Here is a 230,686-nt window from a genome sequence, read left to right as displayed (position 1 = left end):
ACCGCCGCCGCGGCCGGGCACGGTGCCGTGCTGGTCGTGCCGGACCACCGCGACCTGACGCGGGTGCACGAGGCGTGCGCGTCGCTCGTGGGCTCCGATGGCGTGGTCGCGCTGATCGCCGGGCTCGGGCCCGCCGAGCGGTACCGGCGCTGGCTCGCGGTGCTGCGCGGCGCGGTGCGGGTGGTGGTCGGCACGCGGGCGGCGATGTTCGCGCCGGTCGCCGAGCCCGGCCTGTTCGTGGTCTGGGACGACGGCGACGACCTGCACCTCGACCAGCACGCGCCGTACCCGCACGTCCGCGACGTGCTGATGGACCGCGCGCACACGGCGAAGGCGTCCCTGCTGGTCGGCGGTTTCGCCCGGACGGCCGAGGCCCAGCTGCTCGTCGAGTCGGGCTGGGCGGCCCCGGTCCTGGCGGACCGCACGGACCTGCGCGCGGCGGCCCCCCGCGTCACCCCGGTCGGCGAGGACTTCGACGTCGCCCGCGACGAAGCGGCCCGCGTCGCCCGCCTCCCGGCCGTCGCGTTCGAAGCGGCCCGCCAGGCGTTCGCGGCGGGCGTCCCGACGCTGATCCAGGTCCCGAGGCGCGGCTACGTACCGGGCCTGGCCTGCGGAAACTGCCGCACGTCGGCCCACTGCCGCCGCTGCGCCGGCCCGTTGGCCCTGCCGGGAGGTTCGATCGACGGCCAGCCGAAGCCGCCGGCGTGCCGCTGGTGCGGCGTCCCGGAAACGGCGTTCCGCTGCTCGGCGTGCGGTTCGGTCCGCCTCCGAGCGGTGATCGTCGGCGCGAAGCGCACGGCGGAGGAACTGGGCCGCGCGTTCCCCGGCATCCCGGTCCGCACGTCCGGCGCGTCGGAGGTGCTCGCTTCGGTGCCGGGAAAACCCGCACTGGTGGTGTGCACACCAGGAGCGGAACCGGTGGCCGAAGGCGGCTACGGCGCGGCATTGCTGCTGGACGGCTGGGCATTGCTGGGCCGCCAGGACCTCCGAGCAGGCGAGGAAACGCTCCGCCGCTGGATGGCCGCGGCGGCCTTGGTCCGCCCTTCTACCCAGGGCGGCCGGGTCATCGTCGGAGCCGAGGCGGGCATGGCGGTGGTCCAAGCCCTGGTCCGCTGGGACCCGGCATGGCACGCGTCGCAGGAACTGGCCGAGCGCCGGGAACTGGGCTTCCCCCCGGCAATGCGCATGGCGAGCGTCGAAGGCACCCCGGACGCGGTAGCGGGCGTCCTGGACGACCTCCCACTGCCCCCCTCCGGAGAGGTCTTGGGCCCAGTCCCGCTGGGCGAGGTGGACGAAGAGGGCAACGCGGAGCGAGAGCGAGCACTGGTCCGGGTCTCCCGCAGCGAAGGCAAAGCCTTGGCCACGGCAATCCACGCAGCCGCAGCCCGGCGCGACGCGCGAAAGGCCACCGAACCGATCCGCATCCAGTTGGATCCGATGGAACTCATTTAGCAGTTCTTGTCGACCCTTCAATCACGAGTGATGCCTCTTCAATCACGAGTGATGCCCGCTGGATCACGCGTAAAGCCCTGTCACACACGCGGAAACTCCGATCTCGTGTGTCCGGAGACGGAACTCGCGTGATCGGGGAGCGATCTCGCGTGATTGAAGGGTCGACACGGTGATTAGTTGAGGACCGTTCCCGGGAGGGATTCGAGTGCGACGCGCGCGGATTCCGTTGCCGGCGGCGGAGTTGCCGGGGCGGCAGGAGCCGCGGCGGCGGTAGCCAACGTGATCACCTGGGCCGCGATCGCCTGGCGGCGGGACTCGAAGTCCGGGTCCGTCAGCGCCGCCGGGTCGGTCGGCTGGCCCAGCACCGGCGTGTGCAGGTGCCCGCCCGCCACCGACGTCAGGCCGAAGCCGAGCCGGATCCGGTTGGCGCGGAACATCGACTCGTTCGACAGGTAGTTTCCGCCGCCGCCCGACGCCGCGATCTCGCCCGCGGCGGGAGCGTCCGAACGGCACACCGGCGCGCCCGCGCCCGGGTGCGACGAGTCGGCCCACACGCAGAACGCCTGGTTGAAGTTCACCGGGTACGCGCCGGCCGGTGCGGCGAGCATCCGTTGGTACGGCAGCGTCGTCTCGATGAACTGGACGTCCGGCTGCGGCCAGCCCGCCGCGGGCGGGACGCCGCCGGTCACCGACGCGTTGTTGTTGTCCGGGAAGCCGCCGCGCCAGGCGCCGGCCCAGCGTTCGATGTCGAACCGGTCCGGCCGGCCCTGGCTGATCGTGATCAGCACGTCGGGCCGCCGCGCGCGGTCGCGCAGTGCCGAGCCGTACGCCGCTTCGACGACACCGTCGTCGAAGTAGCCCCACACGACCGGGAAGCTCACCGCCTGCACCACGGCGGGGCCGGACGGCGTGTCCAGCACGCGCCCGTCCAGCTGCAGCGCCGACGCCCCGGCCGGGTTCGAGATCCGGACGCCCGCGCCGTCCAGCTGGAACGGGTCGAACCCGCTCACCATGACCCGCCGCGTCTTCCCGAGCGGGAACCGGACGTCGTCGAGGCCGCGCGAGCCCCGGTCGAACGCCGTGAGCAGAGAAGTGCTTTCAGGCAACGGAAACGCGGGCGTCCACTGCCGCAGCGCGCTGCTGAGCTGCAGCCGTGCCCAGTACAGCGGCCGGTCGTCGAAGCGGTCGAGCGTGCCGAGGTCCGGACGGCGGCCCTGAGCGCGGTCGACCGCGGTCCGCCACAGCCGGTCGCCGGCCTCGGTGACGACCCGCTCGGCCCGGCGCGGGGTCCGCGCGGCGCAGAGATCGTGCTTCACCCCGGCCACCAAGGGATCCAGCCCGGCCAGCCGGACGAGCTCGGGGCCGACCGCGGGACCACCCGCGGGCATGGTCGCGGTGAGCCGCTGTTCCTCGACGGTCAGCGGGACGGCCGTGTCGAAGCAGCCGGGCGCGGCTGTGGCCACAGCGGGTGACGCGAAGAGCGGGACGGCGGCGAGCAGGGGGAGCAGAGCGGTGAGGCGCACGGGTTTCCCTCCACGTCGTGAGCGACGCGGCCGAGTCTTCCGGGGTCCGCGAAACCCGGGTAGGGGCACAAGTCGGGAGCACACCCGGCGCGTGGCGTGCTCCCGACCCGGGTGTCAGCCGGTCGCCAGGACCTTCAAGCGCGAGATGTCCGCGCTGAACTGGTCCTGGTCGAGCGGTGTAGAGCTGTACTGCCAGAACGTGTAGAAGCCCCACTTGTACGGCAGCGTGCCCACCGACGACGCATACCGAGCCACCCACAGCGGGTTCGTCGAGCTGAAGTCGCCCGTGTTGCCGGTGCACTGGCTCCACCAGCTCGTCGCCGTGTAGATCACCGGCCAGCGGGTGGTCTTCTTGTGGTACTCGTCGCTGAACGCCTTGATCCACGCGACCATCTGCGCCGCGGTCTTGCCGTAGCACGCGTTGTTCGGGCCCCACTCGATGTCGAGTGTGCCCGGCAGTGTCCTGCCGTCCTTCGACCAGCCGCCGCCGTGGGCGACGAAGTAGTCGGCCTGGGCGGCTCCGCCCGCCAGGTCCGGGCGGCCGTAGTGGTAGGCCCCGTGGATCATGCCGACGTTGTAGGAACCGGTGTACTGCTGGCTGAAGTAGGCGTTGACGTAGCCGGTGCCCTCGGTCGCCTTGACGTAGGCGAACTTCTTGCCCGCGCTCCAGTACGACGCCCAGTTGACGTTGCCCTGGTACGAGCTGACGTCGATGCCGGGGACGCTGGCGTCCACCGACGCCGGGGCCAAGCCGGCCGGGGCGACGCCGACGCCGTCGTGGGCGCGGATCGCGGCGCCCATCTCGTGGTTGCCGGTGGCGTCCTGGTCCGGGAGCCCCGGCGCCGCGTTCGCGCCGGTGGCGGTCACGACCAGCAGGGAGGCCGAGACCGCGAGCGCGGCGCCGAACAGGCGTCGCCACCCCCGTCGTTGTGCTGTCATCGTGCGTTCCTTTCGGGTTGCCCTCGCTGTGCGCGGCTGTGCAGGGCCGCGCGGCATGAGTCTGTTACATGTACGTGGGCAATGTCACTGCTCCATGTGATTCAATTTCCCGCTGCGGCCGAGCCCGTGAATCGGCAACGGACCGGACGAAAGGGATTCCGGGGTCCCTTTGGCGCTTGAAGCGGCCTGGCGCAGGGGGCAGACTCCCCCGCATGCCCGCGCTCCGGAGTCGCCGAACCCTCGTCATCGCCGCCACGGCCGCGCTCCTCACGACCGTCGCGACCGGACCCGCCACCGCCGCCACGCCCACCCCGAAGACGCCGGTCGCCACCGGCTTCGGCGGCGCCGTGGCCAGCATCGACGCCGACGCCACCGCGATCGGCACCCAGGTCCTGCGCGACGGCGGGAACGCCGTCGACGCGGCCGTCGCCGTCGCTGCCGCGCTCGGGGTCACCGACCCGTTCTCCGCCGGGGTCGGCGGGGGCGGGTTCTTCGTCTACTACGACGCCAGGACCGGCCGCGTCCACACCTTGGACGGCCGCGAGACCGCGCCGAAGTCGGCCGACGCGAACCTCTTCGTCGAAAACGGCCAGCCGCTGCCGTTCAACGACGCCGTCACGAGCGGGCTGAGCGTCGGCGTCCCCGGCACGCCCGCGACGTGGTCCGAGGCGCTGCGCAAGTGGGGGACGCGGTCGCTGGCGAAGACCCTGAAGCCCGCGGAGAACCTGGCGCGCAAGGGATTCGTCGTCGACCCGACGTTCCAGACGCAGATCGCGAACAACGCCGCGCGGTTCGCCGCGTTCCCCTCGACGCGCTCGCTGTACCTGCCGGACGGCGCGCCGCCCGCGCCCGGCACCGTCTTCCGGAACCCGGACCTCGCCGCGACGTACGCGCAGCTGGAGCGCGGCGGCGTCGACGCGCTGTACCGGGGCCCGATCGGCGCGGACATCGTGAAGACCGTGCAGGATCCGCCGAAGGATCCGGCTTCGACGCTCAATGTGCGCCCCGGCAAGCTGACCGCCCGGGACATCGCCGACTACCGGGCGATCGAGCGCACGCCGACCCACGCCGAGTACCGCGGCCTGGACGTCTACGGCATGCCGGCGCCGTCCTCGGGCGGGCTGACCGTCGGCGAGGCGCTCAACATCCTCGAGAACTTCGACCTCAAGCACGCGAGCAAGGCCGACTACCTGCAGTACTTCCTGGAGTCGACGCGGTTCGCCTTCGCCGACCGCAACCGCTGGATCGGCGACCCGGCCGTGATCGACGTCCCGGCCAAGCAGCTGCTGAGCCAGCGCTTCGCCGACTCGCGGGCCTGCCTGATCTCGAAGGACAAGGCCGCGACCAGCCCGGTCGCCCCGGCCGACCCGAAGCACCCGACCCCGTGCGCCGCGGGCACGACGGCCGCGCCGACGCCGTACGAGGGTGAGAACACCACCCACCTCACGGTCGCCGACAAGTGGGGCAACGTCGTCGCCTACACGCTGACGATCGAGCAGGAGGGCGGCAGCGGGATCGTCGTGCCGGGCCGCGGGTTCCTGCTCAACAACGAGCTGACCGACTTCTCGTTCACCCCGGTGACGCCGGGTGTGCCCGACCCGAACCTGCCCGGCCCCGGCAAGCGGCCGCGCTCGTCGATGGCGCCGACGATCGTGCTCAAGGACGGCCGCCCGTTCTTCGCGACGGGCTCGCCGGGCGGGGCGTCGATCATCACGACGGTGCTGCAGGTGCTGACCGGCCGGATCGACCGCGGCCTCTCGCTGGAGGACGCCATCGCGGCGCCGCGCGCGTCGCAGCGGAACTCGGTGCAGGCCCAGGTCGAGCAGGAGTTCCTGAACCTGCCCGAGACGGCGGCGCTCAAGGCCCGCGGCCAGGGCTTCTCGACGGCGCCCGCGGAGATCGGCGCGGCCACCGGAGTCGAGCGCCTGCGCGACGGCCGCTGGCTGGCGGCGGCGGAACCGGTCCGCCGCGGCATCGGCTCGGCCCAGGTGGTGTGGCCCACGCACTGGTAGCGGCCCGCGGCCAGGCCGGCTCGCCTTGCGGCCTGGCTCGCGGCGCGGCCTGGTTCGAAACTTCGGTCGGTTTCGTCTTGCGGGCGGATCCCGAAGCAGGCCGGTTCCGGCGTGGCCCGGTTCGCCTTGTGGCCTGGCTCGGCTGAACTCCGGTTGGCTGACCTTGCGGTCGGATCTCGAAGCGAGCCGGTTTCGGCGCGGGCCGGCTTGCCTTGCGGTCTGGTTGGGCCGAACTCCGATTGGCTGACCTTGCGTCGGATCTCGAAGCGAGCCGGTTTCGGCGCGGGCCGGCTTGCCTTGCGGTCTGGCTCGGCCGGAACTCCGGTTGGCTAGCCTTGCGGCCGGATCCCGAAGCAAGCCGGCCCCGACACGGCCCAGCGCGCCTTCGGCCTGACTCGCGGCGCGCCTCGGTCCCGGCGCGACCTGCTCCAAAACAGCCGGAGTCCTGAGCAGCCTGGTCCCGACGCAGCCCGATGCCCAGTGCGGCCCAGCCCCCAACAGGGCCCAGCCCCCAACAGAGCGCGGCTCGCCGAGCAGCCCGGCCCCGAAAGCAGCCCCCACCCTCACCGGGGGTCCGGCCCCGCTCCCAGTTTACCGGGGGTGGCCGACAGGAAGCCGGGAACGAGCGCGGCCGGGGACGGTTGTCCACATCACGGCCGGGCTGTGCACAACTTCGGCTCAAGGTGGGCACGGGCGCGCCCGGCCGGAGGGGGCCTTCTAGACTCAGGCCCGATGTTCCAGCCACGTGAATCCTCCCTGCTCCCGCCGGTGGTGGGCCGATGAAGCTCGTCTTCGCCGGCACTCCCGAACCGGCGGTCCCCGCCCTGCGCGCTCTGCTCGACTCCGGCCGGCACGAGGTCGTCGCCGTCGTGACCCGGCCCGATGCCCAGGCCGGGCGCGGCCGCCACGTCGTCCGCTCGCCCGTCGGCGCGCTCGCTGACGAGCACGGCATCGAGGTGCTGACGCCCGCCCGCGCCGGCGACCCGGCCTTCCTCGCACGGCTCGCCGAGCTCGCGCCGGACGCCTGCCCGGTCGTCGCCTACGGGGCGCTGCTGCCGCAGTCCGCGCTCGACATCCCGTCGCTCGGCTGGGTGAACCTGCACTTCTCGCTGCTGCCCGCCTGGCGCGGGGCCGCGCCGGTGCAGGCCGCGATCCGCGCCGGTGACGAGATCACCGGCGCCTCGACCTTCCGGATCGTCAAGGAGCTGGACGCGGGCCCGGTCTTCGGCGTGGTCACCGAGACCATCGCCGCGACCGACACCGCGGGCGAGCTGCTCGGCCGGCTGTCGGAGTCCGGGGCCAAGCTGCTGCTGTCCACCATGGACGGTCTCGCCGACGGCACCCTGCGCGCGCGGGAGCAGCCCGCCGAGGGGCTCAGCTACGCGCCGAAGGTGACGGTCGACGACGCCCGTGTGTCGTTCGCCGACCCGGCCGCGGCGGTCGACCGGCAGATCCGGTCGGTCACCCCGGAGCCGGGCGCGTGGGCGGAGTTCCGCGGGGAACGGCTGAAGCTCGGCCCGGTCACGGTGGTCGACGAACCCGGCCCGCCGCCGGGCGAGCTCGTGCTGGAACGCAAGCGGGTGCTGGTCGGGACGGCGACGAAGCCGTTGCGGCTCGGCGAAGTGCAGGCACCCGGCAAGAAACGGATGGCGGCCACCGACTGGGCTCGCGGAACACGGATCGAGCAGGGAGAACGCCTCCGATGAACGACAACAGGGAACGCCGGCCGTCACGGCCGCAGCGGAGCCACCCGGCCCCGCGCAAGGAAAGCCCGCGCCGCCCGCCGGAGGTGGACGCCGCTCGCCAGGCCGCGTTCGACGTCCTGCGCGCCGTGCGCGAGAAGGACGCCTACGCCAACCTCGTCCTGCCGGACCTGCTGCGCGAGCGGCGGATCAGCGGCCGGGACGCGGCGCTGGCCACCGAGCTGGCGTACGGCACTTCGCGGGCGCAGGGCCTGCTCGACGCCGTCATCGAGGCCAACGCCGAGCGGCCGCTGGCCAAGACCGACCCCACGGTGCTGGACGCGCTGCGCCTCGGCGTCTACCAGCTGCTGCGCACGCGCATCCCGGAGCACGCCGCGGTGACGTCCACTGTGGACCTCGTGCGCGCCGAAGCCGGTTCGTGGGCCACGGGGTTCGCGAACGCCATCATGCGCAAGGTGTCCGAAAAGGACGAAGCCGCCTGGCTCGACGAGCTGGCGCCGGACGACTCGACCGACCCGATCGGCGCGTACGCGCTGCGCACCGCGCACCCGCGCTGGATCGCCCGGTCGTTCGCCGAAGCGCTGGGGGACAAGGGCGCCGGCCTCAAGGCCGCGCTCGAAGCCGACGACGCGCGGCCCGAAGTGCACCTGGTCGCCCGCCCCGGCGAGATCACCGCCGACGAGCTGGCCGCGATCACCGGCGGCGACCCGGCGCCCTACTCGCCCTACGGTGTGCGCCTGCCCGCGGGCGCCGGCGACCCGGCCGACGCCGAGCCGATCCGCGAACGGCTCGCCGCGGTGCAGGACGAGGGCAGCCAGCTCTGCGCGATCGCCGCGACGAAGGTGCCGGTCGAGGGCTCGGACGAGCGCTGGCTCGACCTCTGTGCCGGCCCCGGCGGCAAGGCGGTCATGCTCGGCTCCCTGGCGGCGTTGAGCGGCGCGAGGGTGGACGCCGTCGAGAAGGCGCCGCACCGCGCGAAGCTGGTCGAGAAGGCCACGATCGGCCTGCCGGTGAAGGTGCACGTCGCCGACGGCCGTGAAAGCGGCTTGGAACCGGGCTACGACCGGATCCTCGTCGACGCGCCCTGCAGCGGCCTCGGCGCGCTGAGGCGGCGGCCGGAGGCGCGCTGGCGGCGTCAGCCCTCCGACGTCGCGGACCTGACGAAGCTGCAGGGCGAGCTGATCACCGCGGCCTACGCCCTGCTGCGGCCCGGCGGCGCGCTCACCTACGTCGTCTGCTCGCCGCACCTGGCCGAGACCGAAGGCGTGGTGGGCGAGACGGCGCGGCGGCTGAAGGCCGAAGTGCTGGACTCGCGGGAGTTCTTCCCCGGCGTGCCGGAGCTCGGTGACGGGCCGTACGTGCAGCTGTGGCCGCACCGCCACGGCACCGACGCGATGTTCTGCGCCGTGCTGCGCAAACCGTGAGGGATCTCGGGCTGGTCGCCGGCTCGTGCGGCGGGCTGGACGTCCGGTTCGCCGGCGAGCTGGCCCGGCCCGCCGCCGCCCGCGGCTGGCGGACGGCGATCACCCTGACGCCGACGGCGATGCGCTGGCTCGAGTCGACCGGCGCCCTGGCGGACGTCGAGTCGGCGACGGACCTGCCGGTGCGCAGCGCGTCCCGGCTGCCGGGGGAGCCCCGGCCGCACCCGGACCCGTCGGTGTTCCTGTTCGCGCCCGCGTCGGCCAATTCGGTGGCGAAGCTGGCGCTCGGGATCGCGGACAACCAGGCGCTGACCGTGCTCGGTGACGTCCTCGGCGCGCCCGGGATCACGATCGTCGTGGCCTACCAGATCCAGGACACCCGGGTGCACCACCCGGCGTGGCAGCGCCACCTCGGCACCCTCGCGGAGGCCGGGGTGACGCTGCACCGCCTGGACGTCGGGCGGCCGTGGACCGAGGCGCTGGACCTACTGCCCTGAGCGGGTCGCTTCCCTGAACAGGCCGTTTCGCTGAACAGCGTGTGGGGCGCCGCCCCCGATTTCCACGCTACCGGGTGGCACCGACAGTTCCGGCTGCTACTTGCGGGCCAGCGCGATCTCGAACGCCGTCTCGGTGTTCTGCTGCACGCCGTCGGGGGCGGGGAGCTCGTTGACCGACACGGCGGCGGCCCGGCCGCTGTCGAGGGCGCCGGCCAGGGTGGCGAAGCCGAAGATTCCCCCGTCGTGGCCCCAGTATGGCGTGCCGTCCGGCAGTGTGCGGCGGATCAGGCCGAGGCCGTAGTCGGCGCCGGGCTCGGTCGGCGCCGGGACCGTGCGCCGCATCTGCGCGAGCTGCGCGGCGGGCAGCAGCCGGCCGGCCAGCAACGCGCTGAAGAACGTGTCCAGGTCCCGGCCGGACGACACGAGCCCGCCCGCGGCGCCGGCGGTCGACGGGTCGAAGTCGGTGAAGTCGGCCGGGGGCCCGCCGAGCGACAGGTACCCGCGCGGGTGCGGCGCCGGCAGGTGTTCGTCGCCGCGGCCGGGCAGCGACGTGTCGCGCAAGCCGAGCGGCCGGGCGATCCGGCGGTCGATCTCCGTGGCGAGACTGCGGCCGGTGACCTTCTCGACGAGCATCCCGGCGACGATGTAGTCGGTGTTCGAGTAGGACCAGCCGCGGCCAGGCGCGAACAGTGGCGGGTGCTGCAGCGCGATCGCGACCAGTTCGCCGGGCTCGGCACCGCGGTGGCGCAGGGACTCGGGGTCCGCCGTCAGCACGTCGTCGGTGTAGTTGTAGAGCCCGCTGGTGTGCTGCAACAGGTTCCGCACGGTGATCTGCCGGCCGTCGTTCCCGTTGCCGGCGACGAGGCCGGGTAGGTAACGCTCGATCGGCGCGTCGAGCTGCACCTTCCCGTCGGCGACGAGCTGCAGCACCACGGTCGCGACGAACGTCTTGGTGACGCTGCCGACGCGGAACTTCGCGTCGTGCGGGTACGGCTTCCCCGTGGTCAGGTCGCCGGTCCCGCTGCGCGTCTCGGTGACGCGGCCGTGGTCGGTGACGACGGCTTCGGCGCCGGGCGCGCCGCCCTGGGCGGTGACGCGGTCGAGCGCCCGCTGCAGCGGATTCGTGGTGACGGCGAGCGCCGGTGCCGCGGTGGTCGCCGCGAGGAGCGCGACGAGCGTGCCGCACGCGACGATCTGCTTGCCGCGCAAGGATTTCCGCATGAAATGACTCCCTGTGTCTCGGTCTCCCCAACCTAGGGAGCACCGGCGCCAGGGGCATTGGGGCAGGCCGCCCGGTGGATCCGGGGGCCTGCCCCACCATGAAGCGTCAGCGCAGGCGCAGGGCCCGCTTCAGCGTGCCGAACAGGTCGGTCTGGTTGGTCAGGCCGACGATGTTGGCCGCCTGCGGGCCGAGGCCCGCGATGCGCACCTGGGTGCCGGTGTGCGATTGCGAGCCGCCCGTCTCCGCGGTGCCGTAGGCCAGGGTCATGTTCGCGCCCTCGTTGGTGACGAGCGTCGCGGTCAGGCCCGGGGTGGCCGTGGGCTCGACGATCTGGCTGCTGTGGCCGTGGTCGGCGGTCACCAGCACCAGGGTGTCGGGGTGGCTGCGGGCGTACGCCGTGCCCGCCGCGATCGCCGCGTCGAAGTCGACCGTCTCGCCGATCTGGCCGCACGGGTCGGCCGCGTGGTCCTGCTTGTCGATGCTCGCGCCCTCGACCTGCAGGAAGAAGCCCTTGTCGCTGCGACGGTCCTCGAGCAGCTCGATCGCCTTGCGGGTCTGCTCGGCCAGCTTCGGCTGGGCCTTGGGCAGGGCCGCGTTCGGGGTGCAGCGGGCCGGCGCGGTGCCGCCGTGCACGGCCGCCGGGCCGGTCCAGTTCACCGGCAGGTTGTTCTTGGCGAACAGGCCGAGGACCGGCTTGCCCTTCTTCGCCGCCGCCAGGTCGGCCGCGGTGGTGACGACGTTGTAGCCGGCCGCCTTGGCCTGCTCCAGCACCGTCTTGCCCTTGAACTTGCCGGCCGTGACCTTCTGGTCGAAGTACGTCGCGCCGCCGCCCAGCAGGACGTCGGGGCGGGTCTGTACCAGCTGCTCGGAGATCGAGCCGAGGCCGCCGTTCTCCTTGGCGTTCTTCGCGCACTTCGCGGTCGTCTCGACCGGGCCCTTGCAGTCGCGGCTGACGACGTGCGAGCCGAGCACGGCCGGGGTGGCGTCCTGGACCTCGGCGGTCGTGACGTCGCCCGTGCGCAGGCCGTTGCGCTTGGCGATCTCGAGGATCGTCGGCACGTCGTTGCCGTACGCGTCGACCGAGATCGCGCCGTTGTAGGACTTGGTGCCGGTGGCCCAGCCGGTGCCGGACGCGGCCGAGTCGGTCACGTAGTTCGGCTTGCCGGGGTTGTTCTGCTCGACGGCGTAGGTCGTGTAGTCGCCGGTCAGGGGCAGCTCGTCCATCGCGAGCCGGCCCGCGGCGCCGCGCTCGTAGTTGCGGGCGGCGGTGATCTCCGACTGGCCCATGCCGTCACCGATGAACAGGATGACGTTGCGGGCGCTGCCGCCCTGGATCGCGGAGCGGACGTCGCCGGTGCGGTCACCGGTGCCGGCCGAGCGCGCGTCGGCGGGGCCGGAGCCGGTGGCGGCCAGGGCAACGGGGGCGGCGGCGACCAGTGCGGCGCCGAGCGCGCCCGCGACCAGCCACCGGCGGCGGCCGGTGAGCAGCGAAGCCATGTTTCTCCTCTTCGGGGACTTCGGGAAGTAAAGGTCCGGATTCCGGACACGGGTTATTAGTCCGGTTGCATGTGTGCCGTGCGCGGACGCGAGGTGAGCGGCAGGTGGCGGCTGGCCGAACACCTGGCTTCCCGTGGGTGACCGGGAGCACGTCGGTTATTGACCGGCGAGGTGTCCCGGCCGGACGACGCCCGCTTCGTAGGCGATGACCACGGCCTGGCTGCGGTTGCCCGCGCCGAGCTTCCCGAAGATGTTGCCCACGTGGGTCTTCACGGTCTCGAGGCTGATCACGAGCGCGGCGGCGATGTCCTGGTTGGACAGTCCGGTGGCGATCAGCCGCAGCACCTCGGCCTCGCGCCGGGTCAGCCTCTTCGCCGCCCGCGCGTGCGCCCCGCCGGGCGCCCGCGCGCTCACCAGCCGCCGGATCGCCTCCGGGAACAGCAGTGACTCCCCGGCGGCGACGGTCCGCACGGCGTGCGCGATCTCCTCCTTGCGCGCCCGCTTCAGCAGGAACCCGCTGGCCCCGGCCAGCAGCGCCTCGTGCACGTAGTCGTCGTTGTCGAACGTCGTGACGACGAGGACTTTCGGCGGGTCGGCCAGCGCGCCGAGGACCTGCCGGGTCGCCTCGATGCCGTCGGTGCCGGGCATCCGGACGTCCATCAGCACGACGTCGGGTGTGGTCCGGCGCACCGCGGGCAGCACCTCGGCGCCGTCGGCCGCCTCGCCGACGACCGTCAGGCCCTGCTGCTCCAGCAGGGCCCGCAGGCCGGCGCGGACCAGGGGTTCGTCGTCGGCCAGCAGGACGGTCGGGCTCACGTGCCCGCCCGCAGCGGGATGGTCGCGCTCAGCCGCCACCGCTCGCCGTCCGGTCCGGCGGCCAGCTCGCCGCGCAGGGCCTCGACGCGCTCCGCGAGCCCCTCCAGCCCGTGCCGTCCCGAGCGTGCGCGTTCCCCGTCCAGGGGGTTGACGACCGCGATCTCCAGGCGGTCCGGCCCGGCCTCGACACGGACGTCCACCCGGCCCGGCCCGGCGTGCCGCAGCGCGTTGGTCAGGCCCTCCTGGACGATCCGGTAGCCCTCGCGCGACACCGTGGCGGGCAGCGCGCCGACCGGGCCGCGGACGGTCAGCCGGACGTCGAGCCCGGCGTCGCGGGCGCGGACGGCCAGGACGTCCACCTCGGTCAACGTGCGCGTCGGCTCCTTCGCGGCCGGCTCCTCGCGCAGCAGGCCGAGGACGTGGTCGAGGTCTTCGAGCGCGCTGCGCGAGGCTTCTTCGATCGTGCCGAGAGCGCGCCGCACCTGGGCCGGGTCCGCCTCGACCAGGTCGGCGGCCGCCGCCGCGTGCAGCGTCGACGTCGTCAGCGTGTGCCCGATCGAGTCGTGCAGCTCGCGGGCCAGCCGGTTGCGCTGGGCGAGCACGGCGGCGCGGCGTTCGGCGAGCGCCGCGCGCTCGGCCGCGGACGGCCCCAGCAGCGCGGCCGCGCCGACGCGGAGGCCCAGGGTGGCGGCCGCGGTCAGCACCAGCGCCGCGACGACCGCCACCAGCCCGAACGGGAGCGTCCACGCCCCGAGCGGGACGTCCGACCAGAACAGCGAGATCCGGTCCTGGCCACCCGCCAGCCACACCGCGGGCACGAGCACCCCGAGCCCCAGGAAGGCCAGCACGGTGAACAGGATGCCGCTGGCCGCGGTGTGCAGCGCGAGCCACAGGCCCGAGCGCAGCCGCGCCCCGGCACCCGGGTGCCGCTCGGGCGCCGGGACGCCGGTGCCGAGCAGGGTGTTCGCCAGGCCGACGCCGAGGCGCCGCACCGGTCCCAGCAGGCCCAGCAGCCCCATGAGCACGGCCAGGGCGAGCAGGGCGATGAGCGCCCGGAGCCGGGAATCGACGTCGAAGGACACCGCCACGGCGAGGGCGAAGGGGGCCACCGGCACCGCGATGGCGGCGCCCGCGGCGGCGTGGAGCAGGCTGCGGTAGCTGCCGATCCGCGTCAGGGACAGGAGGAATCCGGACATGCGGCGAGCGTAGGGCGGCCGGTGGCGGGGTGACCTCCCTCTCGGGAGCCAGATTCTGGTCACAACCGGTTAGCGACCGTTAGCGCGAGCCTCCTACACTCGGGATGTGGCAGACCGACCCCTGATCGCCCCCAGCATCCTGTCCGCGGACTTCGCCCGGCTCGGCGAGGAGATCGCCGCCGTGGCCGGCCCCGGCGACCACCGCGCCGACTGGGTGCACGTCGACGTCATGGACGCGCACTTCGTGCCCAACCTGACCCTGGGCCTGCCCGTGGTCAAGGCGCTGCTCAAGAGCACGGACGTGCCGATCGACTGCCACCTGATGATCGACGACCCGGACCGCTGGGCGATCGGGTACGCCGAGGCCGGCGCGTACAACGTCACGGTGCACGCCGAGGCCGCGAAGGACCCGGTCGCGCTGGCGAAGAACCTGCGCGCCGCGGGCGCGAAGGCCGGCCTGTCGATCAAGCCGGGCACCGCGCTCGAGCCGTGGCTCGACGCGCTCAAGCACTACGACACGCTGCTGGTCATGTCGGTCGAGCCGGGCTTCGGCGGGCAGTCGTTCATCGCCGACGTCCTGGAGAAGGTCCGCACCGCGCGACGGCTGGTCGACACCGGGCACCTGAAGCTGGTCGTCGAGATCGACGGCGGGATCAACGCCGAGACCATCGAGCAGGCCGCCGAAGCGGGCGTCGACTGCTTCGTCGCCGGGTCCGCCGTCTACGGCGCCGGCGACCCCGGGAAGGCCGTCGCCGCCCTGCGCGAGCAGGCCGCGCGCTTCCGAGCGGGCTGAATCCCCGCCCGAGGCGCGGGCGGAGAAGCCCTGCGAGCGCCTCGGGTGTTGGATGGAGAGGGACCCGGCTACGAGGAGGCAGCGGACGTGTTCACCGGCATAGTCGAGGAGATCGGCGAGGTCGTCGCGGTCGAGCAGATGACGAACGCGGCGCGCCTGCGGGTGCGCGGGCCGCTGGTGACGAGCGACGCCGGGCACGGCGACTCGATCGCGGTCAGCGGCGTCTGCCTGACGGTGGTCGACGTCGCCGGCGGCGAGTTCACCGTCGACGTCGTCAATGAGACGCTCCAGCGCTCCAGCCTGGCGAAGGTCGCGGTCGGCGACCGCGTCAACCTGGAGCGCGCCACCCCGGCAGGCGGCCGGCTCGGCGGGCACATCATGCAGGGCCACGTCGACGGGACGGGCGTGTTCCTCTCGCGCGACGAGAACGGCGTCACGACGTTCGCGCTGCCGGAGCACCTGGCGCGCTACGTGGTCGAGAAGGGCTCGATCGCGGTGGACGGCATTTCGCTGACCGTCGCCGCGATCACCGGCGACCGGTTCGCGGTGGCGCTGATCCCGACCACCCTGGAGGTGACCACGCTCGGGGGCCGTGAGGCCGGCGACCTGGTCAACCTGGAGGTCGACGTGGTCGCGAAGTACGTCGAAAAGCTGGCCGAGGCACACATCCGCGACCAGGTGCAGAATCGGGACGGCGGCGGCACAGAGGAGCGGAGCGGTCATGAGTGAGCCTGAGTCGAGTGCGGCAGAGCCCGAAGCGGGCTGGACCCCGTGCGGCACCGGGGCGGTGTTCGACGCCGACGCCATCGAGCGGGCGATCGCGGACATCGGAGCGGGCCGTGCGGTCGTCGTGGTCGACGACGAAGACCGCGAGAACGAGGGCGACCTCATCTTCGCGGCGGAAAAGGCGACCCCGGAGCTGCTGGCCTTCATGGTCCGCTACACCTCCGGCTACGTCTGCGTCGCGCTGACCGAGGCCGAGGCGGACCGGCTGGACCTGCCGCCGATGTACCACACGAACCAGGACGCGCGCGGCACCGCGTACAGCGTCACGGTCGACGCCGCCGACGGCATCAGCACCGGCATCTCCGCCGCCGACCGCGCGCACACCATCCGGCTGCTCGCCGACCCGGCGTCGTCCGCGAAGGACTTCCGCCGTCCCGGTCACGTCGTCCCGCTGCGCGCGAAGGAGGGCGGCGTGCTCCGCCGTCCCGGGCACACCGAGGCGTCGGTCGACCTGGCCCGGATGGCCGGGCTGAACGCGGCCGGCGTGCTCTGCGAGATCGTGTCGCAGAAGGACGAGGGCGACATGGCCCGCCGCGACGAGCTGGAGGTCTTCGCGGCCGACCACGGCCTGGCGATCATCACCATCGCCGACCTGATCGCCTACCGCCGTCGCACCGAGAAGCAGGTCGAGCGGGTCGCCGAGGCGCGCATCCCGCTGTCCGCGGGCACGTTCCGCGCGGTCGGCTACGACTCGCTGCTCGACGGCATCGAGCACGTCGCGTTCGTCTACGGCGAGATCGGCGACGGCCAGGACATCCTCGTGCGCGTCCACTCCGAGTGCCTCACCGGCGACGTCTTCGGCTCGCTGCGCTGCGACTGCGGGCCCCAGTTGGACGCGGCGCTCGCCGCCGTCGCCGCCGAAGGGCGCGGCGTGGTGCTCTACATCCGCGGCCACGAGGGCCGCGGCATCGGCCTGCTGCACAAGCTGCAGGCCTACCAGCTGCAGGACGACGGCGCCGACACCGTCGACGCCAACCTCGCGCTGGGTGTGCCCGCCGACGCCCGCGACTACGGCACCGGCGCGCAGATCCTCTGCGACCTCGGCGTCCGCACGATGCGGCTGCTGTCGAACAACCCGGCCAAGCGGATCGGTCTCGAGGGCTACGGCCTGCGCGTCACCGGTCGGGTGCCGCTGCCGATCTCGCCGAACCCGGAGAACCTGCGCTACCTGCGGACCAAGCGCGACCGGATGGGGCACGACCTGGCCCAGCTGGAGCACTACGACCAGGTCGGCGCCGGCACCGAGCACCCCGAGGGAGGCACGCTGTGAGCGGTGAGGGCCGACCGGAGGTCAAGCTGGACCTCTCCGACTGCAAGTCGCTGAAGCTGGGCATCGTCACCACCAAGTGGAACGCGCCCATCGCCGACCTGCTGCTGGAGCGGGCCCTGGCCGCGGCCCGCGAGGCCGAGCTCGAAGAAGAGCCGACGGTCGTGCGCGTCGCGGGCGCGATCGAGCTGCCCGTGGTGGCGCAGGCCTTGGCCCGCAACCACGACGCCGTCGTCGCGCTCGGCGTCGTCATCCGCGGTGGCACCCCGCACTTCGAGTACGTGTGCGACGCGGTGACGGCGGGCCTGACCCGGGTGGCCCTCGACGAGAGCACCCCGGTCGGCAACGGCGTCCTGACCTGCGACACCGAGGAGCAGGCCCTGGACCGCTCGGGCCGCCCCGGCTCGAAGGAGGACAAGGGCTACGAGGCCGCGGTCGCGGCGCTCGACACGGCGCACGCGCTGCGGAGCCTGCGCCAGCCGTGGACCGAGCGGGGTTTCGTGTGAGCGTGGCTACTTCATCTTCGTCGGCGACCCTGGTCATCCGCCCGCGCCGCGCGCTGATCATGTGCAGCGTGCTGGCGGTGGCGCTGCTGGCGGTGTTCATCGTGGTGGCGATCCTGCTGCGCAACGGCAACACCGGAGTGCACTTCCAGCGTTCGGACCAGGCCGCGATGGTGGGCATCGGCATCCTGCTCGCGGCGGGCGTGATGCTGTTCGCGATCGCCCGCGTCCGGGCCGACGCCGAGGGCATCGAAGTCCGCAACGTGCTGATGACGCGACGTTTCGCGTGGAGCGAAGTGCTGTCGGTGAGCTTCCCGGACGGCGCGTCGTGGGCGCGGCTGGAGCTGCCGGAGGACGAGTACCACGCGGTGATGGCGGTCCAGTCGGTGGACCGCGCCCGAGCCGTGGAAGCGGTGCGCGCACTGCGAAAGCTGCACCGCACCGCCACCGGCGGCTAGCGACCGGAGAGTTGGCTGGCCAGTTCTTGGGCGCGCTGTTCGGTGAACTTGCCGGTGATCTGGGTGTTGCCGTCGAGGACCGCGACTCGGATGGTCGGCGCCCAGATGACCTGGCTGTTCACGACGATCGCGACCTGCTGGTTGACGTTCTTGCTCGTGAAATCGGCCCAGATCTTCGTACCCTCGGACTTGAACTCGAGATACACGATCCACTGTCCGCGCTGCGTGTCGTAGCCGGACGTCGCGTCGGCCACCTCGCTTCCGGGAAGGAACTCCGGTTCGAGCAGGTAGGCCGTGTCATCGGTCTGCCCGCACGTGACCAGCGGCAAGGTCCGGTCGTCGTGTCCGGCCAGCGGATCCGCCCTGCCCGGCGTGCAGTCGATCGCCCGCACGGCTGCCGTCTGTTCGGCCACGCCGGTGCTCTGCCGGGCAGCCTGCGAAGGAGGCGGGCCGGTTCCGGCGCCGCCGACCCGCAAAGCGTTGGCCACGACTTCGCGGAGCTCCGGCGATGCCGGGCCGCGGGCGCCCGCGGCTGAGGACGACTTCACCGGCGCGGGCACCGCCTGTCCGCCGACGACGGCGTCACACCCCGCCGACAACGTCACCAGGGCCACGCCGAGAGCACCACCGCGAAGCGCATGAGTCCCGAGTCGGCGGGACGGACTCCGCTGTTACGCGATTCTCAGAGGGTCAGGTCCACCACGATGGGTGCGTGGTCCGACGGGAGTTTGCCCTTGCGGGCGTCGCGGTCCACATAGGAGTCCGTGACCGCGCTCGTGAACGCTTCGTTCCCGTACACCAGGTCGATGCGCATGCCCTTGTTGTTCGGGAAGTTGCCCCCGCGGTAGTCCCAGTACGTGAACGGGTGGTCGTACTTCAGCGGCCTCGGGAAGACGTCCGTCAGGCCCAGCTTCCGCAGCCGCGCCAAGGCCTCGCGCTCTGGGGGCGTCACGTGTGTCGACTCCGCGAAGAGCGTGATGTCCCAGACGTCGGCGTCCGTCGGGGCGACGTTGAAGTCGCCCAGCACCGCGAACGGCCCGCCGGACGACAGTTCCGACGCCGCCAGCGACCGCAGGGACTCCAGCCACTCCAGCTTGTACGCGTAGTGCGGGTTGTCCGGCTCGCGCCCGTTGGGCACGTACACCGACCACACCCGCACGCCGCCACACGTCGCGCCGATCGCGCGCGCCTCGGCGGCGCCGTCGAAGGATGGTTCGTCCGGCAGCCCGCGCACCACGTCGGACAACCCGACCCGCGAGACGATCCCGACGCCGTTCCACTGGCCCAGCCCGTACGCGGCCACCTCGTACCCGAGCGCCTCGACCTCGGCGGCCGGGAACTTCTCCGTCGTGTTCTTCAGCTCCTGCAGGCACAGCACGTCCGGCGCGGTCTTCTCCAGGAAGTCCAGGACGCGCGGCAGCCGCGGGAGGATGGAGTTCACGTTCCAGGTGGCGATCCGCATGCCGCGAGCATCCCACACGGCACCGACAGGAAAGGGGCGGCACGAGCGGCCGCCCCTTTCGCGGAGGAACCTCAGACGCCGGCCGTCGACCGGATCCAGGACCGGCTGGACGCCACGCTCGCGTAGTTGTTCGTGCCGCGCGTGTTGGTCCCGCTCTGGTTCTGCACCGTCGAGGCGACGCCGACCTGGACGCCGTTCGAGACCTCGGGGCCGCCCGAGTCGCCCTTCCAGGCCGAGCCGTTGATGCCCACGCTCTGGATCGCGCGGCCGCCGTAGGCGTCCGACGACCGGCCGGTCACCTGGACGTTCGCCACCTTCAGCGCCGACGCCGGCGGGCCGGTCGGCGTGGTGCGGCCCCAGCCGTAGAGCTGGTTGGTGCTGCCGGTCGACGGGTCGGCGCTGCCCAGCGAGATCGGGCCGGCGCTGGTCGCCGAGGCCAGGTGCAGCAGCGCGATGTCGCCGTTGGGGGACTCGTACTTGCGGTCGACGGCGATCTGCGTGCCGGCGAAGAGCGTGTTGGTGCCGACCTTGACGTGCATGCCCGAGCCGTCCTCGTCGAGGCAGTGCACCGCGGTCATCACCCAGCGCGAGGCGATGACCGTGCCGGAGCAGTTGAAGCCCTGGAAGTCACGTCCGGGCGTGTTGACGTACACCTGGGCGCCCCAGGAGACCGTCGGGGCGGTGCCGCCGCCGACGATGTTCGGCTGGACGCCGGCCGAGGCGACGGCGCCGCCCGCGAGGGTCAGCGCGACGGCCGCCGCTGAGGCGGCACCAAGGACACGGAGAAAGCTCACGGCGGTGATCCTTTCGGATGGGACCCGATCCTGCTGGGTCGGAAAGTAACCACCGCGTCACCCGGAGGGACACCTACCGAAGTCGGAACCGGGCGAAAACCCGACTTACGGCGGATCGGACACCGGGGGGCCACCGAGAACTGTCGGTGGCGACCCATACTCTTGGAGGCGTGGCTGACCCGACCACCTACCGTCCCTCGCCGGGGAGCATCCCGGATGCCCCCGGCGTGTACAAGTTCCGCGACGCGACCAGGCGGGTCATCTACGTCGGCAAGGCGAAAAGCCTGCGCAGCAGACTGAACTCCTACTTCGCCGACCTCTCGGGCCTGCACCCGCGCACCCGGCAGATGGTGACCACGGCCGCGAGCGTCGAGTGGACCGTCGTCACCACCGAGGTCGAGGCGCTCCAGCTCGAGTACAACTGGATCAAGGAGTTCGACCCGCGGTTCAACGTCCGCTACCGCGACGACAAGAGCTACCCGGTCCTGGCGGTCACGCTCAACGAGGAGTTCCCGCGCCTGTTCGTCTACCGCGGCGCGCGCAAGAAGGGCGTCCGGTACTTCGGGCCGTACTCGCACGCGTGGGCCATCCGCGAGACGCTCGACCTGCTGCTGCGGGTGTTCCCGGCGCGCACCTGCTCGGCCGGGGTGTTCCGGCGCCACGGCCAGATCGGCCGCCCCTGCCTGCTCGGTTACATCGAGAAGTGCTCGGCGCCGTGCGTCGGGCGGGTCTCGGCCGATGAGCACCGCGACATCGTCGAGGACTTCTGCGACTTCCTCGCGGGCAAGACCGACGGCATGATCAAGCGCCTCGAAGCCGAGATGGCGGCCGCGTCCGGGGAGCTCGAGTTCGAGCGCGCGGCCCGGCTGCGCGACGACCTCGGCGCGCTGCGCCGCGCCATGGAGAAGCAGGCCGTGGTGTTCGGCGACGGCACGGACGCCGACGTCGTGGCGTTCGCCCACGACGACCTCGAGGCCGCCGTCCAGGTCTTCCACGTGCGCGGCGGCCGGGTCCGCGGCCAGCGCGGCTGGGTCATCGACAAGGCCGAGGAGATGGACGTCCCGGCGCTGGTCGACCACTTCATCACGCAGTTCTACGGCGAGCAGGCCGAGCTCGAGGCCGGCGACAACGTCGACGCCGGGCCGGCCGTCCCGCGCGAGGTCCTGGTCCCGGAGCTGCCCGCGGACGCCGACGCGCTGGCGGAGTGGCTCACCGGGCTGCGCGGCTCGCGGGTGCAGGTGCGGGTGCCGCAGCGCGGCGACAAGAAGGCCCTCGCCGAGACGGTGCAGCGCAACGCGGGGGAGGCGTTCACCCAGCACAAGCTAAGGCGCGCGGGCGACCTCACGGCGCGCTCGGCGGCGCTCACCGAGCTGCAGGACTTCCTGGCCCTCGACACCGCGCCGCTGCGCATCGAGTGCATCGACATCAGCCACATCCAGGGCAGTGACGTCGTGGCGTCGCTCGTCGTCTTCGAAGACGGGCTGGCGCGCAAGTCCGAGTACCGGCGCTTCGCGTTGCGCGAGGCGGCCGAAGAGGGCGACGTCGCGTCGATCGCCGAGGTCGTCCGGCGGCGGTTCAACCGCTACCTCAAGGAAACGGCCGAAGGCGCCGACGTCCCGATCGACTCGTCGAAGCCGGGCCTCGACCCGGAGACCGGCCGGCCGCGCAAGTTCGCCTACCCGCCGAACCTGCTGGTCGTCGACGGCGCGGGCCCGCAGGCCACGGCGGCCGCGGACGTCCTGGCCGAACTGGGCATCACCGACATTTCCGTGGTGGGGCTGGCGAAGCGGCTCGAAGAGGTGTGGCTGCCCGCCGACCCCGATCCGGTGATCCTGCCGCGGACGTCGGAGGGGCTGTTCCTGCTGCAGCGGCTCCGTGACGAGGCGCATCGCTTCGCCATCACCTACCACCGCGAGAAGCGCTCCAAGCGGCTGCAGGCGTCCGAATTGGACAGTGTGCCTGGGCTGGGGCAGGCTCGCCGCACCGCGCTGATCAAGCACTTCGGCTCGGTCAAGAAGCTCAAGCAGGCCCGGATCGAAGAGATCGAGGCGGTGCCCGGCTTCGGCAGGCGCACCGCGGAGGCCGTGGTCGCCGCGCTGGCCGGGGAGTCCGGCGTGGGCCAGGGCACGAAGACAGGGGAGTAGGAAAGACAGTGAGTGCGCAAGAAGATGTCCGCGGCTCCGGCATGGAGGTCGCGGTCGTGTCCGGGCTGTCGGGGGCGGGCCGCAGCACCGCGGCCAAGTGCCTGGAGGACCTGGGCTGGTTCGTCGTCGACAACCTGCCCCCGGAACTGATCGCCACGATGGTCGAGCTGGGCGCCCAGGCGCGCGGCGCGATCACCAAGGTGGCCGTGGTGATGGACGTGCGCTCGCGCGCGTTCACCGACGACCTCGCCTCGGTGATCAAGGACCTGGACGCGCGGGGGTACAAGCCGCGCGTGCTGTTCCTGGAGGCGACCGACGCCGTGCTGGTGCGGCGCTTCGAGGCCGTCCGGCGCGGCCACCCGATGCAGGGTGACGGCCGGCTCGCCGACGGCATCACGGCCGAGCGCGTGCTGCTGGAACCGCTGCGCGAAGAGGCCGACCTGGTGCTGGACACGTCGTCGCTGTCGGTGCACGACCTGCGCGCCAAGATCGAGGACGCGTTCGGCTCCGAGGCGAGCACGCAGACCCGCGTCACCGTGCTGTCGTTCGGGTACAAGTACGGCCTGCCGATGGACGCGGACCTGGTGATGGACGTCCGGTTCCTGCCGAACCCGTTCTGGATCCCGGAGCTGCGCGAACACACGGGCCTCGACGGCGAGGTCCGCAACTACGTGCTCTCGCAGGAAGGCGCCGAGGAGTTCCTCGACCGCTACCACCAGCTGCTGCGGCTCATCGGCGCCGGCTACAAGCGCGAGGGCAAGCGGTACCTGACCCTCGCCGTCGGCTGCACCGGTGGCAAGCACCGCAGTGTGGCGCTGTCGGTCGAGCTCGCCCAGCGTCTGTCCAAAGAGGACGGAATGGCCGTGAAGGTGGTGCACCGCGACCTTGGTCGTGAATAACGTGCGGGCGGTCGCCCTCGGGGGCGGCCACGGACTGCACGCCACGTTGTCCGCGGTGCGGCGGGTGACCCCCGACGTCACCGCGATCGTCACCGTGGCCGACGACGGCGGCTCGTCCGGCCGGCTGCGGCGCGAGCTCGGGCTGCTGCCGCCGGGCGACCTCCGGCAGGCGTTCGCCGCCTTCGCCGCGGAAGACGGCGGCACGCTCTGGGCCGAGGTGTTCCAGCACCGCTTCGGCGGCGACGGCGCGCTGGCCGGGCACGCGGTGGGGAATCTCCTGCTGGCCGGGCTGTTCGAGGTGCTCGGCGACCCGGTGGCGGCGCTCGACGAGGCGTGCCGCCTGATCGGCGTCTCCGGCCGGGTGCTGCCGATGTCGCCGGAGCCGCTGGAGATCGTGGGCGAGGTCAGCGGCCTCGACAGCGAGGACCCGGCGGCGCTGCGCACGATCCGCGGCCAGGTCGCGGTGGCCTCGACGCCGGGGCAGGTGCAGCGCGTGAGCCTGCACACGCCGGGCCGGTCGGGGCGGCCGCCGCAGGCGTGCGCCGAAGCGGTGGACGCGGTGCTGGCGGCCGACGTCGTGTTCCTCGGTCCCGGCTCCTGGTTCACGAGCGTGCTGCCGCACCTGCTCGTGCCGGGCCTGCACGACGCGCTCGTCAAGACCACCGCGACGAAGGTGCTCGTGCTCAACCTTGTCCCCCAGCCGGGGGAAACCGCGGGGTTCTCCCCGGAGCGGCACCTGGACGTCCTGTCCGAGCACGCGCCCGATCTGCGGGTGGACGCGGTGATCGCAGACCGCGATTCGGTCCCCGACCCGGCGAATCTCCGGCGCGCGGCCGAGCGGCTCGGCGGCCGGGCGCACCTGGGGGCGGTGGCCGACCCGGAAGTGGCGGGACGGCATGATCCTGATGCGCTCGCGAGGTGTATGCGGGAGGCTCTCGGTCTCGGCAGGGGCGGGGAGCACGGGGGAGGAGCACAAGGCAGGGAGGGGCAGTAATGGCGATGACCGCCGCGGTGAAGGACGAACTGAGCCGGCTGGAGATCACGAAGATCGGGCCGCGCCGGGCGGAGGTCGCGTCGCTGCTTCGCTTCGCCGGCGGGCTGCACATCGTGGCCGGCCGGGTGGTCGTCGAAGCGGAGCTGGACACGGGCTCGGTCGCGCGACGGCTGCGCAAGGAGATCCACGAGCTCTACGGCCACCATTCCGACGTCCACGTCATCACCGCCAGCGGCGGGCTGCGCAAGGGCACCCGGTACGTGGTGCGCGTGGTCAAGGACGGCGAGGGGCTGGCCCGGCAGACCGGGCTGATCGACCAGCGCGGCCGGCCGGTGCGCGGGCTGCCCGCGGCCGTGGTGTCCGGCGGCGTGGCGGACGCCGAAGCGGCGTGGCGCGGAGCGTTCCTCGCCCACGGTTCCCTGACGGAGCCGGGCCGTTCGTCGTCACTGGAAGTGACTTGCCCCGGCCCGGAGGCGGCGCTGGCTTTGGTGGGTGCCGCGCGCCGGATGGGCATCCAGGCGAAGTCGCGCGAGGTCCGCGGCGCCGACCGCGTCGTGGTCCGCGACGGTGACGCGATCGGCGCGCTGCTGACGCGCCTCGGCGCGCACACGAGCGTGCTGCAGTGGGAGGAACGCCGCATGCGCCGCGAGGTGCGGGCGACGGCGAACCGGCTGGCCAACTTCGACGACGCGAACCTCCGCCGGTCGGCCCGCGCGGCCGTCGCGGCGGCGGCCCGGGTCGAGCGCGCCCTGGAGATCCTCGGCGACACGGCCCCGGACCACCTGCTGGCGGCGGGCAAGCTCCGGCTGTCCAACCGGCAGGCGTCCCTGGAGGAGCTGGGCCAGCTGTCGGACCCGCAGATGACGAAGGACGCGGTCGCCGGCCGCATCCGCCGCCTGCTGGCGATGGCGGACAAGCGGGCGAAGGACCTGAGCATCCCGGACACCGAGTCCGCGGTCACCCCGGAGATGCTCGAGGAAGAGGAAGACGCCTGACCCGGCCCCGCCGCGCTGGTCAGGCCGTTTTCCGTCCGCGCGGTTAACGGGATCGGTGCCGCGGCGCCGAACTCGTAACACCGCGGTAGCACGGGGGAGTGGTCGCCGAAACGCGCCGCGTCGAACCTCGGTCGGGAGGGAGTACGCCGAACGAGGGAAGGGGAACGCATGCGCACGAGCCGGAACAGCAATGACCGCGCGCAGCTGCAGGTGTCGCCGGAGGTCGGCACCTGGCTCGCCCGGCGCAGCAGCAGGGCCGACGACTGGACGGCGGACCAGCTGGTCGAGGCCAAACGCGGCACGACCGTCTCGGTGGTCATCCCCGCGCGCAACGAGGAAGCGACGGTCGGCGCGATCGTCACCGCCATCCGCGAGGAACTCCACGAACACCACCGGCTCGTCGACGAGATCCTGGTCGTCGACAGCCACTCGACCGACGCCACCGCCGAGGTGGCCGCGGCGGCCGGCGCGCGGGTCGTCGCGCAGGACGCCGTGTTCCCGGCCCTCGACGGACTGCAGGGCAAGGGCGAGGCTCTGTGGAAGGGCGTCGCCGCGACGACCGGAGACCTCGTGGTCTTCGTCGACGGCGATCTCTACGACTTCACCACCGACTACGTCACGGGCCTGCTGGGCCCGCTGCTCACCGACCCGTCGGTGGCCTACGTCAAGGGCTTCTACCACCGCCCGCTCAACGGCGCGGCGGGCAGCGAGCCGGAAGGCGGCGGCCGGGTCACCGAGCTCGTCGCGCGGCCGCTGATCAACATGTTCTGGCCCGAGCTGTCGGGCTTCGTCCAGCCCCTCGCGGGCGAGTACGCGGGCCGGCGCGAGGTGCTGGAGAGCATCCCGTTCGTCGTCAACTACGGCGTCGAGATCGGCCACCTGATCGACCTGCTCGAACTGCGCGGGCTCGACTCGCTGGCCCAGGTCGACCTCGGCCACCGGGTGCACCGCCACCAGAGCACCCAGGCGCTGGGCCGCATGTCGGGCCAGATCATGCAGACGCTGTTCGACCGCCTGGAGCGCTACGGCAGGCTGGTGACGGCCATCCCGCCGGCCACGATGCTGGCCCAGTTCCAGCGAGGCGCATCCGCCGGCGGCGTCGAGCGGGAACTGGTGCTGACGGACCTGACGTCCCCGCAGCGCCCGCCACTGGCGAGCCTGCCGGTGACGCTGCGCCCGGAGAACGAGCTGGACCTGCAGGACACCGCTTAGTCACTCGGCGGTCGCGAGCGCGCGGGTTTCGACGGGCTGCCAGCCGGGCGGTCCGAACACGAATCCCGCGCGCTCGCGCCACGTCCGGGCGGCGCGCAGGTCGCGCAGGATCGAGCCGTACTCGTGGAAGCCGACCTTCAGCAGGTTGTACGTGGCGATGTTCTTCGTCAGCCCGTACGTCGGGCGCTTGCCCTCCGGGACGAAACTGCGGAACAGCCGGTCCCACACGATGAAGATGCCGCCGTAGTTGGCGTCGAGGTATTCGGCGTCGCTGCCGTGGTGGACGCGGTGGTGTGACGGCGTGTTGAAGACGTACTCGAACCAGCGTGGCAGCTTGCCGATCTTCTCGGTGTGCACGAAGAACTGGTAGACGAGGTCGATCGACAGGCCGGTCAGGATCATCCACGGCGGGATGCCGCACAGCGCCAGCACCGACCAGAACGGCAGCTGGAAGTACGGCGTCCACTTCTGGCGCAGCGCCGTCGAGAAGTTGTAGTGCTCGCTCGAGTGGTGCACCTGGTGCCCGGCCCACAGCAGCCGGACGCGGTGGCTCGCCCGGTGGTAGGCGTAGAACACCAGCTCCTGGCCGAGCAGCATGAGCACCCACGTCCACCAGTCGCGCGGGTCGAACTTCACCGGCGCCAGCTCGAACAGCGCCGCGAAGACGACCAGCATCACCAGCCGGAACAGCGCGTTGACGCCGACCGAGACGGTGCCCATCAGCATGCTCGTGCGGGTGTCGGCGGGGCTGTAGCCGAGCACGTTGTCGTCGTGGCCGAGCACGTGCACGGCGACGATCTCGATCGTCACGAACAGCAGGAACACCGGGATCGCGAACAGCACGGGGTCGCGCAGGTGCGCCAGGAACTCGGCCACGTCGCCTCCTAAGATCCAGCCTTGGGATCTGACCTGACGGTAACTTACCCTCAGGTCACTTTACGCACGGTAGGGTCTCGGACGTGACGGAGTCAAGACCGGTCGGGACCAAGGGGATGCCCCGCGGGGAGCGCGAGGCGCAGCTCGTCGTCGCCGGCACCGAGGAGTTCGGCCGGGCGGGCTACGCGGGCGCGTCGATGGTCGAGATCGCGCGCCGGGTCGGCGTCACGAAACCGTTGCTGTACCAGTACTTCGGCTCGAAGGACGGCCTGTACCTCGCCTGCCTGCACCGCGCGGGCGACCGGCTGACCGAGGGCGTCGCGACGACCATGGCGGCCGGCGGCGAGCCCGACCGGATGCCGCTGAAGGTGCTCTCGGCGATCTTCGCGACGTTCGACCACGACCGCTACGCGTGGCGCCTCCTGCGCGACGCGACGGTGCCGGCCAGCGGCGACATCGCCACGGCGGCCGCCGACTACCGGCACCGCCTGGACGCGTTCGCGGTAGTGGGCGCGACGCAGCTGATGACGTCGCGCGGGCTGGCCGACCCGGTCGACATCGAGGCCGTCGCCCAGGTCTGGACCGGCGTGGTCGACTCGCTGATCAGCTGGTGGATCGACCGCCCGGACGAGGACGCGACCGCGATGACCGACCGCTGCGCGAGGATCATGGACCGCCTGTTCGGCTGGTGACGTCAGCCGCCGAGCCCGGGGAACGCGGCGCGTGCCGCCGCGAAGAGGGCCGTGTGATCACCTCCGTGAGTCACCAAGGCTGCCGACAGGACCTGACCCAGCGCCTCCAGCGGGTCCGCCTTCACCGCGGCGAACAGCGCCGGGAACGCCATCGCCTGCTGCAACGCGTTGTCGTGCCGCCCATCCGGCGTGCGGACCAGCGTGTGCGGCACCGCCGGATCGCTCAGCAGGCGATCCCACGCGGCCGTCCAGTCGTCGAACGGCGGTGGCAGTGCGCGGCCCTCGTCGAGCGCGCGCAACCCCTCGGCGATCCAGTCGACTCGGTCCAACCCGGCCAGTTCGTAGGCGTGGTGGGCCAGCCAGTGGGTGAGCGCGCGTTGTGTCCCCGGCGCGGCGCCGGTCGCGTCCGCGATGAACCCGCGGTCCTGTTTGGCCAGTTCACGCAGCGTGTAGGGCAGGTTCAGAATGCGTTCGGACGGCACTGAACCACCCCACTCCCGCAGCAGCCGCTCGTGCTCGGCCGCCGCGCGAGCCGCCGCCGCCAGTCGCTCGCGCTCTTCCCGGCGACGGGCCTGGGCCGCGGCGTGCTCCGCGGGAGCCGGCTGCTCCCGCGCGAACCCGTGCCAGTACCCGGCGATCGCGCTGCCTTGCCGGACAACGATGTCAGGCCCCGGTGGCGCGGGCCAGAACTGGAGCAGGTAGCGGTCCAGTGCGGGTTCGCCGTCGAGCCGGGTGTCGCGGTCGCGGCCCGCGTCCATCCTGGACCCGCTGTAGCGCACGCGGTAGTCGCCCGGTGACAGTTCGAGGTCCCACGCGTTCTCGCCGCCCCAGGTGACGAGCCGGGTCGCGCCATCCGCGTGGAACGACGCCTCGACGACGTCTTCCCAGTCGGAGCCGGGCGGCGCGGGCGGCAGGGGCGGCGCGGGTGGCACGGTGTCGTGGACTTCGGCGGTGAAGCCGACGTTTCCGGTGTGCAGGCCGGTGATCAGGAACAACGTGCCCGGGAAGGCGGCGCCGCACAACCCGTTGCGCTGCCCGGCGAAACACGCCGTCAGGTCGCCTTCGAACGGATCACCTCCTTCGCTGTGCACGTAGATCTGTCCATAGTGGACATGGGCTTCGCCGTCGACCACGGTGCGCATGGGCCCACCTTTGCAGAAGGGACCGACAGTTTTCGCCGTCACGACGTAGCGAAACGGGGGTCCCGCGCGACTCAAAGGGAATAGGTGTCCCGTCGAGAGGTGTCGAATGTCCGACTTGCCCGAAACCATCCCCGCCGCGGATCGGCGGCTGGCCCGGCGGTTCACGGATGACCTGCTCGACGGCTGCCGGGTCCTCGCCACCGACTACGGCTATCGGCCGCTCCAGTTCGAACGAATGGTCCGCGAGCACGGCGGTGTCGAGGCCGCGCGCCGGCTGCTGCGCGGGGCCGGGACCGCCGGCGGGTTCGCCTTGCTCTGGGAGAAGAACCAGCTCGCCCGCAGCTCCGAGGCGACGATGCTCCGGCCGGAGTACGAAGCGCTGTTCACCGCCGACGAACGCCTGCTCGCCCGGCGCCGGCTGGAGGAACACGGCTTCGACGTGGACGCCCACCTCGTGCAGGTCACTGCCGAGCCGGTGTGAAGCGCGGCTGAGGTGACCGGCGCCGCTCCGGTCACCCCAGCCGCGGTCAGTGGGCGGCGGGGAACTTCAGCCGGACGATCACGTTGTCCAGGACGCTCGGCGTGCCGCCGTTCATGTCGTTGTTCGTGGACGTCAGCCAGAGCCCGCCGTCGGGCGTCTTCGTCACCGAGCGCAGCCGGCCCCAGCGGCCGGAGAACAGCGTCGAGACCGTGCCGACGCCGGTGCCCGCCGCGTTGATCTGCGTGGCGAACAGCTGCTTGCCCGTGACGCCGGCGATGTAGATCCAGTCGTTGACGATCTCCACACCGGACGGCCCGGCCTGCGACGTCGGCCAGGTCTTCTTCGGCGCGATGAAGCCGCTGCAGCTGCCCTGCGTGCCTTCGCAGCTGGGCCAGCCGAAGTTGCCGCCCTTCTGGATCAGGTTGAGCTCGTCCAGGCTGCTCTCGCCGAACTCCGCCGCCCACAGCTGGCCGCGCGAGTCCCAGGCCAGGCCCTGCGGGTTGCGGTGGCCGTAGCTCCAGACGTACCGCGCGGCACCGCCGGTGGCGTAGAACGGGTTGTCGCTCGGCGCGGATCCGTCGGCGTTGAGCCGCAGGATCTTCCCGTTGAGCGAGCTCTTGTTCTGCGCGTTGTCACTGTTCTTCGCGTCGCCGACGGTGGCGTAGAGCTTGCCGTCCGGGCCGAACTTGATCCGGCCGCCGTTGTGGTAGCGGTTCTTCGCGATCCCGGTGAGCACCGGCGTCGACGTCGAGGACAGCGTGGTGCCGTCGTAGGTCATCTTCACGATCCGGTTGTCGCCGGAAGCCGTGTGGTAGACGTAGATCGCGTGGTCGCTCGCCCAGTTCGGCGAGATCGCCAGGCCGAGGACGCCGCCTTCGCCGGTGGTGGTCACCGCGCCCGGCACCGTGCCCAGCGTGGTCTTCTGGCCGGACGGCGTCACGAGCAGGATCTCGAACCGGTCCCGCTCGGTCACCAGCGCGTTGCCGTTCGGCAGGAAGTCCACGGCCCAGCCGAGGTCGACCTTCGTGATGTCCTTGTCGTACTCCGGGATGCCGCCGGTGCCGCCCGGCGCACTGGTCTTCACGGTCACCGCGTTGCTCGCGGCGGAGCTGTTCCCGTTGGGGTCCCGCGCCTTGACCGTGAACGTGTAGGACGTGTTGGGGTTCAGGTTCGTCACCGTCGAGGTGAGTGACGTCGTGGACGCGACCTTCGTGGCGCCCTGGAAGACGTCGTAGGCCGAGATCGTGCCGCCGTTGTCCGTGGAAGCGTTCCACGCCAGGGAAACGCTGTTCGCGGTGACGCCGGTGGAGCGCAGGTTCCCCGGCACGCTCGGCGGGGTCGTGTCGGTGCTCGGCGGCGTCGTGAAGGCGACGACGTTGCTCTGCTGCGACGGGTTGCCCGCGGCGTCGTACGCGCCCACCGAGATGTCGTAGGCGGTGTTCGGCGTCAGGTTGTCCACGGTCGCCGAAGTCGTGGTCCCGCCGACGGTCTTGAGGATGTTGCCGCCGCGGTTGATCTCGTAGCGCACGATGCCGACGTTGTCGGTCGCGGCGGTCCAGGAGAACGTCGCGGCCGTCGGCAGGATGTTGCTGGCGGCCAGGTTCGACGGCGGTGACGGCGGTTCGCTGTCGCTTGGCGCGGTGAAGGTGTCGGTGAGCTTGTCCGCGTTCGGCCCGCCGTTGGCGGTGGTCGCGGTGGTGCGCACCTTGTTGATCCCGGCGGTCAGCTGCACGGTCGCGGTGACGGTCTGCCACGTCGTCCACGCGCCGGTGGCGGGGAAGTCGACGGTGCCCTTGTCGCCGCCGTCGACGATCAGCTTCACCGGCCGGTTGTCGGCGGTTCCGTTGGCGTAGCGGAAGGTCAGCGTGTGTGTCCCGGCCTGCGCCGCGTTCACCGAGTACTCGACGTAGCTCCCGGCGACGTTGTCGAAGTTGACGAACCCGGTGCCGGAGTAGCCGGCGTGGTTCGACTCGACGACGCCTTGCGAGATCGCGGCGTTCTCGGACTCGTAGTCCGTCGCCGCGGTGGTGGCCGCTGAAGCAAAGGGGGTGAACGCGCTGAAGCCGAGCGCCGCGACGGCGGTACCGGCCACAGCCACGCGCCACGGGGGGCGGGGTGCCACGGGGACCTCCAGAAATAGTTAGGAAAGTTTCCTATCTATGGAGGAGATCACACACTGTCCGAGCGGGTCGTGTCAATACCGGACACCCGCCCTCACCCACGGTGAAAACCGGCGTCCCGCTCAGCGGGGCGGAAGCGCCCGGACGGCCCAGCGCGAACCCCTTGTCAGCCCGCCACCCGGGTCTCCGGGTGGGCTTCTTCACCCGCCCAGTCGCGCGGCACGAGGAACTCCGCGAGCGCCGCTTCGGGGCTGCCCGGCTCCGGCGTCAGCTCGAACTCCCAGCGCGCCAACGGCGGCAGCGCCATCAGGATCGCCTCGACGTACCCGCCGGTCTGCAGCCCGAACCGGGTGCCGCGGTCGTGCACCAGGTTGAACTCGACGTACCGGCCGCGGCGGTAGAGCTGCCACTGCCGCTCGCGGTCGCCGTGGTGGAGGTCCTTGCGGCGCCGCACGATCGGCAGGTACGCGGGCGCGATCGTGGCGATGCCGGCCGCGGCGAAGGCGGCCGCGCGGTGCCAGCCGTCCGGGCCCTCGGGGTGCAGGTGGTCGAAGAAGATGCCGCCGACCCCGCGCGTCTCGTCGCGGTGCGGCAGCGTGAAGTACTCGTCGCAGGCGCGCTTGGCCTGCGCGTGGAAGGCCGGGTCGAAGGTGTCGCAGTACGTCTTCAGCGCGCGGTGGAAGTGCGCCGCGTCGGCCGCGAAGCCGTAGCACGGCGTCAGGTCCGCGCCGCCGCCGAACCACCACGTGTCACCGGACTCGAAGTACCGGAAGCTGGCGTGAAAGGCCGGCACGTACGGGTTGCGCGGGTGGATCACCACCGACAGCCCGGTCGCGAAGAACGCGCTGCCCGGGTCCAGCCCGTGCTGGCGCGCGACAGCCTCGGGCAGGCGGTCGCCGTGCACCGCCGAGCAGTTGACGCCGGCCCGCTCGAAGACGTCACCGTTCTCCAGCAGCCGCGCCTGCCCGCCGCCACCGCCGGGCCGCTCCCACCCCGACCGGCCGAAACGGGCCCCGCGGTCCAGCCGTTCGAGCTCGGCGACCAGTTCGCGCTGCCCGGCGTTCACCATCGCCGTCACGGCTTCGCGCCTGCTGTTCCCACCTGAAAGCATGAAACCCCACCCCCACGGCGAGATTAGCAGCGATCCGCAGGTGGGCGGCGGGTTCAGCCGGCGATGTCCGCGCGGGCGATCACCTTCGTGAGTTTCGCCCGGACGAGTGACTCCTCGGGGACGGCGTTGCGCTTGCCGTACGCCTCGCCCTGCTCGGCGCCCATGTACCGGCTGCCCAGCCGCGTCGCCCAGGCCAGCATGTCGTTGTCCTGGGTCAGCCGCGCCTCGGCGGTGAACTGCACGTAGGAGAACGGCGGGCGCTGGTCGTCGACGGCCAGCGAGATCCGCCCGTCGCGCGCGATGGCCTTGCCCTTGAGCGTCTCGGTGCCGGTGGTGAAGATCAGCTCGTCACCGTCCGGGCCCTCGTTCAGCAGGAACCAGATCGGCGTCACGATCGGTGAGCCGTCCTTCCTGACCAGGCCGAGCATGCCCGTCCGGGTGCCTTCGGACGCGAACTGCCACCACTCGTCACGGCTCATCTCACGCATGAGAGCGACGTTAACCTGTCACCCGCGCGTGTGCAGAGGGTGGCCGACTAGCCTGGCCTGCTGTGCGAGACGACGACAGGGCCGCGATGGGACTGGCCGACGAGGGGCTGACCCGCCGGCTGAAGGCGCTCGCCTGCACCGCGCCGTTGCACGACCTGGACGCGCGGAAGGCGAAGCTCGACTGGGCCGACGCCACGGTCTACCAGATGGCCGAGATCGCGCTGCACACGATCGACCAGGTCACCATCGCGATGGACTTCGACACCGGCGCCGGCCACGACGAGGTCATCGACCGGCTGCTGCCGTTCATCGCGCAGCAGGCGCCGTCGCGGATGCCGGAGGAACACGTCCGGGTCGCGAAGTGGGTCCTGGACAACCTGATCAACGTGGGCACCACCGACCGCGGCTTCCGGCGCGTCTACGGCTCGATGGGGCCGGGTGGCTACCAGCGCCGCCAGTTCGACTTCAAACTGCTCGTCGAGCTGGCCGCCCGGGACGGCGAGGTCTACCTGCGCGCCACCGACGAGGCGATCAACGTGCTCGTCGGCGCCCTCGACACCGACGTCGAGTCGGCGCAGATCGCGGCCGAGGTGAAGCTCGAGAACCTGATCGCGCGGGGCCGGCTGGCCGACGCGAAGCTGGCCGCCGAGCAGGCCCGCTACCGGACCGTCCAGTACGGCGAGGTGCTGCGCGCGAAGCTCGACGCGACCCGCCGCGACGTCCGTTCGGTCGACTGGGAACGCGAGGTCCCGGAGCTGCTCGACACCGCGCTCGGGCACATCGAAGCCCGCTTCCGCGCCGAGAACGCGATCCTCAAGAACATCACCACCGCCCGCGACGAGACCGAGGACCTCGACCGCAAGCGCCGCGCCGCCGAGCTCGTCGACATCGTCGGCGACTGCATCCGGCGGCACACCCGCCTGCAGTCGCGGCTGGCCGACGCGGGCGCGGTGTTCCGCGCCGAGCAGGACCGCCAGCAGTTCTCCGGCCCGCCCCAGCGCGCGACGCTCGACCTGTTCGGCCAGCTCCTGGTGCCGGCCCTCGGGCTGCCGCTGGCCGACGCCGTCACCCCGGCCGAGCACTTCTTCCACGCCGTCGCGGGCATCTCCGCGCCGGTCGTGCCGTCGCTGTCGGCCCTGGTCTCGCTGCTGCTGCGGCCCGCGCCCGAGCGCGACCAGCTCGTCGGCGAGATCCCGGAGCCGGAGCTGATGCCCGCCGACGTCACCGACAAGTTCGGCGACGACGTCTGGCGCCGCGCCGACGAGCTGCTCCACCTGCCCGAGGTGCCGCGGCGGCTGTCCGGCCTGCTCGACGAGGCCCGCCGCAGCCGCCAGCCCGGCCTCGCGGCCCTGGTCGCGCTGCGCGCTGTCCACGCATACAGTCCCGGGATCGGCGCCGCGCGGCGCCAGGGGGACCGCTCGGTGCTGCTCGCCGTCGACGACGGCACGCTGCTCGACGACCCGGACTTCGGCGGCGCCGACCTGCTCCTGTCCACCGCGGCGGTCGAGCGCGCCGACGAAGAAGAGAACGAGGAGGTCGCCTGATGGCGCTGTCCCACAGCAGCGTGGACGCCGAGGCCGCGGCCCGGCTGGTCGCGTTCGGCATGCGGCCCAAGCAGCTGCCCGCCCGCGACGTCGTCTACGGCGACCTCGTGCGCCGCTACGGCGAGGACAACGCGTTCAAGGCGCTCACCCACGCCGTCGCCTCCGGGCTCGGGCTGATGGTGCTGGAGGTCAACCAGCAGGCCGGCGCGGTGCTGGCGGCCACCGACGAGTCCGTGTTCGAGATCAAGATGGACTCCTACGCCCGCCAGGCCAAGATCCGCGAGCGCCGCGACACGGAGAAGGTGCTGCACGGCCTGATCCACCTCGCCGCCGCCGCGCTCGGCTACCCGCGCCCGGACGACCTCGCCAACGACACCTACATCGGCCGCGTCAGCGTCGAACAGGTCGACGCGATGGTCCGCGAAGCCGCCCGCATGCTCGACGAACGCGCCGCCCAGGCCGAGGCCAACAACGACCCGCTGGCCGACGCGCCCGAGCTGGAACAGGCCTGGCGCGCGTACACGAGGCGCCCCGCCGCGGCCGCCACCAAGGACGGCCGCCTCGCCGCCGACACCACCCGCGGCATGGTCTCGCGCGCCCTCCGATTCCTGGCCGACCAGGGCTTCCTGGTCCCGGTCAGCGACGAACAGGGCGGCACCTACCGCACCACACCGCGCTACCAGATCCAGGTCCGCGAACTCGCCGCCGACGCCGCCTTCGACGACCTGCTCGCGCTGGACGTCGTGGCCGTCGCGAACGACGGGGGCACGCTGCGCGCGACGTCCTCCGACACGCTCTAAGGGGAGTAGATGTACGAGCTTTCGCGGGTCCGCCTGCATTCCGTGGGCCCGGCGGGCGCCCGCTACCAGGACGTCGTGCTCGACTTCAGCGGCGTCGGCGCCAAGATCACCGCGCCCCAGCAGGACGCGCTGTTCAGCGCCGGCATCCACGCCACCGGGCCGGCCGAGCTGCGCCGCCCGTCCCCGGCGAGCGTGCTGTTCCTGGAGAACGGCGGCGGCAAGTCCGTCCTGATCAAGCTGATCTTCTCGGTGATGCTGCCCGGCCGCCGCCAGGTCGTCGGCACCACGAGCACGAAGGTGCTCGAGAAGTTCGTCGCCGCCAAGGACGTCTCGCACGTCGTGCTGGAGTGGCTGCACGTCGAGACCGGCCACCGGATCATCACCGGCAAGGTCTCCGAGTGGCGCGGGCACGTCGTCTCCTCGGACTCGGAGAACCTGGCCGACTCCTGGTACTGCTTCCGCCCGACGTCGGCGCTGGCCCTCGACTCCCTGCCGATGACGCAGGACGGCCGCCTGCTCACGATGTCCGGCTTCCACGACAAGCTCGCCGCGGCCCAGCTGGCCGAGCCCGAGCTGGAGCTGTCCTGGACCCGGCGCCACCACGAGTGGACCGGCCGGCTCGACACCCTCGGCCTCGACACCGAGCTGTTCCGCTACCAGCGCGCGATGAACGCGGGCGAAGGCGAGGCGGCGGACGCGTTCGCGTTCGGCACCGACGAGGCGTTCGTCGACTTCCTGCTGCGCGCCGTCGTCTCCGAGGACGAGCCGAAGGACCTCGCCGAGGTCGTCTCGACCTACTCGCACAACCTCGCCCAGCGCGGGGACCTGTTGTCGGAACGCGATTTCGTCGCCGGCGCGCTCGACCTGCTGGGGCCGCTGGCCACCGAAGAAGGCGTCGCGGCGGCGTCGCGGAAGATCGCCGGCGCCGCGCGGGCCGACATGGCCGCGCTGGCCGGCCGGGTCGTCGCGCGCAACGAGCTGGAGAACGCCCGGCTGTCCGGGCTCGAGGACCACGTCGCCGAGGTCAAGACGGCGGAGAAGCTCGCCGAGGGCGACCACCGGCGGCTCGCGGCCGGCGTCACCGAGCTGCGGCGTCTCGTCGCCGTGCTGCGCCTGGACGAGGCCCAGGAGGCCCGCAAGCGCGTCGACGCCGAACTGGGCGAGGCGAAGACGGCGGCCGAGGCCTGGCGTGAGACGGCGACCGTGCTCAACCAGCTCAACGCCGCCCGCAAGGCGAAGGACCTGCGCGAGCTCGTCGGCAACCGCGAGGAGAAGGCCCGCCCGGCTCTGCAGGCGCGCAACACCGCCGCGGCCGCGCTGGCCCGGGGGCTGCAGTCGCTGGCGCAGGACGCCCAGCGCCAGGCCGACAAGGCCGAGGCGCACGCGGGCGCGTTGCGCGCGGAAGCCGAGAAGGCGCAGACCGAGCGCGACGAGGCCGCGAACCTCGCGGCCGGCCGGCGTGCCGAGGCCCGCGGCCTGACCACGCGGATCACCGAGCTGCGCGAAGAGGTCCAGAACGCCGTCCGCGGCGGGCTGCTGCCCTCGGGCGCCGACGTCGCCGACGCGTCCCGGGCGGCGCGTTCGGCGGCCGAAGCCGCGGCCGCCGAGCTGACCCGGCGCGAGCAGGAGCTGGACCGTGTCGCGGCGGATCTCCAAGCGGCGCAACGGAACGTGAACGAGGCGCACCAGCTCGCCGGCACCACCCTGGACCGCTTCGAGCGCGCCACCGAGGACCTCGACCGGGCCCACCGGCGCACCGACGCGCTCGCCGCCGAAGGCCGGCTGGTCGAGCTGCTCGGCGCGGACGACGTCGCCCTGGAAAGCGATCTTCCGGTGCTGCTGGAGCGGTTGCGCGAGGCGAGCGCGTCCGTCGAGAAGGAGCAGACGGCGCTGCGGATGGAGGAGTCCGCGGACGAGCGGGCCCTGGCCGCGCTCGGCTCCGGCGGGCTGCTGCCGCCCCCGCAGGACGTCCAGGCCGCGCTGGACGCCCTGGAGGAAGCCGGGATCACCGCGTGGTCCGGCTGGCGCTATCTGTCCAAATTGGACGCCGCTCGGCGCGCCGAGGTGCTGGAAAGCCTGCCGCAGCTGGTTTCCGGCGTCCTGCTCAACGACGCCGCCCACGCGGACCGCGCCCGCGAGGTGCTGACGTCACGGCGGCTGCTGCCGAGTGCGATCATCGCCGTCGGCACCACCGAGGCCCTGCTGGCCGAGACGCCCGCCGCGCCCGGCGTCGAGTTCCTCGTGCCGCCGAACCCCGCGATGTACGACGAGGAAGCCGCGGACGCCGAGCGCGAAGCCGTCGCGCGGCGCAACACCGAGCGGCAGCGGCGGCTGGAAGCGTTGTCCGCCAAGCTGTCCGCCGACGGCGCCCTCAACTGGAAGCTCACCACCTGGCGCGAGGACTACCCGCCCGGCGCCGTCGCGACGCTCGCCGAGCAGGCCCAGGCGGCCCGGACCGCGCGCGAGACCGCGCGCACGGCCCTGCAGCAGGCCGACGTGGAGTTCGTCCGGCTGAGCGAAAAAACGGCGTCACTGCGCGAGCGCGTCCCGGAGCTGCGGGTCGCGGCGGCCGAGACCGAGGAGCGGGCGCGGAAGCTCGGCGAGCTGGGCACGAGGAGCGCCCGGATCGCGGAGTGGACCGAGGACGTCGAGCGCGCCACCGAGGTCGCCGAGCGCGCCGACCTGCAGGCATCCGACGCCGCGGGCAAGGCCGCGCGGCTGCGGGAGCAGGCGGGGGAGGAGCAGCGCACCGCCGACGGCCACCGCCGGACCGCGACCACCGCCCGCGCCGAGCTCGCCGAAGTGCCAGGGGCGGCCGACGTCGACGGCACCGCCGACGGCCCGCCGGCCGAGCCGGTGGACGCCCTGCGCCGGACCTACCTGTCGGCGTCCGAGTCGTACGCGAAGGTCGAGGTCGGCAGCGACCTGCGGGCCGAGCTGGAGCAGGCCGAGTCGGCCGAAGCGGCCGCGGGCTCGGCCGTCGAGTCGCTGGACGAGGCCGTCCGCTCGACCGCCGCCGAGCTGCTGGAGACGCCCGACGGCTCCGACGCGTCCGCCCGCGCGGCGGCCCTCGCGCGCGCCCGCCGCGTCGTCGACGGCCTGGAGGACGAGCGGACCGAGGCCATCGGGCTCGTCTCGACGCGGCGCGCCGAGCTGGACGTGCTCCCGCTGCAGAACGGCGTCACCGGCGACAAGCCGCGCGACATCGAGCACGGCCTGGAGCTGATCGACGCCGCGGGCCTGGAGATGTCCGTGGCCGCGCGGAAGTGGGAGGAGCTGCAGGAACGCCGGGCGGCGGCCGAGGAGACCCTGGACTCCGCGCGCAACTCCGCGTCCGGCTTCTCGCTGCTCGCCGACTCCCTGGCCCACCTGGTCACCGACAAGGACGCGGACGCCTACGACGGTGACGTCGACACCGCGCGCGCCCAGCACACGCGGCTCAACGCGACGCTCACCGAGGCCCAGGACGCCGCCGACGCGGGTGACCGGCGGGTGCGCGAGGCCGCGGACCAGCTGGCCCAGTACGCGACGGAGAAGCGCTTCGAGAAGCTGAGCACGCCGGTGCGGCAGCAGGTCATCTCGGTCAAGCGCGACCAGCTGCCCGCGCACGCCGCCGAGTGGGCGGAGGCGCTGCGGCCGCGGCTGCGGTCGCTCACCGACGACCTCGCCCAGATCGACCGGCACCGCGGCGGCATCATCACCCGCCTGCAGGGCATGGTCGACGGCGCGCTCCGGACGTTGCGCTCGGCCCAGCGCGTCTCGCGGCTGCCGGACGGCCTCGGCGACTGGTCCGGGCAGGAGTTCCTGCGCATCCGGTTCCACGAGCTGGAGGACAACGCGCTCACCGAGAAGCTCGGCGAGGTCGTCGACGAGGCCGCCGTCGGCAAGACCGCGGACGGCCGCGACGTCAAGCGCGACGGGCTTTCCCTGGTCCTGCGCGGCGTCCGGGCCGCGGCGCCCAAGGGCTTCCGCGTCGACATGCTCAAGCCGGACTCGGTGCTGCGGACCGAACGCCAGCGCGTCTCGGAGATCCGCGACGTCTTCTCGGGCGGCCAGCAGCTGACCGCGGCGATCATCCTCTACTGCACCCTCGCGGCGTTGCGCGCCAACAACCGCGGCAAGGCCCGCAACCGCCACTCCGGCGTGCTGTTCCTGGACAACCCGATCGGCCGCGCGTCCGCCGGGTACCTGCTGGAGCTGCAGCGGGCGGTGGCCGAGGCGCTGGGCGTCCAGCTGATCTACACGACGGGCCTGTTCGACGCGGGCGCGCTCTCGGAGTTCCCGCTGATCGTCCGGCTGCGCAACGACGCCGACCTGCGCGCGGGCCGGAAGTACCTGTCGGTGGACTCGACGGTCCGCAACTCCCTCGACGACCTGGGCGACCCGGACGGCGTCGCGCGGCTCTCGGCCACGCGGATGTTCACCCGCGTCGGTGACTCGCCCGACACGCCGGATTCCGCTGAGGACGAACAGACGGCGTGACGGGAACATCGGGCGGCGGCCGGAGGTTCACCCGCGCATGACGAAGCTGGGGGCGCTGGGCGCCGCGTTGAACACCGCCGAGACCGACGTCGCGCTCGCGACCGCCGTCGAACTGGAAGAACTGGGCTACGACACGCTGTGGCTGCCCGGCGGGCAGGGGAACTCGCTGCCGCTGATCGCCGGGGTCGTCCACGGGACGCAGCGGATCCCGGTGGCCAGCGGGATCCTCTCGGTCGACCGGGTCCCGGCCGCCGAGGTGGCCCAGGCCTACCTGGACCTGCCCGCCGGCCGGTTCATCGCCGGGCTGGGCGGGGCGCACGGCCCGCGTCCGCTGGCCGCGCTGAACGACTACCTCGACGAGATCGAGGACGTCGTGCCCGCGTCCGCGCGGATCCTGTCGGCGCTGGGCCCGAAGATGCTGGAGCTGTCGCGGGCCCGCGCGGCGGGCGCGTACCCGTTCCTGGTGACGACGGACTACGTCGCGTCGGCGCGGGAGCTCCTCGGGCCGGACGCGCAGCTGGCGGTGCTGCTCAACGTCGTCGCCGAGACCGACGCCGCCGCGGCGCGGGAGGCCGTCCGGGGCGGTTCGCTGCGCTTCCTGGCGGGCGTGCCCGGGTACGCGAACAACTTCCGCCGGATGGGCTTCACCGACGCCGACGTCGCGGACCTGTCGGACCGGCTCGTCGACGGCGTCACCGTGTGGGGTGACTTCGACGCCGTCGTGGCGCGGCTGCGGGAGTACCGGGCCGCGGGCGCCGACCAGGTCGTCGTCCAGCTCGACGGGCTGCCTCGCGAGTGGCGGGCGCGGCTGGCCGAGGCCCTGCGGTGACCGCGCGGGCGCGCGGGCTGACCCACGTGCTCCCCGGCGACGTCGCGCTGCAGGACGCCCTGGCCGCCGTCGCCGACCCGGTCCGCCGCAGCATCCTGCGCGAGCTGGCGGCCGTGCCGGAGTGGACGAAGGCGTGCGGCACGTTCGACCTCCCGGTGGCGAAGGCGACGCTCAGCCACCACTTCGGCGTGCTGCGCGCGGCGGGCCTGATCGAGCAGCGCGACGAAGGCCCGCGACGCCTGAACCGCCTGCGCCGCCCCGAATTCGACGCCGCGTTCCCCGGTCTCCTCGCCCTCGTGCTCCGCGACCCGGCCGCAAAGCCGTGAAGGCCTCCTTACCGGCCATAAGAGCCGGTAAGGAGGCCTTCACGGACATTCGCGGTCAGTCGCTGCGGCCGGTGAACGCCAGCGTCGTGCCCAGGCCGATCATCACCAGGCCGCCCGTGCCGCCGACCGCCTCCAGCCGCCGCGGTGAGCGGGCGAACCACGTCCGCGCCGTGCCCGCGACCAGCGCCCACGCGCTGTCGGTGGCCAGCGCGATGGCGGGCAGGCACAGGCCGAGCACCAGCATCTGGGCCGGCACCGAGCCGGCGGCGGGGTCGACGAACTGGGGGAGCAGCGCGGCCAGGAACACGATCGACTTCGGGTTCGCGAAGCCGACGACGAAGCCGTCACGCAGCACGGTGACCACCCGGCCGGGCGCCGAGCCGACCCGCGCGGCCATCGCGTCGGTGAGCCGGCGGCGGTGCCGCACCGCCTGGATCCCCAGGTACACCAGGTAGACCGCGCCGGCGATCTTGATCGCGGTGAACACCGCGGCCGACGTCGTCACGAGCGCGCCGAGGCCGAACGCGACCGCGACGACCTGCGTGTACACCCCGAAGGAGTTGCCGACGACGGTGAGGAGCGCGTCGCGCCGCCCGACGGTCAGCGCGCGGCTGATCGTGAACAGCACGCTCGGCCCGGGGACCACGACCATCAGGAACGTCAGCGCGGCGAAGGCCGCGAGGTGCGCGCTGGAGACCATGCCGCGAGGTTAACGCCGGGGGCGCCGGACCGACCACGCGTTTTCGTCGGTGCCGGGTGGTAGGAATTCCGGGTGCCTCCGACCATCTCCACCGCCCAGCGCCGGGCTCGCCTCGGCACCCGCCACCACCTGGCCGCGCCCGCGGCCACGGTCGAAGACGCCGTCGCGGGCGTCGTCGCCCTGCACGCCACCGATCCGGCGACCGTCCACCTCTCGGCGGCCGCCCGGCTCGACGGCGCCGCGGTCGCCGACGTCGAGCGCGCGCTGTACGACGACCGCACGGTGCTGCGGCTGCTCGGCATGCGCCGCACGGTGTTCGTCACCGGCCTGGACACCGCGGCCCTCGTGCAGGCCGGCTGTTCGGCGGACATCGCGGCGAAACAGCGGAAGCTGCTGGAGCAGCACCTCGGCCAGCAGGGCTACCCGGAGAACGTGCCGGAGCCCGGAAAGTGGCTGGCCGACGTCGAAACGGCGGTCGAAGCCGCGTTGCGCGGCCTCGGCTCGGCGACCGCGCAGCAGCTCAGCGAGGCCGAACCCCGGCTGCGGCAGCGGCTGCAGATGTCGAAGGGCAAGCCGTACGAGGCGATCGGCAACGTCACCAGCCGGGTGCTCTTCCAGCTGGCGGTCGACGGCCGGATCGTCCGCGGCCGCCCGCGCGGCACCTGGCTCAGCACCCAGTACGTCTGGCACCCGCTGGAGGACTGGGTGGGCGAGGGCCTCGCGGCCTGGGAGGCGGACGAGGCCCGCGTCGAGCTGGCGCGGCGCTGGCTGCGCGCGTACGGCCCGGCCCCGCTGACGGACCTGCGCTGGTGGGCGGGCTGGACGCTCGGCCAGACGCGGAAGGCCCTGGCCGAGCTGGACACCGTGGACGTCGACCTGGATGGCGTCCCGGGGGTGGCGCTGGCCGACGACCTCGAGCCGGTGCCCGAGCCGCCGACGTGGGCGTCCTTCCTCCCGTGCCTCGACCCGACCCCGATGGGCTGGCAGGACCGCGACTGGTTCCTCGGCCCGCACAAGGCGGCCCTGTTCGACCGGTTCGGCAACGTCGGCCCGACGGTCTGGGCCAACGGCCGCATCGTCGGCGGCTGGGCCCAGCGCGAATCGGGCGAGGTGGTGTTCCGGCTGCTGGAGGAGGTCAGCGCGGAGGAGAAGGCGGCGATCGAGGCGGCGGCGGACCGCAGCGCGAAGTGGTTCGGCGTGGTCCGGGTGATCCCCCGGTTCCGGACGCCGCTGGAGCGGGAGCTGGCGGAGTGAGCGCGGAGGGCGTCCCGGCTCTGAATCGAAGCTGTCACCCGGGAGCGCGACGACGTGTCGCAGCCGGCGCCGATCGCGGTGGCGGCTTGAACGATCCAGTCGTCCGCGCCGGCTACCGGCCAGTACCAGCCGGGCGCGGCCCGCACCGCGTGCGGCCTGCCCGAACCGCCGGACCACCCGCCTTCCCGGTCCACCGTGGTCCAGGTGAAGAACACGTGAACCGATCACCCGGAATCCACTAGGCTTCTTAATCGATTCTTGACCCGTTCGCCAAGTGGTGGAAGTCTCGTCAGGGCAGTCAGGGACGCGCATGCCCGCACGCTAGGGTGGCCGCGAGCCCGCAAGTCACGGCCGGGACTCCGGCCGATCCTCAGAGGAGTGGCAGCAGTGACCGTTCGCGTAGGTGTCAACGGCTTCGGCCGCATCGGCCGCAACTTCTTCCGCGCCGTGCAGGCCAGCGGCCACGACATCGAGGTCGTCGCCTTCAACGACCTCGGCGACGTCGCCACCATGGCCCACTTGCTGAAGTACGACTCGATCCTGGGGCGTTACCCGGGTGAGGTCAGCGTCAGCGACGAGGGCATCGTCGTGGACGGCAAGACCATCAAGGCCCTCGCCGAGCGCGACCCGGCCAACCTGCCCTGGGGCGACCTGGGCGTGGACGTCGTGGTCGAGTCCACCGGCTTCTTCACCAACGCCGACGCCGCCAAGGCGCACATCGCCGGCGGGGCCAAGAAGGTCATCATCTCCGCGCCCGCCAAGGGCGAGGACCTGACCATCGTGCTGGGCGTCAACGACGACAAGTACGACGGCTCGCAGAACATCATCTCCAACGCCTCGTGCACCACCAACTGCCTCGGCCCGCTGGCGAAGGTCCTCAACGACTCGTTCGGCATCGAGCAGGGCCTGATGACCACGATCCACGCGTACACGCAGGACCAGAACCTGCAGGACGGCCCGCACAAGGACCTCCGCCGCGCCCGCGCCGCCGCGCTGAACGTGGTGCCCGCCTCGACCGGTGCCGCGAAGGCGATCGGCCTGGTGCTGCCGGAGCTGCTGGGCAAGCTGGACGGCTTCGCGCTGCGCGTCCCGGTGCCGACCGGCTCGGCCACCGACCTCACGGTGACCCTGAAGAAGGCCGCCACGGTCGAAGAGATCAACGCCGCCTACAAGGCCGCCGCCGAGGGCCCCCTCGCCGGCATCCTGCGCTACTCGGTCGACCCGATCGTGTCCTCGGACATCGTCACCGACCCGGCGTCCTGCATCTACGACTCGCCGCTGACCAAGGTCATCGGCAACCAGGTCAAGGTCGTCGGCTGGTACGACAACGAGTGGGGCTACTCCAACCGCCTCGCGGACCTGATCAAGCTCGTCGGCTCGAAGCTCTGAGCCGGATGACCGTCAAGAACCTCGACGACCTGCTGGGCGAGGGCGTTCAGGGCCGGTACGTACTCGTGCGGTCCGACCTGAACGTCCCGCTCGACGGGGAGCGCATCACCGACGACGGCCGCGTCCGCGCGGCGCTGCCGACGATCAAGAAGCTCGCCGACGCGGGCGCGAAGGTCGTCGTCACCGCGCACCTCGGCCGCCCCAAGGGCGAGCCGGACCCCAAGTACACCCTCGCGCCCGTCGCCAAGCGGCTCTCCGAGCTGCTCGGCGCCGAGGCCACGCTGGCCGGCGACCTCGTCGGCGAGTCCGCCAAGACGCTGACCGCCGGCCTGGCCGACGGCGGCGTCGTCCTGCTGGAGAACGTGCGCTTCGACGCGCGCGAGACCAGCAAGGACGCCGTGGACCGCTCCGAGCTGGCCGCCGAGCTGGGCGCGCTCGTCCCGGGCGGCGCGTTCGTCTCCGACGGCTTCGGCGTCGTGCACCGCAAGCAGGCCTCGGTCTACGAGGTCGCCTCGGTGCTCCCGGCCTACGCGGGCGGCCTCGTGCTGGCCGAGCTGGACGTGCTGAAGAAGCTCACCGACGACGTCCAGCGGCCCTACGTGGTCGTGCTCGGCGGCGCGAAGGTGTCCGACAAGCTCGGCGTCATCGCGAACCTGCTGACCAAGGTCGACCGGCTGCTCGTCGGCGGCGGCATGGCCTACACCTTCCTCAAGGCCCAGGGCCACGAGGTCGGCAACTCGCTGCTGCAGGCCGACCAGCTCGACCAGGTGAAGGGCTTCCTCGCCGAGGCCGAGAAGCGCGGCGTCGAACTGGTGCTGCCGGTCGACGTCCTCGCCGCGACCGGGTTCTCGGTCGACGCCGAGCACGAGGTCGTCGAGGCCACGGCCATCCCGGCCGACCGCGAAGGCCTGGACATCGGCCCGAAGACGCGTGAGCTGTTCGCCGGCAAGCTGGCCGACGCCAAGACCGTGTTCTGGAACGGCCCGATGGGCGTGTTCGAGTTCGAGGCCTTCTCCGGCGGTACCCGTGCCGTCGCCGAAGCCCTGGTCAAGAGCGACGCGTTCACCGTCGTCGGCGGCGGCGACTCCGCGGCCGCGGTGCGCCAGCTGGGCCTGCCCGAAGACGGCTTTTCGCACATCTCCACCGGTGGCGGGGCCTCGCTCGAGTACCTCGAAGGCAAGGAACTGCCGGGCGTGACCGCCCTGGAGGAGAAGAACTAGTGGCACGCAAGCCGTTCATCGCCGGCAACTGGAAGATGAACCAGAACCACCTCGAGGCGATCGCGCTGGTGCAGAAGATCGCCTTCGCGCTGCCGGAGAAGTACTACGCGAAGGTCGACGTGGCGGTGCTGCCGCCGTTCACCGACATCCGCAGCGTGCAGACCCTGATCGACGGCGACAAGCTGTCGCTGACGTACGGCGCGCAGGACATCTCCTCGCACGACTCCGGCGCCTACACCGGCGAGGTGTCGGGCGTGATGCTGGCCAAGCTGGGCTGCAGCTTCGTCACCGTCGGGCACTCGGAGCGGCGTGAGTACCACGCCGAGACCGACGAGCTGGTCAACAAGAAGGTCAAGGCCGCGCTCAAGCACGGCATCACGCCGATCCTCTGCATCGGGGAGAAGCTCGAGGTCCGCGAGGCCGGCGAGCACATCCACCACACCGCGACGCAGCTGATCGACGGCCTGAAGGGCCTCAAGCCCGAGCAGGTCGGCGGCGTGGTCGTGGCGTACGAGCCGGTCTGGGCGATCGGCACCGGCAAGGTCGCCACCCCCGCGGACGCCGAAGAGGTCTGCAAGGCCATCCGCGCCACCCTCCAGGAGAAGTACGGCGACGAGGTCGCTTCGTCCGTCCGGGTGCTTTACGGGGGATCGGCGAAGGCGAACAACATCAGTGACCTGGTGGCCTGCGAAAACGTCGATGGTGCCCTGGTCGGCGGAGCGAGCCTCGACGGCGAGGAGTTCACGAAACTCTGCGCACTCGCCGCGGGCGGGCCGCTGCCCTGATCGAGGCCACGACCGGGTAACCTGTGTATCCGGTCCGTCACACAGCAGTGGACGAGTCCAGGGGTACGGTGGTGGTCGTCACGACCATGCCGTGCCCCTGCATTCTCCTAGAGCCCAGAGGATGACATGAAGCTGTTCCTGCAAATCCTGTTGATCGTCACCAGCGTCTTCCTCGTGGTGGCGGTTCTCCTGCACCGCGGGCGCGGTGGCGGCCTGTCGTCGCTGTTCGGTGGCGGGATGCAGTCGAGCCTGGCCGGGTCGAGCGTGGCCGAGAAGAACCTCGACCGGATCACTCTGCTGCTGGGCGCGGTGTGGCTGATCAGCATCATCGGGCTGGGCCTGCTGCTCAAGGTGTGACGTCCGGCGCCCCCGCCGGCGATCGAGACCGGGTCACACCAGCGGGGTGCGCAGCGATTCGGCGTGCCTATTGGGGGGCGCGCCGCCGATTCCATAGGTGTGAGGATTCATGGTTGGCGGTAACGCGATTCGGGGCACCCGGGTGGGTGCCGGACCTACGGGCGAATCGGAACGAGGTGAGTCGGCGCCACGGCGCCGGGTCGGCTACTGGTGCGCCAACGGGCACGAAGCCCGTCCGTCGTTCGCCCTGGAGGCGGAGATCCCGGACGAGTGGGACTGCCCTCGCTGCGGGCTCCCCGGCGGGCAGGACGAGAAGAACCCCCCGGCCGCACCCCGGACCGAGCCCTACAAGACCCACCTGGCGTACGTGAAGGAGCGGCGCAGCGACGCCGACGGCGAGGCCATCCTCGCCGAGGCCCTGGAGCGCCTGCGCCAGCGCCGGGAGATCATCTAAGCGCCACCGCCAGAAGCCACCCCGAGGAAGCAACCCCTCGAGGTGGCTTCTCGCGCGCCCAGGTTCCACCCTCCGGGCTCCCCAACCCAGGCCAGCCCGACTCACGTACCCGGCAGACGACACGGTCTCACGTCGTGTCGACTCTTTAATCACGCGAGTCGACCCTTCAGGTACACGAGTCGACTCCCCATCGCGCGAGTTGACCCTTCAAGCACACGTGTCGACTCCCCAATCACGTGAGCTGGCGCCTCAACCACACGAGCCGACCCCTCAATCACGCGAGCCAGCCTCCCGATCACGTGAGCTGACTTCCCCAAGCACATGAGCCGACCCCCAGGCCCGCGAGCCGACTCGAGGTACGTGAACCGATCTTCCGGTATGCGACCCGACCGTCCAGGTACGTGACCCGACTGCCTGGGTACGCACCTCGACCGCCGGGGTACGTGAACCGACTTTCGGGGTACGCGACCCGACCGTCCAGATACGCGAGCCGACTCTCCGAGCACATGCGTCGACCGCCGGGCCGCCCGAGCAGCCCCCGATTCCACGCTACCGGCGAGCACTGACAACCCCGGGAACCGGAAAGCCGCGAGCGGCGCACTCAGGCCTTCAACGACCTGAATGCGCCGCTCGCGGCTTCGTCGGATCCGGAATCGTCGGCCCCCGCCCGTAGGCTGGAATCGGGGGCTGCTCAGCGCCGGGTGGGTCAGCATCGCCGGGTCAACAGCCCCCGGCCGGGTCGGTGGCTCCGTGATTCAGTGGCTCAGCGGATACCTGGCCCGGACCCGGAAACCGCCGTCCTCCGTTCCGGACGTCTCGAAGCTGCCGCCCAGCAGGCGGGCGCGCTCGGCCAGTCCCGTCAGGCCGTGGCCGCCCGAGGGCAGGCCTTCGCCGGCCCGGCGGGCGCGCTCGTTGCGGACCTCGATCTTGAGCGCGCCGTGCTCACCCTGGATGCGGATGGTCGCCGTCGCGCCCGGGGCGTGCTTGTGGACGTTGGTCAGGCACTCCTGCACCGTGCGGTACGCCGCCGCCGACACCTGGTTCGGCAGGGCCTCCGGTAGGTGCTCCACGGACAGGTGCACCGGGACCTCCGACGTCCGGATCAGCCGGTCGAGGTCGTTGATCCCGGGGCGCGGGCCGTCGTCGTCGGCGTCCGCGCGCAGCACGCTCAGCAGCGACCGCAGCTCCTCGAGGGTCCGCTTGCTCAGGCCGCGGATGACCTGCGCGGTCTCCATCGCCCGGGCGTCGGTCGTCTGGGCCTGCAGCGCGCCGGCCTGCATCGCGATCAGCGTGATCTGGTGCGACACGACGTCGTGCATCTCGCGGGCCAGCCGGGCGCGCTCCTCGGCGCGGACGGCGTCGGCGTGGAAGCGGCGCTCGCGGTCCCGGCTCGTGGCCAGCTCGGCGAGCTTGTTCGCGACCTCGGTGCGGGCGCCGATGAGCATGCCGATCGCGATCGGCATGCCGGCGACGAGGACGCCGTAGATGCCGTCGAGGATGTGCTCGCGCCAGCTCAGCTGGACGAAGTCCTCGAGCGGCCACTGCACGAACCGGCACGTCCACACCAGCCCGGCGCCGACCCAGGTCTGCCAGTGCAGCTGACGGCGGGTGGCGAGCATGCCGAGCGTGATCATGCTCGCCAGCTGCGCCCAGCCGGCCAGGAAGCCGGGGACGGCGACGAGCACGGCGAGGAACGGGAACTTGCGGCGGAACACCACGGCGAGGCAGGCCGCGCCGGACAGGTAGATCGAGTAGGGCTGGGCCTTCTCGGGGATCACCAGCCAGACGTCGAGCACGGCCAGGATGACCGCGGCCGCCTCGATGGCGAACATGACCACAGCGGGGCGGGGGAACGAGCCGAACGCGCTCAGACCACGCCTTCGCACCCGCTCGGCGGCCGATGGCCCCGAGCCGGCGATCGAGATGCCTGGAATCGAGAGTCCCTCTGTACTCATCGCTGGCGACCCCATTCGTCTTGTGGACTTGATGGTGAGAGGTGCTCAGGGCCCGATCGGGACGCGCAGCAGAGAACAAATGTGCGGATGCTAACGAGGTTGCGTGGGAAGACGGTAAGTTTCACGCGCCGTTGGCGGATTGACGTCCGGATTCCGCATTTGATTGCGCCGTTCGGGCGATGGCGTCGCCAGCGCACTACTGACAGTGGATCTGTCACTGCCTAGCGTGCACCGGGATGACCACATCGTGGGAATCACGTTACCTCTCTGTGGGCGCCCGGCATAGGTCGTCAGGCCGCTGCCGTCCGGATGCCGTCACCCAGAAGGTGGACGAGCCCCTCCTTGCAGGCCTTCGCCGTCTCGATCGACCGCGGCAGCATCCGCGCCTCGTAGGTCCGGACGGCCTCGCCGACGGTCGGCGACGTCGCCAGCGCGGTCGCGAGCTCGGTGCCGTCCAGCATCGCGAGGTTCGCGCCGACCCCGAGCGGCGGCATCAGGTGCGCGGCGTCGCCGAGCAGGGTGAGGCCGGGCGTCGACGTCCAGGCGTGCGGCACCGGCAGCACGTACAACGGCCGGTGCGTGAACGCGCCGTCGTTGTCGCGCAGGAACCCGAGCAGCTCCGGGTGCCAGCCGGCGTAGCGCTGCAGGAGCGTCGCGCGCACCGCGTCCGTGTCGGCGAAGTCGAGACCGGCGTGCCAGTCCTCCGGCGCGTGGAACACGGCGTAGCCGCGGATGTGGCCGTTGCTGTTGCGCTGGGCGAAGATCGCGTTCCCGCCGGTCTTCGCCACCATCGTGCCCTGGCCGGTCAACGCGGCCAGCGCGGCGTGCCGGCGGTCGGCGTCGTCGAGCCCGAACTCGACGAACGCGACGCCGCTGTACTCCGGCCGGACGCCGGTCAGGGCGCGGCGGACGCGGGACCACGCGCCATCGGCGCCGATGACCAGGTCGAAGTCCTCGGTGGTGCCGTCGGTGAAGCGCAGCCGGGCGGTGCCGTCCGGCAGCGGCGTGACGTCGTCGGTGGCGCGGCCCCAGCGGACGGTGCTGGGGGAGAGGGAGTCCAGCAGGAGGCCGCGGAGCTGGCCGCGGTCGATCTCGGGCTTGAACTCGTCGTCTTCGGCAGGGATCTCGTCCATGAGAACGTCCGTGGTGCGCGGGTCGACCGCGCGCATCTGCTGGCCTTCGGGCCGGGCGAGCGCGCGCCACGTCTCGTGCAGGCCGGCCGTGCGGAGGGCGACCTGGCCGGTGTCGCCGTGCATGTCGAGCGTGCCGCCCTGGGGGCGCGCGTCGGCTGAAGCCTCCTGTTCGAAGACGGTGACGATGTGGCCGTGCAGCTGCAGGACGCGAGCGCAGGCGAGCCCGCCGAGGCCGGCGCCGACGATCGCGATCTTGGTGTTGGCGGTGGTGCTGGTGGTGTTCATGGCTTCCCCCTGGAAGTTCGGGCCGCCGGTTCGTTCCGGCGGCGACTAACTCAGGAAAGCAGATTCACTATGAAAGTGCAATGACTACACTTTTGAAGTGAGTCCACCATCACGTAGACTGGCGGACATGACGGAAGTGATCGGGCGCCGTGAGCGCAAGAAGGCGCAGACCCGCAAGGCGCTGGCCGACGCGGCGCTCGAACTGTTCCTCGAGCGCGGCTTCGATCAGGTCGGGGTGAAGGAGGTCGCGGACGCCGCCGACGTCTCCGTGACGACGCTCTTCAAGCACTTCCCCAGCAAGGAAGCTCTGGTGTTCGACCAGGAGGCCGACATCGAGACGGCGCTGGTCGACGCGGTCCGCGGCCGGCCGCCGGCGCACACGATCGTGGACGCGCTGCGCAAGCACATCCTGGTCGACGTGGCCGCCTCCCCGGGTGACGCGTTCCTCCGCCTCACGGAGAGCACCCCGGCCCTGCGCGAGTACGGCAGGCGGATGTGGATGCGCCACGAGACGGCACTGGCCCGCGCGATCGCGGCGGAGTCGGGCGCCCCGGAGAACGACGTGGCGTGCGCGGCGCTGGCGCGCTTCGCGCTGGCTTCGCGGGACTTGATCGCGGGCCACGAGAACCCCCGCCGAGCGGCGGAGGAGATCTTCGCCCGCCTGGAGCGCGGCTGGCGAACGGAGTGAACGGCTGGTCCGGGCAGGCGAGACCCGCTCGGATAGCGGCGAAGTCGATCGAGGCCGCGAATTCCGCTCGGACTGCGGCGGGCTGGGTGAGTAAGGCCTGGTGACCGGGTGAGCGGCCGATCGAGGCGGCGAGTTCCGCTGCTACCGCGGCGGATTGATGAGCACGGCTTGGCCGACCGAGGGTGCCGGTGAAGTGAGCGGCCGATCGAGGTGGCGGGTTCCGCTCGGCCGAGATGGTTGGTGAGCAGAGTTGGCCGGTCGAGGGTGCGGGCCGGAGTGAGTGGCTGATCGGGGCGGCGGGTTCCGCTCGGATCGAGGTGGGTTGGCGAGCAGGGCTTGGCCGGTCGAGGGTGCGGGCCGGAGTGAGTGGCTGATCGGGGCGGCGGGTTCCGCTCGGATCGAGGTGGGTTGGCGAGCAGGCTTGGCCGGTCGAGGGTGCGGGCCGGAGTGAGTGGCTGATCGGGGCGGCGGGTTCCGCTCGGATCGAGGTGGGTTGGCGAGCAGGGCTTGGCCGGTCGAGGGTGCGGGCCGGAGTGAGTGGCTGATCGGGGCGGCGGGTTCCGCTCGGATCGAGGTGGGTTGGCGAGCAGGGCTTGGCCGGTCGAGGGTGCGGGCCGGAGTGAGTGGCTGATCGGGGCGGCGGGTTCCGCTCGGATCGAGGTGGGTTGGCGAGCAGGGCTTGGCCGGTCGAGGGTGCGGGCCGGAGTGAGTGGCTGATCGGGGCGGCGGGTTCCACTTGGATCGAGGTGGGTTGGCGAGCAGGGCTTGGCCGGTCGAGGGTGCGGGCCGGAGTGAGTGGCTGATCGGGGCGGCGGGTTCCACTTGGATCGAGGTGGGTTGGCGAGCAGGCTTGGCCGGTCGAGGGTGCGGGCCGGAGTGAGCAGCCGACCGGGCGCGAGATTCGCTTGGATCGCGGCGGGCTGGGTGCGTAAAGCCTTGTCGGCTGAAGTGAGCGGCCGATCGAGGTGGCGAGTTTCGCTGGGACCGCGGCGGATTGATGAGCAAGGCTTGGCCGACCGAGGGGCCGGTGAAGGGGGCAGCCGAGGCGGCGAGTTCCGTTTGGATCGCGGCGAGTTGGCGAGCAAAGTTTGGCCCGCCGAGGTTGCGGGCGGAGTGAGCAGCCCCCGTTTCCACGCTACCCGGGAGCCACGACAGTTTCGGTGCCCTGAACGCCGCGAACGGTCGCGAACAGCCGCGAAAGGTCGCTGAGCGCCGTAGCAGGCCGTGCCGCACCGGCCCCGAACGCCGTGAAGGCCCCCTGCCATGGGCAGGAGGCCTTCACGGAACCTACGACCATCAAGCCGTCGGTGGTTGGTGCACCTTGGTGAGCTTGCCCGCCGCCGTGCGGTCCAGTAGCCACAACGTCCGTCGGTGTCCTCGGGCGCCCGCTACCGGGAGCTGGGCTTCGTCCGCTCCCGACAGTGCCAGCGCTACCGCGTCGGCCTTGGCTTCGCCCGCTGTCATCAGCCAGACGTCCTGGGCTCGGCGGATTGCCGGCAGGGTCAGGGAAACGCGCGTCGGTGGGGGCTTGGGGCAGTTGCGGACCGCCACCACCGAACGCTCCTTCTCGTACACCGCCGGGGATTCCGGGAACACCGATGCGGTGTGGCCCTCGCCGCCCAGGCCGAGCAGCATGATGTCGAACGTCGGGACGTCGCCCTCGTCCGGGCCCGCGTTGTCCGCCAGCACCCGCGCGTACGCCTCGGCGGCGGCGTCCGGGTCGTCGCCGAACTCGCCGTCCGATGCCGCTACCGCGTGGACCCGCTTCGGGTCGAGCGGGACGTGGTCCAGCAGGGCCTCGCGGGCCTGCTTCTCGTTCCGCTCGTCCGAATCGGCCGGGACGAACCGCTCGTCACCCCAGTAGATGTCCAGGCGCGACCAGTCGATCGCGTCACGCGCGCTCGAGTTCCGCAGCTCGGTCAGCACCGCGATACCGGTGCCGCCGCCGGTGAGCACCAGCGACGCCGAACCCTTGGCCGCCTGGACGTCCACGAGCCGCGTGACCAGCCGGGCCGCCGCGGCGGCGGCCAGCAGGTCCTGGTTCGCGTGGACGACGACCTCGGTCTTGCTCATGAAGCGCTCTTCTTGCCGTCGGCACCCGCCTTGGCCGGAGTCTTGGCCGGTGCAGGCGCGGCAGCAGCAGCGCCCGCCGCGGCCGGCGAGGTGACGTCCGCCTTGGCCGGCGCGCCCGTCTTGCCGTTCGTGCCGGACGTGATCTTGCCCAGGCCGTGCAGCGCCGCCTCGTAGACCTCGTCCGGGTCGAGCCGCCGCAGCTCCTCGACCAGGCAGTCCTGCGTGCTGCGCCGCTGCAGGGCGATCCGCCGGGTCGGCTGGCCCGGCTGGGTCAGCGTGCCGACTCGGCCGTCCGGCCGGTGCAGCTCCACCGCGCCCGAACGACGCTCCAGGGTCACCGAGGTGATCCCGGCCGCGCCCGAGCTCTTGACCCGCTTGACCGGCACCTTCAGGTACTCGGCCAGCCACGCGGCCAGCAGCTCGGTCGACGGCGAGTCGGCCTCGCCGGTCACCGTCGCGGCGGTGATCTTCTCGTACGGCGGCAGGTCCAGCGCGGAGACGAGCTGGGCACGCCAGTGCGTCAGCCGCGTCCAGGCCAGGTCCGTGTCGCCCGCGGTGTACGCCTTCGCTCGCGTGGTCAGGGCCTTGACGGGGCTCTTCTCCGCGGCCGAGTCGGTGATCCGGCGCTGGGCCAGCTCGCCGAGCGGGTCCTTGTCCGGGTCCTTCGGGCCGGCGCCGGGCCACCAGCAGACGATCGGCGCGTCCGGCAGCAGCAGCGGGACGACCGCGCTCTGGCCTTGGGCCGCCAGCGGGCCGTAGAGCCGCAGCACGATGACCTCGCTCGCGCCGGCGTCGCCGCCGACGCGGATCTGGCCGTCGATGCGCGGTGACGCGGTGCGCGCGCCCTTGGCGACCACGATCACCCGTGACGGGTGCTCGCGGCTCGCGCCGTTGGCCGCTTCGATCGCCGCTTCGAGGTGGCTGTCGTCGTCGGCCACGATGACCAGCGTGAGCACCCGGCCGAGCGCTACTTGCCCGCCTTGTTCGCGGATCTCCACCAGCTTCTTGTTGAGCAGCGAAGTCGTGGTGGACGGCAGGTCGATGATCACGGGCGCCTCCATTTCCGGCCGGTGCGCTCCAGCATTTCGTCGGCGGACGGCGGGCCCCACGTGCCCGGCGGGTACTGCTCCGGCGCCCCCTCCTTGGCCCAGTGCTCGATGACCGGGTCGAGGATCTTCCAGGACAGCTCGACCTCTTCGTTGACCGGGAACAGCGACGGCTCGCCGAGCAGGACGTCGAGGATCAGGCGCTCGTAGGCCTCGGGGGAGGACTCGGTGAAGGCGTGCCCGTACCCGAAGTCCATGGTGACGTCGCGGACCTCCATCGTGGTCCCCGGCACCTTCGAGCCGAACCGCAGCGTGATGCCCTCGTCCGGCTGGACCCGGATGACCAGGGCGTTCTGCCCCAGCTCCTCGGTCGACGTCGAATCGAACGGCAGGTGCGGCGCCCGCTTGAACACCACGGCGATCTCGGTGACGCGGCGGCCGAGCCGCTTGCCGGTGCGCAGGTAGAACGGCACCCCGGCCCACCGGCGGCTCTGCACCTCGAGCGTCACGGCCGCGAAGGTCTCGGTCTTCGAGTCCTTCGCGAAGCCCTCTTCCTGCAGCAGGCCGGGCACCTTCGTGCCGCCCTGCCAGCCGCCCGCGTACTGCCCGCGCGCGGTGGTCTTGCTCAGCGGCCCGATCGCGCTGGTGCCCGAGAGCACCTTGATCTTCTCCGCGCGCAGGGCCCGCGGGTCGAACGACAGCGGCTCCTCCATCGCGGTGAAGGCGAGCAGCTGCAGCAGGTGGTTCTGGATGACGTCGCGGGCCGCGCCGATGCCGTCGTAGTACCCCGCGCGGCCGCCGAGGCCGATGTCCTCGGCCATGGTGATCTGCACGTGGTCGACGTAGTTGGCGTTCCAGATCGGCTCGAACAGCTGGTTCGCGAAGCGCAGCGCCAGGATGTTCTGGACCGTCTCCTTGCCGAGGTAGTGGTCGATGCGGAACACCGACTCCTCGGGGAAGACGTCGTTGACGATCGCGTTGAGCTCTTCGGCGCTCTTCAGGTCGTGGCCGAACGGCTTCTCGATGACGACGCGGCGCCAGGTGTTCTCGTCCGCGTTGGCCAGCCCGGAGCGGGCCAGCTGCTTGGTCACCACCGGGAACGCGCCGGGCGGGATCGACAGGTAGAACGCCGTGTTGCCGCCGGTGCCGCGTTCCTTGTCGAGGTCCTTGACCGTCTGCGCGAGCCGGTCGAAGGCGTCGTCGTCGTCGAAGGTGCCCTGCACGAACCGGATGCCCTCGGCGAGCCGGTTCCAGACCGACTCCTTGAACGGCGTGCGCGCGTGCGCCTTGACCGAGTCGTGCACGAGCTCGCCGAAGTCCTGGTGCTCCCAGTCGCGGCGGGCGAACCCGACGAGCGAGAAGCCGGCGGGCAGCAGCCCGCGGTTGGCCAGGTCGTAGATGGCGGGCATCAGCTTCTTGCGGGCCAGGTCGCCGGTGACCCCGAAGATCACCAGGCTGGACGGCCCGGCGATGCGCGGGAGCCGCTTGTCCCGCTCGTCCCGCAGCGGGTTGCTCCAGGTCATGCTTCCCCCTCCTGAACCGCGACCTCCTGCACCGCGCGGACAACGGCCGCGAGGCCCGCGGCGCGGTCGGTCAGGTGCAGGCGCAGCACCGGGCGGCCGTGCTCGGCGAGCACCTGGCCGTCGCCCAGGGCCTGGGCGTGCTGCAGCTGCCCCAGCGTGTACGGCCGGTCCGGCACGTCGAGGTCCCGCTCCACCGCGCCGGTGAGCTGCAGGAAGACGCCGTTCTGGTGGCCGCCCTTGTGGTACTGCCCGGTGGAGTGCAGGAACCGGGGACCCCAGCCGAACGTGGTCTGCAGGCCGGTGCGCTGGGCGATCTCGCCGCGCAGCAGCGCCGTCGACGCGTCGTCGAGCCGGTCCAGGTAGGCCTGCACCGCGATGTAGCCGGCGTCCGGCGCGGAAGCGAAGAACGCGCGGAGCACGTCGACGAGCTTCCCGTCGGTCGAAACGCCTTCGCTGCCGAAGATCTCGACCGGTCCGTCCACATTGGACGCCGTCTCGCCGCCCTTGAGCTTCTCCGGGTCGTCCAGCAGCGCGCGCGCCGCCTTCTTCGCGGTCTCGACGTCGGGCTGGTCGAACGGGTTGATCCCGAGCAGCCTGCCGGCCAGCGCGGTGGCGAACTCCCAGAGCAGCAGCTGCGCGCCGAGCGAGCCGGTGACGCCGATCTTCGCCGCGCCCTTGGGGCTGCCGACGGAGACCGCGGTGGCGTCGGCCTTCGCGTCGGCGAAGCCGGGCGCCTCCGTGCCTTCGACCGCGACCGGCAGCAGGCCGGTGCCCTCCTTGCCGGTGGACTCGGCGATCAGCTGCTCGGCCCAGTCCGGGAACCCCTTGATGCCGGAACCGGAGTCGGCCAGCACGACCTTCTCGGCGCCCTGCTCGTGCGCGGCGGCCCAGGCGGCGGCCAGCTTGACCGCCGGGTTGTCCACCGAGTCCGAAGCGAGCTCTTCGGCCGCCGAAGCGGCCTGGTCGAGCAGCCGGGCGACGTCCGCGCCGGCCAGCCCGGCCGGGACGAGCCCGAACGCGGTCAGCGCGGAGTAGCGGCCGCCGACGTGCGGGTCGGCGAGGAAGGTCTTGCGGTAACCCTCCTTTTCGGACAGTGCCTGGAACGGCGAGCCCGGGTCGGTGACGACCACGATCCGCCGCGCCGCGTCGATCCCCGCGTCGGTGAACGCCTTCGCGAAGATCCGCCGGTGGCTGTCGGTCTCGACGGTGCCGCCCGACTTCGACGACACCACGATCACCGTGCGCTCGAGGTCACCGGCGAGCGCGTCGGCGACCTGGCCCGGGTCGGTCGTGTCGAGCACGGTCAGCGCGACGTCGTCGGTCCCGGTGATCAGCTCCGGCGCGAGCGACGAGCCGCCCATGCCGGCGAGGACCACGCGGTCGACGCCCTCGGACCGCAGTTCGGTGCGCAGCGCCTCGATCTCGCCGATCAGCGGCCGGGACGACTTGTGCAGCGTCGTCCACGACAGCCGGATCGACGCTTCGGATTCGGCGTCCGGTCCCCAGAGCGTGGCGTCCTTCGCGGCCAGCTTCGACGCGGCCTGGTCGGCGACCAGCCGCTCGGCCAGCGGCGCGGCGCGCTCCGCCAGTTCGGCGTCCACGATCTCGACGCCGGTCTTTTCCCCTGTCGTCATGTCGTGCTTCAGCCCTTCGCCTTTTCCAGCTGGCCGTTGACGGTGTCGAGCAGTTCGGTCCAGGACTTCTCGAACTTCTCGACGCCTTCGTTCTCCAGCACCAGGAACACGTCGGTGATGTCGATGCCGACGGCCGAGAGCTTGTCGAAGACCTCCTGCGCCTCGGCGCCGCGGCCGGACACCTGGTCACCCTTGAGCTCGGAGCCCGCGGCGACGGCGTCCATCGTCTTCTCCGGCATGGTGTTGACGGTGTCCTTCACCACCAGGTCGTCGACGTAGAGGGTGGGGGAGTAGTCCGGGTTCTTGACGCCGGTCGAGGCCCACAGCGGACGCTGCGCGTTCGCGCCGTCGGCGGCGAGGGCCTTCCAGCGGTCCGTGGCCGAGAGCTCCTCGAAGGCCGCGTAGGCGAGCCGGGCGTTGGCGACGGCCGCCTTGCCACGCAGCGCCTTGGCCTCGTCGGTGCCGATCGCGTCGAGCCGCTTGTCGATCTCGGTGTCCACCCGGGACACGAAGAACGACGCGACCGAGTGGATGCCGCGCAGGTCGTGGCCGTTGGCCTTCGCCTGCTCCAGCCCGGCGAAGTAGGCCTCGATGACCTTCTTGTAGCGCTCGACGGAGAAGATCAGCGTGACGTTGACGCTGATGCCCTCGGCGAGCGTGGCGGTGATCGCCGGCAGGCCCTCTTCGGTGGCCGGGATCTTGATCAGCGTGTTCGGCCGGTCGACGGTCTTCCACAGGTCCTGGGCCTCGGCGACCGTCCGGTCGGTGTCCTTGGCCAGGCGCGGGTCGACCTCGATCGAGACGCGGCCGTCGACGCCGTTCGTGGCGGCGTAGACGTCGCGGAACAGGTCCGCGGCGTTGCGCACGTCGGTCGTGGTCAGGTCCCGGATGGTCGCCTCGACGTCGGCGCCCTGGGCGGCGAGTTCCTTCGTCCGCTCGTCGTAGGCGTCACCCTTCGACATCGCGTTGGCGAAGATCGTCGGGTTGGTCGTCACGCCGACGACGTGCTTGTCGCGGACCAGCGCGGCGAGGTTGCCGGTGTTCAGGCGTTCACGCGAAAGGTCGTCCAGCCAGATCGAAACACCGGCCTCGGACAGCTGCGCGAGCTTGTCGTTGCTCATCAATGTCCCTTTCAGTTCTTGGTGTTGGCGATCGAGCGGCGGGCGGCGTCGACGACTGCTTCCGTGGTGAACCCGAACTCACGGAACAGGGTGCCGGCATCGGCGGAGGCGCCGAAGTGCTCGATCGAGACGTTCACGCCGGCGTCACCGGTGAAGCGGTGCCACGACTGGGCGATGCCCGCCTCGACGGACACGCGGGCCTTCACACCGGCCGGGATGACGGACTCGCGGTAGGCCGCGTCCTGCGCGTCGAACCACTCGACGCACGGCATCGAGACGACGCGCGCCTTGACGCCGTCGGCCTCGAGGACCTTCTTCGCCTCGACGGCGAGCTGGACCTCGGAGCCGGTGCCGATCAGCACCACGTCCGGGGTGCCGTCCGAGTCCGCCAGGACGTAGCCACCCTTGGCGACGCCCTCGGCGCTGGTGCCCTCGAGCACCGGCACGTTCTGGCGGGTGAGCGCCAGGCCGGACGGGTGGTGGATGTCCTCCAGCACGGCCTTCCACGCGTAGGCGGTCTCGTTGGCGTCCGCCGGGCGGACGACGTTGAGGCCCGGGATCGCGCGCAGCGCGGAGAGCTGCTCGATCGGCTGGTGCGTCGGGCCGTCCTCGCCGAGCCCGATCGAGTCGTGCGTCCACACGTAGGTGACCGGCGCCTTCATCAGCGCGGCCAGCCGGACCGGCGGGCGCATGTAGTCGGAGAAGATGAGGAACGTCGCGCCGTACGGGCGGGTGCCGCCGTGCAGCGCGATCCCGTTGAGGATCGAGCCCATGGCGTGCTCGCGGATGCCGAAGTGCAGCGTCCGGCCGTAGGGGCTGGTCTTCCACATGTCCGTGGAAGCCTTCTCCGGGCCGAACGAGTCGGCGCCCTTCATCGTGGTGTTGTTGCTCTCGGCGAGGTCCGCGGACCCGCCCCACAGCTCCGGCAGCGGCTCGGCGAGCGCGTTGAGCACCTCACCGGAGGCCTTGCGGGTGGCGACGCCCTTGGCGTCCGGCTCCCACTTCGGCAGGTTGTCGGCGAAGCCCTCGGGCAGCGTGCGGGTGGCCATCCGGTCCGCGATCTTCTTGCGCTCCGGGTTCGCCTCGCCCCACGCCGCGAACTTCTCCTGCCATTCGGCGTGGGCGGCCTTGCCGCGCTCGAGCGCCTGGCGGGTGTGCTTGATGACGTCGTCCTCGACCTGGAACGACTGCTCCGGGTCGAAGCCCAGGATCTTCTTGACCTCGGCGACCTCTTCGGCGCCCAGCGCCGCGCCGTGCGCCTTGCCGGTGCCCATCTTCTTCGGCGCGGGGTAGCCGATGATGGTCCGCACCGCGATGAACGACGGCTTGCCCGTTTCGGCCTTCGCGTTCTTGATGGCCTCTTCGAGCGCGACGACGTCTTCGCCGCCTTCGACGAACTGGGTGTGCCAGCCGTAGGCCTCGTACCGCGCGACCGTGTCCTCCGAAAGGGCGATGTTCGTGTCGTCCTCGATGGAGATCTTGTTGTCGTCCCAGAAGACGATCAGGTTGCCCAGCTCCTGGCGGCCCGCGATGGACGACGCCTCGGCGGTGACACCCTCTTCGATGTCGCCGTCGGAGGCGATGGAGTAGATGAAGTGGTCGAAGATGCTCTCGCCGGGAGCGGCGTCCGGGTCCAGCAGGCCGCGCTCGCGGCGGGCGGCCATCGCCATGCCCACGGCGTTCGCCAGGCCCTGCCCGAGCGGGCCGGTGGTGGTCTCGACGCCGTCGGTGTGGCGGTATTCCGGGTGACCCGGGGTCTTCGAGCCCCACTTGCGCAGCTGCTTGAGGTCCTCGAGCTCGAGGCCGTAACCGGCGAGGTACAGCTGGATGTAGAGCGTCAGGCTGCTGTGCCCGGCCGACAGCACGAACCGGTCGCGGCCCGGCCAGTTCTGGTCGTTCGGGTCGTGACGCAGCGTGCGCTGGAAGAGCGTGTAGGCCAGCGGCGCCAGGCTCATCGCGGTACCGGGGTGGCCGCTGCCACAGTTCTCGACCGCGTCCGCGGCGAGTACCCGGACGGTGTCCACGGCGCGGGTGTCGGTGTCGGTCCAGTCGGCGGGCGTGTTGCGCCGCAGGAGTGGGTTGTTCTCGCTGGTAGGGGCGGTTTCGGACACTGAACTCCAACTCCCGGTCATGATGGTTGCGGCTGCTCTTCCTCGTTCCGGTTACCCGTGCGCGGGGTCATCTATCTCAATCGATCCCGAAGGGACGATATTCCTGCTCGCGACCCTGCGCAGGGGCAATCGCGGCCCGACCCGGCCAGCCTAGTGCTTGAGCCCGTCGAGGACCCGCGATCACCCACGGGATTCACCACGTCTAACATCGTTCGAGGGTTCAGACCGGCGGTTTTCAGCGGCACCACACGCCTCCGGCAACGGGCCCGCCCCGAACCTGACGCAGGGAGTGAAATGTCGTTGGTGAACGCTGCGCACGGACGCAGTGAGGACACCAGCGCGGTGCACCCGACCGGTGAACGACCGCACGGTGACCGGCGACGCATCCGCCAGGTCGTCGGGGCCTACGCCGCTTTGGCGAAGCCGCGGGTGATCGAGCTCCTCCTGGTGACCACCATCCCGGCGATGTTCCTCGCCGGCCGTCAGATCCCCTCGCCGTGGCTGGTACTGGCCACGCTGCTGGGCGGGACGATGGCCGCGGGCAGCGCGAACGCGCTCAACTGCGTGATCGACGCGGACATCGACAAGGTGATGAACCGCACGAAGCGGCGTCCCCTGGTGAAGGACTCGGTGCCGCGGCGCGGCGCGCTGATCTTCGGCTTGGTGATGGGTGTCGCCTCGGCCGTGGTGCTCTACTTCACGGTCAACCTGCTGTCGGCGATCCTCGCGGTCGCGACGATCCTCTTCTACATCTTCGTCTACACGCTCGGCCTGAAGCGGCGCACGTCGCAGAACGTCGTCTGGGGCGGCGCGGCCGGCTGCATGCCGGTGGTCATCGGCTGGGCGGCCGTCACCGGCACCGTCCAGTGGCCGGCGTTCGTGATGTTCGGCGTCATCTTCTTCTGGACCCCGCCGCACACCTGGGCGCTGGGCATGAAGTACCGCGACGACTACGAGCGCGCGGGCGTCCCGATGCTCCCGGTCGTGGCCACCGCCCAGCACGTCGCCAAGCAGATCGTCATCTACTCGTGGGTGATGGTGGCCTGGACGCTGCTGCTGCTCCCGGTGACGTCGTGGCTGTACGGCACGTTCGCGATCCTCGCGGGCGGCTGGTTCCTCTTCTACGCGCACAGCCTCCAGGCCGCGGTCCGCCGCGGCGAGGAGACGAAGCCGATGGCGCTGTTCCACCGCTCGAACACGTACCTGATGATCGTGTTCGTGGCGCTGGCCGTCGACTCGGCCATCGGCCTGCCGACGCTCGGCCTCCCCTTCTGATCCTGTTGAGGCGCGCAGGCGTCGCGCTGGTCGTGATCGTCCTGTTCGCGGCGTTGCTCTACATCGGCGGCCGCAAGGTGTCGCTGGACCAGAACACGCTGCTGGGCACCGGCTGCGCGATCCCTTCGCACGTCACGGCGGTTTCTTCAGCGCCCGACGCGGCCCCCGGTGGCGGCGGAATCCGCGTCGCCGAAACGTCGTCGTCCGGCGTTGTGCTGGAGAACACGAGCACCCAGGTCGGGTACCGGATCCCGGTCGGCTCGGCTGTGGTGCCGCTGCTCACCCCGGGAGCCCGCATCGGCGTGGCTGAGGTCGGCTCTGTCGGCCAGGTGACCTGGCTGTCGCCGGAGTCGTTGGGCGGCTTCACGCCGGTGACGGCCACGGTCGTCCCGGGCGGCGTCCGCTACCACTCGGCGAACTGCCGGGCGCTGACCAGCCGGGGCGCCGCGGTCCTGCACCGCGACGCCGCCGGCCGGATCGTGGGCGCGGAACGGTTGTCCGCCGATCGGGTGTCGTGTGCGCCGGGGGACCGGGAGCTGCCGTTCGTCTTGGGGGCGGGTACCGAGGTCTACCCCTACTGCGACCTCGTCAGCGGCTGACCCCGGACCGTCCTTTCCGAAACTCTCAGTGTCTCGCCGCACACTGTGAGAAACTTCCCTGGTTGGGCGCTTAACTCGGGGAGGGTGAATGCCTGATCACGGTGTCGACCTCGCGGTCGACCTCTATCGGATGCTTGTCGTCGCCAAGGACGATCTGCCGTCGGTATCCGCCGTCTACGGTGATGTCATCGCGAAATACGGCCAAGCGAGGTCCGGTTTGGACGGCGTGATGACGCGGCCGGACCATTTCGGCGGTGACGCTCTGGGGCCGGTGCACGCGGCCTGGGTCGAGTTGCACGGCGCCGCGGCGAAGTTCATGACGGACACCCAGTCCAGCCTGAACGACACCGCGGCAGCGCTGGCCAAAGCCGTCGAGATGTACTCGTCGAACGACCGGGCCGCCGCGGACCAGCTGCACAAGCTGATCGCGGAACGTGGCGAGCCCACGCCGGGGCGGTGACGCGTGAGCTTCGAGGAACTGATGGCCCACGCGAGCGAGATCAAGTTCTTGGCGATCAAACGGGCACTCGACGAGCACGAGACCGAGCCGGAATACGCCCGGCAGGGTGTCGACGGCTACTACCAGCAGGTGATCGAACCCCTGTTCAAGCCGTTCTCGCGCATTCCCGACCCGGCCGGTTACCAGCCGACGATCGACGGCTTGTCCGCCGCGATGCACGACTTGTCCGGCGGCCACATCGACCAGGACCCGATCGACAAGAATCCCTATCTGGCCAATCCGACCCTGGAAAAGATGCACACGGCAAGCGACTACCTCCAGGACTGGTCGGGGCAGGCCGCGATGCTCTTCAAGCAGAAGTTCCTCGACCCGTTCCCGGCGATCTCGGCCAACCAGTTCATCCTCACCGCGATCCTCAAGGCGGCGCTGGAGGCCCACCAGGCGATGTGGGCGAAGACCCGGGACGACATCGACAAGATCGCGCACGCCACGATGGACGTGTTCGACAACAAGTGCTGTGACAAGAACACGTGGAACGTGACCTTCACCGTGTTGTCTTCGATCGGAGCCACCGCCGCCGCCGTTCTCACGGTCGCGACGGACGGCGCTGCGGCCCCTCTCCTGCTGTCGGTGGTCGGTGCGGCCGCGCAGGTCGGAGCGACTCTGCCGCCGGACAGTTTGTCGGACCCGCCCAAGGGTGGCGGCGAGACCGCACTGCAGATCATCAACTCGATGAAGGCGACGATCGATCAGTTGACTCTGGTGGTCCAGAAGGCAGAGGCGGTGATCGCCGAGAAGACCTCCGCTGTCACGAGGCTGCTCGGCGAGCACAGTTCGTATTTCGTCTCGGCACGCCCGGCTGTCGCCTCCATTCCGGATGGCGAGATCACCGGCAGCGCCGGCCTCGGCGATTCGAACTGAGGAGCGTGATCATGGGAAGACTCGCCGACCGGCTCGACGGCATCCGGGTACGCGTCCGGGCGCCCGGCGCCGACATCGAGGCTGAACTGCGCAATCGGACGGACATCACGATCACATTCGGCGAAAGCGTCTACGAGTTCGCCGACGAACGTGGGCTGGAGCGCTCACTCGCGGCGCTGGCACGCCTGGTTTACGCGGGCTGGCTGCGGCAGTACCGGGCGGCGATCGACGAGTCCGCTCTCGATATCACGCCGAGCGACGAACGGGACCACGCATTCCTCGACGAACGATCGAAGATCGAAGCCAGCGGGAGGTCCAGTGATGGCAGGATCTCCCTGACCTGCGTGGGCATGCAGGAGATATCGGTGGAGATCGTGCCCGGCACGGTTCGTGAGCTGGCCGAAGAACAGTTCGCGGCGCGTGCCAAGGAGGCCGTCACCATCCTGATCCAGGACTACCTGGCGAAGGTCAGCGCCCTGAGGAAGCGGTTCTACGGATGAGCAGGAAAGGTCTCCTGGCCGTGCTCGGTGTTGTCGTCGTCCTCGCCGCCATCGTCGTCTCGGCAGGTGGCAAGCTGCCCTGGACCGGCGGATCCGCCTCGGACGACAGCTGTGACATCCCCGACCGGGCCCCCGCGAGCACACCGGCGTCCGCGCCGGGCGGGATCAAGGTCGTCGAGCAGGGGTTCAGCCAGAGCCCGTCCGGTCTGGTCAGCCTCGGGGCCGTCCTGGAGAACACCTCTGCCGAGGTCGCTCGCCGGATTCCGGTGCGGTTCCGGCTGTTCGACGCCGCGCAACACGAGCTTCCCGAACTGACGACCGGCGAGCTGAGCGTCGAGATTCCCCTGCTCCTGCCCGGTCAGCGGATCGGCGCCGGAACGGGTGCCTACCGGCGGGAAATCCCCGTGGCCGACGCCGAGACCGCCGTGGGATCGAACGCCTGGGTGCCCCGCGCCGCTGTAGGCAGTCTCACGCCCGTCGGCGCGTCTTACCTCCGCACCTCGCACTTCTATCCGGACAACCCGGTGAACGTCGATGTCCACTACCGGGAGGTGTCCACGAACTGCCGGAACCTGGACAGTCGCGACACCACCGTGGTCTTCCGCGATCGTGCCGGCCGGATCGTCGGCGGCGACCACGGCCCGGCCGGCAACACGCTCACCTTCCAGGACACCCATGGCAACGCCATCGTGGTCGAGCGACAGCCACCGGTCAGCCCGTCGTGTTCGACAGGGGAGCGGGAGACCTGGGTCATCCCGTACGTCGGGGCCCCCGCCACTGCCGATGACTCCCGCACCGAGGTCTACCCCTACTGCGACCTCAGGCCGGAATGATCCCGCCCTGGTCGCCGTTAAACTTGGCTGGCCCTTTTCCTTGAGGCGAAAGCAGGATGCTCTTGTCCGTCTCGCCGGACGACACACACGCCGCCGAGCTCGCTCGTGAGCAGGCGTACGTCACCACCCTCTACACCAAGCTCGACGCCGAACGCGTCGACGCCCAGCGGCGCCTCGACGAGACGCTGCGGCTGACCGGCGGTACCCCGCAGGCCCGTACCGAACGCGACGTCGCGACCACCCTCTACACCGACCGGCTCGCGCAGCTCGGCTCCGTCGAGCAGGGCCTCGCCTTCGGGCGGCTCGACTTCGTGCCCGGCAGCACCGAGGAGACCACCTACATCGGCCGCCTCGGGCTGTTCGACGAGGACGACGACTACCAGCCGCTGCTGGTCGACTGGCGCGCGCCCGTCGCGCGGCCGTTCTACCTCGCCACCGCCGCGTCACCCGACGGGGTACGCCGGCGGCGGCACCTGCGGTCGCTGACCCGCAAGGTCACCGGCTTCGACGACGAGATCCTCGACCTCGCCGCCGCCGACCAGGGGCAGGACCTCGGGCTCGCCGGCGAAGCCGCGCTGCTCGCTGCGCTCGAACAGCGTCGCACAGGTGAGATGAGCGACATCGTCGCGACCATCCAGGCCGAGCAGGACCGGATCATCCGCGCCCCGCTCGGCGGGGTCATGGTCGTGCAGGGCGGGCCGGGCACCGGCAAGACCGCCGTCGCGCTGCACCGCGCCGCCTACCTGCTCTACACCCACCGCCAGCAGCTCACGACCCGCGGCGTGCTCGTCGTCGGGCCGAACAGCACGTTCCTGCGCTACATCGGCCAGGTGCTGCCGTCGCTGGGCGAGACGGGTGTGCTGCTCGCCACCGTCGGGCAGCTCTACCCGGGCCTGGACGCCGACGGCGCCGAGCGGCGCGAGACCGCGGAGGTCAAGGGCCGGCTGGTCATGGCCGACGTCCTCGCCACCGCCGTCCGCGACCGCCAGCGCGTGCCCGACCCGGTGCTGGAGATCGAGTACGAGCACGACGTCCTCAAGCTCGACCGCAAGACCTGCACCGAGGCCCGCACCCGCGCCCGGCGCTCGCGGCGCCCGCACAACCCGGCGCGGCGCCTGTTCGTCTCCGACGTCCTCGACGCCCTGACCCGCCAGGCCTCGCGGAAGCTGGGGGAGGACCTCCTGGACGGTCAGGACCTGCAGGACATCCGCGCCGAGCTGGCCGCGGACGAGCACATCGCCGCCGCGCTGAACGAGCTGTGGCCCGTGCTCACCCCGGAAGGCGTGCTCGACGACCTGTTCGCCGACCGCGAACGCCTCGACAGCGCCGCCCGGAAGCACCTGTCCGACGCCGACCGCGCGCTGCTGGAGAGCAGCCGCGACGCCGCGTGGACACCCGCCGACGTCCCGCTGCTCGACGAGCTGGCCGAGCTGATCGGCGTCGACGACACCGAGGCCCGCGTCGAGCGCAAACGCCGTGAGCGCGAGGACCGCGCGTACGCCGAGGGCGTGCTCGACATCCTCGAGCAGGACGAGGAGATCATCGACGAGGAGCTGCTGCGCGTCTCGGACGTCCTGGACGCCGAGCTGTTCGCCGAGCGCCAGGTGGAGCGCAGCGAGCTGACCGCGGCCCAGCGCGCGGCGCAGGACCGGACCTGGACGTTCGGGCACGTGATCGTCGACGAGGCCCAGGAACTGTCCGCGATGGACTGGCGGCTGCTCATGCGGCGCTCGCCGAACCGGTCGATGACGCTCGTGGGCGACGTCGCGCAGACCGGCGCCGCGGGTGGCGCGCGGTCGTGGGGCGAGGTGCTGTCGCCGTACGTCGAGGACCGGTGGCGGCTCGAGCAGCTGACCGTCAACTACCGCACGCCCGCCGAGATCATGGCGGTCGCGGCGCGCGTGCTGGCCGAGGTCGACGCAGGCCTGGCCGCGCCGTCGTCGGTGCGGGAGAGCGGCGTCCCGCCGTGGTCCGCGCACCCGGCCGACCTCGCGGCGGAGCTGCCCGGTCTGGTGGCCGCGGAGCTGTCCGCAGTGGACGGTGGCACGGTCGCGGTGCTGGTGCCCGCGAGCCGGTTCGACGAGGTCTCCGCCGTGCTCGGCGCCTTCGACGAACGGCTGAGCGTGCTGACGGTCGAGCGGTCCAAGGGCCTGGAGTTCGACGCGGTGGTGCTGGTCGCGCCGGACGAGGTCGTCGCGGGTTCGCCGCGCGGGCTCAACGACCTGTACGTGGCCCTGACGCGGGCGACCCGGCGACTCGGTGTGGTCCGGACCGGTGACGAAGTACCGGCACTCTCCGTGCTTGGCTAGTCTCCCCGGCATGCAGAAAATCGGGAAGATCGTGGTCGTCGCCGCGGCGGCGCTGTCGCTGGCCGCGTGCGGCCAGGACACCAAGACCCAGACGGCCGCACCGGCGGGGCCGCCCGTTCCGTCGTCGTCGGCCGCGCAGGCGCCCCAGAGCAAGGGCCGCGAGTGCACCGCCGACGACGTCAAGTCGACGGGCAAGTTCGGCGAAGCGCCGACGATCACCATCCCCGACGACTGCGACCCGCCGAAGAAGCTGATCACGAAGGACCTGTCCGACGGCACCGGCAACGGCGCGAAGGCCGGCCAGGACCTGAAGATGAACTACACGCTGGTGACCTGGTCGAACAAGCAGAAGCTGGACAGCTCGTTCGACCGCGGCGAGCCGTTCGACCTGCAGCTCGGCGCGGGCCAGGTGATCCCGGGCTGGGACCAGGGCCTGGTCGGCATCAAGCAGGGCGCCCGCCGGCTGCTGATCATCCCGCCGGACCTCGGTTACGGCCAGGGCGGCCAGGGCATCCAGCCGAACGAGACGCTGGTGTTCGTCACGGATGCGGTCTCGGTCCCGGCCTCGTAGCCTCGGGTCCGTGGACACTCATCGCGGTCGCGTGCGCGAATGGCACGTCGACGACGGCTGGGGGGTCGTCGAAGCACCGGGCTTCGACGACCCCGTCTGGGTGCACTACTCGATGGTCGACCCCGGCAGCCGCGGCGTCGGGCCGGGTGGGTTCCGGCAGCTGACCGTGGGCGCCGAGGTCGAGTTCACCGTCGAGCGCGCCGAGCAGGACGGGTTCCACTGGCGCGCCGTGTGGATCACGGAATGAGCAGCAGCTTGCCCGTCGTCCGGCGGCCCTGAAGGTCCTCGTGGGCGCGGCGTGCGTCGGCGAGCGGGTACGTGCCGCCGATGCGGATGTCCAGGTCGCCCGCCAGGACGGCGTCGAACAGCTCCTTCGCGCGCCAGTCCAGCTCTTCGCGCGTGCGGGCGTAGTGGACCGACGTGGGGCGGGTCAGGTAGAGCGAGCCGCCCGCGTTGAGGCGCTGCGGGTCGAACGCCGGCACCGGGCCGCTCGCCGCGCCGAACAGCGCCAGCAGCCCGCGGACCTTCAGGCTCGCCAGGCTCGCGTCGAAGGTGTCCTTGCCGACGCCGTCGTACACGACGTCGACGCCTTCGCCGTCGGTCAGCTCGCGGACCCGCTTCGCGAAGTCCTCGCGGTCGTAGCGGATCACCTCGTCGGCGCCCGCGCCGCGTGCCAGCTCGGCCTTCTCGTCGGTCGACACCGTGCCGAAGACCCGGGCGCCGCGCGCCTTCGCCAGCTGCACCAGCAGCAGGCCGACACCACCGGCGGCCGCGTGCACCAGCACGTCGTGGCCCGGCTTGACCTCGAACGTCGACGCGACCAGGTAGTGCGCCGTGACGCCCTGCAGCATGGTCGCCGCGGCCGTCTCGAGCGAAACGCCTTCGGGCACCTTCACCGTGATCGACGCCGGGAGGACCTTGCGCGCCGCGTAGCTGCCGAGCGAGCCCTGCCAGGCCACGCGGTCGCCGACCGCGAACCCGGCGACGTCCGGGCCGACCTCGGCGACCGTGCCCGCGCCCTCCAGGCCCGGCACGAACGGCAGCTCCATCTTGTAGACGCCCTGGCGCTGGTAGGTGTCGATGTAGTTCACCCCGGCCGCGGCGACGTCCACCAGCAGTTCACCGGCCTTCGGGGCCGCGACGTCCACTTCGGCCGGTTCGAGCACTTCCGGGCCGCCGGTCTTCGTCACCTGCACTGCGGTGGGCATGCGTCCTCCTCGGAGTCGGGCTTCTACCGGGCACAACTATGGCCGACGCCACGCTGTTCCGCGTTCCGGTCCCTGGTTGGTTATGGTTCGGGACGTGGCTGATTCGGATTCGGAAGAAGCGGTTGCGCCCACGTCGGCCCAGCTGACCGCGGCGCGCAAGTTCGTGAAGGCGCACGGCAAGCCGTCCCGCGCGGTCGTGGAGAACATCGGCCGCGCCGGCGCCCGCGTCGTGCTGGTCGGGGCCGACGGCGCGCTCGGCGACGTCGTCGTGCCGGCCGTCGCGACCGGCGAGGCGCTGGTCGAGGCCGTCGAGGGCCTCGAAGCCGCTTCGTGGGACGCGGAGACGGTGAAGGCCACCAAGATCGGTGCCGCGCACCGGCGCAAGATGGCCGGCAAGTGAGCCGCACCGCGATCCTCGTCGGCTGCGCGGACCTGCCCGAGGGCGACGGCGACGAGCACGCCGTCCCGGCGGCGCTGACCGAGCTGGGCTTCGCCGTCTCCTGGGCGGCCTGGGACGACTCCCGCGTCGACTTCGCCGCCGCTGACGCCGTGATCCTGCGTGCCACCTGGGACTACGCGCCCCGCCGCGCCGAGTTCCTCGACTGGTGCGAGTCCGTGCCGGCGCTGTACAACCCGGCGGCCGTGGCGCGCTGGAACACCGACAAGTCGTACCTGGCCGAGCTGCTGGACGCGGGCGTGGCGGTCGTCCCGACCACCCTGGTCGAGACGGGTGAGCCGGCGAAGTTCCCCAAGTCGGCGTACGTCGTCAAGCCGTCGGTCGGCGCGGGTTCCCGCGGCGCGGCCCGCTTCGACGCCGGAGCGGACGCCTCTGCGCACGTGGCTTCCTTGCACGCTGACGGGCACACGGCCCTGATCCAGCCGTACCAGTCCAGTGTGGACACCGAGGGCGAGCTGGCCCTGGTCTACTTCGGCGGCATCTACTCCCACGCCTTCGCCAAGGGCGCGATGCTCGGGTCCACAATGGACGCCTCGGGCCTGTACCTGACGGAGCAGCTGGCGAAGGCCGAGCCACCCGCCGACGCGATCGCCCTGGCGGAAGACGTCCTGGACGCGGCTTCGGCGCTGCTGGGCATCCTCCGCGCGGAGCTGCTGTACGCGAGAGTGGACCTGGTCCGCGGCGCGGACGGCAAGCCGTTGCTGCTGGAGCTGGAGCTGACGGAGCCCTCGCTGGGCTTCCGCCAGACGGACCCGGCCGCGGCGATGCGGTTCGCCTCGGCGGTGCGGCAGCAGCTGGCCTAGCCGGCGGCAGCCTCGATGATCGCGGTCAGCTCCGCCGGGTGCGACAGGAACGGCGAGTGCGACGACGGCAGCCGTTCGACGTGCCCGGCGCGCTGGGCCATCGCTTCCTGGGCGAACACCGGGATGGCGTTGTCGTTCTCGCACACGACGTAGGTGCTGGGCACGTCCTTCCACACGGCCGCGGTGAGCCGGTCACTCGCGACGGCGTAGCTCTGCGGGCGCAGCCGCGCGATCGCGGCCGCCGCCGTGTCCGGGTCGACGTCGCCGAAGAAGATCTCGTGCGGGGTCAGCGGGGAGAACAGATCGCCGTCGACCTTCCACCACGACGGCGGCTGCCCACCGGCGGTGCCGAGGAGCGACTCGCCCGCGTCGAGCTGGAAAGCCGTGACGTAGACGAGGTGCGCGAGGTTCGGCGCCCCGGCCGCGCCCTCGCTGACCGCCGCCCCACCGTAGGAGTGGGCAACCACGACCGCTGGGCCGTCGATCGCGTCGAGGGCTTGGCGAACCGCGCGGGCGTCGTCGTGCAGCCCGGGCCGGTCATCGCCCGGTGCGACGCTGGGCAGGTCGACGGTCGCCACCGGCCACCCACGGTCGGCCAGCCGCGTCCGGACGGGTTCCCAGCACCAGGAGCCGTGCCAGGCCCCGTGAACGAGCAGCAAGGTCGGACGCGTCATCGGGTCTCCACGGGGCTTCGCGCGGTTCAGGCGCGCCCAGCTCAGGCGAAACGCGGCGGATCTGCCAGCCACGTTTCCACTGGGCGGAAGCCTGGCCGCGTGATGATCATCGGAATGCCCGGTACGCGACCGTCAGCGCGAGGACGACGACCGCGCCGATCGTGGTGACGGCGATGGATCCGGTGATCACGTAAAGGCCGCCTATTCCGGTCAGGCCGGCTTTGATCACTTCCCGCAGCCCCCGGGAACCTCCTCTGCGAGTCGAAGGTCGCCCCTCGATTTCTTTGCCCACTGCACTACCCCTCTCTATGGTGTACTAGTACGCCATAGTGTCGAGTGTGCCTCTCGAAGTCTGGGACCAGGAATGATCTTTGATGGTGCGAAGGTGTTTCTGTCGGTCGGACCGGCGCTTTTCTTTTCCTGCCGCTGTCCGGTTCTTCCGCCGCTTGTCGATCTTTGTCCGGAATCGCCGGCGGAGGGCGCGCGGTGACGGCGCAGCCGGACTGTGAACGCCTGGGGAAATCTCCCGAGAAGGCGGCACTGGGATTGCTGGCCAGACGGCAGGACGGGGATCTGCTCGGAACTCTCCGGCGCGCGATCGAATCCTCGGCGAGCGGTTCCCCCACCGCGCTGGCGTGTCTTGTCGACCCGACCGCTTCACTGCCGGCCGCCACGCCCGAGGTGCGCGCACTGGCGATCTGGGGGCTCGTCGTCGACCGGATCGGCAAGCTGGGCTCGGTGCTGGAACCGCGTGAGCACTTCACCCTGCTCGCCGCGTTCCGGCTCCCGCCGGTGCCGGACGGCGGCGCGCGCTGGGCACCGACTCTCCAGGACCGGTTCCGTCAGCTGGCCAAGGTGCGCGGCCTGTTCGGCAGCCGGGAACCTCTGTCGGACACGCCGATGAACCGGGCGTGGGGGAGCGCGCTCGGGACGCTCTGCGACGCCGTGGCGTGAGCCCTCGCGCGTCTCGAGGGGGAAGCTTGGCTGCCCTACGTGGAGATCGGGCGCTCGGCCGCGGAAGGAACCATGCCCGGAACCCGGACTGCGGAAGGGTTCCGCGCGCCGTCCGAGGGTGCGCAGCCGGTCTTCGTGGAACGGATGGTCGTCACCGTTGTCATGGATCGCCGGACAGCGTTGCGCCGCTTCACCAAACGGGTCATCGTGGCTCGCGCGGACGGCCTCGACGGTTACGACGTGCACGCGGTGACCGGCTGGTCCGGGAACCTCGGCGATCTCCCCGTCAAGGCCCTGTGGAACTGCCGCCTCGTCGCGCTGCCGGGGGAGTACCCGGGCGATCCCGTGGTACCCAGGCTGCGGTTCCGGCGGAGGCTGCGGCTGAATGAGTCCTACGGTTTCGCTTCCGAAGCGGTCGACGAGCGCTCCTATGAAGAGCGGCAGTGGATCGCCGTCGCCATCGACCACCACGGTGTGGCGCCGGGGAAGCTCGAGAACGGCGAACCGGTCGCCGGGCTGACGATCCGGGTGAACTTCGACGAAGAATGCCTGCCGGAAGCTTGCTGGTGGTACGCGGAGCAGCTGGAAGTCGAAAGGCTGCGTCCGCCGCCGACGGGGGATCCGCGTCTGCTCGACGTCGGGGACGGGTTCGTGCAGCACACCTTCGAGGGGCATTGCCACCCGCGAGAGGAGTACGGCATCGCCTTCAGATGGCCCCGAACCTGAATGGAGTGAAGCCGCAGCTGCCCGATGCGGCTTCCCCTCCCTGGAGACATGGCGTGGATCAGTTGCCGGTGTTGCCGCCGCCTTCTCCGCCGCCACCGCCACGCTTGTGGTGGTGTCGGTGTTCCACGAGTCTGTCTCCTTCATGAATCTCTCGCACAGAGAATCACTCTCTGCGAGAGCAGGTTACCGTGCGGTCAGACGCGCTTCGCGGCCAGCCGGTCCACCCGCGGCCATCGGACGTCGGTCGCCCAGCCGAGTTTCTCGAAGCCCCAGATCACCCGGGCCGAGACGTCCACCTGGCCCCGCAGCACGCCGTGCCGCGCGCACGTCGGGTCGGCGTGGTGGGAGTTGTGCCAGGACTCGCCCATCGACAGGATCGCCAGCGGCCAGAAGTTCGCGGCCTTGTCGCGGCTGGCGAACGGGCGCTCGCCGATCAGGTGGCAGATCGAGTTCACCGACCACGAGACGTGGTGCAGGAACGCGATGCGGACCAGGCCGGCCCAGAAGAACGCCGTCACCGCGCCCCACCACGACCAGGTCAGCAGGCCGCCGAGGGCCGCGGGGAGGGCGAGGCTGAGGGTGATCCACAGCCAGAAGAAGCGGTTGACGACACGCAGGTCCGCGTCCGCCACCAGGTCCGGGGCGAAGCGGTCGGCGTTGGTCACCTCGCGGCCGAACATCCAGCCCATGTGCGCGTGCCAGAACCCGCGCAGCAGCGCCGACGGCGACGTGCCGAACAGCCACGGCGAGTGCGGGTCGCCCTCGCGGTCGGCGAAGGCGTGGTGCCGGCGGTGGCTCGCGACCCAGAAGATCACCGAACCCTGCACCGCCATGCTGCCCGCGACGGCCAGCACGATCCGCAGCGGCCGGCTCGCCTTGAACGCGCCGTGCGTGAAGTAGCGGTGGAAGCCGACGGTCACGCCCAGCGTCGCGAAGACGTAGAACACCGCGGCGAGGATCAGGTCGATCCAGGTCATGCCCCAGCCCCACACCAGCGGCACGGCCACGAGCAGCGCCGCGAACGGCACCAGCAGGAAAGTCTTGAGCACGATCATCTCGCCGGTGCCGCGGCTGTGGGAGATGAGTGGCTTGGGCGCGGAGCGCGTCGTCATGGCGCGAACCGTAGCCTGCCCGAGTTACAGCGGCGTGGCCGACTGTTGCTCAGGCGGTGGCGAGTTCCGGTTCGCTCGGCGCGGCCGTCAGGGAGACGACCGGGCCGCGGTCGCGGCTGCCGGTCCACAGGGACGCCGTCGCGACGATGACGGTCATCGCGCCGAGCACGTGGAACGACACCATCGCCTCCGGCACGCCCAGCGCGTACTGCAGCGACCCGAGCCCGCCCTGCGCGAGCGCGACCACCCAGACCCAGGTGTAGCGCTGCCACAGGCCCTTCGGCGCGCCGGCGCGCAGCAGCTGCAGGCCGAACACCGCGAGCAGCAGCAGGTAGGCGATGAGCAGCCCGCCGTGGATCTGGGCGAGCGTCTCGACCGAGACGGCGAGGCGGTGGGTGTTGATGTCGCCGCTGTGCGGGCCGGCGCCGGTGACCGTGGTGCCGGCCGCGAGCACGAGCCACATCACGACGGCGAGCACGACCAGCAGCTTGCGGCCCGACGCCGGGACCAGCGACCGCGCGGGCTCGTCGCCCTCGCGGAACGCGCGCAGCAGCAGGACGGCCAGCCAGACCAGGGGAGTGGTGGCGAGGAAGTGGATCGCGACGGTCCACCACTCGAGCTTCGCCAGCACGGTCATGCCGCCGACGACGGCCTGCAGCACGACGCCGCCGGGCATCGTCCAGGCCAGCTTCACCAGGCGCTTGCGTGACGGGTGGTCGATCTGGACGCGCCACGCGGTGAGGACGGCGATCGCGGCGACGGCGATGACGACGCCGGTCAGCATCCGGTTGCCGAACTCGATCCACTGGTTGAGCGCGTCGATGCCCGAGTCGTGCTTCGGCACGAGACTGCCGGCGACGCACTGCGGCCAGGTCGGGCAGCCGAGCCCGGACCCGGTGACGCGCACGATCGAGCCGGTGACGCCGATCAGCGCCTGCGCCAGGACTGCGGCGATCCCGACGGCCCGCTGGATCGCGGCGGAGGGATACGGCAGGCGGGCGACAAGGCTGGTGAACGGCACGGCATCGATGGTAGAGCGCGCGGAAATCCGGCTTTCGGCAGGTCCCGGCGCCCAGAACGCGGCGGCGACCACAAGGGACCAAGGTCACGCCGTCAGCAGGACCCGGCTCTGTGACACCAGGGGTCGTGAGTGTTTAGGAGGGTTCTAACCCTTCTAAACACTCACGAGAACTTGCGCCGAGCGTCAGGTGAGCTTCGTCGTGCGGGTCGCCAGTGCGCCCGCGAGGACCGCCCAGACCACCAGGACCGCCATCGGCCCGAGCGCGAACGACCCGTCCACCAGTGCCGCGCGCATGCCCTCGGCCAGCGCTCCCGACGGCAGCAGCTCGACGACCACCGCCATCCCGGACGGCAGCGCGGACGGCGCCAGCAGGATGCCGCCCGCCAGCAGCAGCACGAACCAGACGATGTTCGCCAGCGCCAGCACGGCTTCCGCGCGTAACGCGCCGCCCAGGAGCACGCCCAGGGCGCCGAACGCCAGCGTCCCCAGCACCAGCAGCAGGACCGCCGAAGCGAGCCCGGAAACCGAAGGCGACCAGCCCAGGAACGCCGCCACCACGCCGATCACCACGGCCTGGAGAAGCACCACCACCAGCGCGGCGATGAGCCGCCCCGCGACCAGCAGCCAGCGCGGCAACGCCGTCGCCGAGAGCCGCTTCAGGACGCCGTAACGCCGGTCGAAGCCCAGCGCGATCGCCTGCCCGGTGAACGCCGACGACATCACCGCCAGCGCCAGGATCCGCGGGGTGATCCAGTCCACTTTGGACGTCGAGCCGAGCTGGGACGCGGGCAGGATGTCCAGCAGCGACAGGCCGATCAGCAGGGCCAGCGGGATGAGCAGGGTCAGCAGCACCTGCTCGCCGTGGCGCAGGGTCAGGCTCGCCTCGACGCGCGCGTGCGTCCGCAGCATCCGCGTCAACGACCCGCGCCCGGGCGCGGGGGTGAAGGTGCCGGCCTCGAAGTTCACGCCCGCAGCTCCCGTCCGGTCAGCTCCAGGAAGACCTCTTCCAGCGTGCGCCGGCCGACCTGCAGCTCCTCCGGCAGCACGCCCTGCTGGGCGCACCACGCGGTGACCGTGGACACGACCTGCGGGTCGACCGAGCCGACCACGACGTAGGTGCCCGGCGCCGACTCGCGCACGTCGTAGCCCTCCGGCAGCGCGGCGGTCAGCAGCTTGGTGTCGAGCCGGGTGCGGGCCTTGAACCGCAGGCCCGCGGTGCCGCTCTCGTCGATCGTCAGGGTGTGCGGCGCGCCGGAGACGACGACCTTGCCGTGGTCCATGATCACCACGGTGTCGGCCAGCGCTTCGGCCTCTTCCATCAGGTGGGTCGTCAGCAGCACCGAGACGCCGTCGGCGCGCAGCGCGGCCAGCAGGTCCCAGACCAGGCGCCGGGCCTGCGGGTCCATGCCCGCGGTCGGCTCGTCGAGGAACAGCAGCTCGGGCCGCCCGACCAGCGCGCAGGCCAGCGAAAGCCGCTGCTGCTGGCCGCCGGAGAGGCGCTTGAACGGCGTCCGGCGCACCGAAGCCAGGCCGAGGATGTCCAGCAGCCAGGCGGGATCCAGCGGCGACGCGGCGCACGAGGCCACGAGCTTGAGCATCTCGTCGGCGCGCACGCCCGGGTAGGCGCCGCCGCCCTGGGGCATGATCCCGAGCCGGGGGCGCAGGGCGGCGGACTCGCGGTGCGGGTCGAGGCCGAGCACGCGCACCGAACCGGCGTCAGGCCGCAGGAAGCCTTCGCAGATTTCGACGGTGGTGGTCTTGCCGGCCCCGTTCGGGCCGAGCAGGGCGAGCAGGCCGCCGCGCTCCATGTGCAGGTCGAGACCGTCGACCGCGCAGGTGGAGCCGTAGCTTTTCACCAGCCCGGTGATCTCGACGGCGGGGGCACTCACATCGCGTCACGATACGGCGTCGGCCTGCGCGGGCAGCCGCGGGGACGGCCTGGAGAGCAGGACGGGCGCGAGACGCCGCACGACGAGCATGCCCGCGCCGCACACGACGATCGCCGCGACGTAGGCGAACGGCAGCACGTACGGGCGGCCGTCGAAGGTGCTGCCGGTGGGCGGGAGCAGGAACGGCAGGGCGGCGGACAGCACCGTCGCGGCCACCCGGAACCGGGACGTCCCGGCGGCCGCGGCGAGCGGGATCACCGCCCACAGCACGTACCAGGGCTGCAGGTTGATCTGCAGGATCATCACCGCGCCCAGCGAGACGCCGAGGCCGATGATCGGCCGGTAGCGCCACTTGAAGCTGTCCCAGAGGAACTTGAAGGTGATGGCGACGGCGACGAGGTAGCCGAGCGCGCCGAGGATCGGCACCAGCGCGTTGGTGTGGTTGCCCAGCCCGAGCGCGATGCCGAGCACGCCGGAGAGGTTCGCCAGCTCCGCGGTCGGGGATATCCAGGCGCGCACGAGGCCGGGCGTGTTGAACGTCGCACCCAGCCAGCCGAAGCCGAGCCCGGAGCCGAAGCAGACCACGACCAGCACGACGCCGAACCACGCCGCCATCGGCGCCCCGGCCAGGAACAGGTCCTTGAGCCGGCCGTGCCAGCGCCGCGCGACCATCACCGCGAAGAACGGCAACGCGAACACCGCGGGCAGCTTCACCGCGACGCCGAGCGTGATGAGCGCGACGCCGAGCCCGATGTAGAGCAGCTCGCCGCGCGCCAGTGGCGGGGGCGTGTCGCCCTTGACCCGGATCGGCAGCCGCCGGATGCCCACCTCCAGCCCGGCGAGCATCAGGCCGATGGCCAGCGCGTCGTTGTGGGCGCCCGCGACGAAGTGGAAGATCAGCAGCGGGTTGAGCGCGCCCAGCCACAACGCGGTCGCGGGCTGGACGCCGAAGCGGCGGGCCAGCCGCGGCAGCGCCCAGACGATGAGGACCACCCCGGCCAGTGCGAGCACGCGCTGCAGGAGCACGCCCATCGCGATGCTCTGGCCGGAGATCGGCGCGAGCCAGCCGCCGAGGCGCAGCACCAGCGGGCCGTACGGCGCCGGCGTCTCGCGCCACATGTTCGACACGCCCGCGGTGAACGGGTCGGCGACGCCGAGGGCCTGCGCCGGGCCGAGGGTGTACGGGTCCATCCCGCGGTGCACGATCTCGCTCTGCGCGAGGTAGCTGTAGACGTCGCGGGAGAACAGCGGCGGGATCACCAGCAGCGGCAGCACCCACAGCGCGATCGTGCGGGCGAGCTGGCCCTGCGACGCGAGCCGCGCGCGGTCCGGGCGGGCGAACTTCCCGAGCATCAGCCAGCTGAGCACCAGGATGCCCATGCCGGAGATGGCGATGGCCAGCGACACGGTGGGGATGCGGGTGAACAGCCGCAGCACCGGGATCTCCTGCACCGGGTTGATCACCGGCGCGGCGCCGGCGCCGAGGGAGCCCAGCGCGAGGAAGAGGGACCCGACCGTGCCGAACCGCCGGACGACGTTCAGCGCGCGCCGCTCGTCACCCTCCAGGGGGAGCGGCACCCGGGGCTCGACGGGCGACAGCGTCACCGGATGCGCACTCCCGGTGACGACGTCCGCCACTTGCCGGTCCTGCCGTGCAGGATGTTCACCCAGTTCGCCCACAGCCACGGGAGCCAGGGTATCGCCGCCGGTGCGGCGTGAGTCGGGTCACTGCCGAAGACCCCGCCTTTGCCGTCCGCCGGGAAATAAGACACACTTGTGTTGTGAAAAAGACGGCGGCAGCGGACCAGGTGGGTGGCGACACGCCCCGCACCGCGGTCAACGTCGTCCCGTCGCAGGTCAGCGCCGAGGGCAAGACCCGCAGTGAGGTCGCCCGGCTGCTCCTGGAACAGGGTCCCATGACCGCCGTGGTCGTCGCCGAGCAGCTCGGGATCAGCCCGGCGGCCGTCCGCCGGCACCTGGACGCGCTTCTCGCGGATGGCGAAGCCGAGACCCGGGACGCGCCGCGGCGTGGCCCCCGGGGTCGCGGTCGTCCGGCCAAGCTCTTCCTGCTGACCGAGGCCGGCCGCGCCCGCTTCGGGCACGCCTACGACGACCTGGCCGTCTCGGCCATCCGCTTCCTCGCCGAGCACGCGGGTGAGGACGCCGTGCGCGCCTTCGCCGAGCGTCGCGTGGCGTCGCTGGTCGAGCCGCACCGCCTGGCGATCACCGGATCGAGTGATCCGGCGGCGCGCGCGGAGGCCTTGGCGACCGCGCTGACCAGGGAGGGCTACGCTGCGTCGACCCGTCAGGTCGGCACACTGAGTTCTTCGCAAGAAGGGCCTGGCCTCCGACAGAACGTCGGCGCGCAGCTTTGCCAGCACCATTGTCCGGTCGCCCACGTCGCCGCGGAGTTCCCGCAGCTGTGCGAGGCCGAAACCGAGGCGTTCGCGAAGCTGCTGGGCACCCACGTCCAGCGGCTGGCGACCATCGCACGCGGTGATTCCGTGTGCACCACCCACGTACCCGCTTCGGCGGGTCAGCCGGCCCATCCCGAGCCGGTCAGCACGGTGCCCTCTGGGCGCACAGCACGGATCCCGAATGGAGGGAAACCCGCATGACTGCCGCTGCCGAGCAGCGCACTCCCACCACCGCGCCCTTGAGCCAGGAAGAGACCATCGAGTCCCTGGGCAAGTACGCGTTCGGCTGGGCCGACTCCGACGAGGCGGGCGCCAGCGCCCGTCGCGGGCTGAACGAGGATGTCGTCACCGACATCTCCGGGAAGAAGTCCGAACCGGAGTGGATGCGCGAAGCACGACTCAAGGCGCTCAAGCTCTTCGAGAAGAAGCCGATGCCCAACTGGGGCGCGGACCTCTCCGGGATCGACTTCGAGAACATCAAGTACTTCGTGCGCTCCAGCGAGAAGCAGGCCACGAGCTGGGAAGAGCTGCCCGAGGACATCAAGAACACGTACGACAGGCTGGGCATCCCCGAGGCGGAGAAGCAGCGCCTCGTCGCCGGTGTCGCGGCCCAGTACGAGTCCGAGGTCGTCTACCACTCGATCCGCGAGGACCTCGAGAAGCAGGGTGTCCTCTTCCTGGACACGGACACCGCGCTCAAGACGCACCCGGAGCTGTTCGAGGAGTACTTCGGCTCGGTCATCCCGGCCGGCGACAACAAGTTCTCCGCGCTGAACACGGCGGTGTGGTCCGGCGGTTCGTTCATCTACGTGCCCAAGGGCGTCAAGGTGGACATCCCGCTGCAGGCCTACTTCCGGATCAACACCGAGAACATGGGCCAGTTCGAGCGCACCCTGATCATCGTCGACGAAGACGCCTACGTGCACTACGTCGAGGGCTGCACGGCGCCGATCTACCAGTCCGACTCGCTGCACTCGGCGGTCGTGGAGATCATCGTCAAGAAGGGCGCCCGCTGCCGCTACACGACCATCCAGAACTGGTCGAACAACGTCTACAACCTGGTCACCAAGCGCGCCAAGTGCGAAGAGGGCGCGACCATGGAATGGATCGACGGCAACATCGGTTCCAAGGTGACCATGAAGTACCCGTCGGTCTTCCTCATGGGCGAGCACGCCAAGGGCGAGGTCCTCTCGGTCGCGTTCGCGGGCGAGGGCCAGCACCAGGACGCGGGCGCCAAGATGGAGCACCTCGCGCCGTACACCTCCTCGACGATCGTGTCGAAGTCGGTGGCGCGCGGCGGCGGCCGCACCTCGTACCGCGGCCTGGTCCGCGTGGCGAAGCGGGCGCACCACTCGCGCTCCAGCGTCGTCTGCGACGCCCTGCTGGTCGACACCATCTCGCGCTCGGACACCTACCCGTACGTGGACATCCGCAACGACGAGGTGTCCATGGGCCACGAGGCCACGGTGTCCAAGGTCAGCGAAGAGCAGCTGTTCTACCTGATGTCGCGCGGCCTCGACGAGGCCGAGGCGATGGCGATGATCGTGCGCGGGTTCGTCGAGCCCATCGCGCGTGAGCTGCCGATGGAGTACGCGCTCGAGCTGAACCGCCTGATCGAGCTCCAGATGGAAGGGTCAGTCGGCTAGTCATGTCGGTTACCGAGAACAACGTTTCCGAAGCTCTCCGCGAGGGGGCCGTCATTCCGGCGGCCTCCCGCGCGGAGCGTTTCACCTCCTACGACGTCGAGGCCTTCGAGGTCCCGGGCGGCCGTGAGGAGAACTGGCGCTTCACGCCGATGAAGCGGCTGCGCGGCCTGCACGACGGCAGCGCGCCCGCCACCGGCGAGATCACCCTCGACCTCGACGCCGCCCCCGAGCTGACCATCGAGACCGTCGGCCGCGACGACGCGCGCCTCGGCCAGGCCGGCGTGCCGAGCGACCGCATCGCCGCGCAGGCCTACTCCTCGTTCACCAAGGCCACCGTCGTGACGGTGCCCAAGGAGACGAAGGCGTCCAAGCCGTCCGTGCTGCGCATCCACGGCCCGGGCGAGGGCAAGGTCGCCTACGGGCACCTGCAGGTCCGCGCCGAGGCGTTCGCCGAAGCCGTCGTCGTGCTCGACCACGTCGGCTCCGGCACCTACGCCGACAACGTCGAGTTCGTCATCGGCGACGGCGCCAAGGTCACCGTGGTCAGCGTCCAGGACTGGGCCGACGACGCGGTGCACGTCTCCGAGCAGCACCTGAAGCTGGGCCGCGACGCCGCGCTGCGGCACACCGTGATCACCCTGGGCGGTGACCTGGTCCGCGTCTCGCCGACGGCGACCTTCGCCGACAAGGGCGGCGACGTCGACATGCTCGGCGTCTACTTCGCCGACGGCGGCCAGCACCAGGAGCACCGCCTCTTCGTCGACCACGCGGTGCCCAACTGCAAGTCGCGCGTGGGCTACAAGGGCGCGCTGCAGGGCGAGGGCGCGCACACGGTGTGGATCGGCGACGTGCTGATCCGGGCCGCGGCCGAGGCCACCGACACCTACGAGTTCAACCGCAACCTGGTGCTCACGCCCGGTGCGCGCGCGGACTCCGTGCCGAACCTGGAGATCGAGACCGGCGAGATCGAAGGCGCCGGCCACGCGAGCGCGACGGGAAGGTTCGACGACGAGCAGTTGTTCTACCTGCAGTCGCGCGGGATCGCCGAAGAAGCCGCCCGCCGGCTGGTCGTGCGCGGGTTCTTCCACGAGATCCTGGTGAAGATCGACGTCCCCGAGGTGCGCGAGCGCCTCGAAGCCGCGATCGAGGCCGAGCTCGAAGCCGTTGGCGCCTGACGCCGTCCACCGCAGACTTTTAGGAAACGAAGAATGGCTACCCTGGAAATCAAGGACCTGCACGCCTCGGTCAACACCGACGAAGGCGCCAAGGAGATCCTCAAGGGTGTGAACCTGACGATCAAGTCGGGTGAGACCCACGCGATCATGGGCCCCAACGGCTCCGGCAAGTCCACGCTGTCCTACGCGATCGCCGGTCACCCGAAGTACCAGGTGACCTCCGGCGAGGTGCTGCTCGACGGCGAGAACGTCCTCGAGATGAGCGTCGACGAGCGCGCCCGCGCGGGCCTGTTCCTGGCGATGCAGTACCCGGTCGAGGTCCCCGGCGTCTCGATGTCCAACTTCCTCCGCACCGCGGCCACCGCGGTCCGCGGCGAGGCTCCCAAGCTTCGCCTGTGGGTCAAGGAGGTCAAGGAGGAGATGGGCAAGCTCGAGATCTCGCAGGAGTTCGCCGAGCGCTCGGTCAACGAGGGCTTCTCCGGCGGCGAGAAGAAGCGCCACGAGATCCTGCAGCTGGCGCTGCTCAAGCCGAAGTTCGCCATCCTCGACGAGACCGACTCCGGTCTCGACGTCGACGCCCTGCGCGTCGTGTCCGAGGGCGTGAACACCTACAAGGCCAACAGCGAGGTCGGCGTCATGCTGATCACGCACTACACCCGGATCCTGCGGCACATCGCGCCGGACTTCGTGCACGTCTTCGCCGGCGGCAAGATCGTCGAGTCGGGCGGCAAGGAGCTGGCCGACGAGCTGGAGGAGCACGGCTACGTCAAGTACGCCGGCAAGCCCGAGCCGGCCGCGCTCTGACGTTCTCCACCACAGGACTACACCGAGAGAAAGAGAGGAGCCGGCCCGATGACCACCACCTCGGCTAGCTCTGTTCCTTTGGACGTCGCCGCCCTGCGCGCCGACTTCCCGATCCTGTCGCGCACCGTTCGCGACGGGAAACCCTTGGTGTACCTGGACTCCGGGGCGACGTCGCAACGCCCGACGCCGGTGTTCGACGCCGAACGCGACTACATCTTCACGTCGAACTCCGCCGTCCACCGCGGTGCGCACCAGCTGTCCGAAGAGGCCACCGACGCCTACGAGTCCGCGCGCGCCAAGGTCGCGGAGTTCGTCGGCGCCGACCCCGAGGAACTGGTGTTCACCAAGAACGCGACCGAGGGCATCAACCTCGTCGCGTACTCGATGAGCAACGCCGCCACGGCCGGTCCGGAAGCCTCGCGCTTCCGGGTCGGCCCGGGCGACGAAATCGTCATCACCGAGATGGAGCACCACGCGAACCTCGTGCCCTGGCAGCAGTTGTGCCAGCGCACCGGGGCCACGCTGAAGTGGTTCAAGGTGACCGCGGACGGCAGGCTCAACCTGTCCGATGTGGACGAACTGATCACGCCTCGCACGAAGGTGGTCGCGTTCGCGCACCAGTCGAACGTGCTCGGCACGGTCAACCCCGTCTCGCTGCTCGTCGAGAAGGCCAAGGCCGTCGGCGCGCTCACGGTGCTCGACGCCTGCCAGTCGGTGCCGCACTTCGGGGTGGACTTCCACGCGCTGGGCGTCGACTTCGCGGTGTTCTCCGGCCACAAGATGCTCGGCCCGTCAGGCATCGGTGTCCTTTACGGACGCACCGAGCTGCTCTCGGCGATGCCGCCGTTCCTCACCGGCGGATCGATGATCGAGATGGTCCGCATGGAGGGCTCCACCTTCGCGCCGCCGCCGCAGCGGTTCGAGGCGGGCGTGCCGATGACGTCGCAGGCGATCGGCCTCGGCGCGGCCGTCGACTACCTCTCGGCCATCGGCATGGACCGGATCGCGGCGCACGAGCACGAGCTCGCCGCGGCCGCCCTCGAAGGCATCGGCGCCATCCCGGGCGTCCGGATCGTCGGGCCCACCGACCTGAAGGACCGCGGCGCGACCGTGTCGTTCGTGATCGACGGCGTGCACCCGCACGACGCCGGCCAGGTGCTCGACAGCCTCGGCATCGCCGTCCGCGTCGGCCACCACTGCGCGTGGCCGCTGCACCGCGCGTGCGGCGCGCAGGCGACCGTGCGGGCGTCGTTCTACCTGTACAACACGCTGTCCGAAGTGGACGCCCTGGTAGCGGGTGTTCGTGAGGCCCAGAAGTTCTTCGGGGTGGCCCAGTGAACCTGGAAAGCATGTACCAGGAGATCATCCTGGACCACTACAAGCGCCCGCACGGCCGCGGCCTGCGGGACCCGTTCGACGCCGAGTCGTTCCAGGTCAACCCGACCTGCGGCGACGAGGTGACGCTGCGGGTCAAGCTCGACGACGGGAAGGTCGCCGACGTCTCCTACGACGGCCAGGGCTGTTCCATCAGCCAGGCTTCGACGTCGGTCATGACGGACCTGGTCGTGGGGCACACCCTCGAGGAGGCGTTCACCACCATGGACGCCTTCGTCGAACTGATGCAGGGCAAGGGAAAGGTCGAACCGGACGAGGAAGTGCTGGAGGACGGCATCGCCTTCGCGGGCGTCGCCAAGTACCCGGCCAGGGTCAAGTGCGCCCTCCTCGGTTGGATGGCCTTCAAGGACGCCGTCGCCCGGACCACCAGTGGAGTTGAGAAAGCATGACCGAAGAGACCGCCACTCGTGAGGGGCGCACCGCCGCCGACCTCGACGCCGAGACCACCGCGACGCAGGACATCGAGCTCGCGAAGCTCGAGGACGTCGAGGAGGCCATGCGCGACGTCGTCGACCCGGAACTCGGGATCAACGTCGTCGACCTCGGCCTCGTCTACGACATCCGCGTCGAGCCGGACAACAGCGCGACGATCGACATGACGCTCACGTCGGCGGCCTGCCCGCTGACCGACGTCATCGAGGACCAGACGTCGGCCGCGCTGACGTCGGGCGGCCTCGTCAAGGACTTCCGGATCAACTGGGTCTGGATGCCGCCGTGGGGCCCGGAGAAGATCACCGAGGACGGCCGCGAGCAGCTGCGCGCCCTCGGCTTCACCGTCTGACTTCCGTCGCATCGAGCGGGTCACCCTCCGGGGTGGCCCGCTTCGTGTATAACGACCTATACTGCGCGTGCCAGATCAGCGCGTAGAAAACGAGAGCAACGGCGAACCCGGTGCAGGCGCCGGTGGCCAGCAGGTAGGTCGCGTTGCCGACGACGCCCGCGCGGGTCATCGGGTCGTGGTGGGCCAGGAACGGCAGGACGCTCGTCAGGACGCCGGCCAGCGCGCCGACGAAGAGGAGCGCCACCACCGGCCCGCGGTGGCGGGTGGCTCTCGGCGCCGGCTTGGTGGGCGCGCCGCGGTACCACTTCCGCAGCCACCAGCCGAGGATCCCGGCCCCGGCGATCGTGCTGACGAGCTGGATCAGACGTCCGACGTCGACGCCGGTGACGAGCGGGATCCGCAGGAACGGGAACCCGTCGTTCTCGTGGGTGAAGGCGTCCCAACCGACGTGCGTGGCGGCGCCGATGACCAGCGACAGTGCGATCCAGCCCGGCCGTTTCCAGCTGAAGTGGCGGGGGAGCCGTTCGGCCAGTGATTTCGGGGCCAGGGCCAGCAGAGGCCGCTTCAGCAGGACCTGGAAGAGCGCGAGGACCACCAGCGCGAGGAGCGGGTCGAGCCAGAGGACCGAGGTCAGCTCGTGGGTCTTGGTGAGGCCGACGCCGGGAAGCCGTGGCACGAACCAGAAGACGTCCGGCGCGACGGACCCGGCGACGAGCGCCGAGGACACCAGCGGCCGTCTCGCCAGCGGGAGCACGGCGGCGGGATGACTCAGCGTGAACGGCACGGGAGCTAGTATCCCGGTGTGCTCCTGCGGTCGATCCTGCTGTTCCTCGCGGCGGCCGTCTTCGAGATCGGCGGCGCCTGGCTGATCTGGCAGGGCGTCCGCGAACAACGCGGCCTGATCTGGATCGGCGGCGGCATCGTGGCGCTGGGCCTGTACGGCTTCGTGGCCACCCTCCAGCCGGACGCCCAGTTCGGCCGCATCCTCGCCGCGTACGGCGGAGTCTTCGTGGCGGGCTCGCTGGCCTGGGGAGTGGTGGCGGACGGCTACCGCCCGGACCGCTACGACGTCATCGGCGCGCTGCTGTGTCTCGCGGGCGTCGCGGTGATCATGTACGCGCCCCGGACGGGGTAACGCTGTCCACTGTGTCCCGATAGATCTTCGTGACCGAACCCGCTTTCCCGCCCGCACCACCGGCTCCGCCGAAGCGCTCCGGCGTGTCCAAGGTGCTGCTCCTGATGATCGTCGTCGCGGTGCTCGGGGTGGCCGCCGGGGTCTACGGCGTCGGCCGGATCATGGTGGGGTACGAGGCCTACAAGATCCCGGACCCGCACATGAGCCCGACCCTGGTGCCCGGTGACCAGCTCGTGGTGCGCCGGGCGACCGACACCGAGGTGCACCGCGGGGACCTCGTCGCCATCGACGCCGGCTCGTTCGCCCAACCGAGCCACGAGGGCGTCAGCGTCTTCCGCGTGGTCGGGATCGCCGGGGACACCGTCGCCTGCTGCACCGATCGGCACCTCTCGATCAACGGCAAGCCGATCACCGAGCCCTACCTCGACCCCGGCGACGACACGCTCTTCGGGTTCTCCGCCAAGGTGCCCGACGGCGCGATCTTCGTCGAGGGTGACAACCGCGGCAACTCCGACGACTCGCGGTTCAGCGGTTCCGTGCGGCTGTCCGGTGTCATCGGGTTCGTGGTCGCGACCGGCACGGTCATCACCCCGCGGCCGCTGGCGCCGGTGACCGCCTTCACCGACGCGGGCCTGCCCGGAACCCCGTACTCGGACTCGACTCTGCCCACCCTGCGCTGGTGGATCGCCGGCGGGGTCGTGCTGTTCTTCGCCGGGCTCATCGGCGTGATCGTGAGCGCTGTCCGGAGCGCCGGAAGACGACGAAGAGCAGCCGCAGCCCCACCAGTGCACTGATCACCAGCAGGTTGTAGCCGAAGGCCTGGTTCAGCGTCAGCTCCGGCAGGAGCCGTGGGCCGGTCGTGCCGGTCAGCAGGAACACCGCCATCAGACCCGTTGCCGCGCCGACGAAGGCCAGCAGGACCTCGTGGACCAGGCTCGTCACCACGTCGCGGTCGCGTTCGTCGGAGAACAGCCGGACGTTGACCGACAGCCGGCCCTCCTCCAGTGCGGCGCCGATGCGGTCGACGCGGCGGGGGATGCGGCGCAGGACCGGGAGCAGCGCCGTCAGCTCGTTGACCGCCGTGCGGCCCAGTGAGGCCGGGCGGAGTCCGGCGCCGACCTGCTCGACGGCGAACGCGCGGGACTCGGCCACGACGTCGAAGCCGGGCGACAGCGCCGACAGCGTGCCCTCGACCGTGGCCAGCGCCCGGAACACCGCGGCCACCGGGGGCGGGACGCTCAGCCGGAAGTCCGCGACCACCCGGAACAGGCCGGTGAACAGGGCGAGGTCCGGCGTGCGGCCGGGACCGAAGTGGCGGGCGAGCAGGGCGCCGAGTGCGCGTTCGAGGCGCTGCTCGTCGATGTCGCCGGTGCGGTCGACGATCTCCAGGAGCCCGTCGCGCAGCCCCGCCGGGTCGCCGCGGTCCAGGGCCAGCACCAGGTTCTGCAGGCCGCCGCGCAGCCCGGCGTCGAGGCGGCCGACCGAGCCGAAGTCGAGCAGGCCGAGGCGGCCGTCGGTCAGCAGCAGGAGGTTGCCCGGGTGCGGGTCGGCGTGGAAGACGCCGCCGATCATCATCTGGTCGAGCAGGCAGCGCAGCAGCGACTTCGCGAGCCGGTCGCGCTCGGCCGCCGGCGCCGTCTCCAGAGGCTTGCCGCTCAACCGGGACATCACCAGTACGCGCTCAGTGGACAGTGCTTTGTGGACGGTCGGGAGCGCGACGTCCGGGCCGGAAGTGGCGGCCACGGCGGCGATGTTGCGGGCCTCGATGGTGAAGTCCAGCTCTTCGGCCAGGGCCGTGGCGAAGCCGTCGGCGAGTTCGGCGACGCCCAGCGAGCGCGCCCAGTCCGCCCGCTCCTCCAGAGCGGCGGCGACGCGGCGGACGATGTCGACGTCGCGTTCGGCCTGCTCCCGCACCCCGGGGCGCTGGACCTTGACGACGACGTCCTCGCCGCTGCGCAACCGTGCTTTGTAGACCTGCGCGATCGACGCCGCCGCAAGGGGTTCCGGGTCGAACTCGGCGAAGACGTCGTCGGGCGAGCCGCCGAGCTCGGCTTCCAGCACCGCCCGGACGGCGTCGGCCGGCGCGGGGGCGACCTGGTCCTGGAGCTTGCCGAGCTCCTCGACGAAGGCCGCGGGCAGCAGGTCCGCGCGGGTCGACAGGAGCTGGCCGAGCTTCACGAACGTCACGCCGCCCTCCTCGAGCGCGCGGCGCAGCGAGCGGGCGAGCTTGGCCTGCCGTCCCGGCGCCAGGCCGGGTTCGCGGCGGCCCGCGAGGTAGCGGCCGAGGCCGTGCTTGATCGCGATCCGGCTGATCTGCGAGTACCGGCGGGCGCGCGAAACCCGGGCGTACGCGGCGCGGAGCCGGCCCAGGCCGAGGCCGCCCGGGAACGCCATCTCGGCGACGAACAGGAAGACCAGCGTCGCGAGGAAAGCGCTGCCCGCCAACGGGATCAGCAGCCCGAGGAACGCCGCGCCGTTGCCGGGCAACGACTTCGGGAACGCCTGCGCGACCCCGCCGGCGACGAGCCAGCCGAACGCCGCGCCGCACAGCGCGCGGACGGCGCCGATGCGCACGCCGAGCACCCGGCGCGACGCGGCGACCAGCGGCCACAGCACCAGGATGTACACGGGGAGGGTCAGCAGGCCCAGCAAGAAGTTCATCGGTTCCCTTTCGCCGTGGCCGAGCAGACCACGGCGGCGCCATCGGCGGGCTCACGCAGCGGCGGGACCCGGCTCCCTCCCGCGAGGGAGCTACTTTCGGCCGTGGCCACCAGGTGACGTTGACTTCTAACCTGACCGCGCGAACTACGGTGAAGTGTTCTCTAAACGGACAAAAGGAGACACGATGAACGGACGTCTGCTCGGCCGGGTCCTGGTGCTGGCCGCCGCGGTCGCGGTGCCCCTGGGCGCCGGGCTCACCACCGCTTCGGCCGCGCCGGCCGCGGTCACGACGGTGTACTACAACTCGTCGGGCGCGGCCGACTACCTCGCCCAGATCGACCAGGGCGCGGCCAACTGGAACGCCGTGGTCACCGACGTCAAGCTGGTCAAGCGCAGCAGCGGTGCCACGGTGGTGTTCCACGAGATCCACAGCGGCGGCTCGTACACCAACACGAACGGCCACGGCCGCGGCGACATCTACCTCGACACGAGCCAGGTCGCCGAGGGCTTCGACCCGACGCGCATCGCCGCGCACGAGCTGGGCCACAACCTCGGCCTGCCGGACGACTACACGGGCCCGTGCACCGAGCTGATGTCCGGCCACGGCCCGGGCACGGCGTGCAAGAACGCGAAGCCGTCCGCGGCGGAGGCGACCAAGGTCCAGTCCCTGTGGAGGAACGGCTTCGCGGCAGCCCGCACGGCGGAGACCCGCCAGGTCGCCTACTAGCCGGTCCCGGTCGTGAGTGTTTAGGGCGGTTAGAACCGCCCTAAACACTCACGACGGGCGCGCCCTCCATCGCGAGAGGGAAGCGCCTGACCCCGCGGCCTGCGAAGATCGGCTTGTGCGTGTACTCCGGCCGCTGGTGAGCAGGGCTACCTACCGCCGCTGGGTGTATCTCGTCCTCGGTGGGGCGATCAGCGTGCCCTACCTGCTCTTCGCCGCCGTGGCTGTGCCGTCGCTGCTGCCCTTCACCACCACGCTGGACCGGGCCGCCGGGATCGGTGGCCTTGTCACGCTGCTCGTCGTGGCCGGGACCGCGTTCCTGCCCGCCGTGCACGTGCTCGAGTCCACCGCCGTCCGGGAGCTGCTCGACAATCCCGCTCCCGGCGCGCCCGCGAAACCGCACACCCGGCCGGGGCGGGTCCGGGCGGCCGTGATGTTTGCGCTGCACGTGCTCGTCGGGTGCGGCGTCAGCCTGGTCAGCCTCGCCGCGCCCGTCGCCTTCGGGCTCTCCGTGAGCGCCGTGTTCACCGGCAACCTGATCCAAGGCGAGGCCGAGGTCACCGTGCCGAAGGGCTGGGCGTCCGCGTGGATCCCCGTCGTCTTCGCGGTGGCCGTCGTCGTGCTGATCTACGCCGTGTGGGTGATCGGCGGGGTCCTGCGGCTGGCCGCGCAACGGCTGCTCGGGATGACCGCCGCCGATCGGATCGCGCAGCTGGAACGGCGGACCGAGCTGCTCGCCGAGCGCAACCGGCTGGCCCGGGAGCTGCACGACTCGGTGGGGCACGCGCTGAGCGTCGTCTCGATCCAGGCCGGCGCCGCCCGGCGGACGCTGCGCACTGATCCGGACTTCGCCGAACGCGCGCTCGGCGCCATCGAGGACTCGGCCCGCACCGCGCTCGACGACCTCGACCACGTGCTCGGGCTGCTGCGCGAGGAGGCCGCGGGCCGGACGCCGCAGCCGTCGCTGACCAACCTGCCGAACCTTCTCGAAGCGACGCGGCTGGCCGGCACCGAGGTCACCGCCGGCGTCGACGGCGATCTGGCCGCCGTGCCGCCGGTGGTGTCGCGCGAGGTCTACCGGATCCTGCAGGAATGCCTGACCAACGCCGTGCGGCACGCCGGTAAGGTCCCGGTGACGCTGGACGTCGACGTCGCGGCCACCGGCCTCGTCGCCCGGGTCGGCAACCCGCTCGGCAGCGCGACGCCGCGGTCGGGCCGCCGGGGCCTGCGCGGGATGGCCGAGCGGGCGGCGGTGCTCGGTGGCGAGCTGACGGCCGGACGGTCCGGCGAGCGGTGGGAGGTCGTGGTGCGGGTGCCGTGGGGGAGCGGGCGATGAACGTCGGGGTGCTGCTGGTCGACGACGAGCCGCTGATCCGCGCCGGCCTGAAGGCCATCATCGACAGCGAAGCCGGCCTCGCCGTGCTGGGCGAGGCCGCCGACGGCGCCGAGGTGCCCGGGCTGGTGGCCCGGCTGCACCCCGACGTCGTCCTGATGGACGTCCGGATGCCCGCGGTGGACGGGATCCGCGCCACCACGCATCTGATGTCCACTGTGGATAGTCCGCCGAAGGTGATCGTGGTGACCACCTTCGAGAACGACGACTACGTCTACGACGCGCTCGTCGCCGGCGCCAGCGGGTTCCTGCTCAAGCGGGCTCGCCCGGAGGAGATCGTCGCGGCGATCCGGACGGTGGTGGCGGGGGAGTCGCTGCTGTTCCCGGCGGCGATCCGCAAGCTGGCCGCCCGGCACTCGCCGTCGCCGGCGGGCGACGGCCTGGCGAGTGCCGGGCTGACCGAGCGGGAGCGCGAAGTGCTGCGCCTGATGGCCGCCGGACTGTCCAATGTGGAGATCGCGACCGAGCTGTACCTGGGCATCCAGACCGTGAAGACCCACGTCGGCAACGTACTGGCCAAGCTCGGGGCCCGCGACCGCACCCAGGCCGTCGTCCGCGCCTACGACTCCGGGTTCGTGACGCCGGCGGGTTAGCCCCACATCCCGCGGGCCCAGCTCGCGGCCTGGGTGAAGCCCGCGCCGCCGGAGGCGCAGGAGAGCGTCTCCGTGCCGAAGATCGTCCCGTCGTGCTCGACGCCGTGGTGCACGCCGATCGCGTACGGGCCGTCGTCCCACCAGCCCCACAGCGGCGCGCCCGAGACGCCGGACGCCTCGTCGGCGTCGCTCTCGACCTGGGTGGTGTCGTAGCTCGTGCCGTTGACGGTGATGTCGTCACCGTCGTCGTCGTCGCGGACGGCGATGGCTGGCTCGTACGACATCGACGTCAGGCTGACGTCGTACGGGAAGCCCGCCATGGTCCAGTAGTCCCCGTCCTCCCAGGCGCTGTTGTACCCGCGGTAGCCGAAGTAGCCGACGTTGTCCCCGATCGGGTCCCACAGCTGGCAGACCTTGATGTCGCTGCCCGAGTCCGAGTTCCACGACCAGTAGCTCCGGACGTAGCTGACCAGGCCGGCGCCGAACACGGACTGGCCGTTCCAGCACGCCGGGATCACCTTGATCTGCCACGGCCCGCTCGTCGGCGGGCCCACGTGACCGCTGGTCATCAGCGTGCTGCGGCCGATCAGGTAGCCGGTCGCCTCGGACGTGGTGACCCAGCTCCCGCCCGGCGTCGGCTGGTAGCTGCAGTACAGCTTGCAGACCGCCGTGTACGGGTACGCCGACGGGTAGACCAGCGACCGGGACTCGCCGTCGATGATCGTGCTGTGGTTCTCCGACAACAGGGTCTTCGTGCCGCGGGAGGTGATGCCGCGCCGCGTCGGGCCGAGTGACGTGGTCGTCTTCGGGTGGATGCCCAGCGGGACGCCCTTCGGCCGGTGCGGCGCGCCCGTGGGGGCGTCGGCCCGGACCCGACGGCGAGCGCGGTCCGCGCGCTGGTCCGCCGTGCGGGTGCGGACCTCGCCCTCGTTCGCCTCGACGCCGGGGAGGCCGTACAGCACCGGGCCGTCCGTGCGCAGGGTGAACGCGCCGTCGTACGCGGCGCTCCGCACCACCTCGACGTCGCGGCCGCCGCCGGTCCACAGGGCGTTGGCCGACTCGGTCACCACGCCCCAGGGCCGGGTGTCCTCGCCTTCGTCTTCGGGCTCGAATTCGAGCAGCCGGGTCTGGCTCCACGGTCCGTCGGTCATGGTCGCTCCCTCGCAGGTCCGAACCGCCGCGTGCGGTTCGTCCGGAAGAGCGCGCCGACGGCCGCAAAAATACATCCGGACCGCGAGTCCGCCCGGACGGGCAGCGGTCAGCCGACGTCGTCGAGCAGGGCCTGGATCGCCGCGGCCATCGCGGCCGGGTCGCCGTCGCCGGGACGAAGCACCAGGTCAGGGGACGCGGGCCGCTCGTACGGCGCGTCGATGCCGGTGAACCCGGTGATCTCCCCGGCGCGCGCCTTCGCGTACATCCCCTTCGGGTCACGCGCCTCGCACACCTCCAGGGGCGTGTCGACGAAGACCTCGACGAACGGGAGGTCGCCGTGCGCCTCCCGCGCGAGCCGCCGGTCGGCTTCGTACGGGCTGATCAGCGACGCGATCGCGACGACACCCGCGTCCGCGAACAGGCGAGCGACCTCCGCGACGCGCCGGACGTTCTCCGCGCGGTCCGCCGGGCTGAAGCCGAGCCCCGCGTTGAGCCCGTGCCGCAGGTTGTCGCCGTCCAGGAGGTAGGCCGGACGGCCCGCCGCGACGAGACGGCGTTCCAGCTCCACCGCCACCGACGACTTGCCCGACGCCGAGAGCCCGGTCAGCCACACCGTCGCGCCGTGGGTCGGCCGGTCCTCGCGGCGCACCGCCGTGGTGTGCCAGACGACCGGGGACGCCGCGGCGCCGGTGATCATCCCGGCGGCGACCGTGTCGCCGGTGTGCTCGTCGACCAGCAGGAACCCGCCGGTCGCGCGGTTGCGGCGGTAGGCGTCGAACAGCAGGGGCGCGCGGGTGCGCAGCCGGATCCGGCCGATGTCGTTCAGCCCCAACGACTCCGCCGTCTCGTCGCGGTGCAGGGTGGTGACGTCGAGGCGGTAGTCCAGCCGCTCCACGGACCCGCGTGTCTCGGTGGTCGTGTGCCGGACGACGTAGGTCGCGCCCGGCGTCAGCTCGGCCCGCTCGGAGAACCAGCAGACCAGCGCGTCGACCTCGCGGGCCGACTCCGCGCGGTTGCCCGGCCGGCACAGCATCGCGCCGCGGCCGAGATCGAGGTCGTCGGCCAGTTCGACCGTCACGGCCTGTCCGGTGAACGCCTCGGACAGCGGTGTTCCGCCCGGGCCCCACACCGCGCGGACCTGGGTGGTGAACCCGGACGGCAGCGCCACGACTTCGTCACCCGCCTTGAAGACGCCGCCGGCGATCGTGCCCGCGTAGCCGCGGAAGTCCGAGCGCCGGATCACGTACTGCACCGGGAACCGCGCGTCGATCAGGTTGCGGTCGGAGGCGACGTGCACCTCTTCCAGCTGGTGCAGCAGTGAAGTCCCTTCGTACCAGGGCATGCTGGCGCTGCGGTGGACGACGTTGTCGCCGTGCAGCGCCGAGACCGGCACGAACGTCAGGTCGGCGACGTCGAGCTTCATCGCGAACCGCCGGAAGTCCTCGCGGATCTCGTCGAACCGCTCCTGCGACCAGCCGACGAGGTCCATCTTGTTGACGCACACCACGAGGTGCCCGATGCCCAGCAGCGACGCGAGGAACGCGTGCCGCCGCGACTGTTCGAGGACGCCCTTGCGCGCGTCGACGAGGACCAGCGCCAGGTCGGCGGTGGACGCGCCGGTCACCATGTTCCGGGTGTACTGCAGGTGCCCCGGCGTGTCCGCGATGATGAACTTCCGCTTGGGCGTGGCGAAGTAGCGGTGCGCGACGTCGATCGTGATGCCCTGCTCGCGTTCGGCACGCAGGCCGTCGGTGAGCAGCGCGAGGTCCGGGTAGTCCTCGCCGCGCTCGCGGCTCGTGCGTTCGAGGGCGGCGAGCTGGTCGGTGAAGATCGCCTTCGAGTCGAACAGTAGCCGGCCGATCAGCGTGGACTTCCCGTCGTCCACACTGCCCGCGGTGGCGATCCTCAGCAGCTGCATCAGAAGTAGCCTTCCCGCTTGCGGTCTTCCATGCCGGCCTCGGAAATCCGGTCGTCCGCGCGGGTCGCACCGCGCTCGGTGATCCGCGTCGCGGCGACTTCGGCGACCACTTCGGACGGTGTGGCCGCAGACGATTCGACGCAGCCGGTGCACGTCGCGTCGCCGACGGTCCGAAAGCGCACGGTCGCCTCGTACGGCGTCTCACCGTCCACAAGGGACAAGAACCGGGTCGCCGCGAGCAGCATGCCGTCGCGCTGGACGACCTCGCGGCGGTGCGCGTAGTACAACGGTGGCAACGAGATCCGCTCGTCGCGGATGTACTGCCAGATGTCCAGCTCGGTCCAGTTCGACAGCGGGAAGACGCGGATGTGCTCGCCGCGCCGGTGCCGCCCGTTGTAGAGGTTCCACAGCTCGGGCCGCTGCGCGCGCGGGTCCCACTGGCCGTGCTCGTCGCGGAAGCTGAACACGCGCTCCTTGGCCCGTGCCTTCTCCTCGTCGCGGCGGGCGCCGCCGAACACGGCGTCGAAGCCGCCTTCGCGGATCGCGCGCAGCAGCGTGGCCGTCTGCAGCCGGTTGCGGCTGGCCCGCGGGCCGGTCTCCTCGACGACGCGCCCGGCGTCGAGGTCGTCCTGCACGCTCGCGACGTGCAGCCGCAGGCCGAGGGAGGCGACGGTCTCGTCGCGGAACCGCAGCACCTCGTCGAAGTTGTGGCCGGTGTCGACGTGCAGCACCGGGAACGGCAGCGGCGCCGGCCAGAACGCCTTCGCGGCGGCGTGCAGCATCACCACCGAGTCCTTGCCGCCGGAGAAGAGCAGGACGGGGTGTTCGAAGGTCGCCGCGACTTCGCGGAAGACGTGCACGGCCTCCGCTTCGAGCGCGGCCAGGTGCGACAGCTCGTACGAGGTCACGGACACCCGAAAAAAGTAGAACATGTTCTTGTCATCGGTCAAGCGGTGCGGGACCCTGTGACGATGGACCTGGTCGTACTCGAAGAGATCCGCCGGCTGAAGTACCGCTACCTGCGCGCGGTCGACCTGAAGCAGTGGGACGAGGTGGCCGACACGTTCACCGTCGACGCCACGGCCGACTACGGGACCCGCGCCACGGGCCGTGAAGGGCATCAGCTCGCCGGCCGCGACGCGATCCTCGAGTTCCTCACCAAGAGCCTCGGCAACGGCATCATCACCGTGCACCACGCAGGTCAGCCCGAGATCGACGTCGACGGCGACACCGCGACCGGGCGGTGGGCGTTCACCGACAAGGTGATCGTGCCGGACCACAAGGTGATCATCGACGGCGCCGCGTTCTACGAGGACACCTACCGCCGTGACACCGACGGCGCCTGGCGGATGACGCACATCGGCTACACGCGGACGTACGAGTCGATGACCTCCTGGGAGGGCGACGCGGGCTTCCGGCTGCTCGCCAACCGCTGGGCCGTGCCCGCATGATCGAGAACGAGTTCTCGCTGACGCGGCCGTTCGCCGAGGCGATCGTCGAGGCCGAAAACCTGCTCGCGAGCGCGCCGCACGTGAAGACCGAGCAGGACCTCCTGGAGGGGTACGACTACCTCGCCGGCAGCATCCGCGCGTCGCTGCAGATGGCCTGGGCCTACCAGCGCGACTTCCCGTACTTCACGGCGTCCACCGGCCCGTACACGAAGATGGGGCTGGACAACCCGGACACGCTCTACTTCAACGCGAACATCCGCGACGACCGTGAGTACCTGGTCACCGGCGTCCGGGGGACCACCGCCGACCTGAGCTTCCAGATCCTCAACGGCGACTACTCGCCGGTCGTGGTGCCCGACAGCCTCGCCGCGTTCGACGACCGGGCCATCGAAATCGGCGAAGACGGCCGGTTCGAGCTGCGGTTCGGCCCGGCGCGCGAGAACCCCGGGCCGAACTACTTCACCCTCGGCGCCGGTTCGTCGATGCTCGTCGTGCGCGAGGTCCACAGCGACTGGGCGACCGAACGGCGTGGCGAGATCCGCATCCAGTGCGTCGACACCGCCGGGCAGGCGCCGCCGGTGCCGGACCGGCCGGCGCTGGCCAAGCGCTACGGCGTCACCGGCAAGATCCTGCTGAGCCGGCTGAAGACGTTCCTGGCCTTCCCGAAGTGGTTCTACGACGACCTGCCGGTGAACACGATGACCGAGCCGCGCTCGACGCCAGGCGGGCTGACCACGCAGTTCTCCTCGGCCGGGCACTACGAGCTGGGCGACGAAGAGGCGATGATCGTCACCGTCCCGCGCTGCGCCGACGCGCCGTACCAGGGCATCCAGCTCGGCAGCCTCTGGTACGTCTCGCTCGACTACATCAACCACCAGACGAGCCTCACCGCCGACCAGGCGCGCGTCGACCCGGACGGCAAGATCCGGTTCGTCATCAGCGAACGCGACCCCGGGCTGGCGAACTGGCTGGAGCGCACCGGGCACGACCGCGGGTACGTCCAGATCCGCTGGCAGCGGATCGCGCGGGACCTCGGCCCGGCCGACGGCCCGGTCGTCGAGGTAGTCAAGGTGGCCGACCTGCCGGACCGGGTGCCGTTCTACAACGAGGCCCGGGTGACGCCCGAGGAGTGGGCGGCGAGGATCGCGGCCCGGCAGGACGCCGTCGCCGCCAGGATGCTGGGGTGAGCATGTCGGAGTTGTTGCGGGACAAGGTGGTCGTCGTCTCGGGGATCGGCCCGGGGCTCGGCCGGTCGATCGCCGTGCGCAGTGCCATGGCCGGCGCGGACGTCGTGCTCGCCGCGCGCACCGAGTCGCGGCTCACCGAAGTCGCGAAGGAGGTCACCGACCTCGGACGCCGCGCCGTCGCGATCCGGACCGACATCGACGACGCCGACTCCGCGGCGAACCTGGTGAGCGAGGCCGTCGAGGCGTTCGGCCGGGTGGACGCGGTGGTGCACAACGCCTTCGCCGTCCCGCCGCTGACCGATCTGGCCACTGTGGACTTCGACGCCGTCCGCGCGGGTTTCGAGACCGCGGCGATCTCCGTGCTGCGGCTGACCCGGCTGTTCCTGCCCGCGCTCAAGGAGAGCAAGGGCTCGCTGGTGATGATCAACTCGGCCGTGCTGCGGCACTCGCGGCGGACGTTCGGCGCGTACAAGATGGCGAAGTCGTCGCTGCTGTCGCTGTCGCAGAGCCTCGCGAGCGAGCTCGGGCCGGACGGCATCCGCGTCAACACGGTCGCGCCCGGGTACATCTGGGCGCCGAACCTCAAGTGGTACTTCAACTACCTGGCCAAGGAACGCGGGATCACGTCGGAGGAGGTCTACGCCGAGACGGCGTCGACGATCGACCTGCGCAAGCTGCCGGAACCGGACGAGATCGCCGACGCCGTGGTGTTCCTCGCCTCGCCGATGGCGCGCGCGATCACCGGGCAGTGCCTCGACGTCAACGGCGGCGAGTACCACCATTAGGAGGATCCATGCTCCCCGGCCGGGCCGACCTGGGCACGTTCGACGACCTGCACGCCTCGGCGTCGAAGCTCACCGGGCTCGACGACTTCGGCGGCGACGAGTACGTCGAGGGCCTGCGCGTGCTGCTGGAGTCGTTCGAGGCCGACGAGGACCTGACGCCGTTCGGGAACAAGGTGCACCGCGCGATGCTGCGCGGCGCTTTGGTGGCTCGATTGCTCAGCGAGGTGGGCTGGAAGCAGCACCCGGCTTACGTGGACGTCCCAGTGGAGCGGCCGATCTTCGTCACCGGCCTGCCCCGCACCGGCACGACGGCGTTGCACCGGCTGCTCGTCGAGGACCCCGCGCACCAAGGGCTCGAGGTGTGGCTCGCCGAGGTCCCGCAGCCGCGGCCGCCGCGCGCGACGTGGGCGGAGAACCCGGTGTTCCAGGGGATCCAGGCCGGCTACGAGCGCCACCACGTCGAGCACCCGGAGTTCATGGGGGTGCACCACATGTCCGCCGACCAGGTGGAGGAGTGCTGGCAGCTGCTGCGGCAGTCGATGCGGTCGGTGTCGTTCGAGTGCCTCGCGCACCTGCCGCGTTACTCGCGCTGGCTGGCGAAGCAGGACTGGACGGACGCCTACGCCCGGCACCGCCGCAACCTGCAGTTGATCGGGCTGCCGGACGCCGGTAAGCGGTGGGTGCTCAAGAACCCGAGTCACCTGTTCGCGCTGGACGCCCTGATGGCGGCGTACCCGGACGCGCTGGTGATCCAGACGCACCGCGCGCCGCGCACGATCATGGGCTCGATGTGCAGCCTGGCGGAGAAGGCCGCGGACGGCTGGTCGACGAAGTTCCGCGGCGAGGTGATCGGCCGTTCGCAGCTGGACCTGTGGGCCCGCGGCGCGGACGAGTTCCACGCGGCGCGGTCCCGTTATGACGCGGCGCAGTTCTACGACGTGGCGTACGAGGATTTCGTCGCGGACCCGATCGGGACGGTGTCCACTGTGTACGACCACTTCGGACTGTCACTGACTCCTTCGGCGCGTTCCGCGATGACGTCGGTGCACGAGGCGAGCCGCACGGGCGCGGCGAAGCCGGTGCACAAGTACAGCCTGGCGGACTTCGGCCTGACGGCGGAGGAAGTCGACGAGCGTTTCGAGGATTACTCGCGTACCTACGGCTCGTGAGTGTTTAGGGCGGTTAGAACCGCCCTAAACACTCACGACAAGCCGCGGCAGAGGGCTAACCGGTGGTGGCCTGCAGTCCACGCGTCCCGATGTCTCAGGACTCCGGCCTGGTCCGCGCTTTGGTGGCTGATGACTCTGGGCGCCGCCGTGTTCGCGGTGCCGTGCGACTTCCGCGCGGTGCGAGGGTCGTGAGTGGTAATGAGTGTTCTAACCCGCATTACCACTCACGACCAGCCGCGGCAGGCTCCTAACCGGCGGCGGCCTGCAGTCCTCGGGTCCCGATGCCGCGCAGCACTTCCACGCGTTCCGCGCCCGGGCGGCTCAGCACCCAGCTTGACCCCGGGACCGACTTCGCGCGCTTCTTCAGCGGCGCCAGCAGCCGCGAAACCTCCTGGTACGACCGGATCGAGCCGCTTCCGCAGACCAGTGTCGCCAGCGAGACCGTCACCGGGAGGCCGTCCGCCGACCAGTGGCGGTCCAGCAGTGCTCCCGCCACCGTGGCGATCTCGTCGACGTCGCAGACCACCAGGAAGTCGTCGCCGCCGACGTGGCTGACCCGCATCCGGCGCAGGCCGCCCGCCTGTGCGGTGAGCGCCGCGCCCAGTTCGCGGATCAGATCGTCGCCCGCGGCGAAACCCGCCGTGTCGTTGACCGTCTTGAACGCGTCGATGTCCAGCCACGCGGCCACGAACGCCTCGCCGATGGTGATGCGGCGGGCGACGTCGCGGGCCACCGTGTCGCTGCCCGGCAGCCGGGTCAGCGGGTTCAGCGCCGCCGCGGCCTCGACCTTCGCCTCGGCCACGCCGCGGACCACCTCGGTCACCAGCACGACGCCGAGGCAGCGGCCGGCGTCGTCGACCACCACGACGTCGTCGCCGGTGCGACCCCAGTCGGCGTCGGTGACCAGCTCGAGGAACTCCATCGCCCCGGCGCGCGCTTCGATCGTGTGCGGGGCGTCCGCCAGCCGCGCCGCCGGGCGCTTCGCGTGCAGCGCGTGACCGTACGGCCCGGTGACGGCGACCAGGAACCGCGTCCGGTCGACCGACCAGCGGGGCCGGTTCAGCTCGTCGACGCCGATGACGCCCGACGGCGCGTCCGCGGCCGCGAGCACCTCGCGGACCTCGTCGCACGTCGCCGTTTCCGGCAACGTCGTGGCCGGGCGCAGGAAGTCGCCGACGCACGGTGCGGGTCCGGGGGCGGCGACGGCGGGCGCCCGGGTGAGCAGCGCCGGCGCCGGGCCGGCCGCCGTCGGCGGGGCGAGCAGGTTGCCCTGGGCGATCCGGATGCCGAGGCCGCGGACCGCGTCGAGCTGGGCGTCGGTCTCCAGGCCGGTCGCGACCAGCCGGGTGCCGGTGCGGGTGGTGTAGTGCAGCATCGCCTCGGCGACGGCGACCGACGCCGGGTCGTCCGGCAGCCCGCGCAGCACCGTGCGATCCAGCTTGACCAGGTCGACCGGCGCCTCGATCAGCAGACTCAGCGGCAGGTCGCCGCGGCCGAGGCCGTCGAGCGCGAGGCGGAAGCCGAGGTCGGCCAGCGCCCGCATCCCGCCCAGCGCGCGCTCGGCCGGCAGCGGGGAGAACGGCGGGCCGAGCTCGAGGACGACGTCGCGGGTGCGGCGCCCGGCGTCGCCGAGCTCGGCCAGGAGGTCGTCGAACATCGCCGGCGGCGCGCCGAGCGTGCGGGCGGAGAGGTTCAGGTGCAGCGGGAGCGACGTCTCGTCCTGCCGGACGGCGGCGATCGCGAGGCCGAGGTCCACCTCGGCGAGCCGGCCCTCGCGGCGCGCCTGCGTCAGCAGCTCCGCGACGGTGCCGTGGGCCGGCCTGGCCAGCGCTTCGTGAGCCACGACGCCCCCGGTGTGGAGGCTGTACAGCGGCTGGAAAGCGAAGCGGACCGCGCGTGGCGACTTCACGCTCCCGATGCTCGCCGGTCGCGCGCCGAAACGAAACCCATGTCAGCTGATGTTCATCGCAGCGGCACCCGGGTTACGCACATCGGGTTACTGGATCACGCTTGACTTATATAAGTGGCCGCTTGTAGTTTGGCCGGGTGCACGCGTTCGACGTCCTCGGCGACCCGGTCCGCCGCCGCATCCTGGAGCTGCTGGCCGACGGCGAGCGGGCCGCCGGCGCGGTCACCGAGGTGATCCGGGCCGAGTTCGGCATCTCGCAACCCGCGGTGTCCCAGCACCTGAAAGTGCTGCGGGACAACGGCTTCGCGCTCGTCCGTCAGGAGGGCACGCGCCGGCTGTACGCGGTCGGGCACGAGCCGCTGCGCGACGTCGACGTCTGGCTCGACCGGTTCCGCCGGTCCTGGACCCCGCACCTCGACGCCCTGGCCACCGAAATCGCCCGCGGCAAGCGCTCCCGGCGCCTCCGTGAAGAAGAAGGAGACTCTCCGTGATCGACTCCAGCCACCAGATCAGCGCCGTCCGCCGGACGCTCGGCGACCGGGTGATCGACGCGAAGGACGCCCGCGTCCTGACCATCAGCCAGGTCTACGACACCGACGTCGACGACCTCTGGGACGCCTGCACGAACGCCGAGCGCATCCCGCGCTGGTTCCTGCCGGTCACCGGCGAGCTGAAGCTCGGCGGGCACTACCAGCTGGAAGGCAACGCGGGCGGCACGGTCGAGCGCTGCGAGCCGCCGCACAGCTTCGCCGCGACGTGGGAATTCGGCGACACCGTCAGCTGGATCGAGGTGCGGCTGACGCCGGAGGGCGCGGGCACGCGGTTCGAGCTGGAGCACGTCGCGCACGTCGACGACCGCTGGGACGAGTTCGGCCCGGGCGCGGTCGGCATCGGCTGGGACGGCATGCTGGTCGGCCTGGTCCTGCACCTGGCCGACCCGGGCCAGGCCGTCGACCCGGAGGCGGCGATGGCCTGGATGATGTCGCCGTCGGGCGTCGAGTTCATGACGGCGTCGAGCGAAGCCTGGTACCAGGCCGACGTCGCGGCGGGCGCCGACCCGGTCAACGCCCGCGCGGCCGCCGACCGCACCTTGGCGGCGTACACGACCCCGCCGGAGGCCTGACCAAGGCCGTGTCGACCCCGCAATCACACGTGATGCCCCTTCAATCACACGTGATGCCTCCACGATCACGGGTGGGCCCCTTTCGGGCATGGGCGGCGCGGGGCATTTCGCGTGATCCAGCGGGCATCTCGCGTGATCAGAGAGGCATCACCCGTGATTGGAGGGTCGACTCGCGTGATTGCGGGGTCGACACGGCGGGTCAGCGCTCCGTGGCCTTGACCGCGGTCAAGGTGATCACCGCGTCGGGCTGGACCTCGGTGCCCGGGGCCGGGTCCTGGCCCGTCTGGACCCAGTTGCGGTCGATCAGCAGCGCGCGGCCCTGGCCGGTGCCGTCGACCTCGCGCAGGTTGTAGAGGCCGGCTTTCTGCATCGCGTTCTGGGCGTCCTGGTGGTTCATGCCGGAGACGTCCGGGACCTTGATCAACGCGGCGGACGTCGGTGCCGCCGACGTCGGCTCGGCGGCGGCGGCGGAGGTGGATGTAGCGGACGTGGTGGTCGCTCCGGGGCCGGCGCCGCAGGCGGCGAGCCCGGCGCTCAGCACCACAGCGGCGGCGGCGACGCGGATCGGACTGATCATGGCAGCTCCTCGGTGGGCGGATACCCCGTCAGTCGGCCCGTGAACACGCGGTGTTGCCCATCGATCGGGTGATTCCGGGGGCGCCGGATAAGGTCGGGCGTATGGATCACGGCACCGAAACGGACCCCCGGGCGGCTCGACGGGACCCGGTGGCCAACGCCGGCGGGTTCACCGACCTGGCGAGCAGCCCGTTCCGGATCGACCGCGACCGGATCGCCGCGTCGCCGTTCTTCGCGCGGCTCGGCGGCGTGACGCAGGTGGTCAGCGCCGGCGGGGCCGGGCTGCTGCACAACCGGCTCACCCACAGCCTGAAGGTCGCGCAGGTCGCGCGGGCCATCGCCGAGCGGATCACCGCCGGGCCCGAAGCCGACCTGGCCGCGAAGCTGGGCGGCTGCGACCCGGACGTCGCCGAGGCCGCCGCGCTCGCGCACGACCTCGGGCACCCGCCGTTCGGGCACCTCGGCGAGCAGACGCTCGACCGCATCGCGCGCCACCGCTTCGGCCTCGCCGACGGCTTCGAGGGCAACGCGCAGTCGTTCCGCATCATCACCACGACCGACGTGCGCGGGCCGTCGGCGATCGGGCTGGACCTCACCACCGCCGTGCGCGCCGCGGTCCTCAAGTACCCGTGGCTGCGGCTGCACCACCCCGCGCCGCACCCGTCGGAGATGGCCGTCCCGCCGCGCGGCGCCGCCGAGCCGGACGACCACCCGGGCACCGGCGCGGCCAAGTTCTCCGCCTACGCCACCGAGCTGGACGACTTCGAGCAGGCGCGCGCGGCGTTCGCCGGCCGCGTCGAGAGCTGGCAGCAGACGGTCGAGGCGTCCGTGATGGACACCGCCGACGACATCGCCTACGCCATCCACGACCTGCAGGACTTCCACCGCATCGGCGTCCTGCAGCACGCGCCGGTCGCGGCGGAGCTGGGGGAGTGGCTGCTGCACGCCGACGAGCTGGCCGGGCTCGACGACGAGACGCTGTACGCCGAGCTGCGCCGGCCGGGCCGGTCGCTGGAACGCCTGCGCCGCCGGATGCACGCCAAGGACGCGTGGATCGTCGACGACGACGCCTTCGCCGCGGCGGTCGCGCGGGTGCGCGCGGAGCTCGTCGACGGGCTGCTGGCGGGCGCCTTCGACGGCTCGACCGAGGCCGAGCAGGCGACGGCGGCGTTCTCCGCGAACTGGACCGCCCGGCTGGTCGACGGCGTGTTCGTGGTCGCGTCGCCGTCCACCCGCGCCGGCCACGTGACGCTCGCGACGGCCCAGTGGCACGAGGTCCAGGTGCTCAAGTTCGTGCACCGGCGGTTCGTGCTGCTGCGCCCGGACCTCGCGCTGCACCAGCGCGGCCAGGCCGGCGTGGTCGCGAGCCTGGTCGACGCGCTCGACGCCTGGCTGCTGGACCGTGACGAGGTCTCCCGGCTGCCCCGTCGGCTGCACGACCTGGTCGAGCTGGCCCGCGCCGAGTACACGGGCCTCGCGCGCACGGCGCCGGAACTGCTGGTCGGCGCCACGGGCGAGCCGGTGACCGGCCGCGACGCGGTCCGCAACCTCGCACGCGGCCGGGCGGTGGTGGACTTCGTGGCGTCGCTGACGGACAAGCAGGCGGTGACCCTTTTGGACGCTTTGTCCGGCCGGTCGGCGCAGCCGTGGTCGGACTCGTTCGTCCTCTGACGGACCATGTCCGATTCTTGTCCGATCGCGACGATCCCGTGCAGTGGTATCGCTTGACGCGGCTGGTCCGTTTCGTTCGTCCTGTAACGGTTGAGCGGTTCCGCTGAACGGCCTACGACTTACGGTCCATTCAGGAAAATACCCATCCGATGTCACTCGAACGGCTGATGCTTACAGAGAACTCACAGTACTTAGCTTGGTCCCGTCGGTGATCACCGGCGTCGGTCAGCGTGAGTCGGGGCACGCGCCTGGAGATATCGGAGGGCGCACGTGCGTCGTACCCGTTCCACGAGATCGAGATCCACTGTGCTCACGGCCGGAGCGGCGGCGTTGCTCGCCGCGCTCGGCCTGGTGTCGCCGCCCGCCGCGGGCGCTGCCACCGCGTCCACACCGGACACCTTCACCGCCACCGCGCAGCAGCAGATCGCCGCGCTCCAGGCCGTCAAGGCCGGGAAAACCGGGGCTGAGTCCAAAGTAGACAGCAAGCTGCTCGTCGCCGAAAAGGGCGTCGGGAAGCAGCTGAACGCACTGCAGTCCGGGGCCGCTGTCTCGAATACCGGGACGGTGCTGGTCGACATCCGCGCGACCAAGGTCTCCCCGGACCTCATCTCCGGGCTCACCAAGGCCGGGGCGGGCATCCGCGCGGTGTCCGACCGGTACGGCAGCATCCGGGCCGAGGTGCCGCTGGCCGCCGTCAGCGCGATCGCCGCCCGCGGCGACGTCAAGCGCGTCGAGCAGGCCGACCAGGCCCTGACCGCCCGCGAACTGGCCACCCCCGCGACGACGCCGGGCAAGGCCGCCGAGACCAAGCAGCAGAAGGCCGCCCGCATCTCGGGTGAGCTGCAGAAGGCCCTGTCGAGCAAGACCCAGCAGCGCAGCGCCGCCGCGGCCGCCACGCTGACCAGCCAGGGCGACCGCGCGCACAACGCCGACATCGCCCGCCAGCAGTTCGGCGTCACCGGCGTCGGCGTCAAGGCGTGCGCCCTGTCGGACGGCGTCGACTCGCTGGCCACCTCGCAGGCCAAGGGTGAGCTGCCGCCGAACGTCGACGTCATCGCCGGGCAGGAGGGCGACGGCGACGAGGGCACCGCGATGCTCGAGATCATCCACGACCTCGCGCCCAACGCCGCGCTCGGCTTCGCGTCGGCGTTCAACTCCGACGCCAGCTTCGCGGACAACATCCGCAAGCTCCGCTTCGAGTCGCACTGCGACGTCATCGTCGACGACGTCATCTACTTCAAGGAAAGCCCGTTCCAGGACTGGATCATCGCCCAGGCCGTGAACGACGTGACGGCGAACGGCGCGCTGTACTTCTCCTCGGCGGGCAACGAGGGCAACGTCCTCGACGGCACCGCCGGGCACTGGGAAGGCGACTTCGTCGACTCGGGCAAGTCGGTCGGCAAGTTCGCCGGTGTCGCGCACAACTTCGCCGGCGCGGCGGGCAACCAGATCTACGAGCCCCTCTCCGACGCGTCCTCGGCCGGCGTGCCGGTGACGCTGCACTGGTCGGACCCGCTCGGCGCCTCGTCGAACGACTACGACCTCTACCTGCTGAACTCGGCGGGCGCGGTCGTGGACTTCAGCCAGGACGTCCAGGACGGCACCCAGGACCCGTTCGAGATCCTGCAGACGCCGGCGTTCGGCGGCACGGGCCTGCGCCTGGCCGTCGTGAAGTTCTCGGGTGAAGGCCGTTACCTGTCGCTGTCCGCGCTGCGCGGGCGGTTCAAGGACTCGGCGGACGGCCTCAAGGCCTACAACACCCCGGGCGTGACGGTCGGCCACTCGGCCGCGCGCGACGCCTTCAGCGTGGCCGCCACCCCGGCGGCCGCGGCGTTCGGCCGGCCCCTCGAGCCGGGTGACCCGGCCAACCCGACCGGTCCGTTCCCGGGCTCGTTCAGCAGCACCTCCAAGGCCGAGCGGTTCAGCTCCGACGGCCCGCGGCGCGTGTTCTACGAGGCCGACGGCACCCCGATCACCCCGGGCAACGTCTCCTCGACCGGTGGTGAGGTCCGGAACAAGCCGGAGATCACCGCGGCCGACGGCGTCCAGACCAGCGTGACCGGCTTCAGCCCGTTCTTCGGCACGTCGGCCGCCGCGCCGCACGCCGGGGCCATCGCGGCGCTGGTGCTCTCGGGCAACCCCGGCCTGCCGCCGGCGGAGGTCCGCGAAGCGCTGATCAACACCGCCGTCGACATCGAGACCCCGGGCCGCGACAACGTCACCGGCTCGGGCGTCATCCTCGCCGACAAGGTGCTCGCCTACACCGGCGCCAGCCCGCAGCCGCTCGCCGTGGCCAAGCAGCCGACGGTCACCCCGGCCGACGGCGGCTCGTCGCTCGACCCGGGCGACACCGCCAAGGTGACCCTGCCGGTGACCAACGACGGTGACGGCGCCGCCGTCTCCACCAGCGTCGTGCTCACCAGCCCGACCCCGGGCGTGACCGTGGCGCCGCGCTCGAAGTCCTACGGCACCATCAGCCCGGGACAGACCGGCGTCAACGACTTCACCATCACCGTCCCGGCGAGCCAGCAGCTCGGCGTGCCGGTCGTGCTGAACGCCAAGGTCAGCTTCGCCGGTGCGCACTCGCCCACCACGACGACGTTCTCGCTCCCGGTCGGCACCCCGTCGCCGGTCGCGCAGGACTTCGCCTACACCGGCGCGCCGGTCGCGATCCCGGACAACAGCCCGGTAGGCGCTTCGGTGACCATCCCGGTCACCGGGGTCGGCCGCGCCGCGAAGGTGTCGTTCTCCGTGGACGGCACCACCTGCAGCACCGACCCGCTCTCGACGGCGGTCGGCCTGAACCACTCCTACGTCGGTGACCTGGTCGGCTCGCTGACCTCGCCGTCCGGGGCCAAGGCCACGGTGTTCCAGCGCAACGGCGGTTCGGGCAAGAACCTGTGCAAGGTCGTGTTCGCCGACGACGCGGCGGTCGCGTTCAGCACGGTGACGTCGGCCAACGCGCCGTTCACCGGCTCGTACAAGCCGGCGAACGCCCTCGGCAGCCTGGCCGGGGCCGTCGTCGACGGCACCTGGACGTTCGGGGTGGTCGACGCGGCCGGCGGCGACGTCGGCTCGATCCGCTCGGTCGCCCTGCACATCAACGGGTTCGTCCAGCCGGCGGCCGCCGGCCGGCCGGCGAACGTGCACGGCGCGACGAACAACGGGCCGGTGCACCCGCAGTAAGTTCGCACTAAAGCCGTGAAGGCCTCCTTACCGGCCATAAGAGCCGGTAAGGAGGCCTTCACGGCTTTTGCCGTAGCGTGCGGTGTTGTGGCGAAGGCACGGGAAGTCGCGGGCGGCGGGCGTGCGGTGACGGTCCCGCCGGACCGGCTGACCGGCTGGTTCACCCGGTTCGCGCGGCGGCACGAGGGCGTCGTGACGACCGAAGCCACGCCCGCCGAGGTCCGGGTGGTCGCGGGCGACGGCACCACGGCGATCGCGACCGTCCCTTTCGGACTCCTCGACGCGCCGTCGCTCGAAGGCCTCGTCGCGCACGCGCTGGTGCCGCGGCGGATCGCGCTCCTGCTGGTGCGGCTCGGCAGTCACAGTGTCGGCGTTTCCTTCGACGGCCGGATCGAGGTCTCCCGCACCGGCCGCCACCTCGTCCACGGCCGGTCCGCGGCCGGCGGCTGGTCGCAGCAGAGCTTCGCCCGGCGTCGTGAAGGCCAGGCCCGTCACGCACTGCAGGCGGCCGCGCAGGACGCGGCCGAGGTGCTCGTCCCGAGACTGTCCGAAGTGGACGCCGTCGTGCTCGGCGGCGACCGGCGGGCCCTCGACGAGCTGCGCGAGGACCGCCGTCTGGCGCCGCTGTTCGCCCGCGCGGAACCGCGCGTGCTGGAACTCGGCGAACCGCGGCGCAGCGTTCTGGAGGACGCCGCCGCGCGGGCCCTGGAAGTGGAGATCACGCTGCGCGACGGGTGAGTCCGCACACGTCGAGAGAAACCCGTGGACGCCGCCCCGTACACTGGTCGCGTGGAGATCCTTCTGGAGTGAGCCGTCGCACCGGTCAGACCTGGCCGGTCCGCTTGACGCTGCCCTCCAATCACCCCCTTTTACCGGGAGTTTCCCTTGATCACGGCCACCGGCCTTGAGCTGCGCGCGGGTTCGCGCATCCTGCTCGACGGCGTCAGCATCCGCATCCAGCCCGGCGACCGCATCGGCCTCGTCGGCCGCAACGGCGCGGGCAAGACCACCTCGCTGAAGGTCCTCGCCGGCGAAGGCGAGGCGCACGCCGGCGAGGTCCGCCGCACCGGCGAGCTCGGCTACCTGCCGCAGGACCCGCGCGAAGGCGACCTGTCGGTCACCGCGAAGGACCGCGTGCTGTCGGCGCGCGGCCTCGACAAGCTGATGCGCGACATGGAAAAGGCGCAGACCGCGATGGCGGAGCTGGTCGACGACGCCCAGCGCGACAAGGCGATCAACCGCTACGCCCGGCTCGAGGAGCGGTTCTCCTCGCAGGGCGGGTACGCCGCCGAGAGCGAGGCCGCGCGCATCTGCTCGAACCTCGGCCTCGCCGACCGGGTGCTCTCCCAGACGCTGGGGACGCTCTCGGGTGGGCAGCGCCGCCGCGTCGAGCTGGCGCGGATCCTGTTCGCCGCGGCCGAAGCGGGCGCCGGCGGCAAGTCCGAGACGATCCTGCTGCTCGACGAGCCGACCAACCACCTCGACGCCGACTCGATCACCTGGCTGCGCACCTTCCTCAAGCAGCACGACGGCGGCCTGGTCGTGATCAGCCACGACGTCGAGCTGCTGGCCGACGTCGTCAACAAGGTGTGGTTCCTCGACGCCACCCGCAGCGAGCTCGACCTGTACAACATGGGCTGGCAGCGCTACCTCGACGCGCGCGCCACCGACGAGAAGCGCCGCCGCCGCGAGCGCGCCAACGCCGAGAAGAAGGCGTCGGCGTTGCAGCAGCAGGCCGCGAAGCTCGGCGCGAAGGCGACGAAGGCCGTGGCGGCCAAGAACATGGCTCGCCGCGCGGAGCAGATGCTGTCCGCACTGGACGAGACCCGGCACGCCGACAAGGTCGCCCGGATCAAGTTCCCGGAACCCGCGCCCTGCGGCCGCACGCCGCTCACCGCGGAGGGGCTGTCGAAGTCCTACGGCTCGCTCGAAATCTTCACCGGCGTCGACCTCGCCGTCGACCGCGGGTCCAAGGTGGTCGTGCTCGGGCTGAACGGCGCGGGAAAGACCACTTTGCTCCGGCTCCTCGGCGGAATGGAAACTCCGGATACCGGCGGGGTCGTGCCGGGTCACGGAATGCGTTTGGGCTATTACGCACAGGAACACGAAACTCTTGATCATGATGCGTCGGTGTGGGAAAACATCCGACATCTCGCTCCGGACACCGGCGCGCAGGAGTTGCGGAACCTGCTCGGTTCGTTCCTCTTCACCGGCGAACAACTCGACCAGGCCGCCGGCACCCTTTCCGGCGGCGAGAAGACCCGGCTCGCCCTGGCCGGCCTGGTCTCCAGCGCTGCCAACGTGTTGCTGCTCGACGAGCCCACGAACAACCTCGACCCGGCCAGCCGCGCCCAGGTCCTGGACGCTTTGCGCAGTTTCTCCGGCGCCGTGATCCTGGTGACGCACGACCCGGGCGCGGTCGAGGCCCTGGAGCCGGAGCGGGTCATCCTGCTGCCCGACGGCACCGAGGACCATTGGTCGGCCGACTATCTGGAACTTGTCCAGCTTGCGTGAGCCGTGCGTCCATTCGGGTGCAAGATCACTGCCGGTGAGGCACTGGAATGGCCCAATGTGATCGCAGTTTCGGTCGTTTTACGGCTGTCGTCTGGCATTCCGGCGCTCAGTGTTCGATCATTGCCCCGGCAGGGGCCGATTGTGGCCCAGAACACTCTCGGCGGGAAGGCGATCGACGTGGCTGATCTCAAGAAAGGCGCGCGGATCACCGGCAACACGCGCGACAAGCTGGCCGCTGACCTCAAGAAGAAATACGAGAAGGGCGCGAGCATCCGGGCGCTCGCGGAGTCCACGGGCCGGTCCTACGGGTTCGTCCACCGGGTGCTCTCGGAGTCCGGGGTCCAGCTGCGGGGGCGCGGTGGGGCCACCAGGGTCAAGAAGAAGTAGGCGAGGACTGCTGCGCGGGGGGCGCAGTGGGAACTGCCGCAGCAGGCTCCTCGGCCACGCGGAACGCCAGGTACGCCCCGAGCAGGATCAGGGGGTACACCAGGTAGCCGTAGCGGGTGGCCGGGGTCAGCAGGATCAACGCGCCGAGTCCGACGGCGATGCGCAGGAGTGCGCCGGAGCCGTTCGCGGGGGGCCGGCGCACCAGCCAGACCAGCATCGCCACGGCCGCGGCGCCGACCAGCACGAAGGCCGCCACCTGGCCGATCGCCCCGGTTTCGGCGATCAGGTGGCCCGGCAACGGGCTCGCCGCGGGTGACCGCACGACACCCATCCCGAGCGGGAACCGGAAGACGTGCTCCACGAACGCCGCCGGGTCCACCAGGTACACCGGCAGGTGCAGCACGGCCGTCGTGGCCACCAGCGCGGTGGCGAACCGCGCGAGCGCGGGCCAGTCGAGGCGTTTCTTCCCGCGTACCAGCACGAACACGGCCAAGACCGCGGCCGCGGGCGCGACGATCAGCTTCGCGCTGACGACCAGCGCGAGCACGACTCCCGACCAGGCGCCCCGGCCGGTGGCGGCGAGTGCGCACGCGAGCACCAGGAGTCCGACGATCGCCAGGTCCGGGCCGGCGACGGCCCAGGTGAGCGCGGTCAGCGGGCAGGCCAGCGCGAGCTGCGCGGCCCCGACCGGGACTCGGGGCCACTTCAGCAGTTTCAGCGTGCCCAGCACGCACGCGCAGGCCGCGAGGGCGAACATCCAGCGGGCGTCGGTGAGCGCGTCGGCCAGCGGCGTGCCGCCGAACAGCGCCCGCGGCAGGCCGAAGACCGTCATCACCGGACCGTATGGCGTGTAATCGTTTACCACGGGCGGACGGCCGAGCGCGGTGACGTCGACGTACGGGGTTCCGTGGTGCAGCAGCAGATCCGCGGACCGCTCGATCACCCAGACCTCGGGCTGGGCGGCCCACGAGATCGGCGTGATCAGCCAGTCCACTCCGGTCAGTCGGCGAATCACGAGGACTGCCAACGGAAGGATCATTGCCAACAGCGCGACCGCGGCGATCCCGCACCAGCGGGAACCGAGTACGCCGCGCGGCGTACGGCCCGTGCGTGCGGACAGCAGCAGCCAGCCGCTGTGCAGGGCGCCGAAGCCGTACGCGGCCGTCGCGAAGTTGCCCCAGACCCGGTAGCCGTAGAACTCGGCGACGAGCGCGGTCGGCAGCGCGAAAGCCAGGCAGGCCAGGTAGAAGCCCAGATCCCACTTCAGCGGGCCGGGACCGGGGGAGTGGGCCGGTGCCGTGAAGAACCGCACGACGCGCCCCTGCCGGGGCGCCAGGCCCGCCTCCGTTTCCACCTGGTCAGGCTACCGAGGGGCCCGCGGCCCGGTTCAGCCGAGGTCGCGCAGGCGGGGAAGCAGTTTCGCGGCCGCTTCGGACGCGCGGACGACGTCGTCGTGGCCCGTCGGCATCAGGACGAGTTCGGTGAACCCGGCCGCGACGTAGCTCTGCGCGAGCCGCAGCGCACTGTCCGCATCGGACGGCAGCCGGAACTGCACCGCCCGGCGGATTTCCGCCGGATCACGGCCGACATCCGCGCAATGGCGGTCGAGCACCGACGAAAGCCGTTGCAGTTCGACGATTTCGGTGCCGGGAAGCGCCGCGTTGAGCCAGACGTCGGCGTGTTCGGCGACCACGCGCAGGCCGCGCTTTTCGCCGCTGCTGCCCAGCCACAGCGGCGGATGCGGTTGCACCGGTTTCGGATCGCTGAGCGCGCCGGTGAGGGTGTAGTGCTTCCCGGCGAAGTCGGTCGCCGGGCGCGTCCACAACAGACGGAGGATTTCGCAGGCTTCGGCGAGCCGTTCGACGCGTTCGAGCGCCGGCGGCGTCGGGGTGCCCATCATCGTGTCGGTCAGGACGTCGCCGCCCGCGCCGAGGCCGACGTCGAGCCGGCCGCCGGAAAGGTGGTCGACGGTCGTGGCGAGCTTCGCGAAGGTGCCCGGGTGCCGGTTGGTGTTGCCGGAGACCAGGCAGCCGATCCGCACGCGCGTCGTCGCCTCGGCCATCGCGGCCAGCAGGGTCCAGCCGTCGAAGATGTCGCCGGTGCGGTCCGGGCCCATCGGGGCGAGGTGGTCGAACACCCAGCAGCCGTCGAACCCGCCGTCGTCGGCGATCGCCCAGATCTCGCGCAGCGCGGTGACGCCGAGGTGCTGCTGGGGTGGCTTGAGGCCCACGGTGGTCATGATGTGCTCCTGATTATCAGCGTAACAAATCATCAGTAAGACTGACGATCAGCGTAGGGGTAAGGTTCTCGCATGTCCAGCGACCTCGAGACCGGGCCGCCGGCCGCCGTCGGCCGGCGGCTCGGCTACCTGCTGAAACACGCCCAGCAGCGGCTGGCCGAGCTGGCCGAGCCGCTGTACGGGCCGCTCGGGATCACCGGGCGGCAGCTGGCGCTGCTCGCGTTGTTCGGCGAGGGGCCGGCGCAGTCGCAGCAGGACGGCGCGGCGCGGCTCGGGATCGACCGGACGACGATGGTCCAGCTCGTCGACGAGCTGGAGGCGAACGGCCTGGTCCGGCGCGAGGTCGCGCCCGGCGACCGGCGCAAGCGCCTCGTCCGGTTGACTGACGAGGGCGAGCGGGTGCGGCGGGCGGGCGAAGAGGCGACGCGCGAGGCCGAGGCGCTCCTGCTGGCCCCACTGGGCGACGGCGCGGAGCAGTTGCGCACCGCGCTGTACCTGGTCGTTCGCGGCGAGTGAACGCGATCGGGAAGCAATCGGACGGCGACCGCGTTGTCCAGGTCATATCCGAAGAAAACCTCAGCTTTGGTAGAGGTTTTGGAACTGGGGGTCTCCCGTGGACAACACCTGGGCTCTGCTCAGCTCGGCGATGCGCGCCAACGACGTGCCGAAGGCGCTGACCCGCGGCACGTTCAAGCGCGTCGCCCGCTTCGCCCGGCCGCACTGGCGGTCGTTGCTGATCTTCCTCGTGTTCACCGTCATCTCGGCGGTGCTCGCGGTGACGACGCCGGTCCTGGCCGGCAAGGTGGTCGACGCGATCGTCGGCGGGCACGACCTGTCCGTCGTGATCTGGCTGGCGATCGTGATCGCCGGGCTCGCGATCGCCGACGCCGGCTTCGGCCTGATCGAGCGGTGGCAGTCCGCGCGCATCGGCGAGGGCATCATCTACGACCTGCGCCGCGCGGTGTTCGAGCACGTGCAGCGCATGCCGATCGCGTTCTTCACCCGCACCCGCACGGGTGCGCTGGTCTCGCGGCTCAACAACGACGTCATCGGCGCGCAGCGGACGTTCACCGCGACGCTGTCCGGCCTGGTCACCAACGTGATCCAGCTGGTGCTGTCGCTGGCCGTCATGCTCACGCTGTCCTGGCAGGTCACGCTGCTCGCGCTGGTGCTGCTGCCGATCTTCGTGCTGCCCGCGCGCCGGCTCGGCCGCCGGATGGCCGGGCTGCAGCGGGAGTCCGCGAACCTCAACGCCGGCATGACCACGCAGATGACCGAACGGTTCTCCGCGCCGGGCGCCACGCTCGTCAAGCTCTTCGGGCACCCCGTGCAGGAGGCCGACGACTTCGGCGTGCGCGCCGGGCGGGTGCGCGACATCGGCATCCGGACCGCGATGCTGACCCGCTGGTTCATGACCAGCCTGACGCTCGTCTCGGCGCTGGCGCAGGCGCTCGTCTACGGCCTCGGCGGGTACCTCGCGCTGACCGGCCAGCTCGCGCCGGGCACCGTCGTCGCCCTGGCGCTGCTGCTGACCCGGCTCTACGCGCCGCTGACCGCGCTGGCCAACGTCCGCGTCGACGTGATGACCGCGCTGGTGTCGTTCGAGCGCGTCTTCGAGGTGCTCGACCTCGACCCGATGATCAAGGAGAAGCCGGACGCCTTGGTACTGCCGCCTTCGGAAGGCGTTTCGGTCGAGTTCTCCGACGTCCGCTTCGGTTACCCCGCCGCGGACCGGTACTCGCTGGCGTCGCTGGAAGACGTCGCCACGCTCGACCACCGCGGCGGCGAAGAGGTGCTGCACGGCATCTCGTTCCGCGCCGAGGCGGGCCAGATGGTCGCGCTGGTCGGGTCGTCGGGGGCGGGGAAGTCGACGATCGCGTCGCTGCTGCCGCGGCTCTACGACGTCGACTCGGGCACGGTGCGGGTGTCCGATGTGGACGTCCGGGACCTGAGTTTCGCTTCGCTGCGGCAAACCGTCGGCGTCGTGACGCAGGACGGGCACCTGTTCCACGAGACGATCCGCGCCAACCTGGCCTACGCGCGCCCCGACGTCACCGACGACGAGATCTGGGAAGCCCTCGAGCGCGCCCGGCTCGGCGAGCTGGTGCACTCCCTGCCCGACGGCCTCGAAACCACGGTGGGGGAGCGCGGGTACCGGCTTTCCGGCGGTGAGCGCCAGCGGCTGACCATCGCGCGGCTGCTGCTCGCGCAGCCCAAGGTCGTCGTCCTCGACGAGGCGACCGCGCACCTGGACTCCGAGTCCGAGGCCGCGGTCGGCGAAGCACTGACGCACGCACTGGCGGGCCGCACGGCCCTGGTCATCGCGCACCGCCTCTCGACGGTCCGCGCCGCCGACCAGATCCTGGTCCTGGAGCACGGCGAGATCGTCGAGCGCGGCACGCACGACGAGCTCCTCGCCGCGAACGGCCGCTACGCGACCCTCCACGCCACCCAGTTCGCCGACCAGGAACCCGCCGTCGCGTGATCAGAGGGTCGTCACGCGTGATTGGGAAGTCATCTCGCGTGATTGGAGGGTCGACACGGTGTCAGTGCCGTGTCGGCCCGCCAATCACGCGTGTCGACCTCTGAATCACGCGTGACGACCCTTCAATCACGCGGTCCCGGCTAGCGGAGCTGGGGGACCAGCTCGCTGTACTTGGCCAGCAGGGACTTGTTGGCCTCGTCGCCGCCCTCGACGTTGGAGCTGCGCCACAGCGGGACGTCGAGGCCCTCGGCGGTGCCGCGGTCGTAGACCTGGGCCAGCACGAGGTTCCACAGGAACGCGTTGACCACAGTGGACAGCGGCGCGGTGCGCGGGGCGTCCGGCGGGTAGCTCGCGTCGCCCGGGATCACCAGCGAGTCGAGCACCACGGTGCCCTGCTCGACCAGCGTGCTCGACGACCGCCGCGGCGCCGCGGCCACGCAGGCCCGCGACGTGATGGCGATGACGGCCGCGCCGCGCTCGCGCGCGCCGATGCACAGCTCGACCGGGTACGGGTTGGACCCGGACGTCGAGAACACGACCAGTACGTCGTCCGGGCCCGGCGCGCGCTCGGCGAGCACCTCCTCGGCGAGGCCGGTGCGGCGCTCGGTCGTCGTGCTGTGCACCGCGCCGTGCAGCGGCAGCAGCTCCGGGTGGTACAGCGGGTAGACGCACGCGAGCCCGCCGGCCCGGTAGAACGTCTCGGCGACGGCGGCCAGCGAGTGCCCGGCACCGGCGGTATAGACCAGTGCGTCGGCCCGGATCACCCCCAGCACCAGATCGGCCGCGGCCCGCACTGCTTCGGCGTTGGCCTGCTCGACGTCCGCCAGCTGCTTGGCGACACTGCCCGAGATGTCCGTGGCGCTCACCACACCCACCCTTCCGTCGGTGATCGGGCGCCGAATCTACCGCGAAGATGGTGGTACGCGGTGGAATAGCCGGGTGGCGTATCCAGGTTGATCCGGATGCGGGCAGTGAGTCCCGGACAGTGGGAGGGCGTGGGTGAGCGAGGCAGAACCGGCGGTGGCGGTGTGGCCGGCGCACGGGCCGCGGACCGAAGCGGTCGTGCTCGTGCTGCACGGCGGCGCGGAGCACGGCACGGGCGGCGTTCCGCCCTGGAAGCTCGCCCACCTGCGGATGGTGCCGATCGCGCGCGCCCTGCACCGGGCCGGGCGCGAGCACGGCGTCGAGGTGCGGCTGCTGCGCAACCGCCGCTACGGCTGGAACGCACCCGCCATGGACCCGATCCAGGACGCCCGCTGGGCCCTCGACCGCATCCACGCCGACCACCCCGGCCTGCCGGTGGTGCTGGTCGGGCACTCGATGGGCGGCCGGGTGGCGCTGCGCGTGGCCGACGACCCGGCCGTGCGCGGGGTCTGCGCCCTGGCCCCGTGGACGCCGCGGGGCGAGCCCGTCGGGGCCGTCGCCGGGCGCTCGGTGCTCGTCGTGCACGGCACCCGCGACCGGATGACCAGCCCGGTCGAGTCCCACGCCTTCGCCGAACGCGCCGAGGGCGTCGCCGCCCGGGTGGCCCGGTTCGAGATCGCCAACGAGGGCCACGCGATGCTGCGCCGCTCTTCCGTCTGGACCCGGCTGGCAAGTGCTTTCACAATGGAAGTAATCGCCGGGAGCACCGACGACACACTCACGGGCGCGTGGGCCGCGCCGGGACCCGAGCGGCTCCGAATACCCGTGTGACACCACCCCGAACAGGGCATTCGACGAAGGGCGCCGCGGGGGTGCGGCAATTAGGATCGAGCACCGGCGCACCAGGCCGGCCGGAGGGAGAACCCGTGACCACCTCGAGTGTCGACCGCGCGTCGACTCAGGACGTCCCCGACGAAAACCGGTGGCCGGGGCTGGCCGCCCCGCCGCACTCCGCACTGCGCGCGCGGATCGCCGCGAGCCTGTTCCGCCGTGCGGTCCGCCCGCTCGACGTCCGGGTGACGTTCCCGGACGGGACGGTGCTGGGCAACGGCGGGCCGGAAGCGCCCGAGATGCGGATCCTGCGTCCGGAGGCCTTCTTCCACCGCCTCGGCGTCGACGCCAAGATCGGCTTCGGCGAGTCCTACATGGCGGGTGACTGGGTCGCGTCCGACCTGGCCGAGGTGCTGACGCCGTTCGCGGCGCGGATGGCCACGCTCGTGCCGCCGGTGCTGCAGAAGTTCCGGAAGATCGCCGAGCGCACCCAGCCGCCGTCCGAGGAGAACAGCCTCGAAGGCGCGCGGGCCAACATCCACCGGCACTACGACCTGTCGAACGACCTGTTCGGCACGTTCCTCGACGAGTCGATGATGTACTCCTCGGCGTTGTTCGGCCCGGCCGACGACCTCACCGCCGCCCAGCACCGCAAGATCGACAGCGTGCTGGACTACGCCGGGGTCCGCGCGGGCAGCGAAGTCCTCGAAATCGGTACCGGATGGGGTGAACTCGCGATCCGCGCCGCCGCGCGCGGCGCCACCGTCACGTCGCTCACCATCTCGGAGGAGCAGCGCGCGCTGGCCACCGAGCGCATCGTCGCGGCCGGCTTCGGCGACCGCGTCGAGGTGAAGCTGTGCGACTACCGCGAGTCGAGCGGGCAGTTCGACGCCGTGGTCAGCGTCGAGATGATCGAGGCCGTGGGCGCGTCCTACTGGCCGGCGTTCTACTCGACCATCGGCGAGCGGCTGCGCCCCGGCGGCCGGTTCGGGCTGCAGGCCATCACGATGGACCACGACCGGATGATGGCGTCGTCGCGCGCCTACACCTGGATCCACAAGTACATCTTCCCCGGCGGCATCATCCCGTCGGTGCGCTCGATCGAGGACGGCCTGGTCGAGAACACCCGGCTCAGGCTGGCCGGGATGCGCGAGTTCGGCCAGGACTACGCCCACACGCTACGGTTGTGGCGCGAACGGTTCCTGCACCGCTGGACCGACATCGCCGGGTTCGGGTTCGACGACGTCTTCCGCCGGATGTGGGAGTTCTACCTGGCCTATTCCGAGGCCGGGTTCCGCTCCGGCTACCTCAAGGTCCACCAGTTCGGTTACGAGGTGACCGACAAGTAACCTCCCGCGGCCAACCCGACCCCGGTGCCGCACGTCCTCCTTGCGAGGACGTGCGGTTGACTGACGAAGACACGTTTGTCCGAATCGGGATTGGGTGATGGGTGATGACGTACCGTGGCGATGACGGCGGCCGCCGGATGCCCCCGCCGCGGCCGCCCGCCGGCCGCTCCCGGGACCACCAGCGCGCGCAGATGATGCCGCTGCCCGGCCGGGGCCAGAGCCCCTACGACGAGCGCACCCGCCCGATGGGCACCCGCGAGCCGGAGTACATGCCGCCCCAGGGCCCGCCGCCGCGGCAGGCCCCGCCGAACCGGGGTGACGACTACCCGCCGTCACGGCCGCCGCGCCGGCGTCGCCGCTGGGGCTTCGGCCGGATCCTGCTGACGTTGCTGCTGGTGTTCGTGGTGTTCTTCGCCGGCATCTGGGTCTACCTGGAGTTCTCGATCAAGCGCGTCGACGCGCTGGCCGACTACGACGGCCGTCCGGTCGCCGCGGCCGGCACCAACTGGCTGATCGTCGGCTCGGACAGCCGTGAGGGCCTCACCACGGCCGACGAGGAGAACCTCGCCACGGGTGACGTCGCGGCCGCCGGCGGCCAGCGCACCGACACGATCATGGTCGCGCACCTGCCGGACAACTCCACGAAGCCGACGCTGCTCTCCCTGCCGCGCGACTCCCAGGTGAAGATCCCGGGCCACGGCACGAACAAGATCAACGCGGCGTTCTCGCTCGGCGGGCCGAAGCTGCTCGCGCAGACCGTCGAAGGCGCCACCGGCCTGCACATCGACCACTACGCGGAGATCGGCTTCGGCGGGTTCGCGAAGATCGTCGAAGCGATCGGCGGCGTCGAGATGTGCATCGACAAGGACATGAACGACACGGTGACGGGCATCAGCATCAAGGCCGGCTGCCCCCAGACCCTCGACGGCCGCGAGGCGCTGGGCTTCGTCCGGATGCGGCACAGCGACGCGACCCCGCGCTCGGACCTCGACCGCGTCGCCAACCAGCGCAAGTTCATCGGTGCGCTGGTCAGCCAGATCGCCAGCCCGGGCACGCTGCTCAACCCGTTCGACTTCTTCCCGCTGCTGTCCGCGGCGCCGGACGCGCTGACCATGGACTCCGGCGACCACGTGCACAACCTCGCCGGCCTGGCGATCGCGATGCGCGGCATCTCCTCCGGCGGCGTGGTGACCACGACGGTCCCGGTGACCAGCGGGTCGGCGGAGAACTGGGACAAGAACAAGTCCAAGCAGCTGTTCGACGCGCTGAAGAACGACACCGAGGTACCCGACAGCGTCATCGTGAACTAAATGCCGCGCGCGGCGGGCCCCGGCCGGGGCACCATGGATCGATGGAGACCCCGGCCGAGACCTACCGCGACGGTGACCTGACGCTGACCCGCTGGCACCCCGGCGATCGCGACCTCCTGACCGCGCTCGTCAGCGGCTCCCTGGAACAGCTGGGGCCGTGGCTGATCTGGGCGACCGGCGGTTACACGTCGGACGACTCCTCGGAGTTCCTCCGGCTGACCGCGAAGCGCTGGGAGAGCGCCGAAGCGTACGAGTACGCGATCGGCGTCGACGGCGAGGTGGCGGGCGGCGTCGGCGTGATGACGCGCGACGGCGGTGCCGAGATCGGCTACTGGCTGGCCCGGGGCTGGACCGGCCGCGGCCTGATGACCCGGAGCGTCGCGCTGCTGACGGCGGAGGCGTTCCGCCTCGGCGCCGGCTACGTCGAGATCATGCACGACGAGCTGAACGCGCGCAGCCGGGCGGTGCCCGCCCGGCTGGGGTTCACGAAGGTGCGCGAGGAACCGGCGGAGAAGCCGCTGGCGCCGGCGTGCACCGGCACGAACCACGTGTGGCGGCTCGACGCCTAGGAGACCTTGTTGCGCTCCCGCAGCACCCTCAGCGCCTGATCGGCGTGGACGGTGAAGTTCAGCTCGCTCTTGATCTTCTCGAGGATCCGGCGGTCCTCGCCGATCACGAAGGTCGCGCGCTTCGCGTGCAGGGGCAGGAGCCTGCGCCACACGCCGAACTGCTTGGCGACCTCACCCTCCACATCGGACAGCAGCGGGTAGTCGAAGTCGTTGGCCGCGGAGAACTGCCGCTGCTTGGTGACGCCGTCCGGGCTGATCCCGACCCGGTGCGCGCCGACCTCGGCGAACTCCGCGGCGAGGTCGCGGAAGTGGCAGCTCTCGGCGGTGCACCCGCCGGTCATCGCGGCCGGGTAGAAGAACAGCACCACCGGTCCGGTGGCCAGGAAGTCCGAGAGCTTGCGCTCCTGACCCTGGTCGTCGGGCAGCGTGAAATCGGGGGCGAGGTCTCCGGCGTCCATGGAGGTCCCTTCTCGTCGGCGGCAGAACCCATCCTGCCCGTCCTTCGGAGCCGACGTACGACCGGCTTGGTCAGGATCCGCCGCGGTTGGCGGGAGCAGCCCGCAGACGAGCCCGGCGCGCGGCTCGATGGCGCCGGGTGGCCGGCGCTCGTTGTCCGGCGCCAAGGGCGCGAGCGCGCCGCCGCGGGCGGTGCGAGCAGGCGTCAGGTGGCCGGGTGCCGACGGTTCCCAGCGCCCCAACGTGGCGTTGGGTGCGTTGGACGCACCGAACGCCACATTGGGTGCTTTTGGACGCAACCAACGCCACATTGGGGCGTTTGGCAGGCGCGTCAGGTGGCCGGGTGCCTCGCGATCAGCTCGTCCACCTCGTCGCCCGTGGCGGAGTCGTTGGCGAACTGGCCTCGGGCCGCCAGCACGCCCAGCTGGCGCAGCCGCGCCGCCTGTTCGTGGGTGCGGACGCCTTCCGCTCCTACCCGCAGCTGCAGCTCGCGGGCGCGGGTGACCAGCTGGGTCAGGTGGCGGATGTCGGACTCGGCCGGTTCCTCGGCGTCCAGGGCGTCGATCACCGGGCCCGACAGGATCACGTGCTTCACCGGCAGGCCGTGCTGGGGGATCAGCTCCAGGTCCGCGGAGCCCGAGATGGTCAGCACCAGCTGCGTGCCCAGGTCGGCCAGCACCGCGAACGAGTCCAGGACCTCGCCGCGCGGGTCGAGGACCGAGTCGCGGTCGGTGCACAGGCGCAGCGCCGTCGCCGGCAGCTCGTGCTTGGTCAGCTGCTCGCGGACCAGCATCACCAGGTCCGGGTCGATGGCCAGCCGCGTGGGCAGGCGGACGCAGACGTCCGGTGCCGCGTCGCCCAGGCGGGTGCGCCAGCGGGCCGTGGCGGCCAGGGACTCGGCGAGCAGCCAGCGGCCGAGCGGGACCGTCATGCCGGTGGTCTGGGCCAGCGGGTAGAACTCCTCGGAGCCGAGCTCGCCCTTCTCCGGGTGGTTCCAGCGCAGCCCGGCGTTGACCGCGGCGATCCGGTCGGGGTCGGCGAGCTTCACCGTCGGCTGGTAGACCAGCGAGAACTCGCCGTTCTCCAGCGCCCCGGCGATCACCGCGCCCAGCTGGTAGCGGCCGCGGTCGCGGGCGTCCAGCTCCGGGTCGAACAGCATCCACTGCGCCTTGCCGGCCTCTTTGGCCCGGTGCAACGCGATCTCCGCGGCCCGCAACAGCTCCGCGGCCCCGTCTTCGACGGCCGCGCGCACCACGATGCCCGCGCTGGCGCTCACGCCGATGCCGTGCCCGCCGAGGTAGATCGGCTCGTTGAGGTCCTCCAGCGCGCGCTCGACCAGCTCGACGACCTCGGCGGCGGAGAGCTCGCCGCGCAGCAGCACCGCGAAGCCGTCGCCGGACAGCCGCGCGACGAACCCGTCGTGGTGGCCGGTGAACACGGCGGACAGCTTGCCCGCGACCCCGCGCAGCACCTGGTCGCCGACGCCGGCGCCGAGGCCGTCGTTGACGACCTTGAAGCCGTCGACGTCGAGGTAGATCAACGCGATGTCGTCACGCGCGCCGGCACCGAGCGCCGCTTCGAGCTTGGTGGTGAACGACGACGCGTTCGGCAGCCCGGTGAGCGGGTCGTGGATGTTCTGGTGCACCAGCCGCTCCTGCAGCAGGTGCAGCTCGTTCGCGTCGGAGACCATCAGCACCGGGTACACCGAACCCGGCCGGTCGCCGGGCAGCCGGGCGAGCGTGACGTCGGTCCAGAGCTTGCCGTCGTCGACGTGGTCGAGCAGCATCCGCTCCCGGAAGCGCTCGACGCCGGTGCTCACGTGCTCCAGCCCGGCCTTGAGCCGGGAGACGTCGTGGCCGGTCGAGCCGAGCTCGGTGATGTGCCGGCCCCGCAACCGGTCCGGCGGGCACCCGAGCAGCTGTCCCAGCGCGAGGTTCGCCTCGACGATCCCGCCGTCCGGGTCGGCCAGCGCGATCCCCATCGGCGACGCGGCGTAGAGCGCGCTGAACCGCAGCAGCGCCCCGTCGTGCCCCGAGCTGACGTGGTCGACCGCGTCCGTCGCGACCCCGAGCAGGAGCTGTTCGAGCTCTTCCGGGGGAAGCGTTACTCCTTTGGTGTCAGCGAGCGTCGCCGCCCACCTGCGGGCCACGTCCACCAACCCTGGCGCGGCACCGGGCTCAGACACACTCCACCTTCTTCACGCACAGGTCTGGCCAGTTCAGGCGCGGTGCCGATGTCCGGGAACCCGCACGGGGCACCCGTCGGCCGCGGCCGATGCCACGGCATCACGTGTGTAACGGGGTGTCTACCGGCTGAACGAGTGACAGACCTCCACGATTGGTGACATCGTGTCACCATGTGTATCGGTACCCGGACGGGTGGCGGGTCAGCGAGGCGTCAACCGCACCGGGAGACCGTCCGCGGGCACCGGTAGCGAGACGTAGTCCCAGCGCGCGGTGTAACTCTCCGGAACCGACCAGCGGTACGCCCGCAGCATCTCGTGCATCAGCAGCTTCACCTCGAGACCGCCGAAGTGGAGCCCGATGCACTTGTGCGCGCCGCCGCCGAAGGGCATCCACGCCATCCGGTGCGACTTGTCCTCGCGCCGCGGCTCGGCGAAGCGCTCGGGGTCGAAGCGGAACGGGTCGGTCCAGCACCCGGGGTCGAAGTGGTTCACCGTCGGCGAGATGCCGACGAGCGTGCCCTCCGGGATGTAGTGCCCGAGGACCTCGGTGTCCTTGACGGTCTGGCGGGTCAGCGACGGCACCGGCGCGACCAGCCGCAGTGCCTCCTTCATCACGAGGTCGAGCGTCTCCAGCTTGTCGATGGCGTCGATGTCGAGGACGTCGTCGCCCAGCGCCAGTGACTCCGCGCGCGCCCGCTCCTGCCACTCCGGGTGTTTGGCGAGGTAGTAGGCCATGGCGCTGCTGGTGATGGTCGTCGTGTCGTGCGCGGCCATCATCAGGAAGATCATGTGGTTGACGATGTCGGTGTCGGAGAACCGGTCGCCGTCCTCGGTGGTGGCGTGGCAGAGCGCGGCGAACAGGTCGTCGCCGTCGGCTGCCCGCTTGGCGGGCAGGGTCTCGCCGAAGTAGCGCTCCAGGACCTTCCGCCCGTGCAGCCCGGCCGACCAGCGGCCGCCGGGCACCGGGACGCGCACCAGCGCGGTGCCGGCCCGCACGGAGCTGACGAACGCGCGGTTGATCCGGTGGGAGTCGGCGCCGCTGCGCATGCCCATGAACACGCGCGTCGCGACGTCGAGGGTCAGCTGCTTGAGCGACCAGTACAACCGCGGCCGGTCGTGCGAGCCCCAGCCCGCGACGCCTTCGCGCAGGGCCGGGCCCATCTCGTTGACGTAGCCGGTGAGCCGCGCCCGGGTGAAGGCCTCCTGCATGATCCGGCGGTGCAGGTGGTGCTCGCCGAAGTCCATCAGCATCAGGCCGCGCTCGAAGAACCGCTCGATGAAGAACTTCCAGCCCTCCTGCGAGAACGCCTTGTCCTTGTTGACGAGCGCGATCTGCGTCGCCTCCGGCCCGGACAGCGCGACGATCCGGCGGCCGAACCCGCCGGTCCACGACACCGGGCCGTAGAGCTCGTGGCGGCGGAGGCCGAACGCGGGGCCGAAGCGCATCATCTCGAGCATGTGCCCGACCACGGGCGGGCCTTCGTCGCCGAGCACGGGCTTGAGGCCGCTGCCGGCGGGCGGCGTCGCGAGCTCCTGGACGGGCCAGCGCGACCGCAGCCACCGCTGGTCGACGGCGCGGGGGAGGGGCAGCGAGGTCAGCGGGGGCACGCGCTCACGCAACGTTTCGGCGGCCCGGCCCACAGTGCGCGTCAAGCTGACCATCTCCCCGTCGAGATCGGCTACCCCCTCCACGATGCACCCTTGTTGACCACCTGACAACAGTCTTTTCGGGTGAGCCGTGAAGGACTCCTTACCGGCGCTAAGAGCCGGTAAGGAGTCCTTCACGGCTTTGGAGCCGCGGTTCTGTCGGACCCCGCCGGTAAACTGGAAGACGGGGGCGGCGGCCCGCCCCGGGCGTCAGCCCAGCTCGGTGCGCACCTGCCGGGCCGCTTCGACCAGGTTGCGCAGCGCCGGCTCGACCTCCGCGTAACCGCGGGTCTTCAGGCCGCAGTCCGGGTTGACCCACACCCGCGACGCCGGCACCGCGCCCGCCGCCGTGCGCAGCAGGCCGGCCACCTCGGCCGGGGACGGCACGCGCGGTGAGTGGATGTCGTACACCCCGGGCCCGACGCCGCGGCCGAAGCCGGCCGCCGTCAGGTCGGCGAGCACCTCCATCTTCGAGCGGGCCGCCTCGATGCTGGTGACGTCGGCGTCGAGCGCGTCGATCGCCGGCAGCACCTCACCGAACTCCGAGTAGCACATGTGCGTGTGGATCTGCGTCGCGTCGGCGATCCCGGACGTCGCCAGCCGGAACGACGACACCGCCCAGTCGAAGTACGGCTGGTGGTCGCGGGAACGCAGCGGCAGCAGCTCGCGCAGGGCGGGCTCGTCGACCTGGATGACCTGGATGCCCGCCGCTTCGAGGTCGTGCACCTCGTCGCGGATGGCCAGCGCGACCTGCCGGGCGGTGTCGCCCAGCGGCTGGTCGTCGCGCACGAACGACCACGCCAGGATCGTCACCGGCCCGGTCAGCATGCCCTTGACCGGCTTCGGCGTCAGGCTCTGGGCGTAGCGGGCCCACGCCACGGTCATCGGCACCGGGCGCGAGACGTCGCCGTAGAGGATCGGCGGCCGGACGCAGCGGGAGCCGTAGGACTGCACCCAGCCGTGGTCGGTCGCGGCGAACCCGGCCAGCCGCTCGGCGAAGTACTGCACCATGTCGTTGCGCTCGGGCTCCCCGTGCACCAGCACGTCGAGGCCCAGCTCCTCCTGCAGCCGGACGACCCGCTCGACCTCGGCGCGCATCGCGTCGTCGTACGCGGCGTCGTCGAGCGCGCCGGCCTTGTGCGCGGCCCGCGCCTTGCGCACTTCCACGGTCTGCGGGAACGACCCGATCGTCGTGCTCGGCAGCGGCGGCAGGTTCAGCGCCGCCTGCTGCGCCGCGGCCCGCGTGGCGTACGGCGCGCGGACGGCGTGCCCCGGGCGCAGGTCCGCGAGCCGGGCGCGCACCCGGTCGTCGGCCAGCTCGGCCGCCGACGCGCGATCGGCGACGACCCGGCGGGCCGCCGTCAGGTCGACGTCCTCGCCCGCGAGCGCCTTCCCGAGCAGGACGACTTCGTCGACCTTCTGCTTCGCGAAGGCGAGCCAGCCCTTGAGCCGCGGGTCGAGGTCCTCCCGCGAGACGTCGTAGGGGACGTGCAGCAGCGAGCACGACGTCGACACGCTGACCTTCGCCGCCGCGCCGAGCAGGGTCGCGGCCCGGCTCAGCGCCTTCTGCGGGTCGGTGCGCCAGACGTTGCGGCCGTCGACGACGCCGGCCAGGACCTCCTTGTCCCGCAACGCCCCTTCGGCCGCCACGGCGTCCACAAAGGACTCATCGGTGACCAGGTCGACGGCGAGCGCCTCGATGGGGGAGCGGGCCAGCACGCCGAGCCCGCGGCCCAGGCCGCCGAAGTAGCCCGCGACCAGCAGCTTCGGCCGCGCGGTCTCCTTGCCCAGCCGGTGGTAGGCGCGGATGAGCGCGTTCAGCTCGTCTTCGGAGCGGTCACCGGCGAACGCCGGCTCGTCGAGCTGGACCCACTCGACGCCCTCGTCGTGCAGCTGCCGCAGCAGGTCGGCGTACGCGTCGAGCAGGCCGTCGAGCAGGTCCAGCGGCCGGAACCCCTCGTCGCCCTTGCTCAGCAGCAGGAACGTCACCGGCCCGACCAGCACGGGCCGCGTCTCGATGCCCAGCGCGCGGGCTTCGCGGTACTCGTCCAAGGGCTTGGAGCCGGTGAGCGCGAACGTCGTGTCCGGGCCCAGTTCGGGGACGATGTAGTGGTAGTTCGTGTCGAACCACTTCGTCATCTCCATCGCCGGGGCGTCCTGGACGCCGCGGGCGGCCGCGAAGTAGGTGTCGAGCTTCGACAGGCCGAGCCCGGTGAAGCGCGCGGGCAGCGCGCCGAACAGCTCGGCGGTGTCGAGCACCTGGTCGTAGTGCGAGAACGTGTTGGACGGCACGGAGTCCAGCCCGGCGTCCCGCAACGCTTGCCACGTCTGAACCCGCAGCTCACGGCCGGTGGCCAGCAGCGCGGCTTCGTCGTTCTTGCCCGCCCAGTAACGCTCGAGGGCGCGTTTGAGCTCCCGGTCCGGACCGATCCGGGGGTAGCCCAGCACAGTGGTGCCGATTTCGGTCACAGCTCTCTCCTCGCGAGCTCGTTCGAGGAGTCCGGACGCGCGCGGCGGCGAGCGTTTCGGTGCGTGCCCATCCCACGAGGCCCGGACTCGCGCACGCCGTCGGCGCACGCACCACGGGCAGGTCTTCGGACTCGTGGGCGTACCGCTCGCGCCTACCGGCCGTCGCTTCCCAAGCTCGCGCTCAGTGCTTACATGACGGCTTTCGTTCCCACTCACCGCTGCGGGGCAGTCCCGGATTCACACCGGGTTCCCTGTTGCCTCGACAGAGTGTGACCTCACACACAACAAAGCTCGGCCACGCCCTGGCGAACCAGTGGCGTGGCCGAGCCTAGCCGGAGAACTCAGTCCCAGTCGAGGGCGCCGCCCGACTGGTACTCGATGACGCGCGTTTCGAAGAAGTTCTTCTCCTTCTTCAGGTCCATCGCCTCGGACATCCACGGGAACGGGTTCTCGGTCTCGCCGAAGATCGGCTGGAGGCCGATCTGCTGCGCGCGCCGGTCGGTGATGAAGTGCATGTACTGCTCGCACAGCTGCGCCGACAGGCCGAGCATCCCGCGCGGCATGGTGTCACGCGCGTACGCGACCTCCAGCTCGCACGCGTCCTTCAGCATCCCGCGCACCTCTTCCTGGAACTCTTCGGTCCACAGGTGCGGGTTCTCGATCTTGATCTGGTTGATGCAGTCGATGCCGAAGTTCAGGTGGATCGACTCGTCACGCAGGATGTACTGGTACTGCTCGGCGATGCCGACCATCTTGTTGCGGCGGCCGAGCGAGAGGATCTGCGCGAAGCCGGTGTAGAACCACATGCCCTCGAAGATCACGTAGAACGCGACGAGGTCACGCAGGAACGCCGTGTCGGCCTCCGGCGTCCCGGTCTCGAAGTCCGGGTCCTCCAGGTGCTGCGTGTACTTCAGCGCCCACGCGTCCTTGTCCGAAATGGACGGAACCTCGCGGTACATGTTGAACAGCTCGCCCTCGACCAGGCCGAGGCTCTCGCAGATGTACTGGAAGGTGTGCGTGTGCACGGCTTCCTCGAACGCCTGGCGCAGCAGGTACTGGCGGCACTCGGGGTTGGTGATCTGACGGTACACCGCGAGCACGATGTTGTTGGCCACCAAGGACTCCGCGGTCGCGAAGAAGCCGAGGTTGCGCTTCAGCATCTGCCGCTCGTCCTCGGTGAGGCCGTCGGTCGACTTCCACAGCGCGATGTCGGCCTGCATGGCGACCTCGGTCGGCATCCAGTGGTTGTTGCAGCCGGCCAGGTACTTGTCCCACGCCCACCGGTACTTCATCGGCAGCAGCTGGTTGACGTCGGCGCGCGCGTTGATCATGCGCTTGTCGTCGACGTTGATCCGGGCCGCCCCGACCTCGATCTCACCGAGGCCGGTGACGCCGGTCGTCTCCACGTTGGTCATATCGCTCACTTCGGCAGGTGGGCTCGTGAGTGGTAATGAGGGTTAGAACCCTCATTACCACTCACGAGCCGGGGCGGGCTTACTGGCAGGCTTCGCAGTCGGGGTCGTCGATGCGGCAGGCGGCACCTTCGGTGGTGACGAAGTCGACGTCCGTCTTCGGCAGCTCCTTCGGCTCCGGCTTGGCGGCCGGCGCGGTCACCAGGATCGCCGGGACGGCCGCGGCCGGCGAGGGCGCCGGGGCCGGGGTGGCCGCCGGAGCCGCCGGGGCCGCCGGGGCCGCCGCGGGAGCCGCGGTGGCGGTGGCCGTGCCGGCCGAGACGGCGTTCAGCTTGCCGTCGGTGCCGCGCAGGGTGCTCTTCTCCACGTGCGTCGCGGACTGCGCCCGCAGGTAGTACGTGGTCTTGAGGCCCTTGTGCCACGCGTAGCGGTACAGCTCGTCGAGCTTGCGGCCGCTCGGCGCCGCGATGTACAGGTTCAGCGACTGCGCCTGGTCGATCCACTTCTGGCGCACCGAACCGGCGTCGACGATCCACTTCGACTCGATCTCGAACGCCGTGGCGTACAGCGCCTTCAGGTCGTCCGGCACCCGGTCGATCTTGCCGAGGCTGCCGTCGAAGTACTTGAGGTCGCTGACCATGACCTCGTCCCACAGCCCGCGCGCCTTGAGCGAGCGGACCAGGTGCGGGTTGACGACGGTGAAGTCGCCGGACATGTTCGACTTGACGAACAGGTTCTGGAACAGCGGCTCGATCGACTGGCCGACACCCGAGATGTTGGAGATCGTCGCGGTCGGCGCGATCGCCATCACGTTGGAGTTGCGTATGCCGACGGTCTTGACGCGCTCGCGCAGCGGCGCCCAGTCGAGCGTGGTGGAGGTGTCGACGTCGAGGCCGTCACCGCGGCGGGCGTCGATGAGCAGCTGCAGCGAGTCGATCGGCAGGATGCCCTTGCTCCACAGCGATCCCTCGAACGACTGGTACTGGCCGCGCTCCTCGGCGAGGTCGGTCGAGGCCGAGATCGCGTAGTAGGAGAGGTGCTCCATGGAGACGTCGGCGAACTTCACGGCGTCGGCGGAGGCGAACGGGACGCCGATCTCGAACAGCGCGTCCTGGAAGCCCATGATGCCCAGGCCGACCGGGCGGTGGCGCAGGTTGGAGCGGCGCGCCTCCGGGATCGTGTAGAAGTTGATGTCGATCACGTTGTCCAGCATGCGGACGGCCGTGCGCACGGTCTTCTCGAGGCGCTGGGTGTCCAGGCCCTCGGGGGTGACGTGCTTGAGCAGGTTGACCGAGCCGAGGTTGCAGACCGCGACCTCTTCGCTGTTGGTGTTCAGCGTGATCTCGGTGCACAGGTTCGACGAGTGCACGACGCCGACGTGCTGCTGCGGCGAGCGCAGGTTGCACGGGTCCTTGAACGTGATCCACGGGTGGCCGGTCTCGAACAGCATGGTGAGCATCCGGCGCCACAGCTCGACCGCGCGGATCTTGCGGAACACCTTGATCTCGCCGCGCTCGGCCATCGCCTCGTACTCGGCGTAGCGCTGCGAGAACGCGTTGCCGTAGAGGTCGTGCAGGTCCGGGGTCTCGTTCGGCGAGAACAGCGTCCACTGCGCGTCGGCCTCGACGCGGCGCAGGAACTCGTCCGGCACCCAGTTGGCCGTGTTCATGTCGTGCGTGCGGCGGCGGTCGTCACCGGTGTTCTTGCGCAGGTCGAGGAACTCCTCGATGTCCACGTGCCAGGTCTCGAGGTACGCGCAGGCCGCGCCCTTGCGCTTGCCGCCCTGGTTGACCGCGACGGCGGTGTCGTTGGCGATCTTGAGGAACGGCACGACACCCTGGGACTGGCCGTTGGTGCCCTTGATGTGCGCGCCGAGGCCGCGGACCGGGGTCCAGTCGTTGCCGAGGCCGCCCGAGTACTTCGCCAGCAGCGCGTTGTTCTTGTACGCCTGGAAGATCGAGTCCAGGTCGTCGTCCACCGTGGTGAGGAAGCAGGACGACAGCTGCGCGCGGGTGGTGCCCGAGTTGAACAGCGTCGGCGTCGAGGCCATGAAGTGGAACGTCGAGAGCAGCTCGTAGAACTCGATCGCGCGGGCTTCGCGGTCGTCCTCGCGGATCGCGAGGCCCATCGCGACGCGCATGAAGAACGCCTGCGGCAGCTCGAAACGGACGCCGTTGTGGTGCTGGAAGTACCGGTCGTACAGCGTCTGCAGGCCGAGGAAGCCGAAGTCGAGGTCACGCTTGGCCTCGATCGCCGCGGTGATCTTGTCCAGGTCGAAGGAGAGCAGCTCGCCGTCGACCAGCTCCAGCTCGACCGCGCGGCGCAGGTAGTCGCGGAAGTACGCGGGGTACTCGCCGGCCATCTCGTCCTGGCTGGCCAGGCGCGGCTTCTTCGCGAGGTAGCTCAGGGCCTCGCCGCGCAGCTTGTCCAGCAGCAGCCGGGCGCTGACGTAGGAGTAGTTCGGCTCCTGCTCGACCAGCACGCGGGCGGCCATGATCTGGGCCAGTGCGAGCTCGTCGGCGCTGATGCCGTCGTAGAGGTTGCGCTTGGCCTCGGCCAGCACCGGCTCGGCGGTGACGTCGTCGAGCCCGGCGACGGCCTCGCCCACTACGTGGGACACGCGGGCCCAGTCGAGCGGACGCAGCACGCCGTCGACGCCCTTGACGCTCAGCGTCGCCTCGGCGGGCGTCGTGGGCTCGGTCGCCTTGCGGGCCTTGCTGTGCTCCTCGCGGTAGAGGACGTAGGCGCGGGCGACCTTGTGGTGCTCGCCGCGCATCAGCGCGAGCTCGACGATGTCCTGGATCTGCTCGATGTGCAGCGCGGTCTCGGGACCGGCGTGGCGCAGCAGGGTGGTCTCGACCTGCTCGGTGAGCTCGGCGACGACGTGGTGCACGCGGGAGGACGCGGCGGCGTCGCCGCCCTCGACCGCGAGGAACGCCTTCGTCAGCGCGACCGAGATCTTCCCGGCGTCGAACGGCGACACGCTGCCGTCCCGCCGGATGACCCGGATCGCGGTGGGGCTGGAGTCGGCGGCGGCGGGCGGCCGCTGACCGGTTTCGACTGACATGCGTGTCTCCAAATTTGGACGCGTTGGATCGCCACAGGGTCTCATGAGGCCATGTGCTGCAAGTTCTTCGAAGCTGCCCGGCAGTACTCTGCAGCGGTCTCCCCGTCGCTGGGCGTTGCCGGTCCACAGAGACTACATGTAGGGGTTGGAGGCTGCACGTGCCCCAATGGGTGGCGTGTCGCGGTCTCACCCTCGCGGGTTACGCGGTCACCGAGAGGTGCTGCTCAGGCCCCGGAACAGGGAGTTCGGGGGCCGGTTCGAGCCTCGACCGGGGCGGCCTGGAGCGGCCGACACGCCGCTCGGCCGGGCGGAACGCGGGGCGGCGGCCCGGCTGAGCTTGATCGGGTGGCGCGAGAGGGCACGCCGGAAGACGGTCAGGCGCCGAAGCGCAACTCGGACGCGAGGAGTTCGAGGCTCGTCACCGGGCGTCGCGAAGCGAGGTAGCCCAGCGGTCCGCCCGGGTTGAAGCTCCAGTCCGCCGACGCCGGACGCGGGCGGACCTTCGCGCCGACCGGCGTCCGCAGGAGACCGTCACGCTCCTGGACGACGTCGAACGACGTCGGCAGCCGCAACGGCAAGCCGGCGCGGCCCTTGAACGCCGCCGTCGCTATCCAGTCGTCCGCGGTGGCCGCCGTGGCCGTGAAGGTGCGGCCGCTCGTGAAGTCCAGCGTGGCGAGGTCCTTCGGGATCGCCCACAGGTCGCGGCCGCCCTGGAGGGAGACCTCGCTGTCGACCCAGATCTCGGTGATCGAGCACGAGACCCGGCGCCCCTTGACCGCCACCGCCGCCAGCAGCTCGTGGTAGGCGAGCTGGCCGGGTGGCGTGTAGTCGATCCACGCCGTGAACACCGACGCGTGCCCGGCGATCACCAGCGGTTCGGCGGGCACCGCGGGCAGGTCGGCCACCGGGACGCGCCAGATCGAGACGCGCGCGTCCGCGACGAGGTGCCAGGGCTGCGGCGGGTAGGCGGTCATGCGTCCAACCAGGGGAGGTAGTCGGGCAGGTCCTTGTCGACGCGCAGGCCCCACGACGGCGGCCGTTTCTGCAGGAACGACATGACGCCTTCGACGGCGTCCGCGTTCGTGCCCAGGCCGCCGATCAGCCGCGAGTCGAGTTCGTGCACCGGGAACGGCGAGTCGGCGCTCGCCATCCGGTAGAGCAGCTGCCGGGTGACCGCGACGGACACCGGCGCGGTGTTCGCGATCAGCTCACGGGCCAGCCTGTACGCCTCGTCGAGCACCGTCCCGGTCGGGAAAACCCGGTGCACCAAGCCTTTCGCGAGGGCCTCCGCCGCGGGGAAGACGCGGCCGCTGATCATCCAGTCGAGCGCGGTGCCCATGCCGACGAGCCGGGGGAGGAACCAGGCCGACGCGCCTTCGGGGTAGATGCCGCGGCGGGTGAAGACGAAACCGAACCGCGAGTCCTCGGAGGCGAGCCGGTAGTCGCAGGGGAGCGTGATCGTGCTGCCTGCGCCGACGGCCGCGCCCTGCAGCGCCGCGATCACCGGCTTGTTCATCGTGAAGATCCGCTTCGAGCAGCGGCCGGCGGGTTCCTGCCAGGCCGCGTCCGGCCCGGTCGCCGGGTCGAAGTCGAACCCGCCCTGGGACAGGTCGGCGCCGACGCAGAAGTCGTTGCCCGCGCCGGTCAGCACCACCACGCGGACGTCCTCGTCGCGGTCGGCGCGGTCCATCGCCGCGCCGAGCTCGTCGGCCATCCGGATCGTGTAGCCGTTGCGCGCCTCGGGGCGGTTCAACGTCACCGTGGCGATCCGGTCCGCGACGGCGTAGGTGGTCTCGGCCATGGCGATGAAACTAAGGCAGACCGACACTACTGGCAAGATGTCAATAGTGTCTCCGCAGCGTCCGGGGTGAAACAATCAGGCGTGCTTGATTTTTATCGAGGCCGGTGCCACGCTGGGCGGCAGTACGCAAGGAGGCGGCGATGGCGGACCTCGGCGTGATCCTCGGGGATCTCGACGCGGAATCACGGACACTCGACGACGTGGTGGCGGACCTGCCCGCGTCCGACTGGGCGCGCGCGACGCCCGCCGAGGGGTGGACCGTCGCGCACCAGATCGCGCACCTGACCTGGACCGACGGGAAGGCCTTGATCGCCACGGCCCATCCGGAGGACTGGCAGGCCGAGGTCGAAAGCCTGCTCACCGTCGGCGAGCACTACGTCGACGAAGCCGCGGCCGAAGGCGCCGACCTGTCGCCCGGGGAGCTGCTCGACCGCTGGCGCGCCGGGCGGGCGCGGCTGGCCGAGGCCCTCGCCGCGGTGCCGGACGGGCAGAAGCTGCCCTGGTACGGCCCGCCGATGAGCGCGGCGTCGATGGTGACCGCGCGGCTGATGGAGACCTGGGCCCACGGCCAGGACGTCTACGACGCGCTCGGCCTGCGCCGCGAGCCCACCGCGCGGCTCTGGCACATCGCCCGCTTCGGCACGCGGACCCGCGACTTCGCCTACCTGCTCAACTCGCTCGCCCCGCCGGCCGAGGAGTTCCGGGTCGAACTGGCCGCGCCGGACGGCACCACCTGGACGTTCGGGCCCGAGGACGCCGAGCAGCGGCTCACCGGCAGCGCCGTGGACTTCTGCCTGGTCGTCACCCAGCGGCGGCACCCGGCCGACACCGACCTCGTGGCGCAGGGCCCCGACGTCGAGGAGTGGCTGACCGTCGCGCAGGCCTTCGCCGGGCCTCCGGGGTCCGGTAGGGAAGCGGGGCAGTTCGCCCCGCCGACGGACTCTTTCCCCCGGAGGCGGCAATGACAGAGTCGGCCTTGAGGATCGGCAACGCGTCCGGGTTCTACGGCGACCGCTTCTCCGCCGTGCGCGAGATGCTCACCGGCGGCCCGTTGGACGTCCTGACCGGCGACTACCTCGCCGAGCTGACCATGCTCATCCTCGGCCGCGACCGGCTGAAGGACGCGAACCGCGGGTACGCCAAGACGTTCCTCCGCCAGATGGAGGAGAACCTCGAACTGGCGAAGGAAAACGGTGTCAAGATCGTCGCCAACGCGGGCGGGCTCAACCCCGCCGGGCTGGCCGGTGCGCTGCGCGAGCTGGCCGACAAGCTCGGCGTCGACGTCAAGATCGCGCACGTCGAAGGCGACGACCTGGTCGCCCGCGCCGACGAGCTGGATCTCGGGAAACCCCTGACCGCCAACGCTTATCTCGGCGCGTGGGGCATCGCGGAGTGCCTGAACGCGGGCGCCGACGTCGTCGTCACCGGGCGCGTCACCGACGCCTCGGTGATCGTCGGGCCGGCCGCCGCGCACTTCGGCTGGGCCCGTGACGACTACGACGCGCTCGCCGGCGCCGTCGCCGCCGGGCACGTCATCGAGTGCGGCGCTCAGGCCACCGGCGGCAACTACGCCTTCTTCACCGAGCACGCCCTCGGCCTGCCGGGCTTCCCGATCGCCGAGATCGAGGCCGACGGCTCCAGCGTGATCACCAAGCACCCGGGCACCGGCGGCGTGGTGACCACCGGCACGGTCACCGCCCAGCTGCTCTACGAGATCACCGGCGCCCGCTACGCCGGCCCGGACGTCACCACGCGGTTCGACACGCTCTCGGTGAGCCAGGACGGACCCGACCGCGTGCGCGTCTCCGGCGTGCGCGGCGAGGCGCCGCCGCCGACGCTGAAGGTCGCGCTCAACACCCTCGGCGGGTTCCGCAACGAGACGACGTTCGTCCTCACCGGACTCGACATCGACGCGAAAGCCGCGTTGGTGAAGGAACAGCTCGAAGGCGCGCTGAAGGACCGGCCGCCCGCCGACGTCAAGTGGACGCTGGCGCGGACCGACCACGTCGACGCCGACACCGAGCAGACCGCGAGCGCGTTGCTGCACGTCGCCGTCAAGGACGCGGATCCGAAGGTCGCCGGCCGCGCGTTCACGAGCGCCGCGGTCGAACTCGCGCTGGCCAGCTACCCCGGTTTCCACGTCACGGCCCCGCCGTCGGACGCTTCGCCGTACGGCGTCTACACGGCGGCCTACGTGGACGCCGGGAAGGTGCCGCACGTCGCCGTGCTGCCGGACGGGATGCGGGTCGACATCGCGCCTTCGACGTCCACTGTGGAGCTGTCCGATGTGGACGAGCCGGAGCTGCCCGAGCCGCTCGACCACGGGCCGGTGCGGCGGGCGCCGCTCGGCAGCGTCATCGGCGCGCGCAGCGGCGACAAGGGCGGCAACGCCAACCTCGGCGTCTGGGTGCGGTCCGACGACGCCTGGCGGTGGCTGGTGCACCGGCTGACCGTCGCCGAGTTCAAGCTGCTGCTGCCCGAGACCGCCGACCTGCCGGTGACGCGCCACCTGCTGCCGAACCTGCGGGCGATGAACTTCGTCGTCGAAGGCATCCTCGGGCAGGGCGTCGCCTCGCAGGCCCGGTTCGACCCGCAGGCGAAGGCCTTCGGTGAGTGGTTGCGGTCTCGTGAAATCGACGTCCCCGAGGTGCTCCTGTGACCGATCCGTTCCGGACGCCCGAGCGGGCCGAGCTGCGCAAGACCGTGCGCCGGTTCGTCGAGCAGGAGGTCCTGCCGCACCTCGACGACTGGGAGCGCGCCGGCGAGCTGCCGCGCGACCTGCACCGCACGGCCGGCGACCTGGGCCTGCTCGGCGTCGCGTTCCCCGAGGAGATCGGCGGCGGGGACGGCAACTACCTCGACGCGCTCGTCGTCGCCGAGGAGATGCACTACGCCGGCGGGTCCGGCGGGCTGTTCGCGTCGCTGTTCACCTGCGGCATCGCCGTCCCGCACATCGCCGAGGCGAACGACCCGGTGCAGATCGAGCGCTGGGTGCGGCCGACGCTGGCCGGGGACAAGATCGGCTCGCTGGCCGTCACCGAGCCGGACGGCGGCTCCGACGTCGCCGGGATCCGGACCACCGCCGTCCGCGAGGGCGACGAGTACGTCATCAACGGCGCCAAGACCTACATCACCTCCGGCTGCCGCGCCGACTTCGTGACGACCGTCGTGCGCACCGGCGGCGAAGGTGCCCACGGGCTGTCGCTGATCGTCGTCGAACGCGGGACGCCCGGCTTCACCGTCTCGCGCAAGCTCGAGAAGATGGGCTGGCTCTGCTCCGACACCGCCGAACTGTCCTACGTGGACGTCCGGGTGCCGGTCGAGAACCTCGTCGGCGCCGAGAACAGCGGGTTCGCCCAGGTGGCCACCCAGTTCGTCACCGAGCGGCTTTCTCTTGCGGTGCAGGCGTATGCGCACGCGCAGCGCGCGCTCGACCTGACGCTCGACTGGTGCCGGCTGCGCGAGACGTTCGGCCGGCCGCTGATCTCGCGGCAGCTCGTGCAGCACAAGCTGACCGAGATGGCGCGCAAGACCGACGTCGCGCGCACCTACGCCCGGCAGACCGCGATCCGGCACGTGTCGGGCGAAGAGGTCATCGCCGAAGCCTGTTTCGCCAAGAACACCGCCGTCGAGGCCGCCGAATGGGTGGTCAACGAGGCCGTCCAGCTGCACGGCGGGCTCGGCTACATGCGCGAGGCCGAGGTGGAGCGGCACTACCGCGACGTCCGGATCCTCGGCATCGGCGGCGGTACCAACGAGATCCTCACCGGCTTGGCCGCGAAGCGATTGGGATACACCTCATGACCACCCTGAGGTCCACAGTGGACACGCGGGCCGCCGAGTTCGGCGCCAACCGCGAGGCGATGCTGGAGAAGCTCGCCGAGATCGACACCGAGCAGGCCAAGGCCGTGGCCGGCGGCGGCGAGAAGTACGTCGAGCGGCACCGCAAGCGCGGCAAGCTGCTCGCCCGCGAGCGCGTCGAGCTGCTGCTCGACGAGGACTCGTCGTTCCTGGAGCTCTCGCCGCTGGCCGCGTGGGGCAGCGACTACCGCGTCGGCGCGAGTCTCGTCACCGGGATCGGTGTCGTCGAAGGCGTCGAGTGCCTGGTCTCGGCCAGCGACCCGACGGTCAAGGGCGGTGCGAGCAACCCGTGGACGGCCAAGAAGTCCTACCGGGCGGCGGACATCGCCGCGCAGAACCGGCTGCCGACGATCAACCTCGTCGAGTCCGGCGGCGCGGACCTGCCGACGCAGAAGGAGATCTTCATCCCCGGCGGCCGGATCTTCCGCGACATCACGCGCGCCTCGGCCGCGGGCTGCCCGACGGTCGCGCTGGTGTTCGGCAACTCGACCGCCGGCGGCGCGTACCTGCCGGGCATGTCGGACTACGTCGTGATGGTCAAGGAACGCGCGAAGGTGTTCCTCGGCGGCCCGCCGCTGGTCAAGATGGCCACCGGTGAGGAGTCCGACGACGAGTCGCTCGGCGGCGCCGAGATGCACGCGCGGACCTCGGGCCTGGCCGACTACCTGGCCGTCGACGAGCAGGACGCGATCCGCCTGGGCCGCAGCATCGTCAAGCGGCTCAACTGGACCAAGCAGGGGCCGACGCCGAAGCCGGAGTACGCGGAGCCGGTGTACGACGTCGACGACCTGCTCGGCATCGTGCCGGCCGACCTCAAGGTGCCGTTCGACCCGCGCGAGGTGATCGCCCGCGTCGTCGACGGCTCCGACTTCGACGAGTTCAAGCCGCTCTACGGGCCGAGCCTGGTGACGGGCTGGGCGAACATCCACGGCTACCCGGTCGGCGTGCTGGCCAACGCGCAGGGCGTGCTGTTCGGCGAAGAATCGCAGAAGGCCGCGCAGTTCATCCAGCTGGCCAACCAGATCCACACGCCGCTGGTCTTCCTGCACAACACCACCGGCTACATGGTCGGCAAGGAGTACGAGCAGAGCGGCATCATCAAGCACGGCGCGATGATGATCAACGCCGTGTCGAACTCGAAGGTGCCGCACCTGTCCGTCCTCATGGGAGCGTCCTACGGCGCCGGGCACTACGGGATGTGCGGCCGGGCCTACGATCCCCGCTTCCTGTTCGCCTGGCCGAGCGCGAAGTCCGCGGTGATGGGCCCGGCGCAGCTGGCCGGCGTGCTGTCGATCGTGGCCCGCGCGGCCACCGAGGCGCGTGGCCAGGTGTACAGCGAGGAAAACGACAAGGCCATGCGCGCCATGGTGGAAGGCCAGATCGAAGCCGAGTCGATGCCGATGTTCCTCTCCGGCATGCTCTACGACGACGGCATCATCGACCCGCGCGACACCCGCACCGTGCTGGGGCTGAGCCTGTCCGCGATCCACAATGGACCAGTGAAGGGCGCCGAAGGCTTCGGCGTCTTCCGGATGTGAGTGAGCGATGATCCAGAACCTGCTGGTCGCCAACCGCGGCGAGATCGCCCGCCGCGTCTTCCGTAGCTGTCGCGACGCCGGGATCGGCACGGTCGCCGTGTTCTCCGACGCCGATGCCGCCGCGCCCCACACCCTCGAAGCCGACGCGGCCGTCCGACTGCCCGGCAACGCGCCGTCCGAGACGTACCTGCGCGCCGAGCTGCTGGTCAAGGCCGCCGCGGACACCGGCGCCGACGCCGTGCACCCCGGTTACGGCTTCCTGTCCGAGAACGCCGCGTTCGCTCGCGCCGTCCTCGACGCCGGGCTGACCTGGGTCGGGCCGCCGCCGGAGGCCATCGAGACCATGGGCTCCAAAGTGGAGTCGAAGCGGCTGATGGCCGCCGCGGGCGTGCCCGTGCTGTCCGAACTGGACCCGGCTTCGGTGACCGACGCGGATCTTCCGTTGCTGGTCAAGGCGTCCGCCGGGGGTGGTGGCCGCGGGATGCGCGTGGTCCGCTCCCTCGACGAGCTGGCCGAGGCGGTGGAAGGCGCGAGCGCGGAGGCCGCGTCCGCGTTCGGTGACGCGACCGTGTTCTGCGAGCGGTACCTGGAGACCGGGCGGCACATCGAAGTCCAGGTGCTGGCCGATCGGCACGGCACGGTGTGGGCGGTGGGGGAGCGGGAGTGCTCCATCCAGCGCCGGCACCAGAAGGTCGTCGAGGAAGCGCCGTCGCCGTTCGTCGACGACGCCATGCGTGCGGAGCTGTTCGACGCCGCGCGCAAGGCGGCCCAGGCGATCGACTACGTCGGCGCGGGCACCGTCGAATTCCTCGCCGGGCCGGACGGACGCTTCTACTTCCTGGAGATGAACACCCGGCTGCAGGTCGAGCACCCGGTCACCGAGAACGTGACCGGTCTCGATCTGGTGGCCCTGCAGCTGCGCGTCGCCGACGGCGAACGGCTGGCCGCCGACCCGCCGCCGACCGTCGGGCACTCCATCGAGGTCCGGCTCTACGCCGAGGACCCGGCTGAGAACTGGCAGCCGCAGAGCGGCACGCTGCACACCTTCGACGTGCCCGATGTGGACCGTTCCTTCACCCACGGACCGGGGCTGCGGCTGGACTCCGGATTCGTCAGCGGCTCGGTCGTCGGCGTCCACTACGACCCGATGCTGGCCAAGGTGATCACCTGGGCGCCGACCCGCGCCGAGGCCGCGCGACGGCTCGCCAAGGCCCTGGCGGCGGCGAAGATCCACGGCGTCGTCACCAACCGCGACCTGCTCGTCAACATCCTGCGCCACGACGCCTTCCTGGCCGGGGAGACCGACACGGCGTTCTTCGACCGGCACGGCCTCGACACGATCGCCGCGCCACTGGCCACTGTGGACACCGAGCGCCTGTCCGCGTTGGCCGCCGCGCTGGCGGAAGCCGCGACGAACCGGGCGTCGGCGACGACACAGGGGCGGCTGCCGAGTGGCTGGCGCAACGTCCGGTCCGCCGGGCAGCGCAAGGTCTTCTCGGTCGGCGACCACGAGTACGAGGTCGTCTACACGCTCGGCCGGGACGGGCTGCGGGCCGAGGGGTACAACGCGGTGCTGGTCGACGCCGAGCCCGGCCGGGTCGTCCTGGACGTCGCCGGCGTGCGGCGCACCTTCGACGTCGCCCGGCACGACGGCGTGTCCTATGTGGACTCCGCGCTCGGTTCCGTCGCGCTGGTGGCGGCGCCGCGGTTCGCCGACCCGGACGCGGCGCTGGCCGCGGGCTCACTGGTCGCGCCGATGCCGGGCACCGTCGTCCGGCTCGCCGTGCAGGCCGGGGACCCGGTCAAGGCGGGCGATCCGCTGCTCTGGCTCGAAGCGATGAAGATGGAACACCGGATCGCGGCGCCCGCGGACGGCGTGGTGACGGAGCTGCCGGTGACCGTCGGGCAGCAGGTCGAAGTCGGCACAATTCTGGCTGTGGTCGGAGAAGCTGTGGTGGGAGAACAAGCATGAACGCGATGAACTTCATCGAGCCCGAAGAGCGGATCGCGCTCCGGAAGGCCGTCGCCGAGCTGGGCACCAAGTACGGCCACGAGTACTACGCCAAGAAGGCCCGCGCCGGCGAGAAGACCCACGAGCTGTGGGACGAGGCCGGCCGGCTGGGCTACCTCGGCGTCAACATCCCCGAGGAGTACGGCGGCGGGGGCGCGGGCATCGCCGACCTCGCCGCAGTGCTCGAAGAGCTGGCCGCCGCGGGCTCGCCGTTGCTGCTCATGGTCGTCTCGCCGGCGATCTGCGGCACCGTGATCTCCCGCTTCGGCACCGAAGAGCAGAAGAAGCAGTGGCTGCCCGGCATCGCCGACGGCAGCAAGCGGATGGTCTTCGCCATCACCGAGCCGGACGCCGGGTCGAACTCGCACAAGATCACCACCACCGCCAAGCGCGACGGCGACGGCTGGGTCCTCAGTGGACGCAAGGTCTACATCTCCGGCGTCGACGAGGCGGACGCGGTGCTCGTCGTCGGCCGGATGGAGGACTCGAAGACCGGCCGCCTCAAGCCCGCGCTGTTCATCCTGCCGACGGGCACCGCCGGGTTCGAGTACACCGTGATCCCGATGGACATCGTCGCGCCGGAGAACCAGTTCTCGCTGTTCCTCGACGACGTCAAGCTCCCGGCCGAGGCGCTCGTCGGCGAGGAGGACGCGGCGATCGCGCAGCTGTTCGCCGGCCTCAACCCGGAACGCATCATGGGCGCGTCGTTCTCCCTCGGCATCGCCCGGTACGCGCTGGCCAAGGCCGTCTCCTACGCCAACCAGCGGCAGGTCTGGGGCACGCCGATCGGCGCCCACCAGGGGCTCGCGCACCCGCTGTCGGAGATCAAGATCGAGCTGGAACTGGCCAAGCTGATGACCCAGAAGGCCGCTTCGCTCTACGACGCCGGTGACGACTTCGGCGCGGGGGAGTCGGCCAACATGGCCAAGTACGCCGCCGCCGAGGTGGCCATCCGCGCCACCGACCAGGCCGTGCAGACCCACGGCGGCAACGGCCTGGCCACCGAGTACGGCCTCGGCACGCTGGTCACCGCCGTCCGGCTGGGCCGGATCGCCCCGGTCAGCCGCGAGATGGTGCTCAACTTCGTCGGCCAGCACAGCCTCGGCCTGCCCAAGTCCTACTAGGAGGGTCGACATGTCCACATTGGACGGCAAGACGATCATCATGTCGGGCGGCAGCCGCGGCATCGGCGAGGCGATCGCCGTGCGCGCTGCGGCCGACGGCGCCAACGTCGCGCTGCTCGCCAAGACCGCCGAACCGCACCCGAAGCTGCCCGGCACGATCTACACGGCCGCGGAGGCCATCGAGAAGGCCGGCGGGCACGCCCTGCCGATCCTCGGCGACGTCCGCGACGACGACGGGGTCGCGGCCGCGGTGGCGAAGACCGTGGAGCAGTTCGGCGGCATCGACATCGTCGTGAACAACGCCAGCGCGATCGACCTGACGCCGACCGAGCAGGTCAGCATGAAGCGCTACGACCTGATGCAGGACATCAACGCGCGCGGCACGTTCCTGCTGTCCAAGCTGGCCATCCCGCACCTGCGGGCCTCGGCCAACGCGCACATCCTGACGCTGTCGCCGCCGATCAGCCTCGACGAGAAGTGGTTCACCGCCGGCCACCTCGCCTACAGCATCGCGAAGTACTCGATGAGCCTGGTGACCGTCGGTCTCGCCGCGGAACTTCGCGAAGACGGCGTCGCGGTCAACTCGCTCTGGCCGCGCACGACGATCGACACGGCGGCGATCCGCAACGTCGTCGGCGCCGAGCTGGCCGACCGCAGCCGCACGCCGGAGATCATGGCCGACGCCGCGTACGCGATCCTCACCAAGCCGAGCCGCGAGGCGACCGGGAACTTCTTCCTCGACGACGAGGTCCTGCGCGCCGAAGGGGTGACCGACTTCGCGAAGTACCGGATCGGGGGCTCCGAGGACGACCTCCAGCTCGACTTCTGGGTCGATCCGGCGTAGCCGATGCTCCGCGAACCGCAGCAGGAACGCAGCCGCACGACCCGGCGGCGGCTCATCGAGGCCGCGCTCGACAGCTTCGGCGAGCGCGGCTGGCACGGGGTCACGGTCGCCGTGATCGCCGAACGCGCGGGCGTCTCCCGGGGCGCCGCGCAGCACCACTTCCCGACGCGGGAAGACCTGGTCGCGGCGGCGGTGGACCTCCTGGGCGAGGCCCAGATCGACGAACTGCGCGCGCAGGCCGCGGACCTGCCCAGCGGGTCGTCGCGCATCGAGCGGGTCGTCGAGATGGTGCTGAACCTGTACACCGGGCCGCTGTTCCGGGCCGCGTTGCAGCTCTGGGCGGTCGCGGCGACCGACGAGGCGCTCCGGGACGTCCTGGTGCCCCTGGAGGCCCGGGTCGGCCGTGAGGCGCACCGGGTGACCGTCGAGCTGCTGGGCGTCGACGAGTCCCGCCCGGGGGTGCGCGAGCTGGTCCAGGCCACGCTCGACCTCGCCCGCGGCCTGGGCCTGGCCAACCTGCTGACCGACGACACCCGGCGGCGGCGTCAGATCGTCCGCGAGTGGGCGCAGACCCTCGAACTCCGCATGGCTGAAGCCGCGAGCTGACCTGGCGGCACTGACGCACTGGTCCAGGCCACTTTCCGGCCCGTTGACCGCGCTCGAGGCCCGCTCCGCCGACTGGCCGGAACCGCCAAGGTCTAGTAAACGTCCTAGTGCTGTAGCTAACACAATTGGCCCAATGGACGATGACTCGTAGTAGTAGGTTCACGAAGCAGAAAGGCAGTCCGGTGTCCGGTTCAGGAGTCGAGCTCACCCACCGCGCGATGGCGATGCTGAGGGCGGTGGCAGCCGGGCGTGCTGAGATGTCGTGCAGCTGCGAACCGGACCTCTTCGTAGACGGATTCGCCTGTTGCGATCAGATGACCGCGCACGCGCTGGCCCACGGCGGCTACGTGCGTCCCGCCGCGGACGGTGCCGTCGGGCGCGTCGCGGCCGAACTGACCGAGGCCGGCCGGGCCGCGCTGGAGATCACCCTCGCCGCCTGAGCCCCGGAGCCGCCGTCACTGAGCGTCGCGCCGTTCGCTCGCACGTTCGGTGACCACCGCCGTACCCGCTCAGGGCCCTGACCTGGCAGTGTGGTGCCATGGCGGATCAGGACCCCCCGGCCACGAAGCCGGGGGACGAGGAAGCGACGATCTTCCTCCCCAGTGACTTGCGCGGCCACCACTGGCCGACCCGCGACCTCGACGTCTCCCGGCGGCCGTACGACGAGTTCGCCACCCAGATCGTCGCGAGGCCACCCGCGTCGCCGGTGTCGGCCGGTCGCAGCGAAGGGGCCGGCGCCTCGCTGGCCCGCTCGAGCGGGCGGATGGCGATCGCCTCGACCGTCAGCCGGATCACCGGCTTCGTCGCCAAGCTGCTGCTCGCCGCCGTGGTCGGCACCGGGATCGTCAACGACGCCTTCACCGTCGCCAACACCCTGCCGAACATCGTGTTCGAGCTGCTCTTCGGCGGGGTGCTGGCCAGTGTCGTGGTGCCGCTGCTGGTCCGCTCGCAGGACGACGCCGACGGCGGCCGGGCCTACACGCAGCGGCTCCTCTCGATGGCGCTGGTGCTGCTCACCGTCGGGACGGCCGTCGCGGTGGCCATCGCGCCGCTGTTCACCGCGCTCTACGTCGACAAATCGTCAGCGGAGGCCAACCCCGGGCTCACCACCGCGCTGGCCTACCTGCTGCTGCCGCAGATCCTGTTCTACGGCCTGTTCGCGCTGATGTCGGCCATCCTCAACGCCCAGAACGTGTTCGGCCCGCCGGCCTGGGCGCCGGTGCTGAACAACGTCGTCGTCACCGCCACGCTGGTCGTGTTCGCGCTGATGCCGGGGGAGCTGACGCTCAACCCGGTGCGGATGAGCGACCCGAAGCTGCTCGTGCTCGGCTCCGGCACGACGCTCGGCATCGTCGTGCAGGCGCTGGTGCTCATCCCGGCGTTGCTGCGCACCGGCTTCCGGTTCCGCTGGCGCTGGGGCTTCGACCCGCGGATGAAGGAGTTCGGCGGGCTCGCCGCGTGGATCCTCGGGTACGTCGTGGTGAGCCACGTCGGGTTCGTCGTCACGACGCGGGTGCTGACCGGCGGCACCGGCGGCGGCGTCACCGCCTACAGCTACGCGTCGCTGCTCTTCCAGCTGCCGTACGGCATCCTCGGCGTCTCGCTGCTGACCGCGCTGATGCCGCGGATGAGCCGGGCCGCCGCGGACGGCGACACCGCGCGGCTCGTCGGCGACCTTTCGCTCGCTTCCCGCATCTCCACGGTGCTCTTCGTGCCGATCTCCGCCGCGCTGGCCGTCGTCGGCACGCCGATCGGCGTCGCGATCTTCACCTGGGGCCGCGGCACCCTCGACGACGCCGAGCGGCTCGGCCAGACCCTCGCCGTCTCCGCGGTCGGGCTGCTGCCGTACGCGCTGGTGATGCTGCAGCTGCGGGTGTTCTACGCGATGAAGGACGCCCGCACGCCCACGCTGATCATGCTCGTGATGACCGCGGTGAAGATCCCGCTGCTGTTCCTCTGCCGCGGGCTGCTCGACGGTGAGCACATCGTCTACGGCGTCATGCTGGTCAACGGCGCGGGGTTCGTCGTCGGCGCCGTGCTCGGCCAGGTCTGGCTGTGGGTGCGGCTCGGGCACCTGCGCAGCCGCCGCTCGCTGCGGGTCGGGCTCATCACCCTGGGCGTGAGCGGGCTCGGGGTGCTGGCCGCGGTGCTCGCCGGCTACGCCGTGCCGGGCTCGCTCGGCGTGATCCCCGCGGCGTGGGTGAAGCTGCCGATCCAGGGGCTGCTCGGGATCGCGGTGCCGTTCGGCCTCCTGGCGCTGGTGAAGCTGCCCGAGTTCACGCCCGTGACCCGCCGGGTGGCGGGGCTGCTGCGTCGCTGAACTCCTTGTTGACGACTACGGCCGGAATCGCGTTCCGGATGTCTCGAAACGATAACGAGAGGGCCGCGATCAGCACGTTTACAATTCCGGCGCCGGTTCCTAATATCCAGCGGGACCAGCGAAGGGGTGGAGGTCGTTCATGACGCGCAGCGCGCGCAGGCGGCGGGACCGGGTCTCGGTCGACGAACTGCTCCGGCAGGCGGGTGTCCGGCCGCGGAAACCGGGCTCGCGCTCGGCCCGCGTGGCGGCCCGGCGGAACGGCGAGCCGGGCGGCGTGGCGAGCCGGATCGCGCTGGCGTCGGCGGTGACCGTGGTGCTGGGCGGGCTGGTGCTCGCACTGGTGGTGCGGCCCGACCCCGTCCCGGGAACCACGCCGTTCCCGCAGCTGCAGCCGGCCACCGGCACGCCGACGTCGAGCGCGCTCGCGGTGCCCACGCGGACGACCACGCCGTCCCCGGTGGTCATGCAGGCCCAGCGGACGCCGACGCCGTCGCCGACGCCTGCTGTGTCGACGGTGGTGATCCCGCCCCCGACGACCACGGTGCCACCACCAACCACAGTGGACTTGAGCACGCTGAACCCGGGCTACTCGACCTACGGCGGCGGCGACCACCACGGCGGTCACACCCGCTGAGGCCGCAGCGTCCGCCGGCGGCACGCGAACGAAAATTCGTTCCCGCTCAGCGGAACCGAGTTCGGCGGCACTTCCCGCTGAGCGGAAACCCAAGAAACCGCGAAGGCCCTCTCATCGACCCCGATGCCGGTGAGAGGGCCCTCGACTGCCCCACTACGGGCGCTGTGTCAGCCGGTGTAACCGGCGACGATCTTGGTGAACGCGTACTTGTCCTGCGTGATTCCACTGCACTCGCCGCCGCCGCTGCAGTCGCGGTTGGTGGCCCAGAACGTGAAGCGGCCCAGGTGGTGGCTCGTCGCGTAACCGCGGATGGAGGTGAAGTTGGCGACCGTGACCGTCTCGCCCGCGTTGTCGGTCTTGCCGTTCATCGAGGAGAGGCCGCTGTGCCGGTACGCCGTGTCGTCGGTGTAGCCGAACGTCGTCTTGAGCTGGTTCTTCAGCCCGTCGACCGCGGACTTCGTCATGGCGGCCATGTCACCGCCGCTGGAGAAGTCGAACGGCATGACCGACCAGACGTCGACCGGGGCGCCGATCGCCTTGGCCTGGTTGATCAGGCGCTTGCCGTAGCTGTCGGGGCCGGTCGTCGTGGTGCCGATGGTGATGACGACCTTCAGGTTCGGGTTGGCCTGCTTGGTCAGCTTGACCGCGTTGAGGATGCGGTCCTGCACCGTGTTGTTCTGGAACTCGTCGGTGTTCTCGATGTCCAGGTCGATCGCCTTGAGCCCGTAGGCGTCGATGACCTTCTGGTACGCGCCCGCCAGCGCCGAAGCCGACGTGCACTTCGAGCCGAGCTTGGTGCCGGACCAGCCGCCGAAGGAGGGGATGACGTCCCCGCCCGCGTTGCGGATGTTCGTGATCAGCGTCTTGTCCGAGCCGGTCAGCGAACGGCTGCCGTCCCACTTGGGGTTGCACGTCCCGTCGGACAGCACGAAGGCGAGGGTAAACGCTTTCACCCCGGTCGCGGACATCGCCGCGGTGGGGCTGGTCTGGCCGCCCCACTGGTACAGGTACGGGGAAGCGAGCACCGGGTCGACCGCGGCCATGGCCTGCGGGGCGAGGCCCACCGCCGTCGCCATCGCGGCTCCGGCGGCGACTGCGAGGGTCACCAGACGGCGCATGCGGGTCGACGATCTGGCCAAAAGCAGGCCGCCCCCCGAGCGGCGCGCAACCTTTGCTGCGAGGCTGTTCGGCCGTGACTGTGGTCGGATCGGCGACAAACGGTTCAGCATGGGGTCCTCCAAACGAAAAAGGATGGAGCACCTCCGGTTTGAGGCGGCGGGATCATCCCGGGAGGAGCGCTGTGCCACCACACAGTGGACTAGACCAATGTGGCGTGTCAACCCTTCTTCGGTCGGAAATATGACGCACCGTGCGCGCGCGGCTCCCGTGCGTCCCGGAATTCGCGGCGAGGTGAGATTCCCCTGAAGGCGGAGTGACAGGGCGCGGCATTCCGGCTAGTTTGCCGAAATGGTGGGGGATTCCACGGTCGCAGCCGGCGGGGGACGCCGACCCGGCCGGTCCCTGCTCGCCGTGCCGCTGCAGCGCTGGGCGTTGTGGCGCCTGCCCCGCCGGACCCAGGTCTGTTTCGTCGTCGTGGTGGACGTGCTCGCCGTCGCCACCGTGGCCCTCGCCGCCGTCCGGTTCCCGCCGCTCGCCTCGATGCTGCCGCCGTTCGCCCTGCTCGCGGGCGGGATGCTGGTCACCGCGGAGCTGTCGCGGCCGGTGGAACGCCACCGCGAGGACACGCTGCTCGGGCCCGGCGTCGACACGCCGTGGGTCTTCGCCGGGGTGGTCGTGCTCCGGCCGGGGCTCGCTGTCGCGCTGGTCGTGCTCGCCGCGCTGCACCAATGGTTCCGGGTCCGCAGAAGACCCGTGTACCGCCAGGTGTTCGGCGCCGCGTCGACCGCGCTGGCGGGACTCGTCGCCGGGGCGTTCCTCACCGCGACCGGGGTCAAGCCGCTCGCCGCGACCCTCGACGCCCGCACCGTCGCCCTGCTCGTCCTCGCCGGGCTGGCGTTCCTCGCCGTGAACGCCGCGCTCGTGACCGCCGCCGACGGCCCCCGCCCGCCCCGCGACGCCGCTCCGGGGCACGCCTTCGACGCCGCGATGACGGCGTTCGGCGTCCTGTTCGGCTGGGCCGCGCTGGCCGCCCCGCTGTTCGTGCCGTTCCTGGCCGGCGCCACCGTCGTGCTGCACCGCGGCGGCCTGGGCCGCGGCCGCCGCGAGCACGTCACCCTCGATCCCGGCACCGGCGTGCTGACCGCCGCGTCGTGGCGCGGCGCGGCCGAAGCCGAGGTCACGCGCCTCGGCCGGCACGGTCCCGGCCAGGCCCTGTTGCTGCTCGACCTCGACCACTTCCGCCAGCTCAACGACCGCTACGGCGCCCGCATCGGCGACGCCGTTTTGCGCGCGGTCGCCGACACCCTGCGCGACGAGGTCCGCGCCGCGGATCTCGTGGGCCGCTCCGGCGGCGAGGAGTTCGCGGTCCTGCTGCCCGGCACCGGCCGGTTCGACGCGATGGCGATCGCCGAGCGCATCCGGCTCCGGATCGCCTCGACGCTGGTGGCGTTGAAGGCGTCGGGCGACGGCCCGCAGTTCGTCGGCGTGACGGTGTCGATCGGCGTCGCGGGCTGTGCGGCCGACGAGCCGCTGGCCGACGCGCTCCGGGCCGCGGAGGCGGCGTTGCTGCGCGCGAAGGCCGCGGGGCGCAACCGGACGTTCTGCGCGGATCCGGCGTAGCGGGGACCCGTCCCCGTCGGGGCTGCCTACCGTCTCGCACGAAGAGCACGCGCGAGGAGGCACCTGATGCGGAAGCTGATCTTGGGGTTCTACTGTTCGATCGACGGCAAGAGCGCCGACGCGGACAACGGGATCCGGGACGTCATGATGGGCGTCGACGATCCCGAGCAGGAGAAGTACTTCGTCGACGGGCTGTGGGAGGCGGGTGCCTTCCTGATGGGCCGCGTCACCTACGAGGCCATGGCCGGGTTCTGGCCCACCTCGGACCACCCGTCCGCCAAGGCCATGAACGAGATCCCCAAGGTCGTGTTCTCCCGCACCCTGGAGTCCGCAGACGACTGGCCCGAGACCCGGATCGCGAGCGGTGACACGGCGGCGGAGATCGCCAAGCTCAAGGCCGAGCCGGGCAAGGACCTCGTCGCCGCCGGCGGCACCGAGTTCCTGCGCTCGCTGATCAAGCTCGGCGTCGTCGACGAATACCGCCTGTGGGTGCTGCCCGCCGCCACGGGCCGGGGCGCGGCCCTGTTCCCCGAGCTGGACGCGCCGCTGAACCTGCGCCTGGTGAAGAGCACGGCCTTCCCGTCGGGGGTCCTCGAGCTGATCTACGCGCCGGCCGGCTAGCTCATGGTGATCGCGTCGAGCTTGTCCTTCAGGTAGTCCGACGCGATCACTTCCGGGTAGATCCGCTTGCCCAGCGGCGGCGCGAGCGACGTGATCCGCGCGTCGTGGTCGGTCTCGTAGAAGAAGACCAGGGACACCAGGTCCTCGTCCGGGGCCGTCGGCGCCGGGGGCAGGACGCGGTGGCGGGTCGAGCGCCAGCGGTCGCCCGTCCAGCGGGCCATCAGGTCGCCGATGTTCACCGTGAACGCGTCCGGGTGGTACGGCGCGTCCTCCCACTCGCCGTCGGCCGTGTAGACCTGCAGGCCGCCGACGCCCGCCTGGCGGTCGAGCACCGTCACCGTGCCGAAGTCGGTGTGCGGGCCGATCCGGAACTGGTCGGGCTCCGGGGCGCCGACGTGGGTCATCGGCGGGTACCAGTTGATGTTGAACGTGTACGTCGGGTGCGCGGTGTGCCGCGTGAAGTGGCTCTCGGCCAGGCCGAGCGCCGCGGCGAAGATCTCCAGCAGGTGGTCCGACAGCGCCCGCATCCGGCGCATGTACTCGGTGGCCGTCTCGGCGAGCCCCGGCACCTCGTCCGGCCAGACGTTGGGCTGGAACCAGAACCCGTCGATCTCGGCGACGCCGACGCCGAGGTCGGCGCCCGCCGAGAAGGACTCCTTCAGGTCGGGCGGGGTCTCGGTGCCCTCGGCGTAGCCGTTGGCCTCGACGCCGGGCGGCAGCCAGCCGCGGCCGCCGACGGTGACGGCGTAGCGCTGCTTGACGTCCTCGGGCAGCGCGAAGAACCGCTGCGCCTGCTCACGGGCCCCGGCGCGCAGGTCGTCCGGCACGCCGTGCCCGGTGACCAGCAGGAAGCCGGACTCCCGCAGGGCCCGGTCGACCTGTTCGGCCACCTCGGCCCGGCCCTCGGACGTGCCCGTGAACCACGGCGAGAGATCCACGAGCGGAACGGATGACGGCATACGTGCTCCTCGCACAGAAATATCCAAGCAATGTCCTATGTGGACTTTTCGACCCCGATGTCCTCGAACCACAGGTCCGGGCGCGCGGCGATGAACTCCGTCATCAGCGCGGTGCAAGCGGGGTCGTCGAGCAGGGTGATCTCCACGCCGAGACCGGCCAGCCAGTCGTGCCCGCCGTGGAAAGTTTCGGCTTCGCCGATGACCACGCGCCCGATACCGAACTGACGGACGAGCCCGGAGCAGTACCAGCACGGTGAGAGCGTGGTGACCATGATCGTGTCGCGGTAGTGGGGGCGGCGGCCGGCGTCGCGGAACGCCGCGGTCTCGGCGTGCGTCGACGGGTCGCCGTCCTGCACGCGCCGGTTGTGCCCGCGGCCCAGCAGCGTGCCGGTGGCGTCGAACAACGCGGCCCCGATCGGCACGCCGCCCTCGTCGCGGCCCAGTTCGGCTTCCTCACGGGCGACGGCGAGCAGGGCGGCAGGGTCGATCGGCATGCGCCACTCTCACCGCCCGGAGCCGTGCCTGGCAAGTGTTTGACCATCCGACTGCACCATCCGGCCGATCGAGGACCGGAACTGTCCTCGATGTCTGGCACACTGCGTGTCATGTACGGCACTTCGGAGCGACTGCTCAGGCTGCTTTCGCTGCTGCAGGCCCGGCGGGACTGGCCTGGTTCGGACCTCGCGTCGCGCCTGGACGTCGACGTCCGCACGATCCGCCGTGACATCGAACGGCTCCGCTCGCTCGGCTACCCGGTGCACGCGACGCCGGGGGTCGCCGGCGGCTACCGGCTCGGCGCCGGGGCCGCGCTGCCGCCGTTGCTGCTGGACGACGACGAGGCCGTCGCGGTCGCGGTGGGCCTGCGCACGGCCGCGAACGGCACGGTCAGCGGCATCGAGGAGACGTCCGTGCGCGCGCTGGCGAAGCTGGAGCAGGTGCTGCCCGCCCGGCTGCGGCCGCGGGTCGGCGCATTGGGGGCGGCCACGGTCTCGCTGCCGGGCAGCGGCCCGACGGTCGACGCCGGGGTGCTCACCGTGATCGCTTCGGCCTGCCGGGACCACGAGCGCCTGCGCTTCGGCTACGGCGACCGCGCCGGCGCGGAGACCGAGCGGTCGGTCGAGCCGCTGCGCCTGGTCCACACGGGACGGCGCTGGTACCTGGTCGCCTTCGACCTCGGCAAACAGGACTGGCGCACCTTCCGCGTCGACCGGATCACCGGCGAGCCGGCGGCGAGCTTCCGCTTCACCCCGCGCGAGCCGCCGGCCGAGGACATCGCGGCGTACGTGTCACGCTCGATCTCGACCACGCCGTACCCGCACCAGCTGGTGGTCCGGGTTGCCGCCCCGGCGTCGGAGGTCTCGACGCGCATCTCGCCCACGAGCGGCGTGGTGGAGCCGATCGACGACCACAGCTGCCGCGTCCGGACCGGGGCGAACAACCTGGACGTGGTGCCGTTCCACCTGGCGCAGTGGGGGTACGACTTCGTCGTCGAGGAGGCGCCGGAGGGGTTGGTGGAGCGGCTCCGGCTGATCGCGGACCGCTTCGCGCGCGCCGTCGGCTGACGAGACGAGGCCGGTGAGTCGGGCCGGTCGCCGCGAACACGTCGAGCCGGCGTTCGTGGCCGCTCTCGGCTGTGCCGCGCGAGGTCGATGCCTCGCCTTCGTCTCGCCGCCTGGCCGCCTGACGCTTTCGGGCCGCGGGCTGCCCGATCGCCGTCGTCGAGGAGGCGCCGGAGGGGTTGGTGGAGCGCCTTCGGCTGATCGCCGACCGCTTCGCGCGCGCTGTCGGCTGAGGGGCGCCGTGCCGAGTAGGCTCGTCACGAGTGGTCGTCGGCAACCCCGGAGGGTGACTGTGAGTTCGGTGCCTGGAATCGATCCGTCGGTCGCGCCAACGGGGGTGGGCTGCCTCGAGTGCGACGCCGCCGGTGGGTGGTGGGTGCACCTGCGCCGGTGTGCGCAGTGCGGGCACGTCGGCTGCTGCGACACCTCGCCGTCGCAGCACGCGACCGCGCACTTCAAGGCGTCCGGGCACCCCTACATCCAGAGCTTCGAGCCCGGCGAGTCCTGGTTCTGGAACTTCGAGACCGAAACGGTCAGCGAAGGGCCCGAGCTGACCGCCCCGGACTCGCACCCCGAGGACCAGCCGATCCCCGGCCCGGCCGAGCGGCTGCCCGGCGACTGGCAGCAGCACCTGAACGGCTAGGCCGAGACCCCGAGCATCCGCAGCACCAGGCTGCCGTACTCCTTGCCGAGCGCGGCCGGGGTCTGGCGGGCGCGCTCGCTGTACCAGCGGGCGACGTCGACACCCAGCGAGAGCACCGCCCGGGCCGCGACGTGCGGGTCCGACACGGTGAAGGCGCCGACGCGGGCGCCTTCGGTGATCACCTCGCGCACGATCCGCTCGATCCCGCGCCGCAGCTCGGCGACCACCTTGAACTCCTCTTCGGGCAGCGCCTGCAGCTCGTACTGCACGACCCGGGCCACGGTGTGGCGCCGCGCGTGCCAGGCGACGAAGTCCTCGACGATCAGCCGGATCCGCTCGACCGGGTCGGACACCTTGGCGACGACGTTCTCGACCAGCGCGAGCGTCTGCTCGTGGCCGTAGCGGCTGATCGCGAACAGCAGCGCGGCCTTCGACGGGAAGTGCACGTAGAGCGCGGCGGGACTCATCCCGGCGGCGCCGGCGATGTCCCGGGTCGTCGTGGCGTGGTACCCGCGCTCGGCGAACGCCTCGACCCCCGCCAGCATCAGCCGTCGAGCGGTCTCGGGCTGCACATCGGGCCACAGCTCGGCCGACAGGGACATCGTCATCGGGTGATCCTCTCAGACGCCACACCCACGGGTGACGGACCAGACGGCGCACCCCGGTCGTGTCGAGTGTAAGCGCCCGCTTAGCCGAGAGGGTTCCGGCGATACATCCTGGTGGGCCCTTCGGTCAGGTGGTCACGAAAAGGTCAATTCGCTCGACCGGGTGCAACCGGTGTCCTTGTTCGGGCGATAGACGACTGCCTGGAAGGGACTCGCAATGGCTTTGAGAAAGCTTCGCGCACTTCGTCACGCTTTGGTGGCGGTGGTGCTGACCGGGGCGTTACTGCCCGTCATGTCCACGGCGGCGGCCGCGGCGGCCCTGCCGTCGGGCTTCGTCCTGCGGGACACCGACACCGGACTCGGCCAGTACCAGCTGACCGACTTCACCTACCTGCCCGACGGCTCCGTCCTCGCCACGGCCAAGGACGGCCGGGTGCGCTGGGTGCCCGCGACCGGGACGGGCCGGACGATCGCGACGCTGCCGACCCGTTCCGTCAGCGACCTCGGCCTGATCGGCGTCGCTGTCGCGCCGGACTACGCGACCTCGCGCAGCGTGTACCTGACGCGGTCGCTCAACGTCGGCAGCGGCTTCGTCATGCGCCTTTCGCGGTTCACGGTCACCGTGGACACCGCGGGCGCGCCCACCGCGCTGAGCGGCGAGCAGTCGCTGCTGGAGGTGCCCGGCATCTACGACGTCCACGGCATCAACGGCGTCATCGCCGCCGCCGACGGCACGCTCTGGATGTCCATCGGCGACAACGGCGACTTCGCGAAGGTGGACCCGGGGGCGCTGCGGTCCCAGGACGTCAACCAGCCCTACGGCAAGATCCTCCACTTCACCCCCGACGGCAACGGGGTGCCGGGGAACCCGTACTACGACGCGGCGAACCCGGCCTCGACCGCGAGCAAGGTGTTCGCGCGCGGGTTCCGCAACCCGTTCCGGTTCAGCATCGACCCGAACCTCGGCCTGCCGGTCGCCGGTGACGTCGGCTGGAACAGCTGGGAAGAGGTCGACGTCGTGCAGCGCGGCGCCAACCAGGGCTGGCCGTGCTGGGAAGGGACTCACCCGACGCCGGGCTACAGCGGTCTCGCGGGCTGCGCCGGCGTGGCGAACCAGCCGCCGATCTTCGAGTACCAGCACGGCAACGGCGCGATGCAGGGCAACAGCGTCACCGGTGGCATCGTCTACAATGGATCGAGTTATCCGGCCGCCTACCGCGGGTCCTACTTCTTCGGCGACTACGTCACGAACAAGATCTGGACGATGCGGTACGACGACCAGGGCAAGCTCACGCAGGCTCCGCAGAACCCGCCGGTCTTCACCGGCATCGGCGGCCCGACGAAGTTCGCGGCCGCGGTCAACGGCGACATCGTCTTCGCGGACATCCTGTCCGGCAACCTGCGGCGGCTGACCTATACGGCCGGCAACACCGCGCCGGTGGCGGCCGCGTCGTCGACCACCGATCCGGACACCCGGACGGTCTCCTTCGACGGTTCGGCGTCGGTCGACTACGACAACGACCTGCTCAAGTACGACTGGGACTTCGGCGACGGGACGACGGCGGCCGACGCCGGTCCGAAGGTGACCCACGCCTACGCGGCGGGCACGGAGTCGTTCACCGCGAAGCTCACGGTCCGGGATCCCTTGGGGGCCACCGGCACGACCACCGTCGCGGTCGCGCCCGGCAACCACACCCCGCAGCTCACCGTGACGACACCGGGCGACACCGCGACGTTCGCGGTGGGCCAGCAGGTCGGCCTGAGCGGCACCGCGACGGACGCCGAGGACGGCTCGCTGCCGATCACGTGGACGTCGGCGGTGCGCCACTGCCCGAGCGAGGCGACGTGTCACTCGCACCCGGGCGCCGGTGGGACGGGAGCGAGTTTCGGGCTGCCGTTCACCGAGCACCCGGACTCGCGGCAGGAGTTCACCGCGACGGTGACCGACAGCGCCGGGGTGACCGCGGCGAAGACCTACGTGGCGCGGCCCCGCGAGCACCGGATCACCTTGGTCAGCACGCAGCCCGCGGCGCTGAGCATCCCCGTCGAGGGCGGTGTCAACACGGCGATGGTCGCTGAAGGGGCCAGCTTCGACGTCGAAGCCGCTCCGCTGGGCATCGACGGCGTCTCGAAGTTCACCGGCTGGCAGGGCGGTCCGGCGGACACCACGTGGATCGTCACGGTCGGCGCGAGTGACATGACGCTGACGGCGAACTACGCGACGCCGATCGACCAGCGTTACGACGCCGACGCGGCGCTGCGGACGAAGCTCGGCGCACCGACCGGCACCGAGGTCACCGACGGCACGGTCCACTACCGGACCTACGCCAACGGCAACCTCTACTGGAGCGCGGCGACCGGCGCGAAGTACGTCACCGCGCCGATCCTGGCCAAGTACCTCGCGCTCGGGGGCATCAACGCGCTCGGGGCCCCGGAGAACGACACCACGGTCGCGCCGGACGGCGTCGGCACCTACAACCACTTCACGGCCTGGTCCTCGATCTACTCCACCCCGGCCACCGGGGCGCACCTGATCAAGGGCCTGATCCGCGACAAGTGGCAGGCGCTGGGCTGGGAACGCGGCATCGGCTACCCGACGACCGACGAACTGTCCACTCCGGACGGTGTTGGCCGGTACAACCACTTCCTCAACGGCGGGAACATCGGTTCGATCTACTACACGGTCAACACCGGTGCGCACGCCCTCTACGGGGAGATCCGCAAGAAGTTCGCGGCGCTCGACTACGAGCGTGGCCTCGGCTACCCGACGACCGACGAGCTCGGCACGCCGGACGGCCGCGGCCGGTACAACCACTTCAGCCTCGGCCACTCGATCTACTACACGGTGGCCACGGGTGCGCACGCGGTGAAGGGCGAGATCCGCAAGCGCTGGGCGGCGCTCGGGTGGGAGAACTCCTACCTGCACTACCCGAAGACGGACGAGTACGTGGTGAACGGGGTGTACCGCAGCGACTTCCAGGGCGGGTACATCACGTTCACCCTCGCGGGCGGGGCGGTCGACCGCCCCTGGTGACCGGGCCGGGCGGGCCGGCTCCGGACCTTCCGGAGCCGGCCCGCCGCATGGCGACGGGCAGCCACGGCTGCCGGCTCGTCGACGGAACCTGGAGGTCTTAGGTCCCGGACTCCGGTGACCAACGGCCGACGCGCGGGATGGTCGCCGTCGGGGACGCTCGGGTGGTATCGATCCCTGACGTCCGGAGCCCGTGATGAGCCGACCGCACCCGATGATGTTCGAGCAGGCCCTGGCCTCGGCCGTCCGCGCACCGTCACCGCACAACTCCCAGCCGTGGCGGTTCGTCCTCGACGGCGAGACGATCCAGGTGTGGCTGGACCGCGCGCGGGTGCTCGGGGTGGCCGATCCGCTCGCCCGGGAAGCGCGGTTGTCCTGTGGCGCGGCCGCGTTCAACGCGGTCGTCAGCCTGCGGGCGGCCGGTCTCGCGACCGTCGTCCGGACGATCCCGGAGCCGGGTGAACCCGATCTGCTCGCGGTGCTCCGGCTCGACGGCAACCGGAAGAGCACGCGGTCCGACCGCGATCTCGCCGAGGCCGTGTTCCGGCGGCACACCAACCGCCGGCCGTTCGAGGCGCGGCTGGTGCCGCCCGCCACCCGCGTCGCGCTCAAGTCCGCCGCGCTCCAGGAAGGCGGGCAGGTGGAGTACCTCGACACGTCCGGGCGTTACTCGACGGTGACGGCGCTCGTGCGTCGCGCCGAAGCGTTGCAGGAGAACGATCCCGCCTTCCGGGCCGAGACCGCGTCGTGGCTGCGGCACGACGCCCGGGCCCCGGACGGCGTGCCGACGATCGCGACCGGGCCGCCGCCGTACGGGACCAGGGCGGTGTCGCTGCGTGCCTCGCACGCCAACCCCGCGCTGCCGCCGCGCGAATTCGAGCAGGATCCGGTGCTGGCCGCCGTCCTCACCCGGGACCGCGGGCCGGACGCCGAGGTCCGGGCCGGGATGGCGATGCAGCACGTGCTGCTCGCCGCCACCGCGGCCGGGTTGGCGACCTCGTTCCTGTCCCAGCCGTTCGAGACACCGCAGACCCGGGACGCGCTCGACCGGATCTTCGACGGGCTCGGGCAGGCCCACACGCTGCTGCGCGTCGGCTACGGCCAGCCGACGGCGACGACGGCGCGGCGTTCGGTGGCCGACGTGCTGACCCGCCGTGCCACGCCGGATGTTCTCACCAGGTGAAGGGAAGGACGACTACTGTCCATTTCGGATGGTGGCCGTGCTCCCGGCCGGCGGGGCCCAGCCCAGCGGAGCGTGCCTGCGAGACGGCGGACGACCTCGTGGTCGTCGACCGGAAACACCCGAGCAGCTCCCGGAGGCATACACTGATCGTGGTTCTGCGTGGTCGCGGCTTCCCGTCGTCGGCCGGCAGACATTTCCCAGTGCCTCGGACCCCTGCGCCGTTCGTCACCGACCCCGCATCCCGCTCGCGAACGCCGAGGCACCCATGTCCCTTCGCACCACCAGCACGCCGCCGCCGCACCGGGCGGGCGGCGGATGACCGCCGAGGCGCCCGCCCGGCCGGCCGCGCCGGCCATCGACGTCACCCACGCCGCGGCCTTGACCGGTGAAGCGGTCCTGGCCGCGCTCGGCGTCACCATCGACGGGCTGAGCGCCGGCGAGGTCGCCGAACGGTCGGCGCGGTACGGGCCGAACGCGGTGTCGTCGCACCGGGCGCGGCTGATCCCGGTGCTGTGGCACCAGCTGCGCTCGCCGTTGCTGGTCCTGCTGATGGTCGCCGCCGTCGCGTCGTACTTCGTCGGCGAGCGCGGTGACGCGGTGATCATCGGGGTGATCGTCGCGGTTTCGGTCGGCCTGGGGTTCGTGAACGAGTACCGCGCGGAAAAGGCCGCGGAGGCACTGCACGCGCAGATCCGGCACGAAACCGTGGCGATCCGCGACGGCCACCCCGTGCCGGTCGACGTGACCGCGCTGGTGCCCGGGGACGTCGTCGAGCTGAAGCTCGGCGACGTCGTCCCGGCCGACGTCCGGCTGCTGTCGGTCACCGGCCTGGAGTGCGACGAGTCGGTGCTGACGGGGGAGTCGCTGCCCCTGGACAAGAGCACGGCGGCCGTGGCCGCGGGCACCGCGCTGGCCGAACTGTCCGGGTGCGCGCTGATGGGCACCGTCGTGCACGCCGGCAGCGCCACCGGCGTCGTGGTCTCGACCGGTGCCCGCACCGGGTTCGGGGCGATCGCGGCCGGGCTGAGCACCCACCAGCTCGACACCGAGTTCCAGGTCGGGCTGCGGAAGTTCTCGATGCTGCTGGTGTACGTCGCGGGCGCGCTGACGACGTCGATCTTCGCGATCAACGTGGTGCTGCACAAGCCGATCCTCGACGCGCTGCTGTTCTCGCTCGCCATCGCGGTCGGCATCACCCCGCAGCTGCTGCCCGCGGTCGTGTCGACCAGCCTCGCGGCCGGGTCGCGGCGGATGAGCCGGCGCAAGGTGCTCGTCAAACGGCTGGTGTGCATCGAGGACCTGGGCAACGTCGACGTGCTGTTCACCGACAAGACCGGCACCCTCACCCTCGGCCGCGTCGACTACATGCGGGCCGTGCCGGCGGCCGGCGGCGATCCCGGCGAAGTGCTGCGCTGGGGCCTGCTCTGCACCGAGAACGCCGCCGCCGTCGGCGGCAACCCGCTGGACCGGGCGCTGTGGGCGTCGCCGGGCTCGGCGGCGCAACGAGCCGCGCTGGCCGGCTACACCACGCTGGCGGTGCTGCCCTTCGACCACGAGCGGCGGATGATCTCCGTCGTCGTCCGCGACCCGGCGGGCCACACCGTCCTGGTCACCAAGGGCGCGCCGGAGACCGTGCTGGACCGCTGCGCCGGCGTCCCACCCGAAGCGCGCCGCGCCCTGGACGCCGAGTTCGCCGCGGGCAACCGGGTCGTCGCCGTGGCCATGCGGCCGTTCCCCGGCGGGCGGCCGCCGGCGCCCGCGGACGAACGCGGCCTGGCGCTGCTCGGGTTCCTGGTGTTCCTCGACCCGCCCAAGCACGACGCCGCGCGGTCCCTGCGGCGGCTGGGCGAGCTCGGCATCGCGGTCAAGGTCGTCACCGGCGACAACCCCGCGGTCGCCGCGAAAGTCTGCCACGACCTGGGCCTCGGTGACGGCGCCGCGCTGACCGGGGCCGACCTCGACGGCCTCGACGACGCCGGGCTGGCCGACGCGATCACCCGCACCACGGTCTTCGCCAGGGTGAACCCGGAGCACAAGGCCCGCATCGTGCGCGTCCAGCGGCTCAGCGGCGGCGGGGTGGCGTTCCTCGGCGACGGCGTCAACGACGCGCTCGCCCTGCACGCGGCCGACGTCGGCATCTCGGTGGACTCCGCCACCGACGTCGCCAAGGACGCCGCCGACGTGATCCTGCTGGAGAAGGACCTCGACGTGCTCGCCGACGGCGTCACCGAAGGGCGGCGGATCTTCGCCAACACCATCAAGTACGTGCTGATGGGCACCTCCAGCAACTTCGGCAACATGTTCTCCGCCGCGGGCGCGTCGCTGTTCCTGACGTTCCTGCCGATGCTGCCGTCGCAGATCCTGCTCAACAACCTGCTCTACGACACCAGCCAGCTCGCCATCCCCACCGACACCGTCGACGAGGAACAGCTCCGCCGGCCGTCCCACTGGGACATCGGGTTCATCCGCCGGTTCATGATCTTCTTCGGCCCGCTCAGCTCCGTGTTCGACTTCGTCACCTTCGGCGTCATGCTGTGGGTGTTCCACTCCGGCCCGGACCAGTTCCGCTCGGGCTGGTTCGTCGAGTCACTGGCCACCCAGACGCTGGTGATCTTCGCGATCCGCACCCGGCGGATCCCGTTCTTCCGCAGCCATCCCAGCCTGCCCCTGACCCTGGGGGCCCTCGGCGTCGTCACCGTCGGCGCGCTGCTGCCGGCCACGCCGCTGGCCGGCACGCTCGGGTTCTCGCCGTTGCCCGGCGGGTTCTTCGCGGCGCTGGCCGGGATGGTGCTGGGGTACCTCGTGCTGATCGAAGCGGGCAAGCGGATCTTCTACCGGGCCGCGCGGACGACGACCGCCACGCCACCGCCCGCCGGCCCCCGGCGGCACCTGCGCCGCCGGGCCGCCTACTTCAGCACCGCGGAACCGCCCGGCCACCCTGCCAGACGAAGTCCATCCGGTTCCTGACCTCCACGACGCCGGGAACGGCGAGGGTCAGCCGTTCCGCGGTGGCCACGTCGGCTTCGTACTCGAGCCGGCCGGTCAGCAGGACCACGCCGCGCTCGACGCTCGCGAGCACGGCGTTCCTGTCCGCGTGCAGCGCGTCGCCGAGCACGGTGCGGTCGACGTCGTCCCGCAGGTCTTCGTCCGTGCGCAGGAAAGTGCGCAGGACGTCCCGGCGCGCGACGACGCCCACCAGGCGCTCGCCGTCGAGCACGAACAGCCTGCGGACCCCGCTCGTCGTGAGCAGCCGCGCGACCTCCGGCAGGGTGGCCCCAGGGGTGGTGGTCGGCGGGACCGCGGTCATCAGCGTGGCCGCGGTCCGCGCGGCCGCCTTCCGCCAGTCCTCCCGCGTCAGGTGGCCGGCGAAGTGCGGGCACGCCGCGCCGAGCCGGTCGTCCTGGTGCGCCTGCCGGCACAGCAGGTCCGCTTCGGTGACGACGCCGAGCAAGCCGCCCTCCGGGCTCACGACCGGGACCGCGCTGACGCCGCCGGTGACGATCACGGCGACCAGGTCCTTGAACGGCGTGGCCGGTGTCGCGGTGAGCACGTCCCGGGTCATGACCTGACCTGCTGTGGTGCTGGTGCGCATGGTCTTCCTTCCGCTGCGGTGACTGTCCTTTGTGGATCAGACGTACTTTTCAGCGGAGCCAGGGGGTGCGGCGGACGAGGTCCAGCTTCGCCCAGCGGTGGCCGAGGCCCCAGGTGTCACCCGCGGCGAAGGCGGCCAACACGATGAGCACGACGAGGTAGACGAGGTGGTAGTCGATCAGCGGGTTGGTCGACGACGTGGCCGTACCGGCCGAAGTGGACTGTGCGAGCGGCCATTCGGCGATCCACATGAGTGCGAGCAGGATGGTGCCGGCGGCGGCGGCCGGGCGCAGGGCTACTCCGAGCAGGAGGGCGATGCCGAGGCCGAGCAGGGCGAGCATGAACAGCCAGTCGGCCCAGCCGGCGCCGGCCCAGTCGCGCAGCGTCGACTGCATGGGGCCGACTTGGACGTGGCCGAGGAATCCCTTGGTCGGGGAGCCGCCGCTGATCCAGGCTTGCGCTGGGCTGGTGGCGTAGCCGAGTCCGAACAGTTTGTCGAGGAAGGCCCAGAGGAACGTCAGGCCATCACGATGCGCAGGACGGCGAGCGCTGGGCCGCGAGCCGGGGAGGTGGGCCGGCGTCGTTCGGCTGTCCGGGTTTCCGGCTGGTCGGGGACGAAGGGGGTGGTCGGGGACGGGCCGCGGTCCTGGACGGACATCGTGATCTCCTTTTTCGGTGGTGCACCGAGCATGGGCCGGCGTCTCGGCCGGCGATGGTGCCGAAATTCCCGGATCGCGGTGACTTTGGTGTACCTCGCCCCGGGCCCGCTTCCGGTCGCCCACGCTGTGAGCCGCGAGCTGCTCGACGGCGGCGATCGAGCGCGTAGGCTGCCGGGGAGTGCCCCGGACCCCGGCGCGACGACCAGCCGACCGAGGGGCACACCATGGCACCCGTTGATCTCGCGGGGATCGCCGAACCGCATCGGCGCACGGATAGCGTCGCGGGCGGTGGGCCGATGCGGCTCCCCGGGGCGGAGGCCGGTGCCCGATGCGGGTCCTGACGGTGAATCCCGGCTCGTCGAGCGTCAAGCTGTCGGTCGTCGACGACGGCCGGGAGGTCGGCCAGGTCACGGTCGGCGCCGCCGAGGCCCGGCAGCCCCTGGCGGACCTGGTGGCCCACCGGCAGCCGATCGACGCTGCGGGTGTGCGGTTCGTGCACGGCGGTCCGAGCACCGACCCGGTGCGGCTGGATGACGCGGAGACCGCGCGGCTGACCGCGTTGACCCCGCTGGCGCCGTTGCACCAGCCGTTGTCGCTGGAACTGGCCGCGGTGGTCGCCGAGATCGTCACCGGGCCCGTTTACGCGTGCTTCGACACCGCCTTCCACGCCCTGATGCCGGAACCCGCGGCGCGGTACGCACTGCCGAGGAACTGGGTCCGCGAACACGGTCTGCGGCGCTACGGCTTCCACGGCCTCTCCTGCGCGTACGCCGTGCGGCGCGCCGCCGAGCTGCTCGACCGGGAACCCGCCGCGCTGCACCTGGTCTGCTGCCACATCGGTTCCGGCGTCTCCGTGACGGCCGTCCGCGACGGCCGCAGCGTCGACACGTCGATGGGTTTCACCCCGCTCGAAGGGGCGGTCATGGCGACCCGCTCCGGCAGCGTCGACCCGGGCTTGCTCCTGTACCTGCTGCGCACCGGTGTCACCGACGCGGCCGGCCTGAACGACGTGCTGGAGCGCGGCAGCGGCCTGGCCGGGATGACCGGCACCGGCGGCGACGTGCGGGACGTGCTGGCCGCGCGCGAGAACGGCGACCCGGACGCCCGCGCCGCGATCGCGGTCTACCTGCACCGGCTGCGCCGGGAGATCGGCGCGGTGGTGGCGTCGCTCGACCGCCTGGACGCGCTGGTGTTCACCGGCGGCGTCGCGGAACACCAGCCGGCGCTGCTGGCCGAGCTGTGCGGGGAGCTGGGCGTCTTCGGGGTGCGGGTCGACCCCGCGCGGCTGGCCGGCGACGGCGACCGGCTGGTCAGCGACGCCTACGCACCCGCGCGGGTGCTGGTCGTGACCGCGCGCGAGGACCTGGAGATCGCCCGGCAGACCACCCTCGCGCTGGCCGCCCGGACCGCGGGAGCCGGAGGTCCTCGCGATCGGTGACGAACGGCCGCAGCGCACCCGGCGGGCGCGCGCCTAGCGTCAGGACCGACGGAAGAGGACTTCGATGCAGGCACGAGACATCATGAGCAGCCCCGTCGTCACGGTGACGCCGGAGATGACGGTGAAGTACGCCGCGAACCTGTTGTCCGCGCACGGTTTCACCGCGCTCCCGGTCCTCGGCGGCGACGGCGGGCTCGTCGGCGTGGTGACCGAGGCGGACCTCGTGCGGGACCGGTTCCCGCGCGACGCGCGGTACCGCGCCGGCCCGGACGAGCGCCCGGCCGCCCCGCCGTCCGGGACCGTGGGCGGGGTGATGACCACCCCGGCCGTCGGGATGGACGCGGGCACCGACGTCGTCGACCTGGTGCGGGTCCTGCTCGAGGACCGGATCCGCAGCATGCCGATCGTCGACGGCGCCCACGTCGTCGGCGTCGTCACCCGGCGCGACCTGGTCCGGGCGCTCGCCCGCGACGACACGGTCATCTCGGCGGACGTCCGCCACCAGCTGTCGATCTACGGCGGCCCGCGACGCTGGACCGTCGAAGTGCACGACGGCGCGGTCGAGGTCGTGGACGCGTTCGACGACGAGACCGATCGGCACGTCGCGACCGTGCTGGCCCAGGCGGTGCCGGGGGTCACCGCGGTCCGCGTCACCGGCACGACCGGCTGAGAGCCGGCCCGATCCGCCTCCGGAAGGCCACGGCGATGCAGCAGACCACGACCCTGACCGGCACCACGACCACGACCTCGCCCTACGGCGAGCACGACCGGGCCCTGGACCTGAGGTGGTGGGCCGCGGCGAACTACCTGACCGTCGCCCAGATCTACCTGCAGGACAACCCGTTGCTGCGGGTGCCGCTCTCGGCGGCGGACATCAAGCCGCGGCTGCTCGGGCACTGGGGCACCAGCCCGGGGCTGTCCATGATCTACACCCTGCTCAACCGGCTCATCCGCGACACCGGCGCCGACTGCGTCTACATCGCCGGCCCGGGTCACGGCGGGCCGGCCCTGCTCGCGAACGCCTACCTCGAAGGCACTTACGGCGAGGTCTACCCCGGCGTCTCGGCCGACATCGCCGGGCTGACCCGGCTGGTGCGGCAGTTCTCCACCCCGGGCGGCGTGCCGAGCCACGTCGGCGTCCAGACGCCCGGCAGCATCCACGAAGGCGGCGAGCTCGGGTACGCCCTCGCCCACGCCGCGGGGGCCGCGTTCGACCACCCGGACCTCGTCGTCGCCTGCGTGATCGGGGACGGCGAAGCGGAAACCGGGCCCCTGGCGGGATCCTGGAAGCTCCCCGCGTTCCTCAACGCCCGCCGCGACGGCGCCGTCCTGCCGATCCTGCACCTCAACGGCTACAAGATCGCCGGCCCGACCGTGCTCGGCCGGGCGGACGACGCCGACGTCCTCGGGCTGCTCACCGCGCAGGGCTGGGACCCGGTCCTCGTGTCCGGTGACGAGCCCGCCGCGGTGTTCACCGAACTGCACGCCGCCCTCGCCGCCGCCCACGACCGGATCCGGGACAACCAGCGGCGGGCGCGCGCCGGCGCGCCCGAGCCGTTCCACCCCGTCCGCTGGCCGGCGATCGTCCTGCGCACGCCGAAGGGCTGGACCGGCCCGGACGTCGTCGACGGCGTCGCGATCGAAGGCACGTTCCGGGCGCACCAGGTGCCGCTGACGGAGGTCCGCGAGAACGCCGGGCACCTGCGGCTGCTGGAGCGCTGGCTGCGGTCCTACGCCCCGGAAAGCCTGTTCGACGCCGGCGGCAGGCTCGTCCCGGAGCTGGCCGCGCTCGCCCCGGCCGGGGACAAGCGGATGTCCGCCAGCCCGTACGCCAACGGCGGCCGGCTGCTGACGCGGCTCGACATCCCCGCGCTGGAGCCGTACGCGGTGTCCGTGCCGGCGCCCGGCGTCGTGCACCACGGCAACACCCGCCCGTTCGGCGAACTGCTGCGCGACGTCTACCGCGGCAGCACCCGGGAGTCCGACGGCGGCGGCACGTTCCGGCTGTTCTGCCCGGACGAGACGGCCAGCAACCGGCTCGCCGCCGTCTTCGAGGCCACCGACCGCTGCCTGCAGGCGCCGATCCTCACCACCGACGACCACGTCTCACCCGAGGGCCGCGTCATGGAGGTGCTCTCGGAGCACCTGTGCCAGGGCTGGCTGGAGGGCTACCTGCTCTCGGGCCGGCACGGGCTGTTCGCGACCTACGAAGCGTTCGCGATGGTGTCGGCGTCGATGCTGGTCCAGCACGCCAAGTGGCTGCAGCACGCCGCGGACCTGCCGTGGCGACGCTCGGTCGCGTCGCTCAACGTGCTGCTGACCTCGACCTGCTGGCGCAACGACAACAACGGGTTCTCGCACCAGGGACCGGGCCTGATCGACATCGCCATCCCGCTCGCGCCCGGCGTCGTGCGCGTCTGGTTCCCGCCGGACGCCAACACCACGCTGTCGATCGCGGACCACTGCCTGCGCAGCCGTGATCACGTCAACCTGATCGTCGCCGACAAACAGGAACACCTGCAGTACCTGGAAATCGAGGACGCGGCCGCGCACTGCGCCGCCGGAGCGTCCACTTGGGACTGGGCGGGCACCGAAACACCCGACGGCGAACCCGACATCGTGCTCGCCGCCGCCGGTGACGTGCCGACGCTGGAGCTCCTGGCCGCCGCCCGGCTGCTCCGCGACTACGTCCCCTACCTGCGGGTGCGGGTGGTCAACGTGGTCGACCTGATGGGTCTGCTCCCGCCGGGGGACCACCCGCACGGCTTCAGCGAGCGCAAGTTCCAGCGGCTGTTCACCGCCACCGCCGACGTCGTGTTCGCCTTCCACGGTTATCCCCGGGCCGTGCACCAGCTGCTGCACGGCCGCCCCGACCCCGGCCGCTTCCACGTCCGCGGGTACACCGAGCAGGGCAGCACCACGACGCCGTTCGACATGGTCGTGCTCAACCGGATGAGCCGTTACCACCTCGTCCTCGAGGCCCTGCGCAGGTCGCGCCGGGTGCCCGAAGGCGGGGCGGCGCTGGCCGAGCACTGCCACACCATGCTCGCCCGCCACCACGGCTACATCCGGGAGCACCTGGAGGACATGCCGGAGATCCGGGACTGGACCTGGACCGACTAAGACAGCTTCTAGCCGGCGACGGCGGTCTCGACGTCGGCGTAGGTGGTGAACCGGGCGTCGAGGCCGGTCACCTCGATCACCCGGGTGACCGTCCGCGTGGTGGCGACCAGGGCGATCGTGACGCCGGTGTGCTCGGCCCGGCTGCGGTGGTCGGCGAGCAGCTCCAGGCCGACGGACGCGAGGAAGGTGACCGCGCGCAGGTCGATCACGAGCCTCTTGCCCGCCTCGGCGGCGGCTTTCTCGTGCGCCTGCGCGGCGATGGTGCGGGCTTCGGGTGCGGTCGCCAGGTCGAGTTCGCCGGTGAAGGCGAGCACGACGGCTCCGTCGAGCAAGGTGATCGAGCCGAGAAATACCGGGGCGGTCACGGACGGACCTCGTTCCAGGCCGGGGAGGCGATGACCGGCGGTGCGCGGTCCGCGAGACGAGCGGGATGGCGATCTCCCCGGCAAGGGCGTGTCACCACATGACTCGACGGTACTGCGCGCGGCCGGTCACCGCCGATCGGTGGCGGGGAGGTGGGCGGCGAGCACGACGACGTCGTCGTCGTGCGGGGTCCCCTGGCCCAGCATGCGGCGGATGGTGTCGTCGACGAACCGGGCCGTGTCGGTGGGGTCCAGCGCGGCGACGGTGTCCCGCAGCCGGCGGATGCCGATGTCCAGGTCGCTCCCGCGGCGTTCGACCAGGCCGTCGGTGTAGAGCACGACGGTGTCTCCCGGCGCCAGCCGCACCTGGCGATCGGTGAGCGGGACCTCACGCAGCTCGGGGTAGCCGAACATGAGGTCGACGCCGGTCAGGACCGTCGTGGAGCCGTCGGGGTGGCGCACGACCGGCGGGAGGTGCCCGGCGCTGGCCCAGCGCATCAGCCAGCGGTCGCCGGCGTCGGGGCGCAGGTGGGCCTGCAGCACGGTGCCGGTCGCGCGGACCCCGGTGGCGACGCAGGCCTGCTCGGTCGCGGCGAGAATGGCCGAGGGCGCCCCGGTGGGACGCTCCCAGGTCGCCTGCCGGCCCATGCTGCGGACCTGGCCCATCAGGGTGGCGGCGTGGATGTCGTGGCCGGTGATGTCGCCGACGGCCAGCGCGACGGCGTCGCGGTCGGCGCCGTCGACGGCGTTGAGGTCGATGGCGTCGTACCAGTCGCCGCCGACCTGCTCGTGCCGCCCGACGGGCAGGTAGCGGGCGGCCAGCCGCACGCCGGCCAGGTCCGGTAGCCGGGTCAGCATGGCTTCCTGCAGCTCGCGCGCGACGGTGACGCGGTCTTCCACGAAGCGCGCGCGTTCCAGGGTGTGCCCGACGTAACCGGCCAGCGTGGTGATCACGGCCTGCTCGTGGACGTCGACGTCGTGCGGGGTGTCCCAGCCGAACAGCAGGACGCCGGCTACGCCGTCCGGTCCGGGCAGCGGGACGCAGGTGATCGCGTGCAGGCCCAGTTCGGCGTAACGGCGTTGCGCCGTCTCGGGGAACGCGGCGGCGATGGCCTCGGGGTCGGGGTAGAGCTGCAGGTTCCCTTCCCGGGCGGTGAGCGCGATCGGGGTGTCGTCCTCGACGTGGGAGAACGCGTCGCCGGACTCGGGGCCGAGCGCCTGCAGGGGGTCGTCGATGCGGTGCAGGTCACCGTCGCTTTCGGTGAGCGTGAGCCCGACGTAGGCCGGTTTCAGGTCGCCGGAGACCAGGTCGGTGACGATCTCGCGCAGTTGCGAGATGTCGTCGGCGTGGGCGAGGGCCTGGGACGCGGTCAGCAGCAGCTGGGAGCGGGTGAACGCCACGCGCAGCATGGCTTCGGCGGTGTCGGTGCGGGCGCGTTCCTGGTGGGCGTCCCGGGTGGCGATGCGCAGCCGCAGCTCGAGCGAGCAGCTGTGGGCGAGGTCGGCCAGCACGGCCAGCTCGTCCTCGCGCCACCGGCGTGGCTGGTGGTCGATGACGCACAGGCTGCCCAGGACGCGGCCGGCGGCGTCGGTGACCGGGATCCCGGCGTAGGCGCCGATGCCGATGTCGGTGACCACCGGGTTGTCCCGCGACCGCGGGTCGAGGGCGCCGTCTTCGATGATCAGCGGCGCACCGGTCACCACCTCGTGCCGGCACAGCGACGCCGAGAGCGGCGTGCGGCGGGTGTGCGCCCACGGCTCGCCGAGTCCCGCCAGGCCCGGGAAGACCTGCTCCCGGTCCGTGACCAGGGACACCAGCGCCACGGGGGTGCCGACGCGCTGGCGCGCGCGTTCGGCCAGCGCGTCGAGCGCCGCGTCGGATTCGTTGCCCAGCCCGGTTTCGGCCAGCGCGGCCAGCCGGCCGGGATCGGCCAGCGGCGCGTGGGCGTCGTCGTCTTCGGTCATCGCAGCAGCACCTGCACCGTCGATTTCCTCGCTCGTGGGGCCGTGACGAGGACCAAATACCCAACCGAGGTCCCGGCCACGCAGGGTCTTCACCGTCTCGGCACGATGTGCCGCGGCACGGCGACGCTGTGCTGGTAGACGTCGGCGAAGCGCCCGGCGACCCGGTCGATGCCGAACCGTCGGGCCACGGTCGCGCGCCCGGCGGCCGCGGCGGCCCGCGCCCGGACGGGATCACCGGCCGCGGCGCGCACGAACGCCGTCAGCCCGTCGGCGAACCGGCTCAGCGTCGCGGTGTCGGCCAGCATGCCGTTGCGGCCGTGCTCGACGTAGTGGCCGAGCCCGCCGCGGCGCGGGCCGAGCACCAGGAGACCCGCGTCCATCGCTTCGAGCACGGCGATGCCGAACTCCTCCTTGCGGCTCGGGCACACGTAGAGGTGCGGTGTCGGCGCCGGGAGCCACCGGGTGACGCCGTGCTCGATCAGGCGGACGTCCTCGTTGCCCATCGCGGGCAGCACCGCCAGCCGGCCGGCCGCTTCGGGGTGCTCGGCGCACAGGGCCAGGATCCGGTCGAGGACGTGGGTTTCCTCCGCGCTCGGGGCGGCCGGGTCACCGCCGACGAGCACGAGCGCGGTCTGCCGGTGCAGGCCGCGCGTGAGCCAGGCCTCGACCAGCAGGTCCTGTTGCTTGACCGGGTGCAGCCGGCCCACGGACAGGATGACCGGCAGGCCGCGGGCGGCGTCGCCCAGCCGCGGCCGGCCGGGGGCCGGGGCGAACAGGGACTCGGCGAGGCGCTGCTGGCGGGCTTCGGCCGTGGGCACGCGGGGCAGCAGCGGGATCCCTTCGGCGACGGACTCCGGTTCACGCCCCCGCAGCCGCGGGAAGTACCCGGCGAGCTCGCCGCCGGGCCGGCCGGGCAGCCCCAGCAGGGTGTCGGCGGTCGCGACCAGCCGGTCGGCGGTGTACATCCGGTGCAGGTCGAACCGGGCGGCGACGGGATCCGCGGGACCGGCGGCGGCGTGCCGCTCGGCGAGCGAGCGGTGCGGGTCGGCGGTGAGGGTGAACACGGTGCGGGCGCCGAGCGCGCGGGCGGCCTGGGCGATCGCGGCGGATCCGTCGTCGGAGTACCGCACGTGGACGACGTCCGGGGTGCAGCCCGAGAGCCACAGCAGCTGCCGGGCCAGGAACGTAATCGCCGGGCGGTGCCGGGACAGGTCGATCTGGGCCGGCGCGCCCGGCGCGTCCACCGGGAGCCGCAGCACCACGTGCCCGGTCCCGTCGGGCTCGGCCAGCGCGGGCCGCTCGGCCAGCCGGTCCCGGCCCAGCAGGGTCAGGGTCACCACCCGGGCGATCCCGGGACGGCGGGGGAGGGCGTGCCCGAGGTGGCGCAGCAGGACCGTGAGCCCGCCACTGGCACCGGCGCCCGGGTGGTCGAACGAGCCCAGCAGCATCGACTGGGCCACGGTCAGCCCCGGCCGGTCCGGCGGCGGGACCGTCCACAAAGGAGAGTCGGTGGGGACGTCGGCCAGCCGGGCCAGGCAGATCGAGGCCAGCACGCGGTCGTAGGGATCGTCGGTTCGTTCGCGGATCGACGCGATCGCTTCGGCCGCCGCCGGGTCGCCGGCGCACTGGGACAAGTAGCGCAACGCCGCGTGCCGGTAACCGCGGTCGCCGTCGAGTCCGGCGACCACCTCGGGCACCGGGAAACAGCGGAGTTCGTGGCGTTCGGCGAGGTCCAGCAGCAGGATCCGGCGACGCGGTGACGCGCCGGCCGCCGCCGCGCGGATCGCCGCCGCGGCGGCCGCCGAGCCGTGTCCGGCGACAGCGTCACCGAAGACGTCCGTGGCGACCGCCGTCGCCATGGAGTCGATCAGCTCGTCGCCGGTTTCCGGTGTGGCCGCCAGGACTTCGGCGGGTGCCGGGGTGACTGGTGCGCGCGCGAGTGCGCGCAGGGCGGCCGAGGCGGAGTCCGGGTCGTGCCGCGCCGGAGCGACACCGGCGTACTCGATCAGCGCCGGGCCGGCGAACGACGGGTGGAGGGCGCGGCGGACGTCGTCGATCCGGTCCGGGGACGCCCCGGGGCGGAGTTCGCGCAGCCGGGCCACCGCGTCGGTGGGGTACGTGGTGGTCGTGGTCGCCGAGATCGTCACAGCTGGGCTCCAGTGCTCAGGCCGTAGGGTCGGGGGAGACGGAGGAGGTACGGATGAACGCGTCCACGAGACCGCGGATCGCGGTGGTGAGCCCGCCGTTCGCGTCGCACGCGCGTCCACTCGCGACGGTCGGCGCCGCGCTCGCGGCCGAGGGCGCCGACGTGACTTTCGCGTGCGCGCCGGCGTTCGCGGGCCTCGCCGAGGAACACGGGCTGCCCTTCGGCGTGCTCGCCTTCGGGGACAACGCCAACACCGGCATCGCCGAGCGCACGCAGCAGGAAGCCGCCGGAGCGGCCCGGCTGGCCGAGTTCCTCGACGCGACGCGGGCGGGCGCGATCCCGGCGCTGCTCGCCCAGGCCCGGCACCGGCGGGCCGACATGCTGCCCGATCCCGCCGCGGTGCTGGCTTCGGTGCGGGAGTTCGACGACCGGGTCCGGCCGGACTGGTACCTCGTGGACCAGCTGGCCTACGTCGTCACCCTGGCGATCTACGGCCTCGACCGCCGCTGGGCTGCTTACTGCCCCGGTCACCCCAGTTACGTCCTGGACGGTCCCGGGCGCTTCTTCGGGCTGCCGCCGTACTGGCCGGACGCGATCCGTCCCGGCGCCGGGGAGCTGGCTCGCCTCCGCGCCGAAGCCGAGGCCAACGACCGGCTGTTCACCGGGCTGTTCACGGCGTTCCTGGCCGAGCACGCCCCGTCCCGGCCGGCGCCGCCCAGCGCGTTCGGCCTGACGTCCCCGGAGGCGGTGCTGTTCAACTACCCCGAGCTGCCGTGGCTGCCCGACCTGCCGCGGGGACCGGAGCTGCGGTTCGCCGGGCACTGCAGTGACGTCGGTGAGACGCGCCTGACCGACGACTGGGTGCGGCGGGTCGACCGGTCGACCGACGGTGGGCGGCGCCGGCTCGTCCTGGTTTCCTTCGGCACCTTCCTGTCGGCTCGCGACGACGTGCTCCGCACCGTCGTGACCGGCTTGCTGCGGATCCCCGACGTCACGGTCCTGGTGGCGGCCGGAGACCGCGTCGCGCCGGTGCGGGCGGCGTTCGCCGGGCACGACCGGGTCGAGGTCGAAGACCAGGTGCCCCAGCGGGCGCTGCTGCCCCGGGTGGCCGCCGTGGTGCACCACGGCGGCAACAACACCTTCACCGAGTGCCTCGCGGCGGGTGTACCGGCGCTCGCGTTGCCGTTTTCCAGCGACCAGTTCGCCGTCGCCCACGACCTGGAGTGCATCCCGGCCGGTCGCGTGCTCGACCCGCACGGCCTGACCCCGCACGCGGTCACGAAGGCCATGACCGACGTGCTCGCGACGGCTCATCGAACCCGGGCGGCGGCGCACCGGCTGCTCGCCGGACGTGGCCCGCGCGAGGCGGCTCGAAGCTTGCTCTCGGCCATGAGTCACCTTCCGGCCGTCGATCCAAGGACGATGCAAATCTAAGTGGAAGATCCGGCGGTCGCCCGCGCCCGGGCGGCGGTGATCCACTGCGGAGTCCCCGCTGGAGCGGTCTGATCGCCGAGTTTCGGCAGGTAGGCTGAGTGAGGACAGGTCGATCGGGCGATGCGAGAGAGCCGACAGCGGGTCGAATCTGCATCGCAGTTGCATCGAAGCGGTGACTCGGCCGGACGGTTCGGCAGGACGGAGACCAGGGCCCATGACGATGTCGCTGACCAGCGTGGCGCAGGTGCGGGAACGGGCTCGCGACGCGCTCTTCGCGCGGGTGGCCGGCCCGGACGGGCCACGCAACCGGGACCGGATCCACCACGCGCCCGGACCGCGCTGGTTCGCTCCGGACAGCGCGATCCGCCAGGTGCACGGCGACACGGCGATGTTCGTCGGCGGGTTGCGCGCGCTGCTGCTGCAGTCGCTGCACCCGTCGGCGATGGCCGCGGTGGCCGCCCATTCGGGGTACCGGGGTGACCCGTGGGGCCGGTTGCAGCGCACCAGCACGTTCCTCGCCGTGACGACGTTCGGCACCACCGGCGACGCCGACCGGGCCGTCGCGGTCGTGCGGGGCGTGCACCGGCGCGTGCGCGGCACCACCGAGGACGGGCAGCCCTACCGGGCCGACGACCCGCACCTGCTGAAGTGGGTGCACGTCGCGGAAACGGACAGCTTCCTGCGTGCCCACCAGCGTTACGGCGCACATCCGCTCGACGAGGCCGGATGTGACCGCTACGTCGCGGAGACCGCGCTGGTCGCCGAGAAGCTCGGCGTCCTCGATCCACCCCGGACGCGCGACGAGCTCGACCGGGCGCTGGCCGCGTACCGGCCGGAGCTGCGGGGCAGCGCGGACGCGCGCCAAGCGGCTCGGTTCCTGCTCGTCACCCCGCCGATTCCCTGGCCCGCCAGGGTTCCGTACGCCGTGCTCGCGGCGTCCGCGGTCGGGATGCTGCCGGTGTGGACCCGGGCCCGGCTGCGCCTGCCGTACCTGCCGGTGGCGGAGGCCACGGTCATCCGGCTCGCGGCCGGTGCCTTGGTCAAGGCGGTGCGCTGGGCCATGACCGCGCCGGAGCCCGGCACCTGAGCCTCTTCGTCCGGCGATGCAGCCGCGATGCAACGTATGCTGTGACGAACACGGGGAGACGACGTGACCGATACGTCCGAAGCACGTTCGCTCGGCTCGAGCGAGGTGGCACGGACGCTCGGGGTGTCCCAGGTGACGCTGCGGACGTGGGAGAAGCGCTACGGGATCGGCGCCGCCCAGCGCGAGGACAACAACCGCCGGCGGTACACCCCGGAGGACGTCGAGCGGCTGCGCCGGATGCGGGCGCTGCAGGCGCAGGGGACCAGCGCACGCGACGCGGCCCGGCTCGTGCTGTCGCGCTCGGCCGCCGAGACGACCGTCCGGCGCCGCCGGGAGCGGCTCGCCGAAGCCGCGGAGTCCTTCGACCTGCCCACGATCGGCGGGCTGGTCGACGACGCCTTCACCAGCCTGGGCGTGGCCAAGACGTGGACCGAGGTCGTCGCGCCGGTGCTGCGCGTGATCGGGGAACGCTGGGCCGAGCACGACGACCGCCAGGCGATGGTCGCCGAATGGGCGCTGGCCACCACGGCCTCGGCGGCGATCGACCGGTACGCGGCCCCGGCGGCCGCGCTGCCGGGCTCGGCGCCCGTGCTGTTCGTCTGTGGCCCGACCGAGCGGCACGAGCTGCCGGTCAAGATGCTCAGCGCGGCGTTGAGCGACGACGGCGCCGCGGCCGCGTTCCTGAGCGGGCCGGTCTCGGTCGACGTCCTGCGGGCGATGTCCGCCCGGTTCGCCCCACGCGACGTCGTGGTCTGGTCGATGACCGCGCAGTCGGCCGACGTGCGGTTCCTGCGCGTCCTGAGCGCCGAAGGGGTGCCGGTGCGCCCGGCGGGCCCGGGGTGGCACGGGCTGCCGACGGTGGGCGAGCCGCTCCCGCCGTCGTTCGCGGCGGCTTTGGGTGTCTACAGCAGCTGATCGGCCGGCGCGATCACCGGCGCCCTCGTTGCAGAGCGCGGGTTTCGTCGTCGGGGTCCGGGCGCAGCAGGGAACCCGGCACGGCGTGGCCGGCGGTGCCCAGCTTGTTCATCTTCTTCGGCACCGGCGCGCCCTGGTACTCGAGCGGGATCGCGTGACCGTGGCGGTCGACGCCGCCGAGCGGCTGGTGGACTTCGATGAACTCACCGTGCGGCAGCCGCTTGATGATGCCCGTCTCGACGCCGTGCTCCAGCACCTCGCGGTCGGCCCGCTGCAGGCCGACGCACAACCGGTAGGCCGCGAAGTAGGCCAACGGCGGTCCCACGAGCAGGCCGATCCGCCCGGCCCACGTCAGGGCGTTGAGCGAGACGTCGAACTCGAAGGCGAGGATGTCGTTGAAGCTCGACAGCGTGAGCACGAGGAAGAACGTGATGGCCATCGCGCCGATGGAGGTGCGGACCGGGACGTCACGCGGGCGCTGCAGCAGGTTGTGGTGCGCGTGGTCGCCGGTGAGCTTCCGTTCGATGAAGGGGTAGCTCAGCAGGACCGTCACCAGCACGCCGATGCCGATGGCGCCGGCGAAGAAGACCGGCGGCACGGTGTGGTCACCGAGGTAGAGCTCCCAGGCCGGCCAGACCCGCAGGAGACCGTCGGCCCAGCCCATGTACCAGTCCGGCTGGGACCCGGCGGAGACCTGGGACGGGTTGTAGGGCCCGAAGTTCCACACGGGATTGATCTGGAGCAGGCCGGACATCAACGTCAGCACACCCAGCACGATGACGAAGAAGGCGCCGCCCTTGAGGGCGAAGTACGGCATGATCCGCACCCCGACGACGTTGGTCTCCTTGCGCCGCACCCCCGGGAACTGGGTGTGCTTCTGGTACCACACCAGCGCCAAGTGGGCCCCGACCAGCGCCAGCATGATGCCCGGCAGCAGCAGGATGTGCAGCGTGTACAGCCGCGGGATGATCTGGTCGCCGGGGAACTCCCCACCGAACAACGCCCAGTGGATCCAGGTACCGATCACCGGCACCGACAACACGATCCCCGACAACGTCGCCCGGATACCCGTACCCGACAGCAAGTCATCCGGCAGCGAATACCCGAAGAAACCCTCGAAACAGCCCAGGACCAGCAGCAGACCACCGATCACCCAGTTGGCCTCACGCGGCTTGCGGAACGCGCCGGTGAAGAACACCCGCAGCATGTGCACCGCCATCGACGCCACGAAGATCAACGCCGCCCAGTGGTGCAGCTGCCGCATGAACAACCCACCACGAACGTCGAACGAAAGGTCCAACGTCGTGCGGAACGCCTGCGACATCTCCAGGCCCTGCATGTTCGTGAAACTGCCGTGGTAGACGACCTCCTGCATCGAGGGGTCGAAGAACAACGTCAGGTACACACCCGTGAGCAGCAGGATGATGAAGCTGTAGAGCGCGATCTCGCCCAGCAGGAACGACCAGTGGGTCGGGAACACCTTGTTCATCTGGTGCCGCAGGCCCTTGGCCAGGCGGTAGCGCTGATCGGCGTTGTCCGCGGCGTCGCCCACCGCCCGCTCGATCGCGCTCGACCCCTTGGTCGGCGTGGTGAGTGAACTCATCGGCGACCCTCCTCCGGCGGTTGCCCGCTCGGCGATCGTCACACCGCCGCCTCGCCGGCGCAACGAAGACCGGGCCCGTGCATCGAAGTTGGAGCGCGTACGGCGCGTCCTCGCCGGATCGCGCTGCGGGCGTGGCCGCCGTCGGTCACGATGGGGAAATGGGGCGTTGGACGGCCGGGAAGCGGCTGCGGCAGGTGATGGTGTTCGTGCACGTCGCGGTGTCCGTCGGCTGGCTGGGGGCGGGCGCGGCCAACGTCGTGCTCGCGATGACCGCCGGGTACACCGGTGAGCCCGGCGTCCGCGAGGTCGCCTACCGGCTGATCGAGCGCATCGACGACTTCGTGGTCATCCCGGCGGCCTTCACCACCCTGGTCGGCGGGATCGTGCTGGGGGCGTTGACGAAGTGGGGACTGACCCGGTTCTGGTGGGTCCTGGTGAAGCTGGTGCTGACCGTCGCCGTGATCGGCTACAGCACGTTCGGCCTCGGGGTGTGGGTCGAGCAGAGCATCGCCGCGGCCGCCGCGGGCGTCGAGAGCCCGGTGGCGGGCCCGCTCGCCTACGGCGCGGCGCTCAACATCGTCGCCTTCCTGGCCATGACGTGGCTGTCGGTCGCCAAGCCCTGGGGCCGCACCCCGTGGTCACGGCCGCCGGTGGTGGCGCGGCGACCACGCTTGTCCGAAGTCTGAACCCGGTTTGCATCGCATCTGCATCGCGCTCGGAGTGCGACGGCCCGGTACGCGACCTACGCTCCGCAGGTGTCCGGATCGTAGTCGCGTCGTGGAGGTGATCGCGTGACCTTCGAGTACTCCACCGTGGTGGCCGCCCCGCTCGACGAGGTGTTCGCATGGCACGGCCTGCCCGGGGCGATCGTGCGGCTGACGCCGCCGTGGCAGCCCGTCAAGGTCGGTGCCGAAGCCGCTTCCCTGCGCGACGGCCGGGCTCGGCTGAATCTGCCCGCCGGCCTGCGCTGGGTGGCGGCCCATGACCCGGACGGTTACCGGCCGCCGCACCAGTTCGTCGACCGGCTGGACACGCCGGTGCTGTCGAACCTGCTGTCCTGGCGCCACACCCACCGCTTCGCCGCCGACAGTCCTGATCGGACGGTCGTCACCGACCTCGTCGAAACGCCGCTGCCCGACGCGCTGCTCCGGTCGATGTTCGCCTACCGCCACCGTCAGCTCGCCGCCGATCTCGCCGCCCAGCACCGGTACTGGCGCGAACCGCTGACCGTGGCCGTCACCGGCGCGAGCGGACTGGTCGGGACCGCGCTGACGGCGTTGCTGACCACCGGCGGCCACCGGGTGATCCGGCTGGTGCGACGGCCCGCGCGCACCCGCGACGAGCGCACGTGGGACCCGGCCGCGCCGGCCACCGGCCTGCTGGCCGGTGTCGACGCGGTCGTCCACCTGGCCGGCACCTCCGTCGCCGGGCGGTTCGACGACCGGCACCTGAAAGCCGTGCGGGACAGCCGGATCGGCCCGACCCGGGCGCTGGCCGCGCTGGCGGCCCGCACCCCGGACGGCCCCGGGGTGTTCGTGTCGGCCTCGGCCGTCGGCTACTACGGCCCCGACCGCGGCGACGACGTCCTCACCGAAGACAGCAAACCGGGCGAGGGCGCGCTGGCCGACATCGTCACCGAGTGGGAGGCGGCCACCGAACCCGCCGCGGCGGCCGGGATCCGGGTGGTGCAGGTCCGCACGGGCCTGGCGCTGAGCCCGCGTGGCGGCCTGCTGCGGCTGCAGTACCCGCTGTTCGCCGCCGGGCTCGGCGGGCCGCTCGGCGCGGGCCGCCAGTGGACGCCGTGGATCGGCCTCGACGACCTGACCGACGTCTACCTGCGCGCGCTGACCGACCGCGGCCTCGACGGGCCGGTCAACGCCGTGAGCCCCGAGCCGGTACGCAACGTCGAGTACACCCGGGTCCTGGCCCGTACCCTCAAGCGCCCGGCGCTGCTGAAGGTGCCGCACTTCGGACCGCGGCTGCTGCTCGGCCGGGACGGCGCCCGCGAGCTGGCCTTCGCCGATCAGCGCGTGCAACCGGAACGGCTGCTCGCGGCCGGGCACGTCTTCCGGCACACCCGGCTCGGCGACGCGCTGGCGCACCTGCTCGGAGCGGCCGCCGCTCCGTCGAACGTGGGAGAACCGGTATGACCACCGTGCACCGTTCCGCCCCGGCACCGGTCGCCTTGGCCGGGTTCCTCGCCGCGGTGGCCGTCGTCGCCGTGGTCGGTGGCCTGGCCGCGTCGTCCTCGCGCGCGGTGTACGCCGGGCTCGAGCAGCCGCCGTGGGCGCCGCCGTCCTGGCTGTTCGGTCCGGTGTGGACGGTGCTGTACGTCCTGATCGCCGTGTCCGGCTGGCTGTACTGGCGCGCCGGCGGAACCCGTGCGGGTTTCACCTGGTACGCGGTCGGGCTGGTGCTCAACGCGGCGTGGACGCCGTTGTTCTTCGCCGCCGGCGCCTACACGCTCGCGCTGGTCGAGATCGTGCTCCTCGACGTCGCGGTGGCCGGTGCGGTCGCGGTGTTCTGGCGCCGCTCGCGCGTGGCCGCCGCGCTGCAGGTCCCTTACCTGGCTTGGACGTTGTTCGCGACGGCGCTCAACACCGCGATCGTCGTGCTGAACTGAACGGCGTGCCGGCAGCCGAGCCGCCACTGGTGGTCACACTCGCCGTCGACCGGGAATCCCAGCGCGCGTGGGACGAATTGCGCCGGACGTGGTTCCCGGCCGAGCGGCTGAAGGTGGGCGCGCACGTAACGCTCTTCCACGCGCTGCCGGGCGAGCACGCGGACGCCGTCATCGCCGACTGCGCCGAGATCGCGGCGAGGTGCCCGCGGTTCTCCTTCGCGGTGGACGGGGTCAACTCCCTCGGCGGTGGCGTCGCCATCGCCTTGTCCGCCGCCGCATTGACGTCCCTGCACGGGAAACTGCGGACCCGGTGGCGATCGTGGTTGACCGCGCAGGACGCGCAGCCGCTGAAGCCGCACGTCACCGTCCAGAACAAGGTCGGCCGCGAAACGGCGAGGGCGACCATCGAGGCGCTCCGCCCGGACTTCGGGCCCCGGACGGGTTCGGCGACCGGGCTCGCGGTGTGGCGGTACCTGGGCGGGCCGTGGCAGCCGGTGACCTCCGTGGACTTCGTGACGCCCGCTGTGCGGCGGGCGGGGGAGTGACCGCATGAGGCGTGTCACCCGGGCGGGTTGTTTGGTCGTTGCCGGTGCCGGGGTAGCCGGTGGATCCGTCCCGGCGCGGAACTCAAGTCCGTTGTCGAAGCTGATCGAAAGGGTGGATCCATGACCACTGTCTCCCGCACGTTCACCGTCGAGGCGGCTCCCGGTGTCGTCGTCCCCTACCTGGCCGACTTCGGCCACGCCGAAGAGTGGGACCCCGGCACCGAGCGCTGCACCCGCAACGACAGCGGCCCGGTCAAGGTCGGCTCGTCGTGGCACAACACCTCCAAGATCGCCGGCATCAGCACCGAGCTGACCTACACCCTCGAGCAGCTCGCCGGCGACCGCATCGTGCTGGTCGGGCGCAACGACACCGCCACCTCGACCGAGACCATCGACGTCACGCCCAGCGGCGCCGGTTCCGAGATCACCTACACCAACGAGCTGCAGTTCAACGGCCTGGCCAAGGTCGCGGCCCCGCTGGGCAAGGTGGTCTTCGAAAAGCTGGGCAACGACACCGAGAAGCAGCTGACCGACGTGCTCAACGGCCTGGCCCGGCGATGAGACCGCGCACGCTGGACACCGCGAACCTGCGGCGGGTGGCCGGGCTGTCGGCCGCAGTCGTGACGGCGGCGCAGGCCGCGACCGCGGTCTTCGCGTTGCGCAAGGGCCGGCGCGACTACGCCGACGCCGTTTGGGGTCCCGGTCTGGCGGCCGTGGCGGTCACGAGCGCGCTGGCCGGGCGCGGTGACGCCCGGCGGCGCTGGGCGCTGGCGGCGCTCACCGTCGCGTGGGCGGCCCGGCTCGAACGCCAGATGCTGAGCCGCCTGCGCGGCAGCGACGAAGAGGATCCGCGCTACACCGAGTTTCTGGAGGGCGCTTCGACGCCGGCGGTCGTCGGCAAGGTGTTCCTCACCCAAGGCCTGTGCCAGCTGCTGGTGTCGGCTCCGGTGCAGCTGGCCGCCGCCAGTGCCCTCCCGCGCGGCAAGCGTCGGTGGCTGGCCCCGGCCGGGCTGGCCGTCATGGTCGGCGGGGCCGTGGTGGAGGCGCTGGCCGACCACCAGAAAACGGTGTACTCCCAGCGGGACAAGGACGAGCGGCCCGAGGTGCTCGACACCGGCCTGTGGGGCTGGTCGCGGCATCCGAACTACTTCGGCGATTCGCTGGTGTGGGACGGCGCGTGGCTGACGGCGGCCGCGTCGTCGCCCGGCCTGTGGACGTTGCCCGCGCCGGCGTTGATGAGCTACCTGCTGATGTTCGCCACCGGCGCCAAGCGCACCGAGAAGCGCATGCAGGATCGCCCCGGCTACAGCGATTACCAGAAGCGGGTGGCGTTCTTCTTCCCGCGGCCACCGTCCAAACGAGACTGAGCTTCAGCGGCTGACGGCGAGCACGTGCTTCCCCATGACGCCGCCGCGTTCGAAGGCCTCGTGCGCGGCGGCGACGTCCGCCAGCGGGTACACCCCCTGCACGACCGGGCGCAGGGCGCCGGACGTGACGTAGCCGGCCAGCTCGGCCAGCACGGCGGAGCCGGGGTTGGCGCTGAACGCGCGGATGCGCCGGGCGCCGTGGACGGTCGACGCGGCGATCGCCGCCAGCGCGGGGGGCGACAAGGCGATCGTGACCATCCGGCCGCCCTTGGCCAGCCGGCCGCGGTAGCGGTTCAGCTCGGAGCCGACGGTGTCGACGACGACGTCGAACGGCCCGATCCGATCCGGCGTCGTGGTGCCGTAGTCGAGGACCTCGTCGGCGCCCAGGTCGCGCAGGAGCGCGGCGTGACGGTCGCGGGCCAGCGCCGTGACCCGGCCGCCCAGCGCGCGGGCCAGCTGCACCGCGGCGGTGCCGACGCCGCCGGCCGCGCCGCGGACCAGGACCCGCTCGCCGTCTTTGAGCTGGACGCTGTCGCGCAGCGCGATCAGCGCGGTGCTGCCCGCCACGACCAGGGACGCCGCCTCGACCGCCGGGACACCCGCGGGGGCGGGCGCGATGCGCTCGGCGGGGACGACGACGTACTCGGCCGCGGCGGCGACGGTGTGGCGTTGCCGCGGGTGGACCATGCCCCAGACCCGGTCGCCGGCGCGGTGGCCCTCGACGCCCGGCCCGGTCGTGACGACGACCCCGGCGAAGTCCAGGCCGACACCGATCGGGAACTTGCGGCCGGACACCATCCGCAGCCCACCGGCGCGGACGATCGCGTCGTGCCCGTTGACGCTGGACGCCTCGACCGCCACCAGGACCTCGCCCGCACCGGGGGAGGGGCGGTCGGTCTCGGTGACCCGCAGGACGTCCGGGGTTCCGAAGCTCGTGATCTGTGCGGCCTTCATGGTGTGTTTCCTCCCGTGGTCGGCTGGTGCGACACCGATCCTGGGGCGTATTCACGGCGGCACGGTCGTTCGCCTTGTCCTGGGTCCGCCGGACCCACCTTCGCCGGTCACGCCGCCGGCATACTGGGCCGGTGACCGATGACCCCCGCCGCGCGCTCGCCGAGTTCCTGCGGACCCGGCGGACCCGGGTGCGGCCGCAGGACGTCGGCCTGGAGCCGGGTCCGCGGCGGCGCGTCGCCGGCCTGCGCCGCGAGGAACTGGCCCTGCTGGCCGGGGTGAGCTCGGACTACTACCAGCGCATGGAGCAGGGGCGTGACGTGCGGCCCTCCGGCCAGGTCCTCGACGCCATCGCCCGGGCGCTGGACTTCTCGGCCGAGGAGACCCGGCACCTGCACAGCCTCGCCGCGGCCGCCCGCACCCCGGCCCGGCCGGCCCGCCGGTACCCGCCGGAGGAGGTGCCGCCGACCACGTTGCGGCTGCTGCGCGCGACGACGTCACCCGCTCTGGTCGTCGGCCGGTTCCTGGACGTGCTGGCCTGGAATCCGCTGGCCGGTGCGCTGCTGGGCGCGTTCACCGAGGTGCCCCGGGCCGAGCGGAACCTGCTGGCGCTGCTGCTGCACCCGGAGGCCGATCGGGCGTGCCCGGAGCGCGCGGCCACCGTCGCCGAGCTGACCGGGATGCTGCGGGCCCAGGTCGCCGCGGAGCCGGGTCACCCGCGGGCGGTCGAGCTGGTGGGCGCGCTGGCGGTGCGCAGCGCGGAGTTCGCGACGCTGTGGGCCCGGCACGACGTCGAGGCCACGACCCGCGGCCGGATGCGCGTCGACCACCCGCTGGTCGGGGAGCTGAACCTGGACTGGGACGCGTATCCGATGCCGGGGGCGCCGGGGCCGGTGCTGATCGTCTACACCGCGGAGCCGGGCGGCCCGGACGACGAGCGGCTGCGGCTGCTGGCCGGCCTGCTCGACGCGCCCCGGGCGACGGAGACGTCCACCCGGTCGCCGTGACCCGGCAATCCGGGTGGGGTCCCGCGCCGAATGCCTGAAGATCGTGGACGCTCGCACCCGAGCCCGGAAGGGAAGTGGGCAGATGGGGACAGCCGGCGACCCCACGCCGTTCGAGGCCGCGGCGGTGCTCACCCTTCGCGCCGCACCCGAGCTGGCCGGTACCGAAGAGGCGGAACAGGCCTTCGCGCCGGCGCTGGCCGTGCCGCCCGGTACCCCGGTCGTGGTCGACCTTTCGGCGGTGACCTTCCTGACCCTGGAAGCCGTCGTGCCGCTGCTGGCTCTTGTGGAACGGTGTGCCGCGGAAGGCCAGGCCCTGCTGATCGTGGCTTCCGCCTACGTGCGGAGGAAGTGGGCGTTGCTGGGCCTGGATCCGGTCATCCCGCTGCAGCCGGTCGGCTGAGGGCGCGGCGCCAGAATCCGGTGACGCCGCGGCGCAGCTGTTCGGTGTCGACGCTCCGCGGATCGAGCAGCCGTTGCAGTGCGATCCCGCGGAGCTGCCCGACAACGGCCACCGCGACGTCGTCCGGAGCGGCTCCGGGGTCGATGGTGCCGTCCGCGATGCCCGCTTCGACGTCGTCGCGCAGGTCGGCGCGGAAGGCGTCGTCCCGCTCGCGGAAGATCGGGGCCAGCTCCGGTTGTGTCGGAGCTTCCGCCCACAGCAGCAGGAAAGCCTGGTTGAACACGCCGATCGAGCTGAGCGCGCCGAGGTAGCCGTCGATCAGCCGCAGCAGGCGGTCGAGTCCGGGCGCCACGCCGTCGAGGCCGGGCACGAAGCCGGCTTGGGTGGCGCGGGCGAGCCGTTCGACCAGGGTCTGCTTGGCGCCGAAGTGGTGAGTGACGATGCCGCGGCTGTAACCGGCGCGTTCCCCGACCCGGGCCAGGGTCAGCGAGCGCACCCCCTGCTCGACGACCAGTTCGGCGGCCGCGGCCAGTAGCGCGGCTTCCGCCTGGTCACGGCGTTCCTGCTGGGTGCGGCGGGTGCTCGTCGGCATGACCGCAGCCTATCAAACTAACTTGCGTGTCGGTCAACAAGTATGTTTGGGTGGAAGCCTGAACCCGGGAGGCTCCTGATGATCGACATCGACGACCGCGAACTCGACGCCCTGCTCGCCGACGACCCTGGCGGCCCGGTCGTGATGCTCAACCTGCTGCGGTTCCGCCCGGACGGCGGCCGCGAGAGCTACCAGCGCTACGCCGAGGCGCTCGGCCACACGATCAACGCCCGCTACGGCTTGAGCGTCGAGTACCTGGGCGACGGCGGGCGCGCCCTGGTCGCCGAAGCCGGGCAGGCCTGGGACATGGTGGTGCTGGTCCGCTACCCGGACCGGCGGGCGTTCGCGGCCATGGTCCGCGACCCGGACTACCAGGCGGTCGCGCACCTGCGCAGCGAGGCGCTGGTGGAGTCGGTCCTGCAGCCGACCAGCCCGGTCGCCGTCTGATGCCCGCGGTGTTCGTCCACGGCAACCCGGAGACGGCGGCGGTCTGGGAGCCGTTGCTGGCCGAGCTGGCGGCCGTCCGGCCGGACCTGGTGTGCCTGTCGCCGCCCGGCTTCGGGGCGCCGCTGCCGGCCGGGTTCGGCGCCACGCACGCGGAGTACCGGGACTGGCTGGTCGAACAGCTGACGGCGCTGGGCGAGCCGGTGGACCTGGTCGGCCACGACGTCGGCGGCGGGCACGTGGTGAACGTGGTGCTGAGCCGCCCGGACCTGGTGCGCAGCTGGGTCAGCGACGTGCTCGGCGTCTACGACCCCGGCTACGAGTGGCACGAGCTGGCCCGCCGCTGGCAGACCCCCGGCGTCGGCGAGGCCGACGTCGCGGCCCGGTTCGGCGGCACCGTCGAGGAACGCACGGAGACGTTGGTGCAGCGGGGGATGGGCCGCGCGGTCGCGGCCCAGGTGGCGGCGGGCCAGGGCGAGGCGATGGGCCGCGCGGTGCTGGCCCTGTACCGATCGGCCGCCCAGGCGGGCCCACCCGGCCTCGGCCTGGAGCTGGAGCGCGCGGCGGCTCGCCCGGGCCTGGCCATCCTGGCCACGGCGGACCACGTCGTCGGCACGGAAGAGCAACGCCGCCGGGCGGCCGCCCGCGCGGGAGCCCAGGTCGCGGTCCTCGACGGACTGGGCCACTGGTGGATGACCGAGGCCCCGGCCCGCGGCGCCGCGGCACTGACGGGTTTCTGGTCGACGATCCGCTGAGCGGATCGTCGATGCCGCGTTGATCCGTGTTCAAAGGACGCGAGGCTGGGTAATCGCGGTTCTGTGTCCCTTCCGTGCTTGGCGGGGATTCGGCGATGGCGTCGGTTCAGCAGCGAGCCGGCGCCATCGTCGTGCCACGGGAAGACCGCGGCGCCGGCCCGTCGCCCGGCACAGCTCGGTCGGGAATCGGATCTACGGTGATCCCATGCCTGCCTCTTTCGACGTCTGTCCCGCGTCCCGGTTCGAGGACGTGGCGGCGATCCTCAACCCGAGCGGGAACGAGCGTGCCTGCTGGTGCCTCGCGTATCGGAGTACCTCGGCCGAGTACAGCGCGCTGCGGGGTGAGCAGCGGGCCGAGCATGTCCGCACGTTGTGTGCCGAGAAGCCCGCGCCCGGCGTGCTGGCCTACGACGGCGACGTGCCGATCGGCTGGTGTGGCGTGGCGCCGCGGTCGCGGATGGAGCGGCTCGTGCGGTCGCGGACGATGCCCCCGCTCGACGACCTGCCGGTGTGGAGCGTGGTGTGTTTCGTGGTGCGGGCGCCGTATCGGCGCCGCGGCGTGTCCCGGGCTCTGCTGGACGGAGCTGTCGCCTATGCGCGTTCGTGCGGCGCCCCGGCCATCGAGGGGTACCCGGTCGACACGGAGGGGGCGCGGATCGGCTCGAGCGCCGCCCACGTCGGCACGACCACGTTGTTCGCCGGAGCCGGCTTCGACCGGGTACGGCCCACTCAAGCGCGGGCCGACCGCCGGGTCCGCTGGCTCATGCGGCTCGACCTCGGCTCGCCGTCGTCATGACGCTCGCCGGGCTCGGCGCCGACGTCGCACCCGCGTGAGCCGCTGAGGAACCGGCGGGCTCGGGGGCCGGTCCTCCGCTACTGTCCGGTCGCGGGTCCCGCTCGGTGGACCGCTCTCCCGTCGCCGAAAGGACTGCCCGTGCACCGGCTCACCGTCCTCTACCCGCCGCCCGTCGATCCCGCGCACTTCCGTGACCATTACACCCGCGTCCACCTGCCGCTGGCGGCGAAGCTTCCCGGCCTCGTCCGGATGCAGCACGCCTTCGACGTCGAGGGCCTGGGTGGGGCCAGCCCGTACTTCGCGGTCTTCCACGGCGACTTCGAGTCGGCCGAGGCGATGGCCGCCGCGCTGGGGTCCGACGAGGGCAAGGCGGTCTCCGCGGACGTCGCCAACTACGCGACCGGTGGCGCGCAGCTGGTGCACTACGAGCTGAGCTGAGCGCGGCGTGTGACGCGCGCGGTCTTGAGGCCGCGGGCGGATCGCGCATAATGGCACCAACAACCGACCGCTTAGTATGTTCCGGGCAACGTCGAAGGAGACACCCTGCCGTGAACTCGTTCAAGGATCGCGTCGCGATCGTCACCGGGGCCAGCCGGGGCATCGGCCTCGGCATCGCCAAGACGCTCGTCGAGCGCGGCGCCAAGGTCTGCATCACCGCGCGCAAGCCCGAAGCCCTGGAAGAGGCGGTCAGCTCCCTCGGCGGCCCGGACGTCGCCATGTTCGTGCCCGGCAAGTCCGACGACACCGACCACCAGGACGAGACCGTCGCGAAGACGATCGAGACCTTCGGCCGGCTCGACTACCTGGTCAACAACACCGGCATCAACCCGGTCTACGGCTCGACGCTCGACATCGACCCGGGCGCGGCGGCCAAGATCCTCGGCGTCAACGTGCTCGCGCCGCTCGGCTGGACCAAGCGCGCCCGCGACGCGTGGATGGGCGAGCACGGCGGCGCGGTCGTCAACGTCGCCTCCGTCGCCGGCCTCGGCGCGTCGCCCGGCATCGGGATGTACGGCGTCAGCAAGGCCGCGCTGATCCGCCTGACCGTCGAGCTCGGCGCCGAGCTGGGCCCGAAGATCCGGGTCAACGCCGTCGCGCCGGCCGTGGTCAAGACGAAGTTCGCGACCGCCCTGTACGAAGGCCGCGAGGAGGAGGTCGCCTCGGCGTACCCGATGAAGCGCCTCGGCCTGCCGTCCGACATCGCGGGCGCGGTGGCGTTCCTGCTGTCCGACGACGCGAGCTGGATCACCGGCCAGACCGTCGTCCTCGACGGCGGCGTGACCCTGGGCGGTGGCCTGTGACCGGCGTCGTCGTCACCGGTGGTGGTGGCGGTATCGGGGCGACGCTGGCCCGCCGGTTCGTCGCGGACGGCGCCCGGGTCGTCGTCGCGGACCTCGACGGCGACAAGGTCCGCGAGGTCGCGGCCGAGATCGGCGCGACGGCGTTCGTCGGTGACGTCGCGAGCGTCGACGGCGTCGCGAAGCTGGTCGAGAGCGCGCGGGAGACCCTGGGCGAGATCGACGTCTTCTGCGCCAACGCCGGGATCGCGCCCTTCGGCGGCGCGGAAAGCCCCGAGGAGGTCTGGGCGCGCACCTGGGACGTCAACGTGATGGCGCACGTCCGCGCGGCCAACCTGCTGCTGCCCGCGTGGCTCGAGCGCGGCAAGGGTCACTTCATCGCGACGGTCTCCGCCGCCGGGCTGCTCACCAGCCTCGGCTCGGCGCCGTACTCGGTGACCAAGCACGGCGCCCTGGCCTTCGCCGAGTACCTGTCGGCGACCTACCGCCACCGCGGCCTCACCGTGCAGGCGATCTGCCCGCAGGGGGTGCGCACGGCGATGCTGGAGAGCACCGGCACCGCCGGGCAGCTGCTCATGGGCGCGTCGGCGATCGAGCCCGAGCAGGTGGCGGACGCGCTGTTCAAGGCGATCGAAGAGAAGCGCTTTCTCGTTCTGCCGCACCCGGAGGTCGCCGGGTACTACGCGGCGCGCGCCACCGAGACCGACCGGTGGCTCGGCGGGATGAACAAGCTGCAGCGCAAGGTCGAGCAGGCGCTCGGCGACGCATGAGCTGGGAGCCGGAGGTCGGTGAGATCGCCCGCCGGCGCGAGCTGGCCGAGCGGATGGGCGGCCCGGAGAAGGTGGCCCGCCAGCGCGCGGCCGGGCGCTCGACGGTCCGCGAACGCATCACAGCACTCGCCGACCCCGGCACCTTCGACGAGATCGGCGCGCTGGCCGGGACGGCGTCCTATGTGGACGGCTCGCTGGAGTCGTTCACGCCGGCCAACTTCGTCATCGGCACCGCTCGACTCGACGGCCGCCGCGTCGCGATCGGCGGGGACGACTTCACCGTGCGCGGCGGCGCGGCCGACGCGGCGATCATGGAGAAGCAGGTTTACGCCGAGCGGCTCGCGAACGAGCTGGGCCTGCCGATGGTGCGCCTGATCGAGGGCACCGGCGGTGGCGGCAGCGTGAAGATGCTGGAACAGCACGGGTTCACCTACGTCCCGGTGAACCCGGCCTGGGATCTGGTGGTGGACAACCTGTCCACGGTGCCGGTCGTCGCGGCGTGCCTCGGCCCGGTGGCCGGGCTGGGTGCCGCGCGGGCCGTGATGTCGCACCTGTGCGTGCTCGTCGAGGACGTCGCGCAGCTGTTCGTCGCCGGGCCGCCGGTCGTGAAGCACGCGACGGGGGAGGATCTGTCCAAAGAGGAACTGGGCGGCGCCGACGTCCACCGGCGCAGCGGCGCGGTGGACCGGATCGTCGGCTCCGAAGCCGAGGCTTTCGCCGTGCTGAAGCAGTTCCTGTCGTACCTGCCGTCCTCTGTGGACTCGCTGCCGCCGGTCGGGTCCACTGAGGACCCGGTCGACCGCCGCGACGAGGCGCTGCTCTCGCTCGTGCCGCGCAACCGGCGTCAGCCTTACCGGCTGCGGCCGTTGCTGGACGGCGTCTTCGACGAAGGCTCGGTGTTCGACTACGCCGTCTCAGGCGGCTCGGCGTACGCGGGATTGGCGCGGCTCAACGGTCATCCGGTCGGCGTGCTCGCCACCGACCCGTACCGCGGCGCGACCCTGACGCCCGAGGGCGCCGACGTCATGACGCGCCTGGTCGACCTCTGCGAGACGTTCCACCTGCCGCTGGTGTCGCTGACGGACCAGGCCGGCATGGTGATCGGCGCGGCGGCCGAACGCGCGGGCGCGATCCGCCACGGCGCCCGCGCGGTGACCGCGGTCTACCAGGCGCGGGTGCCGATGGCCGAGGTGATCGTGCGGCGCGTGTTCGGCGTCGGCGGCGCGGGCCAGACCAACCGGCACCGGCTGGTCCGGCGCTGGGCGTGGCCCTCGGGCGACTGGGGTTCGCTGCCCGTCGAGGGCGGCATCGAGGCCGCCTACCGCGCCGAACTCGACGCGGCCGACGACCGCGATGCGCGGATCGAGGAGATCCGCGCCCGCCTCGACGCCGTCCGCTCGCCGTTCCGCACGGCCGAGCGGTTCTCCGTGGAGGACGTCATCGACCCGCGCGAGACCCGCGCCCGGCTGTGCGACTGGGTGCCGGACGCCTACGCCGTGCTGCCGAAGCTGGTGGGCCGGCCGTCGTTCGGGATGCGGCCCTAGCGGAGGACCCGGTACCAGTTCGGCGCCACCACCTCGAGCGGGACGGTCGTGCCGCCGGGGTGGTCGAAGATCCGGACGCCGTCGCCGAGCAGGACCGGCACGGGCATCGCGAGGATCTCGTCCAGGAGCCCGGCTTCGAGGCACTGGCGCGCTACGTCGGCGCCGAGGACGTTGACGTACTTGTCACCCGCGGCCGCCTTCGCCGCGTCGACGGCCTCGTGCAGGTCGCCGACGAAGGTGACGTCCGGGACCGGCGCGGCCGGCCGGTGGGTGAGCACGAACTGCGGGCCCACCCAGCCGCCGCCGAAGGCCTTGCCCTCGCGCTCCGCGTCGCCGCGGTGGGGGTCGTCGCCGCCGAACGTCCGGCGCCCGACCAGCAGCGAGCCGATCCGCGGGATCAGGGCGTCGACCGCCGGATCAGGGCGCAGGTACGGGGTCAGCCAGGACATGTCGCCGCCGGGGCCGGCGAGGAAGCCGTCGAGCGACATGCTGAAGCCGTAGAGCAGTTTCGCCATGCTGTCTCCTGGGTGTCTCCTTGAGGCGTTTCGCGGACTTCAGTACTGACGGCCCGCGGCCGGAAAAGTCATCGGCTTCACCCGGCCGTGTCCGGAACGCGACAGGATCACCACGGACCGTTGACAACGGTGTCAGCCCGCGAGGACCGTTTCCCATCGCGTGGCTCAAGTGCTTGTGCTCAACGGCGAAGGACAAGTGACATGGTCTTGCGTTCCCTCATGCGGCTATCGGCCGCTTCCGTGCTGGCCGTGGCCGGCCTGATCCCCATTTCCGCTTCCGCGGCGACGCTGGTCGCCGATCCCGCGTCCGTCGTGAACCCCTTCATCGGCACGTCCAACGCCGCCGACGACTTTCCCGGCGCCGACGTGCCGTTCGGCATGGTGCAGTGGAGTCCCGACACACCCAGCCGCCCGGACGGCGGCGGGTACGAATACAAGGATTCCTCGATCACCGGTTTCAGTTTGACGCATTTGTCCGGTCCGGGCTGTGGTGCCGACGGCGACGTCCCCATTCTGCCGACGGTCGGCGCGGTCAACACCGGCGCGACGGACTCCTTTTCCCACGCGAACGAAACCGCCGACGCGGGGTACTACTCCGTGGGTCTCGACAACGGTGTCAAGACCGAGCTGACCGCCGCGCTGCGGTCCGGGTTCGGTCGCTTCACGTTCCCGTCGACGTCGCAGGCGAACCTGCTCTTCAAGCTCAACGGCAGCCAGAACGGGACGTCGAACCAGACGTGGACCGTGGTCAGCCCGACCGAGGTGTCCGGGTCGGTCACGTCCGGTCACTTCTGCGGCGCCGGGTTCACCTACACGCTCTACTTCGACCTGGTCTTCGACCGCCCGTTCAGCGCCAGCGGTACGGCCGCCGCGCCCGCCGTGACGCCCAAGGCGTCGACGGACAAGCTGCACGGCGCGGAGCCGAAGGCCGCGGCCGCCGCCGCTCCCGCCGCTCCCGCCGCTCCGGCCGCGGGCCCGGGCAGCGCGTACGTCCGGTTCGACACGACGACCAACCGGACCGTGCAGGCCAAGGTCGGCGTCTCGTACGTCTCGGTGGCCAACGCCGTCGCGAACCGGACCGGGGACATCCCCGCGTTCGACTTCACCGCGACCCACACGGCCGCGCACAACGCGTGGAACTCGATGCTCGGCCGGATCCAGGTCGCCGGCGGGACCACGGCGCAGCAGCGCGTGTTCTACACCGCGCTGTACCACTCGTTGCTGCACCCCAACGTCTTCTCCGACAGCAACGGGCAGTACATCGGCTTCGACAACCAGGTCCACACCGTCGCGAGCGGACATTCGGCGCAGTACGCCAACTTCTCCGGCTGGGACATCTACCGGACACAGGCGCAGTTGACCGCCTTGGTGGCGCCAACGCAGACCAGTGACATCGCGCAGTCGATGATCGCCGACTACGCCCAGGGCGGCGGGCTGCCCAAGTGGGCGCAGAACAACGGCGAGACGTACGTGATGGTCGGCGATCCGGGCACGGCGATCCTCGCGAGTTACTACGCGTTCGGCGCGAAGAACTTCGACACGTCGGCGGCGCTGCAGGCGATGCTGCACGAAGCGAGCGCGGCGAACAACGTCCGGCCCGGGCTGAACGCGCTCAACGCGCCGGGGTACCTGCCGGCCAACGGCACCTACCAGTGCTGCAACTTCTACGGCCCGGTCTCGACGCAGCTGGAGTACAACACGGCGGACTTCGCGCTCTCGGCGTTCGCCGGGGCGCTGGGGGACACCGCGAACCAGGCCGTCTACGCCGGCCGCGCGCAGAACTGGAAGAACACCTTCAACCCGGCCACCGGGTTCATGCAGCCCAAGGACGCGGGCGGCGGCTGGACCGCCGGCTTCAACCCGGCGAGCGGGTCGAACTTCGTCGAGGGCACGTCGTGGCAGTACACCGGCATGGTGCCGTTCAACGTCGCCGGGCTGGCCGCGGCGCGCGGCGGCAACGCGTCGCTGATCAGCTACCTCGACAGCGTGCTGGCCGGGTTCCACGGCAGCGGCGGCAGCCAGGCCGACCTGGGCAACGAGCCGAGCCTCGAACTGCCGTGGGAGTACGACTACGTCGGGCAGCCGTACAAGACGCAGAAGGTCGTGCGCCAGGTCCAGGACCAGATCTGGACGGACGCGCCGGGTGGCTTGGCCGGCAACGACGACCTGGGCGCGATGAGCGCGTGGTACGTCTTCTCCGCGCTGGGCTTCTACCCGATGACGCCGGGGACGCCCGACCTCGCGCTGGGCAGCCCGCTGTTCACCCAGTCGGTGGTCAGCCTGCCGAGCGGCAACACGCTGACGATCAACGCCCCGGCGGCGGCGGACAACGCGCCGTACGTCCAGAGCGCGACGTGGAACGGCGGGGCGTGGAACAACGCGTACGCCCCGACGTCGGCGATCACCTCGGGCGGCACGCTGGCCTTCACCCTCGGGACGTCGGCGAACACGTCGTGGGCGGCGTCGAACCCGCCGCCGTCGTACGGCGGCACGCTCCCGCACATCGGCCCGGTGTCTTCGGGCGTCGCCGGCAAGTGCCTGGACGTCGCCACGAGCGGCACGGCGAACGGAACGCACGCACAGCTGTACACGTGCAACTCGAGCGGCGCGCAGAAGTGGTTCTCCGGAGCGGACGGCTCCCTGCAGGCCCAGGGCGGCTGCCTGGACGTCAGCAACAGCGGCACCGCGAACGCCACGAAGGTCCAGCTGTGGCAGTGCAACGGCTCGGGCGCGCAGAAGTGGCAGGCCGGCACGGCGGGAGCATTGGTGAACCCGCAGTCGGGCCGCTGCCTGGACGACCCGAACAGCACCACGGTGGACGGAACACAACTGCAGATCTACGACTGCAACCAGAGCGCGGCCCAGAGCTGGACCCGCGGCTGACCCTGGTCGCGGTCACCGAGGTGACGACCTGACGCTGGGCCGATGACCACCTGTCATCGGCCCAGCGTCAGGAACGTTCGGTCATCGTCGCCTTCTCCGTGAGCCACAGCCGATGCCGACCGCCAGCAGCATGCTCACCGCGGAAGCGATGCCCGAGGCAGCAAGCTCGCCCACGATCACTGCGGCGAACCCACCCAGGACGCACAACAACCCGCGCAGGTTTCGTGACCGTTCTCGTGAGCCGGCCGTCCACCGGACGAGTCCGAGCAGGTCCTCCCACGGGATCGGCCTGCGGTCTTCGCTTGATCTTCCTGGTTTCGTCATGTCCCCAGGAAGCCCTGGTCAGGGGCTGTTTCACAGGACTTCGAACGAGATCGGGCCGGACTCGAACAGGGCCGAACGGGGGAGAACAGGATCGAACGGGGAGTAACGCTCGGCGAGACCGAAACGACCGAGTTGGTTGTGGAAGTAGCCTCGTCGCCCCATCTCTTCGACGATCTTGCCCCGGGCCGGGCGACGACCGTCGTCGAGTTCGCCGACTTGCTGCAACAGGTCCGGTCGCGGTCGGGCAAGACTTACGACGAGGTCTGTCGTTGGGCCACTGAGCACGGCACCACCTTGGCCAAGTCGACGCTGTCGGACTTGCTCAAGGGACAGAGGCTGCCGCGGGACGGCCACATGGTCGCGATCCTGCTGGCGTGCGGTCTCGGGTCCGAGGCCCTGGAACCTTGGAAGCAAGCTCGCGCGCGCCTCGAAGCGCCGCCTCGCGAGCACGACCTGGTCATCGTGCGCAGCGACTTCGACGACTTCTCCCGCGATCTCCGCGATCGTCTCACCGAGGCCCGCCAGGAGGTTTCCGACCTGCGGCAGCGTGAGCAGGACCTCGCGGCGAGGCTGGCCAAGGAAGAGATCAAGTGCCGGCAGCTGGAAGCCGATCTCGAGCGCATGCGCGCACTCCGCTCACCCGCCGGCGAAGAGAGCTCGCCGGATGAGGCGCAACGGGAGAGTGAACTGCAGGCCCTGCACGAGCGCGAGCGCGAACACATCGAGAACATGCGGACCGAACTCGTCCTGATCAACCGGGCCCGACAGCGTGCGGAAGAGCAGATGGAGCTGGTCGCGGCCGAGTCGACCGACTCCCAGCAGACGAGCCGAGTCGTCGATCTCCTGGAGCTGCACTTCGAACGCGCCGAGTACGAGCGGCGTCGTCGCGAGGATCTGGCCGGGCGCCTCGAGAACGCGCAGCTGCGCGTGTCCGAACTCCAGCGCATTCTGGCGATGTACCAGGGCCCCGCACAGTCGGAACGGGAGGCCGCGCCGCCTGCACCGCAGCCTCCGCCGACGGTGTGCGACCTGCCGCACGTCAGTTCGAGTCGATGGTGGCATCGGCTCTTCGCCCGTTCGTCTTGATACCGGGCGGCTTCGTGTCGGTTCAGCCCGCCGGATAGGGCGGGAACTCCGGGGCGCGCCGCTCGTTCCAGCTCGCCAGCCCTTCGGCCAGCTCCGGGTGGCTGAACGACTCCACCATCAACGTCGTCGCCTCGCGGGCCGACTCCGGTAGCGACAGTGCCGCTTCCCGGGTGAACTGCCGCTTCATCACCGCCATCGACCTCGGAGCGCTGTACGTCGCCAGTTCCGTCGCGTACGCCTGGACCCGCAGCGTCAGCTCGCCCGCCGGGACGACCTCCTGGACCAGGCCGTACTCCAGCGCTTGCTCGGCGGTGAACGTGCGGCCCGACAGCAGCAGGTCGCGGGCCCGGCCCTGGCCGATCAGCTCGGGGAGGAGCTTCGCGATGCCGTACTCGGCGATCAGGCCCCGGCGGGCGAACGCCGTCGTGAACTTGGCGCCCGCGGCCGCGAAGCGGACGTCCGCCGCGCACGCGATCACGAAGCCCAGGCCGGCGCAGCCGCCGTTGATCGCCGCCACCACCGGGATGCCCACCGTGGCCGCCGCGAGGACGTCGCGGAAGTTCTCGTGGCCGCCGCCGCCCGCCGGGGGTGCCGCGACGATGCCGTCCAGCAGGCCCAGGTCGGCGCCCGGGCAGAACGACTTGCCGGCTCCGGTGACGACGACCGCGCGGACCTCGGGGTCCGCGTCCGCCTCCCGCAGCGCCGCGCCGTAGCGGGCCTGCATCGGGACGTCCATCGCGTTGCTGCGCTCGGGCTTGTCGAAGGTGACGGTGGCGACCGCGCCGTCCCGTCCGTACCGGACGCCGTCCACAATGGACTCGGGCATGGCCGCCTCCTCGGGGGTCGGAGGCCGCCGAGCATAGCGCGGCCGCGAACCCCGCCGGGAGGTGAACGCCGGCGTTCACCTCCCGGCGGGGATCAGGCCAGCCAGCCGCGCTGCGCCGCGCGCATGCCCGCCTCGAACCGGCTCTTGGCGCTCAGCCGGTCCATCAGGTCGGCCATCATCCGGCGGACCGTCCGCAGGGACAGCCCGAGGCGGCGGGCGGCCACCTCGTCGGTCATGCCGTGGGAGAGCAAGGAGAGCAGGGCGCGCTCCTGGCCGGTCAGGCCCTCGTCGTCCCGGGTGCGGCCGGCGCCGAACGGCGACGCGCTGTACCAGAGCTGCTCGAAGTAGGCCCGCATCAGCGAGACGATGCCGGGCGTGGTGATCTGGATGGCGCCCTGGCGGGTGTTCTCCGCGTCGAGCGGGACCAACGCGGTCTCGCGGTCGACCAGGAGCAGCCGGGCGGGCAGGGTCGGCTGGGTGCGGACCTCACCGCCGCGTTCGACGAGCCAGTCGACGTACTTCTGCGTGCGCGCGTCGTTGCGCGCGCTGTCCAGATAAACGGTCCGGATCGCCACGCCGCGGGACAACGCGGCTTGGTTGAGTGGCATTCCGGCATTGATGCTCGCCTCGGACTGGGCGCCGCCCGGCATGAAGGAAAGGCATTCCTTGCTGGCCCGGCTCGCCAATACCTCGATACGCCGCTGGATCTCGTCGATCCCGACCAATTCGTCCGGGCTCAGGGAGGGCGCGGCCTCCTGGAGATCGGCGATCAAATCGGACACCGCCGCGTGGCTCTCGGCCAGTTCCAGCTGGCTGCGCTGCAGTTGTGCCTGTCGCATTTGCACCAGGGAAAGCAGGCCGAACTCGGGATCGACGGCCCGCAGGGCGTCGGGGTCTTCCCGGGAGGGCCGGACCAGTGCGAGATCGGCCAGGCGATCGAGTGTCGTACGTACTTCCTCTTCGGACAAACCTAGCGAAGTCACAAGATCGGCCACGCCCCAATCACGGTGCGCGACCATCGTCCGGTAGACCAATTCGCCGGTTGCATCCACCCCCAGTGGCTTCAGCATGAAAAGCAGCGACCCCCAGTCTGTTGCTTCCTGGCCAAGTACCCCCTCCACGCCGGAGCGTACACCGTGGTTAACACCCCGACCAGAGACGTACCCGGTGGTCGGAGGCCGTTCGGGTGGGCTCTGGCACCAAGGTGCGGAGGCATTTGGTGCCACCCCCGGGCCCTTCCGGGAGGCCCGCCCGGCGAGCCAAGCTGTGTCCAGCGAAAGCCGAACAACACACTGGGGACAGCATCATGAACGTTCAAGAAATCGCACAGCAGGCCGAGACTCCCGACGGTTTCGACTGGGACACCATCAAGAACATCATCAGCGGGCTGGGCTTCGGCCGCCCCTAGTACGGAGACTGCCCGTGTACATGGCAAGCGTCACACTTGCCGCATCGGGCGAGGCCACCCACCGCGAGCTGGACCCGCACGTACTGGTGGACCTGCTCTGGGCCCTCGCCGAGCCGGGGCTGGGAATCGAACACATGCGTGTCGCCACCGGCCCGGGTCGCATAGAAGTCGTTTTCTTCTCCACCGCGCCGGACGCGCATTCGGTCGCGATCACCGGAATTCATCTCTGCGAAACCGCCGTGTCATCCGCGCCGCAATTGCGCGGCTGGATCGTCGTGCCGATCGCGGGGAATGAGGGGCCTGGTCAGCAATGAAGTATGTCCATCATCGTGCGGAAATGTCCATTTTAGGGGAAATGTACGAAGGTGTCCGGCAGGGCCGGGGCCGGGTCGCGCTCATCGGCGGCCCGGTCGCCAGCGGGAAGACCAGCTTGCTCGGCAGGCTGGCCGACACGGCCCTGGAGTCCGGGGCCGTCGTCCTGCAGGCCATCGCGTCGGACTCCGAGCGGGACCTGCCGTTCGGCGTGCTCGGGCAGCTGGTGCAGAGCCCGGCCGTGCCGGCCGGGGCGGCCGACGAGTTCGCCGCGCTGCTCGAAGCCGGCGCAACCACCCTCGCGGGGGACCCGGGGGCGGCGCGGCAGCACATCTCCCGGGCGGTGGCCGCCGCCCTGCTCAAGCTTTCCCGCACGGCGCCGGTGGTGCTGGTCGTCGACGACCTGCACCACGCCGACGAGGATTCGCTGCACTGCCTGCTCTTCCTGATGGTGCGGATCCGCTCCGCCCGGATCCTGGTCGCGCTGGGGGAGCGCACCAGCGACCGGTCGGTCGGCCCGGCGTTCGACGCCGAGCTGGTGCGGCTGCCGCACTGCCGCCGCATCCGGCTGACGACGCTGCCCGCGGACGGCGTGGTCGAGCTGGTCACCGGCGAGCTCGGCGCGGACGCCGCCCGGCTGCTCGCCCCCGCCTACCACGAGCTCACCGGCGGCAACCTGCTGCTGGTGCACGCCCTGTTCGAAGACCACCGGACGGCGGGCGGCCCGGCCGAGCCGTCGCCGGGGTTCGCCTTCCGCAACGCGGTCCTGAGCTGCCTGCGCAGCAGCGGCCCGCTCGCGCTGGACCTCGCCGCGGCGGTCGCCGTGCTGGCCGGCGCGGCCGACGCCGACCGGGCGGCCGACCTGGCCGGGGCCGGTACGGACGAAGCGGTCCGGGTGCTCGGCGACCTCGAAGCCGCCGGGATCCTGGCCGGCGGCCGCTTCCGGCACCCGGCCGGCGCGGCCGCGGTGCTGGAGGCCATCGAACCGGGCCGGCGGGCCCGGCTGCGCCGCCGGGCCGCCCGGCTGCTGTACGAAGCGGGGGCCGAGAGCCGCAGCGTCGCGGAAATGCTCGTCGCCTCCGAAGACCTCGACGAGCCGTGGGTCGCCACCGTGCTCCGCAGCGCCGCGGAGCTCGCGCTGGCCGAGGACGACGTCGAAAAGGTCGTCCGCTACCTCGAACCGATGAGCCGGCTGGGTGACGACGCCCAGCGGGTCGCCGTCACCACCCTGCTCGCCGACGCCGAATGGCGGGTCTCCCCGGTCGCGGCCGAACGGCGGATCCGCGCGCTGGCCGCCGACATCGGCGGCGTCGCGAACGGCCCCGGGCCGCTGCGCCACCTGTTGTGGCACGGCGAAGCCGAGGAAGCGGTCGAGGGGTTCGGCAAACAGATCGAGAACACCGGGATGTCGCTCGACGCCGAGGCCCTGTGCCTGGCCGTGGCGTGCACCCACCCGGCACTCGCCGCCCGGCTGCCGGTCCCGGCCCGGGCCGCGGGCACCCGGCCGGTGCCCAGCGGCACGGTCGTCGACACGCAGTGGCGCGCCGCCCGGATCCTCAAGGCGGTCCTGCGGGGCCGTTACGGGGACAACGTCGTCGTCGCCGTCGAGCAGATCCTGCAGAGCACCCGGCTGGCCGACGCCACGGTCCAGCCGCTGACCTTCGCGTTGCGCGCGTTGATGTACGCGGGCAGCACCGACCGGGCCCTGCCCTGGTGCGAACGGCTGCTGGAAGAGTCGGCCAAGCGCCGGGCCCCGGCCTGGCAGGCGGTGTTCAGCGCACTGCGGGCGGAGATCGCCGTGCGGCAGGGCGGTCTCCCGGCCGCGCTGGAACACGGCGCGAAGGCCCTCGCCCTGATCTCGGCGTCGAGCTGGGGCGTGGCGATCGGGTCGCCGCTGGCGAGCATGATCCGGGCGCGCACCGAGATGGGGGCGCACGAGGAGGCCGAAGCGCTGATCGCCCAGCCGGTGCCGGCCGCGATGATGCGGACCGTGCACGCGCTGCCCTACCTCTACGCCCGCGGCCGGCACCACCTGGCCACGGACCAGGTGTACGCGGCGCTGCGGGACTTCATGGCGGCGGGCGAGCTGATGACGGCGTGGGGGATCGACCTGCCGGCACTGGTGCCGTGGCGGGCCGGCTGCGCCGAGGCCTACCAGCGGATCGGCGACCGGGCCAAGGCGGCCGAACTGGTGGACGCCCAGCTCAACCTGGTCAGCGAGAGCAACTCCGCCGCGCTCGGGGCGACGTTGCGGGTGCTGGCGAACACGCACGAGCTGGCCGACCGGCCGCCGATGCTCAAGAAGGCCGTCGACGAGATCCAGGCCGGCGGGGACCGGCTGGAGCTGGCGAAGGTGCTGGCGGACCTGGGGCGCACGCACCACGAGCTGAACGAGACCAGCCGCGCCCGGATGGTGGTCCGCCGGGCCTGGCACGTGGCGCAGGACTGCCGGGCCGACGCGGTGTGCCGGGAGCTGCAGCCGCACATGTCCGCCGAGGACCTCAAGCCGGCGGGCGTACCCGGCGAAACGGACCGGCTCGCGCTGCTCACCTCGGCCGAGTACCGCACCGCCGCGCTGGCGCGGCACGGCTACACCAACCGCGAGATCGCCCGGAAGCTGTTCATCACGGTGTCCACCGTGGAGCAGCACCTGACCCGCACCTACCGGAAACTCAAGGTCGGCAACCGCGCCGACCTGCCCGCCGGGCTCGAGCCGACCGTCGCCGGTACGGCTTGACCGTGGCCCCCTCCCGGCCACGGTCGCCCCGATGCCCGGTCACGACTCCCCAGCGTGACCGGGCATTCCGGCGTTCCGTGCCCGGGTCAGCGAGCCGCGGTCTCGGCGTAGTTCTCCAGCTTGTCCGCGGCGGTCCGGGTGCCGCCGGCTTCGCGGACGCGGCGGCTCTCCGCACGGAGGCGGGCCCGCAGCGCGTCGTCGGCGAGCACGGCTTCGACGGCCTCGCGCAGGCTCTCCGGGCTGACCTCGTCGCGGTCCAGGGCCCGGCCGAGGCCCAGCTCGGCGATCCGCCGGGCGACGACGTCCTGCTCGGGCATCTGCGGCACCGCGACCAGCGGCGTGCCGAAGTACAGCGACTCCATCGTGCTGCCCATCCCGGCGTGGCAGACGAACGCGGACGCGTGGCGCAGCACGGAAAGCTGCGGGACCCGGGCGTGCACCTCGACGTTCGGCGGCAGCTCGCCGAGCGCCGAGACCGGCACGCGGTCCCCGATCGCCATCACGACGTGCACCGGCCGGCCGGCGAAGGCGGCCACGCAGGCGCGGAAGAACTCGGGGCGCAGGTTGTGCGCCGTGCCGAGCGAGACGTAGACGACCGGCAGGCCGGTCTCCGGCGGCGTCCAGTCACCCTGGAACCCGCGTTCGGACAGGCACGGCCCGACGAAGCCGAAGCGCTCGTCGAAGGTGTCGCCGGCGTACTGGAACTCGCGGGTCAGGAAGACCAGCCGCGGCTCGTCCGGCTCGCCGCGCGTGATGTCCTCGGGGGTGACGTCCGCGAACCCGTTGCGGGACAGGAACTCGGTGAACTCGGCGTGGAAGGCGGCGGTGGCCGGGTGCTCGGCGGCGACGCCGGCGATGCGCTCGGCCTCCTCGGCCACGGAGTACTCGGTGTTGGCGGCGAAGGTAGGGAACAGCTCCAGCGTCGGCCGGTCCCAGCGGCGCCCGAGCATCCGGGCGAGCGGGTACATCGTGACGTCGTAGGCGATGACGTCCGGCAGGTCGCCGTCGAAGTGCTTCAGCAGCGCCGGGGCCAGCTGCGCGCTCTCCCGCAGCAGGATCAGCGGCAGCCAGGCGACGTCGTCGGCGGTGACCTCCTTGCCGGGGTGGGCCGAGGCGAGCGTGGTGTCGACGACGAGGACGTCCGCGCCGGCGGCCCGCAGCGCGGGGGCGAACTCGGCGGTGGCGGCGTAGGTGACCCGGTGGCCGCGGCCGACGAGCTCGGCCACGACCGCGATGGTGGGGTTGACGTGCCCGTGGGCGGGGATGGTGACGAACGCGAAATGGCGGGACATGGTCTGCTTCCTTTTCGGAGGTTTCGTCCGGATCACCGGCGGGCGGGGCGGGGTGGCTCAGGCGGTGACGGCGCCGGCGGTGGCGCTCTTCTTCTTGTCGCCGATCAGGCCGGTGCGCTGGCCGTAGACCTGGCCGAAGATCTGCAGGCCGACGAAGAGCACGGCGTACTGCGCGCCACCGAGGCCCGGGACCAGGTCGACCGGCAGGGTGTAGGCCATGACCCCGCGGACGACGGCGTCGAGCACGAGCGCGATGCCCCAGGCGGCGGTGACCACGCGCATGCCGTGGCGGAAGCTCTCCGACGTGGCGAACCGGTGCGTCCAGGTGTCTTCCGGCGTCTTCGCCTTGGCGTCGGCGATCGGCCGCGCGGCCTCGTAGATGAACGGGCGGTTCGTGCGGAGCGTGCCGAGCAGCCACAGGCCGGCGACGGCGGTCAGCCAGCCGTCCTTGGCCAGCAGGAACCGCTCGCTGCCGGTGAGGAAGGACGCGGCGACGCTCAGCAGCAGGATGGTCAGGGTGAACAGCGCCAGGCCGCCGACCTTGCGGGTCCGCACGACCTGCCAGATCACGTGGACCAGGGGCGCGGCCCCGCCGGCGAGCAGGGCGAGCAGCTGGTCGACGCCGGCGGCGCGGAGGCCGTAGTAGAGGGCGATCGGGGCGACGAGGTCGACGACCAGGTTGGTCACGATCGCGCCGGCGGCGCTGGTCTTCGGGGCGGTGGTGGTCATCGGGTTCTCCCAGGTCGTCGGTGGTGTGTTTCCAACGTAGAAGGGAGTGGATCTCGTCAGAACCCCTCTTCTACCCCGACCGGGGTGGAGTTTTCTTTATGCGGGCAGGGGTGGTATCCGTCTCCGCCCGGCCACGCTCCGTGAGTCAGACTGACCGGGTGGGCTCGCCCGGAGGAGGAACCGACATGAGTGACACGGCGGTCGCCGTCGGCGCACCCGTGGCCACCCGGCTGCGGCGCGCGCCGCGGGACCTCGCGCGCGGCGCCGCGCTCGGCCTGCTCAGCCTGGGCGAAGCGGCGCTCGCGGTCGGCACCCTGCTGTCGCTGGTGCTGTGGTTCGGGCTCGGGATGTTCCCGCTGTTCCTGCTGATCACGGTGCTGATCCGGCGGATCGCGAACACCGCGCGCGAGCTGGCCGGGCGCTGGTCCGGGGTGCCCGTGGCGGTGCCGTACCGGCCGCGGCCGCGGCTCGAACGCACCGAGCACGGCTGGTACTGGAGCGGGAAGGACTACCACAAGCGCCGCTGGTTCGCGGCGGTGTCGCTGCGGGTCCGCTGGATCTGGGGCGACCCGGCGACCTGGCGCGACCTGGCCTGGCTGCTGGCCGACCCGGTGGTCGGCGGCGCGCTCGCGGCGTTCCCGGTGCTGCTGGTGCTGACCGGGCTGACCGGGGTGCTGCTGGCGGTGGGACAGGCGGCCGGGGTCGTCGGCGAGCTCGCGTGGCTGGGCGGCACGGAGGTGCCGCTGCAGATCGCCGTCGGGCTCGCGTGCGTCGCGGCCGGGGCCGCCTTCGCCGGCCCGCTGCTGCGGCTGCACGGCGAATGGACGTCGCTGCTGCTGAAGCCGGGACGGCGGGGCAAGCTCAACGACCGCGTCCGGCAGCTGACCCGCACCCGCGCGGACGCGCTGGCCACGCAGGCCGCCGAGCTGCGCCGGATCGAGCGCGACCTGCACGACGGTGCCCAGGCGCGGCTGGTCGCGATGCGGATGAAGCTGGCCGCGCTGTCGCAGTTCATCGACCGCGACCCGGACCGGGCCAAGGAGCTGGTGCTCGAGCTGCGGGACTCCTCGAGCAAGGCCCTGCAGGAGCTGCGGGACCTGGTGCACGGCATCCACCCGCCGGTGCTCGCCGAGCGCGGGCTGCGGGACGCGCTGCGGGCGTTCGTGCTCGACCTGCCGCTGGACGCGAACGTCGACATCGAGCTGCCCGGCCGGTTCGAGCCGGCGGTGGAGGCGGCGGTCTACTTCAGCGTGTGCGAGGCGCTGGCCAACGTCGTCAAGCACGCGCAGACCCGGGACGTCACCGTGCGGCTGCGGTTCGACGACGGGCTGCTGGCCGGCGCGGTGGTGGACGAAGGCCGCGGCGGGGCCGATCTCGCCGCCGGGTCCGGGTTGCGCGGGATCGCCCAAAGACTGGAAGCGTTCGACGGTAGTCTGGGCGTCGTCAGCCGGCCCGGCGGACCGACCCGCGTGAGTTTGGAGATCCCGTGCGCGTTGTGCTCGCCGAAGACCTCGCTCTCCTGAGGGACGGCTTGACACTGCTGCTGCAGTCGCACGGTTTCGACATCGTCGCCGCGGTGGAAACCGGGCCCGAACTGCTGAAGGCGCTGCTGGAGCACCGCCCCGACGTCGCTGTGGTCGACGTCCGGCTGCCGCCGAGCTTCACCGACGAAGGCCTGCAGGCCGCGCTGGCCGCGCGCAAGCAGGTGCCCGGGCTGCCCGTGCTCGTGTTGTCCCAGCACGTGGAACAGTTGTACGCCAACGAACTCCTGCAGGACGGCGCCGGCGGCGTCGGCTACCTGCTGAAGGACCGCGTCGGCGACGCCGAGGAGTTCGTCGAGGCGGTGCGGCGGGTCGCGGCCGGCGGCACCGCGATGGACGCGACGGTGATCGCGAAGCTGCTGGCGCGCCAAGCGCGCAACGAGCCCTTCGAGACGCTCAGCCCGCGCGAGCGCGAAGTGCTGGAGATGATGGCCGAGGGCCGGTCGAACGCCGGCATCGCGCAGAGCCTCAACTTCAGCGACGGCACGGTCGGCAAGCACATCTCGAACATCTTCACCAAGCTGAACCTGCCACCGTCCAATGACGACAACCGGCGGGTGCTCGCGGTGCTGACCTACCTCAACCGCGGCAAGGCCGTCTGACCCTCGGGCCTGAACGCCCTGAAGGGCACCCTCAGGGACCGGAAGTCCCTGAGGGGCACCTTCAGGGCGTTTTCCCTTGTCCCGCCGGGTGACGTGCAGGGTGCTAGGGGCCCCGTTAGGGGTTTCTGGCCCGCTCCGGGCTCAGTAGCGTTTTGCCTGCTCACGACGAACGTCGGGCGTTTGCGCGCCGCGTGACGGGCTTCGTCGCGGCTGCTCCTGCCCGTCCGCGATCTGTGGAGGACTCGCCTTGTCCAAGCTTGAGTTCGGCATCGCGATCGTCGGCATGGCCTGCCGGCTGCCCGCCGCGCCGGGGCCGGGGGCGTACTGGGACCTGCTGCGCCGTGGCCGGCACGCGATCACCGAGACCCCGCCCGAACGCTGGACCGGACCGGACGACGCGCCCGGGATCGGGTACGGCGCTTTCCTCGACGACGTAGCGGGCTTCGACGCCGCCTTCTTCGGTGTCTCCCCGCGCGAGGCCGCGGTGATGGACCCGCAGCAGCGGCTGATGCTGGAGCTGAGCTGGGAGGCCCTGGAGGACGCCGGCCTGCCGCCGGCCCGCCTCGACGGCGAGAACGCGGGCGTGTTCTTCGGGGCCATCTGGGACGACTACGCGCACCTGCTCACCGAACACGGCGTCAGCACCCAGCACTCGCTGACCGGCGGGCACCGCGGCGTCATCGCCAACCGCGTCTCCTACACCCTCGGGCTGCGCGGGCCGAGCCTGGTCGTCGACTGTGGACAGTCGTCGTCGCTGGTCGCGGTGCACCTGGCCTGCGAAAGCCTGCGCCGCGGCGAATCCGCGGTGGCACTCGCGGGCGGCGTCAACCTGAACCTGATCGCGGCCAGCGCGGTCGGCGCGTCCCGCTTCGGCGGGCTGTCCCCGGACGGCCGCTGCTTCACCTTCGACGCCCGCGCCAACGGCTACGTGCGCGGCGAAGGCGGCGGCCTGGTCGTGCTGCGCCCGCTCGCCGACGCCCTCGCCGACGGCGACCGCGTCTACGGCGTCATCCGCGGCACGGCCGTCAACAACGGCGGCACCGCGGAAACCCTGACCACACCGAGTGAATCCGCGCAGCGCGAAGTGCTGCGGCTGGCGCACGAGCGGGCCGGCACCGAGCCGGGCGACGTCGAGTACGTCGAGCTGCACGGCACCGGCACGCGCGTCGGCGACCCGATCGAGGCCGCTGCGCTCGGCGCGGTGATCGGCACGGCCCGCGCGGACGGCGCCCCGCTGCTCGTCGGGTCGGCCAAGACCAACGTCGGCCACCTGGAAGGCGCCGCGGGCATCACCGGGCTGCTGAAGGCGGTGCTGTGCCTGTGGCACGGCGAGATCGCGCCGAGCCTCAACTTCACCGCGCCGAACCCGGACATCCCCCTCGACACGCTGAACCTGCGCGTGACGACCGAGGCCACACCGTGGACCGGGCCGAACCGGCTGGCCGGCGTCAGCTCGTTCGGCATGGGCGGCACCAACTGCCACGTCGTGCTCGCCGCGGCCCCGGCTCCGGCACACCGGACGAGCGGCGGCGACCCGCTGCCGCTCGTGCTGTCCGCCCGGTCGCCGGAAGCACTGGCCGTGCAGGCGAAATCGCTGTGGGACCGGCTGGCCGCGCACGACCCGGTCGACGTCGGGTACTCCCTGACGACGACGCGCGCGTCCCTCGACCACCGCGCCGTGGTCGTGCCGGACGGCGACCTCGCGGGGGCGCTCGACGTCCTCGCCGCCGGCGGTTCGTCGCGGTCGGTCGTCCGCGGGACCACGCGCGACGCACGTCCGGTCGCCTTCCTGTTCTCCGGCCAGGGCAGCCAGCGAACCGGCGCGGGACAAGGGCTTTACGCGACCCAGCCGGTCTTCGCGGCCGCACTCGACGACGTCTGCGCCCGCTTCGACCGCCACCTCGACGTGCCGCTGCGCGACGTCCTGTTCGAGCCCACCGAACTCCTCGACCGAACGCGGTATACGCAACCGGCGTTGTTCGCCCTCGAAGTGGCCCTGTTCCGGCTGCTGGAAAGCCGCGGTGCACGCCCGTCCGTCCTTTTGGGACACTCGATTGGCGAGCTGGCCGCGGCCCACGTCTCCGGCGTGCTCTCCCTCGACGACGCGGCCGAGCTGGTGGCCGCCCGCGGCCGGCTGATGGACGCGCTGCCGGGCGGCGGCGCGATGCTCGCCGTCGAGGCCACCGAGGCGGAAGCGCTTTCCGCACTGACTCCCGCGGTGTCGATCGCCGCGGTCAACGGGCCGCAGGCGGTGGTGCTGTCCGGAGACGCGGACGCCGTCACCGCGCTGGCGGACCATTTCACCGCGCTGGGGCGCAAGACCAAGCGGCTGACGGTCAGCCACGCGTTCCACTCGCCGCACATGGACGCGATGCTCGACGACTTCCACGCGGTCGTCGCGCGGCTGACTTTCGCGCCGCCGCGGATCCCGATCGTTTCCACCCTCACCGGCCGTCTCGCCACCGCCGAGGAACTCGCCGACCCGGGTTACTGGACGCGGCACGTGCGTGAATCGGTCCGTTTCGCTGACGCCGTAAGCGCCGTCGGCGACGCTGTGTTCGTCGAGCTGGGCCCGGACGGCGTGCTGTGCGCGATGGCGCGCGAGTGCGTCTCCGGCACCTTCGCCGCCGCCCTGCGCCGGGACCGCGACGAGACGTTCACCCTCCACCACGTCCTGGCGCAGCTGCACGTCCACGGCGCCGACGTCGACTGGGCCGCGGTCTACGGCGACCGCGGCAACCGCGTCGACCTGCCGACCTACCCGTTCCAGCGCGTCCGGCACTGGTTCGACGGCCCCGCGCGTCCGCCGGCCCCGGCCGTCGAGCGGTCGTGGGCGCAGCGGGTCGCGGACCTGCCCGCCGCCGAGCGCGACCGCCGCCTCGGCGACGTCGTCCGCGCGGGTGTCGCGGTGGTGCTCGACTACGCCGGCGTGACCGACGTCGACCCGGAGCGGACGTTCAAGGAGCTCGGCATCGACTCGCTCACCGCGGTCGAGCTGCGGGACCACCTCGGCCAGGTGACCGGCCTGCGGCTCGGCAGCGGCGTGCTGTTCGACCACCCGACGCCGGCGGCGCTCGCCCGGCACCTGGAAACCGAGCTGTCCGACGCTCCGCAGGCCACCGCGGAGACCGTGGCCGTCAGCGACGAGCCGATCGCCATCGTGGCGATGAGCTGCCGTTACCCCGGCGGCGTCCGGACCCCCGAAGACCTGTGGCACCTGGTCGCCGAGGGCGTCGACGCGATCGGCGGCTTCCCGGCCGACCGCGGCTGGGACCTCGACGGGCTCTACGACCCGGACCCGGAACACGCCGGCACGACCTACGCCCGCGGTGGCGGGTTCCTCGACGGCGTCGCGGACTTCGATCCGGCGTTCTTCGGCATTTCGCCGCGGGAAGCCGTCGCGATGGACCCGCAGCAGCGGATCCTGCTGGAACTGACCTGGGAGGCGCTCGAACGCGGCGGTCTCGACCCGGCCGGGCTGCGCGGCACGCCGACCGGGGTCTTCGTCGGCGCCATGGCGACCGACTACGGCCCGCGGCTGCACGAAGCGGCGGGCGGCGCCGACGGCTACCTGCTCACCGGCACCACCGGCAGTGTCGTCTCCGGCCGGCTGGCCTACACGTTCGGCCTCGAAGGACCCGCGGTCACCGTCGACACGGCCTGTTCGTCGTCGCTGGTCGCGCTGCACTGGGCGGCGCAGGCGCTGCGCGGCGGCGAGTGCTCGCTGGCCCTGGCCGCCGGGGTCGCCGTGATGTCGCAGCCCGGCATGTTCATCGAGTTCTCCCGTCAGCGCGGGCTGTCCGCCGACGGCCGCTGCAAGGCGTTCTCCGCCGCGGCGGACGGCACCGGCTGGGCCGAGGGCGCCGGAGTCCTGGTGCTGGAACGGCTTTCCGACGCCCAGCGCCACGGCCACCAGGTCCTGGCCGTGCTGCGCGGCTCGGCGGTCAACTCCGACGGCGCGTCCAACGGTCTCACCGCGCCCAACGGCCCGTCGCAGCAACGCGTCATCCGCCGCGCGCTCGCCGCCGCCAGACTGTCCACTTCGGACGTCGACGCCGTCGAGGCGCACGGCACCGGGACGACCCTGGGCGACCCGATCGAGGCCGACGCGCTGATCGCGACCTACGGCCGGAACCGCGAGACGCCGCTGTGGCTGGGATCGCTGAAGTCCAACATCGGGCACACACAGGCGGCCGCGGGCATCGGCGGCGTGATCAAGATGGTCCAGGCCCTGCGCCACGACGTCCTCCCGCGCACGTTGCACGTGGACGAGCCGACGCCGCACATCGACTGGTCCGCCGGAACCGTCGCCCTGCTCACCGAGACCCGGCCGTGGCCCGAGACCGACCGGCCACGCCGGGCCGCGGTGTCGTCCTTCGGCGTCAGCGGCACCAACGCCCACGCCGTCCTCGAACAGGCCCCCGTGACCGACGCGCCGGAGAGCGCTTCCGGCCCGGCGCCGGTCGTGCTGTCCGCGCGAACCGAGGGTGAACTGCGAGACCAGGCGAAGAACCTCCTGGCTTACCTGGCGGACGCGACGGTGTCCGATGTGGACATCGCGCACACACTGACGTCGACGCGGGCGCGGTTCCCGCAGCGCGCCGTGCTGCTCGGCACCGATCTCCGGGACCAGCTGCGCACCCTGGCCGACGGCGGCAGCTCGCCCGACGTCGTCACGGGTTCGGTGCGCGGCTCCGGGCGGACGGCGTTCGTCTTCCCGGGCCAGGGCTCGCAGTGGGCCGGGATGGCGGTCGAGCTGGCCGGGTCGTCACCCGCGTTCGCGGCGCGGCTCGACGAGTGCGCGGACGCGCTGGCGTCCCATGTGGACTGGTCGCTGCTCGACGTCCTGCGCGGCGTCGAGGGCGCGCCGGGCTTTGACCGCGTCGACGTGGTCCAGCCGGTGCTGTGGGCGGTGATGGTCTCGCTGGCCGCGCTGTGGCGCGCGCACGGCGTCGAGCCGTCGGCCGTAGTCGGGCACTCGCAGGGTGAGATCGCGGCGGCGGTCGTCGCCGGTGCGCTATCCCTTGAGGACGGCGCGCTGGTCGTCGCGTTGCGCAGCAAGGCGATCCTCGCTCTGGCCGGACGTGGCGGGATGGTCTCGATCCCCCTGCCGCACGACGAAGTGGCCGCGCTGATCGACGACCGGATCTCGGTCGCGGCGGTCAACGGTCCGCGGTCCACCGTGGTCTCGGGGGACGCCGACGCGCTCGACGAGCTGGTGAACCGCTGCGAGGCCCAGGAAATCCGCGCGAAGCGGATTCCGGTGGACTACGCGTCCCACTCGGCGCACGTGGCCTCCCTGGAAACCGAACTCCTGGACGTCCTGGCCCCGATCCGGCCGCGCGCCGCGGAGGTGCCGTTCTACTCGACCGTCACCGGCGAACCGCTCGACACGACGGTGATGGACGCCCGGTACTGGTACGAGAACCTGCGCAACACGGTCCGGTTCGAAGCGGTCGTGCGCCTGCTCGCCGAGCGCGGCCACTCGGTGTTCGTCGAATGCAGCCCGCACCCCGTCCTCACCATCGGCGTCCAGGACACAGTGGACGAACTCGGCGCGGACGCGGTCGCCGTCGGCACCCTGCGACGCGACGACGGCGGCCCGGCCCGGTTCCTCACCGCGCTGGCGCAGGCCCACGTCTGCGGCGCCGCCCCGGACTGGAGCACGGTCCTTTCCCGCGGTCGCGTCGTCGAAGACCTGCCGACGTATCCCTTCCAGCGGCAGCGGTTCTGGCTCGAAGCCGCGGCTGGCGCGGGCGAACTGTCCTCGGCCGGCCTCGGCGCGGCCGGGCACCCGCTGCTCGGCGCCGCCGTCCGGCTCGCCGGCACCGGCGGCCTGCTCTACACCGGACGGCTGGCCCGGCGAACCCACCCCTGGCTGGCCGACCACGCGGTGTTCGACACCGTGCTGCTGCCCGGCACCGCGTTCGTCGAGCTGGCGGTGCGCGCGGCCGAGGACACCGGCTGCGACACACTCGAAGAGCTGACCCTGGAGGGCCCGCTGCTCCTGCCGGAGCGCGGCGCGGTCACCGTGCAGGTCGCGGTCGCGCCGGCCGACGACGACGGCCGCCACGCGATCACCTTCCACTCTCGCCAGGACGATCAGGGCGACTGGACCCGGCACGCGACCGGCGTCCTCGGCCCGTCGTCGGCGACCGGGACCGCGCTGACCGCGTGGCCGCCGGCGGCCGAGCCGATCGACGTCGACGCGCTCTACCAGGACCTCGCGGACGCCGGGTTCGGCTACGGCCCGGTGTTCCAGGGCCTGCGCGCGGCCTGGCGCGCCGGCCGGGACGTCTACGCCGAGGTGGTCCTGCCGACCGACGACGCCGCCCGGTTCGGGCTGCACCCGGCCCTGCTCGACGCCGCACTCCACGCCGCCGGCCACGACGTCCTGATCGGCGCCGACGGCACGAGCAGCATCCCGTTCTCCTGGCGCGGCGTCACACTGCACCGCAGCGGCGCGATCGCGGTGCGCGTCCGGCTGACCGTGGGGGAGGGGGAACTCGCACTCGCCGTGGCCGACGAGACCGGCGCCCCGGTGGCCACAGTGGACTCCCTGCTGCTGCGCCCACTGACGCGGACTCTCACCGGCGCCGCACCCGACTCACTGTTCCGAGTGGACTGGACCGAACTCGAACCGTCCGAAGCAGACTCCACTGTCCTTCGTTGTGACGATCTCGACGAGCTGGAAGCGCCGGAGGGTTTTGTCGTCGTCCGGGTCGCCCCGGAGCCGGAAGACCTGGCCGAGCGGGCCCACGCGGCCGCCGCCCACGCGCTGGACCTGGCCCGGCGGTGGACGTCCGACGAGCGTTTCGCGGCGGCCAAGCTGGTCCTGCTGACCTCGGGCGCCCGGGCGGACGACCCGGCGGGGGCGGCGGTCTGGGGCCTGATCCGCGCGGCGCAGTCCGAGCACCCCGGCCGGTTCGTCCTCGCCGACGTCGCCCCGGGCGAGGACGACCTCCTGCCGCGGGCGGTCGCGTCGGGGGAGCCGCAGCTCGCGGTGCAGGCCGGTACGACGTACGTGCCGCGGCTGCGCCGGGTCAAACCGGCCGACGGCGACCTGCCGGTGTTCGACGGCACGGTCCTCGTCACCGGCGGCACCGGCACGCTCGGCGCACTGCTCGCCGAGCACCTGATCACCGGGCACGGCGTCCGCGACCTGGTACTGACCAGCCGGAAGGGCCCGGACGCACCGGGCGCGCCGGAGCTGGCCGAGCGGCTGCGCGGACTCGGCGCCGACGTCACGATCGCCGCCTGCGACGCCGCCGACCGCACGGCTCTGGCGAGCCTGCTCGACGGGCTGCCCGACCTCACCGGCGTGGTCCACGCGGCCGGGGTGCTCGACGACGGCGTCCTCGCCTCGCTGACCCCCGAGCGGCTGGCCGCCGTCCTGCGGCCGAAGGTCGACGCGGCCGTCCACCTGGACGAGCTGACCGCGGACCGGCCGCTCACGGCGTTCGTGCTGTTCTCCTCGGTCGCCGCGACGCTCGGCACCGCCGGGCAGGGCAACTACGCCGCGGCCAACGCGTTCCTGGACGCGCTCGCCGCGCGGCGCCGCGCCCAAGGACGGCCCGGCACCGCGCTGGCCTGGGGTTTCTGGGCCGAGCGCAGCGGCATGACCGGGCACCTCGCCGCCGCCGACCTGAGCCGGATGACCCGGTCCGGCGTGGGCGCGCTGCCCAGCGTCGAAGGGCTCGCACTGTTCGACGTCGCACTGCGCCAGGCCGACGCCACACTCGTCCCGGCCCGGCTGGACCTGGCCACGCTCCGGGCCCGCGCCGGCGGGGACGTCCCGCCGCTGCTGCGGGAGCTGATCCGGACCCGCTCCCGCCGGGCCGACGAGCTGGCGAGCACCGCCTCCCTGGCCGGCCGCTTGGCGGCGGTCCCGGACACGGACCGGCCGCAGCTGGCGCTGGACGCCGTGCTGGCCGAGACCGCGACCGTGCTCGGCTTCGCCTCGGCCGCGACGATCGACGGCGACCAGGCGTTCAAGGAGATCGGCTTCGACTCGCTGACCGCGGTCGAACTGCGCAACCGGCTCACCGCGGCCCTCGGCCTGCGCCTGCCGGTGACGCTGATCTTCGACCACCCGACACCGCGCGCGCTGGCCGGCTACGTGCTGACCGAGCTGGCACCGGCCGCACCGGCGGTGTCGGACCTGCCGGTGCTGGCGCAGCTGGACCACCTGCGCGGCGCACTGTCCACAGTGGACTCCGGCGACCCGGACCGCGTGCGGATCACCGCGCGGCTGCGGGCCCTGCTGGCCGAATGGACCGACGACGAGCACCCGGCGGACAACGTCGAGATCGACACCGCCGACGACGATGCGATGTTCGCGCTGATCGACAGCGAACTCGGGACTGTGTGAGGGATGGGCGACATGCCGACGGGCTGGGGTGAGCTGAATGTCCACTGAGGACAAGCTGCGGGACTATCTCAAGCGGGTGACCACGGACCTGCGGCAGGTCCGGCGGGAGCTGCGCGAGGAGCGGGAGCGCGACGCCGAACCGATCGCCATCGTCGGGATGAGCTGCCGCTACCCCGGCGGCGTCCGCTCGCCCGAGGACCTGTGGGAGCTGGTCGACGAGGGCCGGGACGCGGTCGCCGGGTTCCCCGAGCGCCGCGGCTGGGACCTCGGCGCGCTCTACCACCCGGACCCCGACCACGCGGGCACGTTCTACGCCCGTGAAGGCGGTTTCCTGCACGACGCCGACGAGTTCGACGCCGAGTTCTTCGGCATCTCGCCGCGTGAGGCGCTGGCGATGGACCCGCAGCAACGCCTGCTGCTGGAGATCTCGTGGGAAGCCCTGGAACGCGCGGGCATCCCGCCGGAGTCGGTGCGCGGCACCCGCGCCGGGGTGTTCGCCGGCGTGATGTACCACGACTACGGCTCCCGGCTGCCGCACGCACCCGCCGACGTCGAGGCCTACCTCGGCAACGGCAGCGCGGGCAGCGTCGCCTCCGGCCGGGTCGCCTTCACCCTCGGCCTCGAAGGGCCCGCGGTCAGCGTCGACACGGCGTGTTCGTCGTCGCTGGTCGCGCTGCACCTCGCCGGGCAGGCCCTGCGGTCCGGCGAGTGCACGCTCGCGCTCGCCGGCGGCGTCGCCGTGATGTCGACGACCGCGACGTTCATCGAATTCTCGCGCCAGCGCGGGCTGTCCGCCGACGGCCGCTGCAAGCCGTTCGCCGCCGCCGCGGACGGCACCGGCTGGGCCGAGGGCGCCGGCATGCTCGTGCTGGAAAAGCTGTCCGATGCGCAGCGCAACGGGCACCGCGTGCTCGCCGTGGTCCGCGGCAGCGCGGTCAACTCCGACGGCGCGTCCAACGGCCTGACCGCGCCGAGCGGGCCCGCGCAGCAGCGGGTGATCCGGCAGGCGCTGGCCAACGCGCGGCTCACACCGTCCGAGGTGGACGCCGTTGAAGCGCACGGCACCGGCACGACCCTGGGCGACCCGATCGAGGCGCAGGCCCTGATCGCCACCTACGGCCGCGACCGCGAGACGCCGCTGTGGCTCGGGTCGCTGAAGTCCAACATCGGGCACAGCCAGGCCGCCGCGGGTGTCGGCGGCGTGATCAAGATGGTCATGGCGATGCGCCACGGCGCACTGCCGCGGACCCTGCACGTCGACGCGCCGACGCCGCACGTCGACTGGTCCACCGGAACCGTCGAGCTGCTCACCGAAGCCCGGCCGTGGCCCGAGGCCGACCGGCCGCGCCGCGCGGCGGTGTCGTCGTTCGGCGTCAGCGGCACGAACGCGCACGCGGTGCTGGAGCAGGCGCCCGCTGCTGAGACGTTGCCGTCCGCTGTGTCCGGTGTGGTTCCGGTCGTCCTGTCGGCCCGATCCGCGGAAGCGCTTACCGAACAGGCCGCCCGGCTCGCCGAGCGGCTGGCCGACCCCGACCTCGCCCTGCCCGATTTCGCCTGGTCGCTGGCGACGACGCGCGCGGCGCTGCCGGAGCGGGTCGCGTTCGCGGCCGCCTCGCGCGAAGAGGCCCTCGACGTCCTGGCCGGTCTGGGCCGCGGCGACGTCGTCCCGGCCGCGGTGCGCGGCTCGGCCCGTGGCGGCGCGAAGTCCGTGTTCGTCTTCCCCGGCCAGGGCTCCCAGTGGGCCGGCATGGCCGTCGGGCTGCTCGACGAGTCGCCGGTCTTCGCGACCCGGATGGTCGCGTGCGAAACGGCGCTGGCGTCCTTTGTGGACTGGTCGCTGACGGACGTCTTGCGCGGTGTCGAAGGCGCGCCCGGGTTCGACCGGGTCGACGTCGTCCAGCCGGTGCTGTGGGCGGTGATGGTCTCGCTGGCGACGCTGTGGCGGTCGTACGGCGTCGAGCCGTCGGCCGTGGTCGGCCACTCGCAGGGCGAGATCGCGGCTGCGGTCGTCGCCGGTGCGCTGTCCCTCGAGGACGGTGCCCGCGTGGTCGCCCTCCGCAGCAAGGCCATCCTGGCGCTGGCCGGACGCGGCGGCATGGTCTCGATCCCGCTGCCGCACGCCGAGGTCACCGAGCTGATCGACGACCGGATCTCGGTCGCGGCGGTCAACGGCCCGCGCTCGACCGTCGTCTCCGGCGACGCGGACGCCCTCGACGAGCTGATGGATCGCTGCGCCGAACGCGAGATCCGCGCGAAGCGGGTCCCAGTGGACTACGCGTCGCACTCGGCGCACGTCGAGTCCCTCGAAGCCGAACTCCTCGACGTGCTCGGCCCAATCCAGCCCCGAACGTCCGAAATCCCGTTTTACTCCACGGTGACCGGCGAGCCGATCGACACCACGATCGTCGGCGCCCGCTACTGGTACGACAACCTCCGCAACACCGTCCGCTTCGAGGACGCCACCCGCGCGTTGCTCGCCCGCGGCCACTCGGTGTTCGTCGAATGCAGCCCGCACCCGGTGCTGACGATCGGCCTTCAGGACACTGTGGACGATCTCGGCGTCGCGCTGGGCACCCTCCGCCGGGACGAAGGCGGCCTCCGCCGGTTCCTGACCGCGCTGGCCGACGCCCACGTCCACGGCGTCTCGCCGGACTGGGTGAAGGTGTTCGGCGGTGGCCGCGTCGTCGACCTGCCCACCTACGCGTTCAAGCGCGACCGGTACTGGCTCGACGCCCCCGCGCCTGCCGCCGGCGGCTCGGACGGCGGGTTCTGGGCCGCCGTCGACCGCGCGGACCTCGACCTCGGCCTGCCCGAGGACACCCTCCGCGACGTGCTGCCCGCGCTCGCCGCGTGGCGACGGCGTCACCTGGAGTCGTCCACTGTGGACGGCTGGCGATACCGCGTCACCTGGGAGCCGGTCGACGTCGAGCGCGTGAAGCTGTCCGGCGTCTGGCTGGTGCTGGGGGAGGACGACCTCGGCGTCGCCGACGCCCTGGCCGCGCACGGCGCCGACGTCCGCCGCGAGCCGACGGACGAACCCCTGGCCGGGATCGTCTCCCTGGCCGGCGACGGCCGGGAAGCGCTCACCGCGACGACGAAGCTGCTGCAGTCCGATCTGGACGCTCCCGTGTGGACGATCACCTCCGGCGCGGTCACCACCGGCCGCGGCGACCACGTCCGGCACCCCGATCAGGCCCTGGCCTGGGGGTTCGGCCGGGTGGCCGCGCTGGAGCAGCCGGACCGCTGGGGCGGCCTGCTCGACCTGCCGGAGACCCTCGACGAGCGGGCCGCGGCCCGGCTCGCCGCGGTGCTGGCCGGGACCGGGGAAGACCAGGTCGCCGTGCGCGACTCCGGCGTGTTCGCCCGCCGGCTCGTCCGGGCCCAGCCGCGTCCGGCCGCCGACGGCTGGCAGCCGCGCGGAACCGTGCTGGTCACCGGCGGTACCGGCGCGCTCGGCGGCCAAGTCGCCGAGTGGCTCGCCGCGAACGGCGCCGAGCACCTCGTCCTCACCAGCCGCAGCGGTGCGACCGCACGAGGCGCCGAAGAGCTGCGCGCGAAGCTGACCGCGCTCGGGGTCGAGGTGACGATCGCCGCGTGCGACGTCGCGGACCGCGACGCCTTGGCCGCGCTGCTCGACGGCCTCGACCTGACGGCCGTCGTGCACACCGCCGGCGTCCTCGACGACGGCGTCATCTCCTCCCTGACCGACGACCGCTTCGACGACGTCCTGCGCCCCAAGCTCGACGCGGCCCTCGCACTGCACGAGCTGACCGGCGACCTCGACGCCTTCGTGCTGTTCTCCTCCTTCGCGGGCACGGTCGGCAACGCGGGCCAGGCCAACTACGCCGCCGCCAACGCTTTCCTGGAGGCCCTCGCCGAGCAACGTGCGGCCGACGGACTCCCGGCCACCGCGATCGGCTGGGGGCACTGGGCGGGCGGCGGCCTGGCCGACGACACCCTGCGCGGCGACCGCCTCCGCCGCGACGGCCTGGTCGCGATGGACCCCGCGCTCGCCGTCACCGGCATCACGCGGGCGATCGAGCAGGGCGACACCGTCTCGGTCGTCGCGGACGTCGACTGGGACCGGTTCGTGCCGGTGTTCTCAGCGTCCCGGCCGAGCCCGCTGCTCGGCGGCTTCACACCGTCCACAACGGACACACCGGCCCCCGCCGGGTTCGCCGGGCAACTGGCCGCGCTGACCGGTGCCGACCGCGACCGGTTCCTGCTCGACCTGGTGCGGGCCCACGTCGCGGGCGTGCTCGGGCACGGCTCCCCGAGCGCGATCGAACCGCGCCGCGCGTTCCGCGAGCTGGGTTTCGACTCGCTGACCTCGGTCGAGCTGCGCAACCGGCTCAGCGCCGCGACCGGGCTGAAGCTGCCCGCGACCGTCGCGTTCGACCACCCCACGCCGCTGGACCTGGCCACGTTGCTCGGCGGCGAGGCGGGGGAGCGCGACGTCGCCCCGGTCGGCGCGGTGGTTGACGCCGTGGCCGACGACCCGATCGCCGTCGTCGCGATGACCTGCCGCTACCCCGGCGGCGTCGGCAGCCCCGAGGACCTGTGGGAGCTGCTGGCCGCGGGCCGTGACGCGATGGCGCCGTTCCCGGCGAACCGCGGCTGGGACCTCGACGCGCTCTACGACCCGGACCCCGACCACAAGGGCACCTGCTACGCCCGCGAAGGCGGGTTCCTCTACGACGCGGACAAGTTCGACGCCGGTTTCTTCGGCATCTCGCCCCGCGAAGCGCTGGCGATGGACCCCCAGCAGCGGCTGCTGCTGGAGACGTCATGGGAGCTGTTCGAACGCGCCGGTATCGATCCGGACTCGTTGCGGGGCAGCGAGACCGGCGTGTACATCGGCACCAACGGCCAGGACTACGCACCGGGCCTGCACGAGTCGCCGGAAGGCGTCGAGGGCTACCTGCTCACCGGCAACGCGGCCTCGGTCGTCTGCGGCCGCGTCGCCTACACCTTCGGGCTCGAGGGCCCCGCAGTCACCGTGGACACGGCCTGCTCGGCGTCGCTGGTGGCCCTGCACCTCGCGACGCGGGCGCTGCGCAACGGCGAGTGCTCGCTGGCCCTGGCCGGCGGCGCGACGGTGATGTCCAAGCCGGGCGCGTTCGTCGAGTTCTCCCGCCAGCGCGGCCTGTCCGTCGACGGCCGCTGCAAGGCCTTCGCCGCCGGCGCGGACGGCACCGGCTGGGGCGAGGGCGTCGGCCTGATCCTGCTGGAACGACTGTCCGACGCCCGACGCAACGGCCACCGCGTCCTCGCGCTGCTACGCGGCAGCGCGGTGAACTCCGACGGCGCGTCGAACGGCCTGACCGCCCCGAACGGCCCGTCACAGCAACGAGTCATCCGCCAAGCCCTGGCCGACGCCGGCCTGACACCGTCCGATGTGGACGCCGTCGAAGCCCACGGCACCGGCACTTCACTGGGCGACCCGATCGAAGCGCAGGCCTTGATCGCAACATACGGCCGAGACCGCACGGACGCGCCGCTGTGGCTGGGCTCGGTGAAGTCCAACCTAGGCCACACACAGTCCGCGGCGGGCGTGGCCGGCGTCATCAAAATGATCCTGGCCATGCACCACGGACTCCTACCGAAGTCTTTGCACATCGACGAGCCGACCCCCGAGGTCGACTGGAGCGCGGGCACGGTAGCGCTCCTCACCGAGGCGACCCCGTGGCCCGACACCGACCACCCCCGCCGCGCCGGCGTCTCATCATTCGGCATCGGCGGCACGAACGCGCACGTAGTCCTGGAGGCAGCCCCTTCTGACGAGTCCGTCGAAGAGCCCCTCGATGACGGCCCCATCGTCCTGTCCGCCCGTTCGGCGCCGGCCCTACGGGCTCTATCCGCCCGGCTGGCCGCGCACGTCACCGCATCGCCGGACCTGACCCCGGCCGAGCTGGGTCACGCCCTGAGTACCACCCGGTCCGCACACCGCCACCGCGCCGCACTGGTCGCGGCCGACCGAACCGAGCTACTGGCCGGCCTGACCGCCCTAGTCGCCGGCGCGATGTCCGTACCCACCGGCGAGGCCTCCGAAGGGCGGCGGATCGCGTTCCTGTTCACCGGCCAGGGCAGCCAACGCCCCGGAATGGGCCGCGAGCTGTACCGAGAGTTCCCAGTATTCGCCGACGCCCTGGACAAGGTCTGCGCCCACCTGGACGCCCACCTGGACCGCCCGCTGAAGGAGGTCATGTTCGCCGAGCCGGGTAGCGAGGCCCCGGCCAGTATCGAGGCTGGCTCCGAGGCCGCCGAGGCCGCCGCGCTGCTCGACCGGACCGCCTACACCCAAGCTGCACTGTTCGCGCTAGAGGTGGCCCAGTTCCGCCTGCTCGAACACTGGGGCATCACCCCCCACCAGCTGCTCGGCCACTCGATCGGCGAGCTGGCCGCGGCCCACGTCGCGGGCGTCCTGACGCTGGCCGACGCCGCGACGCTGGTCGCTGCGCGCGGCCGTCTCATGCAGGCGCTCCCCACCGGCGGTGCGATGGTGGCGATCCAGGCCACCGAAGCCGAGGTTTCGGTATATCTGTCAGACCGTGTGACCATCGCCGCGCTGAACGGCCCGAACTCGACGGTCATCTCCGGCGACGAGGCTGCGGTAAAAGCCGTGGCGGAGCACTTCGCGGACCGCAAGACCAAGCAGCTCACCGTGAGCCACGCGTTCCATTCGCCCCTCATGGACCCGATGCTGGAAGAGTTCCGTGATATAGCGGAGTCTCTGTCATACGGTAAGACGGCTATACCGATAGTCTCAAACGTCACCGGCGAGCCGATCACAGAGTTCAACGCGGACTACTGGGTCCGCCACGTCCGCGAGGCCGTCAGGTTCCTCGACGGCGTCCGCGCGCTGGAAGCCTCCGGCGTGGACACCTACGTCGAGCTGGGCCCGGACGGCGTGCTCGCCGGCATGGCCCAGGACTGCCTGGCCGAACCCGCGGTGTTCATCGCCGCACAACGCCGTGACCGCGAAGAACCGTTCGCACTGCGGACCGCCCTGGCAACGCTGTTCGTCGCGGGGGTCAAGCCGGACTGGGCCGCGGTCTTCGGAGGAAAACGCGCGCTACGAGACCTGCCCACCTACCCGTTCCAAGGCGAGCGGTTCTGGCTCGAAACCACCGCACGACAGCCCGCCAAGACGTCCACAGTGGACACTTGGCGCTACGCCATCACCTGGCGGCCAACAGACGATCCGGCCCCCGGCGACCTCGCGTCATGGCTCGTCGTAGTCCCGCCGGGAGAAGCGAACGACCCGGCGATCGACGCACTCACCAAGGCCGCCTCGGTCACCATCCTCGAAACCGACGACACCGACCGCGAGACCCTGACCATCCGCCTGGCCTCGCTCGACGACGTTGACGGCGTGCTCGCCCTGGGCCGCCTCGGCCCGCAGGTGACCACGACCCTCCTGCAGTCACTCGGCGACGCGGGCATCGACGCCCCGCTCTGGGTCGCCACCCGCGGCGCGGTCGCCACCCACCCGGCCGACCGCGTGGCCCGGCCCGACCAGGCCATGCTGTGGGGCCTCGGCCGCACCGCCGCCCTCGAACACCCACGCCGCTGGGGCGGGCTGATCGACCTGCCCGAGCACTTCGACGACCGAGCCGCCGCCCGGCTCACCGGCGTCCTGACCGGCAGCACCGGCGAAGACCAGCTCGCACTCAGGGCGAACGGCCTGTTCGCCCGCCGCCTGACCCCGGCCCGCCCGGGACGCGGCGACGTCGACTGGGCCGCCGCCGGTCCGGTGCTGATCACCGGCGGCACCGGCGCGCTCGGTTCGGCCGTCGCCCGGTACCTGGCCGGCCGGGGCGCCGAACGCCTCCTGCTGATCAGCCGCCGCGGCCCCGCCGCCCCCGGCGCGGCCGCCCTCGAAACCGAGCTGACCGCACTCGGCGCCGACGTCACCATCGCCGCGTGCGACGCCGGGGACCGCGCGCAGCTGGCCGCGTTCCTCGCCGACCACCCCGTCGGCGCCGTGGTGCACACCGCCGGCGTGCTCGACGACGGCGTCCTCGACGCGCTGACCGCCGACCGCTTCACCGACGTCCTGGCGGCGAAGGCGACCGCGGCCGCGAACCTGCACGAGCTGACCGGCGACCTGAGCGCGTTCGTGCTGTTCAGCGCGTTCGCCGGGACGGTCGGCAACGCCGGCCAGGCGTCCTACGCCGCAGCAAACGCTTACCTCGACGCGCTCGCCGAGCAGCGCCGCGCGGACGGTCTGCCCGCTACGTCGATCGCCTGGGGTGCCTGGGCCGGGGACGGTATGGCCGCCGGCGCGGTCGGCGACCGGCTCGGCCGTGCCGGGTTCACCGCCATGGACCCGCGGGTCGCCGTCACGGCGTTGGGGGTCGCCGAGCCGTCCGCGCTCGTCGCCGTCGCGGACGTCGACTGGCCGGTCTTCGCGCCCGGGTTCACCGCGTCGCGGCCCAGCCCGCTGCTGGCCGACCTCGCGCCGCAACCGGAAGTATCCACAGTGGACGAACGCGGGTTCGCCGAGCGGCTGGCCGCCGTGCCGGACGCCGAACGCACCCGGCTGCTGGAGGACCTCGTTCGCGAGACCGCCGGGCTGGTGCTCGGGCACACCGGCGCGATCGAACCCGCCCGGCCCTTCAAGGAACTCGGCTTCACCTCACTGTCCGCAGTGGAGCTGCGCAACCGGCTCGACGCGGCGACCGGGCTGTCCCTGCCCGCGACGCTCGTGTTCGACCACCCGACCCCGCGGGCCCTGGCCGCGCACCTGCGGGCCGAGCTGATGCCGGCACAGGGCCCCGGCCCGGTGTCCCTTTTGGACGAACTGGACCGGCTGGAGGCGGCGCTCGCCGCGCTCGGCCCGGACGAGCTGACCGACCTGGCCCCCGACGACGAGGCCCGGGCCCGGATCGGCACCCGGCTCAAGGACCTGGGCACGGCCTGGCACCAGGCCGCGGACGTCCCCGCCGCCCTCGGCGACGAGCTGGACGACGCGACCGACGACGAGATCTTCGCGCTGATCGACAAGAAGTTCGGCACCTCGTGACCGAGGCGGCCCGGCGTACCCACGAACTGCGACAGGACTGAACATGGCGAACGAGCAGAAGCTGCGCGAATACCTCAAGCGGGTCACCCGTGACCTGCAAGAGGCGCAGGACCGCTTGCGGCAGGCCGACGAGAAGGCCAGGGAGCCGATCGCGATCGTCGGGATGAGCTGCCGGTTCCCCGGCGGCGTCCGCAGCCCCGAGGACCTGTGGGAGCTGCTGGCCGCCGGCGGCGACGCGATCGGCGGCTTCCCGGCCGACCGCGGCTGGGACCTGCCCGGGCTGTATCACCCGGACCCCGACCACGCGGGCACCTGCTACGTCCGCGAGGGCGGGTTCATCTCCGGAGCGGACCGCTTCGACGCCGGGTTCTTCGGGGTGTCGCCGCGGGAAGCGGTCGCGATGGACCCGCAGCAACGGCTGCTGCTCGAGCTTTCGTGGGAAGCGTTCGAGCGCGCCGGGGTCGATCCGGACAGCGTGCGCGGCAGCCGGGCCGGGGTCTTCGTGGGCACCAACGGCCAGGACTACGCGGGCGTCGTGGACAGCGTCGCCGACGAGATCGAGGGGTACCTGGCCACCGGCAACTCGGCCGCGGTGGTTTCCGGTCGGCTCGCCTACAGCTTCGGGCTCGAGGGCCCGGCGATGACGATCGACACCGCGTGCTCGGCGTCGCTGGTGGCGCTGCACCTCGCGGTCCAGGCGCTGCGCACCGGCGAGTGCTCGCTGGCGCTGGCCGGCGGTGTCACGGTGATGTCGACGCCGCGGGCGTTCGTCGAGTTCTCCCGCCAGCGCGGCCTTTCCCCCGACGGCCGCTGCAAGGCGTTCGCCGAGGGCGCCGACGGTACCGGCTGGGGCGAGGGTGTCGGCATGCTGCTCGTCGAGCGGCTTTCCGACGCCCAGCGGCTCGGTCACCCCGTGCTCGCGGTGATCCGCGGCAGTGCGATCAACCAGGACGGCGCTTCCAACGGCTTGACCGCGCCCAACGGCCCGTCGCAGCAGCGCGTGATCCGCCAGGCGCTGGGCAACGCGAAGCTCCGTCCGTCCGATGTGGACACGGTCGAGGCGCACGGCACCGGCACAGTGCTCGGCGACCCGATCGAAGCTCAGGCCCTGCTGGCCACTTACGGCCAGGACCGGCCGGGTGACCCGCTGTGGCTCGGCTCGGTGAAGTCGAACATCGGCCACACCCAGGCCGCCGCCGGCGTGGCCGGCGTGATCAAGATGGTCAAGGCCCTCGAACACGGCGTGCTCCCGCAGACGCTGCACGTCGACCAGCCGTCGTCCCATGTGGACTGGAACGCGGGCGCGGTGTCGCTGCTCACCGAGCGGACGCCGTGGCCGGAGACCGGACGGGCCCGGCGCGGCGCCGTCTCCGCGTTCGGTGTCAGCGGCACGAACGCGCACATCATCCTGGAGCAGGCGCCGGACGCCGAGTCGGTGCCGGGTGAGCCGGGCCTGGTCGGCGGCGTCGTGCCGCTGGTGCTGTCCGGCCGCACGCCCGCCGCGCTGGCCGAGCAGGCCGCGCAGCTGCGCACCTACCTGACCCGCTACCCGGACGCCGACCTGACGTCGATGGGCCGGGCGCTCGCCGTCTCGCGGGCCGCTCTGGAACACCGGTCCGCGTTCCTGGCGGCCGATCACCAGGAAGCGCTTACCGCTCTCGACGCGCTGGCTCGCGGCGAACTGGGCACCGGGACCGCGCGCGGTGACGTCAAGTCCGTCTTCGTCTTCCCCGGTCAGGGCTCGCAGTGGGTCGGCATGGCCGTCGAGCTGATCGACTCGTCCCCGGTGTTCGCCGCGCGGATCGAGGAATGCGCGACCGCGCTGGCGTCCCATGTGGACTGGTCGCTGCTCGACGTCCTGCGCGGCGCCGAGGGCGCGCCGGGGTTCGACCGGGTGGACGTCGTCCAGCCGGTGTTGTGGGCGGTGATGGTGTCGCTGGCCGCGCTCTGGCGCGCGCACGGCGTCGAGCCGTCCGCCGTGGTCGGGCACTCGCAGGGCGAGATCGCGGCCGCAGTCGTCTCCGGTGGACTGTCCCTTGAGGATGGTGCGCTGGTCGTCGCGTTGCGCAGCAAGGCGATCCTCGCGCTGGCCGGACGCGGCGGCATGGTGTCGGTGCCGCTCGGCCACGACGCCGTCGTCGAGCTGGTCGCGGCCTGGGACGGGCGCCTGTCGGTGGCCGCGGTCAACGGCCCGCGCTCCACCGTCGTCTCCGGCGACGCCGACGCGGTGGACGAACTGGTCGCGCACTGCGCGGAGCAGGACGTCCGGGCCAAGAAGATCCCGGTCGACTACGCGTCACACTCCGCGCACGTCGAGTTCCTGGAGACCGAACTCCTCGACCTGCTCGCGCCGATCCGGCCGCGTCAGGCCGACGTGCCGTTCTACTCGACGGTGACCGGCGAGCCGATCGACACCACCCGCCTCGACGCCCGGTACTGGTACGAGAACCTCCGCAACACCGTCCGGTTCGAACCGGTCACCCGCGAACTCCTCACGCGCGGCCACTCCGTGTTCGTCGAGTGCAGCCCGCACCCGGTGCTCACCGTCGGCGTCCAGGACACGGCGGATGACTCCACTGTGGATGTGGTGGCCGTCGGCACATTGCGCCGCAACGAAGGCGGCGCGGACCAGTTCCTCGGCGCGCTGACCCAGGCGCACACGCACGGCGCAACGCCCGACTGGGCGCAGACGTTCGGCGTGCTGCCCGCGCCGGAGCACGACCTGCCCACCTACCCGTTCCAGCGTGAGCGGTTCTGGCTGGAGGAGGACCCGGACGCCGTCGCGCCGGTCTCCGTCTCCGAACCGGAGGCCCGGTTCTGGTCCGCAGTGGACTCCGGTGACATCGACGGGCTCGCGCGAACCCTCGCCGTGGACGCGGGTGCCGCCGAGTCGCTCGGCGCGCTGCTGCCCGCACTGTCGTCCTGGCGGCGCCAGGAGCAGGAGCGGTCCGAACTGGACTCGTGGCGCTACCGTGTCACCTGGAAGCCGTTGCCGGAGAACAGAATCACGCCGGACGGGATCTGGATCGCCGTCGTCTCGGCCACCGGCGAAACCCCCGCGCTCGAAGGCGTCACGGTCGTGCCGGTCGTCGTCGACGCCGCCACGATCGACCGCGCCACGCTGGCCGAGCTGCTGCGCGACGCCTGCCCGGACGCCGTGCCGTCCGGTGTCGTCTCCTTCCTCGCGGCCGACGACCGGCCGCACCCCGAGTACCCCGCCGTGCCCGCGTTCGTGGCCGGCACGCTGACCCTCGTCCAGGCCCTCGGCGACGCCGGGATCGACGCTCCACTGTGGATCACCACGAGCGGCGCGGTCTCGGTCGACCCGGCGGACACGCTGACGCACCCGCACCAGGCGCTGCTGTGGGGCCTCGGCCGGGTCGTCGCCCAGGAGCACCCCCAGCGCTGGGGTGGCCTCGCCGACCTGGCCGGCGCCACCGACCTGCGCGGTCTCGCCGGCGTGCTCGCCGCGAGCGACGGTGAGGACCAGGTCGCGTTGCGCGCGGCCGGAGCGTTCGCGCGCCGGCTCGTCCGCGACCCGAGCCACGCCCGGCCGCCGGCCGCGCGGCAGTGGCGTCCCGAAGGAACGGCGCTGGTCACCGGCGGGACGGGTGCGCTCGGTGGGCACGTCGCCCGCTGGCTCGCCCGGGCCGGCGCCGAGCACATCCTGCTGACCAGCCGCCGGGGCCTCGACGCCCCGGGCGCGCCCGAGCTGCAGACGGAACTCGTCGCGCTCGGCGCCTGCGTCACCACCGCGGCCTGCGACGTCGCCGACCGCGACGCGCTGGCCGCCCTGATCGCGTCCGTGCCGGACCTGTCCGCGGTGGTGCACACCGCGGCCGTGCTCGATGACAACGTCCTGGACGAACTGACCGTCGAGCAGTACGAGCGCACCCTGCGCGTCAAGGTCACCGCCGCGGTCAACCTCGACGAGCTGACCCGCGACCTCGACCTGTCCGCGTTCGTCCTGTTCTCCTCCTTCGCCGGCACGTTCGGCTTGGCCGGGCAGGGCAACTACGCGCCGGGAAACGCTTTCCTCGACGCGCTCGCCGAACGGCGGCGCGCGCTCGGCCTGCCCGCGACGTCGCTGGCCTGGGGCCACTGGTCCGGCGGTGGCATGGCCGAAGGCGTCGTCGAAGAGGTCCTGCGCCGCCGCGGCAGCGCCGACATGGCGCCGGACGTCGCGATCGGCGCGGTCCAGCAGGCGCTGGACCACGACGACACGTTCCTGGCGATCGCGAACATCGACTGGGACAAGTTCGTGCCCGCGTTCAGCGCCGGCCGCGCCCGCCCGCTGATCAGCGAGATCCCGGAGGCGGCCGCGATCATGGCCGCGAAGCCGGCCGCCGCGGCGGAAGCGCCGACCGGGTTGGCCGCGCGCATCACCGGACTGTCCGAAAAGGACCAGCACACGGCCGTGCTCGGAATCGTGCTCGGCCAGGCGGCCGGGGTGCTCGGGCACGCGTCCGCCGACGCGATCGACGCCGGACTGGCCTTTCGCGACCTCGGGTTCGACTCGCTGACCGCGGTCGACTTCCGCAACCGGATGACCGCGGCCACCGGGCTGAAGCTGCCCGCCACGCTGGTGTTCGACTACCCGACGGCCGACGTGCTGGCCCGCCACATCCGCGGCGAACTGGCCGGGACCGCACCCGCTCCGGCCACCGCTGTCGCCGTGGCCACCACGACCGACGAGCCGATCGCCATCGTGGCGATGAGCTGCCGGTTCCCCGGCGGCGTCCGCAACCCGGACGACCTGTGGAACCTGGTCTCCGGTGGCGGTGACGCCATCGGGCCGTTCCCGGCCGACCGCGGCTGGGACCTGGCCGCCCTGTACGACGCCGACCCGGACGCGGCCGGCACCAGCTACGTCCGCGAAGGGGGTTTCCTCGACGGCGCCGCCGACTTCGACCCCGCGTTCTTCGGGATCAGCCCGCGTGAGGCGATGGCGATGGACCCGCAGCAGCGGCTGCTGCTGGAGACGTCCTGGGAAGCGGTCGAGCGCGCGGGCATCGACCCCGCGACGCTGCGGGGCAGCCGGTCCGGCGTGTTCGTCGGCCTGACCTACCACGACTACGGCACCCGGCTGCACGCGTCCGACGAGGACGTCGAGGGCTACTTCGGCACCGGCAACACCGCGAGCGTCGCGTCGGGCCGGATCTCCTACACACTGGGGCTCGAAGGCCCCGCGGTCACTGTGGACACGGCCTGTTCGTCCTCTTTGGTCGCCCTGCACCTCGCCGCTCAGGCGCTGCGCAACGGCGAGTGCGAAATGGCGCTCACCGGCGGCGTCGTGGTGATGTCGACGCCGGAGATGCTGGTCGAGTTCAGCCGGCAGCGTGGCCTGGCCGCAGACGGCCGCTGCAAGGCGTTCGGCGCGGCCGCCGACGGGTTCGGTTCCGGCGAGGGCATCGGCATGCTCGTGCTGGAGCGGCTGTCGGACGCCCGCCGCCACGGCCACCCGGTGCTCGCCGTGGTCCGCGGCAGCGCGGTCAACCAGGACGGCGCGTCGAACGGTCTGACGGCGCCCAACGGCCCGTCCCAGCAGCGTGTCATCCGCCAGGCGCTGACCTCGGCCGGACTGTCCACTTCGGACGTCGACGCCGTCGAGGCACACGGCACGGGCACCTCGCTGGGCGACCCGATCGAGGCGCAGGCCCTGATCGCGACCTACGGTGCCGACCGCGCGGGCGACCCGCTGTGGCTCGGCTCGATCAAGTCCAACATCGGGCACACGCAGGCCGCCGCGGGCGTCGCCGGCGTGATCAAGATGGTCTTGGCGATGCGCCACGGCCTGCTCCCGCAGACCCTGCACGCCGACGAGCCGTCGCCGCACATCGACTGGAGCGACGGCACGGTCGCGCTGCTCACCGAGGCCACGCCGTGGCCGGAGACCGGCCGGCCGCGCCGCGCGGGTGTGTCGTCGTTCGGCATCAGCGGGACGAACGCGCACGTCATCCTCGAGCAGGCCTACGAACCGGAGCCCGCCGAGGACACCACGGCGCCGGCGGTCGTGCCGCTCACCCTCTCGGCCAAGACCGAAGACGCGCTGTACGCACTGGCCGGACGCCTGCACACGCACCTGACCGAACACCCGGACGTCACACCGGCGGACGTCGCCGCGTCGCTGACCACACGGGCGCGGTTCGACCACCGTGGTGTGGTAGCCGGTGCCAACCGGGACGAACTCCTGGAAGGCCTGGCCGCGCTCGCCGCCGGGGCCGGAGTGTCGGGCACGGCCGCGACCGGCGGATCGGCGTTCCTGTTCAGCGGGCAGGGGAGCCAGCGCGCCGGGATGGGACGTGAGCTGTACGACGCGTTCGGCGTGTTCGCCGACGCCTTGGACGAGATCTGCGCCGGGTTCGAGGCGCACCTGGACCGCCCACTGCGGATGGTCATGTTCGCCGACGCCGGTTCGCCCGATGCGGCCCTGCTTGACCAGACGAGCTACACCCAGGCCGCGCTGTTCGCGCTGGAAGTCGCGCTGTACCGGCTCTTCGAGCACTGGGGCGTGACGCCCGATCACCTGGTCGGTCACTCCATCGGCGAGCTGGCGGCCGCGCACGTCGCGGAGGTGCTGTCGCTCGCCGACGCCGTCAAGCTGGTCGCGGCGCGCGGCCGTCTCATGCAGGCGTTGCCGACCGGCGGCGCGATGGTCGCGATCCAGGCCACCGAGGCGGAGGTTTCGGTATATCTGTCTGACCGTGTGACCGTTGCGGCGTTGAACGGCCCGAACTCGACGGTCATCTCCGGCGACGAGGCCGCCGTCCTGGCCGTCGCGGCCCACTTCGCCGAGCTGGGCCGCAAGACGAAGCAGCTCACCGTCAGCCACGCCTTCCACTCGCCGCTGATGGACCCGATGCTGGCGGAGTTCCGCGGTATAGCGGAGTCTCTGTCATACAGTCAGCCGGTTATACCGATCGTCTCGAACGTCACCGGTGGGCCGATCACGGCGTTCGACGCCGAGTACTGGGTCACCCACGTCCGCGACGCGGTCCGCTTCCTCGACGGGATGCGGACCCTCGAAGCCGCCGGGGTCACGACCTACATCGAGCTGGGCCCGGACGGCGTGCTGTCGGCGATGGCCCAGGACTGCGTGACCGGCGGCGTCTTCGCCGCGGCCACCCGCCGGGGACGCCCCGAGCCGCAGGCCGCCGTCGCGGCGCTGGCCCAAGCGTACGTCCGCGGCGTGCCGGTGAGCTGGGACGCCGTCCTCGGCGGCGCCGGCACCCGCGTCGAGCTGCCGACCTACCCGTTCCAGCACCGGCGCTTCTGGCCGCGCGAGCGCGCGGTCGAACCGGCCGTCGACCCGATCGAGGCCGGCTTCTGGGCCGCGATCGAATCGGGCGACCTCGACACCGTCTCGGACACCCTGGACCTGCCCGCCGACGCGCTGACCGACCTCGTCCCGTCGCTGGCCGGCTGGCGCCGTCGCCGCTTCGCCGCGTCCACAGTGGACAACTGGCGGTACGGCACCGACTGGGTCCCGCTGAACCTCGACGGCCGCCTCACCGGCGACTGGCTGCTGCTCACCCCCGAGACGGCGCTCGACCTGGTCGACGACGTCGCGACCGCGCTGACCACGAACGGCGCGTCCGTGCGCAAGATCGTGGTGACCGACCGCGACACCCTGGCCACACAGATCCGCGTCGCGCTCGCCGAAGCACCGGCCGCGGGCGTGCTTTCCCTGCTGCCCCTGGGCGACGCCGGTCTGCCGGACACGGTCGTCGCGCTCCGGGCCCTCGCCGAGGCGGGCACCGACCTGCGGCTCTGGACCGCTACGTCCGGGGCCGTCACCTGCGGCGAAGCCCTGCGCGGCGCCGACCAGGCCCAGGTCTGGGGCCTCGGCCGGGTCGCCGCGCTGGAACAGCCGCAGCGCTGGGCCGGCCTGCTCGACCTGCCCGAACGCCTCGACGCGCGGACCGGCACCCGGCTGGCCGCGGTACTCGCCGGCGGCCACGACGAAGACCAGCTCGCGGTCCGCGAACACGGCGTCTTCGGCCACCGGATCGTCCGCGCGACCGGCGCCCCGGCCGCCGTCTGGCAGCCCACCGGCACCGCGCTGATCACCGGCGGCACCGGCGCGCTCGGCGCCCGCGTGGCCCGCCACCTGGCCGGCCGCGGCATCGACCACCTCGTCCTGACCAGCCGTCGTGGCCTCGACGCGCCCGGCGCAACCGACCTGCGCGACGAACTGACCGCGCTCGGCGTCTCCGTCACGATCGCCGCCTGCGACGCGGCCGACCGCGACGCCCTCGCCGAGGTCGTCGCCGCCATCCCGGCCGAGCACCCGCTCACCACCGTGGTCCACACCGCCGGGGTGCTCGACGACGGCGTTGTCGACTCGCTCGACGCCGACCGGTTCGCCACGGTCGCGCGGGCCAAGGTCACCGCCGCCGGGCACCTCGACGCGCTCACCCGCGACCGGCCCGTCACCGCGTTCGTGCTGTTCTCCTCGACCGCCGGCGTGTTCGGCGCGCCCGGCCAGGGCAACTACGCCGCGGCCAACGCCGGGCTCGACGCCCTCGCCGAACGCCGTCGCGCCGACGGCCTGCCCGCGACGTCCATCGCCTGGGGTGCCTGGGCGGGCAGCGGCATGGCCACCGACGACGGCGTCGCCGAACGCCTGCGGCGCACCGGTGTGCCGCAGATGGACCCGGAGCTGGCACTGTCCGCTTTGGACCGTGCGATCACCTCGGACGCGGCCACGGTCTGCGTCGTCGACGTCGACTGGGCGAAGTTCGCACCCGGGTTCACCGCCGCGCGGCCGAGTCCGCTCATCGGCGACCTCCCGGAGGTCCGCGCGCTGAAGTCCACAGTGGACGACACTCGGCCCGAGTCGCTCACCGAGCGGATCGCCGGGCTGCCCGAAACCGAGCGGCGGCTGCTGGTCGTCGACTTCGTCCGCGGCGGCGTCGCAGCCGTGCTCGGCCACGCCGGGATCGCCGACGTCCCCGAGAACAAGGCGTTCACCGAGCTCGGTTTCGACTCGCTCACCGCGGTCGAGCTGCGCAACCGCCTCACCGCGGCCACCGGCCTGACCCTGCCCTCGACCCTCGTCTACGACCACCCGACGCCCGCCGCGCTGGCCGAGCACCTGTGTGCCGAGCTGGCCGGCGAGACCGCCGGGGCGCTCGTCCGGGCGCACGCGGCCGAGGACGACGACCCGATCGCCATCGTCGCGATGAGCTGCCGGTACCCCGGCGGCATCCACTCGCCCGAGGACCTGTGGCGGATGATCGTCGACGGCCGCGACGCCGTTTCGGAACTGCCCGGCGACCGCGGCTGGGATTTCGACGCGCTGTTCGGCGACGGCCTGGGCGCGTCCGCCGCGCGGCACGGCGCGTTCCTCTACGACGTCGCCGACTTCGACGCCGGGTTCTTCGG

The 230,686-nt window shown here is 71.9% G+C and carries 185 protein-coding genes, 1 pseudogene and 1 riboswitch (2 of these 187 only partly in view); of the genes and pseudogenes, 119 read left to right on the top strand and 67 right to left on the bottom strand.

The window, feature by feature from the left end; genetic code table 11:
• Window positions 1-1,452: the 3' portion of a primosomal protein N' gene (locus tag OHS58_RS22420; RefSeq protein ID WP_328649714.1), read on the top strand. Its footprint begins 666 nt before the window's first position; the window shows 1,452 of its 2,118 coding nt (coding positions 667-2,118); its start codon lies beyond the left edge, outside the window; its stop codon occupies window positions 1,450-1,452.
• A gap of 173 nt (window positions 1,453-1,625) precedes the next feature.
• Here OHS58_RS22420 and OHS58_RS22415 read toward each other — a convergent pair whose 3' ends face one another.
• On the bottom strand, window positions 1,626-2,975 hold the full coding sequence (locus OHS58_RS22415) for a hypothetical protein (RefSeq protein WP_328649713.1): 1,350 nt from the start codon (window positions 2,973-2,975) through the stop codon (window positions 1,626-1,628).
• A 114-nt stretch (window positions 2,976-3,089) separates the two neighbouring features.
• Window positions 3,090-3,914, bottom strand: coding sequence for a GH25 family lysozyme (locus tag OHS58_RS22410; protein WP_326947828.1), 825 nt, complete (start codon window positions 3,912-3,914; stop codon window positions 3,090-3,092).
• Between the two features lie 212 nt (window positions 3,915-4,126).
• Here OHS58_RS22410 and ggt point away from each other — a divergent pair, with 212 nt between their 5' ends.
• From ggt to OHS58_RS22390, 4 genes are all read left to right on the top strand, one after another.
• Window positions 4,127-5,926 (top strand): gamma-glutamyltransferase, encoded by a 1,800-nt coding sequence (gene ggt, locus OHS58_RS22405; protein WP_328649712.1) that lies wholly within the window; start codon window positions 4,127-4,129, stop codon window positions 5,924-5,926.
• Window positions 5,927-6,705: 779 nt separating this feature from the next.
• Window positions 6,706-7,632 carry a methionyl-tRNA formyltransferase gene (gene fmt / locus OHS58_RS22400; protein ID WP_328649711.1) on the top strand — a complete coding sequence of 309 codons (927 nt, stop codon included), beginning with the start codon at window positions 6,706-6,708 and terminating at the stop codon, window positions 7,630-7,632.
• Window positions 7,629-9,053 carry an RsmB/NOP family class I SAM-dependent RNA methyltransferase gene (locus tag OHS58_RS22395; protein ID WP_328649710.1) on the top strand — a complete coding sequence of 475 codons (1,425 nt, stop codon included), beginning with the start codon at window positions 7,629-7,631 and terminating at the stop codon, window positions 9,051-9,053. The genes fmt and OHS58_RS22395 overlap by 4 nt, the downstream gene beginning before the upstream one ends.
• Window positions 9,050-9,547: a flavoprotein gene (locus OHS58_RS22390; protein ID WP_328649709.1), complete on the top strand. Its 498-nt coding sequence runs from the start codon at window positions 9,050-9,052 to the stop codon at window positions 9,545-9,547. The genes OHS58_RS22395 and OHS58_RS22390 overlap by 4 nt, the downstream gene beginning before the upstream one ends.
• 96 nt (window positions 9,548-9,643) lie before the next feature.
• Here the strand turns inward: OHS58_RS22390 and OHS58_RS22385 are convergent, their stop codons facing one another.
• From OHS58_RS22385 to OHS58_RS22370, 4 genes are all read right to left on the bottom strand, one after another.
• Complete coding sequence (locus OHS58_RS22385) at window positions 9,644-10,768, bottom strand: serine hydrolase domain-containing protein (protein ID WP_328649708.1); 1,125 nt, start codon at window positions 10,766-10,768, stop codon at window positions 9,644-9,646.
• Window positions 10,769-10,874: 106 nt separating this feature from the next.
• Complete coding sequence (phoA, locus tag OHS58_RS22380) at window positions 10,875-12,266, bottom strand: alkaline phosphatase (RefSeq protein WP_328649707.1); 1,392 nt, start codon at window positions 12,264-12,266, stop codon at window positions 10,875-10,877.
• Window positions 12,267-12,422: 156 nt separating this feature from the next.
• Window positions 12,423-13,082, bottom strand: coding sequence for a response regulator transcription factor (locus OHS58_RS22375; protein WP_328649706.1), 660 nt, complete (start codon window positions 13,080-13,082; stop codon window positions 12,423-12,425).
• The gene (locus OHS58_RS22370) at window positions 13,079-14,278 is read right to left on the bottom strand and encodes a sensor histidine kinase (RefSeq protein WP_328649705.1); all 1,200 of its coding nucleotides are present in this window, start codon (window positions 14,276-14,278) and stop codon (window positions 13,079-13,081) included. Before OHS58_RS22370 ends, OHS58_RS22375 begins: the two co-directional genes overlap by 4 nt.
• Before the next feature lie 121 nt (window positions 14,279-14,399).
• On the opposite strand from OHS58_RS22370, the gene rpe reads away from it, so the two are divergent.
• The 5 genes from rpe (at window position 14,400) to OHS58_RS22345 (ending at window position 18,085) form a co-directional block, all read left to right on the top strand.
• Window positions 14,400-15,071 (top strand): ribulose-phosphate 3-epimerase, encoded by a 672-nt coding sequence (gene rpe / locus OHS58_RS22365; protein ID WP_247064151.1) that lies wholly within the window; start codon window positions 14,400-14,402, stop codon window positions 15,069-15,071.
• Between the two features lie 87 nt (window positions 15,072-15,158).
• Window positions 15,159-15,800, top strand: coding sequence for a riboflavin synthase (locus OHS58_RS22360; RefSeq protein WP_328649704.1), 642 nt, complete (start codon window positions 15,159-15,161; stop codon window positions 15,798-15,800).
• Window positions 15,793-17,127, top strand: a complete 1,335-nt coding sequence (locus tag OHS58_RS22355) for a bifunctional 3,4-dihydroxy-2-butanone-4-phosphate synthase/GTP cyclohydrolase II (protein ID WP_326947839.1) — start codon at window positions 15,793-15,795, stop codon at window positions 17,125-17,127. Before OHS58_RS22360 ends, OHS58_RS22355 begins: the two co-directional genes overlap by 8 nt.
• Complete coding sequence (gene ribH / locus OHS58_RS22350; protein WP_247049162.1) at window positions 17,124-17,630, top strand: 6,7-dimethyl-8-ribityllumazine synthase; 507 nt, start codon at window positions 17,124-17,126, stop codon at window positions 17,628-17,630. The genes OHS58_RS22355 and ribH overlap by 4 nt, the downstream gene beginning before the upstream one ends.
• Window positions 17,631-17,689: 59 nt before the next feature.
• Window positions 17,690-18,085: a PH domain-containing protein gene (locus OHS58_RS22345; protein WP_326951481.1), complete on the top strand. Its 396-nt coding sequence runs from the start codon at window positions 17,690-17,692 to the stop codon at window positions 18,083-18,085.
• Here OHS58_RS22345 and OHS58_RS22340 read toward each other — a convergent pair.
• The 3 genes from OHS58_RS22340 to OHS58_RS22330 all read right to left on the bottom strand — a co-directional run bounded on the left by OHS58_RS22340 (window position 18,082) and on the right by OHS58_RS22330 (window position 20,341).
• On the bottom strand, window positions 18,082-18,699 hold the full coding sequence (locus tag OHS58_RS22340; protein ID WP_328649703.1) for a SecDF P1 head subdomain-containing protein: 618 nt from the start codon (window positions 18,697-18,699) through the stop codon (window positions 18,082-18,084). The genes OHS58_RS22345 and OHS58_RS22340 overlap by 4 nt on opposite strands.
• Window positions 18,700-18,767: 68 nt before the next feature.
• A complete protein-coding gene (locus OHS58_RS22335) occupies window positions 18,768-19,547 on the bottom strand; it encodes an exodeoxyribonuclease III (protein ID WP_328649702.1) in 780 nt (259 codons plus the stop codon).
• A gap of 71 nt (window positions 19,548-19,618) precedes the next feature.
• Complete coding sequence (locus OHS58_RS22330; protein WP_328649701.1) at window positions 19,619-20,341, bottom strand: S1 family peptidase; 723 nt, start codon at window positions 20,339-20,341, stop codon at window positions 19,619-19,621.
• Window positions 20,342-20,511: 170 nt separating this feature from the next.
• Here OHS58_RS22330 and uvrC point away from each other — a divergent pair, with 170 nt between their 5' ends.
• The 5 genes from uvrC (at window position 20,512) to OHS58_RS22305 (ending at window position 26,585) form a co-directional block, all read left to right on the top strand.
• Window positions 20,512-22,485, top strand: coding sequence for an excinuclease ABC subunit UvrC (gene uvrC / locus OHS58_RS22325; protein WP_247049165.1), 1,974 nt, complete (start codon window positions 20,512-20,514; stop codon window positions 22,483-22,485).
• 41 nt (window positions 22,486-22,526) lie between these two features.
• On the top strand, window positions 22,527-23,384 hold the full coding sequence (gene rapZ / locus OHS58_RS22320; RefSeq protein WP_247064155.1) for an RNase adapter RapZ: 858 nt from the start codon (window positions 22,527-22,529) through the stop codon (window positions 23,382-23,384).
• Between the two features lies 1 nt (window position 23,385).
• Window positions 23,386-24,378 (top strand): gluconeogenesis factor YvcK family protein, encoded by a 993-nt coding sequence (locus OHS58_RS22315; protein WP_247049166.1) that lies wholly within the window; start codon window positions 23,386-23,388, stop codon window positions 24,376-24,378.
• Window positions 24,378-25,373, top strand: coding sequence for a DNA-binding protein WhiA (whiA, locus tag OHS58_RS22310; RefSeq protein ID WP_247049167.1), 996 nt, complete (start codon window positions 24,378-24,380; stop codon window positions 25,371-25,373). Before OHS58_RS22315 ends, whiA begins: the two co-directional genes overlap by 1 nt.
• A 168-nt stretch (window positions 25,374-25,541) precedes the next feature.
• On the top strand, window positions 25,542-26,585 hold the full coding sequence (locus tag OHS58_RS22305; RefSeq protein ID WP_326947843.1) for a glucosyl-3-phosphoglycerate synthase: 1,044 nt from the start codon (window positions 25,542-25,544) through the stop codon (window positions 26,583-26,585).
• Here OHS58_RS22305 and OHS58_RS22300 read toward each other — a convergent pair whose 3' ends face one another.
• On the bottom strand, window positions 26,586-27,461 hold the full coding sequence (locus OHS58_RS22300) for a sterol desaturase family protein (RefSeq protein WP_328649700.1): 876 nt from the start codon (window positions 27,459-27,461) through the stop codon (window positions 26,586-26,588).
• Window positions 27,462-27,544: 83 nt separating this feature from the next.
• Between OHS58_RS22300 and OHS58_RS22295 the strand changes: the two genes are divergently transcribed.
• Window positions 27,545-28,153: a TetR/AcrR family transcriptional regulator gene (locus tag OHS58_RS22295; RefSeq protein WP_328649699.1), complete on the top strand. Its 609-nt coding sequence runs from the start codon at window positions 27,545-27,547 to the stop codon at window positions 28,151-28,153.
• Between the two features lie 2 nt (window positions 28,154-28,155).
• On the opposite strand, the gene OHS58_RS22290 is transcribed toward OHS58_RS22295, so the two are convergent.
• The gene (locus OHS58_RS22290; RefSeq protein ID WP_328649698.1) at window positions 28,156-29,295 is read right to left on the bottom strand and encodes a hypothetical protein; all 1,140 of its coding nucleotides are present in this window, start codon (window positions 29,293-29,295) and stop codon (window positions 28,156-28,158) included.
• 106 nt (window positions 29,296-29,401) lie between these two features.
• Between OHS58_RS22290 and OHS58_RS22285 the strand changes: the two genes are divergently transcribed.
• Window positions 29,402-29,776 (top strand): hypothetical protein, encoded by a 375-nt coding sequence (locus tag OHS58_RS22285; RefSeq protein ID WP_326947852.1) that lies wholly within the window; start codon window positions 29,402-29,404, stop codon window positions 29,774-29,776.
• Between the two features lie 58 nt (window positions 29,777-29,834).
• Here the strand turns inward: OHS58_RS22285 and OHS58_RS22280 are convergent.
• From OHS58_RS22280 to OHS58_RS22270, 3 genes and pseudogenes are all read right to left on the bottom strand, one after another.
• Window positions 29,835-31,898, bottom strand: a pseudogene (locus OHS58_RS22280) (PQQ-dependent sugar dehydrogenase); the annotation flags it as partial.
• Window positions 31,899-32,062: 164 nt separating this feature from the next.
• Window positions 32,063-33,007: an oxygen-dependent coproporphyrinogen oxidase gene (gene hemF / locus OHS58_RS22275; RefSeq protein ID WP_328649696.1), complete on the bottom strand. Its 945-nt coding sequence runs from the start codon at window positions 33,005-33,007 to the stop codon at window positions 32,063-32,065.
• Between the two features lie 53 nt (window positions 33,008-33,060).
• Entirely contained in the window at window positions 33,061-33,495 is a 435-nt protein-coding gene (locus OHS58_RS22270; protein WP_328649695.1) for a PPOX class F420-dependent oxidoreductase, read from the bottom strand.
• A gap of 86 nt (window positions 33,496-33,581) precedes the next feature.
• Between OHS58_RS22270 and OHS58_RS22265 the strand changes: the two genes are divergently transcribed.
• The 5 genes from OHS58_RS22265 to OHS58_RS22245 are packed head-to-tail and all read left to right on the top strand — an operon-like array spanning window position 33,582 to window position 41,476.
• A complete protein-coding gene (locus OHS58_RS22265) occupies window positions 33,582-35,039 on the top strand; it encodes a hypothetical protein (protein WP_326951482.1) in 1,458 nt (485 codons plus the stop codon).
• Entirely contained in the window at window positions 35,039-35,839 is an 801-nt protein-coding gene (locus OHS58_RS22260; RefSeq protein ID WP_247049175.1) for a hypothetical protein, read from the top strand. Before OHS58_RS22265 ends, OHS58_RS22260 begins: the two co-directional genes overlap by 1 nt.
• 9 nt (window positions 35,840-35,848) lie before the next feature.
• Window positions 35,849-40,321, top strand: coding sequence for a hypothetical protein (locus OHS58_RS22255; protein ID WP_328649694.1), 4,473 nt, complete (start codon window positions 35,849-35,851; stop codon window positions 40,319-40,321).
• A gap of 37 nt (window positions 40,322-40,358) precedes the next feature.
• Complete coding sequence (locus OHS58_RS22250; protein ID WP_326947857.1) at window positions 40,359-41,150, top strand: TIGR03620 family F420-dependent LLM class oxidoreductase; 792 nt, start codon at window positions 40,359-40,361, stop codon at window positions 41,148-41,150.
• A complete protein-coding gene (locus tag OHS58_RS22245; protein WP_326947858.1) occupies window positions 41,147-41,476 on the top strand; it encodes an ArsR/SmtB family transcription factor in 330 nt (109 codons plus the stop codon). The genes OHS58_RS22250 and OHS58_RS22245 overlap by 4 nt, the downstream gene beginning before the upstream one ends.
• A gap of 55 nt (window positions 41,477-41,531) precedes the next feature.
• On the opposite strand, the gene OHS58_RS22240 is transcribed toward OHS58_RS22245, so the two are convergent.
• Window positions 41,532-42,176: a LysE family translocator gene (locus OHS58_RS22240; RefSeq protein WP_328649693.1), complete on the bottom strand. Its 645-nt coding sequence runs from the start codon at window positions 42,174-42,176 to the stop codon at window positions 41,532-41,534.
• 72 nt (window positions 42,177-42,248) lie between these two features.
• Between OHS58_RS22240 and OHS58_RS22235 the strand changes: the two genes are divergently transcribed.
• The 6 genes from OHS58_RS22235 to OHS58_RS22210 all read left to right on the top strand — a co-directional run bounded on the left by OHS58_RS22235 (window position 42,249) and on the right by OHS58_RS22210 (window position 47,635).
• Complete coding sequence (locus tag OHS58_RS22235; RefSeq protein WP_328649692.1) at window positions 42,249-43,430, top strand: winged helix DNA-binding domain-containing protein; 1,182 nt, start codon at window positions 42,249-42,251, stop codon at window positions 43,428-43,430.
• 387 nt (window positions 43,431-43,817) lie between these two features.
• Window positions 43,818-44,819, top strand: coding sequence for a type I glyceraldehyde-3-phosphate dehydrogenase (gene gap / locus OHS58_RS22230; RefSeq protein ID WP_326947861.1), 1,002 nt, complete (start codon window positions 43,818-43,820; stop codon window positions 44,817-44,819).
• 5 nt (window positions 44,820-44,824) lie between these two features.
• Complete coding sequence (locus OHS58_RS22225; protein ID WP_328649691.1) at window positions 44,825-46,039, top strand: phosphoglycerate kinase; 1,215 nt, start codon at window positions 44,825-44,827, stop codon at window positions 46,037-46,039.
• Window positions 46,039-46,824, top strand: a complete 786-nt coding sequence (tpiA, locus tag OHS58_RS22220; protein ID WP_328649690.1) for a triose-phosphate isomerase — start codon at window positions 46,039-46,041, stop codon at window positions 46,822-46,824. Before OHS58_RS22225 ends, tpiA begins: the two co-directional genes overlap by 1 nt.
• Window positions 46,825-46,950: 126 nt before the next feature.
• The gene (gene secG / locus OHS58_RS22215) at window positions 46,951-47,181 is read left to right on the top strand and encodes a preprotein translocase subunit SecG (RefSeq protein WP_247049184.1); all 231 of its coding nucleotides are present in this window, start codon (window positions 46,951-46,953) and stop codon (window positions 47,179-47,181) included.
• 109 nt (window positions 47,182-47,290) lie between these two features.
• Window positions 47,291-47,635, top strand: a complete 345-nt coding sequence (locus tag OHS58_RS22210; RefSeq protein WP_247049185.1) for an RNA polymerase-binding protein RbpA — start codon at window positions 47,291-47,293, stop codon at window positions 47,633-47,635.
• 755 nt (window positions 47,636-48,390) lie between these two features.
• Here the strand turns inward: OHS58_RS22210 and OHS58_RS22205 are convergent.
• Both OHS58_RS22205 and OHS58_RS22200 read right to left on the bottom strand, forming a co-directional pair.
• Window positions 48,391-49,590 (bottom strand): sensor histidine kinase, encoded by a 1,200-nt coding sequence (locus tag OHS58_RS22205; RefSeq protein ID WP_247049186.1) that lies wholly within the window; start codon window positions 49,588-49,590, stop codon window positions 48,391-48,393.
• Between the two features lie 290 nt (window positions 49,591-49,880).
• On the bottom strand, window positions 49,881-51,008 hold the full coding sequence (locus OHS58_RS22200) for an FAD-dependent oxidoreductase (RefSeq protein ID WP_328649689.1): 1,128 nt from the start codon (window positions 51,006-51,008) through the stop codon (window positions 49,881-49,883).
• 127 nt (window positions 51,009-51,135) lie between these two features.
• Between OHS58_RS22200 and OHS58_RS22195 the strand changes: the two genes are divergently transcribed.
• Window positions 51,136-51,696 carry a TetR/AcrR family transcriptional regulator gene (locus OHS58_RS22195; RefSeq protein WP_326947864.1) on the top strand — a complete coding sequence of 187 codons (561 nt, stop codon included), beginning with the start codon at window positions 51,136-51,138 and terminating at the stop codon, window positions 51,694-51,696.
• Between the two features lie 1,296 nt (window positions 51,697-52,992).
• Here OHS58_RS22195 and pgl read toward each other — a convergent pair.
• Genes pgl through tkt form a run of 6 tightly spaced genes read right to left on the bottom strand, consistent with a single transcriptional unit; the run spans window position 52,993 to window position 61,204 of the window.
• Window positions 52,993-53,769: a 6-phosphogluconolactonase gene (gene pgl / locus OHS58_RS22190; RefSeq protein ID WP_328649688.1), complete on the bottom strand. Its 777-nt coding sequence runs from the start codon at window positions 53,767-53,769 to the stop codon at window positions 52,993-52,995.
• On the bottom strand, window positions 53,766-54,818 hold the full coding sequence (gene opcA / locus OHS58_RS22185; RefSeq protein WP_328649687.1) for a glucose-6-phosphate dehydrogenase assembly protein OpcA: 1,053 nt from the start codon (window positions 54,816-54,818) through the stop codon (window positions 53,766-53,768). The genes pgl and opcA overlap by 4 nt, the downstream gene beginning before the upstream one ends.
• Window positions 54,815-56,338, bottom strand: a complete 1,524-nt coding sequence (gene zwf / locus OHS58_RS22180) for a glucose-6-phosphate dehydrogenase (RefSeq protein ID WP_326947867.1) — start codon at window positions 56,336-56,338, stop codon at window positions 54,815-54,817. Before zwf ends, opcA begins: the two co-directional genes overlap by 4 nt.
• A complete protein-coding gene (locus tag OHS58_RS22175) occupies window positions 56,335-57,972 on the bottom strand; it encodes a glucose-6-phosphate isomerase (protein ID WP_328649686.1) in 1,638 nt (545 codons plus the stop codon). Before OHS58_RS22175 ends, zwf begins: the two co-directional genes overlap by 4 nt.
• 8 nt (window positions 57,973-57,980) lie before the next feature.
• On the bottom strand, window positions 57,981-59,093 hold the full coding sequence (tal, locus tag OHS58_RS22170) for a transaldolase (protein WP_328649685.1): 1,113 nt from the start codon (window positions 59,091-59,093) through the stop codon (window positions 57,981-57,983).
• An 11-nt stretch (window positions 59,094-59,104) separates the two neighbouring features.
• Window positions 59,105-61,204 (bottom strand): transketolase, encoded by a 2,100-nt coding sequence (gene tkt, locus OHS58_RS22165; protein WP_328649684.1) that lies wholly within the window; start codon window positions 61,202-61,204, stop codon window positions 59,105-59,107.
• A 294-nt stretch (window positions 61,205-61,498) separates the two neighbouring features.
• Here tkt and OHS58_RS22160 point away from each other — a divergent pair, with 294 nt between their 5' ends.
• The 9 genes from OHS58_RS22160 to OHS58_RS22120 all read left to right on the top strand — a co-directional run bounded on the left by OHS58_RS22160 (window position 61,499) and on the right by OHS58_RS22120 (window position 68,919).
• Window positions 61,499-62,479 (top strand): heme o synthase, encoded by a 981-nt coding sequence (locus tag OHS58_RS22160; RefSeq protein WP_326954686.1) that lies wholly within the window; start codon window positions 61,499-61,501, stop codon window positions 62,477-62,479.
• A 5-nt stretch (window positions 62,480-62,484) separates the two neighbouring features.
• Window positions 62,485-63,078 (top strand): hypothetical protein, encoded by a 594-nt coding sequence (locus OHS58_RS22155; RefSeq protein WP_328649683.1) that lies wholly within the window; start codon window positions 62,485-62,487, stop codon window positions 63,076-63,078.
• An 88-nt stretch (window positions 63,079-63,166) separates the two neighbouring features.
• Window positions 63,167-63,538: a hypothetical protein gene (locus OHS58_RS22150; RefSeq protein WP_326947873.1), complete on the top strand. Its 372-nt coding sequence runs from the start codon at window positions 63,167-63,169 to the stop codon at window positions 63,536-63,538.
• A gap of 3 nt (window positions 63,539-63,541) precedes the next feature.
• Complete coding sequence (locus OHS58_RS22145; protein WP_328649682.1) at window positions 63,542-64,459, top strand: hypothetical protein; 918 nt, start codon at window positions 63,542-63,544, stop codon at window positions 64,457-64,459.
• Between the two features lie 11 nt (window positions 64,460-64,470).
• Entirely contained in the window at window positions 64,471-64,959 is a 489-nt protein-coding gene (locus OHS58_RS22140; RefSeq protein ID WP_326947875.1) for a hypothetical protein, read from the top strand.
• Window positions 64,956-65,792, top strand: a complete 837-nt coding sequence (locus OHS58_RS22135; RefSeq protein WP_328649681.1) for a hypothetical protein — start codon at window positions 64,956-64,958, stop codon at window positions 65,790-65,792. The genes OHS58_RS22140 and OHS58_RS22135 overlap by 4 nt, the downstream gene beginning before the upstream one ends.
• A gap of 56 nt (window positions 65,793-65,848) precedes the next feature.
• A complete protein-coding gene (locus OHS58_RS22130) occupies window positions 65,849-68,101 on the top strand; it encodes a HelD family protein (protein WP_328649680.1) in 2,253 nt (750 codons plus the stop codon).
• 10 nt (window positions 68,102-68,111) lie between these two features.
• Window positions 68,112-68,672, top strand: a complete 561-nt coding sequence (locus OHS58_RS22125; protein WP_247049199.1) for an FKBP-type peptidyl-prolyl cis-trans isomerase — start codon at window positions 68,112-68,114, stop codon at window positions 68,670-68,672.
• A 10-nt stretch (window positions 68,673-68,682) separates the two neighbouring features.
• Entirely contained in the window at window positions 68,683-68,919 is a 237-nt protein-coding gene (locus tag OHS58_RS22120) for a cold shock domain-containing protein (protein WP_326947878.1), read from the top strand.
• On the opposite strand, the gene OHS58_RS22115 is transcribed toward OHS58_RS22120, so the two are convergent.
• Window positions 68,909-69,880 (bottom strand): quinone oxidoreductase family protein, encoded by a 972-nt coding sequence (locus OHS58_RS22115; protein WP_328649679.1) that lies wholly within the window; start codon window positions 69,878-69,880, stop codon window positions 68,909-68,911. The two genes, OHS58_RS22120 and OHS58_RS22115, sit on opposite strands and share 11 nt — an antisense overlap.
• A 94-nt stretch (window positions 69,881-69,974) precedes the next feature.
• On the opposite strand from OHS58_RS22115, the gene OHS58_RS22110 reads away from it, so the two are divergent.
• Together OHS58_RS22110 and OHS58_RS22105 are read left to right on the top strand one after the other, a co-directional pair.
• Window positions 69,975-70,280 carry a hypothetical protein gene (locus OHS58_RS22110; protein ID WP_328649678.1) on the top strand — a complete coding sequence of 102 codons (306 nt, stop codon included), beginning with the start codon at window positions 69,975-69,977 and terminating at the stop codon, window positions 70,278-70,280.
• Window positions 70,277-71,140, top strand: coding sequence for an ATP-grasp domain-containing protein (locus tag OHS58_RS22105; RefSeq protein ID WP_328649677.1), 864 nt, complete (start codon window positions 70,277-70,279; stop codon window positions 71,138-71,140). The genes OHS58_RS22110 and OHS58_RS22105 overlap by 4 nt, the downstream gene beginning before the upstream one ends.
• Here the strand turns inward: OHS58_RS22105 and OHS58_RS22100 are convergent.
• A complete protein-coding gene (locus OHS58_RS22100; protein WP_328649676.1) occupies window positions 71,137-71,814 on the bottom strand; it encodes an alpha/beta fold hydrolase in 678 nt (225 codons plus the stop codon). The two genes, OHS58_RS22105 and OHS58_RS22100, sit on opposite strands and share 4 nt — an antisense overlap.
• Window positions 71,815-71,920: 106 nt before the next feature.
• Window positions 71,921-72,043: a hypothetical protein gene (locus OHS58_RS22095; RefSeq protein ID WP_328649675.1), complete on the bottom strand. Its 123-nt coding sequence runs from the start codon at window positions 72,041-72,043 to the stop codon at window positions 71,921-71,923.
• 257 nt (window positions 72,044-72,300) lie between these two features.
• On the opposite strand from OHS58_RS22095, the gene OHS58_RS22090 reads away from it, so the two are divergent.
• Together OHS58_RS22090 and OHS58_RS22085 are read left to right on the top strand one after the other, a co-directional pair.
• A complete protein-coding gene (locus OHS58_RS22090; protein ID WP_328649674.1) occupies window positions 72,301-72,768 on the top strand; it encodes a hypothetical protein in 468 nt (155 codons plus the stop codon).
• A gap of 39 nt (window positions 72,769-72,807) precedes the next feature.
• Window positions 72,808-73,494: a hypothetical protein gene (locus OHS58_RS22085; protein WP_328649673.1), complete on the top strand. Its 687-nt coding sequence runs from the start codon at window positions 72,808-72,810 to the stop codon at window positions 73,492-73,494.
• 194 nt (window positions 73,495-73,688) lie between these two features.
• Here OHS58_RS22085 and OHS58_RS22080 read toward each other — a convergent pair whose 3' ends face one another.
• From OHS58_RS22080 to mptB, 5 genes are all read right to left on the bottom strand, one after another.
• Window positions 73,689-74,606, bottom strand: a complete 918-nt coding sequence (locus tag OHS58_RS22080; protein ID WP_326947886.1) for an acyl-CoA desaturase — start codon at window positions 74,604-74,606, stop codon at window positions 73,689-73,691.
• 49 nt (window positions 74,607-74,655) lie between these two features.
• The gene (locus OHS58_RS22075; RefSeq protein WP_326954676.1) at window positions 74,656-75,627 is read right to left on the bottom strand and encodes a COX15/CtaA family protein; all 972 of its coding nucleotides are present in this window, start codon (window positions 75,625-75,627) and stop codon (window positions 74,656-74,658) included.
• A gap of 183 nt (window positions 75,628-75,810) precedes the next feature.
• Window positions 75,811-76,536, bottom strand: a complete 726-nt coding sequence (locus OHS58_RS22070; protein WP_326951483.1) for an ABC transporter permease — start codon at window positions 76,534-76,536, stop codon at window positions 75,811-75,813.
• 53 nt (window positions 76,537-76,589) lie between these two features.
• Window positions 76,590-77,516: an ABC transporter ATP-binding protein gene (locus OHS58_RS22065; RefSeq protein WP_326947889.1), complete on the bottom strand. Its 927-nt coding sequence runs from the start codon at window positions 77,514-77,516 to the stop codon at window positions 76,590-76,592.
• A 6-nt stretch (window positions 77,517-77,522) separates the two neighbouring features.
• The gene (gene mptB / locus OHS58_RS22060) at window positions 77,523-79,154 is read right to left on the bottom strand and encodes a polyprenol phosphomannose-dependent alpha 1,6 mannosyltransferase MptB (protein WP_328649672.1); all 1,632 of its coding nucleotides are present in this window, start codon (window positions 79,152-79,154) and stop codon (window positions 77,523-77,525) included.
• Between the two features lie 143 nt (window positions 79,155-79,297).
• Here mptB and OHS58_RS22055 point away from each other — a divergent pair, with 143 nt between their 5' ends.
• The 7 genes from OHS58_RS22055 to OHS58_RS22025 are packed head-to-tail and all read left to right on the top strand — an operon-like array spanning window position 79,298 to window position 85,734.
• A complete protein-coding gene (locus tag OHS58_RS22055; RefSeq protein WP_442875568.1) occupies window positions 79,298-80,134 on the top strand; it encodes a helix-turn-helix transcriptional regulator in 837 nt (278 codons plus the stop codon).
• Complete coding sequence (sufB, locus tag OHS58_RS22050; RefSeq protein ID WP_284747204.1) at window positions 80,131-81,579, top strand: Fe-S cluster assembly protein SufB; 1,449 nt, start codon at window positions 80,131-80,133, stop codon at window positions 81,577-81,579. The genes OHS58_RS22055 and sufB overlap by 4 nt, the downstream gene beginning before the upstream one ends.
• 2 nt (window positions 81,580-81,581) lie before the next feature.
• Window positions 81,582-82,754 carry a Fe-S cluster assembly protein SufD gene (sufD, locus tag OHS58_RS22045; protein ID WP_326954674.1) on the top strand — a complete coding sequence of 391 codons (1,173 nt, stop codon included), beginning with the start codon at window positions 81,582-81,584 and terminating at the stop codon, window positions 82,752-82,754.
• A 33-nt stretch (window positions 82,755-82,787) separates the two neighbouring features.
• Complete coding sequence (sufC, locus tag OHS58_RS22040) at window positions 82,788-83,558, top strand: Fe-S cluster assembly ATPase SufC (RefSeq protein ID WP_326947893.1); 771 nt, start codon at window positions 82,788-82,790, stop codon at window positions 83,556-83,558.
• A gap of 48 nt (window positions 83,559-83,606) precedes the next feature.
• Complete coding sequence (locus tag OHS58_RS22035; RefSeq protein ID WP_326947894.1) at window positions 83,607-84,896, top strand: cysteine desulfurase; 1,290 nt, start codon at window positions 83,607-83,609, stop codon at window positions 84,894-84,896.
• A complete protein-coding gene (sufU, locus tag OHS58_RS22030) occupies window positions 84,893-85,342 on the top strand; it encodes a Fe-S cluster assembly sulfur transfer protein SufU (RefSeq protein ID WP_247049215.1) in 450 nt (149 codons plus the stop codon). Before OHS58_RS22035 ends, sufU begins: the two co-directional genes overlap by 4 nt.
• Window positions 85,339-85,734 carry a metal-sulfur cluster assembly factor gene (locus tag OHS58_RS22025; RefSeq protein WP_247049216.1) on the top strand — a complete coding sequence of 132 codons (396 nt, stop codon included), beginning with the start codon at window positions 85,339-85,341 and terminating at the stop codon, window positions 85,732-85,734. The genes sufU and OHS58_RS22025 overlap by 4 nt, the downstream gene beginning before the upstream one ends.
• Here OHS58_RS22025 and OHS58_RS22020 read toward each other — a convergent pair.
• Window positions 85,724-86,518 (bottom strand): DUF4184 family protein, encoded by a 795-nt coding sequence (locus tag OHS58_RS22020; RefSeq protein ID WP_328649671.1) that lies wholly within the window; start codon window positions 86,516-86,518, stop codon window positions 85,724-85,726. The two genes, OHS58_RS22025 and OHS58_RS22020, sit on opposite strands and share 11 nt — an antisense overlap.
• An 18-nt stretch (window positions 86,519-86,536) precedes the next feature.
• On the opposite strand from OHS58_RS22020, the gene OHS58_RS22015 reads away from it, so the two are divergent.
• Window positions 86,537-86,869: a YnfA family protein gene (locus tag OHS58_RS22015; protein WP_326947896.1), complete on the top strand. Its 333-nt coding sequence runs from the start codon at window positions 86,537-86,539 to the stop codon at window positions 86,867-86,869.
• 29 nt (window positions 86,870-86,898) lie between these two features.
• The gene (lepB, locus tag OHS58_RS22010; RefSeq protein ID WP_328649670.1) at window positions 86,899-87,663 is read left to right on the top strand and encodes a signal peptidase I; all 765 of its coding nucleotides are present in this window, start codon (window positions 86,899-86,901) and stop codon (window positions 87,661-87,663) included.
• Here the strand turns inward: lepB and OHS58_RS22005 are convergent.
• Complete coding sequence (locus tag OHS58_RS22005; RefSeq protein WP_328649669.1) at window positions 87,587-89,530, bottom strand: ABC1 kinase family protein; 1,944 nt, start codon at window positions 89,528-89,530, stop codon at window positions 87,587-87,589. The two genes, lepB and OHS58_RS22005, sit on opposite strands and share 77 nt — an antisense overlap.
• 184 nt (window positions 89,531-89,714) lie before the next feature.
• Between OHS58_RS22005 and OHS58_RS22000 the strand changes: the two genes are divergently transcribed.
• The 3 genes from OHS58_RS22000 (at window position 89,715) to OHS58_RS21990 (ending at window position 92,240) form a co-directional block, all read left to right on the top strand.
• Complete coding sequence (locus OHS58_RS22000) at window positions 89,715-90,257, top strand: snapalysin family zinc-dependent metalloprotease (RefSeq protein ID WP_326954669.1); 543 nt, start codon at window positions 89,715-89,717, stop codon at window positions 90,255-90,257.
• A gap of 115 nt (window positions 90,258-90,372) precedes the next feature.
• Window positions 90,373-91,590 carry a sensor histidine kinase gene (locus OHS58_RS21995; protein WP_328649668.1) on the top strand — a complete coding sequence of 406 codons (1,218 nt, stop codon included), beginning with the start codon at window positions 90,373-90,375 and terminating at the stop codon, window positions 91,588-91,590.
• The gene (locus OHS58_RS21990; RefSeq protein WP_328649667.1) at window positions 91,587-92,240 is read left to right on the top strand and encodes a response regulator transcription factor; all 654 of its coding nucleotides are present in this window, start codon (window positions 91,587-91,589) and stop codon (window positions 92,238-92,240) included. Before OHS58_RS21995 ends, OHS58_RS21990 begins: the two co-directional genes overlap by 4 nt.
• Here the strand turns inward: OHS58_RS21990 and OHS58_RS21985 are convergent.
• From OHS58_RS21985 to cysD, 3 genes are all read right to left on the bottom strand, one after another.
• Window positions 92,237-93,391: a trypsin-like serine peptidase gene (locus OHS58_RS21985; protein ID WP_328649666.1), complete on the bottom strand. Its 1,155-nt coding sequence runs from the start codon at window positions 93,389-93,391 to the stop codon at window positions 92,237-92,239. The genes OHS58_RS21990 and OHS58_RS21985 overlap by 4 nt on opposite strands.
• Before the next feature lie 107 nt (window positions 93,392-93,498).
• Window positions 93,499-95,310 (bottom strand): adenylyl-sulfate kinase, encoded by a 1,812-nt coding sequence (gene cysC / locus OHS58_RS21980; RefSeq protein WP_328649665.1) that lies wholly within the window; start codon window positions 95,308-95,310, stop codon window positions 93,499-93,501.
• Window positions 95,310-96,242: a sulfate adenylyltransferase subunit CysD gene (gene cysD, locus OHS58_RS21975; protein ID WP_328649664.1), complete on the bottom strand. Its 933-nt coding sequence runs from the start codon at window positions 96,240-96,242 to the stop codon at window positions 95,310-95,312. The genes cysC and cysD overlap by 1 nt, the downstream gene beginning before the upstream one ends.
• A gap of 39 nt (window positions 96,243-96,281) precedes the next feature.
• Between cysD and OHS58_RS21970 the strand changes: the two genes are divergently transcribed.
• The 4 genes from OHS58_RS21970 to OHS58_RS21955 are packed head-to-tail and all read left to right on the top strand — an operon-like array spanning window position 96,282 to window position 99,902.
• Window positions 96,282-96,761 (top strand): nuclear transport factor 2 family protein, encoded by a 480-nt coding sequence (locus tag OHS58_RS21970; RefSeq protein WP_326947904.1) that lies wholly within the window; start codon window positions 96,282-96,284, stop codon window positions 96,759-96,761.
• A complete protein-coding gene (locus tag OHS58_RS21965; protein WP_328649663.1) occupies window positions 96,758-97,948 on the top strand; it encodes a hypothetical protein in 1,191 nt (396 codons plus the stop codon). The genes OHS58_RS21970 and OHS58_RS21965 overlap by 4 nt, the downstream gene beginning before the upstream one ends.
• 2 nt (window positions 97,949-97,950) lie before the next feature.
• Complete coding sequence (locus OHS58_RS21960) at window positions 97,951-98,733, top strand: SDR family oxidoreductase (RefSeq protein ID WP_326951485.1); 783 nt, start codon at window positions 97,951-97,953, stop codon at window positions 98,731-98,733.
• A gap of 8 nt (window positions 98,734-98,741) precedes the next feature.
• Entirely contained in the window at window positions 98,742-99,902 is a 1,161-nt protein-coding gene (locus OHS58_RS21955; RefSeq protein WP_328649662.1) for a sulfotransferase family protein, read from the top strand.
• 247 nt (window positions 99,903-100,149) lie between these two features.
• Here OHS58_RS21955 and OHS58_RS21950 read toward each other — a convergent pair whose 3' ends face one another.
• On the bottom strand, window positions 100,150-101,811 hold the full coding sequence (locus OHS58_RS21950) for a GGDEF domain-containing protein (RefSeq protein WP_328649661.1): 1,662 nt from the start codon (window positions 101,809-101,811) through the stop codon (window positions 100,150-100,152).
• Between the two features lie 137 nt (window positions 101,812-101,948).
• Here OHS58_RS21950 and OHS58_RS21945 point away from each other — a divergent pair, with 137 nt between their 5' ends.
• Entirely contained in the window at window positions 101,949-102,302 is a 354-nt protein-coding gene (locus OHS58_RS21945; protein ID WP_326947908.1) for an ArsR/SmtB family transcription factor, read from the top strand.
• Window positions 102,299-102,934, top strand: coding sequence for an SRPBCC family protein (locus tag OHS58_RS21940; RefSeq protein WP_328649660.1), 636 nt, complete (start codon window positions 102,299-102,301; stop codon window positions 102,932-102,934). Before OHS58_RS21945 ends, OHS58_RS21940 begins: the two co-directional genes overlap by 4 nt.
• A gap of 199 nt (window positions 102,935-103,133) precedes the next feature.
• Here the strand turns inward: OHS58_RS21940 and OHS58_RS21935 are convergent, their stop codons facing one another.
• Complete coding sequence (locus tag OHS58_RS21935; RefSeq protein ID WP_328649659.1) at window positions 103,134-103,511, bottom strand: PASTA domain-containing protein; 378 nt, start codon at window positions 103,509-103,511, stop codon at window positions 103,134-103,136.
• Window positions 103,512-103,612: 101 nt separating this feature from the next.
• Between OHS58_RS21935 and OHS58_RS21930 the strand changes: the two genes are divergently transcribed.
• From OHS58_RS21930 to OHS58_RS21910, 5 genes are all read left to right on the top strand, one after another.
• The gene (locus OHS58_RS21930) at window positions 103,613-105,181 is read left to right on the top strand and encodes a deoxyguanosinetriphosphate triphosphohydrolase family protein (protein ID WP_326947911.1); all 1,569 of its coding nucleotides are present in this window, start codon (window positions 103,613-103,615) and stop codon (window positions 105,179-105,181) included.
• Between the two features lie 306 nt (window positions 105,182-105,487).
• Window positions 105,488-108,367 (top strand): S8 family serine peptidase, encoded by a 2,880-nt coding sequence (locus tag OHS58_RS21925; RefSeq protein ID WP_328649658.1) that lies wholly within the window; start codon window positions 105,488-105,490, stop codon window positions 108,365-108,367.
• A gap of 87 nt (window positions 108,368-108,454) precedes the next feature.
• Window positions 108,455-109,105 carry an acVLRF1 family peptidyl-tRNA hydrolase gene (locus OHS58_RS21920; protein ID WP_328649657.1) on the top strand — a complete coding sequence of 217 codons (651 nt, stop codon included), beginning with the start codon at window positions 108,455-108,457 and terminating at the stop codon, window positions 109,103-109,105.
• A 147-nt stretch (window positions 109,106-109,252) separates the two neighbouring features.
• A complete protein-coding gene (locus OHS58_RS21915; RefSeq protein WP_247049237.1) occupies window positions 109,253-110,881 on the top strand; it encodes an ABC-F family ATP-binding cassette domain-containing protein in 1,629 nt (542 codons plus the stop codon).
• A 177-nt stretch (window positions 110,882-111,058) separates the two neighbouring features.
• Window positions 111,059-111,268, top strand: a complete 210-nt coding sequence (locus tag OHS58_RS21910; RefSeq protein ID WP_005437638.1) for a helix-turn-helix domain-containing protein — start codon at window positions 111,059-111,061, stop codon at window positions 111,266-111,268.
• Here OHS58_RS21910 and OHS58_RS21905 read toward each other — a convergent pair.
• Window positions 111,255-112,580 carry a glycosyltransferase 87 family protein gene (locus tag OHS58_RS21905; RefSeq protein WP_328649843.1) on the bottom strand — a complete coding sequence of 442 codons (1,326 nt, stop codon included), beginning with the start codon at window positions 112,578-112,580 and terminating at the stop codon, window positions 111,255-111,257. The two genes, OHS58_RS21910 and OHS58_RS21905, sit on opposite strands and share 14 nt — an antisense overlap.
• Before the next feature lie 75 nt (window positions 112,581-112,655).
• On the bottom strand, window positions 112,656-113,507 hold the full coding sequence (locus OHS58_RS21900; RefSeq protein ID WP_328649656.1) for an LLM class flavin-dependent oxidoreductase: 852 nt from the start codon (window positions 113,505-113,507) through the stop codon (window positions 112,656-112,658).
• A 72-nt stretch (window positions 113,508-113,579) separates the two neighbouring features.
• Between OHS58_RS21900 and OHS58_RS21895 the strand changes: the two genes are divergently transcribed.
• Together OHS58_RS21895 and OHS58_RS21890 are read left to right on the top strand one after the other, a co-directional pair.
• The gene (locus OHS58_RS21895) at window positions 113,580-114,023 is read left to right on the top strand and encodes a MarR family winged helix-turn-helix transcriptional regulator (RefSeq protein ID WP_326954656.1); all 444 of its coding nucleotides are present in this window, start codon (window positions 113,580-113,582) and stop codon (window positions 114,021-114,023) included.
• Between the two features lie 97 nt (window positions 114,024-114,120).
• A complete protein-coding gene (locus OHS58_RS21890; protein ID WP_328649655.1) occupies window positions 114,121-115,992 on the top strand; it encodes an ABC transporter ATP-binding protein in 1,872 nt (623 codons plus the stop codon).
• 140 nt (window positions 115,993-116,132) lie between these two features.
• Here the strand turns inward: OHS58_RS21890 and OHS58_RS21885 are convergent, their stop codons facing one another.
• Window positions 116,133-116,861 (bottom strand): SIS domain-containing protein, encoded by a 729-nt coding sequence (locus OHS58_RS21885; protein WP_247049241.1) that lies wholly within the window; start codon window positions 116,859-116,861, stop codon window positions 116,133-116,135.
• 130 nt (window positions 116,862-116,991) lie between these two features.
• Between OHS58_RS21885 and OHS58_RS21880 the strand changes: the two genes are divergently transcribed.
• From OHS58_RS21880 to OHS58_RS21865, 4 genes are all read left to right on the top strand, one after another.
• Window positions 116,992-117,687 carry an alpha/beta hydrolase gene (locus tag OHS58_RS21880; protein WP_328649654.1) on the top strand — a complete coding sequence of 232 codons (696 nt, stop codon included), beginning with the start codon at window positions 116,992-116,994 and terminating at the stop codon, window positions 117,685-117,687.
• A gap of 95 nt (window positions 117,688-117,782) precedes the next feature.
• Window positions 117,783-119,036 carry an SAM-dependent methyltransferase gene (locus tag OHS58_RS21875; protein ID WP_247049243.1) on the top strand — a complete coding sequence of 418 codons (1,254 nt, stop codon included), beginning with the start codon at window positions 117,783-117,785 and terminating at the stop codon, window positions 119,034-119,036.
• Between the two features lie 104 nt (window positions 119,037-119,140).
• Entirely contained in the window at window positions 119,141-120,346 is a 1,206-nt protein-coding gene (locus OHS58_RS21870) for an LCP family protein (RefSeq protein ID WP_328649653.1), read from the top strand.
• Window positions 120,347-120,387: 41 nt separating this feature from the next.
• Window positions 120,388-120,915 carry a GNAT family N-acetyltransferase gene (locus OHS58_RS21865; RefSeq protein WP_326954653.1) on the top strand — a complete coding sequence of 176 codons (528 nt, stop codon included), beginning with the start codon at window positions 120,388-120,390 and terminating at the stop codon, window positions 120,913-120,915.
• On the opposite strand, the gene OHS58_RS21860 is transcribed toward OHS58_RS21865, so the two are convergent.
• From OHS58_RS21860 to OHS58_RS21825, 8 genes are all read right to left on the bottom strand, one after another.
• Window positions 120,912-121,373, bottom strand: coding sequence for a peroxiredoxin (locus tag OHS58_RS21860; RefSeq protein WP_328649652.1), 462 nt, complete (start codon window positions 121,371-121,373; stop codon window positions 120,912-120,914). The genes OHS58_RS21865 and OHS58_RS21860 overlap by 4 nt on opposite strands.
• A 329-nt stretch (window positions 121,374-121,702) precedes the next feature.
• Complete coding sequence (locus tag OHS58_RS21855; RefSeq protein WP_328649651.1) at window positions 121,703-123,520, bottom strand: diguanylate cyclase domain-containing protein; 1,818 nt, start codon at window positions 123,518-123,520, stop codon at window positions 121,703-121,705.
• Window positions 123,521-123,757: 237 nt separating this feature from the next.
• A complete protein-coding gene (locus OHS58_RS21850) occupies window positions 123,758-125,218 on the bottom strand; it encodes a cytochrome P450 (RefSeq protein ID WP_328649842.1) in 1,461 nt (486 codons plus the stop codon).
• Window positions 125,219-125,413: 195 nt separating this feature from the next.
• Window positions 125,414-127,672 (bottom strand): 5-methyltetrahydropteroyltriglutamate--homocysteine S-methyltransferase, encoded by a 2,259-nt coding sequence (metE, locus tag OHS58_RS21845; RefSeq protein WP_328649650.1) that lies wholly within the window; start codon window positions 127,670-127,672, stop codon window positions 125,414-125,416.
• Between the two features lie 99 nt (window positions 127,673-127,771).
• Window positions 127,772-127,965: riboswitch (cobalamin riboswitch) on the bottom strand.
• 48 nt (window positions 127,966-128,013) lie between these two features.
• Entirely contained in the window at window positions 128,014-129,087 is a 1,074-nt protein-coding gene (locus OHS58_RS21840) for a ribonucleotide-diphosphate reductase subunit beta (protein WP_326947926.1), read from the bottom strand.
• 79 nt (window positions 129,088-129,166) lie between these two features.
• The gene (locus OHS58_RS21835; RefSeq protein WP_328649649.1) at window positions 129,167-132,151 is read right to left on the bottom strand and encodes a ribonucleoside-diphosphate reductase subunit alpha; all 2,985 of its coding nucleotides are present in this window, start codon (window positions 132,149-132,151) and stop codon (window positions 129,167-129,169) included.
• 374 nt (window positions 132,152-132,525) lie between these two features.
• Complete coding sequence (locus OHS58_RS21830) at window positions 132,526-133,125, bottom strand: acetoacetate decarboxylase family protein (RefSeq protein WP_328649648.1); 600 nt, start codon at window positions 133,123-133,125, stop codon at window positions 132,526-132,528.
• Entirely contained in the window at window positions 133,122-133,952 is an 831-nt protein-coding gene (locus OHS58_RS21825; RefSeq protein ID WP_328649647.1) for an enoyl-CoA hydratase-related protein, read from the bottom strand. The genes OHS58_RS21830 and OHS58_RS21825 overlap by 4 nt, the downstream gene beginning before the upstream one ends.
• A 140-nt stretch (window positions 133,953-134,092) precedes the next feature.
• Here OHS58_RS21825 and OHS58_RS21820 point away from each other — a divergent pair, with 140 nt between their 5' ends.
• The 11 genes from OHS58_RS21820 (at window position 134,093) to OHS58_RS21770 (ending at window position 146,890) form a co-directional block, all read left to right on the top strand.
• Window positions 134,093-134,917 (top strand): TIGR03084 family metal-binding protein, encoded by an 825-nt coding sequence (locus OHS58_RS21820; protein ID WP_326954644.1) that lies wholly within the window; start codon window positions 134,093-134,095, stop codon window positions 134,915-134,917.
• Window positions 134,914-136,611, top strand: a complete 1,698-nt coding sequence (locus OHS58_RS21815) for an acyclic terpene utilization AtuA family protein (protein ID WP_328649646.1) — start codon at window positions 134,914-134,916, stop codon at window positions 136,609-136,611. Before OHS58_RS21820 ends, OHS58_RS21815 begins: the two co-directional genes overlap by 4 nt.
• A complete protein-coding gene (locus tag OHS58_RS21810) occupies window positions 136,608-137,756 on the top strand; it encodes an acyl-CoA dehydrogenase family protein (protein WP_247049256.1) in 1,149 nt (382 codons plus the stop codon). The genes OHS58_RS21815 and OHS58_RS21810 overlap by 4 nt, the downstream gene beginning before the upstream one ends.
• Entirely contained in the window at window positions 137,753-139,351 is a 1,599-nt protein-coding gene (locus OHS58_RS21805) for an acyl-CoA carboxylase subunit beta (RefSeq protein WP_328649645.1), read from the top strand. The genes OHS58_RS21810 and OHS58_RS21805 overlap by 4 nt, the downstream gene beginning before the upstream one ends.
• 7 nt (window positions 139,352-139,358) lie before the next feature.
• A complete protein-coding gene (locus tag OHS58_RS21800) occupies window positions 139,359-141,323 on the top strand; it encodes an acetyl/propionyl/methylcrotonyl-CoA carboxylase subunit alpha (RefSeq protein WP_328649644.1) in 1,965 nt (654 codons plus the stop codon).
• Entirely contained in the window at window positions 141,320-142,486 is a 1,167-nt protein-coding gene (locus tag OHS58_RS21795) for an acyl-CoA dehydrogenase family protein (RefSeq protein WP_326947936.1), read from the top strand. Before OHS58_RS21800 ends, OHS58_RS21795 begins: the two co-directional genes overlap by 4 nt.
• A 10-nt stretch (window positions 142,487-142,496) precedes the next feature.
• Window positions 142,497-143,330, top strand: a complete 834-nt coding sequence (locus OHS58_RS21790; protein ID WP_328649643.1) for an SDR family oxidoreductase — start codon at window positions 142,497-142,499, stop codon at window positions 143,328-143,330.
• Window positions 143,331-143,333: 3 nt separating this feature from the next.
• A complete protein-coding gene (locus OHS58_RS21785) occupies window positions 143,334-143,936 on the top strand; it encodes a TetR/AcrR family transcriptional regulator (RefSeq protein ID WP_247049261.1) in 603 nt (200 codons plus the stop codon).
• Between the two features lie 182 nt (window positions 143,937-144,118).
• On the top strand, window positions 144,119-144,376 hold the full coding sequence (locus tag OHS58_RS21780) for a hypothetical protein (protein WP_326947938.1): 258 nt from the start codon (window positions 144,119-144,121) through the stop codon (window positions 144,374-144,376).
• Window positions 144,377-144,474: 98 nt separating this feature from the next.
• Entirely contained in the window at window positions 144,475-146,256 is a 1,782-nt protein-coding gene (gene murJ / locus OHS58_RS21775) for a murein biosynthesis integral membrane protein MurJ (protein ID WP_328649642.1), read from the top strand.
• A 139-nt stretch (window positions 146,257-146,395) separates the two neighbouring features.
• Entirely contained in the window at window positions 146,396-146,890 is a 495-nt protein-coding gene (locus OHS58_RS21770; RefSeq protein WP_328649641.1) for a hypothetical protein, read from the top strand.
• A gap of 167 nt (window positions 146,891-147,057) precedes the next feature.
• Here OHS58_RS21770 and OHS58_RS21765 read toward each other — a convergent pair whose 3' ends face one another.
• Complete coding sequence (locus OHS58_RS21765; protein ID WP_328649640.1) at window positions 147,058-148,008, bottom strand: chitinase; 951 nt, start codon at window positions 148,006-148,008, stop codon at window positions 147,058-147,060.
• Window positions 148,009-148,357: 349 nt separating this feature from the next.
• Here OHS58_RS21765 and OHS58_RS21760 point away from each other — a divergent pair, with 349 nt between their 5' ends.
• Both OHS58_RS21760 and OHS58_RS21755 read left to right on the top strand, forming a co-directional pair.
• Window positions 148,358-149,629, top strand: coding sequence for a GGDEF domain-containing protein (locus OHS58_RS21760; protein WP_328649639.1), 1,272 nt, complete (start codon window positions 148,358-148,360; stop codon window positions 149,627-149,629).
• Between the two features lie 66 nt (window positions 149,630-149,695).
• Window positions 149,696-150,250: a dihydrofolate reductase family protein gene (locus OHS58_RS21755; RefSeq protein WP_328649638.1), complete on the top strand. Its 555-nt coding sequence runs from the start codon at window positions 149,696-149,698 to the stop codon at window positions 150,248-150,250.
• Here OHS58_RS21755 and OHS58_RS21750 read toward each other — a convergent pair.
• Together OHS58_RS21750 and OHS58_RS21745 are read right to left on the bottom strand one after the other, a co-directional pair.
• Window positions 150,247-151,209, bottom strand: coding sequence for an isopenicillin N synthase family dioxygenase (locus OHS58_RS21750; protein ID WP_247049267.1), 963 nt, complete (start codon window positions 151,207-151,209; stop codon window positions 150,247-150,249). The genes OHS58_RS21755 and OHS58_RS21750 overlap by 4 nt on opposite strands.
• A gap of 35 nt (window positions 151,210-151,244) precedes the next feature.
• A complete protein-coding gene (locus tag OHS58_RS21745) occupies window positions 151,245-151,703 on the bottom strand; it encodes a nucleoside deaminase (protein WP_247049268.1) in 459 nt (152 codons plus the stop codon).
• 111 nt (window positions 151,704-151,814) lie between these two features.
• On the opposite strand from OHS58_RS21745, the gene OHS58_RS21740 reads away from it, so the two are divergent.
• On the top strand, window positions 151,815-152,771 hold the full coding sequence (locus tag OHS58_RS21740; protein ID WP_328649637.1) for a helix-turn-helix transcriptional regulator: 957 nt from the start codon (window positions 151,815-151,817) through the stop codon (window positions 152,769-152,771).
• A 298-nt stretch (window positions 152,772-153,069) separates the two neighbouring features.
• Window positions 153,070-153,411: a UBP-type zinc finger domain-containing protein gene (locus OHS58_RS21735; RefSeq protein WP_328649636.1), complete on the top strand. Its 342-nt coding sequence runs from the start codon at window positions 153,070-153,072 to the stop codon at window positions 153,409-153,411.
• On the opposite strand, the gene OHS58_RS21730 is transcribed toward OHS58_RS21735, so the two are convergent.
• The gene (locus tag OHS58_RS21730; protein WP_326954632.1) at window positions 153,408-154,019 is read right to left on the bottom strand and encodes a TetR/AcrR family transcriptional regulator; all 612 of its coding nucleotides are present in this window, start codon (window positions 154,017-154,019) and stop codon (window positions 153,408-153,410) included. The genes OHS58_RS21735 and OHS58_RS21730 overlap by 4 nt on opposite strands.
• Before the next feature lie 214 nt (window positions 154,020-154,233).
• Between OHS58_RS21730 and OHS58_RS21725 the strand changes: the two genes are divergently transcribed.
• The 3 genes from OHS58_RS21725 (at window position 154,234) to mgtA (ending at window position 161,197) form a co-directional block, all read left to right on the top strand.
• Window positions 154,234-157,050 (top strand): PQQ-dependent sugar dehydrogenase, encoded by a 2,817-nt coding sequence (locus tag OHS58_RS21725; RefSeq protein ID WP_328649635.1) that lies wholly within the window; start codon window positions 154,234-154,236, stop codon window positions 157,048-157,050.
• 193 nt (window positions 157,051-157,243) lie between these two features.
• Window positions 157,244-158,230: an Acg family FMN-binding oxidoreductase gene (locus OHS58_RS21720; RefSeq protein WP_328649634.1), complete on the top strand. Its 987-nt coding sequence runs from the start codon at window positions 157,244-157,246 to the stop codon at window positions 158,228-158,230.
• A 315-nt stretch (window positions 158,231-158,545) separates the two neighbouring features.
• Window positions 158,546-161,197, top strand: a complete 2,652-nt coding sequence (gene mgtA, locus OHS58_RS21715) for a magnesium-translocating P-type ATPase (RefSeq protein ID WP_328649633.1) — start codon at window positions 158,546-158,548, stop codon at window positions 161,195-161,197.
• Here the strand turns inward: mgtA and OHS58_RS21710 are convergent.
• From OHS58_RS21710 to OHS58_RS48810, 3 genes are all read right to left on the bottom strand, one after another.
• Window positions 161,142-161,822, bottom strand: coding sequence for a CBS domain-containing protein (locus OHS58_RS21710; protein WP_328649632.1), 681 nt, complete (start codon window positions 161,820-161,822; stop codon window positions 161,142-161,144). The two genes, mgtA and OHS58_RS21710, sit on opposite strands and share 56 nt — an antisense overlap.
• Before the next feature lie 49 nt (window positions 161,823-161,871).
• Window positions 161,872-162,216 carry a hypothetical protein gene (locus OHS58_RS21705; protein WP_442875551.1) on the bottom strand — a complete coding sequence of 115 codons (345 nt, stop codon included), beginning with the start codon at window positions 162,214-162,216 and terminating at the stop codon, window positions 161,872-161,874.
• Window positions 162,217-162,338: 122 nt separating this feature from the next.
• Window positions 162,339-162,479, bottom strand: coding sequence for a hypothetical protein (locus tag OHS58_RS48810; RefSeq protein WP_442875550.1), 141 nt, complete (start codon window positions 162,477-162,479; stop codon window positions 162,339-162,341).
• A 329-nt stretch (window positions 162,480-162,808) separates the two neighbouring features.
• Between OHS58_RS48810 and OHS58_RS21700 the strand changes: the two genes are divergently transcribed.
• From OHS58_RS21700 to OHS58_RS21690, 3 genes are all read left to right on the top strand, one after another.
• Window positions 162,809-163,918, top strand: coding sequence for an acetate/propionate family kinase (locus OHS58_RS21700; RefSeq protein WP_328649631.1), 1,110 nt, complete (start codon window positions 162,809-162,811; stop codon window positions 163,916-163,918).
• 64 nt (window positions 163,919-163,982) lie between these two features.
• Window positions 163,983-164,588: a CBS domain-containing protein gene (locus OHS58_RS21695; protein WP_328649630.1), complete on the top strand. Its 606-nt coding sequence runs from the start codon at window positions 163,983-163,985 to the stop codon at window positions 164,586-164,588.
• Between the two features lie 35 nt (window positions 164,589-164,623).
• Entirely contained in the window at window positions 164,624-167,041 is a 2,418-nt protein-coding gene (locus OHS58_RS21690) for a phosphoketolase family protein (RefSeq protein ID WP_326947954.1), read from the top strand.
• Window positions 167,042-167,049: 8 nt separating this feature from the next.
• Here OHS58_RS21690 and OHS58_RS21685 read toward each other — a convergent pair whose 3' ends face one another.
• From OHS58_RS21685 to OHS58_RS21675, 3 genes are all read right to left on the bottom strand, one after another.
• Complete coding sequence (locus OHS58_RS21685; protein WP_328649629.1) at window positions 167,050-167,406, bottom strand: STAS domain-containing protein; 357 nt, start codon at window positions 167,404-167,406, stop codon at window positions 167,050-167,052.
• 126 nt (window positions 167,407-167,532) lie between these two features.
• Window positions 167,533-169,368 (bottom strand): SpoIIE family protein phosphatase, encoded by a 1,836-nt coding sequence (locus OHS58_RS21680; RefSeq protein WP_326947956.1) that lies wholly within the window; start codon window positions 169,366-169,368, stop codon window positions 167,533-167,535.
• 89 nt (window positions 169,369-169,457) lie between these two features.
• Complete coding sequence (locus tag OHS58_RS21675; RefSeq protein WP_328649628.1) at window positions 169,458-171,515, bottom strand: glycosyltransferase family 4 protein; 2,058 nt, start codon at window positions 171,513-171,515, stop codon at window positions 169,458-169,460.
• Window positions 171,516-171,568: 53 nt separating this feature from the next.
• Between OHS58_RS21675 and OHS58_RS21670 the strand changes: the two genes are divergently transcribed.
• The 3 genes from OHS58_RS21670 to OHS58_RS21660 all read left to right on the top strand — a co-directional run bounded on the left by OHS58_RS21670 (window position 171,569) and on the right by OHS58_RS21660 (window position 174,950).
• The gene (locus OHS58_RS21670; protein ID WP_328649627.1) at window positions 171,569-172,948 is read left to right on the top strand and encodes a glycosyltransferase; all 1,380 of its coding nucleotides are present in this window, start codon (window positions 171,569-171,571) and stop codon (window positions 172,946-172,948) included.
• A 214-nt stretch (window positions 172,949-173,162) separates the two neighbouring features.
• Window positions 173,163-174,035 (top strand): oxygenase MpaB family protein, encoded by an 873-nt coding sequence (locus OHS58_RS21665; RefSeq protein ID WP_328649626.1) that lies wholly within the window; start codon window positions 173,163-173,165, stop codon window positions 174,033-174,035.
• A 63-nt stretch (window positions 174,036-174,098) separates the two neighbouring features.
• Entirely contained in the window at window positions 174,099-174,950 is an 852-nt protein-coding gene (locus tag OHS58_RS21660; RefSeq protein WP_328649625.1) for a MerR family transcriptional regulator, read from the top strand.
• 13 nt (window positions 174,951-174,963) lie between these two features.
• On the opposite strand, the gene qcrB is transcribed toward OHS58_RS21660, so the two are convergent.
• Window positions 174,964-176,553 (bottom strand): cytochrome bc1 complex cytochrome b subunit, encoded by a 1,590-nt coding sequence (gene qcrB, locus OHS58_RS21655; RefSeq protein WP_326954620.1) that lies wholly within the window; start codon window positions 176,551-176,553, stop codon window positions 174,964-174,966.
• A 158-nt stretch (window positions 176,554-176,711) separates the two neighbouring features.
• On the opposite strand from qcrB, the gene OHS58_RS21650 reads away from it, so the two are divergent.
• The 6 genes from OHS58_RS21650 to OHS58_RS21625 all read left to right on the top strand — a co-directional run bounded on the left by OHS58_RS21650 (window position 176,712) and on the right by OHS58_RS21625 (window position 181,088).
• Entirely contained in the window at window positions 176,712-177,239 is a 528-nt protein-coding gene (locus OHS58_RS21650; RefSeq protein WP_247049285.1) for a hypothetical protein, read from the top strand.
• A 105-nt stretch (window positions 177,240-177,344) separates the two neighbouring features.
• Window positions 177,345-178,703, top strand: a complete 1,359-nt coding sequence (locus OHS58_RS21645) for a TIGR01777 family oxidoreductase (protein WP_326947962.1) — start codon at window positions 177,345-177,347, stop codon at window positions 178,701-178,703.
• Complete coding sequence (locus tag OHS58_RS21640; RefSeq protein WP_247049289.1) at window positions 178,700-179,176, top strand: TspO/MBR family protein; 477 nt, start codon at window positions 178,700-178,702, stop codon at window positions 179,174-179,176. Before OHS58_RS21645 ends, OHS58_RS21640 begins: the two co-directional genes overlap by 4 nt.
• Window positions 179,177-179,181: 5 nt before the next feature.
• Window positions 179,182-179,721, top strand: a complete 540-nt coding sequence (locus OHS58_RS21635) for a 2'-5' RNA ligase family protein (RefSeq protein WP_328649624.1) — start codon at window positions 179,182-179,184, stop codon at window positions 179,719-179,721.
• 120 nt (window positions 179,722-179,841) lie between these two features.
• A complete protein-coding gene (locus tag OHS58_RS21630) occupies window positions 179,842-180,282 on the top strand; it encodes an SRPBCC family protein (protein WP_328649623.1) in 441 nt (146 codons plus the stop codon).
• Window positions 180,279-181,088 (top strand): DUF1295 domain-containing protein, encoded by an 810-nt coding sequence (locus tag OHS58_RS21625; protein WP_328649622.1) that lies wholly within the window; start codon window positions 180,279-180,281, stop codon window positions 181,086-181,088. Before OHS58_RS21630 ends, OHS58_RS21625 begins: the two co-directional genes overlap by 4 nt.
• A gap of 3 nt (window positions 181,089-181,091) precedes the next feature.
• Here the strand turns inward: OHS58_RS21625 and OHS58_RS21620 are convergent, their stop codons facing one another.
• Complete coding sequence (locus OHS58_RS21620; RefSeq protein ID WP_328649621.1) at window positions 181,092-182,042, bottom strand: NADP-dependent oxidoreductase; 951 nt, start codon at window positions 182,040-182,042, stop codon at window positions 181,092-181,094.
• 131 nt (window positions 182,043-182,173) lie between these two features.
• On the opposite strand from OHS58_RS21620, the gene OHS58_RS21615 reads away from it, so the two are divergent.
• Together OHS58_RS21615 and OHS58_RS21610 are read left to right on the top strand one after the other, a co-directional pair.
• Entirely contained in the window at window positions 182,174-183,046 is an 873-nt protein-coding gene (locus OHS58_RS21615) for a helix-turn-helix transcriptional regulator (RefSeq protein WP_328649620.1), read from the top strand.
• A gap of 82 nt (window positions 183,047-183,128) precedes the next feature.
• Window positions 183,129-183,446: an STAS domain-containing protein gene (locus OHS58_RS21610; RefSeq protein WP_328649619.1), complete on the top strand. Its 318-nt coding sequence runs from the start codon at window positions 183,129-183,131 to the stop codon at window positions 183,444-183,446.
• On the opposite strand, the gene OHS58_RS21605 is transcribed toward OHS58_RS21610, so the two are convergent.
• Window positions 183,421-184,038: a TetR/AcrR family transcriptional regulator gene (locus OHS58_RS21605; RefSeq protein WP_328649618.1), complete on the bottom strand. Its 618-nt coding sequence runs from the start codon at window positions 184,036-184,038 to the stop codon at window positions 183,421-183,423. The genes OHS58_RS21610 and OHS58_RS21605 overlap by 26 nt on opposite strands.
• A 78-nt stretch (window positions 184,039-184,116) precedes the next feature.
• Between OHS58_RS21605 and OHS58_RS21600 the strand changes: the two genes are divergently transcribed.
• From OHS58_RS21600 to OHS58_RS21570, 7 genes are all read left to right on the top strand, one after another.
• Complete coding sequence (locus OHS58_RS21600; protein ID WP_328649617.1) at window positions 184,117-184,485, top strand: DUF1330 domain-containing protein; 369 nt, start codon at window positions 184,117-184,119, stop codon at window positions 184,483-184,485.
• Entirely contained in the window at window positions 184,485-185,237 is a 753-nt protein-coding gene (locus OHS58_RS21595) for an alpha/beta fold hydrolase (RefSeq protein ID WP_328649616.1), read from the top strand. The genes OHS58_RS21600 and OHS58_RS21595 overlap by 1 nt, the downstream gene beginning before the upstream one ends.
• A 205-nt stretch (window positions 185,238-185,442) precedes the next feature.
• A complete protein-coding gene (locus OHS58_RS21590) occupies window positions 185,443-186,033 on the top strand; it encodes a GNAT family N-acetyltransferase (RefSeq protein WP_328649615.1) in 591 nt (196 codons plus the stop codon).
• A gap of 138 nt (window positions 186,034-186,171) precedes the next feature.
• Window positions 186,172-186,471, top strand: a complete 300-nt coding sequence (locus OHS58_RS21585; protein ID WP_326947973.1) for an EthD family reductase — start codon at window positions 186,172-186,174, stop codon at window positions 186,469-186,471.
• Window positions 186,472-186,581: 110 nt separating this feature from the next.
• The gene (locus OHS58_RS21580) at window positions 186,582-187,334 is read left to right on the top strand and encodes an SDR family oxidoreductase (RefSeq protein ID WP_326947974.1); all 753 of its coding nucleotides are present in this window, start codon (window positions 186,582-186,584) and stop codon (window positions 187,332-187,334) included.
• Window positions 187,331-188,101, top strand: a complete 771-nt coding sequence (locus tag OHS58_RS21575; protein ID WP_326954611.1) for an SDR family oxidoreductase — start codon at window positions 187,331-187,333, stop codon at window positions 188,099-188,101. Before OHS58_RS21580 ends, OHS58_RS21575 begins: the two co-directional genes overlap by 4 nt.
• Window positions 188,098-189,645, top strand: coding sequence for an acyl-CoA carboxylase subunit beta (locus tag OHS58_RS21570; RefSeq protein ID WP_328649614.1), 1,548 nt, complete (start codon window positions 188,098-188,100; stop codon window positions 189,643-189,645). Before OHS58_RS21575 ends, OHS58_RS21570 begins: the two co-directional genes overlap by 4 nt.
• Here the strand turns inward: OHS58_RS21570 and OHS58_RS21565 are convergent.
• On the bottom strand, window positions 189,642-190,160 hold the full coding sequence (locus tag OHS58_RS21565) for a dihydrofolate reductase family protein (RefSeq protein ID WP_328649613.1): 519 nt from the start codon (window positions 190,158-190,160) through the stop codon (window positions 189,642-189,644). The two genes, OHS58_RS21570 and OHS58_RS21565, sit on opposite strands and share 4 nt — an antisense overlap.
• A 201-nt stretch (window positions 190,161-190,361) precedes the next feature.
• Between OHS58_RS21565 and OHS58_RS21560 the strand changes: the two genes are divergently transcribed.
• Both OHS58_RS21560 and OHS58_RS21555 read left to right on the top strand, forming a co-directional pair.
• The gene (locus OHS58_RS21560) at window positions 190,362-193,043 is read left to right on the top strand and encodes a lectin (RefSeq protein WP_326954608.1); all 2,682 of its coding nucleotides are present in this window, start codon (window positions 190,362-190,364) and stop codon (window positions 193,041-193,043) included.
• Window positions 193,044-193,505: 462 nt separating this feature from the next.
• Window positions 193,506-194,453 (top strand): hypothetical protein, encoded by a 948-nt coding sequence (locus tag OHS58_RS21555; RefSeq protein WP_326954607.1) that lies wholly within the window; start codon window positions 193,506-193,508, stop codon window positions 194,451-194,453.
• A 22-nt stretch (window positions 194,454-194,475) separates the two neighbouring features.
• Here OHS58_RS21555 and OHS58_RS21550 read toward each other — a convergent pair whose 3' ends face one another.
• Complete coding sequence (locus OHS58_RS21550; protein ID WP_328649612.1) at window positions 194,476-195,279, bottom strand: enoyl-CoA hydratase-related protein; 804 nt, start codon at window positions 195,277-195,279, stop codon at window positions 194,476-194,478.
• Between the two features lie 92 nt (window positions 195,280-195,371).
• Window positions 195,372-196,349, bottom strand: coding sequence for a LuxR C-terminal-related transcriptional regulator (locus OHS58_RS21545; protein ID WP_326947980.1), 978 nt, complete (start codon window positions 196,347-196,349; stop codon window positions 195,372-195,374).
• Between the two features lie 352 nt (window positions 196,350-196,701).
• Here OHS58_RS21545 and OHS58_RS21540 point away from each other — a divergent pair, with 352 nt between their 5' ends.
• Window positions 196,702-197,001 carry a hypothetical protein gene (locus tag OHS58_RS21540; RefSeq protein ID WP_247049330.1) on the top strand — a complete coding sequence of 100 codons (300 nt, stop codon included), beginning with the start codon at window positions 196,702-196,704 and terminating at the stop codon, window positions 196,999-197,001.
• Complete coding sequence (locus tag OHS58_RS21535; protein WP_328649611.1) at window positions 196,998-199,736, top strand: helix-turn-helix transcriptional regulator; 2,739 nt, start codon at window positions 196,998-197,000, stop codon at window positions 199,734-199,736. The genes OHS58_RS21540 and OHS58_RS21535 overlap by 4 nt, the downstream gene beginning before the upstream one ends.
• Before the next feature lie 86 nt (window positions 199,737-199,822).
• On the opposite strand, the gene OHS58_RS21530 is transcribed toward OHS58_RS21535, so the two are convergent.
• Together OHS58_RS21530 and OHS58_RS21525 are read right to left on the bottom strand one after the other, a co-directional pair.
• On the bottom strand, window positions 199,823-201,028 hold the full coding sequence (locus tag OHS58_RS21530) for a macrolide family glycosyltransferase (RefSeq protein ID WP_328649610.1): 1,206 nt from the start codon (window positions 201,026-201,028) through the stop codon (window positions 199,823-199,825).
• Window positions 201,029-201,085: 57 nt separating this feature from the next.
• A complete protein-coding gene (locus tag OHS58_RS21525; protein ID WP_328649609.1) occupies window positions 201,086-201,757 on the bottom strand; it encodes a VC0807 family protein in 672 nt (223 codons plus the stop codon).
• A gap of 185 nt (window positions 201,758-201,942) precedes the next feature.
• Here OHS58_RS21525 and OHS58_RS21520 point away from each other — a divergent pair, with 185 nt between their 5' ends.
• The 5 genes from OHS58_RS21520 to OHS58_RS21500 all read left to right on the top strand — a co-directional run.
• Window positions 201,943-203,280, top strand: coding sequence for a sensor histidine kinase (locus tag OHS58_RS21520; RefSeq protein ID WP_328649608.1), 1,338 nt, complete (start codon window positions 201,943-201,945; stop codon window positions 203,278-203,280).
• Window positions 203,244-203,900: a response regulator transcription factor gene (locus tag OHS58_RS21515; protein ID WP_323331878.1), complete on the top strand. Its 657-nt coding sequence runs from the start codon at window positions 203,244-203,246 to the stop codon at window positions 203,898-203,900. Before OHS58_RS21520 ends, OHS58_RS21515 begins: the two co-directional genes overlap by 37 nt.
• Window positions 203,901-204,183: 283 nt before the next feature.
• Window positions 204,184-212,271, top strand: coding sequence for a type I polyketide synthase (locus OHS58_RS21510; protein ID WP_328649841.1), 8,088 nt, complete (start codon window positions 204,184-204,186; stop codon window positions 212,269-212,271).
• A 37-nt stretch (window positions 212,272-212,308) separates the two neighbouring features.
• Window positions 212,309-221,299, top strand: coding sequence for a type I polyketide synthase (locus OHS58_RS21505; protein ID WP_328649607.1), 8,991 nt, complete (start codon window positions 212,309-212,311; stop codon window positions 221,297-221,299).
• A gap of 43 nt (window positions 221,300-221,342) precedes the next feature.
• A protein-coding gene (locus OHS58_RS21500; protein ID WP_328649606.1) for a type I polyketide synthase crosses the window boundary here: on the top strand, window positions 221,343-230,686 show its 5' end (the start). The gene runs 37,813 nt beyond the window's last position; only the first 9,344 of its 47,157 coding nucleotides appear in the window; the start codon lies at window positions 221,343-221,345; its stop codon lies beyond the right edge, outside the window.

Origin of the sequence: Amycolatopsis sp. NBC_00348, from assembly GCF_036114655.1 — a bacterium.
Classification (GTDB): domain Bacteria; phylum Actinomycetota; class Actinomycetes; order Mycobacteriales; family Pseudonocardiaceae; genus Amycolatopsis.
This window is presented reverse-complemented; position numbering and strand designations above follow the sequence as displayed.

Excerpts from the sequence above, each read along its gene's own strand:
- OHS58_RS22410 (WP_326947828.1), bottom strand. The coding sequence starts at position 3,914 with ATGACAGCACAACGACGGGGGTGGCGACGCCTGTTCGGCGCCGCGCTC.
- ggt (WP_328649712.1), top strand. The coding sequence starts at position 4,127 with ATGCCCGCGCTCCGGAGTCGCCGAACCCTCGTCATCGCCGCCACGGCC.
- fmt (WP_328649711.1), top strand. The coding sequence starts at position 6,706 with ATGAAGCTCGTCTTCGCCGGCACTCCCGAACCGGCGGTCCCCGCCCTG.
- OHS58_RS22395 (WP_328649710.1), top strand. The coding sequence starts at position 7,629 with ATGAACGACAACAGGGAACGCCGGCCGTCACGGCCGCAGCGGAGCCAC.
- OHS58_RS22385 (WP_328649708.1), bottom strand. The coding sequence starts at position 10,768 with ATGCGGAAATCCTTGCGCGGCAAGCAGATCGTCGCGTGCGGCACGCTC.
- phoA (WP_328649707.1), bottom strand. The coding sequence starts at position 12,266 with ATGGCTTCGCTGCTCACCGGCCGCCGCCGGTGGCTGGTCGCGGGCGCG.
- OHS58_RS22370 (WP_328649705.1), bottom strand. The coding sequence starts at position 14,278 with ATGTCCGGATTCCTCCTGTCCCTGACGCGGATCGGCAGCTACCGCAGC.
- OHS58_RS22355 (WP_326947839.1), top strand. The coding sequence starts at position 15,793 with ATGAGTGAGCCTGAGTCGAGTGCGGCAGAGCCCGAAGCGGGCTGGACC.
- OHS58_RS22345 (WP_326951481.1), top strand. The coding sequence starts at position 17,690 with ATGTGCAGCGTGCTGGCGGTGGCGCTGCTGGCGGTGTTCATCGTGGTG.
- OHS58_RS22335 (WP_328649702.1), bottom strand. The coding sequence starts at position 19,547 with ATGCGGATCGCCACCTGGAACGTGAACTCCATCCTCCCGCGGCTGCCG.
- rapZ (WP_247064155.1), top strand. The coding sequence starts at position 22,527 with ATGGAGGTCGCGGTCGTGTCCGGGCTGTCGGGGGCGGGCCGCAGCACC.
- whiA (WP_247049167.1), top strand. The coding sequence starts at position 24,378 with ATGGCGATGACCGCCGCGGTGAAGGACGAACTGAGCCGGCTGGAGATC.
- OHS58_RS22305 (WP_326947843.1), top strand. The coding sequence starts at position 25,542 with ATGCGCACGAGCCGGAACAGCAATGACCGCGCGCAGCTGCAGGTGTCG.
- OHS58_RS22290 (WP_328649698.1), bottom strand. The coding sequence starts at position 29,295 with ATGCGCACCGTGGTCGACGGCGAAGCCCATGTCCACTATGGACAGATC.
- OHS58_RS22285 (WP_326947852.1), top strand. The coding sequence starts at position 29,402 with ATGTCCGACTTGCCCGAAACCATCCCCGCCGCGGATCGGCGGCTGGCC.
- hemF (WP_328649696.1), bottom strand. The coding sequence starts at position 33,007 with ATGCTTTCAGGTGGGAACAGCAGGCGCGAAGCCGTGACGGCGATGGTG.
- OHS58_RS22270 (WP_328649695.1), bottom strand. The coding sequence starts at position 33,495 with ATGCGTGAGATGAGCCGTGACGAGTGGTGGCAGTTCGCGTCCGAAGGC.
- OHS58_RS22265 (WP_326951482.1), top strand. The coding sequence starts at position 33,582 with ATGGGACTGGCCGACGAGGGGCTGACCCGCCGGCTGAAGGCGCTCGCC.
- OHS58_RS22260 (WP_247049175.1), top strand. The coding sequence starts at position 35,039 with ATGGCGCTGTCCCACAGCAGCGTGGACGCCGAGGCCGCGGCCCGGCTG.
- OHS58_RS22255 (WP_328649694.1), top strand. The coding sequence starts at position 35,849 with ATGTACGAGCTTTCGCGGGTCCGCCTGCATTCCGTGGGCCCGGCGGGC.
- OHS58_RS22250 (WP_326947857.1), top strand. The coding sequence starts at position 40,359 with ATGACGAAGCTGGGGGCGCTGGGCGCCGCGTTGAACACCGCCGAGACC.
- OHS58_RS22240 (WP_328649693.1), bottom strand. The coding sequence starts at position 42,176 with ATGGTCTCCAGCGCGCACCTCGCGGCCTTCGCCGCGCTGACGTTCCTG.
- OHS58_RS22225 (WP_328649691.1), top strand. The coding sequence starts at position 44,825 with ATGACCGTCAAGAACCTCGACGACCTGCTGGGCGAGGGCGTTCAGGGC.
- secG (WP_247049184.1), top strand. The coding sequence starts at position 46,951 with ATGAAGCTGTTCCTGCAAATCCTGTTGATCGTCACCAGCGTCTTCCTC.
- OHS58_RS22210 (WP_247049185.1), top strand. The coding sequence starts at position 47,291 with ATGGTTGGCGGTAACGCGATTCGGGGCACCCGGGTGGGTGCCGGACCT.
- OHS58_RS22205 (WP_247049186.1), bottom strand. The coding sequence starts at position 49,590 with ATGAGTACAGAGGGACTCTCGATTCCAGGCATCTCGATCGCCGGCTCG.
- OHS58_RS22200 (WP_328649689.1), bottom strand. The coding sequence starts at position 51,008 with ATGAACACCACCAGCACCACCGCCAACACCAAGATCGCGATCGTCGGC.
- OHS58_RS22195 (WP_326947864.1), top strand. The coding sequence starts at position 51,136 with ATGACGGAAGTGATCGGGCGCCGTGAGCGCAAGAAGGCGCAGACCCGC.
- pgl (WP_328649688.1), bottom strand. The coding sequence starts at position 53,769 with ATGAGCAAGACCGAGGTCGTCGTCCACGCGAACCAGGACCTGCTGGCC.
- zwf (WP_326947867.1), bottom strand. The coding sequence starts at position 56,338 with ATGACCTGGAGCAACCCGCTGCGGGACGAGCGGGACAAGCGGCTCCCG.
- OHS58_RS22175 (WP_328649686.1), bottom strand. The coding sequence starts at position 57,972 with ATGACGACAGGGGAAAAGACCGGCGTCGAGATCGTGGACGCCGAACTG.
- tal (WP_328649685.1), bottom strand. The coding sequence starts at position 59,093 with ATGAGCAACGACAAGCTCGCGCAGCTGTCCGAGGCCGGTGTTTCGATC.
- OHS58_RS22160 (WP_326954686.1), top strand. The coding sequence starts at position 61,499 with ATGTCGTTGGTGAACGCTGCGCACGGACGCAGTGAGGACACCAGCGCG.
- OHS58_RS22150 (WP_326947873.1), top strand. The coding sequence starts at position 63,167 with ATGCCTGATCACGGTGTCGACCTCGCGGTCGACCTCTATCGGATGCTT.
- OHS58_RS22140 (WP_326947875.1), top strand. The coding sequence starts at position 64,471 with ATGGGAAGACTCGCCGACCGGCTCGACGGCATCCGGGTACGCGTCCGG.
- OHS58_RS22135 (WP_328649681.1), top strand. The coding sequence starts at position 64,956 with ATGAGCAGGAAAGGTCTCCTGGCCGTGCTCGGTGTTGTCGTCGTCCTC.
- OHS58_RS22130 (WP_328649680.1), top strand. The coding sequence starts at position 65,849 with ATGCTCTTGTCCGTCTCGCCGGACGACACACACGCCGCCGAGCTCGCT.
- OHS58_RS22125 (WP_247049199.1), top strand. The coding sequence starts at position 68,112 with ATGCAGAAAATCGGGAAGATCGTGGTCGTCGCCGCGGCGGCGCTGTCG.
- OHS58_RS22115 (WP_328649679.1), bottom strand. The coding sequence starts at position 69,880 with ATGCCCACCGCAGTGCAGGTGACGAAGACCGGCGGCCCGGAAGTGCTC.
- OHS58_RS22100 (WP_328649676.1), bottom strand. The coding sequence starts at position 71,814 with ATGACGCGTCCGACCTTGCTGCTCGTTCACGGGGCCTGGCACGGCTCC.
- OHS58_RS22080 (WP_326947886.1), bottom strand. The coding sequence starts at position 74,606 with ATGACGACGCGCTCCGCGCCCAAGCCACTCATCTCCCACAGCCGCGGC.
- OHS58_RS22070 (WP_326951483.1), bottom strand. The coding sequence starts at position 76,536 with ATGCTGCGGACGCACGCGCGCGTCGAGGCGAGCCTGACCCTGCGCCAC.
- sufB (WP_284747204.1), top strand. The coding sequence starts at position 80,131 with ATGACTGCCGCTGCCGAGCAGCGCACTCCCACCACCGCGCCCTTGAGC.
- sufD (WP_326954674.1), top strand. The coding sequence starts at position 81,582 with ATGTCGGTTACCGAGAACAACGTTTCCGAAGCTCTCCGCGAGGGGGCC.
- sufC (WP_326947893.1), top strand. The coding sequence starts at position 82,788 with ATGGCTACCCTGGAAATCAAGGACCTGCACGCCTCGGTCAACACCGAC.
- OHS58_RS22035 (WP_326947894.1), top strand. The coding sequence starts at position 83,607 with ATGACCACCACCTCGGCTAGCTCTGTTCCTTTGGACGTCGCCGCCCTG.
- OHS58_RS22025 (WP_247049216.1), top strand. The coding sequence starts at position 85,339 with ATGACCGAAGAGACCGCCACTCGTGAGGGGCGCACCGCCGCCGACCTC.
- OHS58_RS22005 (WP_328649669.1), bottom strand. The coding sequence starts at position 89,530 with ATGAACTTCTTGCTGGGCCTGCTGACCCTCCCCGTGTACATCCTGGTG.
- OHS58_RS22000 (WP_326954669.1), top strand. The coding sequence starts at position 89,715 with ATGAACGGACGTCTGCTCGGCCGGGTCCTGGTGCTGGCCGCCGCGGTC.
- OHS58_RS21990 (WP_328649667.1), top strand. The coding sequence starts at position 91,587 with ATGAACGTCGGGGTGCTGCTGGTCGACGACGAGCCGCTGATCCGCGCC.
- OHS58_RS21985 (WP_328649666.1), bottom strand. The coding sequence starts at position 93,391 with ATGACCGACGGACCGTGGAGCCAGACCCGGCTGCTCGAATTCGAGCCC.
- cysC (WP_328649665.1), bottom strand. The coding sequence starts at position 95,310 with ATGCAGCTGCTGAGGATCGCCACCGCGGGCAGTGTGGACGACGGGAAG.
- cysD (WP_328649664.1), bottom strand. The coding sequence starts at position 96,242 with ATGTTCTACTTTTTTCGGGTGTCCGTGACCTCGTACGAGCTGTCGCAC.
- OHS58_RS21970 (WP_326947904.1), top strand. The coding sequence starts at position 96,282 with ATGGACCTGGTCGTACTCGAAGAGATCCGCCGGCTGAAGTACCGCTAC.
- OHS58_RS21965 (WP_328649663.1), top strand. The coding sequence starts at position 96,758 with ATGATCGAGAACGAGTTCTCGCTGACGCGGCCGTTCGCCGAGGCGATC.
- OHS58_RS21960 (WP_326951485.1), top strand. The coding sequence starts at position 97,951 with ATGTCGGAGTTGTTGCGGGACAAGGTGGTCGTCGTCTCGGGGATCGGC.
- OHS58_RS21955 (WP_328649662.1), top strand. The coding sequence starts at position 98,742 with ATGCTCCCCGGCCGGGCCGACCTGGGCACGTTCGACGACCTGCACGCC.
- OHS58_RS21935 (WP_328649659.1), bottom strand. The coding sequence starts at position 103,511 with ATGATCAGTCCGATCCGCGTCGCCGCCGCCGCTGTGGTGCTGAGCGCC.
- OHS58_RS21930 (WP_326947911.1), top strand. The coding sequence starts at position 103,613 with ATGGATCACGGCACCGAAACGGACCCCCGGGCGGCTCGACGGGACCCG.
- OHS58_RS21900 (WP_328649656.1), bottom strand. The coding sequence starts at position 113,507 with ATGACCACCGTGGGCCTCAAGCCACCCCAGCAGCACCTCGGCGTCACC.
- OHS58_RS21895 (WP_326954656.1), top strand. The coding sequence starts at position 113,580 with ATGTCCAGCGACCTCGAGACCGGGCCGCCGGCCGCCGTCGGCCGGCGG.
- OHS58_RS21870 (WP_328649653.1), top strand. The coding sequence starts at position 119,141 with ATGACGTACCGTGGCGATGACGGCGGCCGCCGGATGCCCCCGCCGCGG.
- OHS58_RS21865 (WP_326954653.1), top strand. The coding sequence starts at position 120,388 with ATGGAGACCCCGGCCGAGACCTACCGCGACGGTGACCTGACGCTGACC.
- OHS58_RS21860 (WP_328649652.1), bottom strand. The coding sequence starts at position 121,373 with ATGGACGCCGGAGACCTCGCCCCCGATTTCACGCTGCCCGACGACCAG.
- OHS58_RS21850 (WP_328649842.1), bottom strand. The coding sequence starts at position 125,218 with ATGGTCAGCTTGACGCGCACTGTGGGCCGGGCCGCCGAAACGTTGCGT.
- OHS58_RS21840 (WP_326947926.1), bottom strand. The coding sequence starts at position 129,087 with ATGACCAACGTGGAGACGACCGGCGTCACCGGCCTCGGTGAGATCGAG.
- OHS58_RS21835 (WP_328649649.1), bottom strand. The coding sequence starts at position 132,151 with ATGTCAGTCGAAACCGGTCAGCGGCCGCCCGCCGCCGCCGACTCCAGC.
- OHS58_RS21830 (WP_328649648.1), bottom strand. The coding sequence starts at position 133,125 with ATGACCGCCTACCCGCCGCAGCCCTGGCACCTCGTCGCGGACGCGCGC.
- OHS58_RS21825 (WP_328649647.1), bottom strand. The coding sequence starts at position 133,952 with ATGGCCGAGACCACCTACGCCGTCGCGGACCGGATCGCCACGGTGACG.
- OHS58_RS21820 (WP_326954644.1), top strand. The coding sequence starts at position 134,093 with ATGGCGGACCTCGGCGTGATCCTCGGGGATCTCGACGCGGAATCACGG.
- OHS58_RS21815 (WP_328649646.1), top strand. The coding sequence starts at position 134,914 with ATGACAGAGTCGGCCTTGAGGATCGGCAACGCGTCCGGGTTCTACGGC.
- OHS58_RS21805 (WP_328649645.1), top strand. The coding sequence starts at position 137,753 with ATGACCACCCTGAGGTCCACAGTGGACACGCGGGCCGCCGAGTTCGGC.
- OHS58_RS21800 (WP_328649644.1), top strand. The coding sequence starts at position 139,359 with ATGATCCAGAACCTGCTGGTCGCCAACCGCGGCGAGATCGCCCGCCGC.
- OHS58_RS21795 (WP_326947936.1), top strand. The coding sequence starts at position 141,320 with ATGAACGCGATGAACTTCATCGAGCCCGAAGAGCGGATCGCGCTCCGG.
- OHS58_RS21790 (WP_328649643.1), top strand. The coding sequence starts at position 142,497 with ATGTCCACATTGGACGGCAAGACGATCATCATGTCGGGCGGCAGCCGC.
- OHS58_RS21785 (WP_247049261.1), top strand. The coding sequence starts at position 143,334 with ATGCTCCGCGAACCGCAGCAGGAACGCAGCCGCACGACCCGGCGGCGG.
- murJ (WP_328649642.1), top strand. The coding sequence starts at position 144,475 with ATGGCGGATCAGGACCCCCCGGCCACGAAGCCGGGGGACGAGGAAGCG.
- OHS58_RS21770 (WP_328649641.1), top strand. The coding sequence starts at position 146,396 with ATGACGCGCAGCGCGCGCAGGCGGCGGGACCGGGTCTCGGTCGACGAA.
- OHS58_RS21765 (WP_328649640.1), bottom strand. The coding sequence starts at position 148,008 with ATGCGCCGTCTGGTGACCCTCGCAGTCGCCGCCGGAGCCGCGATGGCG.
- OHS58_RS21760 (WP_328649639.1), top strand. The coding sequence starts at position 148,358 with ATGGTGGGGGATTCCACGGTCGCAGCCGGCGGGGGACGCCGACCCGGC.
- OHS58_RS21755 (WP_328649638.1), top strand. The coding sequence starts at position 149,696 with ATGCGGAAGCTGATCTTGGGGTTCTACTGTTCGATCGACGGCAAGAGC.
- OHS58_RS21750 (WP_247049267.1), bottom strand. The coding sequence starts at position 151,209 with ATGCCGTCATCCGTTCCGCTCGTGGATCTCTCGCCGTGGTTCACGGGC.
- OHS58_RS21745 (WP_247049268.1), bottom strand. The coding sequence starts at position 151,703 with ATGCCGATCGACCCTGCCGCCCTGCTCGCCGTCGCCCGTGAGGAAGCC.
- OHS58_RS21740 (WP_328649637.1), top strand. The coding sequence starts at position 151,815 with ATGTACGGCACTTCGGAGCGACTGCTCAGGCTGCTTTCGCTGCTGCAG.
- OHS58_RS21730 (WP_326954632.1), bottom strand. The coding sequence starts at position 154,019 with ATGACGATGTCCCTGTCGGCCGAGCTGTGGCCCGATGTGCAGCCCGAG.
- OHS58_RS21725 (WP_328649635.1), top strand. The coding sequence starts at position 154,234 with ATGGCTTTGAGAAAGCTTCGCGCACTTCGTCACGCTTTGGTGGCGGTG.
- OHS58_RS21720 (WP_328649634.1), top strand. The coding sequence starts at position 157,244 with ATGAGCCGACCGCACCCGATGATGTTCGAGCAGGCCCTGGCCTCGGCC.
- mgtA (WP_328649633.1), top strand. The coding sequence starts at position 158,546 with ATGACCGCCGAGGCGCCCGCCCGGCCGGCCGCGCCGGCCATCGACGTC.
- OHS58_RS21710 (WP_328649632.1), bottom strand. The coding sequence starts at position 161,822 with ATGCGCACCAGCACCACAGCAGGTCAGGTCATGACCCGGGACGTGCTC.
- OHS58_RS21705 (WP_442875551.1), bottom strand. The coding sequence starts at position 162,216 with ATGCAGTCGACGCTGCGCGACTGGGCCGGCGCCGGCTGGGCCGACTGG.
- OHS58_RS48810 (WP_442875550.1), bottom strand. The coding sequence starts at position 162,479 with ATGTCCGTCCAGGACCGCGGCCCGTCCCCGACCACCCCCTTCGTCCCC.
- OHS58_RS21700 (WP_328649631.1), top strand. The coding sequence starts at position 162,809 with ATGCGGGTCCTGACGGTGAATCCCGGCTCGTCGAGCGTCAAGCTGTCG.
- OHS58_RS21695 (WP_328649630.1), top strand. The coding sequence starts at position 163,983 with ATGCAGGCACGAGACATCATGAGCAGCCCCGTCGTCACGGTGACGCCG.
- OHS58_RS21690 (WP_326947954.1), top strand. The coding sequence starts at position 164,624 with ATGCAGCAGACCACGACCCTGACCGGCACCACGACCACGACCTCGCCC.
- OHS58_RS21680 (WP_326947956.1), bottom strand. The coding sequence starts at position 169,368 with ATGACCGAAGACGACGACGCCCACGCGCCGCTGGCCGATCCCGGCCGG.
- OHS58_RS21670 (WP_328649627.1), top strand. The coding sequence starts at position 171,569 with ATGAACGCGTCCACGAGACCGCGGATCGCGGTGGTGAGCCCGCCGTTC.
- OHS58_RS21665 (WP_328649626.1), top strand. The coding sequence starts at position 173,163 with ATGACGATGTCGCTGACCAGCGTGGCGCAGGTGCGGGAACGGGCTCGC.
- qcrB (WP_326954620.1), bottom strand. The coding sequence starts at position 176,553 with ATGAGTTCACTCACCACGCCGACCAAGGGGTCGAGCGCGATCGAGCGG.
- OHS58_RS21650 (WP_247049285.1), top strand. The coding sequence starts at position 176,712 with ATGGGGCGTTGGACGGCCGGGAAGCGGCTGCGGCAGGTGATGGTGTTC.
- OHS58_RS21640 (WP_247049289.1), top strand. The coding sequence starts at position 178,700 with ATGACCACCGTGCACCGTTCCGCCCCGGCACCGGTCGCCTTGGCCGGG.
- OHS58_RS21630 (WP_328649623.1), top strand. The coding sequence starts at position 179,842 with ATGACCACTGTCTCCCGCACGTTCACCGTCGAGGCGGCTCCCGGTGTC.
- OHS58_RS21625 (WP_328649622.1), top strand. The coding sequence starts at position 180,279 with ATGAGACCGCGCACGCTGGACACCGCGAACCTGCGGCGGGTGGCCGGG.
- OHS58_RS21620 (WP_328649621.1), bottom strand. The coding sequence starts at position 182,042 with ATGAAGGCCGCACAGATCACGAGCTTCGGAACCCCGGACGTCCTGCGG.
- OHS58_RS21610 (WP_328649619.1), top strand. The coding sequence starts at position 183,129 with ATGGGGACAGCCGGCGACCCCACGCCGTTCGAGGCCGCGGCGGTGCTC.
- OHS58_RS21605 (WP_328649618.1), bottom strand. The coding sequence starts at position 184,038 with ATGCCGACGAGCACCCGCCGCACCCAGCAGGAACGCCGTGACCAGGCG.
- OHS58_RS21600 (WP_328649617.1), top strand. The coding sequence starts at position 184,117 with ATGATCGACATCGACGACCGCGAACTCGACGCCCTGCTCGCCGACGAC.
- OHS58_RS21595 (WP_328649616.1), top strand. The coding sequence starts at position 184,485 with ATGCCCGCGGTGTTCGTCCACGGCAACCCGGAGACGGCGGCGGTCTGG.
- OHS58_RS21590 (WP_328649615.1), top strand. The coding sequence starts at position 185,443 with ATGCCTGCCTCTTTCGACGTCTGTCCCGCGTCCCGGTTCGAGGACGTG.
- OHS58_RS21570 (WP_328649614.1), top strand. The coding sequence starts at position 188,098 with ATGAGCTGGGAGCCGGAGGTCGGTGAGATCGCCCGCCGGCGCGAGCTG.
- OHS58_RS21565 (WP_328649613.1), bottom strand. The coding sequence starts at position 190,160 with ATGGCGAAACTGCTCTACGGCTTCAGCATGTCGCTCGACGGCTTCCTC.
- OHS58_RS21560 (WP_326954608.1), top strand. The coding sequence starts at position 190,362 with ATGGTCTTGCGTTCCCTCATGCGGCTATCGGCCGCTTCCGTGCTGGCC.
- OHS58_RS21550 (WP_328649612.1), bottom strand. The coding sequence starts at position 195,279 with ATGCCCGAGTCCATTGTGGACGGCGTCCGGTACGGACGGGACGGCGCG.
- OHS58_RS21545 (WP_326947980.1), bottom strand. The coding sequence starts at position 196,349 with ATGCTGAAGCCACTGGGGGTGGATGCAACCGGCGAATTGGTCTACCGG.
- OHS58_RS21535 (WP_328649611.1), top strand. The coding sequence starts at position 196,998 with ATGAAGTATGTCCATCATCGTGCGGAAATGTCCATTTTAGGGGAAATG.
- OHS58_RS21530 (WP_328649610.1), bottom strand. The coding sequence starts at position 201,028 with ATGTCCCGCCATTTCGCGTTCGTCACCATCCCCGCCCACGGGCACGTC.
- OHS58_RS21525 (WP_328649609.1), bottom strand. The coding sequence starts at position 201,757 with ATGACCACCACCGCCCCGAAGACCAGCGCCGCCGGCGCGATCGTGACC.
- OHS58_RS21520 (WP_328649608.1), top strand. The coding sequence starts at position 201,943 with ATGAGTGACACGGCGGTCGCCGTCGGCGCACCCGTGGCCACCCGGCTG.
- OHS58_RS21510 (WP_328649841.1), top strand. The coding sequence starts at position 204,184 with ATGGCCTGCCGGCTGCCCGCCGCGCCGGGGCCGGGGGCGTACTGGGAC.
- OHS58_RS21505 (WP_328649607.1), top strand. The coding sequence starts at position 212,309 with ATGTCCACTGAGGACAAGCTGCGGGACTATCTCAAGCGGGTGACCACG.